This is a genomic window from Pandoraea sp. XJJ-1 (assembly GCF_026802345.1).
Lineage (GTDB): Bacteria > Pseudomonadota > Gammaproteobacteria > Burkholderiales > Burkholderiaceae > Pandoraea > Pandoraea cepalis.
In genome coordinates this window covers 458,515-686,820 of sequence record NZ_CP113827.1, presented here as the reverse complement: position 1 = coordinate 686,820, position 228,306 = coordinate 458,515, and the positions used below count along the sequence as shown (strand labels likewise).

Sequence of the window (228,306 nt, the reverse complement as noted above, 5' to 3'; positions counted from 1 at the left end):
CTCGCGAAAACCGCGCACGTGGCATTTCACGACAAGCGCCTGTGGGATCTGCGGATGAAGCGCGACGCGCAGGCCGCCTCCATTGGCGAGTGGGAAACACTGCGCACGCTCGCGTCGCAGATCAAGGAACACACGCTCTCGCGATTGGGAGACTACCTCGACCGATTCTCGACACAAGCCGAAGCCAATGGCGTAAAGGTTCATTGGGCGCTCGACGCCGCGGCGCACAATGCCATCGTCCACGGCATTCTTGCGGCGCATGGCGTCAAGACACTCGTCAAGAGCAAGTCGATGCTCACCGACGAATGCGAATTGCGCGAGTATCTCGAACCGCGCGGCGTCGAAGTCATGGAGACCGATCTTGGCGAGCGCATTCAGCAGCTCGACAAGCAGCCGCCGTCGCATGTGGTCGTGCCTGCTGTGCACAAGCTGCGGGGCGACGTCGCAAAGCTGTTCGGCCGCACGCTCGGCACTGACCCCGACAACGACGACGTGCACTATCTGGCCGAGAGTCAGCGTCAGACCACGCGTCCGGCGTTTCTCGAAGCGGGCGCCGGCATGACCGGCTGCAACTTCGCCGTCGCGGAAACCGGCACGGTCGTGGTGTGCACCAACGAGGGCAATGCCGATCTGTCGGCCAACGTACCGCCGGTGCACATCGTGTCCATCGGCATCGAAAAGCTGATTCCGCGCACGGCCGACCTCGGTGTTTTCATCCGCTTGTTGTCGCGCAGCGCCCTCGGGTCGCCCATCACCCAATACACGTCGCACTTTCGCGCGCCGCGTCCGGGTACGGAGATGCACTTCGTCATCGTCGACAACGGCCGCTCGGCGCGTCTCGCGATGGACGACTTCTGGTACTCGCTCAAATGCATTCGCTGCGGGGCCTGTATGAATACGTGTCCGGTCTACCGACGCAGTAGTGGCCTGTCGTACGGCAGCACTTACGCAGGGCCGATCGGCGCCATTCTCAATCCCGCCTCCGACCTCAAGCGCTACAGCGCGCTGCCGTTCGCATCGACGATGAATGGCAGTTGCACCAACGTCTGCCCGGTGCGCATCAATATTCACGAGCAGTTGTACAAGTGGCGGCAGATCGTGGCAGAGGAAGGTGAATTGCCCCGCGTCAAGCGCAGCCTGATCAAGGTCGCGGGCAAGCTGCTCGCCAATCCGGTGCTGTATCGCACATCGATCAAATCGATGAACGTCGCCCTGCACCGTCTGCCGAACCTGGTGCTCTACAACCCCCTCAACACGTGGGGCAAGGGGCGCGATCTGCCCGACGCCCCTACCCAGACCTTCCGCGACTGGTACGACGCCAATCGAACATCGCGCGACGCGACAAGCAAGGAGACGCCATGAGCACGTCCCGCAACGAATTTCTCGTGCGCGTGCGCGCCGCGCAGCGCGTATCGCTGCGTGATGACGAACGGACTGTCGACGGGGCGTACGAACCGTTTCCCTTGCCCGTACTGCCGGTCTTCGAGACACCCGAGGGCGACCGGTGCGAGCGCTTTGGCCTGAATCTCGTTGCGATGGGCGGCAAACTCGCGACGCTCGACCACGCGCGTGAACTGCCTGCGTGGCTTGCCGAGCGGTTTCCCGGCGTGACGCCCGTCACCGCAACGGCGGAGGCCGCCTCGGCGGCACTGCTCGACGTCGCGCGCGCGCCGGCATCGCTGCATGACGTCGACGTCGCCATCGTGCGTGCGCGCTTCGGCGTTGCGGAGACCGGCTCCGTCTGGCTCTCCGAGCAGGAGTACGGAGTGAACGCGCTCGGCTATCTCGTGCAGCATCTCGTGGTGCTGCTCGACCCACGCGACATCGTCGATGGCCTGCAGGACATCTATCGATTGCCCGACTTTGCGTCGGCGCGTTACGCGGTCCTCGTCACCGGACCGTCCGCAACGGCCGATATCGAAGGCGTGCTGATTCAAGGCGCCCAGGGCGTGCGTTCCCTCACGGTCGTGTTGCTGCCTCGCGACTGATTGCGTCCCAACGCAGCCCGGCGCCGCGACGCTTTGTCGCACAGCGCCCCTGCGTTCTCCCGCACTTGACGCGCATCAAGTTCGCCACGGGAGGCGGCTTCTACCATCGGTCGGGCTCACTCACGACTATGGAAACCACCATGAAGCTCTCTCTTGGCGCTACGGCCATCGCCGCCGCATTCGTCAGCTGTGCCGCCGTCTTCAGCCCGTTCGCGGCGGCACAGGCAACGTCACAAACGACCGACAACGCCCCGGTCGAGTCAGCCAAACGCTTCGGCTTCATCAAGGACAGCTCGCAAGGGATCTACGCCGGCGACATCCTCGCACGCGTTCGCGTCATCGGCATTTTGCCGGACTCGCATGCAAGCGGCAGCGTGTTGCCAACGCTGGGGGTGAGCGTGAACAACGCCATCGTGCCGGAGCTGGATTTCAGCTACATGATTCTCGACAACGTTGGTGTTGAACTGATTCTTGGCATGTCACGTCATCAACTGACGTCCAGCATCGGGAACCTCGGCAGCCTGAACGTATTGCCACCGACGCTGCTGCTTCAATATCACTTCAATCACGCGGGCAAGGTACGTCCGTATGTCGGTGCAGGCGTCAACTACTCGCGCTTCTGGAACAGCAACCTGCAGGCGGGCGGCACGCCGATCTCGATCACGAACCACAGCTTCGGTCCGGCACTGCAAGCGGGTGTGGACGTTCAAATGACGAAGCATCTGTTCGTCAACATCGATGTCAAGAAGGTCTGGATGAAGACGGATACCTCGCTTGGCGGAACCGATCTGGGCACGCTCCACATCGATCCGTTGATCGTTGGCGTGGGGCTTGGCGTAACGTTCTGATACCCCTGCGGGCGCGCAAGAGAAACGTTCGGGTCAAACGCCGAAACGCGCTGGCCGTTACAAACGGCCAGCGCGCTCGCCCGTGCCTTGCTGGGCAGCACCGCACCCGCACACACGCGGCGCCCGGGGAGGCGCCGCGCAATGTCCCCTCAGAGCGGGCGACGCAAAAATCCCTTTTAAAGCATGCGTCGCAACGTATCGTCGCGACGGAAGTAGTGGTGCCACAGCGCCGCCAGCGCATGGAAGCCGATCACCCAATAGAACGCGTTGCCGATCGTCTCGTGAATCTCCTTGATCGAACGCCCCGTCTGTTCGTCTTTCGCAATGAACTGCGGCAGCGCGATATCCAGGCCTGGAATCGTGAGCGGATGCCCCTGGGCATTGAGCGTCAGATAGCCCAGCACCGGCTGCGCAAACATGAACAGATAGAGCAGCAGATGTGCGGCCGACGACCCGGCTCGCGCCCACCACGCTTGGCCTGGCAGCGCCGCCGGCGCGCCCTTGATCAATCGAATGAGCAAGCGCGGCACGGCCAGCACCAACACCGCGAGCGCAGCCCATTCGTGGATCGTGAGTGATAACGCACGTGGCGCACTCCCTCTCGGCAAATAGCCTTTGATAATGACGGCGGCATAGGCGATCACAATCAGCAATGCGATCACCCAGTGAAAGAAAACCGAGGTCGGCGCGTACCGCTCACCGGGCAAGAGCGACGAACCGCGCGAGCGGAACTTGATCGTGTTATCCATCTGGGGAGTTCCTCGAGTTTGGGGTCCCCCATTATCGCGTTCGTCCCGCGACAAGAAAAGGTCGCCAATTGTCACATTTGTTACCCAACGTTCCCCCCTGACATTCGGAATACTCCTTCCCATAGGTAGATCGACTATGCCGACAATAAGTCTGAAGCGCGCCCCCCACTCGATGTTCGCGCCCCGCTGCGATGAACCTCCTTGGCCGACGCACGCTCGGTCGGCCTTTAAGCCCCGCTCGCGGGGCTTTCTTTTTTGCCCGTAACGCTCGCCCCCCTTTTCTTCCGCCCCCTCCTGTCCTCGCAGGTCCGATGCACACGACGGGAGCCATCACCGAGCCGTCTCGCTGCGGAGCAACAATCGCCATGTACATCGGTGAAATCAGCTTATCGCGGCGATGCGACGATAGGGCTGTGAACTATCCGAGAGAATCGGTGCACAAACGCAAAAGCGGCAATTTCCGAACGGTGCTTCAGGCGAGTCCGAGTCAAACGATCGGACGACACCGCAAAGTGTTGCGTGAAGCCCTCACGGCACTGGTCATCGCTCGACTTGCGGGCCGATAATGGTGACCAGGATTACGGAGGACAGACCATGCGAAAAATCGCGCTGCCCCAGGGCGACACCGTGCCGGTACTCGGCCAGGGGACTTGGATGATGGGCGAGAAGCCGGAGCGGCGTCGCGAGGAGATCGCGGCGTTGCAACTGGGTGTCTCGCTGGGCATGACGCTGGTCGATACGGCCGAAATGTATGGAGAAGGGGCGACCGAGTGTCTCGTGGGCGAAGCGCTCGACGGACTGCGCGATGAAGTATTTCTCGTGAGCAAGGTCTACCCGCACAATGCCTCGCGACGTGGCGTGATCGCCGCTTGCGAGCGGAGTCTGGAACGCCTGCGCACCGATCGCCTCGACCTCTACCTGCTGCACTGGCGCGGCGACGTCCCGCTCGAAGACACGATTGCCGGCTTCGAAGCACTGCGTGAAGCGGGCAAGATCCGGCACTGGGGCGTGAGCAATTTCGATACGGACGACATGGAAGACTTGTTCGAACTGCCCGGCGGCGACCAGTGTGCGAGCGATCAGGTGCTGTACAACCTTTCGCGGCGCGGTCCCGAGTATGACCTTGTCCCGTGGCTGGCGGCGCGCGGTCTGCCGATGATGGCGTATTCGCCGATCGAACAGGGACGGCTGCCGGCAAAAGGCGCACTCGACGACATCGCCGCCGCGCGCCATGTCGCACCGCTGCAGATTGCGCTTGCCTGGGTGCTGAGCCGCCCGGGCGTCATCGCCATTCCCAAGGCGAGCACGGACGCTCACGTACGCGCCAATCGTGCTGCCCATGACATCGATCTGACGGCGGAGGAACTGTTACGACTCGATCACCAGTTCGAAGCGCCGTCGCGAAAGCGTCCGTTGGAAATGATCTGAACACATTCCTGAATTTTGAAGGCGTTCAGGGGTACGTACTTAACCCGGTACACTAGGCGCTTTCGTGTTTTCGCAGGGCGGCTTCATGAATGATTCACGTCCCGTCGTCGTTATCGGGGGCGGTTTGGTCGGCGTATGTACGGCCGCGTATCTTCAACGCGCCGGACACGCGGTGGTGATCGTCGACCGGCAATCGGCACGCCAGGCGGCGTCGCTTGGCAATGCGGGCTGCATCAATGGCTCGTCGGTCGTGCCCATCGCCATGCCCGGCGTGCTGTGGCAGGTACCCGGCTGGTTGATGCAACCGGAGGGTCCGCTGGTGCTGCGTTGGGGGTATCTTCCGCGCATGGTGCCATGGCTGATGCGCTTCGTCGCCGCCAGTCAGCCCGCACGTGTCACCGCGCAGGCGCGCGCGTTGCGCGCACTGCTCGGCCCCGCGCTCGACGCCTATCAACCGTTGCTTGACGATGCGGGCGCAAACGATCTCGTCACGCGTCGCGGCTATCTCATCGCCTATTCCAGTCAGAAGGGTATGGTGGGCGACGAAGGCGGGATGGCGCTGCGCCGCGACAACGGCGTGCACATCGAAACGCTGGATGCGAACGCATTGCGCGAGTTCGAGCCCACGCTATCGCATGACTTCGTCGGTGCCCGCTATATCGGCGAGACCGGCCACACGCCCGATCCCGGCGCGCTGTTGGCGCGCTTGACGGCGCAAGTGGTCGCGCGGGGCGGGCGAGTTGTCGATGCTGCCGCCACCGCCATCGAGACCAATGGCGCGCAGGCCGTGGCCGTGCACACCAACCGGGGCCGCGAAAGCGCAAGCGCCGTAGTGATCGCGGCCGGTGCATGGTCCGCACCGCTTGTGCGCCAATTGGGCGACACCGTTGTCTTCGACACCGAGCGCGGCTATCACGTGGAAATTCCGACGCCGCACGAGATGCCCTCACGTCCCGTCATGTGGGCCGAAGGCAAGTTGTTCGCCACACCGATGAACGGCCGTCTTCGCGGTGCGGGCACGGTCGAACTGGCCGGTCTGCAAGCCTCACCGAACTGGCGGCGCGCCGATCTGCTGCTCAATCAGTTGCACAAGATGTTCCCCGGCGCAGTGAACGGGACGAAGCCGACACAGTCGGTCGACGGTGCACGCTGGCAAGGATTCCGCCCCAGCACGCCCGATTCGCTGCCGGTATTGGGCGCGGCGTCGAAGGTGCCTAACGCTTTCTATGCATTCGGCCATGGCCACGTAGGTCTGACCGCCGCCGCCTCGACGGGACGCACGATTGCAGCGCTGGTGTCCGGCGAGCGGCCCGCCATCGACCTCTCGCCCTTCTCCATCGGCCGCTTTCGCTGACGGGGCAGGATCAGGCGGAGGACAGCGGGCGTGATCGTTGCGCCCCCTCCTTCGCCAATCCTCACGACGCGCTGCGTATCGTCATGACTTGCAGACGGACGCGACGATATCGCACGAGCGCAGGCGCAGCGCGGGATCGTAGATGTCGGTGACGAGCATCAGCTCATCGGCCTGCGTACGCTCGACCAGATCGGACAGACCGGCCCCCACCCGCTCGGGGCCACCCACCACGGCCACGCCGAGGAACGCTTCCACCGAGTGCCGTTCGGCCGGATCCCAGCGCGCGTCCATATCGTTCACGGGCGGCTGCAATTTCAGGCTTTGCCCGCGCATGAGCGCCAAAATCTTCTGCTGCGCGGACGTTGCGAGAAATGCCGCTTCCTCGTCCGTGGGCGCGGCCACGACCGGCACGCCCACCATTACGTAGGGCTTATCCAACGCTGCCGAGGGACGGAATCGCTCGCGGTAAAGCCGAAGTGCGTCGAACAGGAACCGCGGGGCGAAGTGCGACGCGAACGCATACGGTAGCCCCAAATGCGCCGCGAGTTGCGCGGAAAACAACGACGAGCCCAGCAACCACACCGGAATATCGCTGCCCGCGCCGGGCGTTGCGACAAGCCGTTGTCCGGGCTGCGCGGGCGCAAGCAGCGCGCGCAATTCGGCGACCTGCTCGGGGAAATCGTCGCCATCGGACAATCGGTCGCGACGCAGCGCGCGCATGGTGGCCTGGTCCGCACCGGGTGCGCGCCCCAAGCCCAGATCGACACGTCCCGGATACAGCGCGGCGAGCGTGCCAAAGTTCTCGGCAACGACCAACGGCGGGTGGTTCGGCAACATCACGCCGCCCGACCCCACTCTAATACGCGACGTCTTGCCTGCAACGTGACCGATCAACAGCGCCGTCGCCGAACTCGCGATGCCGTCCATGTTGTGGTGTTCGGCCAGCCAGAACCGCGTGAAGCCCAAGTGCTCAACGTGCTGCGCCAGTTCCGTGGATTGTTTCAGGGCATCGGCCACCGTGCCGCCGGCACGCACCGGCACCAGATCCAGCATTGAAAGGGCCGTCTTCGACAAACTGCTCATGGGAGTCTCCAAGTTCCTGCGCGCGCCCACTCCGCATGTCGACCCGCAGGCTTCCAGGCTCCCTCACACCGGATGACGCGCACCATCGCCACAAAGTATAGTGACGAAGGTCCCAAATCCCCAGTAGGCACCTTTCAGTTGAATAGTCACCAATTAGTAACCATGAACAAACTTGCCCCGTTCGTTTTCGAGGAAACCTGCGTGCCGCGCCGCGTGCTGGAGCTCTTCAGCGTGAAGTGGACGAGCATGGTGTTGTACGCGTTGCAGTGCGGCACCACACGCACGGGGGAACTACAGCGCCGCTTGCCGGGGATTTCCAAGAAGATGCTCACGCAGACGTTGCGCGAACTCGAACGCGACGGTCTGATTCACCGCGAGGTGTTTGCCGTCGTGCCGCCCAAGGTCGAGTATTCGCTCACGCCGCTGGGTGAATTGTTCATCGAGCCCATCGAGATGCTCTACCGCTGGGGCAATCAGCACGCCGACGTACTCGCCCAACTGAGCCTGCGCCGCGGCAAGCGGGCACAGGCTCAGGATTCCGGGGACGCTACCGACACGACGGCCCCATAGGATCAACGATCCAGCAACCGCCCCAGACGCATCATCGTGACATTCACGCCAAGGTGCCGCATCGACGGTTGCACGATGACGCAGTTGTCATAGGGCGTGACGATCACCTCATCGCCATCGCGGGCGATCTCGGTGCCGGCCTTCTCGATCACTTCGAGCCCCGTGAACGGCTGCGAGAAGCGGAAGTCCATCGAGCGTGCCACGACCGGCTGCGTGATCTCCACGAACTTCTGGCGGGCGGGCTGCGTCTGCGTCAGGTACGGCGCCATGTCGGCTTCGGCCACGACGCCCGCATGAATCAGGAAACGCGCCGCGCAATCGAGCGCGACATCGCGGGCGCTCCCCGCGAAATGCTGACCGGTTTCGATCAGCAGTGCGTTCTTCGGGCTGGCCGGGTCGCCGAAGCCACCGTAATCGCGCATGCGCGTGCCGTTCGCGTGCCCCTTGTCGACGATCACGTGCTCGGGCGTGCCGAGTTCGGCGGCGAGGGCGATCGCCTTCTCCAGCGGACCGGTCATCATCAGCGGCGCGGACGCCTCGTGCATCGAGTGGATGTCGAGCAGCAGATCGACCGTGTCGATGAACGGACGCATCGCACGGGCACGCGCGAGCTCGCGGCTCTGACGCGCTCCATCGAGCGTCGATGGCGTCCAGACGCGGTTCATGTCTTCGTCGAGGAAACGGGTAGCGTCGGCATTCTCCGCGCTGAATAGCTCGTACGCACCGATATTGCCGAAGCCCAGCGACAGACGGCCCGCCGTGGGACGCACACCGGCGGCAAGCAACGTATCGACCGCGATGGCGCCGCTCACTTCGTTGCCGTGCGTGAGCGCGAGAATCATCACGTGCTTGCCGGGCTTGCCGCTGTCGAACGAATGTAGGTAGTCGATGCCAGTGTTGCCTTCGCGCCAGCGGGTGATGTCGGGGAACGAGACTTCGATGGGGTATGCCGGCAGGGCGGCGCGGATCGCTTCAAGCGTGGTCATGAAAATGCTCCACAGAGGATGTCGCGAACGACGACGTCTCGGCAGGGAATGGCGAACGACGTCGTTGCGGCGGGATTCAGTTCATCGGACGATGGCGCCGGTGCGGGAAGTGCATTGCATGCCGATCGTCCGGGGCGTCGATCAAACCTTGGATACGCGGGGCGAGCCGTGCGTCATGCCGGCGATCTTGCCGGCGCGCACCCGGCGGCCGAGCGATATCACTGCGGTAACGCTGAGTACGGCGGTCGCCATCACGTAGAAGCTCGGCGCGAGCTTGTTGTGCGTGGCATCGATGAGCCAGGTCACGATGAGCGGTGCAAACCCGCCGAACAGCGTCACCGAGAAGTTATACGACAGCGCCAACCCCGTGCCGCGCGTGCTCGTCGGGAAGATGTCCGCCAGCAGGGCGGGCAGCGGCGCGAGACTCACGGCGATGAGCAGACCGACGAGCGCCTGCACCATGAGCAGCGTCTGGAACGTCGGATATTTGTTGAGCAACACGAACAAGGGGTACGTCGTGACGCCCACGAGAATGAGTGCCCAGAGCATTACGCGAATGCGACCGAAGCGATCGGAAAGGTGGCCCACGACCGGGGCGGCGATCATCAGCATCACGCCGGTGACGACCGCGCCGATGAACGATGACGTCGCCGGAATATGCAGTTGCTTGACGGCATACGTCGGCATGTAAAGCTTGTGGACATAGTTGAACGCTGTGGCCGCCGCGACAACCCCCGCGCCGAGCAACATATTGGCGCGATCACGACCGAAGACCTCGCGCAGCGGCGACGTTTCGCGCTGCTTTTGACCGAGCTTCTTGAAGTCGGCCGTCTCGTCGATATTGCGGCGAATGTAAAGACCGACCGGGCCGATGAGCAAGCCCACGGCGAAAGCGATACGCCATCCCCATGCGCTCAGTTGATCGGCGGTGAGCAGCAGGCTCAGCAGCGCAGACACCCCGGCGGCGAGCACGGTGGCGAGACCCTGCGTCGACATCTGCCAGCTCGCGAAGAAGCCACGGCGTTTCGCGTCGGCATGTTCGACCATGAAGGCCGTGGCGGCGCCGAACTCGCCGCCCGTCGAGAAGCCTTGCAACATGCGGGCGACGATGATCAGGAGCGGCGAGAAAATGCCGATCTGCGCATACGTCGGGGCGAATGCGATCATGGCGGTGCCGAGCATCATCAAGGCGATGGATACCGTGAGCGACGCCTTGCGGCCGGCACGGTCAGCGTAGCTGCCCAGAACGATCGAGCCCAGGGGACGCGTCACGAAGGAGATGCCGAAGGTGCCGACGGAGAGCAGCAACGACGTCGTCGGGTCGTGCGAGGGGAAGAACAACTGCCCGATCACGATGGCGAAGTAGCCATAGATCAGCAGATCGTAAAACTCAAGTGCATTACCGATGCTCGCGGCGCAAATTTCGCGCCACGGGTTGTGGGGTTTGGCGTTGTGGGTCATGCCCGGCTCCTCTGGATCGCTGGCGTTGGGGATAAGTGTGAGATGACCCCGGGGCGCCACGAAGGCGCGCAGGAGCCATCAGCCAGTCTCAGGAAGCGGAGTGTAGGCGGCAGAAAAAGAGGCTTCGTGCCGATTCGGCACGCACGGGTGCTGATTGAGAAGTCGGCGCGTGCATCACTGAAGAAACTGGACGATGGCCGCCACCGTCGCCTTCGGCTGCTCCTCCATCAGCCAGTGGCCAGCCCCCGGGATCACCACCCCCTGCACATTGGCGGCGGCCCCACGCGCCACGGTTTCCATCATGGTGCCGAACGATTTTTCGCCGCCGATAGCGAGCACCGGCATCGGCAACGGGCCTTTGGCGAGGAAGGCTTTGTTATCGATTGCGTCCTGGTCGAAAGCGTGGAACTGCTCGAAGCCGGAATGCATGGCACCGGGCAAGGCGTAGAACTTGGCGTAGTGCCGGCGCGATGCCTCGTCGAAGTTTTTCGGATTCGCCGAGAAATCGTTCCAGAAGCGATCCAGGTAAATGCGCTCGCGGCCTTTCACCAGCCGTTCCATGTCCGGCCCACCAAATCGGAAGTGCCACAGCAGCGGGCTCTTCAGGATTTCCTCCCACGGGCCGACGCCGGGTATCGGGGCATCCATCAACACGAGTTTGGACACGCGCTCGGGCTGCTCGGCCGCGAACGCGTAAGCGACCATGTTGCCGATGTCATGGGCGACCACGTCGACCTTGCCAATCTGGAGCGTGTCCAAAACACCGGCGATATCGCGCGCTTCGTTCTTCTTGTCATAGCCGGTCGCGGGGTGGTCGGAAAGCCCCATGCCCCGCAGATCCGGCACGACCACCGTGTGAGTGGCGGCCAGCTTCGCGGCGAGCGGCGCCCACATGTCGCCGGTCTCACCGTAGCCATGCAGCAACACCACGGCAGGCCCATGGCCGCCGACGCGAACGTAAATCTTTGCGCCGTTGGTCGTAATGGTCCGCGTCTTGAAACTCGCCGGAAATGGCACGACTGCGGAGAAGGCGGGGACGACGGGCAAGACGTACAGCGAGGCAAGCAACAACAGAAAAGAGAGCATCTTTCGCATTTCTAACCTCCGAGGGTTGAGAAAACCGATCGATGACGCCACCGTTGTCGCCATCGATCGCTACCGCGAACCACGTGCTTCGTTACCGCGTCGTACCCGTGCTGGTTGCTTCCATGAAAGAATCGGCGCTGATGCGAACACCCTCTGTACCCATGACGCGCTACGCCCCGGAACGTTCATGGGCTGTCGTGTCGCGCCGAACCGACGACCCCGCCCGCGCGTCCGCAACGTTCACCCCTGAGCCTTTCCCGCCTTCTGAAACGCGTCGACCAACTTGTCGACAATGCTGTTCAGTTGCCCGCGCTCGTCGGCACTGAGCATCGACAGCATTTCCGTCTCCATCGACTGCCCAAGCTCGTCGCTGGACACGCGCAGGCGCTTGCCGGCCGCCGTCGGCCACAGTTGAAAGTGACGCGCGTCGTCGGGATGGATCGAGCGCCGAACCAGCTTGCGTTGAATCAAGTCCGCGATCAGCTTCGAGAGCAACGTCTTCTCGACGAGCGTCTGCGCATTGAGCGCGCTCGCGGTAATCCCGGGGGCGTCGCAGATCACGCGCAGCACGCGCAATGAACGCACATCGAGCCCGAACGCGGGACGATACTCGGCGTTGGCACGGCTGATCATCTCGCTTTTGATCAGGTCCAGCTTGAACGTCAAATAATAGGCCACGCCACCGGCCGTGCCGCCTTCGGCTATGTCGTCTTTGCCACGGCCCCCCGGTCCTTCGTCATGTCCCGCCGGTGACGTTCCTGCTCGCATGTGCTGCCGCCCTGTCTGAAGTCTGCATCCCATCGAAGCGCGTTGCGCCGGCCTACCCTCGCCCGCAGCCGCTTCGCCACGGACGATGATAGCTCAGCCGGATCGATGGTCGACAATATCCGGGTAATTCATTAGTTGAAATATTCAACTAATGAATTACCCTTCGACCAGAAGCATTCGTTCGGGCAGTCCCTGGACGGTCCCCACACTCCCCCGTGAAAAAGAGGTTGGCGCAATGCAGATGGATGGCGAATTGAGCGGTCTTGGAGAACAGATGCGCACGTGGCGCAGGGACATCCACCAGCATCCGGAGTTGGGCTTTCACGAGCATCGCACGGCCGGTCTGGTGGCAAGGCTGCTCGCCGACTGGGCAATCGACATCGAGACCGGTATCGCCGGCACTGGCGTGGTCGGCACGATCCACGGCACGCGGGGCGAGGGACCGTCGATCGGTCTGCGCGCCGACATGGACGCGCTGCCGATGAGCGAAAAGGGCACGTCCGCGCACCGCTCGACGCACGACAATGTGTTCCACGGCTGTGGCCACGACGGCCACACAGCCATCCTGCTCGGCGTCGCCAGGCACTTGTCCCTGAATCGCGATTTCCGGGGCACCATCCATCTGATCTTTCAGCCGGCCGAGGAAACGCTACGCGGCGGCTCGGCCATGATCGACGACGGCCTGTTCGAGCGATTCCATTGCGACGAAATCTACGCGCTGCACAACAACAACGCTCTGCCGGCCGGCAAGGTCGGCGTGCGCAGCGGTGCCATTCTGTCGGCATGCGACCTGTTCCGCATCACCATCAAGGGCATCGGCAGTCACGCGGCGATGCCGCACAAATCGATCGATCCGTTGATCGTCGGGACCACCCTGGTGCAGTCGATACAGAGCATCGCGAGTCGCAACATCGACCCGCTCGACACCGCTGTGGTGAGTGTGTGCAAGTTCCTGTCGGGCACGGCGATCAACGTCATCCCCGACACCGCGGTGCTCGAAGGCACCGTGCGCACGCTGTCAGTCAAGGCACAGGACATCACGCTCGCACGACTGCGCACGATTTGCGAAGGCGCGGCGACGATGTATGGCTGTGAAGTCAGCTTCGAGCATCTGCAAACGTCGCCGCCGACCGTCAACACCCCCACCGAAACCGAACATGTGCGGCGCGCGGCGGAGCGCGTTCTCGGTGTGGACAACGTGATCGTCGACGTCGCCCCGCTGATGGCCTCGGAAGACTTCGCGTTCATGTTGCAGCAGCGCCCGGGCTCGTACTTCTTCCTCGGTCACGACGGACTCACCTGTCACCACCCCGAATTCGATTTCGACGACGACACCGCCCCCACCGGCGTGGCCGTGTTCCTCGAAATCGTCCGGCAACGGCTTGGCTAAGCCGGCCTCACTTCCAACAATCGATCAGAGGGGAACCGCAATGAACGAAAACCCGACACCGTCGCCGGCGATGGTGCGCAAAGTCGTCATCGCCTCGGTACTCGGCAATGCCTTCGAATGGTTCGACTTCGCGATCTACGGTCTGTTCGCCGTAATGATCGCGAAGCTTTTTTTCCCGAGCGGCAACGAGTTCGCGTCGATGCTGCTCACACTTGCGACGTTTGGCGTCGGCTTCGCGGTACGGCCGCTCGGCGGCGTACTGCTCGGCCTCTATGGCGACCGGGTCGGCCGCAAGAAAGCGCTGTCGCTGACGATCGTGCTGATGGCGGTCGGCACCGGCATGATCGGCATCTTGCCGACGCATGAGGCTATCGGCATTGCGGCGCCGATCCTGATGGTGCTTGCGCGGCTGATCCAGGGCTTCTCGGTCGGCGGCGAGTTCAGTGGCGCGACCACGATGCTGGTGGAGTTCGCCCCCGCGAATCGCCGCGGCTTTTTCGGCAGCTTCCAGATGTGCTCGCAGGCGCTGGCGTTCTCTCTCGGTGCCTTGGTGGCCTATCTACTGACAGTCAATCTCGCGCCGCACGATCTCGAGTCGTGGGGCTGGCGCCTGCCGTTCCTGCTCGGCATTCTGATCGGGCCGGTCGGCTGGCTGATCCGCTCGAACGTCGACGAATCGCCGGAATTTCTCAATTACGCGAACGATGTGAAACGCGGCAAGATTCAGCGCGTGAACACGCCGCTGCGCACCGTGTTCCGCGACTATCCGCGCGCGGTGTTCGGCACGCTCGGCATCTCGGTGGTCGGCACCGTGTCGGCCTACGTGTTCGTGTTCTTCCTGCCGATCTTCGCGAAGAAGCAACTGGGCATGTCGGCCGCCGACGTCAACCTGAGCACGTTCATCGCCACCCTGGTCATCCTCGTGTTCTGCCCGCTTGCCGGCTATTTGTCGGATCGCTACGGCCGCAAGGCGGTCCTGCTGCCGGCGATCATCGCGTATGGCGTGGCGTCGTACGTGCTGTTCAAGCACTTCGTCACCCTGCCGAGCCTGGGCTCGCTGCTGGCGGTGCAGATCGGCGTGTCGTTCTTCATGAGCTTCTTCTGGGGCCCGACGCCGATCGTGCTGACCGAGGTGTTTCCAGTCAGCGTGCGCTCGACCGGCGCCGCCGTCACCTACAACCTCGCGGTGCTGGTATTCGGCGGCCTCGCGCCGTTCCTGAATACGTGGCTCGTGCATGTGACCGGCAGCAATCTCGCGCCGATCTACTACGTCCTGACGAGCGTGGTCATCGGGCTGGCCGGTGTGTTGGTGTTGCCGTCGGCCGAGCGGCGCGCCTCAGCGGCGCTTGCGACCTGAGCCGCGTACAAAGCACGCGCGAACAGGGCGGTCGGCGGCGTCGTGCCTCCGCCCTGCGCTAACCATCGCCAAGCATGCCGAATTCAATCGGGAAGCGCGTATAGAAAACGTGGACGCGTTGCACACGAATCACGTCGAGCAGGCGTTCGGCTTCCTCATCGGTGATGGCCAACACGACCTCGACCGGTTGTTCGGCGAGCTCAAAGAATCGGGCTGCATGACGCTTTCCGACATGATCGATACCTTCCGTGCCCACGAACAGGGTGGCCCCGCGAATCCCCAGCTGCCGCACTTCGCTCATGATCCATTCGGCGACCGGCTGATGGCCATGGCGGTGATTCTGCTGTGTGTAGAAGGTGAGTTGACATCCGTGCATGACGACCTCCCCAGGCGCAGCGTGCGCCACGTTCGCGCGCCCCTGACTGGCATACCCTCGCCCGTTGATTTAAATCTAGCACATCGCGCTTCACCGGGAACGCGACTCGTTCAATGCGCCGCCCAACCGCCGGTCCGCTGCGTCGGCAACCGCCGTCACGATCTCGGGACAAACCCCGAGCCGCGTCGTTGCCCCCCACGCAAGCGTCAGGTCCGACGGGCTTGGGCAGGCAGTTCCGCTCTGACGACGATCAACCTCAGTGCAAATTGGGGTAGCGGGACGCAAATGACTGACTACACTTCCTAAATGCGTACGACGCGAAAAGGCCACGAAAGACGGTTCGTAATACGAAGGTCGTTGTACGTGAGACAAATTGGGGCTGGCGACGTAGCGTTTCCATTCCTTCACGGGAGGCATGTCCATGACGTGCCTAGGCAAATGGATGATCGGCGCGTGTGTCGTCACGCTAAGCGGCGTGGCGATCGCAGAGGGCGCCAACTCGGGCTCATCCGAACAGATGATGCTGGCCAACGTTGGCCCCGGGCCACTCCCCATACACGTGCCGCAACCGCCTCCACCGGTCTCCGTTGCTGCCGTTCCGGCCGTTCGCGTCACCCTGTATCCGTTTGGTCGCGAGGGTCCGGAGCCGACCGCGCTGGCCGACGACAGCGCATTCCTTTACACGCGCATCGAATCGATCAACAGCGCCCTGCCGACGGCGGACAACGGACATGTGGACTGGATCGACACCTCGACCTCGGAACCGGCCGCGCGGCCGACTCACAGCTACCTGAAGATCGGACCTTCCACGGCGCCGCAGTTGTCCCTCGTGCAGTGGGCCAACACCGACGATAAGCTGGGCTCCGACCCGAAGCGCGGATTGTCGCTCAAGACGGAGGAATGGACGTTTTCGGCAAGTGCCCGTGTGCCGCTGCTGCGCTCGCACGACTTGGGTGCGACGATTTACGTCAAACGCCGCTTCTGAGTGGGCTGCTGAGTGGGCTGCTGAGTGGGCTTCTGAGTGGGCTTCTGAGTGGGCTTCTGAGTGCGCTTCGGTGCGTTTGACCGCGCTTGGCGCAGCGCGATACGTGGCCGGCGCTTGCACGCCGGCCCGACGTTGTTGTTGCTTCACTTATGCGGCTTATGCCGCTCGTGCCGCTTATGCCGACGACACCGCCGGCTTCACCGCCGTCACATCGATTTCGACCAGCCACTCCGGGCGCGCCAGCGCCTGCACAACGATGCCGGTCGACACTGGAAACACGCCCTTGAGCCAGCGTCCCATGACGTTGTAGACCGCCTCGCGATAACGCGGATCGACGAGATACACCGTGACCTTGCAGATATCCGCGAGCTGGCTGCCGCACTCGTCGAGCAGCATCGCAACGTTGGCCATGGCCTTTTCGGCCTGCGCGGCAACATCGCCGATGCCAACGGATTCGCGCGTATCGAGATCCTGGCCGATCTGACCACGCAGATAAATAGTGTTGCCGGCGACGACCGCCTGACAGAGGTCGTTGTCGAGCTTCTGCTCCGGGTAAGTGTCGCGGGTGTTGAATTTGCGGATTCGGGTGTGCGTCATGATGTCTCGGTATGGGGTCTTGATGGGGGTCGGCACGGCGCGCGATGGCGTCGTGCACTCAATGTGTCAGGATCTTCGAGAGAAAGCGTTTGGCGGCGGCACTGGCGGCGTCGTTGAAGAACATGTCGGTCGGACTGTCCTCGATGATGGCGCCGTCCTCCATGAACACCACGCGATGGGCCACGCGTCGCGCGAACCCCATCTCGTGCGTGACGACCATCATCGTCATGCCTTCGCGGGCGAGTTCGACCATCACGTCGAGCACCTCGTTGACCATCTCCGGGTCCAGCGCCGAGGTCGGCTCATCGAACAGCATGGCCATCGGGTCCATCGACAACGCGCGCGCAATCGCCACGCGTTGCTGCTGACCGCCCGACAACTGCCCCGGATACTTGTGCGCATGCGCCGACAGACCGACGCGATCGAGTAGCGCGCGCGCCTTGGTGCGGGCCGCGTCGACACCGCGGCCCAGCACGATCTGCTGCGCGAGCGTGAGATTGCGCGTGAGATCCAGATGCGGGAACAGCTCGAAATGCTGGAAGACCATGCCAACCTTGCTGCGCAGCTTCGGCAGGTCGGTCGTCCTGGCCGTAAGCGACGTGCCGTCGACGACGACATCGCCCTTCTGGAAAGGCTCCAGTGCATTGACCGTCTTGATCAGGGTCGACTTGCCGGACCCGGACGGTCCGCACACCACCACGATCTCGCCCGCGCCCACCTGCGTTGAGCACTGCTTGAGCACGTGATGCGCGCCGTACCATTTGTCGACGTTCCGGATGTCGATGATGGGCTGTGCGGTGCTCATTTGTCGAAGTGCCCCGCGCGAATCGATGCGCCGATCAGGTTGAGAATCAGACGACCGGCCGTCACGCACGAGATCATGTTGGCGTCGTCCTTCTCGGGCTGAATCTCCACGATGTCCATCCCGACCACGCGTCCCTTGCGTACCAGGCCGTGAATCAGCTTGCGCGCCTGTACAAACGTCACCCCACCGGGCGCGGGACCGGCAACGGCCGGCATCGTCGACGGATCGAGGCCGTCCGCGTCGATGGTGAGGTAGTAGTTGCCGCCGTCCGGAATGCGATCGAGCACGGCGTCCATGCCGATATCATGCAGCTCGTACGCGGTCACCAGTTCGGCACCGTAGGCGCGCGCCGCGACGAGTTCCTCGTAACGGCCGCTCCCCTGCGCGCGCAGGCCGATCTGCACGATGCGGTCCACGTGCGCCATCTCCGAGGCGCGGCGAATCGGGCTCGAGAGGCCTTCGCGCACGCCGTTCACCTCGTCACGCCAATCCAGGTGGGCATCGATGTGCACGAGCGTGATGGGCCCCTTCTGGTCCAGGCCGCGCAGCACCGGCGTCGTAATGCCGTGGTCGCCGCCAAGCACGATGGGCATCGCGCCGCCGGCCACGATGCGACGCACCGCCGCCTCGGCGCGGGCATAGTGCTCGCCGGGCGTCGTCAGGTCCGGGATGATGTCACCACAATCGACGAAGCGAATATCCGTGCGTCCCTGGAGCAGCGGCCCGTCGATGTCGAAGTCGTAGTGGTTCGGGCGACGCGCGATGCGGTCCGTCGCCTGGCGGATGGCGGACGGCGCATTCGTCTGGTCGTTGCTGAAATCCGACGCCGCATACGGGGCACCGTAGGGCATGCCCAACACGGCGATGTCGGCCTTGAGGTTGTCGATATCGAGATCCAGCTCAGAATACAGCAGGGTCGGATGGCCGGTGCGAGGGGCCACGGTGTAGGTCGTCATGAAAGTGTCCTCGGGTGGAAGTTTCGGGGCGTCAGGCGTGCCGGGTACGTCGCCCGACAACGGTTTCCAGTCGGCGCCCCACGCTGGCCAGCAAGACGCTGCTGACCCAGTAGATCAACGCTGTCGTGCCAAGCACTTCAACGTAGGCGAATGTGTTGGCCGTAAGCAGATTGCTCTGATAGGTCATCTCCGGCAGGCTCATGACCGAAAAGATGGCCGAGTCCTTGAACATCATGATCACGAGGCTCGTCGTCGGCGGAATCAGGAAACCGAAGAGCTGAGGCGCGATGATGTGCCGTTGCGTCTGCCAATAGGTCATGCCGAGCGAGAGCGCCGCATGCGTTTGTCCGCGGGCGACGCTGCGCAGTGCCGCGCGCAGGATTTCGCAGAAGTAGCCGCCGGTGTAGAACGCCGTGCAACCTACCGCAACGCTCATGGCCGACGCACCGATGCCGAGCTTGGGCAGGCCGAAGAACGACAGGTAAACGAGAATCAGGTACGGGATGTTGCGCACCCCCTCCACGTAGCCCAGTGCGATAGGGCGCAAGACCGTGCGCGACTGCGCCGCATAGGCGGCGACGATGCCGATCGCCACGCCGAGCGGAATGCCGATGACGCTGACCAGTGCCGTGACGCGCAGGCCTTCGAGCAGCACGGGAATCGCTTCCCTGACGATGGAGACATCAATGGCCATGGGGCAACATCCTGGAAACGCGGCGCTCGCACAGACGCGAGACGGCCGAAATGCAGAACAGAAGGACGAAGTACACGGCGGCGGTGATCGCGAACACCTGTAGTGGCAGGTCGGTCTGCAGCGTGGCATTGCGGGCGACTGTCGCCAGTTCCGGCACGGCGATGATCGACATCAGCGACGACGCCTTGAGCAGGATCGTGAACTCGCTGGTGAGCGGCGGAATGGCGCGATAGATCACCTGTGGCAGGAGTACGTGCCGCCAGACCTGCGAGACGCGCATGCCCATGGCGTAGGCGGCGGCGCGTTGCCCACGAGAGATCGTGCCGAGCGCGCCGCGCAGAATCTCGACGATATAGGCGCTCGTGTTACACGCCAGCGCCGCAATTCCGGCTGTGATGGGCGAGATCGAGATATCGAACAGCGCCGGCACCATGTAGTACGCGATCAGCATGTGAATCAGCGCCGGCGTGCCGCGAATCAGGCTCACCCACAGCACGACGAGCGAGCGCAATGGCGCGAGCGGCGAGATGCGGGCGAGGAGCAGCACGACACCCAGCGCCAGACCGATGGCGAAGGCGACGGCCGACGCAGCCAGCGTGATCGCCGTTCCCGAGACGACGCCTTCGAGGAACGGTGCGATCACACCGCCCATGTCAAGCCCGCCGACCGTGGTCGCGGGCGTCAAATGGCACCTTGCGGCAGGTAGTTCGCGTGCGGCATGTCCATCGACGCCCCGAACCACTTTTTCTGCAAGGCGGCGAGCTTGCCGTTCGCGCGGAATTCATCGAGCGAATCGTTGATGAACTTGCGGATCTCCAGATCGTTGGGATTGGCGACCCATGCCAGCAGCTTCGGCTGGCCGATGGTCCCGGCAATGCGGAACACGTTGGGCTGCTTGCGCATCTGGACGGCGGCGATATTGGACGGCATCAGCGCCACGTCGATCGTCTTGTTCGCGAGCGCGTTCGACACATCCGGATAGGCCTGAAACAGGCGCGTGCCGGCGTATCCCTTGCCGGTCTTTTCCTTCAGTTCCTTCTCGAATTCGTCGGCCACCGGCTGCGACGACGATCCCATCTGGGTGCCGATGGTCTTCCCGGCGATGTCCATGTCCTGCTTGATCGCTACGTCGTCGGCGCGCACCATCAGAACCGAACGCACCACGCCGACCGGCTGGCTGAAGGCGAAGCGCTTGGCGCGCTCCGGCGTGATGCCCACACTGGTGGCGACAAAGTCGAACTTGTGCGACATCAGGCCCGGCAGCAAGCCCTGGAACGGCAGGTTCATCTGCTCGAGCTTCACGCCGAGTTTCGCCGCCATCAGTTCAAGCACATCGTGCCCGTATCCGACCACCTGACCGTTTTCCACGAACTCGAACGGCTCGTAGGCCGCCTCGGTGCCGACCGTCAGCTTGCCGCGCTTCTTGATGTCGGCCAGGGTGCCGCCTTCGGCATACGCCATCGTCGGCAGGGCCGGCAGGGCCAATGCGGCGCTCGATGCGAGCGTCGCCTTTACAAAGGATCGTCTGGACCAGGTCTTCATCGCTTGCCTCGCGGGGTGTGGGTAGGGGATTGCGCTGGCGCATCGGTTCGGTCAGGTCCGGCCCGGTGCGAGTGAAATCCAATGTATGCGGGCAAAAAGATCATGAAAAATGATTTTTTTATTGGTATGGTTCCAAAAAACGAAACCTTTTGACACGCGCCATCCGCAGCAGGTTTGGCGCTATTTCCGGGAGTGGAGCAGTGGCAAGTCGTGACTTCAGTGAGCGTGACCTGCGCTCGTTGCGCATCTTCTGTGCCGTCGCTCAGGCCAGCGGCTTTGCGGCGGCGGAGAAGCAACTGAACATGTCGAAGGCGTCGATCAGCCGGCACATTCGCGAGGTCGAGGAAACCTTGGGTACTCGTTTGTGCGAGCGTGGACCGTCCGGATTTGTTCTCACGCACGCGGGCAAGGTCGCGCTGGACCTTGCCCGCGACGCGCTGAAGTCGCTGGAGCGCATACGTCCCGAAATCGATGCGGTGCGCGGTGTGCTCTCGGGCACGTTGTCCATCGGCATGGTCGAGCACGTCGTGTCCGACATCGGCTGCCACATACCCGAGGCACTTGCCGCGCTCAAGGCGCAGGCGCCCGACGTGAAGGTCGAACTCACGGTCATGACGTTCAACGAGCTCGACCTCGCGTTGCGCGAGCGCCGGGTACAGATCGCCATTCGCGGGATGTATCGTCGCGAAGCCGGGTTTCACTACCAGCCGCTGTTTATCGAGCGTCACCGCCTATACGTTGCGCGGCATCGGATCAAGGACGCGTCGACGCTCCCGCTCGTCTACCGGAGCCAGCCGTTTGTCCATGAAGCGCTCAATTCGCTCGGACTGACGCGAGGGCCAACGGCGTCAGGACTGGAGGCTGTCGCCATGCTGGTCCTCTCCGGGCATTACGTCGGACTGTTGCCGCAGTACTACGCCGCGCTGTTTGGCAAGCGCCATGCACTGGCGCAGGTTCCGACAGGGCCTGAGTATGAGAATGCCATCAGCGCCATCACCGAGGCCTCGCGGCCCAGGACGCGCGCGCTGGAGCTGTTTCTCGATCTGCTGGCGCAGTGTCACCCGCGCGAATGAGGCGTGAGGGTTCGGCCGCGCGGCGTGCTAGCCGATGCGGTGTACAGGGCATCCAAAAAAATTTTCTCGATTTTCCGCGCGTCGTCCCGCCCATCAAAACGCTCGTAACACGCCCGCAAATCGCCGTCCGACGGGCGCGATCACCATGCTGCAACGCAACAATCCAAACAATTGTTTCGATATTCACAATAATCGATTCAGCACTCAGGCATTGTCTGCGCATGCCCACACCCGCTATAGTTGGCCCGCCCCCGGGACGCGATGCCTGGTTGTGCCTCCGGACAGGTGATCCCTGTGAGGCGAGCGCATCAGCGTCATGTTGCAAACGTAGTTATTAATGCGATGTCACCATCGCCCGTAGAAATGAGAGACACAGCTACTACCGACGCCGCCATGGCCACCAAGCCGCCCACGCCGGAAGAAATCCGCAAGCGCATCTTCGCGATTGTTGCGGCATCGTCCGGGAATCTGGTCGAGTGGTTCGACTTCTATATCTATGCGTTCTGCGCGATCTACTTCGCGCCGGCGTTCTTCCCGAGTGCCAATCCCACCGCACAGCTGCTCAACACCGCGGGCGTGTTTGCCGCAGGCTTCCTGATGCGCCCCATCGGCGGCTGGATCTTCGGCCGCATCGCCGATCGCAACGGCCGCAAGAACTCGATGGTCATCTCGGTGATGATGATGTGCTTCGGCTCGCTGATGATCGCCGCGCTCCCGACGCACGCCAGCATCGGCAACTGGGCTCCGGCGTTGTTGCTGGTGGCGCGTCTGTTGCAAGGTCTGTCGGTGGGTGGCGAATACGGCACCACGGCGACGTACATGAGTGAAGTGGCGCTCAAGGGCCGTCGCGGCTTCTTCTCGTCGTTCCAGTACGTGACGCTCATCGGCGGCCAGCTGCTTGCCGTGCTCGTCGTTGTGATTCTCCAGCAATTGCTCAGCGAGGCCGAACTCAAGGCCTGGGGCTGGCGCATTCCGTTCGTGGTCGGCGCGATCACTGCGGTCGTTGCCTTGCTGCTGCGTCGCACGCTGCACGAGACGTCGACGAGCGCGAGCCGCAACAGCCGCGACGCCGGTTCGATCGCCGGGTTGTTCCGCCACCACAAGGCTGCGTTTTTCACGGTGCTGGGCTACACGGCCGGCGGCTCGCTGATCTTCTACACCTTCACCACGTACATGCAGAAGTACCTGGTGAACACCGCCGGCATGCCGATCAAGACCGCCAGCTACATCATGACGGGCTGCCTGTTCGTCTACATGTGCATGCAGCCGATCTTCGGCATGCTGTCGGACAAGATCGGTCGTCGCACCAACATGCTGCTCTTCAGCGCGCTCGGTGCCATTGCCACGGTACCGATCCTCACCACGCTCAAGACGGTGCAAAGCCCGACCGCGGCGTTTTTGTTGATTTGTCTGGCGCTCGCCATCGTCAGCTTCTACACGTCGATCAGCGGCATCGTGAAGGCCGAGATGTTCCCGATCGAAGTGCGTGCGCTCGGCGTGGGTCTGGCCTACGCCGTGGCCAATGCCATCTTCGGCGGTTCGGCGGAATATGTGGCGCTCGGCCTCAAGAAGGCCGGCATGGAGCCGACATTCTACTGGTACGTGACCGGCATGATGGTCCTGGCGTTCCTCGTCAGCCTGCGCCTGCCGCGTCAGGCAAAGTACCTGCAGCACGAGCACTGATCGGGCCCGTCGGGGGTTGGCGCGCGGTTCAGGCGTCGTCCCCCGAGGCCTGACGCGCGCTCTGCCAGATCGCGTCGAGCACCGGGTGCGGTTGGTGCCGGCGCCGGTAGAGCGCAATATCGAAGCCGATCTGCCATTCCTTGCCGCCCACGATCGCGAGCGTGCCGCGCGCAATGTCGTCGGCCACCAGGCGTTGCGGCAGCCACGCGATACCGGCGCCGCGTCGCGCCATCGCCAGAATCGCTTCGTACGAATCGGCCTGATACACCGGCTTGAGCGTGGGACGGTTTGCCATCTCGGCAAGATGGCGGGCCAGCACGGCCCGCAACGTCAGCGTGCGGGAGAACGCCAGCCAGGGAATCGGCGACGGGCCGGCGGCAAGCCGATAGGTGGCGCGCCCCTTGGCGTCGAGCGCACTCACCGGCACCAGCACCTCACGCGCGACACTCAACCAGTCATAACGCTCCTGATCGATCAACAGCCGCGTGTGCGCACTGGAATACACGATGAGCAGATCGACCTCGCCGGCCGCGAGCCGCAGAATGGCCTCCTCGGCCCCTCCCGTGGACAGCGTCGCGGTGAAGAAGCCGATGCGCGAGACCGCCTCGTCGTACCAATCCGGAAAGAAGGTGGCGGCCAAGGTTCGGCCCGTGGCGATCTTCAGATTGTTTTCGAGTGTGGGCGCGGCGTCCTGCAACTGCGTGCGAGCGCCGTGAAGAATGTCGAGCGCATTGGTCGCCGCATCGAGAAACACGGTGCCGGCAGCCGTGAGTTCGAGCGGTTTGCTCCGTTCGACAAGCTGTGTGCCCACCCACTCTTCCAAGGCGCGGATGCGTCGCCCGAATGCCGGGTGCGTGACGAAACGGTTTTCCGCCGCTCGCGTGAAACTGCGCGTGCGTGCCAGTTCGACGAAGTCTTCAAGCCATCGCAGTTGCATACCGTCTCCTCACGGCCTCCCCACGGCCTCGACGAGGCCGATTCGTGTTTCGCTCAGGCCTTGGAGAGCGACTTGAGCGCGTGCTTGATGCCATCGGACACGCTTGTGCCGTCGGGCACGCTCTTGACGGCGGCAAGCGCCTCCTTGTCGGAGTAGCCCAGCGCGAGCAATGCATTGACGACGTCGCTCTTGTGGTCGTGCGGTGTGAGCGCGCCGGGCACCGTGCCCAGTTGCGCGCCGAGCTTGCCCTTGAGTTCGAGCAGCAGACGCTCGGCTGTCTTCTTGCCGATGCCGGGGATCTTCGTCAGACGTCCCGACTCCTGCAGCGTGACGGCCTGGGCGATGTCCGCGACGCTCATGCCCGAGAGAATCGCAAGTGCCGTGCGTGCGCCCACGCCGGAGATCTTGAGCAGTTCGCGAAAGGTGTTGCGCTCGTCAGGCGAGCCGAAGCCGAAGAGCAGTTGGGCGTCTTCGCGCACGATGAACTGGGTGAGCAACGTCACGCGCTCGCCGAGATTCGGCAGGTTGAAGAAGGTGCTCATCGGCACCGAGATTTCATAGCCTACGCCCTGGCAATCGACCAGGATGTGCGGTGGATTCTTTTCCAGCAACGTGCCGGAGATGCGGCCAATCATTGACGCCTCGGGAGAGTGACTTCGACAGGCGGCAAGTGTAGCAGCCGCCAGCTCGGCAACGGACTCGGCAAGCTCATCCGTCGCCTTCGATGCCCGCGACCGCGTCGCCCGTCGAGCGTCTCGCCGCGCTGCGCAGACACTCAAGCGCCGCTGCCACCGCAGCCCGGTTCGCGCCGTCGTCGCGCCAGTACATCGAGATCGCCCCGAACCCCGCCAGACGCAACGGCACGATACGCAACGCCCCGAGCGCCTGCAGACGACTCGCCGTGCGGTGCGACGCCAGGCCGATCATGTCGCTGTTGTTGAGCAACGTCAGGTTGAGAATCGTGGAGTTCGATTCGACGGTGTCGTTCGGCAACGGATAACCGGCCTCCGCGAGCGCCGCCTCCAGCGCGTTGCGAATCGGCGTGCCGCGCGGCCAGACCACCCAGCGGTAACGCTGCATGTCGGGCCAGTCCACCCTGTCGAGCGAAAAGACCGGATGGCGCGCGCGCGCAACGAAATGCAGCGGCTCCAGATATAGCGCCTCGGCGCGAACGTTGCGGTCCTGCAGTTCGGGGGCCGAGCGCCCAACGACGATATCGATCTCGCTGTGCGCGAGCTGATTCATCAGCCGGTCCATCGTGTTCTCGATCACGCGGGCCTGCACGCGGGGCATGCGCTGCAGGAGCAACAACATCGCGAGCGGCACCGTGTCCGCCGACGACGCCCCCGACGTGCCGATCGCCACCAAACCGCTGCCGCCCTCGCGCATGGCGTCGAGATCGTCGCGCGCCGTGTCGAGCTGCGCCTCGATTCGCCGCGCGTGCTGGATCAGGGATTCCCCGTAGGCCGTCGGACGCAATCCCCGCGCCTGACGCTCGAACAGCGGCAGGCCAATGTCCTCCTCCAAATCCTTGAGCCACTTCGACAAACCGGGTTGCGTCGTGTTGAGCAATGTCGCGGACTGGCTCATGTTGCCGGTCTCCGCAAGGGTCAGCAACATTTGCAGATTGCGCAGACGCAGTCGATGGGTCCAGTCCATACGAAGTCTCCGGGCCCCCTCGGGACGCCCCCAAAATCACCCAATCCATACTATTTTTCGTATGGATCCGATGATTTATTCATTTCAAAGAATATGTCTCGCCGAGTATAACGCTACTCATAGACCCGCAAGCCCTCGTCGGCCGAGCTTGTCAGACGAGTTGACCGGGCCCCATATCGACACGGAGACACGCATGTCCGAACGCGCCCCCAGCGCCGATCGCGCTGCCTATTACGAACACATCGGGCACAACCACATGGCCCCGCTGTGGGAATCGCTGCACAGTCTCGTGCCCCCGCAGCCGCGCCCGCGCGTGGTGCCCGCCCTCTGGAAATACAACGAAGTGCGCCCGCTCGTGATGGAAGCGGGACGCGTCATCAGCGCCGAAGAGGCCGTGCGTCGCGTGCTGGTCTTGCAGAACCCGGGAACGCCGGGCTCGTCGAGCATCACGGGTTCGCTTTACGCCGGGCTGCAACTCATTCTGCCGGGTGAGATCGCACCGAGCCATCGCCATACGCAATCGGCCCTGCGCTTCATCGTGGAAGGCCGCGGTGCGTGGACGGCCGTAAACGGCGAGCGCACCACGATGCACCCCGGCGACTTCATCATCACGCCGTCGTGGACGTGGCATGACCACGGCAACCCGGCGGACGGCGAGCCGGTCGTGTGGCTCGACGGGCTCGACATTCCGCTCGTGCAGTACTTCGACGCCGGCTTTGCCGAGAACTACCCCGAGTCGCAACAGCCGGTGCAGCGCCCAGAGGGCGACAGCTTCGCGCGTTACGGCCACAACATGCTGCCGGTGCATCACAAGGTCAGCGAGCCGACCTCGCCGATCTTCAGCTATCCGTATGCCCGTTCGCGCGAAGCGCTCGACACGCTGTACCGCAACGGCGAACTCGATCCGTGGGACGGCATCAAGTTGCGCTATGTGAATCCGGCAACCGGCGGCTGGCCGATGCCGACGATGGCGACGTTCATGCAATACCTGCCCGCCGGCTTCCAGGGCAAGACCTATCGCAGCACCGATGCAACGGTCTTCTCGGTGGTCGAGGGTCGCGGCACGGCGCGCATTGGCGACGAAGTCTTCCAGTTCGAGCCGCGCGATCATTTCGTCGTGCCCTCGTGGGCGCCGGTGCAGCTCGCCGCGCTCGACGACGCCGTACTGTTCAGCTACTCCGATCGCCCCGTGCTCGCCGCCCTGAACCTGCTGCGCGAGTCACGCACCTGAGGCCAACCCAACGCTCACTTGCCGGCCCCGCGCGCCGAACACCCGCGTGAGCGGCGCGCGCCGCCTGTGTCCTTTCCTTTATTCGTCGAGTCAAACGCTATGTCCTTCGTCTTCGCTCCGCCCGCTACCGTCGCCATTCCCGTTGTCGGCAGCGCCGACCAGTTCGCCGTGCGCCGCGTGTACTGCGTTGGCCGCAACTACGCCGCGCATGCCCGCGAAATGGGCTTCGATCCCGATCGCGAACCGCCGTTCTTCTTCTGCAAGCCGGCCGATGCCGTGGTGCCGGTGGCCTACGGCGAAACGCTCACGTTGAAGTATCCCGCCCAGACGACCAACTATCACTACGAAGCCGAACTGGTCGCCGCGATCGGCAAGGCGGGCTCGGACATTGCACTCGAGCAGGCGCTCGAACATGTCTGGGGCTACGCCGTGGGGCTCGACATGACGCGCCGCGATCTGCAGATGAAGATGCGCGAAATGGGCCGTCCGTGGGAAATCGGCAAGGCATTCGATGACTCGGCCCCGATCGGCCCGATTCATCCGGTGTCGAGCGTCGGTCATATCGAGAAGGGCGCGATTTCGCTGACGGTCGACGGCGTGCAAAAGCAGAAAAGCGACGTCACCCATCTGATCTGGTCGGTGGCGGAAACCGTCTCGTACCTGTCGCAGTTCTTCCGTCTCGAGCCGGGCGATCTGATCTACACCGGCACGCCCGAAGGCGTGGGCCCGGTCAAGGCAGGAGAGACGATGGTCACCGCCGTGGAAGGGCTCGGCGAGATCACCGTGCGCGTGGTCTGAGGCCTCGTCATGCAGCTCTATAGCTTCTTCAACAGCTCGACCTCGTATCGCGTGCGCATTGCGCTCGCGCTCAAAGGGCTGGAATTCGACACCATTCCGGTGAATATCCGCGCCGGCGAGCATCGCGCCGGCGCGTATGTCGACGAGGTCAATCCGTCGGCCAGCGTGCCCGCCCTGATCGACGGCGAGATCGCGCTCGGCCAGTCGCTCGCCATCCTCGACTATCTCGACGCGAAATATCCCGAGCCGCGTCTGGTGCCGCAGGACATCGAGGCACGCGCCCGCGTGCTCGAATTGGCGATGCTCGTCAGTTGCGACATGCACCCGGTGAATAACCTGCGCATTCTGAAGTATCTGCAAGGCCCGCTGGGCCTCAGCGTCGAGCAGAAGAACGCGTGGTACCGCCACTGGGTCGACGAGGGCATGGCAGGCGTGGAGCGATTGCTCGGCAAGCATGGACACGGCGCATGGTGCTTCGGCGATGCACCGACGCTCGCCGACGTCTGCCTGATTCCGCAAATCGCCAATGCCCGGCGCATGGGTTGCGATTTGTCGGCGTATCCGCGAGCGATGGCGGTCTACGCGCAGGCGGAGACACATCCGGCTTTCCGCGCGGCAGCGCCCAATCGTCAGCCGGATTACACGGCCTGATTTCTATCCAGAACGGCTGGACAGGCCGCAGGAGACAACCATGAGTCAAACCTCTCAACCCAAAGCGCTGGTCGTTGGCGGTGGCATCGGCGGCCTGGCGGCTGCACTCGCGCTCGCCAATCAGGGCGTGCAAATCGAACTGCTGGAGCAGGCCGAGACCATCGGCGAGATCGGCGCGGGCATTCAGCTCGCCGCCAATGCGTTCGCAGCACTCGACGCCCTCGGCGTCGGTGAGGCAGCGCGCGGGCGTTCGGTCTTCACCGACCACATCACGCTGCGCGACGCCATCGACCGCAGCATCATCGCGCAAGTCGACGTCGGCGCGCCGTATCGCGAGCGCTTCGGCAATCCGTACGCCGTGATCCACCGCGCCGACATCCATCTGTCGATTCTGGAAGCGGTACAGCGCAATCCGTTGATTCAGTTCCGCACCGCGACGCGGGTCGTCTCGCTGGCGCAGGACGACAAGCACGTCACCGTCATCGACCAGCACGGCGAGCGACACACGGCCGACGCCGTGATCGGCTGCGACGGCGTGAAGTCCGCCGTGCGCGCCGTGCTGATCGGCGACGAGCCGCGCGTGACCGGTCACGTGGTGTATCGCGCGGTCGTCGACGTCGAGAACATGCCGAAGGACTTGCAGGTCAACGCGCCGGTCGTCTGGGCAGGACCGAACTGCCACCTCGTGCATTACCCGTTGCGCGGCGGCACGCAATACAACCTCGTGGTCACGTTCCACAGCCGCGAGCAGGAAGTCTGGGGCGTACGCGACGGCAGCAAGGAAGAGGTGCTGTCGTACTTCGAAGGCATCGATGCGCTGCCGCACCAGATGCTCGACCGTCCGACCTCGTGGCGACGCTGGGCCACCGCCGACCGCGATCCGGTCGCGCAGTGGAGCTTCGGGCGCGCCACGATCCTGGGCGACGCCGCCCACCCGATGACGCAGTACATCGCGCAAGGCGCCTGCCAGGCACTCGAAGACGCCGTCACGCTCGGCGCCGCGTATGCGGCGGCGAACGGCGATTTCGTCGACGCCTTCCGCCGCTACGAGCACGCCCGCATTCCCCGCACCGCCCGCGTGCTCTACGGCGCGCGCGACATGGGCCGTGTCTACCACGCCAAGGGGGTGGATCGCTGGGTGCGCAACTCGCTGTGGAAGGGCCGCACGCAAACGCAGTTCTACGACGCCCTGCAATGGCTGCACGGCTGGCGCGCCGAGCATTGCCTATCGCAAACCCCGTGGCTGGCTGAGGCCTGAGCGCTAACCACGCCCTACCTCTCGATTCACCGCCCGGCATCCGGGCATCCCGCCACGCGACGGTCCCACACCGTCGCGCGGCCCCCCTCGCCTCGCGTCTCGCGATACGGGGGCTCGGCAGCACTAATAACAACAATCACGGCAACACGTTTCGGCGACGACGGCTGACTTGCCGCGCCGCTTCTGGCAACCCTGAGGAGACAACCCATGCCAGCCACCCCCATCAACGTGACGGCGTTCATCGACCGCCATCGCATTTCCCCGTTCCAGGTGATGATCGTCGTGCTGTGCTTCCTGATCGTCGCCATCGACGGTTTCGACACGGCGGCCATCGGCTTCATCGCCCCGGCCATTCGCGCCGAATGGTCGCTCACCCCGGCGCTGCTCGCGCCCCTTTTCGGCGCCGGGCTCGCGGGCCTGATGGCCGGCGCATTCCTGTTCGGGCCGCTCGCCGACAAGTTCGGCCGCAAGACCATTCTCATCTTCTCCGTGGTGTTCTTCGGTCTGGCGAGTCTCGCGTCCGCAGGGTCGATGGAACTGTGGCAACTGATCGCATTGCGGTTTCTGACGGGCCTCGGACTCGGCGGCGCCATGCCGAACGCGATCACGCTGACGTCGGAGTACTGCCCTGAGTCGCGCCGTTCGTTCCTCGTAACGACCATGTTCTGCGGCTTCACGCTTGGCTCGGCGCTGGGCGGTCTCGCGTCGGCCGGGTTGATCGACGCCTTCGGCTGGCGCGCCGTGCTGATCGTGGGCGGCGTCATGCCGCTCGTGCTCGCTGTACTCCTGATGCGCGCGCTGCCCGAGTCGGTGCGCTATCTCGTGATGGCGGGCAAGTCGCCGGAGCGCATCGCGGCATCGCTACAACGCATTGCGCCGAATGAGGATCTGCGTGGTGCGACGTTCAACGTCGCGACGAAGCCGTCGACCACGTCGCCGGTGAAGCATCTGTTCAAACCCGAATTGCTGCGGGGCACGCTGCTTTTCTGGATCACGTTCTTCATGAGCCTGCTCGTGATCTATCTGCTCTCGAGCTGGTTGCCCACGCTGCTTCGCACCAACGGCCTGACGCTGCGCGACGCCGCCATCGTCACCTCGATGTTCCAGGTCGGCGGCACGCTCGGCGCCATCGTGCTCGGCGGGTTGATGGACCGCTTCAACCCACACTACGTGCTTGCTGCGGCTTACGTGCTTGCGGGCGTGTGTGTCGCCGCTGTCGGTCCTGTCGCCAGTTCTCCCGTGCTCGCCTCGGTGGCCGTGTTCTGGGCCGGGTTCTGCGTGTCGGGCGGTCAGGTCGGCGCGAACGCGCTGTCCGCTGGCTTCTATCCCACGGATTGCCGCGCCACGGGCGTGAGCTGGGCCAATGGCGTCGGGAGACTGGGGTCGGTGGTCGGCTCGGTTGGCGGGGCGTCGATGCTCGCCATGGGCTGGTCGATGCCGGCCCTTTTCGCCGCCATCGGCGTGCCCGCCGTGCTCGCCGGTCTGACGATGCTCACGCTGGGTCGCCTGCGTCATCATCAGGCCACGCACGCGGTGCAAGCCACGGCCTAAGCGTTTCGGCCCACGCAACAAGGCATACGTAACGCACACTGCCGCGGGTCTCGGGCTTGGGCGGGCGCCATTCGCATTGTGCGATGGCGCCCGCGTGCGTTTCGGGCCGGGAAATCCCGACAGCAAGGAGGTCGCGTGGCGTGTTGCATCGCGCAAATCGTTGCGGATAGGCATACAGTGTCGACTGGCGGCGAATTCGAGGTGTCCATTCGGCACCCGCGTCATTGCGACGCTGCGCCGCGAGCCCCCATTTCCCTGTGGAGATTGAAGGTGTCGTTGCCCTCATTGCTGGTCCTGATCCCGATGCACCCCGAGCAGTTGTCCGCACTGCAAACCCATTTCGATGTGGCTTACCACCCGAGCTATCACCCCGCGCCGCAAGGCTGGGGGCCCGACGGCGAGCGGGCGCGCTTCGTGCTGACTCACGGCGCGCGTGGTCTGAGCGCCGCCGAGCTGTCGCATCTGCCGAACGTGGCGTTGGTCAGCGCGCTGGGCGCCGGCTATGAGAATCTGGACGTCGCCGCCATGCGTTCGCGCAATATCGTGGCCGTGAACGGTGCCGGTGCGAATGCGCCGACGGTGGCGGATCAGGGCTTCGCCCTGCTGCTTGCTGCCGTGCGTCGCATTCCGGCCTACGACGCCGCCTGCCGCAAGGGTGTGTGGCGCGACGCGCTGCCGATGCAGCCGGGCGTGTCGGGAAAGAAGCTGGGGATCGTGGGGCTGGGGGCGGTCGGCCGTCAGTTCGCCAAACGCGGTGAGGGCTTCGATATGCAGATCGGTTACCGGAATCGGAACCGTCGCGACGATGCGCCCGCGCACTATCAATATTTCGACAGCGTGCTGGCGCTGGCCGAATGGGCGGACTACCTCGTCGTAACCGCTCCGGGCGGCGCGCAGTCCCATCACCTCGTGAATGCCGAGGTGTTGCGCGCGCTGGGCAAGCACGGCTTCCTCGTCAATCTGGGGCGTGGCAGCGTCGTCGACACGGCCGCCCTGGCGGACGCATTGCGCGACGGCGTCATCGCCGGTGCCGGGCTGGACGTCTACGAAGGCGAGCCGTCACCGCCTGCTGCACTGATCGATTTGCAGAATGTGGTGCTCAGTCCGCACGTCGCTGGCCGCTCGCCCGAAGCGGAAGCCGCCACGCTCGCCCTGTTTCTCGAAAATGCGCGTCGCTTCCAGGCGGGGGAGCCGGTGTTGACGCCGCTGTGAGTGGCGAATGGCGTCAGTGATTGTCGAGCCCGTCGATGCTTCGCACGGGCGACGGCGAGAGCGTGACGCCGTCGTTGACCGGCTCGAACTCGATGCTGCTGTTGGCGCTGCCCGTGGTGAAGGCGGTCTCGCACGTCGGACACTTCACTTCGGCATCCGAATGGAGATAGTCGTACATCGCCTGGACGGTCGGCTCGCTCGCCGCGACGGGGAAGCGGGCTTTACAGGTGGGACAAACGACGAAACCGGTGTGGATCGACAGCATGACGGGCCTCCTGCGGGCAAGTCGGCAACGTCACTGATTTTACAACCAGCCGGGTCATCGTGCGACGCGGGTCGCGGGGATTGGCGACGGCATCGATCCCGAACTGAAGGAACGCGCCACTGCCGTACTCGACAAGATGGGGTTGACCGTTTCCGATGTAGTTCGGATTTTACTCACGCGCATTGCCAACGAAGGTGCGCTACCTTTTGGTTTCGTCACGGATCCCGACGCTCACGATGCATGGTTCAAGCGAAAGGTGTTGGAAGCGCTGGAAGACACACGTCCAGCCATTCCCGACGAAGACGTCGAATCCCATTTCGCCGCACGCCGTGCCGCCGCACGCAAACGCAGTTCCCCAAAAGGTTAGTTTCGCGGCGCCCCGGCCTCGCCCTCCTGCAACCAACGGCGTTTGTCGCGCAGCGGCGCTTCGCCAAACACGCGCGCATATTCCCGGCTGAACTGCGATGCACTTTCATACCCCACCGTCTGCGCTGCCGCCGCCACGGTGACGTCCGCCGCAAAGATCAATCGCCGCGCCTCCTGCAAGCGCAACTGTTTCTGGTACTGCACCGGACTCATGGCCGTCACCAGCTTGAAGTGGTGATGCAGCGACGACACGCTCATGTGCACCTCCTGCGCCAATGCCTCCACGCGCAGCGGCTTTGCGTAATGCTCGCGCAGCCACCGCACCGCGCGCGCGATCCGATTCATCTGGCTGTCCTGCAACGCCATCTGCCGCAGCAACATTCCCTGACCGTTCATCAGCAATCGATAGACGATCTCGCGCTTGATCATCGGCGCCAGGATCGGAATGTCGCGCGGCGTGTCCAGCAAGCGCAACAATCGCAACACCGCGTCGAGCAACGCCGCGTCCAGCCGATTGACGTACATGCCACGCCCACTCGCTGAAGGCGCCGGCGGCGGCAAATGCTCGTCGCCGATGAGCGACGTCACATCCTCGGCCACCAGGTCGAGGCGCATGCCCAGATACGGCGATTGCTCGCTCGCCCCCGACACCTGCGCCACCACCGGCAAATGCACCGACGACACCAGGTAGTGCATCGGGTCATACGCGTAATCCTCGTCGCCGATCCGCAAGCGCTTCTCGCCCTGGGCGATGACGGCGAACGCCGGTTGCTGAAGCGCCGGCTTCGGGCCGCCCGGATGCAGGATCCGATGCACGAACAGGCCTTCCACCGCCGTCGGTGTCGTGCCCTCCAGGCCGTGCGTCGCGCGCTCCAGCCGATGCACCAGTTCGGTACGCGCGGCGCGCGACGGATCCCCCTCGAACCCGCGCGGCGAGGCCTCGCGCGGCTCAGTCTTGACCAAATGCATGACCATGCCTTCACTCCAGAGGCGGCCGATCCCCACGTCACGGCCGCAATGCTGCACAGCATACCCTCGCTACATGCGCTTGCCCGATCCTCCGACCGGGGATTCACACGATCAGGCAGGAAATGTGCAGGAACAGGTACTGCTCGCCCGATGCGCCTCGACGCATAATTTCTCCCATCCCGTGCAAGCCGTCGCCCCTCCCAGACGGCCGCCTGCGACGGGCAGCCACTTCAACGGAGCAATGCAATGCGACAAAGAAAACTCGGCAATACCGGCCTCTTCGTCTCGGAACTGTGCCTCGGCACGATGACCTTCGGCGGACAGGGCGAACTGTGGAGCAAGATCGGTCATTTGCAGCAACACGATGTCGACTCACTCGTGGGCCGCGCGCTCGATGCCGGCATCAACTTCATCGACACCGCCGACGTCTATTCGGAAGGGCAGTCGGAAATCCTCACCGGCCAGGCCCTGCGCAACCTCAAGGTACCGCGCGATAACGTCGTGGTCGCCACCAAGGTCTTCGGTGCCACGGGCGCACAAGGGGCCAATTCTCGTGGCCTTTCGCGCTATCACATCATGGACGGCATCAAGGCCAGTCTCAAACGCCTGCAACTCGATCACATCGACCTGTACCAGGTGCACGGCTTCGATCCGGCCACGCCCATCGAAGAGACCCTCGGCGCGCTCGACACACTGGTGCGCCAAGGGCACGTCCGCTATATCGGCGTCTCGAACTGGGCGGCCTGGCAGATCACCAAGGCGCTGGGTATTTCGGCGCGGCTGAACCTCGCGAGCTTCACGTCGCTGCAGGCGTATTACACGGTCGCCGGACGCGATCTCGAACGTGAAATCGTGCCGATGCTGCGCAGCGAAAACGTGGGCCTGATGGTGTGGAGCCCGCTCGCCGGCGGCCTGCTCTCGGGCAAATACACGCGCGACGGCCAGTCCGAAGCGGGCAGCCGCCGCCAAACCTTCGACTTCCCGCCGGTCAACGTGGAGCGTGCCTATGACGTCATCGACGTCATGCGTGGCATCGCCGCCGAGAAGGGCGTGTCGGTCGCGCAGATCGCGCTCGCCTGGCTGCTTGCCCAGCCGGTCGTCTCGACGGTCATCATCGGCGCCAAGCGGACCGATCAGCTCGACGACAACATTGCGGCAACGCGTGTCACGCTGAGCGCGCGCGAACTGTCGGCTATCGATGGGGCCAGCGCTCTGCCGAGCGAGTATCCCGGCTGGATGCTCTCGCGCCAGGGCGACCCGCGCCGCGCCCAGCTCGCCGAAGCCGGTCTGCTGTAAACGTCGGGAAGCAGTCAATGCGCGCAGAACTGTAGTGAGCGAGACACAGTGCACCGCGCGAGCGGTGCACTGTGCTCACGGCACGAGGGAAAATTCTCGCGACCTGGTGGCGGCAAGGTGTGAACATAGATCGCGCCCTATTGGCGATTTTTGCGGTAGCTTATTGTCGCGTGCGTTGGACAATCCAGGCCATCGCCCGCACATCCCTTTCACAGGAGTCCATCTTGTCAGCTGCTGCCCCCGCCTCGCTCACGCTCTTTGTCGACGCTCGATTCACAAGCCCCTACGCACTGTCGGTCTTCGTCACGCTACGTGAGAAAGGTCTGCCGTTTGATCTGCAAACCGTGGATCTCGTGCAGGGCGCGCATTATGAGACCCGCTTTGCGAACCTATCGCTCACGCGTCGCGTGCCCACGCTCGTGCACGGCGATTTCACGCTGTCCGAATCGTCGGCCATCACCGAATACATCGAGACCATTTTCCCCGAGGTGCCCGTGTATCCGTCAGATGTATGCGAGCGGGCTCGCGCGCGTCAGGTGCAGGCGTGGCTGCGCAGCGATCTGGGCGCCTTGCGAGAAGAGCGTTCGACCGAAGTGATCTTCTACCGTCCAGTGGACGAACCCCTCTCCGACGCAGGTCACGCGGCCGCGAGCAAGCTGATCGCCATTGCCCAGGACCTGCTGGCCGATGGCCGCATGTCGCTGTTCGACAAGGCGTGCATCGCAGACGTCGATCTCGCATTGATGATCAACCGTCTCGTGTACAACGACGACGTGGTGCCTGCGGCACTGGTCGAGTATGCCCGCCGCCAATTTGCGCGACCGGCCGTGCAGGAGTGGCTGGCGATGACGCGCCCGCCGCGTCCGGGCGACAGCATCGACGGCAGGGCCGCGGCCTGACGGGGCCGTCGCCCTGGACGAATAACCCAGTCGCTCCCTCCTGATAAACGAAAACGCCCGTTTGACACGTTGCAGTCCTTCGTGGAGACGAACGGCGGCAGCCGTCATTTCGCGGGAATATCGACAAATCTCGCACTTTTCTTCTAATAATCGGCCAATTTCCGATTTTTATCGGCGTCATCGCCCTCTGAATGATGTTGTGACGGCGCGGGTGGTGAATTCAGTCGACAGGCAGGGGGCTAAAGGAGGAAAATAGGCCCACCTTGCCGTTTACGTTAACGGCACTGACGACTGAAGCCCCCTCTGCCGAGACATTCAAGAAACATGAGCGCCGATAATCAATTGCGTTTTGTCGTGGAGCCGCACGCCAACCCCACCCCTGCCGACCAGATCGCCGCCAAGCTGGCGAACCCGGTATTTGGCCGCGTATTCACGGATCACATGGTCACGATTCGCTGGACCGAGGGCACGGGCTGGCATGATGCGAAGGTAGAGGCCCGCCGTCCGTTCGAGATCGATCCGGCATGCGCCGTGCTGCACTACGCGCAGGAAATCTTCGAAGGAATGAAGGCCTATCGCAGCGAAGACGGCAAGATCTCGCTGTTCCGCCCGCAAGCCAATGCCAAGCGTTTCCGTGAATCGGCCCAGCGCATGTCGATGGCCGAGTTGCCGGAAGCCGTGTTCCTCGAAGCCGTGGAAAAGCTGGTCGACATCGATCGCGCATGGATCCCGGGCACAGAAGGCAGCAGCCTCTATATCCGCCCGTTCATGTTCGCCTCGGAGAGCTTCCTCGGCGTGCGCGCCGCGCATGAATACATTTTCTGCGTGATCGCCTGCCCGGTCGGCCCCTACTTCAAGCCCGGCAAGTCGGCCGTGACCGTGTGGGTGTCCGACCAATACACGCGTGCCGCCCCGGGCGGCACGGGCGCCGCCAAGTGCGGCGGCAACTACGCGGCGAGCCTGATCGCGCAGACCGAAGCCAGCGGCAAGGGCTGCGATCAGGTCGTGTTCCTCGACGCCGCGCAACATCGCTGGATCGAAGAGCTGGGCGGCATGAACGTCTTCTTCGTCATGGACGACGGCTCGCTCCAGACCCCGCCGCTCGCCGGCACGATTCTGCCGGGCATCACGCGCGCGTCGATCATCGAAATGGCCAAGCGCGACGGCCTGACGGTCAACGAAACGCCGTACGAGTTTGCCCAGTGGCAAGCCGACGCAGCCAGCGGTCGTGTGAAGGAAACGTTCGCGTGCGGCACGGCGGCGGTCGTCACGGCCATCGGTCAGGTGCGTCACGCCAAGGGCGAGTTCAATATTGGCGACGGCGGCGAAGGCCCGGTCACCAAGCGTATTCGCGATCAGCTCACGGGCATTCAACGCGGCAAGGTCGCCGATCCGTTCGGCTGGGTGCACCACGTCGCCTGATCGACGGACGTTGCTCACATAACAAACAAGTTGCGAAGTTGCGCATCGCCCGAGACAGCGATGCGGGAAATCATCGGCGGCGCGCCACGACACCAGGAGAGTCGGGCGCGCCGTCTTGTTGTATTTGACTTGCAGATCATGGAACAGAATCCAGGCGCCATGGCGGGCAGCCCCCGCAGCGCCCTCGCGGCAGCCGACACAATCGGCGTTCCGCACTCCGTGCTCGAGGACATCTATGCGATGGTCATCGGCATGGCATTCGTGGTGGTCGGGCTGGTGCTGCTCAAGGCAGCCGGGTTGGTCACCGGCGGCGTGGCTGGCATTGCACTGCTCGCGTCCTACGTCTTTCCCCTCCCGGTGGGCACCATCTTCACGCTGGTGAACATTCCGTTCTTCCTTTTTGCGTACGTCACGATGGGCCCGCGCTTCGCGCTCAAGTCCACCGTCGCGAGCGTCGGCATCACCTTTGCCCTCGCGGCCATGCCGCAGACCTTCAACGTCGCCTTCGTCAATCCGCTGTTCGCCGCATTCGTCGGCGGCACGCTGTGCGGCATGGGGATTCTGGCGCTCGCGCGTCACGGGGCCGGCGTGGGCGGCACAGGCATCGTCACGCTGTGGCTGCAACGCGAGCGCGGCATCAACGCGGGCATTACCCAGGCGTGCATCGACACGACGATTCTGCTCGCCTCGCTCACCACGATCCCCGCGGGACGCGTTGCCTGGTCGGCACTGTCCGCGCTCGCCATGAGCGCCATGGTGGTCGCCTGGCACCGGCCGGGCCGTTACACCGGACGCTGAGCCGCGTCAGACGGGCGCGTCCGGGCGATAGGCGCTGGCCTGTGTCAACAGCCACTCCCGGAACACGCTGAGTGGTTGCCCATGCGTGAGTTCCGTCGGATAGACGAGGTAGTAGGCCGACTCGGCCACGCTCTTCACGTCGACGGGAATCGTCAGGCCAAAGGTGGCCAATTGTCCCTCGACGAAGAACTTCGGCACCAGCGCGACGCCGAGCCCGGCGGCCGCGCCCGCGATGAGCATCGTGTGCAGCTCATAGCGCACCCCCTGGAGCGCCCGATGGTCCTCGATGCGTTGCTCCGCAAACCATTGGGTCCAGGCGCTGGGGCGTGTCGTCGAGTGCAGCAGCGGATACTCGAGCAGATCGGCGGCCGTGCGAACCGACCCTTTGAGCAACGACGGTCGGCACACCGGCACAACTTCCTCACCGAACAGATAATCCGACGAGGTGCCCGGCCAGGTTGGCTGCCCGAAATGGATGGCCGCTTCGAAGTGCGTCTCGTCGAACGTGAACAGGTCGGTGTGCACCCCCATGTTCACCCGAACCTCGGGGTGGCGCTCGTCGAAATCCTTCATTCTCGGAATCAACCACTCGGACGCGAACGTCGGCAGCACCGCCAGTTCCAAATACCCGCCCCCGCTGCCGTGCGCCATGATCGAGAGCGTGTCTCGATCAAGTTGTTCCAACGTGCGGCGCACTTGCATGCCGTACAGGCGTCCGGCGCGGGTGAGCACCACGCGCTGCTTGGCGCGAACGAACAGACGCACCCCCAGTTGCGCCTCCAGCGTGGCGATCTGACGTGACACGGCACTTTCCGTCAGAAACAGCTCGCGCGCCGCGTGCGTAAAGCTTTCGTGTCGGGCCGCGGCCTCGAATGCCAGCAGCGCCGCCGTGCCCGGGGTCTTGAATTTGCGCATATTGATTCCAAGAACGCATCAAGTGGCAATTTTATCTCGCTTTACGAGTGAGGCATCCATTCCAATAATGCTGTCAATGCAAGATGGCATGGGGTAAGGCGCTCCCTGCCATGCCCTGACACCCTGCGATGCCGCCTGAGACGGCGTTCCCCCTTGAGATAATCCGATGCGCAATGCCAATGTGCAGTCCCTGCTGGTTTCCCTGATCGGGCAAGCGCGTACCGACGCGCTCTTCGCGACACTCAATTCGCCGTCGATCCTGGCGGATGCCGAGCCGGGATGCGTGACGAGAGCCGAACTCGCGCAGGCCATGAACATGGCCCTTTTCGAAGGGCTGCTGGCGCGTTCGCCGAATGGACGCACCTACACTGAAGAAGCGATTGCGGGCGGTGGCAGCGTCTACTTCGATCACGGCGCGCTGCGCACCGTACGCTGGGCCGGTAACGGCGCGCTGCCGCCGGGCGAAGCGGCCTTCACGCGCATTTTGCGCCCGCTGGGCTTCCGTCTGAACGGTCGCTATCCGCTCGACCGTCTCGGCATGACGGGTCGAGCCTATGCACACGAAGACGCCCCTGAAGAGATTTCGCAGTTCTTCGTGAGCGAGCTGCATCCGGAGCGTTTCTCCGAGACGTTCCAGCAAGCCGTGTCGCGTGTGGTCGGCACGTCGAAGGATCCGCTCACGCCTGCGGCCGCCGGTCAGCTTTGGGAACTGGAGCGCGACGGCACGCTGCCGCTCGAAAGCGCACAAGCGCTGCTGCCGGTGATCGTTGGTGCGTTTGCCCGTCAGCACGACATTCCGAGCGAAGCCGATTACGAACTGCTGTTGGCGGAATCCGCTGAAATGGCCTGGATCGCGACCGAAGGCAATGCGTTCAATCATGCGACCGACCGTGTCGAAAACGTGTTCGCGTTGTCCGACGCCGAGAAGGCCAAGGGCCGCCCGATGAAGCCCGACGTCGAGCGGTCGCGCTCGGGTCGCGTGTTCCAGACGGCCTATCGTGCCGACACCGTGCGTCGCGAGTTCCGCGGCAAGGACGGCGAAATCGTGACGCGCGACGTGCCGGGGTCGTTCTACGAATTCATCACGCGGCATCGCGAGTACGACACCGAGAAGCGTTGCTGGAAGATCGACCTGCGCTTCGACGCGGGCAATGCGCAGGGTATTTTCAAGATGACGGCCAACGCCAAGTAATGGAGGGCTCGTGGCGTCCGGCGCACAATATGTCCGTGCCTCGATGCTGCACCTCAATCTGCCGACACCGGTGAACAGCACCGTCGGCCAACACTGAATTCCATAGGGGTATCCACGTGAACGCAACTTCCATCCTCAACGAACTGGGCATTGCCAAACTGGCCGAAGCGGGCGACATCGCGGTGCACTCACCCATCGACGGCGCATTGATCGGCCGCGTGGCCAGCGCCTCGGTCGCCGACGCCCAAGCCACCCTCGCCCGCGCGCAGACCGCGTTCACCGCATGGCGCAACGTGCCCGCACCGCGTCGCGGCGAACTGGTGCGTCTGCTCGGCGAAAAGCTGCGCGAGCGCAAGCAGGCGCTGGGCGCGCTCGTCACGCTCGAAGCCGGCAAGATCCTGCAAGAAGGGTTGGGCGAAGTGCAGGAAATGATCGACATCTGCGACTTCGCCGTCGGCCTGTCGCGTCAGTTGTACGGCCTGACCATCGCGTCGGAGCGTCCGGGCCACCGCATGGCCGAGACGTGGCACCCGATGGGCGTGTGCACGGTCATCTCCGCCTTCAATTTCCCGGTGGCCGTATGGGCCTGGAACGCGGCGCTCGCGCTCGTGTGCGGGAACGCCGTGGTGTGGAAGCCCTCTGAGAAGACGCCGCTGACCGCACTGGCCGTCAATCGTTTGATGGAAGAAGTCATCGCCGAATTCGGCGACGCGCCGGAAGGCCTGACCGCGCTCATCATCGGCGGTCGCGACGTGGGCGAGGCACTCGTCGCCGATCCGCGCTCGGCCATCGTGAGTGCGACGGGTAGCACGGAAATGGGCCGCAAGGTCGGCGTGGAAGTCGCGCGCCGCTTTGGCCGCTCGATCCTGGAACTCGGTGGCAACAACGCGGGCATCGTGACCGGCAGCGCCGACATGGAACTCGCCCCGCGCGGCATCCTGTTCTCGGCGGTGGGTACGGCCGGTCAGCGTTGCACCACGCTGCGCCGCCTGTTCGTGCACGAGAGCGTGTATGACAAGACCGTCGAGCGTCTGAAGACGCTGTATGGCAAGGTTGCCATCGGCAACCCGCTGGAGCGCGGCACGCTCATGGGCCCGCTGATCGACGAAGGTGCCTTCAAGCGCATGCAAGACGCCCTGGACAAGGCACGCGCGCAAGGCGGCAAGGTCACGGGCGGCGAGCGTTACGCGGTCGCAGGCGCGGAGAACGCGTTCTATGTGAAGCCGGCCATCGTCGAGATGCCGTCGCAGACGGAAATCGTGCTCACCGAAACGTTCGCACCGATCCTGTATGTGCTCAAGTACAGCGACTTCTCGCAAGCCATCGACGCCAACAATGCCGCTTCGCACGGCCTGTCGTCGTGCGTGTTCACGACCGATCTGCGCGAAGCCGAGCGCTTCACGTCATCGGCCGGTAGCGACTGCGGCATTGCCAACGTCAACATCGGCCCGAGCGGCGCGGAGATCGGCGGCGCCTTCGGCGGCGAGAAGGAAACGGGCGGCGGACGCGAGTCGGGTTCGGACGCGTGGAAGGGCTATATGCGCCGTGCCACCAACACCGTCAACTACTCGTCCGCCCTGCCGCTCGCGCAAGGCATCGACTTCTCGATCGAGTGAAGTCTCGATAACCCGCCCCGACGTCGCCCATGCCCATGCGCGACGTCACGCAACGGGTTACGCATCTGGTCAACGCCGGACGTGCCCTGCCCCTCGGCAGGTACGCCCGGCGCCCCTCCCCGATAGCCGAATTCCGTCACGCTTTGTTTAGCGAGGCCCCCATGTACGCCTTCACTTCTGTGTTCGCCAACCCGGCCGGTTCGCCGATTCGCGAATTGTTCAAATACTTGTCCGAGCCGGGCATGATTTCGTTCGCGGGCGGCTATCCCGCAAGCGACCTGTTCGATGTGGACGGTCTCGCCGCAGCGCAGGCCCGCGCCTTCGCGCAACCGACGCGCTGCCTGCAGTACGGGCCGACCGACGGCCTGGCCGAACTCAAGACGCAGCTTCTCGCGCTGATGGCCTCGCGCGGCGCGTCCTGCGCCGCCGATGAGCTGCTGGTGACGACCGGCTCGCAACAAGGGCTGGACCTGCTGCTGCGCGTGATGATCGCGCCGGGCGATGTCGTGGTGACCGAGCAGCCCGCGTATCCGGCGACGCTGCAGGCATTGCGACTGCAGCAAGCGACGATCGTGACGGTGCCCGTCGACGCACACGGTCTGGACGTCGCGCACCTGAGCACGCTGCTGCACGAGGGCAAGATCGCCGTGCCGAAGCTGCTGTACACCGTGCCGACCTTCGCCAATCCGACCGGCGCAACGCTCTCGCGCGAGCGTCGTATCGCGCTGCTGAAGCTGGCGGTCGAGTACCGGTTCATCATCGTCGAGGACGATCCGTATGGCGACTTGCGATTCGCGGGCGACGCGGTGCCGACCTTGCTCGGCCTGACGGCGGAAGTGCCGGGATCGCGCGACTGGGTGGTGCACTTCTCGAGCCTGTCGAAGATCGTCGCCCCGGGGTTGCGCGTGGGTTGGACGGTCGCGCCGCCGGAGATTGCGCGACGATGCGTCGTCGCGAAGCAGACGGTTGATCTATGCAGTGTTCCGTGGACGCAAGCGGTCGCGGCGGAATATCTGGCAGACGGCGCGTTGGCACGCCATCTGCCGAGGATCACGGAAGCCTATCGCCGCAAATGCGACGCGATGTGCGACGCGTTGCGCGCGACGCTGGGCGATGCCATCGCGTTCCACGCGCCGCAGGGCGGCATGTTCGTGTGGGCGCGTCTCGCCGCAGTGAAGACGAGCGATCTGCTGCCGCACGCGATCGCCGAGAAGGTGTTGTTCGTGCCGGGAACGGCGTTCTTCGCAGAACAGGCCGACGAGGCTTCGCTGCGGTTGTCGTTCGCGGCGCCGGCCGTATCAGCGATCGAGGAAGGCGCGGCACGACTTGCACGTGCAATGCACGCGACCGGCGCCACGCGATGATCAACGCGGCAGGCTGTCGCGCACGATCTGCGCGAAGTAGCGCGCACCGAGCGGCAGAATCGCGTCGTTGAAGTCGTAGCAGGCATTGTGCAGCGGGATGGCGCCAAGCGCATCGCCGCTGCCGTTGCCGATGAACGCGAAGTTGCCCGGCACGTGCTGCAGGAACACCCCGAAGTCCTCCGATGCCATCATCGGTGTAACGTCCGCGTCGACGCGGGTTTCGCCCACCACCGACTGCGCCGCGCGAACGGCGAGCGTCGTGTTGTCCGCCCAGTTCATCGTCGGCGCGAACTCGTGTGCGTACTCGAATTCGCCATGCGCGCCATGCATCGCACAGACGCCCAGACTGATCTCACGCATGCGTGTCTCGAGCAGTAGCTGCACGTCCGGCGAATAGCTTCGCGTGTCGCCCTTGATGACGACGTTCGTCGGAATGGCGTTGCGAACGCCATCCGTAATGAACTCCGTGCACGACACCACCGCCGACAGCCCTGGATCGACACTGCGTGACACCACGGTCTGGAGCGCCAAGACGATCTGCGCGCCGATCACGAGCGGATCGATACCCATGTGCGGGCGCGCCGCATGCGTTCCCTTGCCGCGAATGCGGATGACGAAGTTGTCTTCGCTCGCCATGATGCCGCCGACGCGCGTGGCGAAGTGACCTGCCGCGATGCCCGGCATGTTGTGCACGCCGTAAATCGCATCGATCGGGAAGCGTTCCAGCAATCCATCCGCAATCATCGCCTTCGCGCCGCGGCCATGCTCCTCGGCGGGCTGGAAGATGAAGCGCACCGTGCCGTTGAAATCGCGCGACGCCGCCAGCAGCTTCGCCGCGCCGAGCACCATCGACATATGACCGTCGTGCCCGCAGGCGTGCATCTTGCCCGGCACTTGCGACGCGTGGTCACGCCCCGCCGCCTGCTCGGCGATCTGTAGGGCGTCCATGTCGGCCCGAATGCCAATCGCGCCGCGCCCGTCGCCCACGCGCAGATTCGCGACAATCCCCGTACCCCCGATGCCGCGATGCACCTCCAGCCCGAGGCTCGCCAGAATCGTCGCCACCGTCTGCGACGTGGCGACTTCTTCGAAACCGGTCTCCGGTTGACGGTGGAACGCGTGTCGCCACCCCGTCAGCGCCTTGGCGAAATAGAGGTCCTGCGTCATGACTGACTCCTGTGAATGCTGTTGATCGGAGACGACATCAGCGTGCCAGCCACGCCTGCTGGCGCCGCGTCACCGACATCGCCGGCTCGCCCACAAGGTCCGCATAAACGCGCGGCGCTGTCGCGCCTTCCGTGTTGATCAGCAGGACGCGTGAGCCCTCGTCCAGACCGATGGCCGTGGCCAGCGCAGGCGTAGCGGCCGCCTGCATCAAACCCGCCAGACCTGCTACCCCCGACTCTCCCGCGGCAAAGGGCACGTCGTTGTCGCTACCGCGCGCCAGGCGCCGCATGGCTTCGACGGCCTCGGTATCGGTGACGGTCATGAACGCATCGACCGACGATTGCAGGAATCGCCACGCGAGCGGCGACGTCTCGCCGCAGGCCAGCCCGGCCATTACGGAATCGACCGACCCCGACGCCGAGGCTGCCTTGCCCGCAATGGCGCTCTGATAGAGGCAATCGGCCTGCATCGGCTCCACGACAACGAATGTTGGACGCCACACGCCCCAGCGCTCCCAAAGATAGCTCACGATACCCGCCGCCAGTCCACCCACGCCCCCTTGCAGAAAGACATGCGTGAGCGGGCAGGCGGCGTCCGTGCGAGCGTCTGCGCCGCAGAGCGCCTCATCGACTTCGGCCGCCACCGTCCCGTAGCCCTGCATGACGTCGCGTGGAATGGCCTCGTAACCCTCGTAAGACGTGTCCGAAACCACATGCCAGCCGTGACGCGCGGCAAGCGCCGCCGCCGCGTCCACCGACGCATCGTAATTGCCCTCGACGCGCACGATCTCGGCACCGTACGCGGCGATCGCCTGTTCGCGCTCGTCGCTCACCTGCGCGTGCAGCACGATGACGCAGCGGCAACCAATGCTCTGCGCTGCCGCGGCGAGCGCGCGACCGTGGTTGCCGTCCGTCGCGCTGATGACCGTGACACCGGCCAGCGCGTCGCGATGCTCACCTCGCAGAAGCGTTCGCGCGGTGAAGCCGAGTGTTTCGCATTCGCGCAACAGAAGGCGCACGAGCGCGATCGGCGCGCCCAGGGCCTTGAAACTGCCCAGCGCCGAGCGCAGCGCTTCGTCTTTCACGAGCACGCTGCAAACGCCCAGCGATGCGGCCAGATCGGGCAGCGCGCGCAGCGGTGTGCTCCCGCGCGTCAGCCCATCCCAATGGGCCAGCCACTCGCGGCTCTCTTGCGCGCGAGCGATGCTCATGATGTCCTGGAGGTCGGCCGGGTATGGCGCGCGAGCGGCGTGCGGATTGACGTACAGCATGGGGGGCTCCGGTATTGCGGCATTTCGGGATGTCGGGATGTCCGAACGGTTCTATCGATGTACGCCGAGGCGCCTTGCAACGACATCGAGCAGCACTTTCGCGCCGTTCACCAATTGCTCGTCGTCGGTGTGCTCTCGCGGGTTGTGACTGATGCCGCCCCGACTCGGCACGAAGATCATCGCCGCCGGCGCGATGCGCGCGATCATCTGTGCGTCGTGGCCCGCGCCCGACGTCATGCGCTTGGACGACAGGCCCAGCCCGCTGGCGCTCGCTTCAATGACGTCGGCCAACTCGGCGTCGAAGACAACCGGCGAGAAGCGCGCCAGGCGCTCGGCCGAAATGCGCACGCCTTCGTCTTGTGCGAGCTTCGTCAGGAATGCCGAAAAGTGCGCTTCGCTCGCTGCCAAACGTTGTTCGTTCGGGTCGCGCATATCGACCGTGAATACCGCCTTGCGGGGAATCACGTTGATGACGCCCGGCTCGAACCGCAGCGTGCCAACGGTCGCGAGCGTCGTGCCGGCGTCGACGGCGATGCGCCGCAGCTCGGTGACCGCGGCGGCCGCGGCATAGCCGGCATCGTGGCGCAGACGCGTCGGCGTGGTGCCGGCATGATTGGCGTTGCCCTGCACGGTGATCTGCTGCCACGAAATGCCCTGTAGATTCTCGACGACGCCGATCTGCAGCCCTTCCGCCTCGAGAATCGGGCCTTGTTCGATGTGCAGCTCAAGATACTCGTGGGGCACGAGGGTGCCCGGCATCATCTCGCCCGCGTATCCGATACGCACGAGTTCATCGCCCAGACGCGCGCCATCGGTACCGATGGCATCGAGCGCCTCGGCCAGCGGCAACCCCCCCGCGTGAACCAGCGAGCCCATCATGTCCGGATGAAAACGCGCGCCTTCCTCGTTGGTGAATGCCGCGACCGTGATCGGACGCGACGGCACGACGCCCGCTTCGCGGAATGCCCGCACGATCGCAAGGCCACCGAGCACGCCATAGCATCCGTCGAGCGCGCCCGCGTTGACGACGGTGTCGATGTGCGAACCCATCATGAGCGGGCGCAGCACCTCACCCGCCTCACCCGCCGCGTCCTTCGCGGCCGACGACAGCGTGCCAAAGATATTGCCGATGCGATCGATCCGCACGTCGAGATCGAGTTCGCGCATCCACGCGACGACCTGATCACGCCCGGCTTTCTCGGCATCAGTGAGCGCGACGCGAGTGCGGCCGCCCGCCACGGGATCGGCGCCGATCTCGCCCAGCTCATGCAACTGTTGCAACAGCACGGCGCCGTTCAGGCGAAGGACGGTGGGGGCGTTCGTAGCGGACATAGGGGAATGCTGTCGTTTCGGTGGAGATGTCGATGGGACAGCCGCTCGCGCAAGCGCTTTCAGCGACGGGTTTTGCGCGTCACCGCTGGCGGAGTATCATCGATCTGCCTGAATAATATTCCGGGGCGCGTGTACGATTAACCCGTTTTTAGCCGAAAATTCGAATTTTTATTGCGTTACATGAGCCTGGACAGTTACGACATCGCCCTGCTCGCCGCGATCCAGCAAGACGCGACGACGCCTCAGCATGCGCTTGGCGCGCAAATCAATCTGTCATCGGCCGCGGTGAATCGGCGGCTCAGAAAGCTGGCCGACGAGGGCGTGACACGCAAGACCGTCTCGCTGGTGGATCCGGCCAGCGTGGGCTACACGCTGACGATCATTACCGAGGTCGAAGTCGAGAACGAGCGGCTCGACCTGCTCGATGCGATGAGGCGCAGCTTTCTCGCCTGCCCGCAAGTGCAGCAATGCTATTACGTGGCGGGCGAATGCGACTTCGTGGTGATCATGGTCGTGCAGAACATGGCGCAGTACACCGAACTCACCCGCGCCCTGTTCTTCGAGAGCAACAATGTCAAACGCTTCAAAACGCTCGTGTCGATGAGCAACGTCAAGGTCGGGTTGGAAGTGCCGCTGGACGCGCTCGGCAGTTGAACGCAACGACACCCGGTCATTCTCCTGGGCACCACGCCCTGACGAACGACCGGGGAAACATCACAGGGCATCAGGGCATCAGTACTTTGTCCACGACGTGAATCACCCCATTCGATTGCATGACGTTGCTGATGGCGATGTTAGCCACACCGCCCTTATCATCCGTCACCATCAGGTGTCCGCCCATCTGCGTCACGGTCAGTGAATCGCCTTCGACCGTTTTCAACATCGCCTTGCCGCCGGCGTCTTTGACGGCCTTCATCAGATCCTGCGCGGAGAGTCGGCCCGGCACCACGTGATACGTGAGCACCTTGTCGAGGGTCGCCTTGTTCTCGGGCTTCAACAGCGTGTCGACGGTGCCGGCCGGCAGCGCGGCGAAGGCTTCGTTGGTCGGCGCGAAGACCGTGAAGGGCCCGGGACCGGAGAGTGTGTCGACCAACCCGCCGGCCTTCACAGCGGCGACGAGTGTCGTATGGTCTTTTGAGTTCACCGCGTTTTCGATGATGTTCTTCGAGGGGTACATCGCGGCCCCGCCGACCATGACGGTCTTCTCACCGCTGTCCATCGGCGCCGCGCAAGCGCTGAGCGCCGATCCGAAAACACAGCAGGTTGCCACAAGCACCGGCAGAATTCCGGTCGAGTAACGAGTCTTCATTTTCTCACCCCATTGATGGCGCTTCGCAATTCGGAAGCCCTCTTACTTACGAACAAGCCGGGTGAGCGGATGCACGCTCCGGAAATGAATTCACGAAGGTGGCAATGTCGTCCAGCACTGGCGCATACCCTCGCAGCGGTGCGCTAAGCGTTCCCAGAAGCATCGCGTGTCCGAGGTCGTAGTGCCGCACTTGCACCGCATCGTTCATCCCATGCAAGCGCTGGGCAAACCGCGTCGTATTGCCCGGATCGACGACCGTGTCCGCGTCGCCCACGGCCAACCACATGGGCGGTTCCCTACCCGTCACGAAATGAATCGGCTGACTGGCGAGTCGCACCGGCTCGGGAAATATCCGGCGAAGCACATCGCTCTTGAGCGGCAGGAAATCGTAGGGGCCGGCCAGACCGATGACGCCCGCGATATCGCACTCGCGCATGCCATTGGCGTGCAGGTAGCGGGCATCGGTTGCCAGTAACGCGACCATTTGCGCGCCCGCCGAATGACCCATGAGAAACAGGCGGTCGGGGTCGCCGCCATACGCTCGCGCACGCTCGCTCGCCCAGCGCACCGCGATCGCGGCGTCGTCCATGAAGCCCGGGAAGGTCACCTCGGGATAGGTTCGATAGTCGGGCACGACCACCAGGAAGCCGCGCGAGGCGAGCGCCTCGCCCACAAAGCGGTAGTCTTCACGTTGGCCGTTCTGCCAACTCCCGCCGTAGAAGAACACGACCACCGGCATGCCGCTCGCCCCCGCGTCGGGGTGTGTTGGCACATAGACGTCGAGTCGCTGTCGCTCCGACGTGCCATAAGCGATATTCGTGACGTCACGATACGTGGTCCGCGGCGTGAGCGCATTCACTAGCGTGACGGGACTGCACGCACACAGTGCGACGCTGGTAAGCACCACGGCCAGCATGCCGCCGAGCGAGACATTCGTCATGTTCCCTTCCTGTCGAATAGAGGCCGGGGAAGGCCAATGCCCCCCCCCCGGGCTTGCCTTCGTCAGTACGGGAATGGCGATCGCCCGGATGCACGTCCGAGCGGAAATCGGCGGATTTTTTTGTTTCCGCTGCATCCAAGGGGTCGCGACGTCCGTATACCCGTGACACGCGTCTTGAACCCGCTACGGAGCTTGCATCATGCCTGCCGCCGCCATTGCATTCGTCGGACTGAATCTCGCGCTGTATGCCGCGTGGCTTTCTCGATGGCGCAGCCACGAAGGCGTCAAACGAACGCGCCACGTTGCGGTGGCCGTGTTCGCCGGTGCGAGCGTGCTGCTGGCGGGTTGTACGGGCGCGCCGCCCAACCCCAACCCTCGCGCGGACGTTCCGCTTCACACGGTGCCGGTCGACCTGCCGCGATACATGGGCAAGTGGTATGTGATCGCCAACATCCCCTATTTCGCCGAACGCGACTTCGTCGGCAGCCGCGCCGAGTGGAAGTTGCGCGACGACGGCAAGATCGACGATCACTTCTATGGCCGCAAGGATGGGTTCGACCAACCCGAGCGTCATTACCAGTTCCTCGATAGTGTGGTCCCGGGCAGCGGTGGCGGGGAGTGGCGTGTTCGCCTGTTCTGGCCCATCTATGTCTCGCAGCTTACTGTGTATGTCGATCCGGATTATCGGTACACGCTGCTGGCCTATCCCGACAAATCGTTGGGCTGGATCTTTTCCCGCGAGCCGACGATGGACGACGCGACCTACCGCGCACTGCTGTCTCGCTTCGACGCCATGGGTTACGACACCACGCGCTTCCGGCGCGTCCCCCAGTGTCCCGAGCAACTCGGTCAGCCGGGCTTCGCCACCCCGGGGAAAAGCGAATGAAAGCGAGTCGTCTGACAAGCGTGATCGTGTGTTTGGTCGGCACGCTGGCAACGTCACCCGCCTGGTCGGGATGTCGCGATGCATTGACAACAGCCCACCGCGTTGGCGCAGGTGAGTTTTGCGTGCTGGGCTTCTGTCTCTACAAGGCCGAGCTTTGGTCGCCGCACACGCCCGTCTCGGACGACACGCCCTTCGCGCTCGTCCTCAAGTACGAACGCAGCGTCAGCGGAGAGCGCATGGTCTCGACCGGCATCGACGAGATGCAGCGGCTGGCCCCGCGTCCGATCGCGAACGACACGCTCAATGCGTGGCGCGAGGACATGCAGCGTGCGTTCGGCGACGTGTCACGCGGAGACGAGCTATGTGGCGTCTATCTGCCTGGGCGTGGCGCACGGTTCTATACGAACGGGACACTGAAGGCCGACGTTCCCGACATGGCGTTCGCGCGGGCATTCTTCGGCATCTGGCTCGACCCGAACACGCGGGCGCCTTCGCTTCGCAGACACCTGTTGGGCGAAAGCCCGTGACCGGCCGTGGTATCGCGACGGTGTAACCCACCGCACCCGGGAGGTTGCCTCGGCCTGGTCTACGTCGTACTCGGCCAGGTTGGGTGGTTCACGTGCGTGCTCAGCGCCGCCAAGGGAGACGGATGGATAGGCGTCGCGCTCGTGGCCGCCATGGCGGCGGGTCATCTGTGTCTGGACCGGCGACCGCTTCGCGAAGCGGGGTTTCTCGTCGTCGTCACAGTGCTGGGTTTCGGATGGGAGTCCTGTGTTTATCGCACCGGCTGGATCGCCTACCCGAACGGCGTGCTTGTCCCCGGATTCGCGCCGTATTGGATGGCCGGGCTATGGGCCCTCTTCGCGTTGCAGATCAATCCCGTCTTCGCGTCGCTGCGCCGTCGCCGGCTTCTGTGCGCCATGCTTGGCGCGGTGGGCGGTCCACTGTCGTTTCGCGCGGGCGCGGCTTTGGGGGCCGTGCAGTTCATCGACATCTGGCGAGCGCTCGCCCTGATTGGCGCGGGATGGGCGGTCATGCTGCCCGGACTGATCACGCTGGGGGAGGCGATCGGTTCGGGGCCGATCGCCTCCCGTAAGGCTACCGACGCCATGCAACATGACGATCGGTAGTCACCCGGCAGTCATACCCCTCAACGTTGCCCGGCCGGCACGCTGGCCGCGCCACTGACCTCATTGCTGCGCGCTTCCGGCGCCGGCACCAGCCCGACCGATGCGATCTCCTGGCGTCCCAGCGAGATGATCGCGGCGGCGAGCGCCAGTGCCACGGCGAAGATACCGAACGTGTAGCTCGGCGACGGGTTGAACGTTGCGACGATGCCAATGATCATCGGCCCCATGATGCCGCCCACGCGGTTCAGCCCCACGGCCACACCCATCCCCGTGCCACGCACTTCCGTGCGATAGCACATCACCTGATAGTTGTTGAGCACGGCCTGCGCACCGAAGATGAAGAAGCCCAGCGCCGCGACGAACGGCGGTGCCCACAGATTGCCCAGCGCAATGCCGACCGAGATCATCGAGATCGATGCCAACGTGTAGCCAATGATCATCGCCTTGATGCGGCTGCGCAGCTTGTCCGCCAGCCATCCCATGCCGATTCCGCCAAACACCGACGCCAGCATCACCAGCGTGCCGTAGGCGAACGCCGATGACACACCGCCGCCGCTCGCGACGACCAGCGTCGGCAGCCAGCCCGTCAGACCGTGGATGCAGAACAGGCTGAGGAAGCCGACAATCCAATGAACGATCGTGTTGCGGCGATACATCGGCGAGAGCAGTGCCGCGATCGAGCCAATCGTCTCGGGCTTGTGCATCGGCGCAAACGTCGCCGTGCGATACACCGCCTCACGCTCAGGACGCAGCTTGGCGAGCAGTACGCGCACTTCCGACTCCCGTCCGCGCAGCATCAGATATTGAATCGATTCAGGCAACCACAGTGTCGCGGCAATCACCACCAACAGCGATGCGGCACCGATGTAGTACAGCGACTCCCAACCGAAGTGCGCCGTCATCGAGAGCCCGGCGATGCCTGCGAAGATCCCGCCTGCGGAGAAGCCCAGTTGGAACACCCACGTCGCAAACGTGTTCGCGTTCTTCGCCGGCGCCCACTCGTTGATGCAGGTCAGCGCCAGTGGCGTCACCATGCCCAGCGCCGTGCCCATGATGAGGCGGAAGATCGCAAACCCCAGCGGCCCGTGCACGACGGTGGCGAGAAGACCGCTCGAGAGGGTCAGCATCCACAGTGCCAGCAGCATGACGCGACGGCGTCCGAACCGGTCCGACAGCAGGCCTTGCAGCACCGAGCCGATCGACAGGCCGATGATGCCGCTCGAGAGCATGAAGCCGATCATGCCGGGCGAAGGCTGCCAGGTCTTGCGCACCAGTGGGATGACGTAAGCGGCATTGAAAAGATCGTAGCCATCGAAGAACATGATGGCGGTGAGCAGCACGGCAAACTTGAAATGAAACCCGCCGAATTTCGCCTGCGCGATTTCTTCGCGCGCGGTAATGGTTGTCGTCACGATTGTCTCCAGACCGTGTCAGTCGCGGCCGCGCCGGTCTGGTGCCGGCGTGTTCCGCATATTTAATGGCGGCTTGCCACACCCGCGCAAGCGGGCGTGGCGCCGGCCGTCAACTCAACGCGCCGATCAGCGCGTCGAGTTGTGATGCAAGCGCACTCGCGTGTCCCGCCACACCCCAAACGTAGTGGTCCGGTCGCACGATTGCCGCGTGGCAATCGTGCTTCTCGAACCATCTCGCGAGGACACCTTCCTTCTCCTGCACTGCCACACTGCCGGCTGGCAACGATGCTGCCGAGCCAAGCACCACGACCCTTGCGCCGATATCGCGTGCCGCGGCGACCCAGCCGCTGTCCAGCAACGCAACATCGTCGACCACCACGCGCCAGCCGCCCCCGACCACGTCGTCGAGCAACGCGGAGGCGTTCGCGTCCGTCGCAACGAGCGGTTGCGGGAACAGCGTGCCGTTCACGGCGTTACCGTCAGCGGCAAGCAATCCGGACTGCAACGGCGGCACGATTTCCTGACGCGTAACGGTCTTCACCACACCGCCGCACTCGGCCAGCAGTCGTGCGTCGCGCGCGGCGGCCGCCGCTTCGTCACGCTCGCAGATCACGCGACCGATCTCCTTGATGCGGGTGGTCAGTGTCGTCACGTGCTGCTTGCGTTCGACCTGATACGTGTCGAGCAGCGCGTCCGACGCCGTGCCGCGAAGCACCCGTTCGAGCTTCCAGACCAGGTTGACGATGTCGCGCACGCCCTGACACATCCCCTGACCGATGAACGGCGGTTGCTGATGCGCGGCATCACCCGCGATGAACACGCGGCCACGGCGCCATTCGCTCGCCACCAGCGCGTGGAAGCGATAGCTCGCCGCGCGCCACAAGGTGCCGTCTTCCGGCGTGAGCCAGCGCGAGAGCAGTTGCCACACGCTTTCGTCTTCGCGCATTTGCGCGGGATCTTCCCCGGGCGAGAGCATGATTTCCCAGCGGCGATGCCGTCCGGGACCGACGATGTACGTGCACGGGCGCTTCGGCTCGCAATACTGGATCGCCACCTTCGGCAACTTGACCAGACCGCTGTCGTTGACCATCACGTCGACCACGACCCACGGTTCGTCGAACACGAGGTCTTCGAGCGCGATGCCCAGCGTGGTGCGCACGAAGCTCGACGCCCCGTCGGCGGCAATCAGATACTTGGCCGTGACGGTGCGCGTCTGGCCGGCGTCGTCGCGCAGGCGTGCGGTGACCGCCTCGCCCGTGTCTTCGAATCCGATCAGCTCGGTGCCCAGCGCGAGGCTCACGCAGTCGTAGCTCGCGGCCTGATCGCGCAGCGCTTGCTCGACCGGCGGCTGCGTGAAGGTCATCGTCGGCGTATAGCCCATCGGATAGGGCTTCTCGACGGTGGCGATGCGCTTGATCAACTGCCCTTGCGTGCCGTAGTACTCCGACGGCGGAAACACATCGACGAACGGGGCGATGCGCTCGGCTAGCCCGAGATCCTGGAAGATGCGCATGATCTCGTGATCGAGCGCGATCGCACGCGGCTTGTCGTAGACCTCGCGCGCCTTGTCGACGCACAGTGTGCGCACACCGAGCTTGCCGAGCAGGTTTGCGGCGACGGCCCCCGATGGGCCGAAGCCGGAGATGAGAACGTCGTAGGACTCGTTCATGACGCTCATTTCGCCTCGACTTCGTCCTGCACGAGGTTGGACAGCACGCCCACACGCTCGATGTCCACTTCCACGCGATCGCCGGCCTTCATCCACACGGGCGGCGTGCGGGCGAACCCGACACCGGCCGGCGTGCCCATGGCGATCACGTCGCCCGGTTCCAGCGTCATGCATTCAGACAGCAGTTCGATAGTTTCGGCCACGCCCCAGATCATGTCGGAGGTGTTGGTCTTCTGCATCACCTGGCCATTCAGGCGCAGTTCCATCTTCAGCTCGGTGGCGCCGGCCGGCAGGTCCTCCGGCGTGACGATCCACGGGCCGAACGCGCCGGTACCGTCGAAGTTCTTGCCGATGGTCCACTGCGACGTGCGCTTCTGAAAGTCGCGCACCGAGGCGTCGTTGAAGCAGGCGTAGCCGAAGACGTGCTCGAGCGCGTCGCTGCGCTTGATGTGTCGACCGCCTTTGCCGATCACCACCGCCAGCTCGGCTTCATAATCGAACTTCTCCGACACGTACGGACGAATCACGGGATCGTCGTGGGCGATCAGCGAGGTCGCGCCGCGGAAGAAGATCAGCGGGTACACCGGCTTCAGGTTGCCGCCTTCCTTGGCGTGATCATAGAAGTTGTGGCCGAGACAGACGATCTTGCCCGGACGCGGCAACGCCGGGGCGAGCTTGACATCCGACAGGCGCACGCGCTGACCGGCATGATTGGCTACCGCACGCTTGGCGGCGCCGAGCACATCGACATCCTGCTCCAGCGCGACGCGCAGATCGGACGGCACGCCGGGTTCGGCCGCTGCCAGGTCGATGACGTCATCGCCGTCGACCACCCCCAGGCGCGTGCCTGCTTCATGCTTGTATGTGACGAATTTCACCGAAAGACTCCGTGGACTTGATTGAAGATTGACGCGACGGCTTCAGCCGTGGCGAAAGCGAATGGTTTTCTGGGCTTCCTTGAGGCGCGGCGACGGCGATTTTCCGACACCCCACTGATCGATGCGTCCGGGCGGCCACTTCCAGTCATCCGGCCCGCCGGTGCGGTAGGTGTCGTCGACCTGTTGCACTTCGGCCGTGTATTCGATGACGAAGTCGAACGGCCCGAGGAAATACGCAAACACGTTGTTGCCCGGACCGTGACGGCCGACGCCCCACTCGATCGGATAACCGGCATCGTTCATGCGGCCGCCACCGCGCATCACCGAATCGAGGTCCGGCATCACGAAGGCGATGTGGTTCAGGCTGGTCTCGGTGGCATCGGCCAGCGCGATGCTGTGGTGATCAGTGCCACACCGCAAAAAGGCCATGATGCGGGTGCGATCCGAAAGCTTGAAACCCAGCGCGTCTTCGAAGAAGGTCTGCGCGGCGGCCACGTTCTCGCTGTTCATCACGACGTGCGTGATCTTGATCGGCGCGTCGGCGCGCTCTGCCGTGTCGGTCCAGCGCATGTCGCCAAAAATGAAGCGCAGCACGCGGCCTTGCGGGTCCTGTACGACCAACTGTGTGCCGCCACCGGGTTCGGTCACCGGTGCCGGGCCGTCGATCACCGTGCCGCCGTTCGCCGGAATCGTCTCGGCCAGCATCGACAGCGCGTCGAGCGAAGGCACGTTGAAATCGACGCTGCGCACGTCGGCGCGGTCGCTGCGATGCAGCGCGAGAATGTGATGCGCCGCGCCCGTACCGCGCAGATAGACCGCGTCATCGGTGCGCGCCACGACGCTCAGATGCCAGGTCTCGGTATAGAAGGTTTCCGCGAGCGCGAGATCCGGCACGCCGATGGCAATGCCGCGCAGTGCGCTGACGAGGGACGACGTCATGAGTGACTCCTTGCAGACATGCCGAGAAAGCGTTCGGCATTGAGATGAATCAGGGATTCGCGCAGCGTCGCATCGGCGAACGCGCGCTCGATGCTGGCGACCGGCGTGGTCTCTCGAAACGCGAACGGATAGTCGGTGCCGAGCATCAGTTGTGTGTGGCCGAAGGTCCTGACCAGGTGCGCGAGTGTGTCGTCGTCGAACACCAGGGCGTCGTAGTACAGGCGTCGCGCTTGGGCGCTCGGTGATTCGAGTAGCGTGTCGTCGAGCGGCTTGAACACCTTGTGCGCGCGTTCGAGTCGGGGCAACAGCGACGCAAGCGTGCCGCCGCCGTGACTGAACGCGATGCGCAGCGTCGGGCGACGCACGATCAGATTTGTCGTGAGTACCGACGCGGCGGCCAAGCCAACGTCGGTGGGGTAGCCGAGGGCTTGCAACAGAGGCTTCGGCCCGACCAGTCGCGCCTCGCCGGCCGGGCGCAGTGCATGCACGAAGATCGCCGCGCCGAGCGCTTCGGCCGCTTCGAAAAAGGGATCGAAGCATGCTGCGCCGATCGGCACACCGTTGATATTGCTGCCGAGTTCCACGCCCGCGAAGGCGCCCGAGGCCATCATTCGGGTCAGTTCGGCAATGGCGAAATCCATGTCCTGCAACGGCACCGCCCCGAGACCGACGAAGCGCGTCGGCGCGTGCGCGACCATCTTGGCGATCTCGTCGTTGACGTAGCGATTCAGATGCGCGGCCTCCTGCGCCGGCAGCCAGTAGCCGAGCAACTCTGGCATGGGCGAGAGCGCTTGCACGCCGACCCGCTGCTCGGTCATGTCGTCGAGCCGCTTGCCGGCATCCCAGCAGCGGTCCGAGACCGTGCGATAGAGACCGCCGTCGATCATCACGTGCCGATGGCACTCGTGCGCCGGCGCCATCGACGGCCAGCCGGCCGGCGTGACGCCCAGCGACTTCGGAAACTCGGCGGGAATCACATGGCAGTGCACGTCGATACCGGGCAGCGCAGCACAGCCGCAACCGTGGCCGTGTACGACAGGCTCACTCATGACGCAGCCCCGCGGCCATCACGCCGGCGATGCAGATCGCTTCGTCCTCGTCGCCTGTGCCGCCCGATGCACCCACGGCGCCGATGACGCGGCCGTCGGCATCGCGAATCGGAACGGCGCCGGTCTGGGGAATGAACTTGCCGCCGTGCGTAACCGCGAGTGCATTGAAGAAGGCGGGATTGTCCTTGGCACGGGCGAGCAGCGCGCGGCTGCTGGCGCCCATGCTCACACAGGCCCACGCCTTGCCGGTTGCGATGTCCACTCGCGACATCGACGCGCCGTCTTCGCGCTGCACGGCCTTGATGTGGCCAGCATCGTCGAGCACGACGACCGCCATCGCCTTGTACTGATGTTGGTGACTCGCAGCGAGTGCCGCCGCGATGATTCCGTTGGCCTGCGCCAACGTCAGGGGGGATGCCATACGACTGATCTCCGAACGCGTCCAGGCGTTGCGATCTCGATCAAGCGATCGCACCGGACCTTTGTTGCGAGCAATTATATATACAAAAACACTGATTTGTTATTTTCATACACAAATAATCGTAAACACCTAGGTTTCCGACGTTGGCATTGGGCTGACCCGTTTCAGATATACTTGCACGTAACTTCCCGCTCCCATCTGATCGAGGTAACGTTTTGTCCCGTATATCCGCGCTGTCCTCTGCCAGCCAGACCGCTAGCCAGGCCGGGTCGAACGTCACGCTGGCGACCAATCTGTACGACCGGATGCGGGCCGATCTTCTGGCCGGCAAGCTCGAGCCGGGTCGCAAATTGCAGATCGAATTCCTCTGCGATCAATACCAGGCGGGCCAGACGCCGGTGCGCGAAGCGCTCAACCGGTTGACCTCCGATGGCCTGGTGGAGCGGCGGGATCAGCGGGGATTTGCCGTCACCGGCATCAGCGCCGCCGACCTTCGCGAGATCACCAGGACGCGCGTCTGGCTCGAAGAAGTCGCCCTGCGCGAGGCGTTTGCGGCCGACCAGCCGGAGTGGGAAGAGGCGCTGGTGCTGGCTTACCACCGCCTCTCCAAGGTGCCGCGCTCGCTCAGCGAAACTCAATACCTCGAAAATCCCGAGTGGGAGCGGCTGCATCGGGCGTTCCATCGCACACTCATCAGCGGCTGCCAGTCACGCTGGCTGCTCAACTTCTGCGAGCAACTCTCGGATCAGTTGTACCGCTATCGCCAGTTGTCGGTGAAGCGTATCTACCCGAACCGCCACGAGCGCGAAGAGCACAAAGCGATGCTCGACGCCGTCATCGAGCGCGATGCGCCGCGTGCGATCCAACTCATGCGCAAGCACTACGAAACCACGGCCGACATCATCCTCGCCGACGCCAATCTCTTCCCGGTGGAATAAGCCGTCTCGTTCGGCCGGCCCGATCGCTTGGGCTGGCAACGCTGCCCCCTCCCTTCCCTCGCCTTCACGTTCCGCTGCGCTGGTGCCTGCCGCGCCTGCGCAGGCGTGGGGGTATTGCGCTGCGTCTCCCTCTCATCTCGGCCTGTCGTCGTGCTACGTGTTGCAGACACACATCACGAAGTCTCCCGGTTTACCCGAGTTTCGACATTAAAATTTGATTTGCTTAAAAATATATACAAAAATTGCCATCAGCCATTTTTGTGCAAATGAATGGTCTATGACGACAGAGGAATGGAGACATGGCAATGATTCGACGTTTTGGCGCCGCTGCGGCGCTTTCGCTGAGCGCGAGCGTGGGCGCGCATGCGCAATCCGTGACGCTGTACGGCATCATCGACACGGGCGTGCAATATGCGCACACAGGCGGCACCAGCGTGTCGCGGGTGGAATCGAGTTCGGTGGCGCCGTCGCGATGGGGGATGATTGGCACCGAAGACCTGGGGGGCGGCCTGGCTGCGGTGTTCAAGCTTGAAGACGGATTCAACGTGAACAACGGCACGATTGCCGGCAATGGTGCGCTGTTCAATCGCGAGGCGTGGGTCGGATTGCGCAGTAATCAGTGGGGGCAGGTGCAGGTCGGCAACAACTACACGCCGCTGTTCACGACCTATGTGACGTATTCGCAGGGCGACCTCAACACACTCGGCTGGGGCAATGCGACGAACAACTTCGTCTTCGTGCCGGTGGCCCGCACCGCCAATTCGATTCGCTACGTGTCACCGGCCTTCGCGGGCCTGACCGTACGCGCGTTGTATGCGCGCGGCGCCAATGGCGCGACGGGACAGCCGCGTACGCTGGGCGATACGGCGTCGGTGGGATTCAACTTCAAGGCGGGGCAATTCTCGGCCGATGCGGATTACCTGCAGCAGCGCTTCAGCACGACGTCGGCTGTCACCACGGCGTCGCCGACGGGTACCGGACGCTACTACCTGTTTGGCGCGTCGTACGACTTCGGCTTCGTCAAGCCGGCGTTCCTGTATCAGATCCACCGCAACACCGATAGCGTAACGACGGCGAGCAACGCGACCTACGCGAACCCGGACAACGACTTCTATGAAGTCAATGCGCTGGTGCCGAACCTGGCGAGAGGCACGCTGTTGCTGAGCTTCGGTCAATACCGCCTGCGCGGCAATTCGTCGGGCAATGCGCTGTCGTATGGCGTGCGCTACGACTACTTCCTCTCGAAGCGCACCGGGTTGTACGCGGGGGCCAGCTACGTAAAGAACAACGCCAACGCGGCCTTCACGATCAGCAATGCGGGCGGCGCCGGCATTCCCGTGACCGCCGGCAACAATATCGTGAGCTTCATCGCCGGTATCGTGCATCGCTTCTGATGCCCGCAACGACGTGACACGGGATCTGACGCGGTATCCGAAGAGGCTCGGTACCGCGTCAGGTTCGCTTGAGACGTCACGCGACATGTGTCAACGGCGCCGCCGCAATCAGTGGAATTGCGCCAACGCCGCCAGACCGACGATGACCGTGACAGCGCCCCCGATGCGCGTGGCGATTTGCGCGAACGGCATCAGCGACATCCGGTCGGCTGCGGTCAGGATCGCGACGTCGCCCGTGCCGCCCAGGCCGCTGTGCGTCGCGTTCACGATGGCCGCTTCGATCGGGTACATACCGACCAGGCGGCCGACAAAGAAGCCGGTCACGGTCAGCGTCAACACTGTCGCGACGGCCGTCACGATATTGATCCAGTGGAAGGCGCCGACGATCTCGCCCCACGGCGTCATCGCCACGCTGATCGCGAACATCAGCGGATAGGTCACCGCCGTCGAGAAGAAACGGTACATGAACCTCGCGCCACCGTTGACCTGCGGCGAGACAATCTGAAACAACTGCGCGGCGATCACCAGCACCAACATGATCACGGGTGCGGGCCAGCCGAACAGCTTATTTGTCAGCACACCGACCAGATACAGCGCAATCGCGGTGCCGCCGGCAGCCGCCACCGAACTGACGTCGACGTCAGGCTTGGTCGACGCCCGCAACGGCGGTTGCGCTTCACCGACGAGATCCTCATTACCCACCGTCAGCCGGCCGTTACCGGTCCAGGCCGGCCTGCGGCTGCCTAGATAGCTCAGGAACCCCGCCGAGCAGATCGCGACAATATTGCCGAGCATCACGGCCGAGAGCAATTGCGCGAAGATCGGCCCTTGCTCGACGCCGAGAATCTGCGCATACCCGGCCGACAACGGCAGCGCGCCTTCGCCGACGCCGCCTGCCATGATTGGCATCACGATGAAGAATAGCGCCTGACGCGCCGGCAAGCCCAACGCCGTGCCGACCGCAACGCCCACCACGCCGGCGGCGATCGAGCCGATGGCCACCGGGATGAAGATGCGTACGAAGCCCTTGATAAGCGCCTGACGATCCATCGACAGCACGCTGCCGACGATGATCGCCGCGATGAAGAGATACAGGAAGTTCGATTGCTTGGTGAACAGCTTGACGGCCGACGTTACCGGTGTTGGCATCCACCCGTAGAACACCAGCATCGACGGCACGAAGGCCGCGAAGATCGAGGTGCCGCCGATATGCTTGGCGAACGGAATCCGCTTGGCCAGTTCAGCGCACGTATAACCGCCGACGGCGACCAACGCGATGCCCGTGGGCAGATCGGCCGCCAGCTTTCCGGCGTGCGCCATCGCCGCGAGTACCGCGACCAGCACGATATAGACCGGCAACGGCAGCGCGCCGATGGACGTGTCGAAGACGGCCCACCAGCGCTGCTTGAGCGATTTGGGCTGTGCTGCACTCGCCTGGCCTTGACCCGCTGCGGTGGTTTCCATGGGGGAGTCTCCGTTCATATTGTTATGTGGTTTACACCAGGAACAGCATGGCGGCGCCGTAAATCACGAGGCCGACGAGGAAGGTCACGACCGTAAATCCGAGCACGCGTTGCACGCCGATGCCGGCCATCGCCACGACGGGGGCGGCCCAGAACGGTTGCATCATGTTGGAGACCTGCTCGCCCATCGCGACCGCCATGGTCGTGGCCGGCACCGAGGCATGCAGCGCCACGGCGGCCGGCACCACGAACGGGCCTTGCACGGCCCAGTGACCACCCCCGCTCGGGATGAAGAACGTCACGATCAACGAGCAGATGTAGCTCCAGAACGGCAGCGTGTGCGCGTTCGAGATCGCGATGAAGAAATGCGAGATCACATCCGGCAGGCCGGTCGCGTCCATCATGCCCATGATGCCGCCGTACAGCGGATACTGCAGCATCATCGAGCCGGTCTGCTTGGCGGCGTTCTTGACCGCGTCGGCGTAGGCCAGCGGGTAGCCGTGCAGCACGATGCCGGCGATGAACATCACGAAGATCACCGCATTGACGCCCGAGAACGCCACGTGTTCATAGCGCGTGTAGACGAGCAGCGCCACGCCGAGCACGCCGATGAAGGCGCTGCCGATCCACGAGTGTTCGAGCCACTTTGCGAAGCTCAACGGGCCTTGCGGCTTCTGGCGCACGGGCGGGTCCGGATGCAGCGTCGTGTCGAGCACGACCGCGTTCTCGTCGCTGGGTTTGAGCCAGGCGAGCACGAACGGCATCACGATCATCATCGCAACGGTCGGCACAAGGTTGAAGCGGGTAAAGACGGTGTCGCCGAACGGCAGCACCGTGCCGGTGACCTTCTGCACCACGTTCATGGCACTGCCGGCGGTCGATTGCGCGAGGGCAATCGAGCTGGAAATGCCGCTGGCCCACACCACCCAACCGGAGAAGCCGGCGGCGACGATCCACGCGAAGTCGACCTTCATGCGCTTGGCGACTTCGCGGGCGAGCAGCGCGCTCACGACCAGTCCCAGGCCCCAGTTGAAGAACGATGCGATCGCCACCAGCAGGAACGTCAGTGCAGCGGCCTGCACGGGCGTGCGCGCGATCGAGATCAGTCCCTTGAACACGCGCTGCACGGGCGGCGCGTGTGCGAACGCATGACCGGTCACCAGCACCAGTGTGATCTGGAAAGCGAACGTCAGAATGCCGAAGAAGCCCTTGTACCAGCCGGTGACGAGACGGTCCACACTCGCGTGCGGGCCGAAGATCAGCGCGAGCGCGCCGACCACGGCCGTAATCAGGATGGCCAGGACAAACGGATCGGGAATGATCCGTTCAAACAGCTGGATGGTTGCCTCGGTGAAACCGACTTTCTTCGCCGGTGCGTGGGTGACGCTCGTTTTCATCTTTGTCTCCGTTTGCGCGAATGGTGTCGCGCGGGCTGGGCATGCTCGTCATCGCTGCATGTCTTGTTCTGTTGTTGCTGGGTTCTGGGAACGGCTTCTGCCGTTAGCGGGTGAAGCCGTAAAGCTGCGCCGGGTTGTCGACGAGGATGCGCTTGCGTGCCGCTTCGTCGGGCACCCATTCGGTCAGCAGTCGTAGCAGGTCGACATCGTCGGGCGTGTGCGTTTCAGTGACGTGCGGCCAATCGCCCCCCCACACGACGCGGTCGGGCAACGTCCTGGCCCAGTGGCGTGCGACCGGGGCGACATCGGCATAACGCGCATCGAGGCCGTCGCGTGAATCGAGATACGGGCCCGAGAGCTTGACCCAGACGCGCCCCGTGGCGGCAGCCAGTTGCTCGACCACCTCGCGCGCGGGATGCGCCAAACCGGCCGGCTGCGGCAGGCGCGCCATATGGTCGAACACCATCGGGCACGGCAGACGGCCGAGCATTGCGCGGTGTTCGACGATCTGGTCGGCCGTCCAGTGCAGTTGCACGTGCCAGCCGTAGGCGTGAATGCGTTGCGCGAGGGGCTCGACCATCTCGAAGCCGACGACGGCGTTGGCCGGCGTGTAGAGCGTGAAACGGATGCCACGGATGCCACCGTCGTGAAGCCGGCGGAGTTCGGCGTCGGAAATGTCGGGACGGATCACACCGACGCCGCGCGTGCGCTCGCGGCCGAGCTGCGCGATGGCGTCGAGCGTCACCGCGTTGTCGACGCCATGCGGGCGGGGCGTGACGACGACGGTGCGCGTGGTGCCGAGCTGTGCCTGCACGGCCGCGTAACGTTCGATATCGACGTGCGTGAAGATGTGCATGTGCGCGTCGCACGCATTGGCCGGCGTCGCCGCAGCATCGCTGCCGCGTTCGCGTTGCGGTGAAGCGTCGGTGAGTGCCATCGTCGTGTCTCCGTCTGGCGATTGTGCTTTTTTCGTACCTGGCCGCGCAGTGTCGTCCCGCCGCGTGCTCAGAGCAGCGCGTGGGTACTGCGCAGCGCCGCGATTTCCTCCGCGCTCCAGCCTTCGCCGAGCAGCACTTCGTCCGAATGCTGGCCGAAGGCGGGCGCGGCCATCGGTACCGGGCCCGGCGTATCGCCGAAGCGGATCGGTTGCTTGAAGCCGCGATATTGCCCGACGTTCGGATTCTCGAACGTGGCGATCATGTCTTCGGCGAGCACTTGCGGGTTGTCGAACATGTCTTCGACGTTGCGCGCGGCGGCGCACGGCACTTCCTCGCCGAACAGCGCTTCCCATTCGAGTGCCGAGTGCTGCGCAAGCGCGCCGCGCAGTCGTTGCACGATCTCGTCGCGGTGCTCGGCACGTTTGCGCACGGTGTCGTAGCGCTCGTCGGCGGCCAGCTCGGGCAGGCCGATCTTCTCGCACAGCGCGCGCCAGAAATGCGGCGTGTTGGCGGAAATGTAGAGATAGCCATCGCGCGTCGGGTGGATGCCCGTAATGCCGCCGGAGCGCATGTCGCGGCCGATCTCGCGCGGCTCGCCGTCCGCCCATATTAAGCGAGCCGATTGCATGGTCAGCGCGCTGCGCAACAACGATACGCCGACGTATTGCCCTTGGCCGCTGCGCTCGCGAGCGAATAACGCCGACGACACGCCATTGGCGACCAACGACGCGGCAAAGTAATCGACTACGGACCCGTACAGAATCTCGGGCGGGCCGCCGGCCTTGCCCTGCATCGCGCACATGCCCGACATGGTTTGCAGAACCTGGTCGTAGCCTGCCTTGTCCTTGTCCGGGCCAGTCTCGCCGTAACCGGTGACGTTGCAGTAGATCAGGCGGGGATTGATGTCGCGCAGTTGGTCGTAGGCGATGCCAAGGCGCGCGGGCACGCTCGGCCGGAAGTTGTGCACCAGCACGTCGGCACGCTCGACCAGACGCTTGAGCACGGCCAGCGCCGCCGGTTGCTTGAGATCGAGCGCGATGCCGCGCTTGCCGCGATTCACGCCAAGGAACGCACGGCTTTCGGCTTCGAGCGTCGACGGGTACTTGCGCAGATTGTCGCCGGTGGGCGGTTCGATCTTGATGACCTCGGCCCCCTGATCGGCAAGCAGCGCGCAGCCGTACGGACCGGCGATATACGCGCTCAGATCGAGCACGCGGATGCCCGACAGCGGGCCGGCCGGGTTGGCGGTGGAATCGTTCATCGTGCAGGTCTCACAAAATTCGGTCGAGCGGCGAGGTGCCCGGTTGGTGCGCGGTCAGTGGCGGAAGCTCAGACCGGCGCGTCGAGCGCACTCAACTGGTCGGCGCTCAGCAGCGCCATGCGGCGAGCGTCGTCGACAACGGCTTGCGCCCGCGCGGCGAACGGCGGATCGATCATCTTGCCGTCGACCACGTATGCACCGACGCCGTCGCGATTGGCCACGCGCGTGGCGATCACGACGCGCACGGCGTGGGCGATGTCGTCGTCCGACGGGCGGAACACGTCGTTGCAGATCGCGATCTGGCTCGGATGGATGCAGGTCTTGCCAAGGAAGCCCATCGCGCGGGCCAGCTCAGCCTCGGCACGAAAGCCCACTTCATCCTTGATATTCCCAAAGGCCGAGTCGTAGGCGTAGACGCCAGCGACACCGGCGGCCATCCGAACAGCGTACATCGCCTGCTCGATGGCGCGCGGCTCACGACGGGCGATGCCCAGCGGCTCGAACAGGTCGCCAAGGCCGAGTTGCAAGCCGGCGACGCGTGGATGCGCGCACGCCAGTTCAGCAGCGTTGAGCACGGCGGCCGGCGATTCGATATTGAGCAGCAGGCGGATCGGCGTGGTCACGCCGTTCTCACGCTCGGCGGCTTCCAGCGCGGCGACGGCGGCGAGCACGTCGGCCTTCGTTTCTGGTTTGGGCAGGTTGATCAGGTCAAGGCCAGGCTGGGCCACGGCGCGAACGTCATGCGCGAAGTGCGGCGTGTCGAGCGCGTTGACGCGCACGATCAGCACCTTGCCGCATTGCAGGGTCGCCTCGTCGCGCAGCAGCGCGCGCAGCGCGTCGCGTGCGTCGCCCTTGCGCTCGGGCGCCACGGCATCTTCCAGATCGAACGAGAGGGCATCGGCCTGACCGGCCAACGCCTTGGCAAAAAGCGCCGGGCGGGATGCCGGAACGAACAACTTGCTGCGCACGATGTCTCCTGATTTTTCGTTTTGATAAAACGCTTGATCTGGAGTCTAGTCGCCCGACTTTTTTAGATAAACTATTCATATCTATCTTCAAACAGTAGAAATTCTTTCGATATGGATATCGAGTTCTTCAAGACGCTGCTGCATGTCGTCGATGGCGGGTCGATGGCGGAGGCGGCGCGGCGGGTGGGCGTGACGCCGGCGGCGGTGGCGCAGCAAATGCAGGCCATCGAGCGCGAATTGGGCACGGCGGTGTTTACGCGGGCCGGGCGCACGGTCATTCCTACCGAGGCCGGCCATCGGGTGATCGAGCGGGCGCGCAATCTGGTACGCGATTACGGCGAACTGAAGGATTTCGCGTTGCAGGGCGAGCCTGTCGGCGAGTTGCGTATCGGCACGATCACGACGGCCTTACTGACCGTCATGCCGGACGTGCTCGCGCACTTCTCGAAACGCTTTCCCCAGGCCAAGCTGCTGATCCGAGGCGGCCAGACGCCGGAACTGTTCGAAACGCTCAAGGCCGGGGATATCGATGTGGCCGTCTGTCTGCTGCCCCCGTTCGATCTGCCCAAGACCTTCGAGTGGCGGCTATTGCGCGAGGAGCCGATTGTGGTGCTCGCGCCGAGAGCGCTGGCAGGGCGCGATCCCGACGACCTGCTGCGCACCGAGCCATTCATTCGCTACGACCGCACGTTAGGTGGCGGACGGAATGCCGAGGAATATTTGCGCTCGCGACGGATCGTGCCGCGCGAGCTTTTCGAGCTCAATTCGATCCTGACGATCGCGATGATGGTCGACCGGGGGTTGGGGGTGGCACTGGTGCCGGACATCGAATCGCCGCTGCTGGCATCGCTCGACATCGTCAAGCTGACGCCCCCCGGCCCTGTCGCGCCGCGCCGTTTCGGCCTGCTGTGGCGTCGCGCGTCACCGAAATCGCGCTTGATTCAGGGTTTGCTCGAGACAGCGCAGATGACGATGCGCAGCTTGCGCGGGGCGGGGGGTGCCGACGTGTAAATTGCGCTCGCACCGGCCGATGACGCTGCGGCGCGTAGGGCATGGATCTAGTACGGCAAGCCCTCATCAATGGGCAGCGAAGGATCCCTGGACCATTCATTCCACGAGCCGAGGTAAAGGCGCACGTCCCTGATGCCGGCCTCCTCCAGTGCTACAAATGTGTTGGAGGCGCGCGCCCCTTTGAAGCAAAACACAACAACAGGCGTATCGCGACGAATTCCCACGGTCGCACACTCGGCGAGAATTTCGGCGGGCGATTTGAACATCTGCCCAGCGGGGGTCGGTTTCATCATTCGATACCACTCTAGCCACACCGAGCCGGGAATGCGGCCCTTTCGGGGGCAAAAGTCCTTGCCATAAGGTGACGAGCTTTCGGCAATCCATTCATCGACGTCGCGCACATCGAGCTTCACGATACGCGGGTCTGCAACGGCGTCCTTCATCCCCGCCAGGTCGACGAGGATGCTGCTTCCGCCCGTATCTGGGGGAAACGCGACGGGAGTCGGCGAAGGAGCTTCCGTTGTGCTTGGCAGCCCGGCGGCACGCCATGCACTGTAGCCGCCGTGAAGTACCTTGATTTTGTCGCGGGGATAGCCAAGATAGCGAAGCAGTACATAGCCACGACAGGATTGGCCAAATCCAGTCGTCATCGACTGTTCGTAGATGACAGCCGTCTCCTTCCCAGACAATCCAGCCTTCGCGAATGCCTCGGTGAATGTTTCGCGCAAGACGGCAAGACCTTCTGGCGTTGAGGTAGCCAGATAGGTAAATATCTCATGGATATTCACCGCGCCTGGCAGATGCGCTTCGGCAAAACTTGCCGCGTCTCGTGTGTCGATGAGCACTACCGGCCCCGACTGAATCAACTGTGTCAATTCATCGGGTGAAACAAGAACTCTCTCGTGCATGGCAATCCCCCATCCAGCTTGACCTGACGGTGGCCCGAAAAGAGGACCACATCCCGATGCAGTGCATCGTGGCAAGCTCGGCGCCCACTTGTCGAAATAAATCTAGACGACGACGGACGAACCACTTTGATGCTTATCAAAGGAAAACGCGAGAGGGAATCCCAAACGGGGCGGTCGTACCACCCGCCCCGGCGCCGAAGATGAAAACCGCGCCTGTGGCACGTGCTTTGGCTATCCGATTTAGCCGATTCCGCAGAGTCATGACTGCAGCGCGAAAGTGCGCAACACACAAAAACAAATGGCCCGCACCAAGGGAGGTTGCGGGCCAGCGACTTACACTTTCCAGACTTGCTCAAGTGCGGGTTTTAAAAGGGTTCTGGGAACTTTTAAATGTAATTAGCTCTTGAAGTGCTTCTCCCGTAAGGCTTTCATCGCCAAGTTGCAATGGAAAATGTATCTAGTTTCAGGCGAGCAGCAGGTTTTTAGTAACGTTTTGGTCAGCCCGGCGTAGCCGGGCTCTCGCTTTTGGTTCTCCGCTTTTCGGTCAGGCAATATCTCTCAACCGCTTTTCAGGGGGGGCGGGGGGGAGCGCGGCGCGAGTTATCCACAGCTCCTTATGCGCGGCAACGCTCGTCAGAACCTACGCTCGAAACCCATGCATGGTCATAGGCTCAAAGGGCTTCCAAGGTTCCCAGTGAGCTGTCTACGAGCCAATGAGCGTGACGCAAGCTTTCACCGGGTCAGTCCGGCAATGTACTCGCAGGCAATCGATGCATTGTTGGCAGCTGCACCCATTACCGAGATAATCGACGGGTTCAATTTCCGCCGTGGGCACCATGCCTCTATCCTCCACGCAAATCGGCGCCATTGGCGAGAACCTGCTGGTCAATGCCATCATGAAGGGGAGCAACGGTCGGCTTGCACCGTTTCAGCCTCTGGCCGATGACGACGGCATTGATTGCTTGTTCTGGGACAAGGCGACCGGCCAATCAGTCGCCATCCAGCTGAAGTGTAGGACCGTCACCCTGTACAAGCCCGGTACCAAAGAGCGAGGAAATCAAGCCCACTTTGAAGTCCGGAAGACGACGTTCAACGAGACGCGTCGTGCGTATCTGGTCGCGGGGCTCTGCAACGAAGAGTTGACAGGGTTTGTCGTGACTTGGCTCGTTCCGATGTCGATTTTGCCGGAACTCGCTCGCAATAGTGCAACCAAGTGGGTCATCCGGCCCAACAAGTCGGAAAGCAGCGCGGACCGCTTCGCGCCCTACCGGTGTAATTCAGTCGACGAACTGGTCCAGCGCATCATCGCCATCTGCGAGCCAAATGAAATTGCAGCCGCGCTATAGTTTCCATCAGTCGATTGCTCCTCCGCATACTTGTCCTCTCCCCGAAATCACTGGACGTTCTCGTCAGCAGCATAGACGAGTCGAACTGCCTCGCCATGTCTCACCTGAACTCGCCTCGAAAGTTTGAGGTGTAGGTCCACAAGCGCATTGTTGTCACTACGCGGACTGCATGTCGTCTCAACATACGTGTCGTCGGCAAATTTCTGAAAATCGACTCTGTGGAAAGCCTCTCGCGCCAAAAGTATCGATGCTCCCGGAGGTAGCATGGCGCCATAGACCTCGACTTCGTTGAAGTTACAGACGTACGCGTGGCCCTTGCCGTTTGCATGCCAGACGCGGAGGTCACCAGGCTTCTGGTATCCCAATCCGAAATCGGCGTGCTGCCATTGCCAAACCCACTCAGGTTTGGTGGGGTTCTCGAGAAGAAGGATAGGATGCAAGCCGCACGCTATCAACCGTTCGACTTCTGACCGCAGCACCGACCAGTAGGAATCAGCGTCGTGCACTACGTGGACCCGCATGTTGCAATCGCGCAAACTGTCTGACAGCACAAGGGCCCCTACACGGCTTCGCATCGTGTCGTCCCAAAAGTCTGCTTCGTTAATCGCCCGTTGGTCCATTTCGATGCGCGTCAGTTCCCCCTTTCTGACTTGGAGCATATTGAGCGTGAGGTCCTGCAATGCTTCGACGGTGTAGCCAATGGTCGCAAAAAGCGGCAGGGGGAAGGCCCCCGAAATTGCGCTGAACGCGGTGCGGGACGCGAATCTCGAAATCTCAGCCAACCTTTGCGGGTCTACCGGTTCGTTTTGAAGTACCTCTGCCCTCATCGATTCCATCGTCTCCTGCAGCGCTTCAAGACTAGTCTTGAGGTTTGCAGTTGCGACGGCCGGGTCGTATGCTTTTCCAGTTCGCTTCAGTAACGATGCTATTACGGGCGCCGGCAGTTGGGCTGGCTCGTTCAGCCTATCGAGCCATGCCTTCAGGCGATTACGAAGGATGCCGACGCTCGCGTACTGCTTAACCATCCACAGATCCAATTGACGGCGCAATGACGCACTCGCTGCCCACTTTGCCGCAGAAAGCACCGCCATCAAAATCAGTTGTTGTTCCTGCAACGACTCGATGTCGTCTACACCGACCGAGGAGTAGACGCGCGAACTCACCATGCCCGGCTGCTGCATGTCCTTGATTCTCTCTACGAACAAGCTGAGACGGCCAACGTACCCGCCCCGGTATCGACCGCCCGAGGCAAACTGCCGAACCTTTGCAGTTAAGTAGTTGACCGCGTCCATATCGCGCAACGACTCGGACGCCGTTCCCCCGCGACGCCACTGCTTTCCCGTTAGCATTCCGACGGCAATCTCTAAGGCCAAGGAACCGTCAAGACTGCTGCTATTTTGTTGACACGCGAAAGCCAGCAGCAGCTCGATGCTCACAAGTCGAATGTCTGCCCAAAAATTAAGCAGAGAAGCGAGCAGGACCCCACGCTGCAGGTCAGCACGACTTTCTCCGATGAGCTGACCATTCTGCTCGGCGAGTCCAAGTGAGGTTTCGAGGTGGTGCCAGTCGTCCTTCAGGTCGTCTACGGTAACGAACGCTGTCTTGTCATGGAGAGAAATCGCCTGATGCTCGTAAAGTAGATTTCCCCACCACTTGCTCAGTGCGTCCGCGAGCCATTCAGCGGCGATTTTGTCGCCACGCGCTACAGCAGCAATCAGCATCTTCGCTGTACCCTGAACATGAGCTGCTTGCACGCGTGCTATTGAGGCCGCCGCTCGCCATTCGAAGGCATCGGAAGTTTCTGGAATTTCGGCAATATACGTTCTTGCATTCTCCCAACCACCGATAAATGTCGCCACTACGTCTTCGTAGAGGCGAAACAATGGCGGGGTAAGAGTTGCACTTTGGTGAGGGCCGTGCTCCCGCACACCTTGCTCCTCGATGCGTCGCCCCCACCAGTTGCCGAGCTGGTACATCAATAGCATCGGTAGGTCGAGAATGCCTTCCCGGATTTCGACTGGCGAGTCTCGCAGTTCCTTGCCACCAAGGTGCTGAGCGAGATGGCAAAGACGACGAATCGGGTTGCTGTCGATTGTCATCGACTCGATTGCTGCCAGGAAAATCGAGCGATACGCATCGTTCCAAGCCACGTGCATCGGGCTTTCAAAGAACACCTCGAAGTCCGGCATCAGCGCCCAGCTCCCGACTGAACCGTCCTCTGTCATTACCAAGGATGCGCTTAGCAGAAGCTCGTGTAGCCCGACCAGAGCGTTATAAGCGCGCTCGAAGTCCTTGGCATCGGATTTCCCTGCGGCCGTGCGTGCGTCCAATTCGAACTCGTCAATGACTGACTTGACCCTGACTTGATATCTCTCTCGTTTTACCCCGGCAAAAACAAACGTACGGCGCAACAACCAACGTTGCAGCGGAGAGAGGCCGGGCCCTGCTTCAATCAGAGCTAGAGGCACGGACTCGTGGTACACAGTTCCCGGTGTGATGGGCACTGACAAAAGTGGCCACTCAGTTCGACGATGCCGACGTGCGTTCGCAGGACGCGACAATCCGGAAGCCGAATGCGCCCATGTTGCAAGAACCAACACAAGCGGCCAAAGTCGGACATTGACAAGCCTCGACGGCGTATTAAATTTCAATGTCCCCTGTGACTCCCCCCGACCGAACCCGTATCGTGTCAGGAGCACCTTCGGTCCGTCCGAATTCTCATCACCCAAGTAGTCCGGCACGGGAATCCACCCTTTGGAGTGCGACTGCGCGAAGACCTGAAACAAATAAAGTCTATTAATGTCGCGAGGCAGGGCAACGCTTGCCACATACCTTCTAACAATGTCGAGCTGTACATCTGGCCTCAGAAACTCCACCGTCCTGTATAAGAAGTGCGCGGTGAGGACGGCGTTTATCACAAACCATACCGAGTCCAGCGCTCCCCACTGAAGCAGTACGGACGCTCCGAAGTAGGGCATTGCGACGTATTGAACACCCATGGCAACGACCAAAATGAGCGACGAAAGCCCCGCGGCAAGCGCACCAGAGCTCAGCATGTAGAGATGCATAACGCTATCTGCAGCGGGTCTGCGTTGCAGAAACACCGCCACGAACGCTATGACAATTGGGTACGCGAGCGCAGCAATGGTGGCTTGTACCGACCATAGGGTCGAGAAATAGCTCAATTGCTCCGAGTAGCCCCATTTTTCCCAGCCGGCAGGAAGCCAATAAGTCGGCAGCACATGGGTCACTAACAAAGCCAGAGAAAACACGGCAGGAAACGATAGGCAGAGCCACACTGGGTGCTCGCCAGCGTGCATCAATAGTCGAGCCCACGGTGACAATGCAACATCTCTCTGATGCTGATTGAACGATTTCCAATCCGCAATATCCCGACGGACGACATGTCGAATGGACCACGGCACACTTCTGAGATTGCGGAAAATTGAAAGGAACAAAGAAGCGACGTCGATTACTCGACGACGCGACTCAGCCAGTCTCGTCTTAACACCCATTCGGACAGCACGCATTGCTGCGGTTGCTCTCGTGAATGTTTCACTCATCCCCGCTCCTTCTATTTCGACGACTCGCGCTTGCCCTTCTTCGATGACGTTACTGCCGCCTCACCGAACTGCCTCAGTGGTCGAAGCGGTCGGTCATCGAAGACTTTGCGGTGGAGTAACTTCGGTCGCGAGAGAAATCATCAAAGCTATACCCAACGGACAGGTTTCCCGCAGGAAGAACATCGCGATGCACTCCGGCCGACCAAACCTTTGCACGCACTGCACATATAGATAGGCTTGCCATCAAATGTCTTGTGTTCGGTTGGCGTCGGCCGGGACACATCGAGCGATGCGACTTGCTTCGCCATGTTCTCAGGGGCGCGGTGATTACAGGTTTTCGCTGACGCCGACCAGCAATTTGTTTTACATACAAGTTTTCCGCAAAGTGAACAGCGGTGCCGAGGCGAGTGGGGAGTGCAGCCGCATCTCTCACAACGCTCTTTCATCGGTTGCTCCGTCTGATTTGTTGTGACTATTGCTGGCCGTGCTGGCTCAGAATAGGAACTTCAGCGGAGACTTCGCCGCTTTCCGTGCTACGTTATCTCAGACATCAACAGGTCGGATTCTGGCCAAGGACTATGCAGGTAGCGGTTCTTCGTCGACCATGTCATCGTGCTCACCATTCCATTCCCGATACTCGACTAGCGCCGGCACTCGCTCAATAGCTCCCAAGGGCTCAATGCCAAGCGCATACATGCGGGCCAGCAGGTCGTTGAGCACTTCCTCCCTGCGCATCGACCAGGTCGAAGCAAAGCAGCGCCAGAAGACCCAACCGGCGCGCTCAAGCACCCGCTGCCGATTCATATCCGCTTGCCATCGGTCGGGGCCATGAAACTCATCGCCATCTAGTTCGATGGCAAGTCGCGCGTCGTTCGCGCCCTCAACCACCATGTCGATGCGAAAGGCTCCCGCCTTCACCTGTGGAATGACACGGTAGCCCCGGTTCACCAGCTCCGTGTACACCTGCCGCTCAAAGCCCGACTCGCATAGGTCGATGAGGTTTTTTTCCTCCTCGCCATTGCCCTGCTGGTCGATTGGCATCGAGAAATGCTGTAACAGGCCTGCGCGCAGGTCTTTCCCTGATGCAGACAGTTCCGAGAGCTTCACTGAGCGCACGAGATACATGCGGTCCTGCGCGCGACTCGCAGCGACGTTGAACCGCTGCTCTGACGACTGGTCCGAAAGCGCTCGCGTGCCGGACGAGTCGATGACAAGCGACAGGAAGATGATGTGGCGCTCAGCACCCTGGAATGTCCGGGCATCGCCGCAGGCGAACTTACGCCGGTGCAGTTCAGCCGCGTCACAGCGCTCGCGCACGAGCGCGTCGATGAACTTGCCTTGCTCTGGCCCGAGCAGCGTGACCACGCCCAGCGTGCGATGCTCGAACTGCGGGTTGGCGAGGATGGCCTGAATTTCGGCCACAATCGCCTCGGCCTCCGCGCGGTTGATGTCCCTCTTGTCGCGCACGCCGTGCGGCACGTAGATGTCGACCAGCGGTGGGTCAATCCTCTGTGACATTTTGGGAATGCGCAGTGGCTGGATGAAGTCCTTGTAGAAGTGCTTGTTGCTGTACGCGATGATGGGCGGGACGCATCGGAAGTGCTCGCGCAGCATGACCTTCTGCGCGGCGAACACAGTCGACGCGATATCGTAGAGCGACTTCTCCGGCGTAAGTACGGGCGCATGGGGCTGGTCAGCAAGGAAACGGTCCTTCAGCTCCTGGATACGCACGGCCGAGATGAAGCCGCCATCCGGCGACACCTGCCGGTCGTCGCCAACCACCAGAATCTTCTTGCCGCGCAGGATTGCCGGCAACGCCCACAGGTCAGACTGGGACGCCTCGTCGACGATGACGAGGTCGAAGGCGCCAAGGTTGGCCGGGAGCGTTTCCGACACCTTGGCGTGGCTCATCACCCAGCACGGCACGGCGTCTTGTGCGTCGTGCATCGCCTTCTGCGCGTCGCGGCGGTGCCGGACTGCATTGGGGCCGGTGCCGGCGCCGATACGGCGAATTGCAGTACGGTAGGTCTCGAGCGCCGATAGCACCTTCGGCGTCGCGTTCATCTTGGTCGATAGCCATGCCGACTTCGACACCATGCTCGAGTAAAGGCGGGAGAGCCCCGACTCGACATCCCGGCGCTGGGCCGCGAGTTCAAGCAGTTCCTGTCGCGCTTCGATGCTTTCCAGGTAATCGCGCACACGCGCCCAGTTCCACGCGTCGCGCCAGCTTGCGGGCCACGTAACGTCTTCACCAGCGGCGGGCACCGGGACGCTGCGCAGTCGCGCGGCGAGGCGCACAGCGCCAGCAGTCTCAATCTTTTTACTGAGCGTGCGGACCGCTTCGAGTTCGTTGAAAAGCCCTTCGATGCGTCGCAGTTCCGCAACCAGCTCGGCGTAGTCGGCCGCCGCTTTCTCTGCCGGCAACGCTGGCTCACCCAGACGGTTCTCCGCAAAATCGCGCAGCTGCTCCGCCACCGGCCCGCGGGTGCCCGCGAGCTTCTCGCGCAGGATGCTCAGGTTCGTCATCGCCTGCGCCAGCTCAACACGGCTCAGGTGCTGGCGCAGATAGTCCCGAACGCGCGAAAGCTGCTCCGAACCACCTCGAAGGTCATCCACTGGCGGCACTGCAAACACCTTGTCGGCGACCGCGGTTAGATGGACGTCGTGGTTCGTCGCGAAAGCATGTGCCTTACGCGCGGCGATGGTGACCCGCTCAATATGACGCAACTGCGTGACGCTCGGTGTGAGTCTCGGGACGACCAGGACATCGGCGAACTCGTTCCAGCGCGCACAGAAAGATGCAACTTTCTCGTGCAGGTTCACGTACGAGAGCACATGCTGCCAGTCAGCTTCGTTCTTCGGCCCGATTTCGGCAATACGAATTGCTGTCACCATTTCCTTGGCATCGCCCGCGCCCATCGCGAACATGCCGAAGGGCTTGCCAGTCTTTGCCGCGCGCTCAAGCGCCTCTTTTACCTTCGGTGAGCCAAGCGCGGCCTCGTCGATTTTGACCGGGCGCTGCATGAACACCGAGCGCGCCTCCATCAGCTGGTCGGATTCCCCAAAAAGCGCTTCCAGGGCCATGCGTTCAGTCGCGTGGTCGGCACGGCGGCATTTGCGCCTTAGGTCAAACGGCCATGTCTCTTCGGTTTCTTCAATCTCGATGGCGAGCGTGACGGCCGCGTCGACCTTGGCGAGCATGTCGCGCGCATGCTCGTACACATCGTCAGTTGTGGCCCTCAACGGAATGAGCGTGCCCTTCGCCTCTGCCTCCTTGAGGCTCGCGATATTCACCATGACCGTATGCAGCCGGCGGACATCATCCACGGTCAGGAGCGCGGCACTCGCCGGGAGATGCGACGAAACATATCCAATGTCGGTGCCGAGGTTGCGCCGCGCCTCGCGCAATGCACTTACCTCCTCGGCAACCAGCGGCGGCGCATTCTCGGGAGCAAGCGAGAGCGAATCGTCGAACCAGGAGAACGTCTTCCCGCCTTCGATAACGAAGTCCGCCATCTTCTGGGCACGCATCACGACGCCATCCACCTCCACATCGGATAGTTGCGTCATCGCGATTTCGTCGATGCGGCGGTCGATGCGCTGCATGGTAGTATGCGCGCGGTCGATGGCGGAGAGGTCTGCCTGAATCTGGGAAGCGACCACATCCGGGTTCATCTGGCTAACATGGTGAATGATGGCCTCAATACTCGCCTGAAACTGCTGCATGCCCTGCCGGTCACCCGAAAGCAATGCCACGGTCAGCGGTCGCACTTCCTCGGGAATCTTCTCCTGCAGCAGTTCGAGGGCTTTCTCGCCCTTCGACGTCACCAGAATCTTCTTTCCGTTCGCCAAGTAGTGGCAGATGATATTGGCGATGGTGTGTGTCTTCCCGGTCCCGGGCGGGCCCTGCACCGCCACGCCGTCGGAGCGCTCGAGTTGCTCGACGATGGTGACCTGCTCGTGGTTGTAAGGCAGCGGAAAATAAAGTTCTCGCGTCTTGCCCGAACCACTGGATGGCGCCCCCGCGAGGCCGCGGAATGAGACGGCCTCATAGCTGACCTTCTCATCGGCGGGCGGTGTAACCAGCGCGAGCGGGCCTTCCGGAATCTCGGCTCCGTCTTTCAGGCGCGCCTTGAGCCGCTCGATGTCCTCGTGCAGGAAGTTGTTCGACCGGGGCCTCGAGTGGAGCACCCACAGGTCTGTAATGAGCAGCGACGGACCAGCAGGAGGTAGCCCCACCTGTCCTTCAATGTATTTGCCGTTGCGGTCGATATTCCCTGCAATGCTTCTCAGGGCATGCTCGTAGGTACCCGGGTCGAACGGATTGGGCGGGCGCTCCGCCGACCGCTCGAGCTCTTCCTTGGCCGCACGTTCGACTGCTGCTGCGCTTTGCAACTGACAAGCGGAAAACGCGTCAAATTCGATGCGTGGGCTGACCGCGCGTGGACGGACCTCAATGGCGAGGGTACGGTCGTCGATGGCCAGTTCGAGCGATTGCGTGAGCACCGGATACTGGTAGTCGAAGTCGACCTTCTTCGTGCGTTCCTCAAAGCTCATCTTCCAGGACGCGACACCAATGCCGCACACGAACTCCTGCGGCTTGGCCGTGTCTTCAAGCTCCAGCTGCTGCTTGAGAGAGAACAGCTCACCGTAAAGTCGGATTGCCTGCCACCGCGGCTTTTCTGCCTCGGCCCATGTCTGCCAGAGTCTGGTGTAACGCTCCAGCTCCGCCTGAACAGCCTCTTTCTCGCTGTCTGCAAGCCGCTGCGACGCCAGCTCAGGCTCACCTTCCGTCAAGACAGCAATGCGCCGCTCCAGCGCCGCTTCATTGATACGCGGAAGTTTTCCAGTCGGGTTGGAGTCGACGACAAACAGTTCTTTCTGTTCGGGTGGAACTGCTGGCGGATTCTGGGCCTCAAGTCGCGCAACGCGGAGCCAGATATGGTCGCCTTCGACCTTGATGTCGAGGTCTACACCGGGCAGCCCTCGCAGGTCGCCACTCGTGCGAAGGAACCCGTCGGCGCCAGAAAGCCTGAATCCCCGAGGGTCGATATCTTTAGATTGCTCGATGACGTAGTCAAGCAGCTTGGTAAGCAAGCCAGAAGCACTCATTTATCCCTCGGATTCGGTACGTGTCATCCGCGGCAGCACGATTAGCCCGAGCTTTCGACAGTGGTCGAAGATAAGCGTCTCGAGCAGGTTCGTCTGACTGCGGTTTTCGTATTCAGCCGCTTCTTGGAGCAGGCGTTTTAGGTCCGGCCGAACGCGTACATTGATGGTTTCAGTTTTACCAGCGGGCATATCTTTCCCGGCAATTTTGTAACGCAGAATACGTTACACAACTGCCTGATTAACGGCAACAACGATTGCCGTCTGAAGTGCAGGTTTCCCGTGCCCGATTAGTCTGAGAATCAGGGCCGGAGTGGTAGACCAACGACGATGGCGAAACGGATTCCCGAAACAAGCAGCTCTGAAAGAAGGAAATGTGGAGGCAGGAGGCGTTGGCTTGGTCATCCGCTCCCTTGGCTTTCAAGTTCGAGCGGTCAAATAGATGGACGCCCAGCGAGCTAGTGAATGTCCGTTATCGCGAAACGCGGCGAAGTCCAGCGATGACCGACCGCGTCCACGTCAGCAACGAGGGGAATCTGTCTTTGAGCCCAGCGAGAGGTCTTTTGACTTGTCCCGCAGACGCGCGCGGCGGCTGCCACGCAGTGACCGGTCCCACATGAAACTAGGTCGATGTAGCGACGCCAGTCGTAAAAGGTGAGATATCGCTCAAAGCTTCGCTCGTGTCGGGCAACTTCCTGTCCCTCGTGAACGATGCTCAGATATGTCGGGTAGCTGTGCACGCTAACGACGTGATTGGTCAGACTCGACGGCACACTGTAGCGATTGCGTTGAAAGTGGATCAGACTCGTTGAGGAGACGCGTAGCGTCTGCTCAACGTACCCATCAAAGGGCTTGGGGTTGGGCATCAACTTCGTGCGCTCATCTTGCAACGCATCTGCGATGGTGAGCTCAGGCTACTGCGGGTGTTTGCCTTGCCAAGCGCATAGGCATTGGTCAGCCACCCACTCGTTGAGCGTCGCCAAAGTTTCCCATCGACGCTCGGCAGCTTCATGCCAAATCTGTCGCCGTCGATCTTGCACGTTCTTCTCGACGATCCCTTTTTCCCAACCGGCGGCACGATTGCAGAACTCTGGCTCGAAGAGGTAGTGGCCACACATCGCCTCAAAACGAGCGTTGATTGCTCGCTCTTTGCCTCGGCCGACTTTGTCGACCGCCGTCTTCATGTTGTCGTAGATCCGTCGGCGAGGCACGCCACCAAATGCTGCAAAAGCTCGAGCATGTGCGTCGAATAGCATCTCGTGGCTCTGCGTGGGATAGGCAACCAACCAGAATGCGCGACTGGCGTTGAGTTTGACGTGAGCGACCTCGAGCCGCCGGCGCAAGCCTCCCACGAAGGCATACTCGCAGCTCCAGTCAAATTGGAACGCCTCTCCGGGATCGAAAGCCAACGGCACGTAGGCTTTAGTGCGTGGCGCTTGGGATTGCACCTCGTGCCAATGCCGCACGAACGCGCTCACTCGTGCGTAGCTCCCGGCATAGCCCTGTGCGTGGATTGCCTCAAACATGAAGCGAGCGGTACGGCGATCGCGCTTAGGCCGATGGCTGTCAGTACGTAACCAGCCACTCAGTTGCTCTGCCCACTCATCAATGACGCTGGGGCTGACTCGCTTGGGATACTGGGGTTCGACCGCATCGGTCTGGCGCAGCCAGCTGCGAATCGTGTTTCGGGACAGGCCCGTGCGTCGCGCAATCTCTCGCAGCGGTACCTTCTCGCGGAAATACATCCGCCTGATCTTGGCTAGCATGCCCACCGTGATCACCTTGGTATCTCCTGCTCAAAGGTTGAGCAGGACATTGAATCACGTGGGTCAATTTTCGATGAAAACTACCCCCTTCAAAGGGTCAGTTCTTGGTGCACATCAACAGCCATTTATTTACATTTCAAAAGCGCCCGGTTCGAAGCACGATACAAGGCGACACCAAAAATGTAAATAATAAAAAAGCCCGCAACCGCAACGGTTACGGGCGAGCTAGTTACTTTTTCCTAAAAGTGCTCTCTAGAACGGAATATCGTCATCCATGTCGTCAAAACCGCCGCCCGACTGCTTGGCCGGTGCTTGCTGACGGGCACCGCCACCACCACCACCGCCACCACCGCCGCGCGAATAACCGCCACCGCCGCCTTCGTCGCTACCACCACCGCCGCGCGAGTAGCCGCCACCGCCGCCGCCACCTTCACCACCGCTGCGGCCGCCCAGCATCTGCATCTGGTCCGCTACGATTTCCGTGCTGTAACGCTCGGTGCCGTCCTGCGCCTGGTACTTGCGCGTGCGGATACGACCTTCGATATACACCGCCGAGCCCTTCTTCAGGTACTCATTGACGATCTCGGCGAGACGGCCGAAGAACGACACCCGGTGCCATTCCGTCAGCTCCTTGAACTCGCCAGACTGCTTGTCCTTGTAACGGTCGGTCGTCGCCAGACGAATGTTCGCGACCGCATCGCCGCTCGGCATGTAGCGGACTTCGGGATCGGCGCCAAGGTTGCCGACCAGGATCACTTTGTTGACTGATGCCATAAATCTTTCTCCGGTATTGCTGATATCCGATCAGGATTGATGAGGCGCTGGCGTCCTCATCGGTGCGGCGATTATAAGCCACACGACAGCCCCGACTGAGCAAGTGATGAAGATTGCGTTCTGACCGTAGTGGGTCATCAGAAAACCCCCTATCGCCCCGCCGCAAAACAACCCGAGGGCCTGCGTCGTGTTGTACACGCCCACCGCCGCGCCCTTGCGCTGCCCCGGCGCCAGCTTCGACACCAGCGACGGCTGCGATGCCTCCAACACGTTAAAGCCCAGGAAGTACACGAACAGCACGCACGCAATCACGCCCACCGTCGGCGGCAATCCGCCCAGCGCCGCCTGCGCCACCGCGACCAGTGCAATCGCCGAGAGCAGCACCACCTTCATCTTGCCGCGCTTCTCGGCCGCGATGATCGCCGGCACCATCGCCACGAACGACAACCCCATCACCGGCAGATACACCTCCCAGTGCTGCGCCACCGGCAACCCCGCCGCCACCAACATGCGCGGCATCGCCACGAACAGCGCCGTCTGTGTCGCATGCAGCACGAACACGCCGAAATTCAGACGCAACAACTCCGGGTTGTGCAGCACCTCCGAGAACGGCGCCGGGCCCACCTTGGGATGCGCGGGCGGCGTCGGCACGACCCACACCACCACGAAGATCGCCAGTACCGCCAGAATGCCGATGGCCGAGAACAGGCCACTCATGCCCAGCCAGTGATACAGGAACGGTGCACACACGATGGCCACCGCGAACGACAGGCCAATGCTGCCGCCGATCATCGCCATCGCCTTGGTGCGGTTGGCTTCGCTCGTCAGATCGGCCACGCACGCCATCACCGCCGAGGAAATCGCTCCAGCCCCCTGGATCGCCCGGCCGACGATGATCCACGCCAGATCATGCGCCAGCGCCGCCACGAGCGAGCCGATCGCGAACACGATCAGGCCGAACACGATGACAGGCTTGCGCCCCAGCCGGTCGGAAGCCCACCCGTACGGAATATAGAACAGGGACTGCGTCAGACCATAGATGCCGATGGCCAGTCCGACGAGAAAAGTGTTGTTGCCGCCAGGAATCGTCTGCGCGAACACAGAGAACACCGGCATGATCAGAAACAGACCGAGCATGCGCAGTGCAAAAATCCCCGCGAGCGACGCGCTCGCGCGCACTTCCAGCGGGGTCATGCGGCCACCTCGGCCGCGCGTTGTGGCAGGGGAAGCGGAAGTCACGGAATCGGTAGACATTACGTCCTGAGAGATGGAAATAGCGCGCGCAACATCGTGCGGCCTCGGAATCGTCTGATGATTGCTGCCCGGGCGCGCAACACGCCAGCCGCCTGGAGGCATGTCGATGGGCCTGGACGACGGTCCGGCGCCAGCCCCCTGGAAAGCGGGCGATTCGCCCCCATCTATGGCCAATGCCGGTATATCGCCCGAGACTACCCGTCAGCCGGTTCAGCCCCAGCAATCAAACTTAGGTATATTAGCAGGTTTAGCCGCCCTGATTTTCCCCCAGCGGCCCGCCCGACCGCTCCCGCCGCCCGCTGCGTCGACGCCCGGCCAACGCCGTGCCAATATCGCGCGACGTCCCGGGAAACTCGGACTCTTGGGGGCCGGAAACCGCCCCGCGACATTTCGCCGCGCGGATTCCTCGGCGACGACCCGGAACCGTGAATGGAAACCATCCGTATTCGTGGGGCTCGTACCCACAACCTCAAGAACGTCAATCTCGACTTGCCGCGTCACCAGCTCGTGGTGATCACCGGCCTGTCCGGTTCCGGTAAGTCGTCGCTGGCCTTCGATACGCTCTACGCGGAAGGTCAGCGTCGCTATGTCGAGAGCCTGTCGGCCTACGCCCGCCAGTTCCTGCAACTGATGGAAAAGCCCGATGTCGACCTGATCGAAGGCCTCTCGCCCGCGATCTCCATCGAACAGAAGGCCACGTCGCACAACCCGCGCTCGACGGTGGGCACGGTCACGGAAATCCACGACTACCTGCGTCTGCTCTACGCGCGCGTGGGTACGCCCTATTGCCCCGACCACGGCCTGCCGCTCGAATCGCAAAGCGTCTCGCAAATGGTCGACGCTGCGCTCGCGCTGCCGGAAGACACCAAGCTCATGATCCTCGCGCCCGTCGTGGTCGATCGCAAGGGCGAGCATGTCGACCTGTTCGAGACGATGCAGGCCCAGGGCTTCGTGCGCTTTCGCATCCGCTCGGGCGGCGGCGCGGCCAACGAAGGCACGGCGCGCGTCTACGACATCGAATCCCTGCCCAAGCTCAAAAAGACGGAAAAGCACTCGATCGACGTGGTCATCGACCGCGTGAAGGTACGCGCCGATCTGAAACAGCGTCTGGCGGAATCGTTCGAAACGGCACTGCGGCTGGCCGACGGCCGGGCCGTGGCGCTGGAAATGGACACCGACAAGGAACACGTTTTCAGCTCGAAGTTCGCATGCCCGGTGTGCTCGTATTCGCTTCAGGAACTCGAGCCGCGCCTGTTCTCGTTCAACAATCCGATGGGGGCATGCCCAAGCTGCGACGGTCTTGGCCACATGACGTTCTTCGATCCAAAGCGCGTCGTCGGCTTCCCGGCGCTCTCGCTCGCCTCGGGCGCGATCAAGGGCTGGGATCGCCGCAACCAGTTCTATTTCCAGATGCTGCAGAGCCTCGCGGCGTTCTACGACTTCGATGTCGACACGCCCTTCGAGGAGCTGCCGGAAGCCACCCAGAAGATCGTACTCTTCGGCTCCGGCGAGCAGACCATTCCCTTCACCTATGTGAATGAGAAGGGCCGCACATCGGTGCGTGAGCATGCCTTCGAAGGCATCATCCCGAATCTGGAACGACGCTATCGCGAAACCGATTCCGTCGCCGTGCGTGAAGAGCTGGCCAAGTACCAGAACAACCAGGCCTGCCCCGATTGCGAAGGCAGCCGCCTGCGTCGCGAAGCCCGTTTCGTCAAGGTCGGCGAAGGCCAGCAGGCGCGCGCGATCTACGAGATCGGCAACCTGCCGCTGCGCGAAACGCTCGGCCACTTCCACGAACTGGTCCTGCACGGTGCGAAGCGCGAGATCGCCGACAAGATCGTCAAGGAAATCGTGGCCCGCCTCACGTTCCTGAACAACGTGGGCCTCGACTACCTTTCGCTCGAACGCAGCGCCGATACGCTCTCGGGCGGCGAAGCGCAGCGCATCCGCCTGGCGTCGCAAATCGGCTCGGGCCTCACCGGCGTGATGTACGTGCTCGACGAGCCGTCCATCGGCTTGCATCAGCGCGATAACGACCGCCTGATCGGCACGCTCAAGCATCTGCGCGATCTTGGCAACTCGGTCATCGTGGTCGAACACGACGAGGACATGATTCTCGCAAGCGATTACGTCGTCGACATGGGGCTGGGCGCGGGGATCCACGGCGGCAGGGTGATCGCACAAGGCCGCCCCGAGCAGATCGAAAACGCGCCGGAGTCGCTCACGGGGCAGTACCTGTCCGGCGCGCGGCGTATCGAAGTGCCTGCGCAGCGACGCGCGCCGAGCGACGATCGACTGCGAATTCTGGACGCATCGGGCAACAACCTCAAAAACGTCTCGCTGGATCTGCCGGTCGGGTTGCTGACCTGCGTGACCGGCGTGTCCGGTTCGGGCAAGTCGACGCTGATCAACGACACCCTGTATCACGCCGTCGCACGGCATCTCTACGGGTCGTCGGCCGAGCCGGCGCCGTATGACCAGATCGAAGGGCTGGAGCACTTCGACAAGGTCATCAACGTCGACCAATCGCCCATCGGACGCACGCCGCGCTCGAACCCGGCCACCTACACGGGGCTGTTCACCCCGATCCGCGAACTCTTCGCCGGCGTGCCCGCGGCCAAGGAGCGTGGCTACGATCCGGGCCGTTTCTCGTTCAACGTCAAGGGCGGACGCTGCGAAGCCTGTCAGGGCGATGGCGTCATCAAGGTCGAGATGCACTTCCTGCCCGATGTGTATGTGCCCTGCGATGTCTGCCACGGCAAACGCTACAACCGCGAAACGCTCGAAATGCAGTACAAGGGCCGCAATATCTCGGAGGTGCTCGACATGACGGTCGAGCAGGCGCACGAGTTCTTCAAGCCGGTGCCGGTCGTCGCGCGCAAGCTCAGGACATTGCTGGACGTGGGCCTGGGCTACATTCGCCTCGGCCAGTCGGCCACCACGCTCTCGGGCGGTGAGGCGCAGCGCGTGAAGCTCTCGCTCGAACTCTCGAAGCGCGACACGGGCCGAACGCTTTACATCCTTGACGAACCGACGACCGGGCTGCACTTTCACGATATCGAGCTGCTGCTCACGGTGATCCACCGGCTGCGCGATCAAGGCAATACCGTGGTCATCATCGAGCACAATCTCGACGTGATCAAAACGGCGGATTGGGTGATCGATCTCGGGCCGGAAGGCGGCGCGGGCGGTGGGCAAATCATTGCGCAAGGCACGCCCGAGCAAGTGGCGGCGAACAAGGCCAGCTTCACCGGCAAGTACCTCGCCCCATTGCTGACGCGCGCAAAGTAAGCGCATCGCCCGTTCGGGCTGTCTTACGTCACGACACGCGCGAGCGCCTTGCGAGGGTCGCCCGCGTCGTCGCGGCAGAGTCTTATTACAAGGACGTCATTGCATGGAACCGCGCTCTGGCTGGCATCCGGATCGGGATGCCTGGATCGAACTGGCGAGCTACGCGGCCGCCGCCCTCGCCCTTTGGCTGATTCTGAGCATCCACCTGCTCTCGGTGGTGCTCGCGGGGACGGTCGTCTATCAGCTCGTGCACGTGCTCGGGCCGCGCCTGCAACTGCGCATCTCCAGCGAGCGCGCCCGGCTGGTCGCCGTCGCCCTCCTGTCGGCGGTGATCGTCGCGCTGATGACCGCGATCATCTTCGGCATCATCACGTTCTTCCGCAGCGACGCCGGCCATCTGGAACACCTCAACGGCCGGATGATGGACGTGGTCGAGCAGGCGCGTGCGCAGTTGCCCGCCTGGATCACGGCACGCCTGCCGGCCGACAGCGACGACATCCACCAGTCCATCACCGGCTATCTGAAGGACCACACGCAGGAGATGTCGCTCGTCGGCAAGGAAGCGCTCAACGCGATGGTGCACATCATCGTGGGGCTCGTGCTCGGCGCACTCGTGGCCCTCTCGTCGATCCGGCCCGTGCACAGCATGCGCCCGCTCTCGGCCGCGCTCTCACGGCGCGTCACGCTGTTTGGCGATGCGTTTCGCCGCATCGTGTTCGCTCAGGTCAAAATCTCGGCAATCAACACGCTCTTCACCGCGATCTTCCTGCTCGGTGTGCTGCCGCTGTTCGACGTTCACTTGCCGCTGCGCAAGACGATGATCGTGGTGACGTTCGCCGTGGGCCTGCTGCCGGTCGTCGGGAATCTGATCTCGAACACGTTCATCGTGGTGCTGGGCCTGTCGGTCTCGTTGTACGTGGCCATCGCCGCCCTGACCTTCCTGATCGTGATTCACAAACTCGAGTACTTCCTGAACGCCCGCATCGTCGGCACACAAATCCAGTCGCGCTCCTGGGAGCTTCTGCTCGCCATGCTCGTCATGGAAGCCGCGTTCGGGCTGCCCGGACTGGTCGCCGCGCCGATCTATTACGGCTATCTCAAGAGCGAACTGGCGGAAAAGCAACTCGTCTGAGTATCGACCGGCGCCCTGGCGGCCGCTGCCACCGTCGAATCATCGACAGGCACCGGGCGTTTTTCGGGACGCCATTTGACATTTCGTCACTGAATGACATAATGTCAAATCATGAAATCTGCCAAATCGTCTGCCCCCCGCATGCTCGACGAGAACGCCTTGCTGCTTCGTGAAGGTCGCAAGATTGTCGAGGCGCTCGGTCAGACCTTCGCGCCGCTTGTCGAAGTGGTGTTGCACGACCTGACCGATCCAGACCATGCCATCGTGGCGATCGCCAACAATTTGTCGGGGCGCGAAGCCGGCGATGCCGTCACGGAGATGGGCCTCGCGCGCATCGCCGACCCGGCATTTCCCGAGGTCATCGCGAACTACGCGAATCGGTTTCCCGATGGGCGTCCGGCCAAGAGCACGTCCATCGGGCTGAAAAACGGTCGCGGCGAGTATGTCGCCGCCATTTGCCTGAACATGGACATCTCGATGCTCGCGGCGGCGGCGGCCAGCGTGCAGCAACTGGTGAGCGTGCCCAACCATGCGCCGACGCCCGTGCGCGAAACGCTCTCGACGCGCCGTCTCGACGACATCGTTCCACTGATCACCGACTTCGCCGCGCAGCGCAACACCACGCCGCAGGGCCTGACGCTCGCGCAGCGCCGCGAAGCCATCCGCCTCGTCGAGGCCCGCGGTCTGCTCGACCTTCGTCACGCGCACGCCGAAGTGGCACGCGCGCTGGGCGTCGCCCGCTCGACCGTCTACACCTATCTCTGCGACACGAAAGGCACATCATGACAACTTCTTCGCTGGCGATTACCTATGGCGACATCGCTGCCGCCCACGACCGGATTCGGGAGGCAGCGCATCGTACGCCCGTGCTGACGTCGCGTACCGCCGACGCCATGACCGGCGCCCGCCTGTTCTTCAAGGCGGAGAATTTCCAGCGTATGGGCGCGTTCAAGTTCCGCGGGGCCTACAACGCGATCTCGCAGTTCACGGCCGAGCAGAAGCGCGGCGGCGTGCTGGCCTTCTCGTCGGGCAATCACGCGCAGGCGATTGCGCTCTCCGCGCGCGAGCTTGGCGTGCCGGCCGTCATCCTGATGCCCCAGGACGCCCCGCAGATGAAGATTGACGCGACGCGCGGTTACGGGGCGGAAGTGATGCTGTTCGACCGTTACCAGGAGGATCGCGAAGCGCTTGCGAAGCGTCTCGCGCAGGAGCGCGGCATGACGCTGATTCCGCCGTACGACCATCCGCACGTGATGGCCGGCCAGGGCACGGCAACCAAGGAATTGATCGAGGACGCGGGTGAGCTGGACACCCTCGTCGTTTGCCTAGGCGGTGGCGGGTTGCTCTCGGGCAGTGCCGTCGCGGCGCGCGCATTGAATCCCGACATCGAGATCTACGGGGTGGAACCGGCGGCCGGCAACGACGGCCAGCAGAGTTTTCGCACGGGCAAGATCGTGCACATCGAAACACCGCGCACGATTGCCGACGGCGCGCAGACCCAGCATCTCGGCGAATACACGTTCCCGGTGATTCGCGCGCTCGTCGACGACATCGTGACCGTGACCGACGAGGAACTCGTACAGACGATGCAGTTCTTCGCGAGCCGCATGAAATTCGTGGTCGAGCCGACCGGCTGCCTCGCCGCGGCGGCGGTGCTGCAAGGCAAACTGGATATCCGCGGCAAGCGCGTGGGCATCATCCTGTCGGGCGGTAACGTCGATATGGCGCGCTTCGCCAAACTCACGTTGGGAGAAACGGTATGAGCACCCAGGCCGATGGCATCGACGCCGTGAACGTGGCGGCGCTGCAGCCGCCGCGCGGTCACTATTCGCATGGTGTCCGCGCGGGCGGATTCGTCTTCGTGTCGGGGCAGTTGCCGATCACGCCGGAAGGCGAGCGCCTCGCCGGCGCGCCGTTCGCCGTACAGGCGAAGCAGGCGTTGGATAACGTCGCAACGATTCTTGCTGCGTGCGGCACGCGCATCGACCGCTTGGTGCAGGTGCGCGTGTACATCACGAACGTCGACGACTGGGGGCCTTTCAATGAGGTCTACGCCGCCTGGGCCGGCCAGGCGAAGCCCGCCCGCGCGGTCGTGCCGGTGCCCGCACTCAGTCATGGCGTGGCGGTGGAGATCGAGGCCACGGCGTTGGCAGGCTGATTCGGCGGCACCCACGCGGTGACGGCATCGAGGTGGACGCGCGGCGGCGCCGCTGCCGACTGGCAGGAACGCGCGTCGTCAGGCTCGGCATTGCGCACTTTGCCCACCGGAGATGGTGCGTCCGTTTTCCAAAGCTTGGCAACGGTTTGCGAAATATCCCAGGATTTTTGCGCGTACAGATTCGTCCGACGGATACACTTTGGGCCACGAACGCCGACGACCACCACGCCATGACAACTCCTGATTCTTCGCCTCTGACGCAGGCGGCCACCCCCGACGCAACGCCCCCGCAATCACAGCAACGCATCGACGACGAGCCGATGCGGCTCATTACCAGCTTCAACGACGTTTTCGTCGTCGTCGCGTCGGCGCTGCTCATGTTCGGCACGGCGTGGCTGACACGCACGCTGCCGCCATGGCTTACGGCGCTGGTCTGCGCGGCGCTCTTCTGGGGACTGTCGGAGGTGTTCGTGCGGCGCCGTCGCATGGCACTCCCCGCCCTCTTCTATTGCTTCGGTTTCATCGCATCGTTTGCCAGTGTCGGCCTCATCGGCATACAAGCCGCCGCGCCGGGATTTGGCTCGGGCGAACCCATCCCGCCCGAGGCGGAAGGACTCGCGCTGGGCGCCCATGTCCTGCTGTCGCTGTTCGCAAGCTATGCCGGCATCGCCGTCGGCACGGTGTTGTACTGGCGACGCTTTCGAGTGCCGGTCACCCTCGCCATGGGCATCGGCGGGGTGGTTTTCCTGACCTGGCTCTTCGTCGTGATTCTCGGCGAGAACCTCATCGACGCCCTGCGCGCCGTGACCATCGTCGGCGGTCTCGCGATCTTCGTCTGGGCATTGCGATGGGACGCCCGCGACCCCAAGCGCACGACCTTTCGCTCGGACGTCGCGTTCTGGCTGCATCTGCTCGCCGCCTGCATGGTCACGCATCCAATCTTTTGGGCGCTCATGCCGGATCACGCCGTCGGCGCCATCGCATTCTTCGTCTTGCTCACGGGAATTTCGCTCGCGATCGACCGTCGCGCCCTGATGATGTCGTCGCTGTTGTATGTGATTACGGCAATGCTCAACCTTCTCGTGACCTCGGAGAACACGCATGCGTTGGCGGTTGTCGCCGTCGTGGTCGGCGGCGCCCTGTTGCTCCTGTCCGCCTTCTGGCACCCGTCACGCGCGGCGGTCCTGAAGCTGCTGCCCGCAGGCTGGCGCGCACGCCTGCCTCATTGAAGCGTTACCCGCGCCAGCAATTTCATATAGTGATCGAGCGATGGCGTCGGCATGCCGGCGACCTTCGCGCGGTCGTCCCAGCGACGTAGCCGCAGCGCCGCCTCGGCATGCTCGCGAGCCAGGAACGTCTTCGCCTCGTCATCGCTGAACACCCCGCCCTGCAACGCCAGACTGCGCACCGAATCGACCGAGAGTTTGCTGAAGTAATCGGGATCGACCGCGCACAGACAGCGCTTGGCATCCACGTGCAGACGAATGGGATCGAGCACCGCGTTGCTGAACAGCGGGCGCAGGAAAGGCAGGGCGAAGTACTGATGCAGATCGTCGATGCCGCGCTCAGAGGGCGTTTCGCCCTGAAGGTTGAGCAGATGACCGAGATCGTGCAGGAAACTGGCGGCCACCAGCGCCTCGTCGGCGCCTTCGCTCTCGGCCAATGCCGCGCTTTGCAGCGCATGCTCCAATTGCGTGACCGGCTCGCCGCTGTAGGCAAGCGAACCGAAGTTATCGAACAGGGTGCGGATGTCCGGCAGGCTCAGGGCCATCGTGTGAACTCTCGTTGTCGTCGCGAACACCGGCGGCGGCAGCCGTCGCGACATCGGCCAGTACCGCCAGCGTCGACGCCTTCGATTCCTTGGGCGTCTTCGAATCCCTTGTATCCTTCGCGTCCTTGCCGTCCTTCGGCTTGTCCCGCATGCGGCTCTTGCGCAGCGCACCGGCATCGTCGAGCACCGGATACGCCGTCGAGCAGAACAGCGAGTTCAAACGCTTCATGTCGCTGATGATGTCCAGGTGCAGTGAACTCGTCTCGATGCTCTGCACCGACTGGCCCGCCAGACGGTTCAAGTGCGTGTACGAATAGGCGCGCTCCAGATCGCGGAAGCTCTCCTTCTCGGCCATGAGCCGCTGCGCACTCCGGAGGTCGGTGTTCAGGAACACCGAGAGCCCCAGTTGCAGGTTCGTCACCAGTCGCGCGTGCATGTCGCAGATTTCCTGCAACCCCGCTTCCGAGAACGACAGCTTGTGCGAGATCTTTTTCTCCTCGACCTCCGTCACCATGCGCTCGATGATGTCGCCCGCGTGCTCCAGATTGATCGTGAGCGAAATGATGTCCGTCCAGCGGCGACTGTCCTGCTCGCTCAGGTTCTCGCGCGACACGCGCGTCAGGTACATCTTCACCGCGGTATAGAGATGGTCGACGTCGTCGTCGAGACGGCGCGTCTCTCTCGCGCGCGCCACGTCGTTGCTGCGAATGACTTCGAGCAACCCATTGAGCATCTGCTCGACGATGTCGCCCATGCGCAACGTCTCGCGTGTCGCGTTGGACAGCGCCACCGACGGCATCTCCAGCGCGCTCTCATCCAGGTGGCGAGGACGCATCACGCCGTCCACCTCCGGCCGTTCCGAGAGCAGACGCACACACAGGCGCGCCATCGGCTCGGTGAAGGCGAGGAACACCACGCATCGCACCAGGTTGTAGAGCACGTGGAAATTGACGACGGCTTGCGCGGGGGCATCCGAGAGCCAGCTCACCAGCGCCGGCGCATAGTCGACGAACGGCAGCACGATCAGGCAGCCGATCAGCTTGAACACAAGGCTGCCGAAGACCACGCGACGGCCCGCCGCATTCTGCCCGGCCGACGTGAGCATCGCGAGCATGCCGCTGCCCAGATTCGCGCCGATCACGAGGCACAAGGCCACCTTGAGCGAAATCACGCCCGACGATGCCAGCGTCGCCGTCAACAGCACCGCCGCCAGACTCGAATACGACACCATCGCGAAGAGCGCACCGATCAGCGTGTCGAGCATCACATCGCCGGTCAGCGACCCGAACAACACCTTGACGCCCGCCGCTTCGGTCATCGGCGTGGTCGCGTTCACGATCAATTGCAACGCCAGCACGATCAACCCGAGCCCGATGGCCACGCGGCCGATCTGGCCAGCGCGCGTCTGCTTGCGCGACAGAAAGAAGACCACGCCGAAGAAGATCAGCAACGGCGAAAGCCAATGCAGATCGAACGTCAGGATTCGCGCCATCAGCGCCGTACCGACGTCCGCCCCCAACATGATCGACAGCGCGGGTGCGAGCGCGATCAGGCCCTGTGCACCGAACGACGAGACGATAAGCGCCGTCGCGTTGCTGCTCTGCACGAGTCCCGTGACGAGCAAGCCTGCCGCAAACGCGAGGAATCGATTCGAAATGCTGTGCGACAGAATGCGCCGCAGATCGGCGCCGTAGACGCGCAAGACCCCGGTACGCACTATGTGCGTACCCCAGATCAGCATTGCAACGCCGGAGAGCAGGTTAAGGAGTGTCAGCATGCCAGTGTTCCGTGATCATTGTGTCGACGGGACCGGCAGCGCCCTGCGCCGCCAACATGACGCGCACACTGGTTTGCCAAACCGGCATCCCGCGTCAGTCCAACACTGGCGTCGGGATGCGTATGAAGTTCACGCGTCATGCGTATCCCCAATCGGAACACCGTACACCAAAATTATCAGCGCAACAATCGTGTCATCAATTTGTCACAATTTTTGCCCTGATTCCGCCAAGCCTTGTTGCGCAAGGGGAACAGCCTGAGCCGAAGCGCCGCGAAACGCGGCTTTTCGCCCCATTCGACCGTGTCGGCGGGCGCCCCTTGCGCGGTCGATCACCTACCTCAGACACCCCACGGCAACGTGAACGTTTTGGTGTTGGTGAAGCTCTTCATCGCCTCCTGCACGCCTTCCTTGTAGCCGAGCCCGGAATCCTTGATGCCGCCAAACGGCGTCAACTCGATGCGATAGCCCGGCACTTCCCAGATATTGACCGTCCCCACCTGCAGTTCGTTGGTGAAGCGCGTCACATAATCGAGGCGGTTCGTGCACACGCCGGACGACAGACCGAATGCCGTGCCGTTGGAGATGGCGATGGCTTCGTCGATACTGCCGAACGTCAGGATCGGCGACACCGGCCCAAAGGTCTCTTCGCGCACGACCGTCATTTTCGGATCGACACGATCGATGACGGTCGGCGAGTACAGCGCGCCCTCGCGCCGGTTGCCCACGAGCAAGCGTGCACCCTGCGACACCGCTTCGTTCACGCGTGCCTCGAACAGGCGGGCGGCCGCTTCGTCGATGACCGTGCCCATGTCGTTGGCGCCGTCGGCCGGGTCGCCGTACTTCCAGGCGCGGGTCTTTTCCACCACGAGATCGGTGAACTGCGCCGCGATGTCGCGATGGACGAGCATCCGCTTGACGGCCGTGCAGCGCTGGCCTGAATTCTTGTACGACCCCTGCACCGCCAGATCGGACGCACGATCCAGATCGGCATCCTCCATCACGATCAACGGATCGTTGCCGCCGAGTTCGAGCACGATGCGACGATAGCCCGCCTTCGACGCGATGTACTTGCCGATCGACACGCCCCCGGTGAACGTGATCATGTCGATGTTCTCGTTCGTGAGCAGCTCGTCGGCAATCTCCATCGGGTCGCCGGTCACGACTTGCAGCATCTCCGGCGGCAGACCCGCTTCATAAAGCGTGTCTGCCAGGTAGCAGGCCGAGAGCGGCACCTTTTCCGACGGCTTGAGCACCATGCGATTGTTGGTCGCAATCGACGGCGCGACCTTGTGGGCCACCTGGTTCATGGGGTGGTTGAACGGTGTGATGGCCGAGATGGCCCCGAGCAGCGGCTCTCGCTGCGTTACAACGCGGCGCTTCTTGCCATGCGGCGTGAGATCGCACGAGAACGCCTGTCCGTCGTCCTTGAGCGCTTCGCCGGCGGCGAACCCGAGCACATCGGCCACGCGACCGATTTCGTAGACGGCGTCTTTCTTGCACAACCCCGATTCCATCGTGATGATCGCCGCCGCCTCGACCGTGCGCTCGCGCAGCAACGCCGCGGCCTTATCGAGAATGTTGGCGCGCTCGAAGCGCGTGAGCGTCGAGCGATACTGCTTCGCAATCGAGAACGCGCGGCGCACGTCATCGAGCGAGGCTTTCGGCACCGTGCCCACCAGATCGCCCGAGTAGGGATTGAAGATTTCGATGATTCGATCGCGGGTCACCTTCTCGCCGCCGATGCGAAGCGCTTCGGCGCGGAACTGGGGATGCAGCTTGTGCGGCGCATTCATGGGGTTCTCCACAGCGTGTCCAACGGGTCGGGGCCCGGCGACGCAACCGTTCTGGGTTGCACGCCGCGGGCTCACAGGGCAAAGGCGTTGCGGTACCGCGTCAGACGTGATTGAGTGCCACGTCGAGAATGTCGAAGTTGCGCAACCGCGCCTTGCCCGGAATGCCGCCGGTCTTGCGGTTGAACAGCAACGGCACCGTCTGCTCCGAGATCCCGCCATGCGAGCGCAGCGGCACCGTGAGTCCGGTCAGATCGTGACGGCTGGCACTCGTGCCCAACACGACCGACTGATCGCTCACAACGACCAGGTCGCCCACGCGGTCGGGCGGCAGTTCGAAGCGAGCGCATGCCTCGGCGTTGCTCAGCACGACCTCGATACCGGGCATCGCGGCGATGCGCCGGCGCATGGCGTCGCGATCCACGTCCTGCGGCAGATAGATCGTGGCAAACGAGCCGAGCGCGCCGTGATGCACCACGTAGGGATCGGTAATCGGCAGAATCACTCGCGCGCCGCCGGCTTCCACGCCCTTGCCGAGCCAGTCGTCGAGCAGATCCTGCAAATAGATGACATTGGGCCGGCCAGTCGCCGGATCGTGCTTGGCGTTCATGCCGTGGTCGGCCGTCAGTCCGATGACGGCGCCCAGCGCGTCCATGCGACGCAGATAGCCGTCCATCATCGCGTAGAAATCGTTCGCGCCCTGCGTGCCCGGCGCCCATTTGTGCTGAACGTAGTCGGTCGTCGAGAGATACATCAGGTCGATGTGACGCGTCTCCAGCAGGCGCACCCCGGCGGCGAACACGAACTCGGAAAGTGCCGCGCTGTAGACGTCCGGCACCGGCATGCCGACGAGTCCCAGCACGTCGTCGATACCGTTCTCGGCGAGCGTGACGTGGTCCGCCTTTTCCGACGAGAAGCAGATGCCCGTCATGCGATGGCCGAGCAGCTTGCGCAGCTTGTCCTTCGCGGTCACGACCGCCACGCTCGCCCCCGCATCGGCGGCGGCGGCAAGCACCGTGCCCGCGCGCAGGTAGGCAGGATCGTTCATCATGACTTCCGCGCCGCGACCGCCATCGGCCGACGGGTCGAAGAAGTAATTGCCGCAGATGCCATGCACGGCGGGGGGTACGCCGGTCACAATCGACAGGTTGTTCGGGTTGGTGAACGACGGCACGACGCAGTCGCCCTGAAATACCGCACCGTCCGCCAGCAGGTGCTTCAGGTACGGGGCGACGCCGGCAGCAGCGGCGGCTTCGAGATACTCGAACTGGCAGCCATCGACGCAGACGATGACGGTCGGCTGTTGCGGCAACCGGTATTGGCGGCCGTTCACTTCGATCTGTACGGACGGGTTCACGTCGGGTCTCCTCAAGCGCAATTCGGTAAATGGCCGACGGTGTCGCCCTCGCGGCAGCACGCACCCGACGGCCGGGTATTCAGCAATACAAACCGTTCACGGTCCTTCAGCCGGCCTTCGCCTGCGCGGCGGCACCAGGTGCCCGCGCAAGGGCCTCGCGAATGCGCGCGCGGCCTCGCGACAGATGCTCGCGCGTGACTTGCGCCGCATGCTCGGGGTCGCGCGACGCAATCGCGCTCACGATGTCGCGATGCTCACGCGCCGACTGCGGCGGCGCAGACGTATCGCCGGTCAGCGCTTCGTGACGGAACAGGCTCAGTTCCCTGACCAGGCGCCGGTAGGTTTCAATTAACTTGCGATTGCCGACCATCTCGACGAGCACGTCGTGAAACGCCAGGTTCAGCCGGTAATACGCCTCGCTGTCGCCCGCCTCTACCGCAATGTGCATAGCCTCGACGGACTCGCGCAGACGGGTGAGCTGCGCCGAGGTGATCGACTCGGCCAGCGTGCGCGCCACGAATTCGTCTAGCACGCCGCGCAGCGTGTAGATCTCTTCGGCCTCCTCCAGCGAGATAACGCGCACAAACACGCCCCGATTCTTCTCGGTGCGCAGCAGCCCCGCTTCTTCGAGCGCGCGAAACGCTTCGCGCACCGGACCGCGCGACACGCCCAGACGGCCGGCCACTTCGATCTCGTTGAGCTTGGTGCCGGGCGTAAGGGCGCCCGCCATGATGAGACGCTCGATTTCGTGCTGGACAAGCGTGGTCAGCGACTGGCTCTGTAACAGCTCGATCGCCGAGGGCGACGTGGGATTTGGATTCATACCGGTCTTCCTTCTCTCCGAACGCTGGCGTCATCCTGCGACGCGATCCCGCAACGGCACAAATCGCTTCCGCGCCGATCATTGGCAATTTGTGGCGTTACGCGACTATTTGTGTTGTTGGCTATTCAAGCACAACGATTTGTAGATTGTCAACAAATCGCACTCGCCATTTCCCAGAGATTGCGCAGAACCGCTGAACAACGTTGCGCGCAGCGACGACAAAACCCTATCCCAATCAAAGGTTTCCATACTATTTGAGGTATTTGACGAACAGATGACAACACCTCAGCGGTTTCAATAAAACGACATAATTTGCCAATAATATGCAACACATCGCCTCGCCGAGGTGTTTACCGAACGCAGCTTGTTTTCCCGCTTGATAGGAGGCGGTCATGATTCTTGGTCAGGAACCGATTCTGCTCACCCCCGGCCCGCTCACCACGTCGCCGGCGACGCGGCAGGCCATGTTGCGCGACTGGGGCTCGTGGGACGCGCAGTTCAACCGCGTCACCGCGTCGCTGTGCCGCGATCTCGTGGACATCGTGCAGGGCGGCGACACGCATGTCTGCGTCCCGCTCCAAGGCTCGGGCACGTTCTCGGTCGAAGCGGCCATCGGCACGCTCACGCCGCGCGACGCACGCATTCTCGTGCCGGACAACGGCGCGTACTGCCAGCGCCTGCTCAAGATCTGTCGCTATCTCGGGCGCGACGCCGTCGCCCTGCCCATTCCCGACGATCAGGCGGCCAGTGCCATCGCGATCGACGAAGCGCTCACGCGCGATCCGTCGATCACGCACGTTGCTCAGGTCCATCTGGAAACTGGCGCGGGGGTCCTCAATCCGCTCGCGGATATTGCACACGTCTGCCAGAGGCACGGTAAAGGGCTGATCGTCGATGCCATGAGTTCGTTCGGCGCGCTGGACATCGACGTGCGATCGATGCCGTTCGACGCGCTGGTCGCCGCGAGCGGCAAATGCCTGGAAGGGGTGCCGGGCATGGGCTTCGTGATCGCCAGGCGGTCAGTGCTCGAAGCGAGCGGCGGCAACAGCCATTCGCTGGCGATGGACCTGCACGACCAGTACGCATACATGCAGAAGACCACGCAATGGCGCTTCACCCCGCCGACGCACGTGGTCGCGGCCCTGCGCGCGGCCGTCGATCAGTTTTTCGCCGAGGGCGGCCAACCGGCTCGCGGCGAACGCTACCGCAAGAACTGCCGGACATTGGTCGAGGGGATGGCGTCGCTGGGCTTCCGGCCGTTCCTCGCGCCGGAGATTCAGTCGCCCGTGATCGTGACGTTCCACGCGCCCGCCGACAGCAAGTACGATTTCCAGACGTTCTATGCGGCGGTGCGCGAGCGGGGTTACATCCTCTACCCCGGCAAGCTCACGCAGATCGACACGTTTCGCGTGGGCTGCATTGGCGCCGTGGACGATAACGAAATGCGCAACGTCGTCACGGCGATCGGGCAGTCGCTGGCGTCGCTCGGCATTCGGCAAGTCGCGCCCCTCACGCGCGCAGCGTGATGGGGTGGCCGCCGACGCATGCAGGGCGCGGCGTTCTCGACGGCCCTCACGTTCGGCGACGCAACTCGGCGTCGCCGAACGAGCACGGCACTCGCCGGCCTCGGGCGCCTCGGGTAAGCTCTCGGGTGTCGCGCGCTTGCGCTCCCACGCTCCGAGGTCGCCGCCTATGCCGTCGTCGAAGACACCTGACGCCGCCCCGCCGGTCAAAGCCAACCCCGCTCGCAAGCGCGGCGCCAAACTTCCCGAGATTCGCTTCAAGCGGGTATACGATGCCCCCGAAGCTGCCGACGGCCAACGCGTGCTCGCCGATCGCCTCTGGCCCCGCGGTCTCGCCAAGGCCAAGGCGCAAATCGACTTCTGGGCCAAGGACGCCACCCCGAGCACGCCGCTGCGCCAGTGGTTTCACCAGCATCCCGAGCAGTTCGACGAATTCCGCCAACGCTATCTGGATGAACTCGCCGCGCTCGACGCCGAGCGAAACGCCACGCTCACAGACCTGCGCACGCGATTGACCGAAGGCCCCATCACGTTGCTCACCGCAGCCCATCGACTGGAAGAGGAGGATGCGCGCACGCACCTCGACGTGCTGCGCGACTTCCTGACATCGCGATAGGCTCGAACGCCTGCGAGGGCATCGACGCTGGTGTCGTTGCCGGCGTCGCTGCAACCGCCAGCATGCAACGATCGACCGCGTGTTTCGATAGATACAACAACGTATTGTGGTGCAACACCGCATTCCACCCTCCAAAACGATGTTGCCCGGCGCGGGCTCCGTGAAAACCCGCATGACGCCTGGCGCTGCACGCGACCGGCACGGACCGCGGAGAAGTTTGCTATAACCCTCACTGCGCCGCCATCGAGCCTGCGATGACCGGCGCACCGCCGTGTTATCGATTGCCCCCCGCTGACGCACCGCCGCTCGTGTGTCGAGTCGTTCTTCGTTTGCTTACCCGGTTGCCGCGACGGCAACGTCATGCCTCATGCTTGTTCCACTGATCGTTGCCTGCGCGCTGTTCATGGAGAACATGGATTCCACCGTGTTGTCCACCTCGTTGCCGTTGATTGCGCAAGATCTCGGCGAGAGCCCGATCACGCTCAAGCTCGCGCTCACGACCTACCTCATCAGCCTCGCGGTCTTCATTCCGATCAGCGGATGGATTGCCGATCGTTTCGGCACGCGCAATGTCTTTCGCACGGCCATCGGCGTGTTCGTGCTTGGCTCGATCTGCTGCGGCATCTCGAGCACGCTGCCGGAACTGGTGATCGCGCGTTTCATCCAGGGCATGGGCGGTGCGATGATGGTGCCGGTGGGACGCCTCGCCTTGCTCAAGTCCGTGGAAAAGCGCGACATGGTGCGCGCACTCAATTACCTCACGATCCCCGCGCTGGTCGGCCCGGTGCTCGGCCCGCCGCTTGGCGGCTTCATCACCACGTACTGGCATTGGCGCTGGATCTTCTACATCAACATCCCCATCGGCGTGCTCGGCTTCGTTCTTGCAACGAAGTACATTCCCGATCTTTATGAGGACGACGTGCCGCCGCTCGACATCCGGGGCTTCGTGCTGTCGGGCCTCGGACTCTCGATCCTGATGCTGGGGTTGTCCACCATCGGCCGCCATCTGATCCCTGTGTCGCTCGCGCTGGGACTCGTCGCCATCGGTGCGGCGTTGCTCGTGGCCTACCTGCGTCATGCGAAGGGGCTCGCGCATCCGCTGCTGCGGCTCGACCTCTTTCGCATCCCCACGTTCCGCGCCGGTGTCGCGGGCGGCACGCTGTTTCGCATTGGCGTCGGCGCCACGCCATTCCTGCTGCCGCTGATGCTGCAACTGGGTTTCGGGATGACGCCGATGGAATCGGGCGCGCTCACGTTCATCTCGGCCGCGGGCGCGATGTTCATGAAGACGCTCTCGCTACGCATTCTGCAACGCTGGGGTTTTCGCCGCGTGCTGATGACGAACGCGCTGATCGCGTCGGCGACGCTCGGCGGCTACGGGTTGTTCACCGCGCAGACGTCGCATCTGGTGATTCTCGGCACGCTGCTGTTTGGCGGATGCTTCCGCTCGTTGCAGTTCACGAGCCTGAACGCCATTTCATACGCGGACGTGCCGGCGCCGCGCATGAGTCAGGCAACCAGCCTGGCCAGCGTCGCCCAACAGGTGTCGCTCACGCTGGGCATCACCATCGGCGCCGCCGTGTTGCAGACGTCGTCGTGGCTGCACGGGCGCGATCATGTGATCGACGTCGACTTCCCGTGGGCGTTCCTGGTGGTCGGGCTGATTGCCGTGAGTTCGACGATTTCGATTGCGCGGCTTGCGCGCGATGCCGGCAGTGAGCTGGCGCGGCGCACCTAGCGCGTCGCTTAGCGGAAGATCACTGTCTTGTGGCCGTTGAGCAGAATGCGATGCTCGGCGTGATAACGCACGGCGCGCGCCAGCGCCACACATTCCACGTCGCGCCCGATGGCGGTCAGTTGCTCCGGGTCCATCGTGTGGTCCACGCGCTCGACTTCCTGCTCAATGATCGGACCCTCGTCGAGATCGGACGTCACGTAGTGCGCCGTCGCCCCGATCAGCTTCACGCCACGGTCGAACGCCTGATAGTACGGCTTCGCGCCCTTGAAGCTCGGCAGGAACGAATGGTGAATGTTGATCGCGCGGCCTGCGAGCTTCTCGCACAGATCGCTGGACAACACCTGCATGTAGCGCGCGAGGACCACCAGATCGATGTCGTTGTCCTGCACCAGTTCATACACCTTCGCTTCCTGCGCCGCCTTCGATTCGGGCGTTGCGTTCATGAGCGGCAGGTAATGGAACGGAATGTTGTAGCTCGCGGCCAGTTGGTAGAAATCCTTGTGGTTCGAGACGATGGCCGGGATTTCGATGTTGAGCTGGCCCGTCTTGTAGCGGAACAACAGATCGTTCAGGCAGTGACCGATCTTCGAGACCATGAGCATCACGCGCGGCTTGATCGCGGCGTCGACCAACTCCCATTGCATCTCATACTGCACGGCGAGCGGGGCAAAGTCGCGCTGCAACGCGACCAGATCGCTCTGGCCCGGCAGTTGCTGGAAATGCACGCGCATGAAGAAGCCGCCGGTGAAGCGATCGTTGAACTGGGCCGAGTCGAGAATGTTGCCGCCGCGCTCGACCAGGAAACCGGCCACCGCGTGGACGATGCCAGGACGGTCCGGGCAGGACAACTTCAGAATGTAGCTATTTTCGATCGGTGCCATGATTGCTCCTGGGCAAAGGCTTGCAATGTCGTTGCAGTGTTGAAATCGGTATCGATGGACGTGCGTCCAATGGCCTCGATCATTCGTCCGCCGGCTTGAACAACGCCTCGATTCCGGCGCAGTCCTTGGTGCGAATGGCGCCCTCGCGCAGCAGGAAGTCGAGACTGGCGAGGCTCGCGTCGACGGTCATCTTGCCGTGCGCGATCACCTCGCGCACGTCGCCGGCCGAGCACAGCCAGTGCGCGCTCGCCTCGCCGTCCTGATTCTCGGGCACGAAGCCGCGCGGCAGCGCGAGATCGTAGACGAAAATCTGCTCGGACTGCACGCCCTCCGGAATTTCCGCGAGGATATGCAGCGTGCGGCCAGGCCGCGCGTCGTTCGCCAGATGGGCCGGAATGCCGGCCTCTTCCCAGCACTCCTTGACGAGCGTGTCGCCCACGCCGATCCCATTGCCGATGCCCCCGGCGGCCGTATTGTCGAGACAACCGGGATCGGTCGCCTTGAGCACGCTGCGCCGCGCAATCCAGAGCTTCGGTGCTTCGCCCACGAAGCGGGCCGGCACGTAGCCGTTCACATGCACGGCGAACGTGCGCGTGCCGAAAAAGCGCGAGGCCGCGCGTTCGATCCACGCGAGCGGCGCGTCATAGAGCCGTTGCCGGATGGCATAGCGCTCATTGCGCCAACCCGTGATGAGTCCCTCGGCCGCCAGCGCCTCGATCACCGGCGCCAGCGCCGCCGTGCGCGCTTCGCAGGTATCGTGGCGCGGATGAATCCGCACCGCGAGTGAACTGATCTCGAACACGTCGGGCCAACGGCACAGCGACTCGGCGTCGCGACGGCGAACCCACCCATAACGCTGCGAACCGATCACGAGCGGCAGATGCGCGGTGTCGTCGAAGCGGCGCGCCGCCGCAATACAAGCAAAAGGCATACGTCAGAGACCGGACGCGCCCCCGTCGGAGACGCGCGAAATCGAGGCAAAAGCGGCATTTTACAGAAGCGGCGGCGAGTCCGCCCGCCTCCGGTGTCGCGGCGGCCTGCATCGTCGTCGCGGCCCAGCGCGACAGGCCCGCCCGTTCAAGCGCTCACGCGCTCGCCCTTCGGGTCGTACAGCGCGCGCAGTTGCACTCGAGCGTCGAGCCGATCGCCCGCGAGATCGACCTGATAGCGGCCCGATTCCACGTATTCGGCGGACACGACGCCGTTGGGATTCGTCAGATAGGCGAGCCCGACGGGCGCATCGATCGTGTGCCCATACGCGGCCGACGACAGGAAGCCAACCGGCTCGCCGTTGCGAAGCAGCGCCTCACCGCCCCAGAGCATCCTGTCGCTCGCCCCGTCGAGCACAACGCTCACAAGCCTGCGGCGGACCCCCGTCGATTTGGCCAGCTCGACCGCCTTGCGGCCGACAAACGGGAGACCGCCGGCCAGCTTGCAGGCGAACGTCAGCCCCGCTTGCACCGGGTTCGTGTCAGGCGTCAGTTCTCGTCCCCAGGCACGATAGCCCTTCTCGATACGCAGCGAGTCGACGGCGTAGTAGCCCGCATCCTTCAACCCGAAGGCGGCGCCCGCCGCGTGCAGCGTTTCATAGACGCCCACCGCGAACTCGACGGGCACGTACAGCTCCCAACCGAGTTCGCCGACGTAGGTCAGGCGCGTGGCACGCACCGTGGCATAGCCGAGATCGATTTCCTGGCTCGTGCCGAACGCAAACGCCTCGTTGGAAAAATCAGCGCGGGACACCCGCTGCAACAGCGCGCGGGAATTCGGCCCCATGAGCGCCAGTACCGCGTATTGCCCGCCGACGTCGACGACCGTACAGCGCGGATCGTCGGGCTGCTGGGCAATGCGCCGTTCGAGGTAGTCCATGTCACGGGTCGTCTGCGCCGAACCGGTGACCATCAGGTATTGATCGGGCGCGAGTCGCGTGAGTGTGAAGTCCGATTCGTAACCGCCGCGCTCGTTGAGCATCCCCGTGTAGACGGTACGCCCGGGCGGCACGGCCACGTCGTTGGTACACAACGCTTGCAGCACGCGCTCGGCATCGCGGCCCTTGATGAGCAGTTTCGCGAAAGAACTCATGTCGAACAGCGCGACGGCCTCGCGGCACGCGCGATGCTCCGCGGCACTCCACGCGTGCCAGTTCTGCTGACCGAAGCGGTAATCGATCGTCGCCTGCTCCGGCGACGGCGCGAAAAAGTTCGGCCGCTCCCAGCCCATCTTGCTGCCGAAGCAGGCGCCTTTGGCGAGCAACGTCGCGTGCAGTGGCGAGCGACGGAACGGCCGCGCCGTGTCCAGTTCGCGATTTGGCCACGGCATGGCGTAGTGCAGGCCGAGCGTTTCCTTCACGCGATCATGCAGCCAGGTATCGTTGCCGTTGAATCGAGCAAAGCGGCGGATGTCGACGGGCCAGAGGTCCATCGTCGGCTCGCCCGCCACGATCCACTCGGCCAGCGCCATGCCGGCCCCGCCGGCCGACGCAATGCCCATCGAATTGAAGCCCGCGCCAACGTAGAAATTGCGCAGCTCGGGCGCTTCGCCGAGCATGAAGTTGTTGTCCGGTGTGAACGACTCGGGGCCGTTGTAGAACTGCCGGATCTGCGCCGTCTCGAGCGCGGGCACACGCATCAATGCGTTCTCCATGAGGATCTCGAACTGGTCCCAGTCGTCGGGCAGCAGTTGAAATTCGAAATTCTCGGGAATGCCGTTCATGCCCCACGGCTTGGCGTTCGGCTCGAAGCCGCCCATCACGAGACCGCCGACTTCCTCCTTGAAGTAGATGTAGCCGTCCGGGTCGCGCATGACCGGCAGATCCGGATGCACGCCCGCGATCCGTTCCGTCACGATGTAGTAATGCTCGGCCGAATGCAGCGGCACGCTCACATCGCACAGACGACCCACGGCCTTGGCCCACTGCCCCGCGCAGTTCACGACGATCTCCGCGTCGATGCGTCCGCTTTCGCCGTCTTTATTGCACCAGGACACCCCCGTCGCCGTGCGAATCCCGCCAGGCGACGCCGTGTGAATCGCCGTGATGCGCGTGTTCTCCGCGATGCGCACGCCACGGCTGCGCGCGCCGCGCGCGAGCGCCTGCGTGAGATCGGTCGGGTTAGCCTTGCCGTCGCCCGGCAGCCACACCCCGCCGACGAGATCGTCAGTGCGCATCGCCGGCCAGAGTTCGCCGGCCTCGCGCGGCGAGACGACGTCGCACTGCACGCCATAGGCACGCGCCACCGCCGCCGTGCGCTTGAGTTGCGTCATGCGCGCCTGGGTGCGGGCCACCGACAACGACCCGCATGCCTTCCAGCCCGTGGCGAGCCCCGTCTCCGCTTCCAGTTCGCTGTAGAGCTTCGTCGAATAGCGGATGAGCTTCGTCATGCTCTCCTGCGAGCGCAACTGGCCGACCAGCCCCGCCGCGTGCCACGTCGTGCCGCACGACAACTGTCCCTGCTCCAGCAGGACGACGTCCGTCCATCCCAGTTTGGCGAGGTGATAGGCGACCGAACAGCCGACGATGCCGCCACCGACGATGACGACGCGAGCTTGAGTGGGCAAGGCTGAGGGCATGGGGAGGCTCCGGTTTGGCTGCGCGCCGGGAACGGCGTCACGGCCCAGGCGATCGACATTGGCCGCTGTGCGGGACTCGGCGCCGGCGCGAAGCGGCTGCCGTCAGGAAAAACAAAGGGCACCCAAGTGCCCTTTGCGGATTGACGCGATGGACGCGGCGGGACGATCAGATCACATGCTTGCGCACACGGGCCGAAAACACGTCGATGCATGTGACGACCACGATCATGATGAGCATCACGGCACAGGTCTGCGCGTACTCGAAGCTGCGGATCACTTCGTAGAGCACCACGCCGATGCCGCCCGCGCCCACCATGCCGACCACCGACGCCGAACGCACATTCGACTCGAAGCGGTACAGCGTGTACGAGATCCACAGCGGCATGACCTGCGGCAGCACGCCGTAAAGAATTTCATCGATCGCGCGCGCCCCGGTGGCCCGCACACCTTCGACCGGGCGCGGATCGATCGCTTCGACCGCTTCGGCGAACAGCTTCGAGAGCGTGCCCGTCGTATGCACCCACAGCGCCAACACCCCGGCGAACGGGCCAAGCCCTACCGCCACGATGAAGAGCATCGCGAAGACCATCTCATTGATCGCGCGGCAGGCGTCCATCACGCGACGCACCGGCTGGTACACCCACGCCGGCACCATGTTCGACGCCGAGAGCAACCCCATCGGAATCGAGCACACCACGGCGAGCACCGTGCCCCAGACAGCGATATGAATGGTCACGAGCATCTCGTGCACATACACGCGCCAGTCGTGAAAATCGGGCGGGAAGAAATCGTGCGCGAATTGGCTCATGTTGCCGGAATCGCGAATCAGATCGAGCGGGCGCATATCGGCGCCGCCCCACGACCACACCAGGATCAGGAAGAATGCGCCCCAGCCGATCAACGTCAGCCATGAGCGCTTGGGCGGCTCGCCCGGCAGGCGGCCATTTGCAGTGAGGGATACGCTGGTGTTCATGTCGTGTACCACAAGACAAGCCGGTGCAGCATCGACCGGAAAATCATCGGACCACAGAGGTCATCAGAGGTCACGGCAGGCCAGATGACCTGGCCCGCCGTCACCGATCACAGAGCAACGCCCGTGCGCCGCCCTGTGACATTGTGTCGTTCCACGCCCAGGCAATCAGGCGCTTACTTCGTTTTGCTCATTTCCTGATCGAGCGCGGCGAGCTTGCTGTCGATGTCGGTCAATTGCGATTGCTTCTTGGCGGCATCGAGGTTGGCATCCGACTGGATCTGTTGCTTCTGCTTGAACAGCTCGAGCTGGCGGATCGGCAGCAGTTGCGCGTTGCTCGACGCACGGAAGCCGCCGTAGTTGTAGATGTTCTTCAGCACTTCCTTCTCATGTGCGTCCTTGCCGTACGCCAGGAAGAAGTCGCGAATCTTCTTCTTCGTCGCGTCCGGCAGGTCCTTGCGCCACACCAGCGGATCCGACGGGATCAGCGGCGACTTCCAGATCACCTGCACCTGCTTGGCCTTCTCCGGCTGCGTTGCCTCGAGCTTGTCAATTTCTTCGGTGTTGTTGGTGGCCACGTCGACCTGGTTGTTGAGCACGGCCATCAGGTTCGCGCCGTGATTCGAGCTGCGCGCGGTTTTGAAGTACGTGCGCGGATCGATGTTGTGCTTCGCGAACACGTAGTAGCCCGGCACCAGCGTGCCCGACGTCGAGGTCGGATCGCCCAGGCCGAAGTTGATCTTCTTGCCGTTCTTGATCACGTCGTCGAGCGTCTTGTACGGGCTCGCCTTGTTCGCGATCAGCAGCGAGTAGTAGCCTTCGGTGCCGTCGGCGTACATGATCTTCGCGAAGACTTCACCTTGCGAGCGGTCCACGGCTTCCATCGCGGCCTTGTTGCCCAGCCAGGCGAGCTGCACCTTGTTGAAGCGCATGCCTTCGATCACGCCGGCGTAGTCGGTGGCGAAGAACGGCGTCACCTTGATGCCGGTTTGCTTCTCCATGTCGTCGATCAGCGGCTGCCAACGCTGGCGCAGTGCCGCGCTCGAGTCGGTCGAGATGATGCCGAAATTGATTTCCTGCGCGTGCACTGCCGCCACCGAGGCAAGCATGGCCGCGCCGGCCAGCAGGGTTTTCCAAAGTTTCATGAGAGCAAGCTCCTGGTCAGGTCAGACTGAGGGACATCGAGGTGAGGAATGGGGCTTGCGCATTGGCCGGCGCGGGGCCGGCTGTGCGCGGAGAAGCGTCGGCAGCGTCGCTGTCGTCGGCGCCTTCCACATGGTCAACGTGATCGACCGGGTCAACGCGGTCGTTAAGCAGTTCGCTTGCCTGCACGCCATAAAGACGGCGCAGCAGGTCGGGCGTGAGCGCCGCGGACGGGCCGTCGTACACCACGCGTCCCTGATGCAGGGCGACGGTTCGCACGCAGTAACGCATGGCGACATCCACCTGATGCAGCGAGACAACGACCGTCAGTTTGTGATCGCGGTTCATGCGGGCCAGCATGTCCATCACCTTGCGGGCCGACTCCGGATCGAGCGAAGCAATCGGTTCGTCCGCAAGAATGATCTTCGCGCCCTGCACCAGCGTGCGCGCCAACGCCGCGCGCTGCTGCTGACCGCCCGAGAGCGTGCTTGCGCGCTGGAACGCCAGATCGGCGATGCCGACCTCCGCGAGCGCCGCCATCGCGGCCTGACGCTCGGCCGGCGTGAAGCGGAATAGCAGGCTGCGCCACAGCGGCACGCGCGCGAGCAGACCCGTCAGCACGTTGGTCATCACCGGCATGCGGCCCACCAGGTTGAACTGCTGGAAGACGAAGCCGATGTCGCGACGAATCTGGCGCACTTCGCGCACGATGCGGCCGTCGCGCTGAATCGGACGACCGAGTATGTCGATACCGCCCGGTTGCAGATCGGCCGCCACGAAACCCGCCATGTGACGCATCAGCGTCGACTTGCCCGAGCCCGACGCCCCGATCAGGGCGACCATTTCGCCCGGCATCACGGTAAGCGCCACCTCGTCGAGCGCACGGCGGCCGCCCCCGAAAGTCTTGGTCAGTCGCTCGATTCGAATTGCTTCGTCCACGGGTCACCTGTCAATCGACTCGCCGGTCGGATCCGATGCATTCCCGCTAACCGCGCCCCAGGCTGGGAGCACGTCGCCCGCATCGCTCGACTAGCTGTTTTGTGGCAATTTGTGCCAAAAGTGACAGCAGTCTAAGAAGTGCCGATGACAAGACAGTGACAATCGATGAGCTTTTCGATGGGCGTTGAAAATCCTTATTGGGTCAAGGAGTTAACAACGTTTTCGGCGCCACGGCACGCAGGGATGCGCGCGCACCGACGTCACGCCAAACGGGGCGCGACGTCATCGGCCTCGGGGTCGAGCGCCGATGTTGTCTACACATTTACGCGATGAGGAGTTCCGGGCCGCGAGCGCGCAGTTGGGCCAGCATGCTCTTGTGCGGCGCGGCGTCGCTGATGAGGTAGCGGGCCGCCTCGAAATGGCGGATACGCACGGGCGTCACGCGCCCGAACTTGGTATGGTCCGCCACCACGGCCGAGATGTTCGCACACAGCAGCATGCGCGCGCGAAGCTCGGCGGCCGCGCGGTTGAAGTCGGTAATGCCACCGTCCTCAGTCACGCCGCCCACGCCGATGAATGCGAAGTCGGCATGGTATTGCGATATCTGGTTGATGGCATCCCAGCCCTGCACGGCATCTTCGTTGTCCTGCAGCTCGCCGCCGAGCAGTGTCACCTGATTGTCGTGATGACGGCCCAGCAATCGCGCGATCTGCCAGTCGTTCGTGTAGATGCGCAACCGGTGCTTTGCAAGCAGCGCCTGCGCCACCGCCCGTGTGGTCGTACCGTAGTCGATGATCACCGACGCCCCATCGGGTACGAGTTCCGCCGCGCGCATGCCGATGGCCCGCTTGCCCACGGCGTTGACGTTCTCGCGCAGCGTCCAGTCGGGTTCGCTGCGATCGGCGGCCAGCGCGCCGCCGTGCGTCATGAGCAGCAGCCCGCGCGCGGCGAGCGTGTTGAGGTCGCGGCGCACCGTCTCGCGCGACACCCCCAGCTCACGCACGAGATCGCTGATCGCGAGGGCCCCGGTCTTGGCAAGTTGTTCAAGCACGTACTGTTGGCGTTGTTCGGCAAGCATGATCTGGCAATGTCGGTGGGACTACGAATTCCTGGAAGGCATCGGCGCGGCCGCTGCCACTCATGCGAGGGCGCGCGTGCGTCCTATGCCTGTAGCGCAACGCGCAAGCCCAGGCCGATGAAGATGGCGCCGGCGACACGGTCGAGCCAGCGCCCTGCCCCGGGGCGTCGCTTGAGCCACGTGCCCAGCACGCCAGCGAACCATCCGTACGCGCTGAACACGACAATCGTCTGCGCCATGAACACCAGGCCGAGCAACAGCATCTGCGCGCCCGGATGGGCCGTGTCGGCACTCACGAACTGGGGCAGGAACACCAGGAAAAACAACGTGACCTTGGGGTTGAGCATATTCGCCAGCACGCTTTGACGAAAGACGGCCGCGAGCGGTTGCGGCGCGGCCTCGTTGGCCAACGCCAGCGCGCCGCGCGCGCGTATCGCCTTGATGCCGATCCAGATCAGATAGGCGGCCCCCGCGAGCTTGATCCCCTCGAAGGCCCACGGCGACGAACGCAGCACGGCGGCCAGGCCGATGGCCGCGACGCTCGTGTGGAAGAGACATCCCGACGTGAAACCGGCGGCCGCAGCCAGCCCCGCCCGACGGCCCTGCGCAATGCCGCGCGCGATGACCTGCATGTTGTCCGGCCCCGGCGCAAGCGTGATCGCCACCGAGGTCAGCAAGAACAGCCAGAGATTGGGCATCGGCGTGTCCGAAGTGGGGTAATGGGGATGATGAGGGGTGGGAACGCGGCAAAGCGTCCGCTCAGGCAACCGGGTTCAATGGCCTTCGAACGAGCACAGCAGGAACAGTGGCAATCCGGCGTCGCGAATCAGGCGCGAGCCCCCCAGTTCCGGCAGGTCGACGATGGCCGCCCCTTCGATGACCGTTGCCCCCAGGCGCTCCAGCAGCTTCTTGCCGGCGAGCATCGTGCCGCCGGTGGCGACCAGGTCGTCGATGAGCAGCACGCGGTCGCCCGGGCCGCAGGCATCGGCATGGATCTCGACCGTTGCACTGCCGTATTCCAGTTCGTACTCCTCCGCGACCGTCTGATAGGGCAGCTTGCCCTTCTTGCGAATGGGGATGAAGCCGATGTTCAATTCGTACGCGAGGATCGAGCCGAGGATGAAGCCGCGCGCGTCGAGACCCGCGATGTAATCCGGACGCTGCGTCATGTAGCGGTGCACGAACACATCGATGAGCACCCGCAAGGTGCGCGGGTTCTTGAGCAACGGGGTGATGTCGCGAAACTGCACGCCCGGCGCGGGCCAGTCCGGCACGGTGCGAATCTGGCTCTTGATATAGGCGGCAGGGGACTCGTCGATCTGCACGGGGATCCTTCTTGGGATACTGAGGGAAAACACGCCACATTATGCCAAAAATCGCCCGACGCCCCGCGACCGAGCGGGCAGTGCCACCCGGCGCACGACGTACGCCCCATCAGCACGCCCCAGCAGCACGCCCCGACAGCGCGCCCGCTTCACGGTCTGGCCGTCGACTAGTGGTCGTCTATTCGTGGCCGCGCAGACGCGCCTCGGCCGCGACCAGCTTGTCGGGCAATCCGCGCAGCACCACGATGTCCTCGGCCATCAGACGCGTCTCCGACACCGGCTCGACCCCGCGAATGCCATGCCGACGGATGGCCGTGACCGTCACGCCGAGCTTGTCGAGCCGGAGTTCGCCGAGCGTGCGCCCGACCGCGTCCGAGTGAAGCGTGAGCGGCACCGATTGCAGTCTGACCTGCTCGCGCTCGCCGCCCTCGTCCTCGTCGTCGAGGCCGTGAAAGTAACCCCGCAGCAGACTGTAACGCTCGTTACGCGCCTGCGCCACCCGGCGCAGCACGCGGCGCATCGGCACGCCCAGGAGCACCAGCGCATGCGATGCCAGCATCAGGCTGCCCTCCACGATCTCGGGCACGACTTCGGTCGCGCCCGCCGCGATCAGTTCGTCCATGTGGGTGTCGTCGACCGTGCGCACGACCACCGGCAATGTCGGCTCCAGCGCCTGCACCTGCGAGAGCACCTTCAACGCGGCCGGGGTGCTGTCGTAGGTCACCACGATGCCGGCGGCGCGGTGAATCCCGGCCGCGACCAGCGCCTCGCGCCGGGCGGCGTCGCCGAAGACGACCGTCTCGCCGGAGCTGGCCGCCTCCATCACTCGATCGGGGTCGAGATCGAGTGCCACATAGCCGATGCCCTCCTGTTCGAGCATGCGCGCCAGATTCTGGCCGCACCGGCCGTAGCCGCAGATGATGACGTGACCCGACGTCTTGATGCTCTGCGTGGCGATCTTGGTCATCTGCAACGACTGCATCATCCACTCATTGGCGACGAAGCGCAGCGCGATGCGGTCGGCGTTGATGATGAGAAACGGCGCACACAGCATCGAGAGCAGCATGCCCGCGAGCACGGCTTGCGAAAGCGACGGGTCGAGCAGGTGCCTGTCGATCACCAGATTGAGCAGCACGAAACCGAATTCGCCCGCCTGCGCCAGGCCCAGGCCGGTGCGGATCGCCGTGCCGGGCGGGCTGCCGAACAGGCGCGCAAGCCCCGCGATCAATGTGAATTTGACGACCAGCGGGCCAACGAAGAACAGCAGCACGAGCAGCGGCTGCTGCGCCACGATGGACGGATCGAGCAGCATGCCGGTCGTGATGAAGAACAGCCCCAGCAGCACGTCGCGAAATGGCTTGATGTCGTCTTCCACCTGATGGCGGAACGGCGTCTCGGCGATGAGCATGCCGGCAATGAACGCGCCAAGCGCCATCGACAGGCCAAGGTTCTCGGTGACGTAGGCCAATCCGAGCGTGAGCAGCAACAGATTGAGCATGAACAGCTCTTGCGAGCGCCTCGCTGCCACGATGTGGAACCAGCGTCCGACCAGTTTCTGGCCAATCCAGAGCAGCAGCGCGAGCGCCCCGCTAATCTTGAGCGCGGCCAGCGACAGTGCCAGGACCAGCGCCTTCGGGTTGCCGCCCAGTGCCGAGATCACGATCAGCAATGGCACGACTGCCAGATCCTGGAACAGCAGCACCCCCATGATGTTGCGGCCGTGCTCCGTCTCGAGTTCCAGCCGCTCCGCCAGCATCTTGGTGACGATGGCCGTCGAGGACATGGCCAACGCGCCGCCCAGCGCCACCGATGCCTGCCACGAGAACGACCAGAACAGGTTGACGAGCGCCCCCAGTCCCACCGCCACGAGCAGCGTTCCCATGACCTGGGATACGCCCAGCCCGAGCACGATCCGGCGCATCGTCCTGAGCTTCGGTAGCGAAAATTCGATGCCGATGGAGAACATCAGGAAGACAACGCCGAACTCCGCGAGGTATTGCACGCGCTGGGTGTCGGCGGCCAGCCCGACCGCGTGCGGGCCGATCACGATGCCCACGCTCAGGTAGCCGAGCATCGGCGGCAGATGAAGCATGCGGAACAACACCACCCCGACACAGGCGGCAAACAGCAGGACAAGAGTGAGTTCGAGCGGTGATGCCATCGGCTAAGGTGGGTTTCCTGAGTGAATCTGAATGCTGGCGGTTTGACCGAACGCGGTACTTGCTATGCAAGTGCCGTGCCAGATAGCGTTGGCGCAGTGGTCTCCGACGAGGCACCGGGCCGCTTCCTGGGTGGTCTCGAACGGTGCAGGTCCAAGCCTGGCGCGGCTGTCCTCGGCGACGCGTGCGTTTTGATATACTCCGCGCATGATAGCGAAAATCAATCCAGGCCGGGCACTCGAGGTCGCCCGGGAGGTGTTGCGCACCGAAGCCGACGCCATCGAACGCGTCTCCGCGCACCTCGACGACAGCTTCTTCGAAGCGATTTCTCTGCTGCTCGCCTGCCGCGGGCGCGTGGTCGTCACCGGAATGGGCAAATCGGGCCACATCGGCCGCAAACTGGCCGCCACGTTCGCCAGCACCGGCACACCCGCCTTCTTCGTTCACCCGGCCGAAGCCAGCCACGGGGACCTGGGCATGATCACGACCGACGACGTCGTTGTCGCCCTGTCCAACTCCGGCGAGACGGGGGAACTGGTCAGCATTCTCCCGATGATAAAGCGCATCGGCGCGAAGCTCATCGCCATGACCGGCAACGCCGCCTCCAGCCTGGGGCGCCTGTCCGACGTGCACCTCGACGCGCACGTCGACAGAGAAGCCTGCCCGCTGGGCCTCGCACCGACCGCCAGCACCACGGCCGCTCTCGCCCTGGGCGATGCGCTTGCCGTCACGCTGCTCGACGCGCGCGGTTTCGGCGCCGAGGACTTCGCCCGGTCGCATCCGGGCGGCGCGCTCGGTCGACGTCTGCTGACGTTCGTGCGCGATGTCATGCGCACCGGCGAGCGCGTTCCGCGCGTGCGCGCCGATGCCAGCCTGTCCGATGCCCTACTGGAGATGACCGCCAAGGGTCTGGGCATGACGGCCATTGTCGATGCCGACGATCGCGTTGTGGGCATCTTCACGGACGGCGACCTGCGCCGCCTGTTCAAGCGTACGCTCGATTTCACCACGCTCACGCTGGCCGACGTCATGAAGGCCGGACCGCGCAGCATCGGCCCCGATCAACTCGCCGCCGAAGCCGCCGAACTGATGGAACGTTTCGGCATCACGCAATTGCTCGTGACCGAGAACGACCGCCTCGTCGGTGCGCTCAACGTGCACGACCTGTTCGCCGCCAAGGTCGTGTGAGCCGCTTGCCCATGAATCAGCCCAGCATCGCCCAACCCACTCGTTCCGCCCCGCTTGATGCGACCGACGTGACCGACGCCGCTGCGCGCGCCGCTCGGCTGCGTGTCATGGTGTTCGACGTCGACGGTGTCCTCACCGACGGCGGCCTGCGCTACGGACCGGCCGGGGAAGTCATCAAGACCTTCGATTCGCTCGACGGCCACGGCCTGAAGCTGCTCGCCGAGGTCGGCATCGTCACGGCCATCATCACCGGACGCCAGTCCGAGATCGTCGCCAAACGCGCGGCCGATCTTCGTGTCGCACACGTCTATCAAGGCGTGCAGGACAAACGCGCCGCATTCGAAGACCTGTGCGCCAAGGTGTCAGTGACGAGCGAGGTTTGCGGCCATATCGGCGACGACTGGCCCGATCTGCCGATCCTCAGCCGCGTGGGCTTCGCCGCCTGCCCGGCCAATGCCCATGCCGAAGTCAGGGCACGCTGCCACTGGGTTGCCGCCACGCGCGGCGGCGAAGGCGCCGTGCGCGAGCTGTGCGACTTCATTCTGCGTGCCCAGGGACGTTACGACGCCCTGCTCGCCGACGCGCTCGCCTGACGCGTCGAGGAAGCCGATCATCCATGGCCACTCAACGCCTCTCACCCGCTTCGCTGGTCGCCATCGTCGTGCTGGCCGGCCTGGCCGCCGGCACTTACTGGCTCGTGCAACGCACGCTGCCGTCTGACGCCGACCGCGCGCCGTATGTAAAGCAGCACATTCCGGATTACTTCGCCGACGACATGGTGATCTCCACCCTGTCGGCGACCGGCCTCACGCAATACCGCGTCAATGCCGTGCACATGACGCATTACGAGGACGACCAGACCACGGCCATGACCATGCCCGCCGTCCGCGCGTTCACGCCGAATCAACCGGAAGTGACCGCCACGAGCAAACGCGGCACGCTCAATGCCGACATGTCCGTCGTCGATCTGTACGACGACGCGGTCGTGGTACGTCAGGCCGGACCGCGCGATCCGCAAATGCGGGCGCTGTCCCAGCACTTCCAGGTGCTCGTCAACGACGACATCGTGCGCACGGAATTGCCAGTCCAGCTGTTCCGCGGTGCTTCCGTGATGTACGGCGATGGCATGATTTTCAATAACATCTCGCGCGCCGTACAATTGCTCGGCAATGTTCACGGCACGATCCAGCCGGCGGAACTGGGCGGCAATCGCCCGGCACCGGCCGCCGCGCCGAGCGCGCCACTCCAGACCAAACCGGGCCCCAAGACCCCATGACCGATCGCCGCCAACCGCGCCCCGTCTCCCTGTCGCTGCGTCGCCTGCGCGCACTGGCCGCCGCCTTCGCCATGCTCGGCGCCCTCGCGTCGCCGCTCGCCCATGCCGAACGCGCCGACCGCGACAAGCCGCTCAACATCGAGTCGGATCACATGAGCTACGACGACCTCAAGCAGGTCAACATCTTCACCGGCAACGTGACGATGACCAAGGGGACGATTCTCCTCAAGGCCGATCGCGTCGAAGTGACTCAGGATCCAGAGGGCTATCAGTACGCCACGGCCTATTACAAGCCGGGCGGCCCGCTCGCCTACATGCGCCAGAAGCGCGACGGCCTGGACGAATACATCGACGGCTGGGGCCAAACGATCTATTACAACGGCAAGACCGAAGTCGCCACGCTGACCACACAAGCCACGCTCAAGCGCCTGGCCGGCGGCACGAGGGTGCTCGACGAAATTCACGGTAGCGTGATCACGTACGACACGTACAACGAGGTCTATACCGCCAACAGCGGTGCCGATCAGGTCAACGCCAACAATCCGAACGGCCGCGTGCGCGCCACGCTCGCCCCGCGCAATGCCACTGGCGCGAACCAGCCAGGCGCCGGCGGCGCGAGCAAGCCGGCGGCCGCGCCCAAGGGCGATCTGCCGCCGCTGTCTCCCTCCAAAAGCATCGGGAATCCGCGTGAGTAATTCTGCCAATAGCAACGCCTCGACGATCCATCCGGGCGACGGTCAATCGGGCAAGCCGAGCGCGCTCGTGGTGCGCTCGCTCAAGAAACAATACGGTGCCCGTACTGTTGTCAAGGACGTCTCGCTCGATGTGAAGAGCGGCGAAGTCGTGGGACTGCTCGGCCCGAACGGCGCGGGCAAGACGACATCGTTCTACATGATCGTGGGCCTCGTGCCCGCCGACGACGGCGAAATCCAGCTCGACGGCAACGTGATCAGCGAGCTGCCGATTCACGAGCGCGCCCGCATGGGCGTCTCGTACCTGCCGCAGGAAGCGTCGGTGTTCCGCAAGCTCACGGTCGAAGACAACATCCGGGCGGTGCTCGAATTGCAGCTCGATGCGCACGGCAAGCCGCTCAAGCGCGACGAGATCGACCGACGCATCGAAGCGCTGCTCGACGAGTTGCAGGTGAGCCATTTGCGCGAAAATCCGGCGATGTCGCTCTCGGGCGGCGAACGCCGCCGCGTGGAAATCGCCCGCGCCCTGGCCACGCAACCGCGCTTCATTTTGCTTGACGAACCGTTCGCGGGCGTCGATCCGATCGCCGTGCTGGAAATCCAGCGAATCGTGCGTTTTCTGAAAGATCGTGGCATCGGTGTCCTGATTACCGACCACAACGTACGCGAGACGCTCGGCATCTGCGATCACGCCTACATCATTAGCGAAGGCTCGGTGCTCGCCGCCGGCACGCCCGACCAGATCGTGGCCGACGAAAGCGTGCGGCGCGTATATCTGGGCGAAAACTTCCGGATGTAAAGCAAATTTTTCGCATGTAAACCCTGCCTCCGATAGGGGGCCGGGCCGGTTTCGCTGGCGTGACAAAGCCTCTACAATGAAGGCGAGAAATGCTATGAAACCGACCCTTCAACTCCGCACCTCCCAGCACCTGACCCTCACGCCTCAGTTGCAGCAATCCATCCGATTGTTGCAACTGTCGACGCTCGAACTTCAGCAGGAAGTCGAGCACGCCCTCACCCAGAACCCGATGCTCGAGCGCGAGGACGATTGGCTCGCCGGCACGATCCGTGTGGGCACGGACGGATCGCTGCGCAATGAGCGGGGCTCGTCGAGCAGCAGCACCAACGACACGCCGGAATCGGCCAGCGGCCAGGACGACGCCCGCGAACTCGACGGCGAGACCCGCTTCGACGACAACGCGCGCGACGGTGGCAACGACTGGAGCCTGAACGACTTTGCCCGCTCGGGCAGTGCGTCGGACGACGACGACAATGAGCGGCCGCAACTGCACGTCGATCATCCCAATCTTCGCGAACACCTGCTCGCCCAGTTGCGCCTGACGAAAGCCAGCCCGCGCGATCGCCTGCTGGTGGAATTCCTGATCGAATCGCTCGACGAAGACGGCTATCTCGGCACCCTGCTCGACGAAATGCAGGCGGAAATGTCCGAGGAACTTGGGCTCGAGACCGAAGAGATCAACGCCGCGCTCGCGCTGCTGCAGAGCTTCGACCCGGCAGGCGTGGGCGCCCGAACCCCGTCAGAATGCCTTCGCCTGCAACTCCAGCGGCTGCCGGCAAGCAGCGTGCGAACTCTGTCGCTGCGCATCGTTTCCGATCATCTGGAGCTGCTCGCCGCGCGCGACTACACACGGTTGCGTCGTCTGCTGGGCGTGAGCGAGGACAGCCTGCGCGCGGCGCATCAACTGATTCGCTCGCTCGACCCGTTCCCGGGCGCCGCCTACGGCTCGCCCCAGGCGGATTACGTCATCCCCGACGTGCTCGTGCGCAAGCAAGGCGGCGGCTGGACCGCCGAACTCAATCCCGAGGTCATGCCGCGCCTGCGCATCAATGAAATGTATGCGCGCATCCTTCGCAACAACCGCAATGCGCCGGGAACCGGCAACCTGCAGCAGCAACTTCAGGAAGCGCGCTGGCTCATCAAGAACATCCAACAGCGGTTCGACACGATCCTGCGCGTGTCGCAGGCGATCGTCGAGCGTCAGAAGAACTTCTTCACGCATGGCGAAATCGGCATGCGGCCCTTGGTTTTACGCGAAATTGCTGATACGCTGGGTTTACATGAATCCACGATTTCACGCGTGACAACCAGTAAGTACATGCTCACTCCATTCGGAACCTTCGAGCTTAAGTACTTCTTTGGTTCACACGTGGCCACGGAAGCCGGGGGCGCCGCCTCATCGACCGCCATCCGCGCACTCATCAAGCAACTCATAGGAGCAGAAGATCCGCAGACCCCCCTTTCCGACAGCCGTATCGCGGAGCTGCTGGCAGAGCAAGGGTTCGTGGTAGCGCGACGCACCGTCGCGAAATACCGCGAAGCCATGCGCATTCCCGCAGTGAACTTGCGCAAATCTTTGTAGGACGGTCCTGGTGTGCCATCTTGGCTCGCTGGGGCATCACGCCGCAGTGCGACATTGCGTCACGCCAATGGCTCGCACTCCCGCTAGCCAGCGTTGCTTGTGACGCGGCCTGCACTTCGGCATTTCAGCAAGGAGAGCAGCTATGAATCTGAAGATCAGTGGACATCATCTCGAACTCACGCCGTCGCTGCGCGAATTCGTGGTCAACAAGCTTGAACGCGTGTTGCGCCATTTCGACCAGCTCATCGGTGCCGAGGTGATCCTATCTGTCGACAAGACCAAGGAGAAGACCGGACGCCAGATCGCTAGCGTCACCGTGTATCTCAAGGGCAAGGAGATTTTCGTCGAGAAGTGTGACGAGAATATGTACGCCGCCATCGACAAGCTGATCGACATGCTCGACCGCAAGGTTATGCAATACAAGGACAAGGTTCAGGATCATGGCCGCGAGGCCCTCAAGCACCAGGAACCTCCCGAGGCGGAACCGCTGCAATGAGTCTGTCCGGGCAAGGTAGCCGCATTGACCGACACTGACGGCGATTCGCGAGGAAGCCCACGCGCACATCGACGTCTGTCGTAAGTCTCTGGCATCACCCACCGCGGGGCCGTTGAACGGCCCCTTTTGCATGCTCCCTCGCATCGCCGGGAGCGCGTCGACGGGTGGTCTATAATGCGAGGTCAACCGGGGGGCTGGAGGGCGACCATGCGTTCGCCCGCATTACAAGATGAACCGTTTAGTCAAACTCTTACCTGCGTCCAACATATTGCTTGGACTGTCTGTCACCAGCAAGAAGCGCGTCTTCGAGCAAGCCGGGCTTCTCTTCGAGAACAATGCCGGCCTGTCGCGCGCGCTTGTCACCGACAATCTGTTCGCCCGCGAGCGTCTCGGCTCGACCGGACTGGGAGAAGGTGTGGCCATTCCGCACGGGCGCATCAAGGGCCTCAAGCATCCGATGGCAGCCTTCGTGCGCCTGGACGATCCGATTCCCTTCGAGGCCCCCGACGCGCAACCCGTGTCCCTGCTGTTCTTCCTGTTGGTACCGGAGCAGGCAACGCAGCAGCATCTCGAGATATTGTCCGAAATTGCGCAGTTGCTCTCGGATCGCACGATGCGCGAGACCTTGACCTCCGCGCCGAGTGCCGACGATATCCATACCGCGCTCGCGAACTGGCAACCCTGAGCCGGCGCGGGTGCGGCTATCCCGGTGTTCCGGGGTATCGCGCCGCGACGCAGGACGAACTCCGTAGCACCCAACCCCAACCGAACGAGGCGACGCGGTGGAACTGACCGGCATCAACGCGCAAAGCATTTTCGACGACAACGCCGCCACGCTGCGTTTGTCGTGGCTGACCGGGCACGAGGGGTGGGAACGTGGCTTCACGCCCGAGAGCGTGTCGACGGCCACCTCCAGCGCCGACCTCGTGGGTCACCTGAACCTCATTCACCCGAACCGGATTCAGGTGCTTGGCGAGGCCGAGCTGCGCTACTACCAGCGCCTCACGGACGAAAACCGCAAGCGCCACATGGGCGAAGTCATCGCGCTCGAGCCGCCGTTCCTCGTGGTGGCCGACGGCCTCGAAGCCCCGCCCGATCTCGTACTGCGCTGTACCCGCTCCTCCACGCCACTGTTCACCACGCCGATGTCGACGGCGGCGGTCATCGACAGTCTGCGCATGTACATTTCGCGTGTGTTCGCCCCGCGATGCACGATGCACGGCGTATTTCTCGACATTCTGGGCATGGGGGTGCTGCTCACCGGCGATTCCGGCCTCGGCAAGAGCGAGCTCGGCCTGGAACTGATCAGCCGCGGTCACGGACTGGTGGCAGACGATGCGGTCGATTTCGTGCGCCTCGGGCCGGATTTCGTCGAAGGCCGTTGCCCGCCGCTGCTGCAAAACCTGCTGGAAGTGCGCGGCCTGGGTTTGCTCGACATCAAGACGATCTTCGGTGAGACGGCCGTGCGCCGGAAAATGAAGCTCAAGTTGATCGTTCAGTTGGTGCGCCGCCCCGATGGCGAATTCCAGCGGCTGCCGCTCGAAGCGCAAACCGTGGATGTGCTGGGCCTGCCCATCAACAAGGTGATTCTGCAAGTGGCGGCCGGGCGAAACCTCGCCGTGCTGGTCGAAGCCGCCGTGCGCAACACGATCCTGCAACTGCGTGGCATCGACACCCTCAAGGATTTCATGGAACGCCAGCGTCAAGCCATGCAAGATCCGGACGGCATGCAGAATCGGCTGCTCTGAGCGATCTCCTGCCGGACGAATGCCCCGGGTTTACCGCAATTTCTGCGTCTTTCTGTCAACGCCGCGCGATTGCGGCGCGTTTTCTTTCATGTTGTAATCGCCACGCGGTCCAATCCCGTGCGTGTCGACCTTATGGAGAGACGATCATGAAAAAAGCATTCGCTGCATTGCTTCTGGTATCCCCGCTGCTCGCATCGCCCGTGTTTGCCCAGACGGCCGCCCCCGCACCTGCGCCCAAGGCTGCCAATACCCAACAAAGCAAGATGGGCGTCTGCAATGCGCAAGCTGGCAGCAAGAAAGGCGACGATCGCAAGGCGTTCATGAAGGAATGCCTGTCGAACAAGCCCGCCGCCAAGCCGACCCAGCAGGAAAAGATGAAGACCTGCAATGCCCAGGCTGGCGACAAGAAGGGCGACGATCGCAAGGCGTTCATGAAGTCGTGCCTGTCGAACAAGTAAGCGCACCGGGGGCTTTCCCGCACCGACCTTCTGACGAATCGACGGATGGACGGATAAGCGGCGAGCCTGCCCACAGGCTGACACAACGGCGCCCCTCGCGGGCGCCGTTGTCGTTTCTCGCGCGTCATTCTCGCGAATGGAGCAAAAACGCATGGAACGTTCTTCTTTTTGGCCGCTCGACACCCATACGACACAATCGCTTACCATGATCGCTGTATCCGGGGAATCTCATGAAGATCGTACTGATTACCGGCGTTTCGGGTTCCGGCAAATCGCTCGCCCTGAACGTCCTCGAAGATGCGGGTTACTACTGCGTCGACAATCTACCGTCGCGCTTTCTCCCTGAACTCGCCGAGTATCTCGAAACGCAGAACTACACACGTCTCGCCGTTGCCATCGACGCGCGCAGCGGCGGCTCGCTTGCCGATCTGCCGCCGATCATTGGCGGCCTGCGCCGCTTCGGTCACGACGTGCGAGCCCTGTTCCTCAACGCCACCACGCAAACGCTGGTTCAGCGCTTCTCGGAGACACGCCGCCGTCACCCGCTCTCCGTGACGAGCGACGATACCGTCTCGGCCAATGGTTCGCTGGTCGAAGCGATCGAGACCGAGCGCGAAATGCTCAACAGCGTGGCCGAACTCGGTCACCAGATCGACACCAGCAATTTGCGCGCGAGCGCGTTGCGCCGTTGGATCCGCGAGTTCGTCCAGCACGATCACACCGGACTCACACTGATGTTCGAGTCCTTCGGATTCAAGCATGGCGTGCCGCTCGACGCCGATCTCGTCTTCGACGTGCGCTCGCTGCCCAATCCGTATTACGACACGCAGCTGCGTCCGCTGACCGGTCGCGATCAACCGGTGATCGACTTCCTGTCGGCCATCCCCGAAGTCGACGAGATGACCAACGATATCGGCGCCTATCTGCAGAAATGGCTGCCGAGCTATATGCGCGACAACCGCAGTTACCTGACGGTGGCGATCGGCTGCACGGGCGGTCAACACCGCTCCGTGTTCATCGCCGAAACGCTGGGCAAGCGCTTTCGCTCCGAAGCCAGCGTGCTGGTACGCCATCGCGAACTCGCCCCGCTCGAGTCGACGACCTGAACCGGAACAGCCCGCTCAGGTCGGCAACGACAGTTGGCCGTCGCTCGGCGAACCGATCGACAAGGCATCGGCAATCTTGCGGATCGGCGAGGGTAGGCCGGCGGCGGCAACGCCGGCGGCGTCCAGCCACGCGTGGCGCGAGCCGTTTGGCGGCACCGCGGCGCTCGCGCCCAGCGTCACCCGCCACGGCCGCAAGTGCAGCCGAAAATGTGTGAAAACGTGCGTGAGACCGTGCAGCGGTTCGAGCGACTGCACCCTCCCGTCACCCGCACCGAGCGCGGCGGCATGCGCGCTCAGACGCTCGCGCAGCAACGCATCGTCGGCGTCGCGCGCGTCGGTCGGCGGGGTCAGTTCCGGCAGGCTCCATAAGCCGCCCCAGATACCGCTGTCCGGCCGTCGCTCGAACAACACGCGCTCGCCCGCGCAAATCACCAGCACATCGACATAACGCTCCGGCTGCGCCTTTTTGGGCTTGGATGTGGGTAACGTGCGCTCGCGTCCGGTCGCATGCGCGACGCAATCGCCGTCGAACGGGCACTCGCCGCAACGCGGCTTGCCGCGAGCGCACAGCGTCGCCCCGAGATCCATCATCCCCTGCGTATAGGCGGGCAAGTCGCGTTGCGGCAGCAGGGACTCAGCCAGCGTCCACATCGCTCGCTCGATCTTCGGCGTGCCCGGAAATCCCTCGATGCCGAACACCCGCGCGAGGACTCGTTTGACGTTGCCGTCGAGAATCGCGGCGTGCGCATCGTAGGCAAACGCGGCAATCGCCGCGGCCGTCGAACGGCCGATGCCCGGCAGCGAGGCGAGCATCTCGGGGTCGGACGGGAAACGACCGCCGTGCTCGGCCACCACGACCTGCGCGCAACGGTGCAGATTACGCGCCCGCGAGTAGTAGCCCAGGCCGCTCCAGAGCGCCATCACGTCGTCCTGCGCGGCGCTCGCCAATGCCGCGACGTCGGGGAAGCGCTCGAGAAAACGCGTGTAGTAGGGGATCACCGTCGCGACCTGGGTCTGCTGCAACATGATCTCGGAGAGCCAGATGCGATAGGCGTCGCGCGTGTTCTGCCATGGCAGGTCGTGACGGCCGTGCTCGGCCTGCCAGGCAATCAGACGCTCGGCGAAATGGCTCGCCGGCGGGCCGGCGGTGGAGTCGTTGAGGGAGTCGGTCATATCATTTTTGGGGGGCGTCGTGTACGGCAGCCGTCGCGGCCAAACCGCCGACCCGCTGCGCGATCTGCGATTGCCGCTTGCGTTATTTTTGACAATGCGGGCAGAAGAACGTGGAGCGCTGCCCTTGCACGATCTGCCGGATCGGGGTGCCACACACGCGACAGGGTTGCCCGGCACGATCGTAGACGAAATATTCCTGCTGGAAATAGCCGCGATTGCCGTCGCTGCCGACGAAGTCGCGCAACGTGCTGCCGCCCTTCTCGATCGCCGCGGCAAGCACGTCCTTGATGGCTTGGGCGAGCTTCTCGGCCCGGGGCCGCGAGAGTTTGCCCGCCGCCATGCGCGGCGCGATGCCCGCGCGGAAGAGGCTCTCCGACGCATAGATGTTGCCCACACCGACAACGATGCTGCCCGCGAGCAATGCCTGCTTGATGGCGACGGTCCTGCCGCGCGTACCTGCGTAAAGCCATCGGCCGTCGAAAGCGTCCGTCAGCGGCTCGACACCGAGACCGGCCAGCAGGGGATGTGCCAGCACGTCGCCCGCCGAGCGCGGATGGAACAACACCGCGCCGAAACGACGCGGATCGCGATAGCGCAGCGCGCATCGCTCGAAAACGAGATCGATATGGTCGTGCACCCCGGCCGCCGGCAGCGCCTGCGGCTCGGGCAGGACACGCAACGTGCCGGTCATGCCCAGATGCACCAACAGCCAGCCGGGCGCGTATTCCAGCAACAGGTACTTGCCGCGACGGGTCACGCCGACGAGCGTTTCGCCGCGCAGGAGCGTGTCGAGTCCGTCGGGCACCGGCCAGCGCAATGAGGCGTTGCGCACGTCGATGCGGGCAACGCGTGTGCCCGCCACGTGCGGCGCAATCCCGCGACGGGTGACTTCGACTTCTGGGAGTTCAGGCATGCCTGCGAACGTTTGCTGAGGATTTAGACTCTATTGTATCGGGCGCGCTACAATCGCTCGAAACCTGTCGTGGATCCCTATGCCGAACACCCGATTCCAGTCCATCCCCGCCGCGACCAGCACGGCGCTCACCGTGGCACCCGTGGTTTTGCGCCTGCGCGGCGCCCTGGCACGCGGGGCGTGGGCCGGCGCAACGGCGCTTGGCGTAACCTGCGCCAGCGCCATCATGGCATTCCTGCCTTCGTCGAACGCGTTTGCACAGTCCCGGCCGACGGCGCAAGCCGCGCCAGCGAGCGCGCCGGCAGGCGCGAGCGACGCCAGCGCAGACGTCGGCAGCGAAGCCGGGGCGTCCGCGGCGTCAGATGCGAGCGTCCCGCGCGAAAAGCTTCCGAACGTCGCGCTCTCCAGCGAGATCGTCTTCGAGGTGATGGCCGCCGAGTTGAGCCTGCAACAAGGCAGCCTGGCGCCCGCCTTCAACACCTATGTCGCACTGGCCAATCGCACGAAGGACCCGCGCATGGCCCGCCGCGCGGTCGAGATCGCGCTCGGCGCCCGCCAGCTCGGAGACGCGCTCATTGCCGCCCGACTCTGGCACGAACTCGATCCGACCTGGCGTCCTGCATCGCAGTTGCTCGCGAGCCTCGAGGTCGGCACCGGCCATCTGTCCGACGCCGAACCGCTGCTCGTCGACGAACTGAACAAGGTGCCGGAAGCACGCCGCGGCCAGGCCATTCTCGAACTGCAGCAGATGATTGCGCGCAGTCCGGAGCGCGCCACGGGGATCGCGTCGCTCAAGCGGATGCTGGCGAACGACATGCAACGCCCCGAGGCGCAACTGGCCATCGCCCGCTCGCAACTCGATGCCGGCGACACCGCCGGCGCACGCGCGTCGCTGGAAAAGGCCCTCAGTCTCAAGCCCGATTACGAGGCCGCCGCACTGCTTTACGGTCAGATGGGGCCGGAAGAGCGCAGCAGCGCCATTGCCGGATTGAAGACGTTCCTCGATCGCAATCCGAACGCCAAGGAAGCGCGCTTCGCCTACGCCAAGCTCCTGCTGGCCGACAACCAGCTCGACGCGGCACAGAAGCAGTTCGAAACGCTGGAAAAGCGTTACCCGCACGAACTCTCGACGCTCATGGCGCTCGCGCTGCTCAACCTGCACGCCAAACATCCTGAGCAGGCCGAACAATATCTGCAGAAGTACGCGTCGGAAGCCGAACAGCAGAACACCGACGGCGCGCAAGCCTATGTCTATCTCGCGCAGATCGCCCAGGACCGCAAGGATTACCCGGCCGCCGACAAGTGGCTTTCGAAGATTCGCGAAGACAGCAACGCGTATCTGCCCGCGCAGATCGGGCGCGCGCAGCTGCTCGCCGATCAGGGCAAGGTCGACGAAGGCCGTGCGCTGCTGCACAGCATCAGCATCAAGACGAGCGATCCGCGTGAGCAACTCGCGCTCAAGCGCGCCGAGTCGGATCTGCTCGTCAAGGCAAAACGCTACGACGAGGCGGAAAAGCTGCTCGCGGTCGAGGTAAAGAATCATCCCGACGATCCGGACCTGCTGTATCAGTACGGCATGGTGGCCGAGTTGAACAAACACTACGACGTCATGGAAAAGACGATGCGTCGTGTGATGGCGTCACAGCCGGAAAACGCACAGGCCTACAACGCGCTCGGCTACTCGCTGACCGTGCGAAATACCCGTCTGCCGGAAGCGCTCAAACTACTGCAAAAGGCGTCGGCGCTCGCGCCGGACGATCCGTACATTCTGGACAGCCTGGGCTGGGTGAAGTATCGCCTCGGCGACAAACCGCAGGCGCTCGAACTGCTGCGCCGCGCGTATGGCATTCAGGCGCAGGCCGAGATCGGCGCTCACTTGGGCGAGGTGCTGTGGGAATCGGGCCAGCAGGACGAGGCACGCAAGACCTGGCGTGAAGCCCTCAAGCTCGACGGCGACGACGACACGCTGCGCGCGACGATGAAACGCTACAATGTGACGCCGTAATGCATATGAGGTCGCCGTTTTCGCTCGTGGCGTCGCGTTCGGCTCGCGCCACGACCCTGGTGCTGGCCTGTGCGCTCGCCGGGCTCGTCGCCGGCTGTGCGAGCCTCGCGCCGCCCACCGCGGTGACGTCGGCGGCGGGCGCCAGCGTCGAACACTACCGTGGCCGCTTCTCCGTGCGTTACGAGCAGAATGGCGAGACGCGCAATACCTACGGCAATTTCGACTGGCAGCAGAATGGCGACAACGCGATCGTCCAGTTGCTCGACCCGCTCGGACAAACCCAGGCGATCGTGCGCGAGAATCCGCGTCGTGCGTCGCTCGAATTACCCGGCAAGGCACCGTTGAGTGGCCCGCGCCTCGAAGATGTCATGCACGACGCCCTGGGCTTCGCGCTGCCGGTGGGCGGCCTGCGCTACTGGCTGCAAATGCAGGGCGCTCCGGGATCGCAGGCGAGCATCGAGCGCGATCCCCAGACACAACGGCCGACGCATTTGAAGCAGGACGGGTGGACGATCGACTATCAGGCCTTTTTCGACGGCGCGCCACTACGCGTCAAGCGCATCGACCTGTCTCGCGATCTCGACGGGTCGCCGCTCGCTGTGCGGCTCGTGATCGACGAGTAAGGTCGAGCGACGCCGATTGGGCCGGGCACCGCCATCGCTTTGGCGACATCGGCGGTATCGACGGCCACTTGGGCGCGCTTGTTGCGACGGTGCTATGCTTGGCGCCGCCCGCTCCAGCGCACGTCGAGTGCCACGCGCGCCTTGCGCAAAGGGATCGAATTGCGCGGGGAAGTCCCGTCTCCAGACACCGACGTTGCGACATTGCAGCGTCGACGCTCGTTAGCCATCGTTTTGCATCGCCATGTACGAAATCCTGCGTGACTGCCCGGCTCCGGCCAAGCTGAACCTGTTCCTGCACATCGTGGGACGCCGGCCGAACGGCTATCACGAGCTGCAGACTGTCTTCCAGCTGATCGACTGGGCCGATACGCTGCATTTCGCGCGTCGCGACGATGGACGGATCGTTCACACGAACCCGCTGCCGGGGGTGCCCCCTGAGACGGATCTGACGGTGCGCGCCGCCCGCCTTCTGCAGCACCATTGCGGCGTGCGCTTCGGGGTGGAGATTGCCATCGAGAAGCGGCTGCCGGCCGGTGGCGGCATCGGCGGCGGCAGCTCCGACGCCGCGACGACGCTGCTCGCACTCAATCGCATGTGGCAACTCGATCTGCCGCGCGCGGAACTTCAGGCGCTCGCCCTGCAACTCGGGGCCGACGTGCCGTTTTTCGTCTTCGGCCGCAATGCGTTCGCCGAAGGGCTGGGCGAGGAATTGCACGCCGTGGATTTGCCGCTTCGGTACTTCCTCGTGGTCAACCCGCGCGTCCACGTCGCGACCGACAAAATATTTCGCGATCCACTGTTGACAAGGGATTCGAAGATCGTCACAATGGCGTTCTTTCTCGAACACACCAGCAAAAACGTGTTAGGAACGGATGAAATTTTCCGTAACGACATGCAAGCGGCAGTGATTCGAGAATACGCGGAAGTCGCTGCGGTGATTGACTGGTTCAGCACCTTCACCACCGCACGTATGACGGGCTCCGGCGCCAGTGTGTTTGCAGCATTCGACACGAAGGCAGAGGCGGAAGCGGCATACCAGCGATTGCCAGAGCGCTGGCTGGGTCAAGTGACCGCCAGTCTGGCCGAACACCCGCTGTTCGCCTTCGCGTGAAGGGTTTTACTTTGTTGCGTTTCCTACGACGCGGCAAGGGCAACGGTTAGTGTAGGGGAGTCGCCAAGTTGGTTAAGGCACCGGATTTTGATTCCGGCATACGAGGGTTCGAGTCCTTCCTCCCCTGCCAATTTCTCTGTCGTGCAGTCTCAGCATCCCAACGTTCCGCAGGTAGCCAGATGAGTAGTGATAACCTAATGGTATTCACCGGGAACGCCAATCCCGCCCTGGCCCAAGCGGTCGTCGACACTCTCGGCATTCCCCTCGGCAAGGCCATGGCGAGCCGGTTCTCGGACGGTGAGATCCAGGTCGAAATCCAGGAAAACGTGCGCGGCAAGGACGTCTTCGTCCTCCAGTCGACGTGCGCGCCGACCAACGACAACCTGATGGAACTGATGATCATGGTCGATGCGCTCAAGCGCGCGTCTGCCGGCCGGATCACCGCTGCCATCCCGTATTTCGGCTATGCCCGTCAAGATCGCCGCCCCCGTTCGGCGCGTGTCGCGATCTCGGCGAAGGTCGTCGCCAACATGCTGCAAATCGCGGGCGTCGAGCGCATCATCACGATGGACCTGCACGCGGACCAGATTCAGGGTTTCTTCGATATCCCTGTCGACAACATCTACGCCTCGCCGCTGCTGCTGGCCGATGTGCGCGCGCAGAACCACGAAAACCTGTTGGTGGTCTCGCCGGACGTTGGCGGTGTGGTGCGTGCGCGTGCGCTCGCCAAGCAACTGCATTGTGATCTGGCGATCATCGACAAGCGTCGTCCGAAGGCCAACGTCGCCGAAGTGATGAACATCATCGGTGAAGTCGAAGGCCGCACCTGCGTCATCATGGACGATATGGTCGACACGGCCGGTACGCTGTGCAAAGCCGCGCAGGTGCTGAAGGAGCGTGGCGCACAGAAGGTCTATGCGTACTGCACGCACCCGGTGCTTTCCGGCGGTGCGGCGGCGCGCATCAACGCGTCGGAACTCGACGAAGTAGTCGTGACGGACACGATCGCGCTGCGCGACGACTCGAAGGGTGGCAAGATCCGCCAGTTGAGCTGCGCCAATTTGCTCGCCGAGACGTTCTCGCGTATCCGTCGTGGCGACTCGGTAATGTCGCTGTTCGCGGAATAAGCGTTCGGTAAATTTTTGCGACGGCGCCTGTGTGGCGCCGTTGTTGTGTCGGCGGGGAGCGTCTCCCCGCCTTTGTCATTCCTGAAGCCGATGTTTTTTGCACGGCATTTGGGAAGCTATCGCTGCCTGGTCGCGGGCAGTCCAAGGAGTTGTTATGAAAGTCGTCGCTTTTGAGCGTAATCTGCAAGGTACGGGTGCGAGCCGCCGCCTGCGCAATGCCGGTAAGACCACGGGCATCGTGTACGGTGGAAACGTTGATCCGAAGATGATCGAACTCGATCACAATGCGCTGTGGCATGCCCTGCGCAAGGAAGCGTTCCACTCGTCGATTCTCGAGCTGGAAGTTGCCGGCCAGACCGAACAAGTGCTGCTGCGCGATGTGCAGTACCACCCGTTCAAGCAATTGGTTCTGCACGTGGATTTCCAACGTGTCGATCCGAACAAGTCGATTCACGTGAAGGTGCCCCTGCACTTCCTGGGTGCTGAGAACGCCCCGGCCGTGAAGCTGGCGTCGAACGTGATCAGCCACACCGTGAACGAACTCGACGTGAACTGCCTGCCGGGCAAGCTGCCGGAATTCCTGGAAGTCGACCTGTCGACCCTGGAAGCGGGCAAGACGGTGCACGCCAAGGACGTCAAGCTGCCCGCCGGCGTGACGCTCACGCTGCACGTCGAGCAAGAAAACCCGGTGGTCGCGCAAGCCGTCCAACCGGCAGGTGCGGCTGCTGACGAAGCGGCTGCTCCGGCTGCCGAAGGTGCAGCGCCGGCCGCCTAAGGCCCGCGCGTTAGCCTTCAGCGGCGACGCTGGACGCAAGACCCGCCGCGACGTCATGTCCGGCGGGTTTTTTTATGGCGGCGCGCATGCCGATTCGGCGCGCGCCAAGATCGTGATACCGAAATGATCAAGCTGATCGTAGGGCTCGGCAATCCGGGCGCCGAATACACAGCAACGCGTCACAACGCCGGCTTCTGGTTCGTCGACGCGTTGGCGCAGCAATGCGGTGCGTCGCTCACGAACCAGAAGAACTTCCACGGCTTTGCAGCGCGTACACGCATCGCCGGCCAGGAAGTCTGGTTGCTCGAGCCGCAGACCTTCATGAACCGCTCGGGGCAGTCGGTTGTGGCGCTCGCACGCTTCTACAAGATCCTGCCGGATGAAATCCTCGTCGTGCACGACGAACTCGATCTGCTGCCCGGCACGGTGAAACTCAAGCGTGGTGGGGGCAGCGGTGGTCACAACGGACTGAAGGACATCGCCGCGCATCTGACGACGCCCGAGTTCTGGCGTCTGCGTCTGGGCATCGGCCATCCGCGCACGCTTCAGCCGACGGGCAGCCAACAGCAGGTCGTGGACTTCGTGCTCAAGCCGCCGCGCAAGGAAGAGCAGGCGCAGATCGACGACGCGATGTCGCGCTCGCTCGACATCGTCGATCAGGTCGTCAAAGGCGAGATGGAAAAGGCAATGATGCGCCTGCACGCCGCACCGGGGAAGTAAGCGGCGCTGCCGCGCACAGTGCGCGGCTGGCTTGGCCGGCACGCCGCTCAGGCCGTCTTGGCCGCTTGCAGATGGGTGTACTTCTCGAGCAGTTGCTCGGGCGTCTCGACGTGTTCGGGGTTGATGGGAATGCACTCCACCGGACACACCTGCACGCACTGCGGTTCATCGAAGTGCCCCACACATTCGGTGCACTTGTTCGGATCGATCTCGTAAATCTCGACCCCCATCGAAATCGCGTCGTTCGGGCACTCCGGCTCGCACACGTCGCAATTGATGCATTCATCGGTAATCATCAAGGCCATACGGCACCTCCAGCCGTATCGCAACGCCGGTCAGCCGCAAGGGCCGGGCCGGCGTACGCGATACTCATCCGTTCGTCGGCAGGCTGCCGACTTTCGTCATCAGCCATTTTTCGACGGAAGGAAACACGAACTTGCTGACGTCGCCGCCCAGTTGCGCGATCTCGCGCACGATCGTGCCCGAGATGAACTGGTACTGGTCAGACGGCGTCATGAACATCGTTTCCACATCGGGCAACAGATAGCGGTTCATCCCGGCCATCTGGAACTCGTACTCGAAGTCGGACACGGCGCGCAGGCCGCGCACGATCACACGGGCCTGGTGCTTGCGCACGAAGTCCTTGAGCAGCCCGGAAAACCCTTCCACGCTGACGTTCGGATAGTGACCCAGCACTTCGCGCGCGATGTCGATGCGCTCTTCCAGCGAGAAGAACGGCTTCTTGTTTCGGCTATCCGCCACGCCAACGACGAGCTTGTCGAAAATCCCTGCCGCACGGCGGACCAGATCTTCATGTCCTCGGGTCAACGGGTCGAACGTCCCCGGATAAATCGCCACTACCATGCCAACGTCTCCTCGCGGCTGGGGACCTGTGCTGCGTACTTGTTCATTGTGGTCTCTAGGTTTTCGGTATCGATTCAAGCAAATGATAATGCACGGCCCCGGCTTTCGCCCGTCGCAGGCATGCGAGGTCGAGCACCGCCAGTGCGTCGTCCTCCAGCGCGATGTCCGATTCGGCGTAGATCACCCCGCCAGGGGCGAGCAGACGGGCCGCAGGCGCCAGCAGGTCGTTCATCCAGCCGCTCGCAAACGGCGGATCGAGAAACACCACGTCAAAAGCCCCGGGCGGGAGTGTGGTTATCAGGCGACGGGCATCGGCCTGCACGATCTCGATCTGATCGGCCCCGAGTTTGTCCTGATTGGCACGCAGTTGCCGAACGGCCCGCGCGGCGTGCTCAACCATCAGCACGCGGGCGGCACCCCGCGAGGCGGCCTCGAATCCCAGCGCGCCGCTGCCCGCGAACGCGTCGAGGCACCGCATGCCGCCCAGATCCTGACCCAGCCAATTGAACAGGGTTTCCCGCACACGGTCAGGCGTGGGCCGCAGGCCTTCGCCCGACGGCACCGGCAGCGGCGTGCGCTTCCACTGGCCGCCAATGATGCGCACCTGCTGCGGCGCGCCGCGTGCCACGTTTCCCGAACCGGACTTCATCGTGTTCCCCGCAGGACAGCCTTGCCGGAGACACCGTCACCCGTGCAAAAATGAGTTCGCGCGCGCGGCTGCGCACGCCAGGAATCCAAAATCATGACAATTCACGCTACATTGTTGAGGCGAAACATACCACATCGCCCGCAAGACCTGCCCCATCAAGGCATACGATGGCAGACGATGCGTCGATCCCGAGCGGCGAGCGTCTGCCTCGACGCCAATGGCACAACGACGACGCGCCCGGCAGGACATCACAGGAAACCGCCCGATTCGCCATGACCGACGCCGCCATCGAGGTAATTGAGCTGTGCAAGGCCTATGACGGCCGTCCCGTGGTCGACCATCTTTCGCTGCGCGTCGCGCCGGGCGAGTGTTTCGGCTTGCTCGGGCCCAACGGGGCCGGCAAGACCACCACGTTGCGCATGCTGCTGGGCCTGGTCACGCCCGACAGCGGTGAAATCCGTCTCGGTGGCCTGTCCGTGCCGCGACAGGCGCCACAGGCGCGACGCCGCGTCGGTGTCGTGCCGCAATTCGACAACCTCGATCCCGACTTCACCGTGCGCGAGAACCTCGCGGTCTTCGGACGCTATTTCGGACTCTCCTCTGCCGAGCTTCGGGAACGCGTGCCCGCCCTGCTCGCGTTCGCGCGACTCGAGTCGAAGGCAGATGCCCGCGTCAGCCAACTCTCAGGCGGCATGAAACGACGTCTCACACTCGCCCGGGCGCTCATCAACAATCCCGATGTGCTTGTACTCGACGAGCCCACGACGGGCCTCGATCCGCAAGCTCGCCACCTGATCTGGGAACGGCTCAAGTCGCTGATGAACGAGGGCAAGACGATTCTGCTCACGACGCACTTCATGGAAGAAGCCGAGCGCCTGTGCCATCGTCTGTGCGTGATCGATGCCGGCCGCAAGATCGCCGAGGGCACCCCGCCCGAACTTGTTGCGCGGGAAATCGGCTGCGATGTCGTGGAGGTGTTCGGCGACGTGCCGCAAGCCCTGCTCGCGCGCCTGACGCCACTGGCCGACCGCATCGAGACGAGTGGCGAGACCCACTTCTGCTATGTGCGCGACGCGGTGCCGGTCGTTGCAGCGCTGCAAGAACAGCCCGGCGTTCGATATCTGCATCGGCGAGCCAATCTGGAAGACGTCTTTCTCAAACTCACCGGCCGGGAGATGCGCGATGACTAAGCGTGACCATCCCATGCCCGACGCACCCGAAACATGCGACACCGGCGATACCGGTGATACCGGCGACAGCGCGGCAGTCTCGACGGTGGGCGCGCATCGCGCGGGCCCACCCCACGAACGCACCCCGGAGTCGCCTCGCTACCTGCCCGGCATCTCGCCGTGGATGGGCGTCTGGCGGCGCAACTTCCTTGTCTGGCGCAAGCTCGCCATCGCGTCGCTGTTCGGCAATCTGGCTGACCCGATGATCTACCTCTTCGGGCTGGGGTTCGGCCTCGGCATGATGGTCGGCGAGGTCGACGGCACCTCATACATTGCGTTTCTCGCCGCCGGGACCGTTGGCTCAAGCGTGATGTTCTCCGCCAGCTTCGAATCGATGTACTCGGGCTTCTCGCGCATGCATGTGCAGCGCACGTGGGAAGCGCTCATGCACACGCCGCTCACGCTGGGCGACGTAGTGCTCGGCGAAGTCGTGTGGGCGGCGAGCAAGGCCGTACTCTCAGGTGTCGCAATCCTGCTGGTGGCCAGCGCGCTCGGCTACGCGCGCATCGACAGCATGCCTGTCGTACTGCCGGCGATCCTGCTGGCGGGGCTCGCGTTCGCCAGTCTGGCGATGGTGATGACGGCGCTCGCGCCGAGCTATGACTTCTTCATGTTTTACCAGACGCTGGTCATGACACCGATGCTGCTGCTCTCGGGGGTGTTCTTCCCCTTGGCGCAACTGCCGGCGGCAGCCCGTCACGTCACTGAATGGCTGCCCCTGGCCCACGCGGTAGCGCTGATCCGCCCCGCCATGCTCGGACGCCCCATCGACCTGCCATGGCTGCATGCAAGCGCGCTCGCCATCTATGCGGTCGTCGGGTTCGCCGCGGCACTCGTACTGCTGCGCAGGCGCATTCTTCGGTAACGCCGCGTCGTACCTTTCGGCCCGCTCACGCAAGCCAACGAAAAACGGCACCGAAAGCTGTCGGTGCCGTCTGTCGTATGTCGTATGTCAATACGTCGCGTCAATCCCACGACGATGCGATGATTATTTCGTTTGCGTGCGTACCGAAGATTTTCCGCTGGGCGCCGCCGCGCCTGCGCTTGCGCCGCCGAAGACGTCACTCGGCCCCACGACGACCGTGACGAGCCGGTCCGGCGCCACGTGACGCGCGAAGGCGCTCTTTACCTGCGCAGCGGTCACGGCCTCAACGTTGCGGGTCCACGTATCGAGGTAGTCCAGCGGCAGGTGATAAAAGCCGATAGCGGCCACGTTCGCCAGCAGCTTTCGATTACTGTCGAGTCGCAGCGGAAAGCCGTTGGTCAGGTTGTCCTTGGCGGCCTGCATCTCCGCGTCGGTCGGCCCGTCCTGGACGAACTTGGCGAGCGTTTCACGCACGACCTTGAGCGCCTCCGGTGCCTGCTCACGGCGCGTCTGCAAACTGATCTCGAACGGCCCCTCCTGCAACTGCGGCATGAAGCCACTCGACACGCCGTACGTCAGACCGCGTTTTTCGCGCACCTCCGTCGTCAAGCGCGACACGAAGCCCCCGCCGCCCAGGACATAGTTACCCACGAGCAACGGGAAGTAGTCGGGATCACTGCGCGCCACCGACGCCTGCCCCGTCACAATGTGCGCCTGCTCGGCCGGGTGCGGCAGATCGATCTGCACGGCACTGCTCAACGACGCGACCGACGGCATCGCCGGCGGCGTCACGCCCACGGGCATGGCGTCGGTCAGCGTGGCGACGAGCGCCTCCGCCTGCGCTCGATCGATGTCGCCGACGATCGTCACGACCGCCCGCTTCGGGCTGTACATGTCGCGGTAGAAACGCACCAGATCGTCGCGCTTCACGGCGTTCACACTCGCCACCGTCGGGCTGACACCATACGGATGGCTGCCGTAGATCGCGCGGCGAAATGCCTTCTCGGCAATCGCCTCGGGCTTCGTATCGGATTCCGCAATCGCCGCCGACAGACGCGCCGCTTCCCGCTTGAGCACCGCATCGGGGAACGTAGGATGTTGCAGGAACTGCGCCATCGCGCCGACCGCCGCATCGCGTTCGGTCGCTGACGACAGCGTGCGCAGGGTGACGGTCGCGGCATCGCGTCCGGCACTTGTCGCTTCCATCGCGCCCACGTCGGCAAAGCGATCGGCAATCTGCGCCTCGGTCAGCGCGGGGCGCCCGGCTGCGGCGGACGCGCCCGCGTCGAGCAAGCCCGCCGTGAGCATCGCCAGACCGGACTTCCCCGGCGGATCGTAGCGACTGCCGGCATCGAAGTCGATGTTCAGGTCGATCATCGGGATCGAACGACTCTCGACGAACATCACCTTGGCGCCCGACGGCGCCACCCAGCTTTGAATCGGCAGCGCCGCGCGAGCACTCAGCGGCGTGACGGCAATAATCGCACCCGCGGCAACGGCAGCAACGCTCGCCGTAAAGCCCGTGCGCGCAGGCACAGAGAACGCACGCAACAGTGCGGAAATTTTCATCATCGTGTGGCCCTCTCAGCGCATGTTCTTCAAGTCTTCCGCCCCTTGGGCGCGGCGCTTTCGTGTCGCTTCGTCGATGGGCTGGGGAACCAGCGTCGCCACAGTCAGGGACGCATCGCCGAAGTACTTGCCGGCCACCGCCTGCACCTGTGCCGGCGTGACCGCCTTCACCTTGTCGAGCATGCGATCGATCTGCCGCCACGAGATGCCCGACATTTCGTTCAGACCGATCTCCATCGCCTGGCCGAACACCGAGTCGCGTTTGTAGATTTGCGAGGCAACGACCTGCGCCTTCACCCGCCCAAGTTCCGCCGCGGTCACACCATGCGCCGCAATATCGGCCACCTGCGCGCGAAGCGCCTTCTCGAGCTGCTCAGGCGTCTTGTCCTTCGCGGGGGTGCCGTCGAGAAGGAAGAATTGCGGGCCACGGCCCACGCCATCGTAGTTGGCACCAACATCGTTCGCGATGCGTTGCTCGCGCACGAGACGGCTCGTCAGACGCGCATTGCCATAGCCGTCGAGCACGGCGGCGAGCACCTGCAACGCATAGACGTCGTCGTCCTTTTCGACGTCGGTCAGACGGGGCGCACGCCACGCGAGCATCACGTGTGGATTCTCGGCCGGCGCTTTCACGAACACCCGGCGCACGCCGAGTTGTGCCGGCTCGTTCTGAGGACGCCGATCGGGCAACGCATGCGGCTTGAGCGAGCCGTAATAGGTCTCGGCGAGTTGCTTGACCTGCGCGGGATCGACATCGCCGCTCACGACCACCACCGCATTGTTCGGCGCATACCAGCGCGCATACCAGTCGCGTGCGTCCTGGACGGTCATGTGCTGAAGGTCGTCCATCCAGCCGACGATTGGGCGACGATAGGGATTGGCAACGAGCGCCGAGGCCATCAGTTGCTCGTAGAGCAATGCGCGCGGCTGATCGTCCGTGCGCAGCCGGCGCTCCTCCATGACCACCTGAATCTCTTTGGCGAACTCGTCGCCGGAGAGCGTGAGGTTGGCCATGCGGTCGGCCTCGAGACGCATCATCTCCGGCAGACGCGACTTCTCCGTCTGCTCGAAGTAGCCGGTGTAGTCCTTGCTGGTGAACGCATTTTCGCGGCCACCCAGCGCCGCCACCTGACGCGAAAACTGGCCCGGCCCGACAGCCTTGGTGCCCTTGAACATCATGTGTTCGAGCACGTGGGCCACACCTGTCGTGCCGTTGAATTCGTCGAGCGAGCCCGCGCGATACCAAACCACGTGGGCCACCGTCGGTGCCCGGTGGTCTTCGCGCACGATCAGCCGCAGCCCGTTCGATAACGTGAATTCCGACGTGTTATCCGCCGTTTTGCTGCCGGCGGTGTCGGCCGCCTGGCTCAGGCATGCCACACTGGCCAGGATGAGTCCGGCCAAGGTATGTCGCCAGCGCATGGTTCCCGTCATGGATCCCCTTTCGCCCGTCACGGACGTTGATTCGCGTCTGATAAAATACGTCGCATTTCCCGCGTCGGAAATCACGACCCGCCCATTGTAGGGCGTTTTGTGCGACGCGAATGGCAAGACAAATCACAGACGCACGCTGACCGCGTGCGCCCACGTCGAGTTCTTCACCCCATGTTCAGTTTCTTCAAGCGCTTCAAGTCGGGCGGTAACAAAGCCGCCGAGACGAGTCCCGCATCGACCGAATCCCTCGCGTCCGACGCGCTGGCGCCATCGCCGGAAATCCCGGAAACGCCCGCTTCGCCAAGCTTGCCGGTCGAAGACGCTGCAGCGAAGGCCGACATCGCACCGGCCGTCGTGCCCGCTAGCGTGCCGGCCGAAGCCGCGCAGGCACCCACCGCACCCATCGACGCCGCGCCCCCGCCCGTCACCCCGGTCCAAAATGCGGTGCCGTCCGAACCGGCGCAGGCGAATGTCCCATCGCTCATCACGCCGGCGCAGTCCGCGCCCACGTTTGCGCCGCAAATCGCGCCCGAACAGGCGGAACTGGCGGAACCCGTCGAGCCGATTGAGCCGATTGAGCCCATTGCGCCGATATCGTCGATCGAGCCGGCCGCACCGCCCCCGGCCGTCGTTGTCAAGGATGCCCACGGCGACGCCATCGGCGAGATCGTCGCGGCCCCGGCCCAAGCCCCGGCCGCCAAACGCTCCTGGCTCACGCGCCTGAAGGCGGGACTGTCGAAGACGAGCGCCGGTCTCACGGGCATCTTCATCGGCGTGAAAGTCGACGAGAACCTGTTCGAGGAACTGGAAGACGCGCTGCTGATGAGCGACGCCGGCGTGGAAGCCACGGCTTTCCTGATCGGCGCCCTGCGCAAGAAGGTCAAGACTGACCGGCTGACCGAAGGCGAGCAGGTCAAGCGCGCGCTGCACGATCTGCTGGTCGAATTGCTGCAGCCGTTGGAACAGAGCCTGGTTCTCGGTCGCGAGTCGCCGATGGTCGTGATGATCGCGGGCGTGAACGGCGCGGGCAAGACGACAAGCATCGGCAAGCTCGCCAAACACTTCCAGCACTACGGCCAGTCCGTGCTGCTCGCCGCCGGCGACACCTTCCGCGCGGCGGCACGAGAACAACTGGCGATCTGGGGCGAGCGCAACAACGTCGCCGTCGTCTCACAGGAGAACGGCGACCCGGCCGCCGTCGTGTTCGACGCTGTGACTGCCGCACGCGCGCGCAAGATCGACATCGTGATGGCCGACACCGCTGGCCGACTGCCCACACAATTGCATCTGATGGAAGAGTTGAAGAAGATCAGGCGCGTGTTGGGCAAAGCTGCCGAGGGCGCACCGCACGAGGTGCTGCTCGTGATCGACGCCAACACGGGACAAAACGCGCTCACGCAGGTCAAGGCGTTCGACGACGCGCTGCAACTCACCGGCCTCATCGTGACAAAGCTCGACGGCACGGCCAAGGGCGGCATTCTCGCCGCCATTGCGCGTCAGCGTCCGGTGCCGGTGTACTTCATCGGCGTGGGCGAAAAGGTCGAGGATCTGCAGCCGTTCTCGGCGCGCGAATTCGCCGACGCCTTGCTCGGCTAACTCAGCCGACTCAGTCAAGCGCATCCGCCGGCCACAATGCCAACGGCCCGCCCGCATCACGGGGCGGGCCGTTGCCTTTTCCGGCGACGCAAGACAGCGCCGCCCGATAACAACGCATTACCACTGCTGCGCGACGAGTCCTGCGCAGAGCCCCCACATCATCATGCCGACGATCCCATCGAGGATCTGCCATGCTCGCGCGCGCGCAAACAGCGGCGCAAGCAACCGGGCGCCATAGCCGAGCGTGGTGAACCACAAAACGGAGGCGGTCATCGCGCCCACGGCAAACCACGCATTCCCGGGCGGCACCTCGCGCGCGCCGATGCCGCCCAACAGAATCACCGTGTCGAGATAAACGTGCGGATTGAGTAACGAGAGCATCAACACGAGCACGAACGCTCGCTGCCAGGTCATGTCCTGCGTAGCCGCGCGGCTGCCGTCGGCCTGCAAGGCGCCCGCACCGCGCAACGCGGCACGCCACGCGCGCAGACCGTACCAGAACAGAAACGCGGCGCCGCCCCACGTCACGGCCGTCAGGAAGCGCGGATAGGCGGCGATCAAACCGCCCATGCCCGCGACCCCCGCCGCAATCAAGACCATGTCGCAAATTGCGCAGACAGCCACGACCACGCCGACATGGCGTCGAAGAATGCCCTGACGCAGCACGAACGCATTCTGCGCGCCAATGGCCATGATGAGGCTGGCGCCCAGCGCCATGCCCCGCCAGAACGCGGGATCGACCATCGTGCGGCTTACTCGGCGTCGGGTTGCGCTTCTGGCGTGGCCCGGCGGAAGGCGTCAAGTGCCAGGCAGTGCGCGTTGACGGCGGCAATTCGCGGGAAGCGCGTCATGTCTACCTTGAATCGGTTCGCGTTGTAGACCTGCGGCACGAGGCAGCAATCCGCGAGCGTCGGGGTGTCGCCAAAGGTGAACCTGCCGTGCGGCGACTGCGCCGCCAGGCGGGCTTCCAGCGCCGTGAAACCCTCCACGACCCAGTGGACATACCACGCATCCTTCTGCGCGTCGGTCACCCCCAGGTCGTGCTTGAGGTAACGCAGCACGCGCAGGTTGTCGATCGGGTGGATGTCCGCGGCGATGTCGAGCGCCAGTGCCCGCACCTGAGCGCGCGCCACCGGGTTGGCCGGCAGCAGCGCAGGCGTCGGATGCACGTCTTCGAGATACTCGATGATGGCCAGCGATTGATGAAGGTTCACACCCTCGTCGACGAACGTCGGCACCAATCCGTTGACGTTGAGCGCAAGGTACGCCGGTTTGCGCTGCTCGCCGCCTTCGCGCACCAGATGCACCGGCACGGTCTCGTAATCGAGGCCCTTCAAATTCAGGGCGATCCGCACGCGATACGCGGCGGAACTGCGGAAATAGCTATACAGCGTGGACATGGCTGACCTCGGAGGCGAGATTGGGGAAGGCGCGGCGCCGGCGTCAAGCCTCAGGGGCCGCGTCTGAACACGAAATGGTACTTCAAGCGCTGGCCGCGATGACACTTGATTGCGTATGATGGATGGATATCCGGCGGCAGGATCACAGCGGCTCGCCCGTCCCCTGCACCGCCCCCGCGACCCCAACACCGACGTGCCATGACCTCTGCCGCTCCTTTCGCCTGTGCACCGCTGCTCAAAATCATCGCTCGCGGGGCGAAAGGCGCACGGGCACTCAACGCCGACGAGACGCGTACCCTGTTCGACGCCATCCTCGCCGGCCGCGTGGCCCCGGCTGAGCTGGGCGGGGTTCTGATCGCCTATCGCATCAAGGGGGAAACGCCGGTCGAACTGCGCGCGATGCTCGACGCCGCACACGCGACATTTACGCCGCTCATCGCCCCCACCGACGCCCCGCCACCGGTGCTGCTGCCCAGTTACAACGGCGCGCGCAAGCAACCGAACCTCACGCCGCTGCTTGCCTTGCTGCTCGCCCGCGAGGGGATTCCGGTACTCGTGCACGGTCAGCATCACAGCGGCGCGAATCGCGTGGGCTCCCAGGCGATCTTTACCGCACTGGGTCATGCCGCCTGTCAATCGGCGACCGAGGCCGAGGCGGCACTGCGAACGCGTCGTGTCGCCTATCTGCCGATTGCGGCGCTTTCCCCGGCGCTGGAGCGACTGCTGGAGATGCGTTCGGCGCTGGGTGTTCGCAACTCCGGCCACACCGTGGTGAAGTTGTTGCAGCCGTTTGCCGGTCCCGCGTTGCGGCTCGTGAATTACACGCACCCGGAATATCGCGAAACGCTCAGTGAGATGTTTGCCGACGCGGCCAACAGTCCGGCGCCGGGCGTGCTGCTCGCGCGGGGCACGGAAGGTGAACCGGTCGCGGATGCGCGCCGTCAGGCCGCCATCGACGGCTTTTCGGATGGGGCTTACCAACTTTGGCAGGAAGCGGAAGACGGCGCGACGGGCACGCCGCCGATGCTCCCGGCGGCCGACGCACCGGCAACCGCGCAGTGGATTGAAGCGGTGCTGGCCGGCACCGTTGCCGTGCCCGCGCCGATCGCCCGGCAAGTCGAGGTGATTCGTCAGGCACTGGGGCGCATCCAATAGAAAGCCGTCGCACGCGCTCCAGCGACGCTCGAGCGCAACGGCGAGGCCCCCCCCTGGACTTCGACGCCCCGCACCTGAACACAATCAATAATTTTCGGAACAATTCATTCCGAAATTAATCAAATATGCTGTTTTGAGGCACATATCCAGCGAGTGCCAGGGGAACGCGGGGCCTAATCGGCCTGACGAAATACTGGCGATTCAGTCGGTCGACGCCATGCGAGTCGCCTGCCACGAAATGAGGTGCCATTCGTTGGCCTCAAGCACGTGCACCGCCGTATAAGCCATTTGCGACTCGAGCGAGCCGGTGGCGGTTTCCAGTTCGACCTTCAGCTTGCCCGTGACGACCACGGTGTCGCCGAACTGGCGCAGTTCCTGTGCGCGGATATCGATGTCGAGGTAACGACGGCGGCCCGAGGTGAGCGCGTCGAGAAATTCGCGTTTGCTTTCGCGTTTGCCATTCGAATGAACGTAGTGGAGACCGTCGGCCAAGAGGGCGTCGAGTTGTTCGACGTCCCCTTCGACCATCGCGTCAAAGCGCGCCGACTCGCGTTCGCGTACCGCGTCAATTTGCTTCTCCGCCATGTCGACCTCCCGTCGTCTTCGCCCCAAACGCGCGCGGCTTGGGTTGCAATTTACACCATCCGCGTGACGTTTGCGCCAGTGACTTTCCCCGTTTGATGGGGGGTGCTGGAAAACCCCGAGATTGCGGAAACTTCCCGCCCGGTAAGGGTTCTAACGTCTTTAGCACTCATTCGAAGAGAGTGCTAAAATGCTTTCCAGAGGCTAACCAGGAGTCTGCCACTTGAGTACTGCCGCCACTTTGCATCCGACGACGCCGGCCACCGGCACGGCGCCGACTTCGCGAGCCCTTGCGTTTGCCCCGTCTGCATTGATGCTGCCGGGCAGTCTGGGCAATATCGAAAGCTATATTCAAGCCGTCCATCGTATTCCGCTGCTTACCGCCGAGGAAGAGCAGTCGCTTGCCAAGCGTCTGCGCGAGAACGACGACCTCGAAGCCGCCCGTCAGCTCGTGCTCTCGCACCTGCGCCTGGTGGTGTCGATCGCGCGTAACTACCTCGGCTACGGTCTGCCGCACGCCGACCTGATCCAGGAAGGCAACATCGGCCTGATGAAAGCCGTCAAGCGCTTCGATCCGACCCAGGGGGTGCGACTCGTGTCGTACGCCATGCATTGGATCAAGGCCGAGATTCACGAGTATGTGCTGCGCAATTGGCGCACGGTCAAGGTTGCGACGACCAAGGCCCAGCGCAAGCTGTTCTTCAATCTGCGCAGCCAGAAGCAAGGCCTGCAGGCGTTCACGCCGGACGAGATCGATCAGGTCGCCCGCGATCTGAACGTCAAGCGCGAAGACGTCGTCGAGATGGAAACGCGCATGTCGGGCGGCGATATCGCCCTCGAAGGGCATAGCGACGACAGCGACAGCGCAAGCTTCGCCCCCATCGCGTATCTGGCCGACTCGCACCAGGAGCCGACCGCCGTGATCGCCGCACGCGAGCGCGACCGTCTGCAAAGCGATGGCCTGCAAACGGCCCTCGGCCGTCTCGACGCACGCAGCCGCCGCATCATCGAAGCGCGCTGGCTGTCGGTGGCCGACGACGGCAGCGGCGGCGCCACGCTGCACGAGCTGGCAGACGAATTCGGCGTGTCTGCCGAGCGCATCCGTCAGATCGAAGTCGCCGCAATGAAGAAGATGAAGGGCGCGCTGCAAGCCTCGGCGTAACACCTCGATCGGATTGTCGACGGCAATGCGACACGTTGCCACACGACATCGCCGGCACCGAAACCCCGTGAGATCCACGGGGTTTTTTTATTGGACTTCGAAAGTTCGCGCTTCATTTGCGTCGAACTTGATGCATCGCAATGTCGTCGGCGAGCGCGGTCGATAGAATCAATCTGTCTGTACGTGGCCATGCTACGTGCGAAGGACGGCCCGGGGGCCGTTCGCTGCGCCGGACCCGTGTTTCGAATCCGCATCGAACTGGCGTCGTCGGCGTGTCATCCGCCCCCGCGCCGCGGTTTGACATTTTCAAGCGATGAGGCAAAATGCGGCGAAAGTCGACGCGGTTTCCGACACAACGACTTTCGACGCCAGGAGCCGTCACGGATGGACACCCACTCTCCTAGCAGTCTGAAGCCTCCCGCCACGGCCGCGCCTGTCGCGGCGTCGCGTCCTGCCATCGCCGCCCTGCGTGCCTGGGCGATGCAGCGCTGGCGCAACCGCCCGTCCCGCTTCATGTTCGAAATCCTGATCGTCCTCGCGATCAAGGTAGCACTCCTTTTCATCCTGAAGCACGCGTTCTTCGACGCTCCGATGGCCAAGCACATGCAATTGCCGCCGGATGTCGTGGCGCGCGCCCTGATCGGGCCGCAAGCCGTCGAAGCGCCATCCCCCACCCCAAGTCAAGGTGTCCGCCATGATCAGTAGCGAAGTCGTTGACCTCTCGCGCCTGCAGTTCGCCATAACGGCGTTGTATCACTTCCTGTTTGTCCCGCTCACCCTGGGCCTGTCGTGGCTGCTTGTCATCATGGAATCGGTCTACGTGATGACCGGCAAGCCGATCTACAAGGACATGACCCAGTTCTGGGGCAAGCTCTTTCTGATCAACTTCGCGATGGGCGTGACCACCGGCCTCACGCTCGAATTCCAGTTTGGCACCAACTGGGCGTACTACTCGCACTATGTGGGCGACATCTTCGGCGTGCCACTTGCGATTGAAGGCCTGATGGCGTTCTTTCTCGAAGCCACGTTCGTCGGCCTGTTCTTCTTCGGCTGGAACAAGCTCTCGCGCATCGGCCACCTGGCCACCACGTTCGCGGTGGCACTGGGCTCGAACCTCTCGGCGTTGTGGATTCTCGTGGCCAACGGCTGGATGAACAATCCGGTCGGCGCGCACTTCAACTACGAGACCATGCGCATGGAGTTGACCAGTATCTGGGACGTGATCTTCAACCCCGTGGCCCAGGTGAAGTTCGTGCACACGCTCTCGGCCGGCTACGTCACCGCCGCCATGTTCGTGCTCGGCATCTCGGCCTGGTACCTGCTCAAGCGCCGTGACGTGCCGTTCGCGCTGCGCTCCTTCGCCGTCGCGGCCGGCTTTGGTCTGGCCTCGACGCTGTCGGTCATCGTGCTGGGCGACGAATCGGGCTACACCACGGGCGAAGTGCAGAAGGTCAAGCTCGCCGCCATCGAAGCGGAATGGGAGACGGCCAAGCCGCCTGCATCGTTCACGCTGTTCGGCTTCCCGAACCAGAAGGAAGCGCGCACGGACTATGCGGTGAAGATTCCCTGGGCGATGGGCCTGATCGCCACGCGCTCGATCGACACGCCGGTGATCGGCCTCACGCAATTGCGCGACGAACACGAGGAGAACATCCGGCGCGGCATGCTCGCCTTCGCGGCCCTCGAGAAGCTGCGCGGCGGCGACACGTCGCCGGCCATGCACGCCGAGTTCGACAAATACAAGGACGATCTCGGCTACGGTCTGCTGCTCAAGAAGTACACGCCGAACGTCGTCGACGCCACGCCTGAGCAGATCCGCCTGGCCGCCAACGATACGATTCCGGCCGTCGCGCCCGTGTTCTGGTCGTTCCGCGTCATGGTCGCGCTGGGCTTCCTGTTCCTGTTCACGTTCCTCTGGGCGTTCTGGCTGTGCGCACGTCGTCGTCTGCTCAAGCCTCGCTCGGCGTGGTTCCTGCGCTGGACGGTGTGGGCGATTCCGCTGCCGTGGATCGCCATCGAATTCGGGTGGATCGTCGCCGAGATGGGGCGTCAGCCGTGGACCATCGCCGGCGTGCTGCCGACCCACCTTTCGGTCTCGTCGCTCTCGGCAACCGACCTGTACCTGAGCCTCGCGGGCTTCATCATCTTCTACACCGCGTTGCTCATCGTCGAAATGTTCCTGATGGTGAAGTACGTCAAGCTCGGCCCGTCGTCGCTGCACACCGGCCGCTATCACTTCGAGACCGAAGGGACCGACGGCGCGGCCATGGTTGGCAAGCGTCCGACGGCTTCGGTCTGATCGTCAGGGAGACACCACATCATGATGATCGATTACACCGTACTCAAGCTGGTCTGGTGGGTGCTCATCGGCGTACTGCTGATCGGCTTCGCCTTCTTCGACGGGTTCGACATGGGCACGGCCACGCTGCTGCCCTTCCTGGGCAAGACCGACGCGGAGCGCCGCGTCATCATCAATACGGTCGCGCCCACCTGGGAAGGCAACCAGGTCTGGTTCGTGACGGCGGGCGGCGCCATGTTCGCCGCCTGGCCGCTCGTCTACGCGGCGGCGTTCTCGGGCTTGTACTGGGCGCTGCTGCTCGTGCTCTTCGCGTTGTTCCTGCGCCCGGTCGGCTTCGACTACCGCAACAAACTGCCGAGCGCACGCTGGCGCAATTCGTGGGACTGGGCGCTGTTCGCCGGCAGCGTGGTGCCGTCGCTGGTGTTCGGCGTGGCCTTCGGTAACTTGCTGCTCGGCCTGCCGTTCTCGTTCGACGACACCATGCGCTCCACGTACACCGGCTCGTTCTGGGCGCTGCTCAATCCGTTCGCGCTGCTGTGCGGCCTCGTGAGCCTGCTGATGCTGCTCACGCACGGCGCGGCCCATCTGCGCATGAAGGCCGATCCGATCGTGGCCGAACGTGCCGGACGCATCATGCGCCTCACCGCGCTGGGCACGCTGCTGCTGTTCCTCGTGGCGGGCGTGCTCGTCGCCACGCATGTCGACGGTTTCGCCATCACGAAGATGGCCGCGACCGACTCGCCGGCCAACCCGCTCCTGAAGCAGGTCACGACGGGGCCCGGCCTTTGGCTCTCGAACTATCAGACGTACCCGTGGATGATGGCGGCACCGATCGTTGCCTGTTTGTGCGCCCTGCTCGCGGCCCTGCTGGCGACCAGCCGGGCCTACGCGTGGACGTTCGTCGTCACTGGCCTGATGATGGCTGGCATCATCCTCACCGCGGGCTTCTCGATGTTCCCGTTCGTGATGCCCTCGGCTACTGTGCCCGGCAACAGCCTGACGGTCTGGGACGCCACCTCGAGTCAGCTCACGCTGCAAATCATGCTCATCGCCGTCGTCGTCTTCCTGCCCATCGTCCTGCTCTACACCGGCTGGGTGTATCGCGTGATTCGTGGACGCGTGACGATCGAGACGGTCAACGACAACCCGCACACGATGTATTGATCAAGGAGTCGCGACATGTGGTACTTCTCTTGGATTCTCGGCCTCGGCCTCGCGCTCGCGTTCGGCATCATCAATGTGATGTGGTTCGAAGCGCATGACGACCTCGAACGCCGCAGTCAGGAAGGCAATGGCCCCTGAGCGCTCCCGCTCGGGGCCGGGTCGGCAGAAGTGAAAATCGCGCCCCTCAGGGCGCGATTTTTTTGTACGCCACGCGCGATGCCGACTCAGCTCAGCAACGTGTGCAGATCCTTGGCCATCGCATCGACCGATTCGTCGGGACGCATGAACAGGCGCAACTGACCGCTCGGGTCGAAGACATAGATGCCCGCGGTATGGTCGATGGTGTAGTTGGTCGGCGTGGAGCCTTCCACCTTGTTCACCACGACGCGGAACGACTGGGTAACGGCCTTGAGCGCCGCATCGTCGGCCGGACGCAGCCCCACGAACGTCGGGTTGAACGCAGGCGCATACTGCCCCATCAGTTCCGGCGTATCGCGCTGCGGATCGACGGTCACGAATACGACCTGCACGCGTTGCGCGTCCGGACCGAGCTTCTGCATGACCTGATTGAGCTGCGCCATCGTGGTCGGGCAAACGTCTGGGCAATGCGTGTAGCCGAAGAACAGCACCACCGCCTTGCCCTTATAGTCGGCGAGCGTGCGCGTCTTGCCCTGCGGATCCTGCAGCGAGAAGTTTTGTGCAAACGCCTTGTTGCCGGTGATATCGAGACTCTGGAACGTCGGGCCGTCGTTGCCGCAGGCGGCGAGCAGCACGGTGAGTCCCATCAGCAACAGCGCGCGACGCAACCAGATGACAGCCAGATTCATGAACGAATGCCCCAAAAACGGATGAAAAAATGCGTCGCGCAAAGACAACAGGCGCGCCGGTCAGGAATACCGTAACGCGCCTGTCATCGTGACTCAAACGACTGTGGACCACGAACCCGTGACTGCAACGCCAACGGCAAGGGCTTAGCCGAGCAGGAAGATCTGAACGTAATGATCCACCAGCAGTGCGGCAAACAGCAGCGACAGGTAGATGATCGAGTAGCGGAACATCGATCGCGAGAGCGCATCGGAATAGTGGCGCCACAGCTTGATCGCGTAGCCGAGGAAGATGCCCGAGAGCACGACCGCCGAAATCAGGTACACGTAACCGCTCATGCGATGCGCGAACGGTAGCAGGGACACCGCGAAGAGCACCACACTGTAGAGCAGGATTTGCAGACGCGTGTATTTCTCGCCGTGCGTGATCGGCAGCATGGGCAGCCCCGAATTCACATAATCCTGACGGCGATAGAGCGCGAGCGCCCAGAAATGCGGCGGCGTCCAGACGAAGATGATGAGCACCAGTATCCAGGCGTCCGCCGGCACGGCACCGGTGGCGGCAGCCCAGCCGAGCGCCGGCGGCATGGCCCCCGACGCGCCGCCGATTACGATGTTCTGCGGCGTGGACGGCTTGAGGATGATGGTATAGATCAGCGCATAGCCGACGAACGTGGCCAACGTGAGCCACATCGTCAGCGCATTGGTGAACGTATAGAGCACCGCCATGCCCGTTGCGCCGAGGATCGTCGAGAAGACGATGATTTGCCACGGCGCGATCTCGCCACGGGCGGATGGCCGCCACGCCGTGCGGCGCATCAGCGCGTCGACGCGTTGCTCGATCAGGCAATTCACGGCAAAGGCGGATCCAGCCAGAAGCCAGATACCGAGGGTGCCGCCGATCAGCACCTGCAGCGGCACCATGCCCCGCGTGGACAGGAACATGCCGATCACGGCGCAGAACACGGCGAGCTGCGTCACACGGGGCTTGGTCAATGCCCAGTATTGTGCGATACGGCTCGCTGGCGGATGGGGAAGGGTCGTGCTTTTCATACACTCAGAGGCAATGCGCTACGCCGAGCCAGTCGGGGCGCCGGCGAGTGGAGCGGCAGCCGGCTGCGCTGCTGGAAGGGGCTTCTGGCGGGCCGGAAGGTCATCAGCCTGATCGCTCAGGCGGGCCGCCATTAACGCCGTTTTGGCGGCGCGGATGCGGAAGTTTAACATAACGAGCAATAGCAGCAGGATCGCCGCCCCGCCGTTGTGGGCGATGGCGTTGAGCAGCGGCCATTGGAAAACGATGTTCGACAATCCGGTCGCGAATTGCACGAACACCAGGATCAATACCAGGATCGATGGCTTTCTGAGCGCGGCAAAACGTCGCAACCGGCTCGCCAGCCAGGCCAGATACGCCACCACCACCACCGCGAACGTGCGGTGCACCCAATGGATCGCGACCAGCGCGTCCATGGGAATCACCTCGCCACCGGCCGTTTTCCCCAGCGCGCGCCAGAGCCTGAAGCCGTTATGGAAGTCCATCGGCGGCACCCATTGGCCCTGACACGTCGGGAAATCGGTACAGGCAAGCACTGCGTAGTTGGTGCTCACCCATCCACCGAGCGCGATCTGGAACACCAGCAACACCAGTCCGAAGAGTGCGGCCCAGCGCCAGCGCAGCGCGCCGGGGTCGGCCGCCACGCTGGCGAGCGGCATCTGGCGCGATGCCAACCAAACGAGCGACGCCAATAAAGTGAGCGCCAACATCAAATGTGTCGAGACGATCACTGGCTGAAGCTTCATCGTGACGGTCCAGGCGCCGAACGCACCCTGCACGCAAACGAGCACAAACAGCCAGGTGGCGAGCCAGGGTGACTGCTTCAGTTCGCGTCGCTTCACCCAGGCCGTCACCATCAGCGCAATGATGAGCACGCCCACGGCCATGGCAAAGTAGCGGTGAACCATCTCGATCCACGCCTTGACGAACGTCACCGGACCGCTCGGCAGCAGCAACTGCGCGGCATGAATGTCCTCATGGGCGGCGAACGGCGACGACGTGCCGTAGCAGCCCGGCCAGTCAGGACACCCGAGCCCCGAATCCGTGAGCCGCGTGAAGCCGCCGAACATGATCAGGTCGAGCGTGAGAAAGGTCGTTACCCAGGCCAGTTTGCGGTATTTGTTCGCGTCGCGGCGCAGCAGCACCCAGCCCAGCGGCAGCACCGCGATACACAGGCCGATAAAGCCCAGTTCCAGAAGGTAAAGCATCGGTTTTACGTCAGGTCTTCGTCATGTCCGGTGCGCCATTGCACACGGTCTCGTTGCAGTTGTCGGGTCTCGCCCCTCAACCCGTTCCCGACCACTTGAGCAGACGCGACAGATCGCGCTTGATCTTGCTCGGGTCGGCGTGCTTCGGGAACGCCATCATCAGGTTGCCCAGCGGATCGACCAGATAGATGTGGTCGCTCACCTGGGTGCCGTCCTGCGTTGGCAGCCAGGCGGCCAGTGCGGCAGGATCGACGCGCAGACGGCGCGTGTCCGGATACGCGCTGTCGATTTTCTGCGGCACGGAGGCGGCATCCGTCACCAGCCAGAGCGTTTCCACGCGCGTGCGCTCATTGCCTTGCAACACGCGAATCTGCCGCATGTAGAAGAGCTTGCTCACGCAATTCTCGTCGCAAGCGGCCGTGTCCGCGCTGATCATCAGCCACTTGCCTTTGAGCGACGACAGCGGCAGCGTCTGCCCCGTCTCGTCGTCGCGCGCCACCAGCGCGGGCAGCGGACGCTGCGGCTCGATCAGCTTGCCGTAGGCCGACGTGCCGCCCTGCGGCTTGAAGACGTAATACATCAGGTACGCCGCCAACGCCGGCGCCGCACACACGACGAACAGCAGCACCAACATACGCCGCGCTCGGCGTCGCTGCGCCGGGTCGATGGCGGGGCCGTCGGCGTGCCCGGGATTCACCTCTGTACTCATGTTCGCCTCATGCCCGCTTGAAGTGGTTGTCGGGGGACGCCGCCAACCGGCGTCCTCGCCGATACGCCAGACGCAAGCCCAGCAGCGCGAGCACCAGCGACATGCCGGCCCACTGCGCCATATACCCGTAGTTGCGATCCGCCCCGCTGGCCGGCGCAGGCCAGTCGCGCAACAGATGATCGCCCGTGTCGTTCGTTTGCATGATGACGAACGGCTGTAGCGGCAGCGCCGATTCGCGCGCGTAATCCGCCACGTCGAGGTTCTGGCGAATCGTCATCCCCGGCGCAGAACCGCCTTTGCCCAACTCGAACGCCCGCGACGGGTCCGGCTGCGCCAGGCCTTCGATGGTGACGTCACCGGCTGGGGTCGCGTACGGCATGATCGACGTGCGATCGCGCAAATCGCGGGGCAACCATCCCCGATTGACGAGCACCACGTGATCCGGTGCGATCTGCAGCGCCATCACCACATAGAAACCGGGCAGTTCGTTGCGGGGACGATTGTCCAGATACACCACGCGGTTCTGCAGGAAGCGTCCCGTGACGCGCACGCGCCGGTTCGCCACGTCACCGAGCGTGTAAGCCTGTGCACCCAGCACGAGTACCGGCGCGTGTTCGGCCTGCTCGATCTGCGCCTGACGCGCCAGACGCATCTGGGCACGATCGTATTGCCACACACCAAGCGCCGCCGTCAGCATCACGGCAAACAGCACCAGCACCGCCGGCACCGGGCGCATACCGCGCAAAAGGGTTTTCAACACATCCATTCCTTGTCTGACATCGCGACGCAGGCGGGCGATCAACACACCGCATTGCAGCGTGCCAGCGCGTGTTCGTTGCCCGATAATGTCGCATCATTGTGATCGGACACATCATGCGCATTATCGTTGCCATCGCCTTCGTCCTGATTCTCGGCAGTCTGGCGTCCGCATTGTTTTTCATGATGCGGGACAAGGGCGGATCGAATCGCACCGTGCATTCGCTCATGGTGCGCGTCGGCCTGTCGGTGACGCTGTTCCTGCTCATCCTGTTCGCCAACTGGATGGGGTGGATTCACAGCACGGGCATACGATACTGAGTCCCGCGCCGCTTCTCTGCGGCAAAACGCCGCACCCCATGCCCACCCCACGGGTTCGATCCACGTCATGCGACGGGTCATCGCGCGGCGTCATGGCTTGCCGGCCGGCGGCGGTCGTGCGACATAAAGCCGCATTGCGTCCGCATCCGCCTCTCGCCTCGCCCATCCCCGCCATCACTGCAAAAGGAAACGCCGCCGGAATCCGGCGGCGTTCCCCCGATGCACAGGCGGCTGTCGGCGTCAGAGCCAGTAGACCACCACGTACAGTCCCAGCCACACCACGTCGACGAAGTGCCAGTACCACGCGGCGCCCTCGAAGCCGAAGTGATGCTCCGGTGTGAAGTGCCCCTTCATCATGCGCACCATCATGACGGTCAGCATGATCGCGCCCAACATCACGTGAAAGCCGTGGAAGCCGGTGAGCAGGAAGAACGTCGAGCCATACACGCCTGAGGTCAGCTTCAGGTTCAGCTCGGTGTAGGCATGGTGATACTCGTACGCCTGGAAGCCCAGGAACGTGAAGCCCAACGCGACGGTGGCGAACAGCCAGAAAATCGCGCGGGCGCGATGGTTGGCGCGCAGCGCGTGGTGCGAGATCGTCAGCGTGACGCCCGAGGTCAAGAGCAGTGCCGTATTGAGCGTGGGGATCGGCCACGGGCCCATCGTCTCGAAGGCGTCCACCACGCCGGCCGGGCCGGCGTTCGGCCACACGGCGCTGAAGTCGGGCCAGAGCAGCTTGTTGTCGAGATCGCCGAGCCACGGCATCGCCAGGGTGCGGGCGTAGAACAGTGCGCCGAAAAACGCCGCGAAGAACATCACCTCGGAGAAGATGAACCAGCTCATGCCCCAGCGGTAGGACGCGTCGATGCGCTTGCCGTACAGGCCGCCCTCGGACTCGGCAATCGAGTCGCCGAACCAGCTACGCAGCACCCACAGTACCCACAGCAGGCCGGCCAGCGCCGTCCACGGGGCCCACGGTTGTCCATTGACCCACGCGGCCGCCGAGCCGAGCACCACCAGCAGGCCGACACTGCAGCTCACAGGATGGCGCGACGGGGCCGGCACGAAGTAGTAAGGCGCCGTTTGGTGTTGACCACTCATTCTTATCTCTCCAGGCTTGGTTCTCTTTGTCGATGCCACTCACGTCGCGAGCCGAATGGCGAGCTTCGCCAGCAATACCAGCGCCACGACGAACAGGATGCCTCCGATCAGCCCCGCGACGATCAGATGCACAGGGTTGAGCTGCGCCATGTCGCGGTCATGATCACGCCCCTTGCGCACGCCGAAAAACGACCAGAACACGGCTTTGATGGTCTGGACGAATGACAGCTTGCGCTGGGTCGCCTCCTTCAAGTCATCCATTGCTGCCCTTGCCTCCCCCCGTCGGTCCTGCGTTCAACTCGCCAGCCTGGGCACCGGTTGCGGTATCCGCGCGCGGACTGACGTCGTTCTTGCCGAGATCGAAAAAAGTATAGGACAGCGTAATCGTATTCACATCCTTGGGCAGCTTCGTGTCCACCACGAAGACCACCGGGTATTCCTTGGCCTCTCCGGCCTTGAGTGTCTGCTGCGTAAAGCAGAAGCACTCGATCTTCTTGAAGTAGCTCGCGGCCAGCGCCGGCGCATAGCTGGGAATCGCCTGTGCACGCACCTCATGCGACTGCTGATTCGCCACTTCGTACTCGATGGTAGCGATCTGCCCCGGATGCACCGTCAGACTGCTCTTCGCCGGCTTGAAGCGCAACGGGCCCTGGGCATTGGCGTCGAACTCGACGGTGATCGTGCGGCTTTCGTCGACCTGCGAATTGCGAGCGGTGATCTCGGTCGCGCGATCGCCCAACTGGTTGATACCCACCAGATTGCAGAACGCCCGGTAGAACGGCACCATGGCGTAACCGAAGCCAAACATCACCACGACCATCAGCAGAAGCTTGCTGAAGGTGCGCACATTGATTCGTCGCAAACCGCTCATATTCGCCTTGCCGGTTCCCCGCTTGACGGCCGTCAGTCCTCCGATGCCGTCGGTTGCCGTGTGCCGTCGTGAACCGGCTTCTCGTACCGAGCATCCCGTCGGTGCGACGGGACGCCCGGATCAGATGCCGCCCACCAGCTTGACCTTGATCATCACCCCGAAGAAGAACACCAGCACGACGGAGCCCAGGATCAGCCCCGTGCGCAGGTTCTTCGCGCGTTGCTCGCGAGTCGCAGCCATGATCAATGCACCTTCGGCGGCGTCTCGAACGTATGGAACGGCGCCGGGCTCGGCACCGTCCACTCGAGGCCCTCCGCACCATCCCACGGCTTCGCTTCGGCCGCCGGGCCGCTGCGCCACGTCGGCAGCGCCACGAAGAACAGGAAGTACACCTGCATCAGGCCGAAGGCGAACGCGCCGATCGTCGCCACCTGGTTGAAATCCGTGAACTGCGCCGGGTAGTCCGCATAGCGACGCGGCATGCCGGCCAGCCCCAGGAAGTGCATCGGGAAGAACGTCACGTTGAACGAGATGAGCGTTCCCCAGAAGTGGAATTTGCCACGCCACTCGTTGTACATGTGGCCTGTCCACTTCGGCACCCAGTAATAGAACCCTGAGAAGAGCGCAAAGAGCGAACCGGCCACGAGCACGTAGTGGAAGTGCGCCACCACGTAGTAAGTACCGTGCATCTGGATATCGAGCGGCGCCATGGCGAGCATGAGGCCGGTGAAGCCGCCCATCGTGAACACGAAGAGGAAGCCGATGGCGAAGAGCATCGGCGTCTCGAACGTGAGCGAGCCCTTCCACATCGTGGCAACCCAGTTGAACACCTTCACGCCCGTCGGCACCGAGATCAGCATCGTGGCGTACATGAAGAAGAGCTGGCCCGTGACCGGCATGCCCGTCACGAACATGTGGTGCGCCCACACCATGAACGACAGGATCGCGATCGACGCCGTGGCGTAGACCATCGAGCTATAGCCGAACAGCGGCTTGCGCGAGAACGCCGGAATCACCTGCGAGACGATCCCGAACGCCGGCAGAATCATGATGTACACCTCCGGATGTCCGAAGAACCAGAAGATGTGCTGATACATGACCGGATCGCCGCCGCCCGCCGCGTTGAAGAACGACGTGCCGAAGTGACGGTCCGTAAGCAGCATCGTGATCGCGCCGGCGAGCACCGGCATCACGGCGATGAGCAGATAGGCGGTAATCAGCCACGTCCACACGAACATCGGCATCTTCATCAGCGTCATGCCCGGCGCGCGCATGTTGAGGATGGTCACGATGATGTTGATCGCGCCCATGATCGACGACGCGCCGAGAATGTGCGCGCCGAAGATCGCCAGATCCTGGCCCGGCCCCATCTGCACCGACAGCGGCGCGTACATCGTCCAGCCGGCTGCCGTGGCGCCGCCCGGCACGAGGAACGACGAGAGCAGCAGCAGGCCGCCGACCGGCAGCAGCCAGAAGCTGAAGTTGTTCATGCGCGCGAAGGCCATGTCCGACGCGCCGATCTGCAGCGGGATCATCCAGTTCGCAAACCCCACGAACGCCGGCATGATCGCGCCGAAAATCATCACCAGCCCGTGCATGGTGGTGAGCTGGTTGAAGAACTCCGGACGAATGAACTGCAGGCCCGGTTCGAACAACTCCGTACGGATCATCAACGCCATCACGCCGCCCGAGAGCAGCATGACAAACGAGAAGATCATGTACATCGTGCCGATGTCCTTGTGATTCGTCGCGAACAGCCAGCGACGCCACCCATGCGGATGGTCGTGCGCGTGATCGTCGTGACCCGCCACGTGATCGTGAGCGATGGAACTCATACCCAATCTCCTTCCTCGAACTGGTCGAACGGCACTTAACTGTTCTTCGCTGCGCCAGCGTCGGCAGCCCCTGCGGCCTTGGCCGACTTGTTGCCACGCGCTTCGCGCACCTGTGCCGGCTGAATCACGTCGCCGGTCTTGTTACCCCACGAGTTGCGCTCGAATGTGATCACCGACGCAAGCTCAACATCGTTCAGATGCGACCAGTTAGGCATCGCATTCTTGCCATGCAGCACGATGCTGATGTGATCGGCCACCGGTCCGTTCGCGATCTTCGAGCCGTCGAGCGCCGGGAAGGCGCCGCCGCCCTTGCCGTTCGGCTGGTGGCACACCGCGCAATTCGACGCGTAGACCTTCTGGCCGCGCTCCATCAACTCCTGCACGGTGTAGGTCTTGTTCGGATCGTCGGCCGACGCGGCCATCAGCTTCTTCTGCGACTCGACCCACGTGTTGTAGTCCGCTTCCGAGACGACCTTCACCACGACCGGCATGAATGCGTGTTCCTTGCCGCACAGCTCGGTGCAGAAGCCGCGATACTCGCCGACCTTTTCAGCCTTGAACCATGTGTCGCGCACGAAGCCCGGAATCGCGTCCTGCTTGATGCCGAAGGCCGGTACGTAGAACGAATGAATGACGTCGTTGGCCGTCGTGATCAGACGCACCTTCTTGTTGACCGGCACGACCATCGGGTTGTCGACTTCCTGCAGATACGTGTTGCTCTTCGGCGACTCCCCGTCGATCTGGCTGCGCGGCGTGGTGAGCGTGGAGAGGAACTTGATGCCCTCGCCGTCGCCCTTGAGGTAGTCATAACCCCATTTCCACTGATAACCGGTGACCTTGATCGTGAGATCGGCGTTGGTGGTGTCCTTCATGGCGACCACGGTCTTCGTGGCGGGCAGCGCCATCAGAATCACGATGATGAACGGCACGACGGTCCAGATCACTTCGACCGTGGTGCTTTCATGGAAATTCGCGGCTTGATGGCCCTTGGATTTGCGGTGCTTGAAGATCGAGTAGAACATCACGCCGAACACGCCGAGGAAGATCACCAGGCAGATGATCAACATCATGGTGTGCAGGCTGTGAAGCTCTTGCGCGAGTTTCGTGACCGGCGGCTGGAAGTTGAGTTCGTTGACGGCCGGCCCCCCGGGCATGTCCGTGACCGCCGCCAGGGCCGGAACGCAGGCGAGCAGCGAGGCGCCCGCAAGGAAGGCCGCCAAGGCGTGTTTCGTTTTTTTCATAGCTTCCTTACCCAAAATTACCATCCAAACCTCCCTGGCGGTCGCCCGAGATTGTCTCCATCTCTCAGGCCTGTTGGGCAAGACAACGGCGCAGCTCGCGCGCAAACGTTTCGCGGCGATGCGGCGCAAGGTAGGCACCGACAGTGACCGAGCGGCTACCCGAGCGCAAGACAATGCGCAAACGCGGCGGCTTCTCGATGTCGATGCGCACCCAGCGGGGATTGAACTCGTACTGCGTCAACCTCTGTGCTGAACGTTGCTCGACCACAAGGCTCACGGGCGACAACCGAATGACCTCGTAATCTGTGGCATGCCGGGCATGAATGACAAACGCAACGCCCACCACGAGCAAGTCCAGGCCTGTGAACGGCAAGACCAACCACCCACCGCGCCACGCCGCAATCAAGGCAACACCCAGCGACACGGCGGCCAACGACAGGTAGAACAGGACAAACTGGCGCGGCGATATCGCGCAGTTGCGCTTGTGCTTCCATTCCTTCGTCACCGAATCGGCATCGGAAGAAGAGGCTGCGAGCATCGCCGTCACCCGTGGGGCATTTTGGGTCTTTCATGTCCGACGGCCGGGAACTTGCTGCGTCCGGGCCGCGACAAACTGCCGCATTATAGAACGCGCCTTCTCCAAGCGACAACATTGATACCGAGTATTTGGCGCACCATAGCATTCTCCTGAACTCATTGATGCAAAAGGGAAATCCGTTTATTCCCCTAGTCTGAAATCGCGACGGCGAAGCGACTACGGGATACTCCCTATGCGTCATCGGTTTGACACATTGCAGCAACGCGACGACTCGTTGCGGTGTCCTGACTACCCGAAGCGCCCCTCGCCAACGACCGTCACCCCACTAGTCCAGCACCGCGTCACGCCAATCGCGCAACGCGGAGCACTCCGGCCGCCTTCGCTGCGATGCGGGATTCGTCCGATATCCGTCAACCGTCGATACGGCACCATGGGGCGCGTGCGACGTTATGTCGCGCCCTGAGGCGGCGCGCCGCGGCGGCTGCACGGCGGATGCGCGCCGGCCCCTTGGCGACCCTCGATGCGCGCGACGATACAACGCGTGCTAAAACCGAAACCTGTTCCCCACCTCGCCATGCCATGCGTGCCACGCGTTGCGTCACTCCCCGCTCGTTTGCCGACGGTCTGAGCGCCTTGCGCTCCGCCACCGACTTCCATGCCTTGTGCGCCCTGCTGCAAACGTTGTGCGGCTCGCTCAGCCACCGTTATTTCAGCTATCGCGGACATTTCCCTCTGCCAGGCGGGAAACGGGCAACGCCTCGACTCGGCAACTTGCCGCAGGCGTGGCAAGCGCACTACGACGCTCAGCGCTACGCGAACGTCGATCCGGTGCTGGCGCGCGCCAGCCGGCAACTCACCCCCGTCGAATGGACGCCAACGCTCTATACATCGCCCGATGCCCGGCGGCTGCTTCGCGAACAGCGCGCCGCGGGCATGCGCTACGGAGTGACGTATCCGGTATTCACGCCGTCGGGCGCGTCGGGCATGTTAAGCCTCTCATCGACCCGCCCGCCTCCCTGCTATGGGCGGGCACTCGGCGCGCCTGCCTGGAAGCCGCATGCCGGCGCGTTGTTGGCGATGCATGTGCATGAAGCCGTGTGGCGCATCGTGCAACGCGACGCCGTGCATCACGGCGCCCCTGTGCTGACACCGCGCGAGCGCGAGTGTCTGCGGTGGGTGGCGCGCGGCAAGACGTCGTGGGAAATCGGGCGCATTCTCACGCTCTCCGAGCATGGTGTGGTGTTTCATCTGCGCAGCGTCATGCGCAAGTTCGACGTCTCGAGCCGCCATCGGGCCGCGAAGCTGGCGAGCGATTACGGCCTGCTGGACGACTTCGCCGGCAGCGTGTCGCCCGTCATTGGCTCCGCGCCGCAAGATCGGCGAGCGTCTTGTATCGCGTCAACGTGAAGGTGTCGCTCGCGGCATTCACGAACGATCCGCCGCCCAATCGCCCCACGGGACGGAGCGTCTGCAAATCCACGTGATGCGTGACAGGGTCGAGCAACGCGTCGTCGACATGGACCGCAACGACGGTGCCGAGCACGACCCATCCGCCGCCCGGCGCGGCGCTGATCTCGATAATGTCGCGGACCTGGCATTCGTACGCGACCGCAGCCTCCTGAACCCGCGGCGGCCGCACGCGCGACGAGGCAACCGGGGTCATGCCGGTGAGCGCGAACTCAGACTCGCCGGGCGGCAACGGCGCCGCCGAGAGATTCACGGCCTCGATACACGACAGGCTCGCCACGTTCACGACGAACTCCGGCACCGACTCGACGTTGAGCAACGTGTCCTTCTTTCGCTTCGGTGCCGGCGGCACCACCGGGCAGAACAGTACCGTCATCGGCACACAGCACACGCCCATGAAGTACGCATAGGGCGCCAGATTCGGCCGGTCTTGCGCATCGACGGTACTGACCCATGCGATCGGCCGCGGCAGAATCGTACTCATCATGAAGTTGTAGCGACTTGCCTCGTCGAGCGTCGCCGGATCCAGTTCCATGTCGTCTCCCAAGGTTGTCATCCCTCGCCTGCTATCCGAAGGCGGGGGCTAGTTGTGTGATGCCACGCCCGTGAGCCGAAGCACCTCATTGGCGCATCCCCACGACAACGTGAAGCCCCCGCCCCCATGGCCGTAGTTGTGAAGCAGACACGGGTGGTCCGCGTCGCGCGCCACCCGTGTCACCCGTCGCATCGGCCGAAATCCGAGGCGGACTTCAACGACACGCAGCGCGGCGACGCCATCACACAGCCCGGTGCATCGGCGTACGATGTCCTCGACCTGCCGCTCGCCGATCACGGTCGACGTCAGGTCGGGATCGGCGGTGCCGCCCAGTACGATGTCCTCGTTCCGTTCGACCACGTATGTCGGCGCCTGCGGATCGGAATCGTCGATGAAGCAGCCGCGCACGGCGGCGTCGCGCTCTGCCCGAAGCACAATGGCGCGCGACAACGATAAATCGCTGTCGCCAAACGGCCGGCTTCCATAACCGCAGCAATTCACGACGTGCTCGGCGTCACCGAGCAACGACGCCGGATCGCCGACGCGCTGCGCCACATACCGGCCGCCGAGTTCGAGGAACAGCGTCATCAGGTAGCGAAGATAGACCGCTGCGTCGGCCACGGGCACGTCCATGCGGTAAGCGCAGGCGAAACGCGACGGCACGTCCGCTGGCGCCAGACGCTCAAGACCGCTGGCGCATTCCGTCCACCACGGCGGCCCGGCATCGCGTTGAAAATATTCGGTGAGCACGCGCATCCGCACGCCTGACGCCGCGTCGGCGGACAGGCGACGCATCGTCGCGTAGGTTTGCCGGGCGCGTTCGAGATAGACGAGGTCGGGCGCCTGATAAAACGGATGCCAGATGGCCGCCGCGAGCGCCGACGTCGTCTGCGCCGGCCCCTCTGCCGCGTAGATAACGACGTCGCACCCGGCCAACGCCATCGTCACGGCCGTCGTCAGGCCGCTGACCCCGGCACCGAGCACAATGATGCGCGGGCGGATCACGGCTGCGCCTCCGATTGCACGTATCCTGGGTCGTCAGGCATGCGGCGCGGCGCAGCTTCGACATAGCCCCGCAGTTGGCCGGGCGTCACAGCGTCAAAACACTGCGGAGATTTCAGGCCGCTTCCCGTCCCGAGCAGCACCACGCGCGACCGGGGCTCGATGCGCCCCGTCGCGAGACACTCGCCCAATGCGGCGTAGCCGGCGGCCGTCGACGGTTCGAACCACAGGCCGAAGCGCTGCGCGAGATTGCGCGCCGCCACCATGATCCGTGCGTCACTGAGTGCGACGCACGCGCCGCGCGTGGCACGCAAGGCATGCAGGGCCGCGAAATGATCGCGCGGACGACCGACCGCCAGACTGTCGGCCACGGTGTCCGGGCTGACCTGCGTGGGCGACGCAGGCAAGGCCATGGCATCGTCGCAGGCGCGCCAATCGCGCGTGATGCTGCTTGCGCTGTCGGCCTGCGCCGCGAGCAATCGCGGCATGGCGGAGGTAATGCCGAGCGAATAGAGATCGAGAAACCCCGCCGCGATGCCTGACAGAATGTTGCCGTCCCCCGTCGGCACGATGACCCAATCGGGCACACGCCAATCGAACGCTTCCGCCATCTCGAACGCGCATGTCTTCTTCCCCTCGCGCGTGAAGGGATTGATGCCCGTATTGCGACAGCACACGCTGGCGTCGTCGGCCATGCGCTCGGCGATGTCGAAGGCGTCGTCGTAGCTGCCCTCGACCTCGCAGACCTTCGCCCCATATGCGCGAATCTGCGCGAGCTTCACGCGAGGCGTGCTTGCCGGCACGACCACGGTGGCCGACATTCCCTGCGACGCCGCGAGGCACGCCAGCGACGCACCGGCATTGCCGGTCGATGCGGTCACCGCATGCTGGCACCCGGCGCGTTTGGCGACCGCCAGCACCACGTCGGTGGCGCGGTCCTTGAGCGATCCGCTTGGGTTCCGCGCCTCATCCTTCACCCAGAGACGGACGCCGCTGTCGTCGCCGCAATCGACCAACGGCGTGGCGCCCACGACCAACCGGCTCGCCCAGTGCGCTTCAACCGGAAGGAGTGCGCCATATCGCCACATTCCCCGTCCCTGAAACGTATTCACGATGTCCGCGGCGCATGGCGAATCCGCGTCCGCCCGCCGTTGAATGCGAAGATTCTGCCCACACACGGGGCAGCGATAACGGATCGCGCCCCACGCCTGCGGCGTTGCACACCTCACGCACACGTAGTGATACGAAAACGGCGGCCTCACGCGAGGCACCCCGGATTCAGCAGGTGCGCCATCACGGCATTCTGCGCATGAAGTCGATTCGCGGCCTGGAGGAAAACCCACGACGACGGGCCATCGATCACGTCGTCCGTCACCTCCTGCCGCCGGTCAGCGGGAAGGCAATGCAGGTAGCCTGCGTCGGGCGCTGCGCGTCGCATGACGTCGGCGTCGACGCACCAGTCCCGGTACCGCTCGAAGACGTTGTGCATGACGGCCTCGTCGACCGGATCGCCGTGACGTTGCGGAAGATGCGCGAGACTGCACCACGATTTGGCGTAAACGGCGTGCGCATCGGTCACGCCGTCGCGCAGATCGTGGGTCACGCGCAGACGCGCCCCGGTCTGCTCGGCGAACCGCGTGGCCGCGGTCATCACCTGCGGATCGAGGCCGAGCGATGGCGGATGCGCAAGCGTCACGTCCATCCCGGATTTCACTGCGGCGAGCAACAGACTCTGCGGCACGGCCACTGGCTTGTGCCAGCTACCGGAATACGCCCAACTGATGCACAGCCGCCGGCCGGCCAGCCCGCCCAATTGCTCACGCATCGTCATCACATCGGCAAGCGCCTGACACGGATGAAAGCGGTCGCACTCCATGTTGATGACGGGCACCCGACTCGACTGAGAAAAAGCTTCGAGATGACGATGCGCCGCACCGTACACCCACCCGGCCGGTGCGCCATACATGCGAATGGCAATCGCGTCGCCATAGGATGAGAGCACGCGCGCCACGTCGGCCACGCGCTCCGTTGAGTACGGAATCTCCGCCTCGGGTAGCGCGGGCGTATAGATCCCGTTCAGCGGATCGAGGACGATCGCATGGCCGCCCATTCGCGACAGTCCGGTCTGGAAGCTACTGCGAGTGCGTAACGACGCGTTGTAAAACAGAAAGTAGATCGTTCGGCCGCGCAGCGCAGATTCCGTGTGCTGCGGATAGCGGCGCTTGAAGGCGAGCGCCGCCTCAAGGAGTGCGCGATACTCCGCCGCACTCATGGTCAGATCGGGGGCTAGCCAGTGGCAATTCACAGATCTCTCCTGGTGGTGTATCGGCGAAGCGCGGGGACAGCACAACGTTGCCCGCCGGGTTGAACCGGTTCGGCCGCATGATCGCGTGCGTCGCCACGTCAGCGGCTCGACCGGCCGACGCTCAAGGCGGCCGCCAGCGACTCGCTTGTTGCGCGAAGCGTTCCGCGCAGGCCATGCCCAATCGCTCGAACAAGCGCCGTGGCACCCGCGCCGCTTCCATCATCTGCACGCCCACTTCGAGCGGGTCGATGCTCTCGCGGATCACACGATCGGCTTCAGTGGCATCCAGCCCGACGGCACATAGATGCGCTCGCAACACCGGCAATTCAGGCGCAAGAAACGCGGTCATCAGGTCCGGAAGCAGAGTGTCGAGAAACGCGCGGTCCGCTGGGGATAACGACGGAATCCACTCGCTGGAAAAGCGGACAAACGCCGCCTGATGACGTCGTTCGTCGGCGCCATGTTCGCTCAGCATTGCGCGCACGGGCGGGTAGATATCGTCACCGGCCCCCGCCTGCCGCAGCGTGCCTGTGATCAATGTCTCGGTCACCGTTGCCGCTGCGACGATGGCCATCTCGCGATGCGTTTCGGGCACCGCCGCACACAACGCCAGCACGCGTACGACACTCAGCGATGGCGTTCGCGCCAGCTCATACCCCGCCTGTTTCAACAGATGTCTGCGGAATCGCTCCATCATCCACGTGTGAAATCCCTCGTCCGTGTAGATGGCGAGCAGATCGTCACGGCTGACCGACGCGATGCCAGGCATGTCGAGCATTTGCTCGATGGCGCGATTCACGATGTGTAGTTCGACACGTTCCGTCTTGTTCAGGTAATCGGCCAGACGGCGCGCACTCAACTGCTGCCGAGCCGCCTGACCGCGTTCACAGACCAGCGGATGCGTGGCATACGGCATGAGCGACAGGTTGAAGAACAGGTGCTCGGGCCGCAGCGGCGGGAACGGTGCCTCCCCGCCGCCGCGGGTCACGGCGGCGACGTCTCGCCACGGCCGCTGCCCATGCTCGACCGATCCGCCATCGCCGGGCAGGCACGTTGCAACGCTGCTCCCCGTATGCCGGTCAGACATGCGGGGACGCTGCGACGACAAGCGCCGGTTGATGCGCGCTCAGCGATACCAGGCTGGCCCGTTCCGGCCCCAGTCCGATGCCGGCCAGCGGCGCGCCGATTTGCCGCTCGACGAAATCGACGAAGCCATGCATGGCGGCGTCGAGCTTGCCTTCGCGTCCGAGTGTGAGTGAGTGCTCGGACAGTCCGGGATAGATCAGCACGTCGGGCATGACGTCGCTGGACAGCACGTCGCGATTTACACGCATCGGCACGCCCTGATAAGTCGAATGGAAGTAGTGGGCCAGGCAGTCGACCTTGTTGAGGTAGACGCAGTCGATAGCGTGGGCCTTGACGACCTCTCGCAACTGCGCGAGATCGAGCATGCCGATACGACGCGGGCGCCCCGTCCCCGTGCCGTACTCGCCGGTGAGCATGCGAAGCGCGGTGCCCACGTCGAACGGATCGTTGGAGCGCAGCAGTTGTTCCGGCGAAAAGCGTACCTGCTCGTCGGTCACGCCGAGGTGAGACTGGGACGCGTCATCGCAATATTGCGCAGAGCGCTCGCCCCCCAACTCCGACGGAAACGGGCCACGCCCCACGCGCGACATGATGGCCTTCGCCACGCCGATGGTCCGACGGTGGTACTTCGGCGACAGATCGCCCCCCACATACGCATATGCCGGCACCGTGTGGCTCGACGTGACATACGGCTGACAGCCGTCAACGACATCGAGCAACACCGACTGCGCCCCTTCGAACAACACCCTGGCGCCTTGCTTCACGCGATTCGCAAGCCATCCTCGATCGGGTTCGATGTAGGCGCGCAAGGTGTCGGCGACTTTCGGCAGGCTCAACAACAGATCCGACATTTCGGCGACCCAGGGCGACGTTCCCCCGTCCGCGTTGATCATGTGCGTGAAGACATCGCGCATCGAAGCTACGGTGTCCGCCTCGCTATTGAGCAGATCGCCGAGCATCAGATTGACGCGTTTGTCGTTGCGCACACGCAGGGCGCGATCCGCGTAGCACGGCCCGATGCCGTTACCCGTGGTACCGATCGTGCCGCCGCCGCGTCGATCCAGCGCAATGTGGTGGGGCTGCACGAGCGCGGCTCGCGCACTGATGCGTAGCCGGCCCTCGAGCGAGACGCCCATCTCGCGGAGTTGTTCGATCTCGTCAGCCAGCTTCCACGGGTTGAGCGCGCACCCAGACCCGATGTACAGCGTGGCGTGGGGATGAAACACGCCTGAGGGCAGTTGCTTGAGCGCGATGCGGCCGAAGGGCGTGTCGATGGTGTGGCCGGCGTTGGCGCCGCCATTGAATCGGGCGATCACGTCGTACCCCGCAGCGAGGGCATCGATGATCTTCGCTTTGCCTTCGTCGCCATATTGCAGACCGACAAGGACGTCGGCGAAGCCTTCGGCGGGAGGCGAAGCGAGGTGAGCGGCGGGGAAGGAGGCGCTACAGGTAACGGAGGTCATGCGCGTTGCATATCGTGGAAAAAATGGGGGATGGGCGCCTGCTGCGCAGCCAACTGTTCATAGACCCAACGCCCGACGGCAATGTCCAGGATGCCCAGACCGAACGGCGAAAACACAATCGGTCGATCACGCACCGGCGCCTGTCCGCCACAGAGCAAATGCGGCAGCGACGTCGTGACGAAGCGCCGATGACCGGTCTCGACTTCAGCGAGATGAAGCGAGGTCATCGCCCGCAGACAATGATCGATGTCGTCGACGACATTGTGGGACGCAAGAACGACCGCTGGCGCAAGGTCGCGAAGCGAGAGGTGCAGCACGACAGGGCAGTGAGAGAACCATTCCGGGTCGTTCACATAGGGCGAGGGCGCCGTCGTGGTGAATACGATCACGTCCGACGCACGAACGGTGCGTTCGAGCGAGGCTTCGGTACGCGCGTCGTAGCCGAGGCGCGTACTCATGCGGGCGGCAAGTGCCGTGGCGTAGTCCGGGTTCAGGTCGTGCACCGTCACGTCACCAATGGGCAGTGCCGCGAGCGGCAGACACTCGGCCACATGGCGTGCGATCACGCCGGCGCCGACAAATGCCACGCGCAGGCTTCGCGCTGAGGTCTTGGCCGTCGCCTTCGTGGCGAGCGCGTCGCTGGCGAGACACCGTAGCGCGCTGATCGCGCTCGCCGCCGTGCGCGCCGCGCTGATGAGGCTCGCTTCCATGCACGCCATCGGATAGCCCGTCGCCCCATCGTTCAGAATGAGGACGGCCGACGCGCGCGGCATGCCACGTTCGATGTTCGCGGGAAAGCTCGATATCCACTTGATGCCGGTCACCGCCTCGCCGCGGTCATCGCGAAGGTGCGCAGGCAACGCGATGATGCGATTGCGTTGCGCGTCGGGAAAGCGGAGAAACTGACTCTCCGGATTGACGGTGCGCCCGGCGTGATGCGCGCGATACGCCGCTTCGACCGTTTCGAGAACGGCAGCCTTCCGCGTCCCGAGAGTCGAACTGACCTGCGCTCCGGTGAACACACGAAATTGCGGTAGCGGTAGTGCGTTCATGGCAATGAAGGATCGACGGTATCGACGAGTGGCGACGGTCCGCATGGCGAACGCGGGCGGCCATCGATACAGGTGGCGGCCCAATCGGGGTCGTAGAGGGTGTCGAGATATTTGTCGCCCATATCGGGAGCGACGGCGACGACTGTGTCGCTGGCGGCGATCTCGACCGACGACAACTGCACGGCACGCAACACGCTGCCCGTGGACCCGCCCGCGAGCAAACCGCGCGCGGCCAGCGTGTGGCACATGCGGAGGGTTTCGGCCTCGTCAACGTAGACGATGGCGTCCGGCGGCTCGGCCTGCGACGCTTCAGACAACGCCGGGCGGCAACTCATGCCCAGTCCGGGGATGCGGCGAGGCCCGGGCGGGCCGCCGAACGTCACCGAACCGACGGCATCGACCGCAATGACACGGGTCGGCAGTCGATGGGCGCGCACGTAACGCAAGCAGCCCATCAATGTGCCGGTGGTGCCCGCGCCGACAAACAAGTGGTCGACGTTGCGATAGGCCGCGAAGATTTCCGGCGCCGTCCATCGATAGTGCGCACGCCAGTTGCCTGGGTTGGCGTACTGATTGACCCACACCCAACGCGGGTTACGCGCCACTTGCTCACGGATCCACGCGATGCGTGTGCCGAGATACCCCCCCTGCGCATCGCGACGTTCAACGCGCACCACGTGCGCGCCCGCCGCCTGCATGGCACGGATCGCATGACCCGACGTGTTGGGATCCGTGACGCAAGTGAACGGGTAGCCGCGATTTGCGCACACCATCGCCAGCGCCATCCCGAGATTTCCCGAGGACGATTCGACGATCCGCGTATTCACGTCAACGCGGCCCGCATCCTCCAGATCCTCGATGAGTTGAAGCGCAGGCTTCAGCTTGATGGAGCCGGCTGGGTTCAGACCTTCGAGCTTGAGGTGAACCGTGGCGCGACACAGCCCGTCAATCGCCGTGAAAACGGGGGAGGTCGGTCGCAGAAAGGCGCCATCGACGCGCAGCCCCTGGCGATCGCGCGTTGTTTCGCGTTGCGCAGGTTCGACCTGCGGCGACGCCACCCACGTTTCGTGCTGGTTCCCCACCCCGACCTCCCAATGTCTCGCCCGAAGGCGATTCGATGGCGTGGCGTAGCGAAGGCAATCCGCAAGGCCCTGTGCTCATGCACGCCGTGAAGCGCCATTTAAGCGAATCGGGCGTGCGCAGAACACCTGCAAGGTCGTGTAGGACGCAGGATACGGTGGGGTGTCAGGGCGCCAGCGGGAGGGGCCGGGTCCGCGAAACTCAGCGAAACTCAGCGAGGCCGGCCGCCGCGTCCGATGTCCTGAAGGCGAACGACGGCATTGCCGGCCGCATCGGTCTTCTCGGGAATTTTCCAGGCGTGCCCGTAGACGAGTTCGAACGTCAATGCGATCGTGCCGTCCGCACCGCGCTGACGTTCCAGCGCCGCACGCAAAGCCGCAAGACGCGCCCGCCCGGTAAGGCCCCTACGACGCTCGGGTCGTGGATTCACGCCGAGCAAACGCACGTCGCGCAGCAATGTGTCAGGCGTTTCGAACGTCAGCGTGAGGCGCTCCATGTCCGTGACGGGGGTATCGAATCCACTCGCCACCATCATGTCGCCCAAGTCATGCATGTCCGTCGGCTCAAGGGCATGCGGCGCGTCATCGACTTCCGCCCACGCCGCTCGCAACTCCCGCAGGGTATCGGGACCATAGGCCGAAAACATCAGCAAACCGTCGTTGCCAAGCACGCGATGCCATTCGGGAATGACGCGATGCGGCTCGCGATACCAATGGAGCGCGAGGTTCGACCAGACGAGATCGAAGGTGCGCGGCGCGAACGGCAGCGCGGAGAAATCGGCCTGCACGACGCCATAGGGCGGCGCACTGCGCAGCAGTCGGCGCCAACCGGTTGCTGCGCCTGCCGCCGCGGCGGCCTTGACCATCGCGAGCGACGCATCGAGCCCCACGCGATAGGCCTCGGGGTAACGCTCGCCGAAGCTCAGCAAATCGCCGCCCGTGCCGCATCCGGCATCGAGCACGCGGGTCGGCTTCAGCTTGATGTAATCGAGTCGGCTCGCGAGCCGCGATGCCACCTCCCGCATCAGGAAGTCGGCCTGCGGCCAGTTCGGCGCTCGGCGGTCGAACGCAGTGCGCAAAAAGCGAGCGGAGAACGCGGCGGACGGGGTCGGGGGAGCGGCGGAAGGCTTCATGGGACGGGCGAAAAGGCGAGTCGGCAGTATACTCGTTGCTGTCCGAATGCATCGTGCACCGCCACGCGCCCCGGCGCACGCCGTTCCATGCCGAGCATCGACGATGTCGACCGCCCCGCCTTCCCACCACTTCATCGCCGCTATCACCTTGCCCTTCCTCCCTGCCACCTTGCCAACGCTCGCCAAGCTTGCTGGCGGGTGGCTGCGCATGGCGTTGCCCGATCACTGCGCGCTTTGCCACCGGCGCGCACCGCGGCAGATCTGTGCCGATTGCGCACACGCCTTCGACGCCGACCGGCCTGATGCGCCGTTGCGCTGTCGCCAATGTGCGGTCGCATTGCCATCGCGGCCCACTTACGCGGACGAAACGGACTCGCAAGGCATCGGAGGTGCGACAATTTGCCGCACCCCACCCCCGCTCGTGTGCGGACAATGTCTGCGGTTGCAACCTGCGTTCGACACGACACTGACGCTCGCAGACTACGTGGCACCGCTCGATGCGCTGATGATTCGTCTGAAATACCATGGCGCCCTGCCATTCGCACGCGAGTTCGGCGAACGCCTCGGCAACGCCCTCTCGAATTGCCGAGACGAGGCTGCGCTGCTGGTGCCCGTACCGCTTGCGCCGTCGCGACTCGCGACGCGGGGTTTCAACCAGGCGTGGGAACTCGCGCGGGTCGCGTCGCGGCGGGCGCATCTGCCCGCCAGCGCCCACGTGCTGCACCGTGAGCGAACGACCGCCGCGCAGCGACGCCTGTCGCGCGATGAACGCCGACGCAACCTGCGCGGCGCCTTCGTCGCGAGCGACCAAGTCCGTGGGCGTCGGATTGTGCTTATCGACGACGTGATGACGACGGGTGCGACGTGCGACGCCGCGGCCGCCGCCCTCAAACGCGCCGGCGCAGCGCATGTGATTGCGGCAGTCGCATTGCGCACGCCGCTCACCTCATAACTCTGTCTCAACGCTCATGTTCAACGTCGTTCTCGTCAGCCCCGAAATTCCGCCGAACACCGGCAACGTCATTCGCCTGTGTGCCAATACGGGCGCGCGCCTGCACCTGATCGAACCGCTAGGCTTCCCGCTCGACGACGCGCGTATGCGCCGCGCCGGGCTCGACTATCACGAGTATGCCGAGATGAAGGTCCACCGGGATTGGGCCGCGTTTCTGAGCGCAGAAGCGCCGGATCCCACGCGCATGTTCGCGTTGACGACGCGCGGTTCGCGCCCCTTCGGCGAGCTGTCGTTCGCCAAGGGCGATTGGTTTGTGTTCGGATCGGAAACTCGCGGCCTCGCCCCGGAACTGCTCGATACATTCGCCGCGACGCAGCGCGTGCGACTGCCGATGCGCCCGGGCAATCGCAGCCTCAATCTTTCGAATACGGTTGCCGTCGTGGTCTTCGAGGCGTGGCGTCAACAGGGTTACGCCGGCGGGTCCTGACTCGCCAGTTCGGCGCGATAACGCGCCAGCATCGCACCGTCGAAACAAACGAACTCGACGTGCTCGATGCTCGGGAAATGCGGCAGCGCGTCGCGCACGGCGAAGACAGCCAGCGGCACCGCCAGCTCGGGGGGATAACCGTAGATGCCGCAACTGATGGCCGGAAACGCTACGCTGCGACAGCCGTGCGCCGCCGCCAGACGCAAGCTCTCGCGATAGCAGCTCGCGAGCAGCGCAGGCTCATCGTTCGCGCCGCCGTGCCATACCGGCCCCACCGTATGAATCACGTATTTCGCCTTGAGTCGAAATCCCGGTGTGAGCTTGGCCTGTCCCGTCGCGCAACCCTGCAGTTTGCGACAGGCGTCCAGCAATTCCGGGCCGGCGGCACGATGGATCGCCCCGTCGACACTGCCGCCGCCCAGCAGCGATTCGTTCGCGGCATTCACGATGGCATCGACCGACGATTGCGTAATATCGCCTTCGGAGGTGTGGAGATGGGCAACTGGCGACATGGGTTCGACTCCCTTGTGCGAGTGCCGACGACGGGATTCCGCCATCGGGGAAACGGCGCGCCGACTATCCTGCGAAGCATCGCAGGCCGGTCATGCTGCGCCGGGCGAGACCGGACAACGTCGCAACGTGCCAGTGAAGCGTCAGGGTGACGCCTCACCCCGCAGGGGTGTCGTCCTCTCGTTCCGCGCGGGCATCGCGCCGCAGCAGGGATTCCACCGCCGCACGGGCCGGTAGCCCCTCGAACAGCGTAGCGCATACCGCGTCGGTAATGGGCATTTCAACACCGTGCGCGCGGGCCAGATCGCGCACCGCACGTGCACATCGTACGCCTTCCGCGACGTGCCCCAACGATGCCAGCACGTCGTCGAGCGACTTGCCCGACGCCAGTTGCAGACCGACGGTACGATTGCGCGACAGATCGCCCGTTGCCGTCAGGATCAGATCACCCATGCCGGCCAGCCCCATGAACGTCTCGGGCTTGCCGCCCAGCGCGACGCCCAGGCGGGTCATTTCGGCCAGACCCCGCGTGACGAGCGCCGCGCGGGCATTGAGTCCCAGACCGAGTCCGTCGCTGACACCCGTGGCGATGGCGAGCACGTTCTTCACGGCGCCGCCGACCTCGACGCCGACCACGTCGTCACTCGAATAGATGCGCAGTGCGCCGAAGTGACACGCGGCGATCGTCAGTTCGCACAGCGACGGCACCGCGCTCGCAATGGTCAGCGCCGCCGGCAGTCCCTGGGCGACTTCGCGGGCGAAACTCGGCCCGGAGAGCGCGCCGCCCGCCACCTGAGGGAAGACCTCGGCAACGATCTGGTGTGGCAGCAGTCCGGTATCGGACTCGAAACCCTTGCACAGCCAGATCAGGTTGTGCGGCGCATCGGCCGCAAGCGCCATATGGCCGGCCAGTGCCCGCAGGCCGGCCACGGGCACAGCCGCTACGCACAAGGCGCGTTCACCCGTGCCATGCGTGAGCGCCGTTGCGAAGTCGGCTTCGAATCGCAGACGAGGCGACAGCGGCGAACCAGGGAGGTAGAGGGAATTTTCGTGCGAGGCGTTCAGTTGCTTCACGAGCGCCGCATCGCGCGCCCAAAGGACAACCTCATGGCGTGCCGCCATGTGACTCGCCATCGCGGTGCCCCAGGCACCTGCACCGAATACGGCAATCTTCATGAGAGAGGCCTCGACGCGAAGGCCGACGCCGGGCCGGCCGTCGCGTCGATCAAGCGCAAGCGCTTAGTGGGTCTGGGCGGCCGAGCCGTCGGGCATCACGATGCCCGGGGCCGGCGTTTCGCCGTTGGCCGCTTGTTGCTCGGCCAGTTGCGCCAGTCGCTGTTCGTACAGTGCCTGGAAATTCACTTCGGCCAGATGGATCGGCTGGAACCCGGCACGGCTGATGGCATCGGCCACGTTGGCGCGCAGGTACGGGTAGACGATCGTCGGGCAAGCAATGCCAATGAGGGGGTCGAGTTGTTCGACGGGCACGTTGCGAATCTCGAAGATACCGGCTTGCTTACCTTCGACCAGGAACGCGACCTTGTCCTTGATCTTGGCCGTCACGGTGGCAATCACGGCGACTTCGAAGATTTCCTCGGCCAGGCGTTCGGCGGCGACGTCCAATTGCACTTCCACGGTCGGCATCTCTTGCTCGAGGAAGATCGCGGGCGAATTCGGCTGCTCGAGCGACAAATCTTTCAAGTAAGCGCGCTGGATGCTGAAAAACGGCTGATTCTGGTCGGACATTTTGTTTCCTTGGGATAAGACAGCCGCGCAGACACGCGGCTGGGCGCACTATTTTGCGGGCGGTATCAGGCGGCTTGCAAGAGCGGCACGAGGCCGCCGGCACGGTCGAGTGCCGACAGATCGTCGTAACCGCCAATGTGGCGCTCGTCGATGTAGATCTGCGGCACGGTGCGGCGCCCTGTGCGCGTCATCATTTCCTCGCGGCGGGCGGGTTCCTTGTCGATCAGAACCTTCTCGATTTCCTGAACGCCACGCTGACGCAGCAGTCGCTCCGCCATCTGGCAATACGGGCACACTTGCGTGCTGTACATCACGATCTTCGGCATGACTGGCGATTCCTCGATTACTTCACGACCGGCAGGCCGGCTTCCTGCCAGGTGGCAATGCCGCCCTGGAGGCTGAACGCCTCGGCGTAGCCGAGACCGCGCAGCAACGTCTGGACGCGCGCGGCGCCCTGCCCGTTCTTGCACACGATCAGGACCGGCGCGGCCTTGTTCTTGATGACCTGCCCGACCTTTTGTTCGACGTCGTCGAGCGGCAGATTGCGCGCGGAGGGCAAGTGGCCTGCGGCGAACTCTTCGCCAGAACGCACATCGAGCACCACGGCGCCTTTACGGTTGATGAGCTGGGTCGCTTCCACAGTCGACAGACCGCGCCCGCCACGCTTGAATACGGGCCATGCCAGCATGCCCCCCGAAACGAGGGCAATGGCGATCAGCGCGAGGTTGGTGTAATCAGTAAAGAACGTCACAAACCACCTGAAAAATATCAAAAGAATCCGATCATTATAAAATAATCCGTGATTGCGCCGACGGGTTGCGTTGCCAATCGCTGCGCCGGACGTCGGCGGCCCCCTCGCCGCGCCCCCGAACGTCTCTGAATTGTTGCCGCAAATCCCCTTGCCGGGCCTTGCTGCGCAAGGCGCGGCGTGTAGCAATGCGCTCGCCGGCTGCCCCCGCTTTCCAACTCTGACTGACGTTTTCTCATGTACAAGCTCGTTCTCATCCGCCACGGCGAATCGACGTGGAACAAGGAAAATCGCTTCACCGGCTGGGTCGACGTCGACCTGACCGAGAAGGGCGCCGCCGAAGCCATTCAGGCCGGCAAATTGCTCTCTGACGCCGGCTACGCGTTCGATCTCGCCTATACGTCGGTCCTCAAGCGGGCGATCCGCACGCTCTGGCATGTGCAAGACGCCATGGACCAGATGTGGATTCCCGTCATCCATAGCTGGCGCCTGAACGAGCGTCACTACGGTGCGCTCGCCGGCCTGAACAAGGCCGAGACCGCCGCCAAGTACGGCGACGAACAGGTGCACGTCTGGCGCCGCAGCTACGACACGCCGCCGCCGCCGCTGGCCGCGGATGACGAGCGTAGTTCGTACCGCGACCCGCGTTACGCCAAGCTCAAGCGCGACGAGATTCCGCTCACGGAATGCCTGAAGGACACCGTGGCGCGCGTGCTGCCGTTGTGGAACGAGTCGATCGCCCCGGCCGTGCGGGCCGGCAAGCAGGTGCTCGTCGCCGCGCATGGCAATTCGCTGCGCGCGCTCATCAAGCATCTCGACAACATTTCGGACGACGATATCGCCGGCCTGAACATCCCGAACGGCACGCCGCTCGTGTACGAGCTGGACGCCGACCTCCAGCCCATCCGGCATTACTACCTGGGCGACGCGGAGAAGATCGCCGGCGCGTTGGCCGCCGTGGCCGCGCAAGGCAAGTCGAAGTAATCGTCGATCCTCGCCTGCGCCAATTGATGACACCGAGCGCGCCGCCCCCTTGCGGCGCGTTCGCCCCCCGTTTGGCGCGCCGCTACGTCTCTCCCTTCCGCCGCTTTCGCGGCACTTCCCCCCAGCACGTCCCCCGCTGCCCCCTCCAGTAACGCGCCGTAACACGATTTCCATCGCTTTCGGGCATCCTGCCCCGCGAGGTCCAATCCTCGCCAATGCTCGCTCCGCCAGCGAAAGCCCGCCGTTATCGAGCCGCGTGCCGGAAACATCCCCCACAAAGTCGCCGCAACCGGAACTTTTCGTAGAACCACTCAGGAAAACTCCCTGTCGAATGGGCAATGCCCGCCCTGCGGGCAAACGGTTATACTTCGCCAAAGTGCGCGCGCCCCTTGGCGGGCGCCCCGAAAAATCCGGAATTTCCACGCCTATATGCGCCAAACCCTCAAACACATCGGCCTGATCGTGCTGGGCCTCGCAACCGGTGCGGCTGCCACCCTCGCGTTCTCGCAGGCTTCCGCACAAACCGCTACCACGCCGTTGCCGCTCGAACAGCTCCGGCTGCTGGCCGAAGTGTTCGGTCAAATCAAGCGCGAGTACGTGCAGCCGGTCGACGACAAGAAGCTGCTGACCGCAGCCATCAAGGGCATGGTGTCCAGCCTCGATCCGCATTCGTCCTATCTCGACAAGGACGAATACAAGGAGTTGCAGGAACAGACGCGTGGCCGCTTCGCCGGTCTTGGCATCGAGATCTCTCAGGAAGACGGCCTCGTGAAGGTCATCTCGCCGATCGAGGACAGCCCGGCCTTCAAGGCGGGCCTGAAGCCCGGCGACCTCATCACCCGCATCGATGACAAACCCGTGCGCGGCATGACCCTCGATCAGGCGGTCAAGCGCATGCGTGGCGCACCCGGCAGCAAGGTCACGCTGACCATCTACCGCAAGTCGGACGAGCGCACGTTCCCGGTGTCCATCGTGCGTGCGGAAATTCGCGTCCAGAGCATCAAGGGCAAGATGCTCGAGCCGGGCATCGCTTACGTGCGCATCACGAGCTTCCAGGAACGCACGGTGCCGGATCTGGCCAAGAAGCTGCAGGAGCTGGCCAAGGATCAACCGATCAAGGGTCTCGTGCTCGACCTGCGCAACAACGGTGGCGGCATTCTGCAGTCGGCCGTCGGCGTGTCGGCAGCCTTCATGAAGGAAGGCGCCACGGTCGTGACGACCAACGGCCAGATCGAAGACGCCAAGCAGAAGTACACGGCCACCTTCGACAACTACCGCCTGTCGGCGAGCCCGGACGATCCGCTCAAGGGCGAAGCCGCCTTCTGGAAGACGGTGCCGATGGTCGTGCTGGTGAATGCCTACTCGGCCTCGGCCTCGGAGATCGTGTCCGGTGCGCTGCAGGATTCGAAGCGCGCGCTGATCATGGGCAAGACGACCTTCGGCAAGGGCTCCGTGCAGACCGTGCGTCAACTGTCGCCGGACACAGCGCTGCGTCTGACCACGGCCTACTACTACACGCCGAGCGGCCGCTCGATCCAATCCATCGGCATCACGCCGGACGTGCCGGTCGACCAGAATCCGAAGGGCGATCCGGAAGACGTGCTGGTTACGCGTGAAATCGACTACCAGAACCATCTGCACAACACGCAGAAGCCCGACGAGCAGAAGGCCATCGACGCCCGCGAAGCCCGTCGCCTGGAAGAATTGCGCCGCCTCGAGGAAGAAAACGCCAAGAAGACGCCGGAAGAGCGCAAGAAGGAGCGAGACGCGCGCCTGCCGGATCTGGGCAGCGCCGACGACTTCATGCTCCAGCAGGCCGTTCATCAGCTCAAGGGCGAGCCGGTCCAACGCACGAAGTCCCGTCTGGAAGCCAACGCCGGCCCGATGCCGAAGGACGCGTCCAAGGCTGCCAGCCCCGCCGCGACGCCGGCCAAACCGTCGGACAAGAAGTAAGCATCGGCTTTACACTACAAACCGTGCCCGCGAAAGCCGGCACGGTTTTTTTATTCTTTTCCGTTTTGCGATGAACGACGACCAGTTGCTGCGTTACTCCCGCCACATCCTGCTCGACGAACTCGGTATCGAGGGTCAGGAGCGTCTGCTCGCGGCCCACGCCGTGATCGTGGGCGCAGGCGGTCTCGGCTCGCCCGCCGCGCTTTACCTCGCGGCCTCCGGCATCGGACGCATCACGCTGATCGACGACGACGACGTCGATCTCACCAACCTGCAACGCCAGATTCTTCACGACACCGACAGCGTCGGTCGGCCCAAGGTGGTCTCCGGACGCGACCGCATTGCGCAGATCAACCCCGGCGTGGTCGTCGACGTCGTCACCGCACGGGTGGACGAAGCGCAGCTCACAGCGCTCGCCCGCGGCGCCACCGTGGTGCTCGATGGGTCGGACAACTTCACCACGCGTCACGCCGTCAATCGGGCTTGTGTCACGGCGAGGGTGCCGCTCGTGTCCGGCGCGGCCCTGCGCTTCGACGGGCAGATCAGCGTATTCGACGTGCGCGACGACGCGTCGCCGTGCTACGAATGCATCTTTCCCGCCGACGAACCTTTCCCCGAGCAGGCCTGCGCCACGATGGGGGTTCTCGCCCCGCTCGTAGGCATTATCGGCAGCATGCAGGCGGCCGAAGCGATCAAGCTCATCACGGGCATCGGGAAGCCGCTCGTTGGGCGCCTACAGATGCTCGACGCCCTCAGAATGAGCTGGCACACCATGCACTGCGCCCGCAATCCGGAGTGCAAGGTCTGCGGCCAGCGCCACTGAAGGCATAGGGTCCGGCCGACGTTGACCGGGCGTCGCACGAACCCTCAAATCGCGCTCAACGCCCGCTGAGCGCGGGCGAAAAAAACGGGCCCCCTGTGACAGGACGCCCGCTTTTTCGTACTTGTGGGGGATGCGCGACGCCCCGGCCTGCCCGTCAGGCCGCCGCCAGGCGCGCCAGCGCCGCCTGCATCTCCTCGGGTTCAGTGGCGGCGAGCAGCTCCTGGACCGGCCGTTCCAGATCCGGCAGATGCGCCCGCAGGATTTCCTGCTTGACCTGCAGCAGTTGGCTCGGATGCATTGAAAACTCGCGCAGGCCCATGCCGAGCAGCAGACGGGTCGCCGTCGGATCGCCCGCCATCTCCCCGCACACTGCCACCGGCACGCCGAACGCATGCGCTTCGCGAATGGTCATGGCGATCAGTCGCAGCACCGCCGGATGCAGCGGGTCGTACAGATGGGCGACGGCGTTGTCCGCGCGATCGATCGCGAGCGTGTATTGAATCAGATCGTTCGTGCCAATGGACAGGAAGTCGAGCCGCTTCAGGAACATCGACACCGTGAGCGCCGCCGCCGGCACTTCGATCATTGCGCCCAGCTTCACGCCCGGGTCGTAGAGCAGGCCCGCCGCGTCGAGCTGCGCCTTCGCTTCGCGAACGAGTTCGAGTGTCTGGTCGATTTCCTGCGCATGCGCGAGCATCGGGAACAAAACCTGCACCTTGCCGAAAGCCGACGCGCGCAAAATGGCGCGCAACTGCGTGAGGAACATGCGCGGCTCGGAGAGGCTCCAGCGAATGGCCCGCAGCCCCAGAGCGGGGTTCGGCGCCGTCTCGTACGACTCATGACTGTCGAGTGGCTTGTCGGCGCCAACGTCGATGGTCCGGATCGTCAGCGGCAGACCTCGCATCGATTCGACGGCGCGCTTGTACGCCTCGAATTGCGCCTCTTCCGCCGGCGCCTCCTTTTCGTTCATGAAGAGGAATTCCGTGCGAAACAGCCCGACGCCCACCGCGCCGGCGGCGACCGCCGTCGCCGCGTCCTCCGGCAATTCGATGTTGGCCAGCAACTCGATGTGGGTGCCGTCGATCGTCTGCGCGGGCGAATGCTTCAGACGCTGCAGACGGCGCTCCTCGAGCGCACGCTCGCTTTGGCGGTAGCTGTACTCCTCGAGCACGATCGGCGCCGGGTCGACGATGACGATACCGTGATCGCCGTCGATGATGATGACGTCGTCCTGCTTGATGAGCAGGCTGGCCTGCGCGACGCCGACCGCCGCCGGGATGCCCAGGCTGCGCGCGACGATGGCTGTATGCGACGTCTTGCCGCCAAGATCCGTGACGAAGCCTTTGAACGTCTGCGACTTGAACTGAAGCATGTCGGCCGGCGCGATGTCGCGGGCCACGACGATCATGTCGTCGCGTGGCGTCTCAGCCACCACATGGCGAATGCCGGGCGTACCGGCGAGCGCCTTGAGTACGCGCTCGGTCACCTGTTCGATGTCGGCGCGGCGCTCTCGCAGATACTCATCGTCGATCTCCTCGAAACGGGCGACGAGCACCTCGAGCTGTGTGGTCAGCGCCCATTCCGCGTTGTAGCGGCGCTCGCGAATCAGCTTGATGACGGCGTCGGCGAGCAACGTGTCGTTGAGGATCAGCGAGTGAACATCCAGGAATGCGCCCATCTCGCCCGGCGCATCGTGGGGCAGTTCAACCTTGAGGGTATCGAGTTCGTGCTGGACAGTCGCCTGCGCGCCGTGAAAGCGCGCGATTTCTTCATCGACCTGGGTGGCGTCAAGCAGATAGTGCGGGACATCGAGCGTGGCGGGCGCGAGCAAGTAGGCGCGTCCGATTGCGATGCCGCGGGAAACGGGAATGCCGTGCAGGGTGAAAGACAAGGAAGTCTCCCGGTTCAGAGGCGGATGATTCGACCGAAGTCCGTGTATTTTGCCGCGTACGGGCGGCGCTCGGCACGGTGAGTCGCCATTGGGCACAGGCGCGATCGACGCTCGCGGCGCACCGCGACTCACCGCAACGGCGTGTTACTCCCCTTCGCCGAACTTGCTCGCGATGAGCGCCAGGATTTCATCCATGGCTTGTTGCTCGTCAGCGCCTTCGGTCTCCACTTCGACCGTCGCGCCAATCCCGGCAGCCAGCATCATGACGCCCATGATGCTCTTCGCGTTGATGCGCCGACCATTCCGGGTCAGCCAAACCTCACTCTGAAATTTCGCCGCCAATTGCGTCAGCTTTGCCGATGCCCGGGCATGCAAGCCCAATTTATTTACGATCGTCGTTTCTTGTCGAAGCATGTTTCAGTGTGACGTAGTGTGTGTGGCCGGCGCACCCGCGCCGACTTCCAGAATACCTTTAGATCCGCCCGAAAGCACCTTCTCCACCAGCGTGTCGAGCGGCACCGAGCGATAGCACACCGCCTTGATGAGCATCGACAGGTTCACCCCCGAGAGCACGCGCACCTTTGGATCGACAAGTTGCGCAGCAACATTCGACGGCGTGGCCCCGAACAGATCGGTGAGGACCAGCACGCCGTTGTCTTCGTGCAACTGCGCGAGGCGTTCACGCGCCGTGACGACGAGTGCCGCCGTGTCCTGGTCGGGCACAACGTCGATCGCGCCGATGTGCGCCGGACAACCGCCGTAGATATGCGAAACACACTCGCGAAGTGCCGAGGCGAGCGGTGCGTGAGCAATAATCAGAATTCCAGCCATGATGCTAGGTACGCCAAGCGCCGCGCGTGTTTGGAAGACAAACACAACGGCGAACGCGAACCTGTCGTTTTTGGGACTGTTATTTTAGCAGGCGCGCAAAAAACCCGAATTTTCATCAAGTTAGGGGCTGTCTGAAACGACTCGTCGCCCGACCGGCCCCGGATTTGCCTTACACCGCCCGTTCCAGCGCGTCGATGAACATCTTCGGCACGTCGAAGCCGGTTTGCTCCGTAATTTCCTGGAAGCACGTCGGACTCGTGACGTTCACTTCCGTGAGGCAATCACCGATGACGTCGAGCCCTACGAGCAGCAGACCACGTTGCCAGAGGATCGGCGCCAGTGTTTCGGCAATCTGACGATCGCGCGCCGTCAGGTCGCGCGCCTCGCCCACGCCGCCGGCAGCAAGGTTGCCACGCACTTCATTGCCCTGCGGGATGCGCGCCAGCGAGTGCGGCACGACCTGGCCGCCGATGACGAGAATCCGCTTGTCGCCCAGCACGATCTCGGGAATGAAGCGCTGCGCCATCACCGAGCTGGCCCCGTATTCACCGAGCATTTCGATGACCGACCCAAGGTTGCGGCCATCCGGCCCGATGCGGAACACCCCCGTGCCGCCCATGCCGTCGAGCGGCTTGTAGATCACGTCGCCATGTTCGTCGTGAAAGGCGCGCAGGCGGTTCGCGTCGCGCGTGACCAAGGTCGGCGTCACGAACTGCGGAAACTCGGCGATCGCCATCTTTTCGGAGTGATCACGAATCGAACTCGGCTTGTTGAACACCCGGGCACCGGCGCGCTCGGCGACTTCCAGCAGCCACGTGGCGTTGATGTACTCCATGTCGAACGGCGGGTCCTTGCGCATGAGCACGGCGTCGAACTCGGTGAGCGCGCTCACCCGCGTTTGCACCACGTCGTACCAGGCTATCGCATCGCCCGTCAGGCGAATTTCCCTGACGCGCGCATCGACCGCCGCGTTTTGCCATGCCATCTCGTGCGTCTCGCACGCAAAGATGCGATGCCCTCGACGCGCGGCCTCGCGCATCATCGAGAACGTGGTGTCCTTGTAGATCTTGAACTGGTCGAGCGGGTCGGCGATAAAGAGAATCTGCATCGATCGGCGGGAGTCTTTGGGGGTTCGGATGCACACACCGCGGGCAGCGGCGACAGGCGTCTATTCTAGCCGAGGCGCCATTTTGCCGCTGTGCGTCGCCTCGACGAGCGGCGCGCCGCGCCCCCCCAGCGCACGTGCGCCGCTTCCGAGCGTCGCCGTCCCGCCCAGCCCGAGCAGCAGCGATGCGTCGCGCACGGGGTCCAGACGGGCGCGCATGAGCGACAAATGCGTCTTGAGCGTTTGCACGCCAATCGCGCAAGCCTCGCGCGTCTGGGCGCGCGACTGCCCAGCCAGCAACCGCATCGCGATCTCGCGCTGCACCGGGGTCAGTCCCGTCTCCCAGAGACGCAGCAGCAGCCGGATGGCGGGCGGCACGGCCAGGTGCAGGGCAATGCGCACGCGCTCGGTCGCTCGCCCCCCCATCCCGCACAAGTGCGTGGCGTGCAGATGCAGCGTGCCGCCCGGCACCTCGACCGCCGTGCAGACCGGCACACCCGGCGACGAGGCATCCGATGGGTGGAGTCTGAGTTCGTCGACCAGCGTCTGACACGCCTGCACTACGACGCACGCGTCGGGCCAAGCCCGCCCCGGCATGCGTTGCCAGACCCGTCGCATGAGCGTCAGCGCCGCGGGGTCGGCCCACTCCGGCTGACGCCGATGCCAGACAATCGTACCCGCCACGTCATCGCCAATCGCGCCCGACGGCTCGGGCCGAAGGGACTGCGCAGGCGATGTCATCGCGGTCATCGCGGTCATCGGCGGAAAACCGGGGCGCTTGGGTGGCGTGGCGAATTCGGCGGCGGCTGTCTCGAACGCCATCACTTCGCGCGCAGTGAAACGCGGCTGCGACCTGCGGCGCGAAACAAACAATCGCAACACGCCGGGGGGTGCGATGGGCAACAGATCGGCGCCGTCGCTGCGCGCCGCTTCCTCGTCGCACGCCCGGGGCGCCGGCAACAGACAAACGTCGAGCAAGTCCCCGTCGGCGAGGCATCCCGCCAGTTCCGGCGGACGACGCAACGACCAGGGCGCCGCGGCCAGACCGCCCCGCGAGCGCCGCGCATGACCGCATAACAGCTCGCCGTGCGCGAGCGAGCGCTGTAACTCCGCCACCGGCGGCATCGCCCAATCGCTGGCGGCAAACCGCTCGCAGGCCGACAGCGGTGCCTGCGGTGCGTACCAGCAGGTGGCCTCGGCCGTCGCGGCCGGGTCGTCCGACGCATGACACCAGAGCGCGGCGACGCCATCCGCTGCCAGACGTCGGCGCAGCGTCTCCAGCCACAGCGGCAGATAGCCCAGCGTCGGTACCGGCAGTTGATGGATTTGACGAAGGCCCGTGCGTAAATCCCCGTGCATTTCCATGTGCCTCCCAGACACCCCCATTCCGAGGAAATTTCCTATTCCGCATCGAGACGGACGCGCATCCCCCGTTCGGGGGATGTGGTGCACATCAAACGGTCGCATCATCGCTTCAATGCTGACGCGAACGAGACGGCGGATCGGCACAGTACACCGATCCAACCGTCGAAGGGGGAGCGCAGGAAACCAGTTTGCGGGGGGAACCGCCCAGGGAAGCCCCGATTTCCGGTCGTTGCATGAGGCGACCGGTAAATGTGACGCCCGGCTAGTCGGGGGGCCAGCCGGGCGTCTTTTTCTTTTCGCCCCACGGAACTTGAAGCGTTCAAGGCCGCCGCCGCACAGGCAGGGCCTCACCTCAAATTCGGAAACATCTCAAACCAACGCGTGACCGAAAAGGCGTGAACGGATGCCACTGGTCGCCGCGCCGATCGTGCCGCGTCAATACGTTTCCGGATCCGGATCGGTGCGCTCAAGTTCGACCGACGCCGCGAGCAGCGCCAGACGCGCCACCACACCGTACATATAGAACCGGTTGGGCGGTGCCGCCCCCGGCTTGGCGTGGACATCGGGCAGTGCCGTATGCTCGAAGGCGAGCGGCACGAAGTGCATGCCCGGCGCGTTGAGGTTCTCGTCGGTCCCGCGTCCGGTGTGCACCCGGTAGAAACCGCCGACCACGTACCGATCGATCATGTAGACGACCGGTTCGGCCACGGCTTCGTTGATGCGCTCGAACGTGTAGACCCCTTCCTGCACGATCACGTCGTGCACTTCGAGGCCTTCCTTGACCACACTCATCTTGGTGCGCTCGCGCCGGTTCAGGTTTTTGATCTCGGCGGCGTCGTGCACCATCATCACGCCCATGCCGTAAGTACCGGCATCGGCCTTGATCACGACGAACGGCTTCTCGCTGATGCCGTACTCGCGATACTTCTTGTTGATCTTCTTGAGCACGGCGTCGACCGTATCGGCGAGCTTTTCTTCGCCCACGCGCTCGTCGAAATCGATGCCCTCGCACTTGGCGAAGTACGGGTTGAGCATCCAGGGATCGACGTCGATCATCTTGGCGAACTTCTTGACGATGTCGTCATATGCCGAGAAATGCTGGCTCTTGCGGCGCACCGCCCACCCCGCATGCAGCGGCGGCAGGAGGTACTGTTCGTGCAGACCTTCGAGAATCGGCGGAATGCCGGCGGACAGGTCGTTATTGAGCAGGATCGAACACGGATCGAAATTCTTGAGGCCCAGCCGGCGCGGTGTACGCTCGAGCGGCTCGATCACAACGTGCTGACCGTCGGGCAACTCGATGGTGGTCGGCTCGGTGATGTCGTCCGAGAGACTGCCCAGACGCACATGGAGCCCTGCGTGACGCATGATCGTCGACAGCCGCGCAAGATTCTGCAGGTAGAAGGTATTGCGCGTATGCCGTTCGGGAATGAGCAGCAGGTTCTTGGCGTCGGGGCAGATCTTCTCGATGGCGGCCATCGCCGCCTGCACCGCAAGCGGCAGCACCTCCGGCGCCAGATTGTTGAAACCGCCGGGGAAGAGATTGGTGTCGACCGGAGCAAGCTTGAAGCCGGCATTACGCAGGTCGACCGAACAATAGAACGGCGGCGTATGTTCCTGCCACTCGAGCCGGAACCAGCGCTCGATGGCGGGCGTCGCATCGAGGATCTTTTTTTCCAGGTCGAGCAAAGGGCCTTTCAGAGCCGTGACGAGATGCGGAACCATGCTTCTCTCATATCCAGATGGAATATCGATTGTAGAGCATACGCTCGGCGCCCCCCACCCTTGGGCGGGATCGGAGGACGTAGAGTGCGCACGCCGCGGTGAGAGAAGATGGGGACGAAGCGGGGAATCGCAAGCGAAAAAAACGGGTACCCGCCGGGTACCCGTCCAATGCCGGGGGCGGCTGTCCGACCAGCCACCGGCAACCTCTCTTGCTCGCCCTGGGCCGAGGTTGGCAGCGCATCGTTGCCGATTCGCGGGCGCTTGTTGGAAGTCACGCCCGGCCGGAGCCGGGCCTAAACCATGCGATGTCACAGCGTCGAGCGGTGGGGCAAACGCCCCCCACCGACGTCTGCGTCATCAGTTGTGATAAGCGGATTCGCCGTGCGAGGTGATGTCCAGCCCCTCGCGCTCTTCGTCTTCCGGCACCCGCAGACCCAGCACGATGTCGGCGATCTTGAAGGCGATGAAGGCGACCACGCCCGACCAGACGACCGTGGTGAGCACGGCCTGCAGCTGGATCCAGACTTGACCGGCGATCGAGTAGTCCGGCGCCACCTTGTTGGCCACGTAGTCGTAGATGCCCGTGCCGCCAAGCGACGGGGCCGCGAACACGCCCGTCAGAATCGCGCCGAGCATACCGCCCACGCCATGCACGCCGAACACGTCGAGCGCGTCGTCGGCCTTGAGCAGGCGCTTCAGGCCATTCACCCCCCACAGGCAGATCAGACCGGCAAGCAGGCCGAGCACGATCGAGCCCATCGGGCCGACGAAGCCGGCGGCCGGCGTCACCGCCACCAGACCTGCGACAGCCCCCGAGGCACCACCGAGCATTGACGGCTTGCCCTTGCCGATCCACTCACCCGCCGTCCATGACAGCGTTGCAGCCGCGGTGGCGAGCAGCGTGTTCACGAAGGCGAGCGCGGCACCGCCGTTGGCCTCCAGCCCCGAGCCGGCGTTGAAGCCGAACCAGCCGAACCAGAGCAGCGAGGCACCGATCATCGTCATCGTGAGCGAATGCGGCTTGAACGCTTCCTTCCCGAAGCCAACACGCTTGCCGACCATGTACGAGCCGACCAGACCGGCGATAGCGGCATTGATGTGCACCACCGTACCGCCTGCGTAATCGAGCGCGCCCTTCTGGAAGAGCCAGCCGGCATGTGCCGTGGCGGCGTCGGCGGCGGCAGGGTCGGTGTAAGCGTCCGGACCCGACCAGAACCACACCATATGGGCGATCGGCAGGTACGAGAACGTGAACCAGATCACGGTGAAGAGCAGCACGGCCGAGAACTTGGTACGTTCGGCAAACGCCCCGACGATCAGCGCACAGGTAATGGCGGCGAACGCGGCCTGGAACGCCATGTACGCGTATTCCGGCACATTCACGCCCTTGCTGAAGGTCGCGGCGATCGAGTCCGGCGTCATGCCCTTCAGGAACAGACGATCAAAGCCCCCGAAGAACGCCCCGCCCTCGGTGAACGCGATGCTGTAGCCGTAGATCGACCACAGCACGACCACGAGCGAGAAGATGATGAAGCACTGCATCAGCACCGAGAGCATGTTCTTCGAGCGGACGAGACCGCCGTAGAACAGGCCCAGGCCGGGCAGCGTCATCAAAATCACCAGCGCGGTACAGGTCAGCAGCCAGGCCGTATCGCCTTTGTTCGGTGGCACGGGCGTTGCAGCGGCGGGTGCCGGCGCAGCGGCCTGAGCCGACGGTGCAGGTGCAGGCGCAGCCGCCGGCGTCGCAGCCGTCGCTGCGGGTGACGCCGTCTCCGACGCGGCGGCAGGCGCCGAAGCGTCCTGCGCGAGCGCGGCGGTCGAGCCGAGGCCCATCGTGCCCGCGACGCCTGCGAAGGCGGCGACGAGCAACAGTTTGGCAAGCAGTTTTTTCATGATTTGTTGTCTCTTTTGTAGGACCTTCACAGCGCGTCTTCGCCGGTCTCTCCCGTACGGATTCGGACGACGTGTTCGACGTTGGACACGAAAATCTTGCCGTCGCCGATCTTGCCGGTGCGGGCCGCCTGCTCGATGGCGTCGATCGCCTGATCGAGCAGGGCGTCGCCGATGACCGCCTCGATCTTCACCTTCGGCAGAAAGTCGACGACATATTCTGCACCCCGATACAGCTCGGTATGGCCCTTCTGGCGGCCGAAGCCCTTGACTTCGGTCACCGTAATCCCCGCCACGCCAATGTTCGAGAGGGCTTCGCGCACCTCGTCGAGCTTGAAGGGTTTCACAATTGCGGTTATCAGCTTCATATTGAGTCGCTCCTTAGAATGTCTTCGACAACCCCACGACGACCGTCGCCTTGGAGAGTACCTTGCCGGAATTCGCGGCGGTGTAGTACTTCTCGTTGGCGTTCGTATCGACGTAGGCGACCGACACGGAGAAGTTCTTGCCCAGGTCTTTCGACAGGCCGATCTTCCAGTCGGTGTAGCCAGCCGCGCTGAAGTTGTGCACCCACTGATGCCCCACGTGACCCACCGCCGAGAGGCCCCAGACGCCGATGTCATAGGTTGCCGTGAGGTCGAGGTAGCCGCTGTTCGACGTATCCTGGCCGTCCGGACTCACGAGGCCGAACAAACGGGTCATGGAGTGCGAGTACTTCAGCGTTACGGTTTTCCAGCCCAGGGCGGCATACAGTTCGAACGTATGCGGACGCGGGAAGAAGGCCCCGGACGGATAGGTGCCCGGGTAGTAGTACTGCAGGCCCCCGACATCGATGGTCCAGTCCGGGATGATTTCCTTCTTCCAGCCGCCGTAGAAATCCATTTCGATCGGCGCGCTCACCGCCGAATTGCCATCCGAAATCCAGCTGATGTTCGACGCCCATACGCCCGCATACAGTCCGGATTCGTGTGCGATATCGAAACCGCCCTGCACCGCCGGGCGCTTGCCCGTTTGCGAGATCCCGCGGAAGCGGTAGTCGGAGAACAGACCGATGTTGGCGGTCACGGTCAGCGGTTCGGCCGCGGCACTCGCCGCTGTGGCGGGCGCCGCGCCATCGGCGCTCGTCTGCGCAAAAGCGCCGGCAGACATCGCCATCGCACTGGAGAACACAACGCCAGCCATCGCAGTTGACACTTTCTTCATCACTTTCCCCTGAGTTGTTATCTAACGTTTTGGTGCAGCGTGCGGCAGTTTCTGACCTGAGTACAGCAACTCTCGTGCCAGGTCTCGCATCCCCATGCGCTGCGATGCGCAAGATGCAAATTCCGGGATAAAAAATTGGCAAAATTGCGGGGACAAAGTGGCGCGCCGGTGCCGGCACCGGCGACAACCCAGCGTGTCGAACGAGATCAAATCCTTGCCGGGTAACGGTTGCGCCGTTGTGTGCGCTGGCTGGGTGCAGGAAACGGTGTTAGAGTTGCGCCAACGTTGGCGGCCGCCCTGATGCACCACCTTGCACCGGTCAGACCGGCGCGCCGAAGCACACTGACGGTGCAAGCACCACGTTGGTGCGAAGAATCGAAGAGAGGAAGGCTTATGAAACCGAACGAGATCCTGCAAGACATGCAAGCCAAGGTGAGTGAGTTGCTCAAGCAATCCCCCGCCAAGGATATCGAGCGCAACGTCAAAAGCCTGCTCAACCAGGGCTTTAACCGGCTCGATCTGGTGACCCGCGAGGAGTTCGACGTGCAGGCGCAGGTGCTCGCGCGCACGCGCGAAAAACTCGAGGCGCTCGAAAAGCGCGTGGCCGAACTCGAAGGCCTGCGCAACGAAGCGCAAGACTGACGAAACACAAGGGGCGCGTGGGCGCCCTTTGTCATCTTCGGCGGCCGAAGGCCAACGCCATGCCCCGCTGCGGCGCACCCAACTGCCGCGTGTCGTCACTTCCCGATTCTCAGTCTGAGATCAGAATCCTCCTAAATCGTAGCGGACCTTGCCGAACCGTCGGTGCCGTCGCTCCGAAAACACCCTCCACGCCCCCGATTTCCTCCGATTGAACATTGTGCGCCGCGGCGTTCTGCGACGACTATCGACATCGATGTGATGCGTCGCAATAGTTCGAAGGAGGAGAGATGTCAGTGGCAGTTGTCAGCAGCCGTGCGATCACGGGGATGGCGGCCCGCGCGGTCACCGTCGAAGTGCACTTGGCGAACGGGCTGCCCGGCCTGTCGCTGGTCGGCCTGCCCGATACCGAGGTCAAGGAAAGCCGGGAGCGCGTGCGCTCTGCGTTGCAGAACAGCCGGTTCGAATTTCCCGCCCGGCGCATCACGGTCAATCTGGCGCCGGCCGATTTACCCAAAGCGTCTGGCTGCTTCGATCTGCCGATTGCGCTTGGCATCCTCGCGGCCAGCGGTCAGCTCCCCGACATCGGATTGCGCTCGCACGAGTTTGCGGGAGAGTTGTCGCTCACCGGCGAGTTGCGTCCGGTTCGCGGGGCATTGGCGATGGCGAGCGCCATGCTGGCCGAACCGTCGGCGCGTGCGCTCGTGCTGCCCGCGGCAAGCGCGCAGGAAGCCGCATTGGTGGAGGGCGCCACGGTCTATGGCGCGCGCACCTTGCTCGATGTCTGCGCGCATCTCGCCGAGCCCGACGTGGCGACGCCGCTGCCGCGCGCCGTTGTCCCACTGGCGCTGGCGGCGTCGGCCGACAGCGGCGTCGCGCAAGCAAGCGACCTCCCCGACCTGGGCGATATCAAGGGACAAGAGCACGCCAAGCGCGCCCTGGAAGTTGCGGCGGCAGGCGGACATCACATCTTGTTCTACGGCCCACCGGGTACCGGCAAGTCGATGCTGGCGACGCGGCTCGCGGGACTGCTCCCGGCGCTGAGCAAGGCGCAGGCCGTGGAGGCCGCCACGCTGGCCAGCCTGAGCGCACAGGGATTCGATATGCGCCACTGGGGCCGGCGACCGTTTCGCGCGCCGCATCATACGGCGTCGGCCGCGGCGCTGGTGGGCGGAGGTAGCGCGCCGCGGCCCGGTGAAATCAGTCTGGCCCATCGCGGGGTGCTCTTTCTCGACGAACTCCCTGAATTTCAGCGCCGCGTGCTCGAAGTCCTGCGCGAACCGCTGGAGTTGGGCCATGTCACGATCTCCCGCGCGGGCGGACACGCCACGTTCCCCGCCGCGTTTCAACTCGTGGCCGCGATGAACCCGTGCCCGTGCGGCGACCTGGGACATCCGTCGCGCAATTGCCGCTGTACGAGCGAGGCCGTGGCGCGATATCGCAATCGTCTCTCGGGCCCGCTGCTCGATCGCATCGACCTGCACGTCGAAGTGCCGGCGCTGAGCGCCGAGACATTCGCCGCGCCGGCCAGCGGCGAGCGCAGCGAAGTCGTGGCGACACGCGTCAGGCAGGCGCGGGAGCGCCAGCTATCTCGCCAGGGCCAATTGAACTGCGGCCTGTCGAGCCGTGCGCTGGAGGCGCAATGCGCCCTGCAGCCGAACGCGCAGGACGTTCTGCACCGCGCAGTGACGCAACACCATTGGTCGGCACGCACCTATCATCGCGTGCTGCGCGTGGCGCGCACGGTAGCCGATCTCGCAGGCATTGGCGATATCGATGCCCATCACGTCGCAGAGGCCGTGCAATACCGCGAAGCCCCGTCATCGTAACGGGCGCGAGGCGCAGCGGCGATCACTCCAGCGTGAACGAATCGAGAAATTGGTCGACCTGGTCCTTCGCGGGAGCCTTCGTCGCCAGCACGACCACTTGATAAACGTGATTGCCGCGACCGACGAAACGGGCGGCAACGTAACGCTCCGTCTTGTCGCTGGCCTTGCCTTGCGCGGATACGCCCAGTCCGGGAATCGCAGGCGCGTCGCCCGCCTGACGCACCATGACCTGCACCGGCGCGGCGGCCCCGTCGTTCACGTTCGCGAGCAAGCCATGCTGCAACTCGGCGAGGACTGCTTGACGTAGCGTTGCGTCGTCCTTGGGCAGCGTCACCACGCCCACGGCGAAGAGTGCCGCATCGACGCGGGCAGCTTGCATGCGCATAGGCAGTGGGCCGGAGGCGAACTTCACTTCGCGCGCGTCCTGCGTCGGTTTGGCGGGATAGGTTGCGGCATACCCGCCGTCTTTGTCGTGCACCTCGCGCCAATCGTAGCGAGGGGAACAGGCGGCGAGCACCATGGCCGCGGCAAGCATGACGTAGACACGGATAACGCGATTCATAGACAGGAGGATGAGCCTGAAGGGAAGGAGATTGCCATTATCCGCCATGTGTTGCGACACGAAAAACGCGCCGTTGCAGATCCCGGTATCATCGGCGGCATGGAACCCACCACGGCCGCCTCATCCCGCCCATTGCCTACCGACGTCTGCGACACACGCGGGGCGATTGCATCCGCGCTGGCGCTCAAGCCCGGGTGCCACGCCCCTGCGCCCCGGCAAAGGACCGGTCGCCTGATGCGGGGGCTGGCGGTGCTGACGACGGGCTTCGCCATTGGCGCGGCTGTCGCGGCGCCGGCATCGGATGGTAGCCCGCGCCCTGCCGCGGGGAATTTCGCGTCGGCGCAAACCGCGGGCGTCACGTCACCGCGTGACGGCGGCGGCGGGTCGGCAACGCCCGCGCAGAACGACGGGGCGCGTGCGGTGCAAGCACAGGCCAGCGTGCCGCTGGCGACGGACTTCGCCGCTCACGCCCGCCGTGCCGCTTCGCTCGACACCCCGCTGATCGTGCTGGTATCGCTGCGCGACTGCGTCTATTGTGGCCCGATCCGCCAGCGCGAACTTGCGCCGCTCGTGCGCGGCGGCAAATACGAGGTGCGCGAGATCGGCATGGACAGCACAGCGCCGGTGCGCGAGTTCGACGGCTCGACGACGACGGGCGTTGCCTGGGCGCGCGCTCACGGCGTGAAGGTGTCGCCGACGGTTTTGTTCCTCGATACGAGCGGACACCCCGTCGCCGACCCGCTGATCGGCGCAGGACTCCCCGACTTCTATGGCGCCTATCTCGACAACGCCATCGCGCAGGGCCGCACCCAGCTACGCGCCGGCCGCGCCGCCGCAACGCGCTGAGAATCGGGGCTGCGGAATCGGGGCCGTGGAATCGAAGCAGCAGAATCGGGGCGGCAGAAACCCGGTTGGAAATCAGAGTAGAATCGTCGTCACCCATTGAACAATCCGCCCGCACGGCTGTGTCATGAGCGCTACGACCCCCCGCAAGTCTCCCATGAGCAAGATCCTCGCCATTGCGATCGTCGCAATCGTGGCGATCGCTGGGTATTTCACGTTTGTTGGACAGAAGCGCGCGCCCGACGCGACGTTCACGCTGCTCTCGGGACAAACGCTCGGCACCGAGCAACTCAAGGGCAAGGTCTATCTCGTCAACTTCTGGGCGACGAGCTGCACAACGTGCATGAAGGAAATGCCGTCGATGGTGCAGACGTACGAGAAGTACAAAGGCCGAGGGCTGGAATTCGTGGCGGTTGCCATGAGCTACGACCCGCCGATGTACGTGGTGAACTATGCGCAGTCGCGTCAACTGCCGTTCAAGGTGGCGATGGATTCCGACGGCAGCGTGGCCAAGCAGTACGGCAACGTCCAGCTCACGCCGACGACCTTCGTCGTGGATCGCAATGGCAAGGTGCTCAAGCAATACGTGGGCGAGCCGGAATATGCGGAACTCGACAAACTCATCGAGACGGCACTGGGCAAGCAGGCTTGACGTCGCGGCTCCGGGCCACGTCACCGAATCGCCTGGCCTCCCTCGCCTCAACGCAAGCGCCCTTCGGGGCGCTTTTGTTTTGTCGCCGAATTCGGCGTCCTGCATCACCGAGTCCCCTCAACGCCCGCTGTCGCCGCCCTCGCCCTGACTGCGCGTGTGAAGTCCGTAACGCTTGAGCTTTTCATACAGCGTCGCCTTGGGCACGTGCAGCGCCTCGGCCGTCGCCGCCACGTTGCCCTTGCTGTGCTCCAGCGCCTCTTGCAGCACGGCGCGCTCGAAGCGGTCCACCTGCTCCTTGAGCGGCAGCGGCGCGAGCGAGTCGCCCTCGGGCGCACTCGCCACACCGAGCACCAGACGATCCGCCGCATTGCGAAGCTCGCGCACGTTGCCCGGCCAGTCTGCCTGCATCAGCTCCTGACGCATCCGATCCGAGACCACGGGCGCCGGACGTCCATAGCGCACGGCGGCGTCCAGCATGAAGTGCTCGAACAGCGGCAGGATATCCTCGCGACGCTCGCGCAGCGGCGGCAACGCCAGCGTCACCACATTCAGCCGGTAATACAGATCGCGACGGAATGTGCCCTCGCGCACCAGCGCTTCCATATCGCCCTTCGCAGCAGCGACCACGCGGCAGTCGACACGCACCGACTGATTCGAGCCCAACCGTTCCAGCACACCTTCCTGCAAAACGCGCAGCAGCTTGACCTGCAACGCAAGCGGCATGCTCTCGATCTCGTCGAGAAACAACGTGCCGCCCGACGCATGTTCAAGCTTTCCGATGCGACGTTTGGCCGCGCCGGTAAACGCGCCCACCTCGTGACCGAACATCTCGCTCTCGAAAATCGCCTCGGGCAACGCGCCGCAGTTCAGCGCGACGAACGGCGCATCGCGGCGGCGCGACAGTTCATGCAGACTGCGCGCCACCAGCTCCTTGCCCGTCCCCGTGTCGCCGTTGATGAGCACCGGCGCATCGGTCATCGCCACGTTGGCGATGAGCGTGCGCAGCGTCTCCATTGCCGGACTGCGCCCGATGATGCGCGAGGCGCGGCCGCCCTGTTCCGCCAGTTCGCGCCGCAACGCCTGGTTCTCCAGCATGAGCTTGCGCGTTTCCAACGCACGCTTGGCCGATTCGATCAGACGGTCCGGCGCAAACGGCTTCTCGATGAAGTCGTAGGCACCGTCGCGAATCGCCTGAACGGCCATCGAAATATCGCCGTGACCGGTCACGAGGATCACGGGCACCTCGGGCGCGTGCTGACGCAGATGCGAGAGCAGCTCAAGTCCGCTCATGCCGATCAGGCGAATGTCCGACACGACGATGCCGGCGAAATCCGGCGTGATGCGTTCGCGCGCGGCTTCGGCCGAGGCAAGCCCGAAGGCGTCGAGTCCGGCGAGTTGCAGGCTCTGCAGCGTGGCACGCCGCACGAGTTCGTCGTCTTCGACAAATAAGATCTGAAGGTTCTTGTACATCATGCGATTGTCGCGCCGGTGCGTTGCACGCGGCGCAGCGTCACGAGAAATTCTGCGCCACCGCCAGGAACGTTGCGTGCGACCAACTGGCCGCCGTTCTCCTGGGCGATGGATGACGAGATGGCGAGTCCGAGCCCCATGCCCTGCCCCCCCTCCTTGGTACTGAAAAACGGCTCGAACAGTCGCGGCATATGTGCCTCAGAAATGCCCGGCCCGTTGTCGCGCACGTAAATGCGCACCCACAGGTCGTCGGCCTCCACATCGATCCAGATCGACGGCGGTGCCTGCGGGCTGGAAACGCTTCCTACCGCGTCGATAGCGTTACCCACCAGATTGATCAGCACCTGCTCGAGACGCAGTCCTTCGCAGGCGACGTACACGTCGTCTAATCCGTCGGCAAACGTCGTCGTCAATGGGATGTCCTCCAGACGCCCGCGCAGCAGCGTCACCGTATTGTCGAGCGCGCGGCGCACCGACGCCTCCATGTCGCCACGGCGTGCGCGGCCTGCGAAGAGCCGCAGTTGTCCGGTGATCTTGCCCATGCGATCGGTGAGCGACGCGATGGCCTCCAGGTTCTCTTGCGCCGCCCCATACTCGGCACGTTCGAGCAACACGCGTGTGTTGTCGGAAAAGCTGCGCAGCGCCGAGAGCGGCTGATTGAGTTCGTGCGTGATACCTGCGGCCATCTGCCCCAGCGCCACGAGTTTGGACGCCTGCACGAGTTCGCTCTGTGCCTCGCGCAGTTCGTGCTCGGTGCGCGAGCGCTCCTGCACCTCGGTCTGCAAGCGTTCATTGGCCGACTGCAGATCGGCGGTGCGCTCGGCCACGCGCTCGCCCAGTTCCGCGTACGCCGATTGCAACAGCTCACGGCTCTTGAGCATGTCGCGTACGCGCTGACGCCGCTGGTTCCATGCCACCCCCAGCAAGCAGGTAAACGCCGCGAGACAGCCCGCCGCCACCGCCGCGATCCGGGCGTTGGCGATCACCTGATCGAGCGGCGCGAAGTACATCAGCGTCCAATTCGGCTCGCCCAGCCTGCGCTGCACAGCAAGAAAGCGGCGCATCTTGCCGGCGCCGCGTCCGTCGCGCACGGTCACGACCTCGCCGTCGGCGTCGAGCCGCTCGTCCTCGCTCCAGGCGAGCGGCGTGATGTGCTGGTTGTAGTACTGACGCGAGCTGTCGAGCGCCGCCTTCACCGCGGGGGTGAGCGGTGCGAGCGCCCGATACTGCCAGCGCGGCTCGGACGACAGGAATATCACGCCGTGATCGTCGGCCACGACGACGGGCTCGGAGGCGTCGGCACCTGCACGCTGGAACCACTCCAGGTTGAGCTTGAGGACCACGACGCCGCGAATCTGGCCATCCACCACAATCGGCTGCGAGACGAAGTACCCTGGCTCGCCCGACGTCGTACCCACGCCATAGAAACGGCCCAGTGCGCCCCGGATCGCATCGATGAAGTACGGGCGAAAACGATATTGCTGCCCCACGAACGTGGCCTTCTCGCGCCAGTTGCTCGCGGCCAGCGCGATCCCGTTCGCGTCGATCACATAGGCGGCCGACGCCTTGGCGCGCTGGTTCACGTCGAACAGATAATCGTTGGCGCGCTGCACGACCGCGGGATCGTTCGGATGAAGCAACAGATCGCGCACATCCGGATGCAGCGAAAGCAAGTACGGCAGGAATTCGTAGCGATCGACGGTGCTGCGCAGACTGCCCGCGTAGCGCTCGACCCGCGCGCCGGCGTTCACGCGCAGGTCGGTCACGCCGCGCTGCCAGCTCAGGGCGTACGTCAACCAGCAGAACAGAACGCTCGCCAACAGCATGACGGCGATCCACGACCAACGGCGCATCGGCACGGTCCTCTCGAAATCGATGGGGACTTCGTCGCGCCGGGGGGGCGAAACGTCCGTACGTGAAGCGGAGGCACCTGCCGGTGCCTGGCGCTCGCGTGGGCGAATCGGGTTGTCGTGCTGAGTGGCCATTGGGTCGCAGCGTACGCCTTGTCGACGTCGATGACGGCCGGTTCTGGCGATGGCGGCAGGCGGCGCGGTCGTGCCGCCTGTCGTCATCGCAAAACCAGGAAAAACCAAAGGACCACCGGGCGGCGAAGCTCAGGCGCTATTGTGCCTGTGCCGCGCCGCCCGGTGGCGAATCTTGCGTTGGCGGGGGGGCCGGTGGCGTCACGCGAAACGACTCACGTGACGCTCCTGCACCCGCCGCCGCCGGCCGTCAGGCCAGCTCAGGTTCGCGGTTCTTGGACATGGCCTGCGCGAGCTGCTTGCGGTCCAGTTCCTTTTCCCAGGCCGACACGACGATGGTCGCCACGCCGTTGCCGACGAGGTTCGTCAGCGCACGGCACTCGCTCATGAAGCGGTCGATACCGAGGATCAGCACCATCCCGGCCACCGGAATCGTCGGGATCACGGCGAGCGTGGCAGCCAGCGTGATGAAGCCGGCGCCGGTCACGCCCGACGCGCCCTTCGAGGTCAGCATCGCCACGGCGAGCAGCGTGAGCTGCTGGCCCCAGGTCAGGTCAATGTTGGTCGCTTGCGCAATGAACAGCACGGCCATCGTCATGTAGATGTTGGTGCCGTCGAGGTTGAACGAGTAACCGGTCGGAATCACCAGACCCACCACCGACTTCGAGCAACCGGCGTTCTCCATCTTCTCCATCAGTTGGGGCAGCGCGGCTTCCGACGAGCTGGTGCCCAGCACGATCAGCAGCTCTTCCTTGATGTAGGCGAGGAAACGGAAGATCGAGAAGCCCGTGAACTTGGCGATCAGACCCAGCACGACGATCACGAACAGGAACGACGTCAGGTAGAACGTGCCCATGAGCTTGGCGAGCGGCACCAGCGAGGCGATGCCGTACTTGCCGATCGTGAAGGCCATCGCACCGAAGGCGCCCAGCGGCGCAACCTTGGTGATGATGTGCACCACGCGAAAGAGCACGCCCGAGACGCTGTCGATCCAGTTCGTCACCACGCGGCCACGCTCACCGATCATGCTCAGGGCGGCGCCGAACAGGATGGCGATCACGAGGATCTGCAGAATCTCACCCTTGGCGAACGCGTCGGTGATCGTGCTCGGGATCAGGTGCATCAGGAAGTCGACGAACGTCTCGCCGTGGGCAGCCTTCGCGGCATAACCGGAAATCGCCTTCGGATCGAGGGTATTGATGTCGACGTTGAACCCCGCACCCGGCTTCAGGATGTGCGTCGCCGCCAAACCGATGACCAGCGCAAACGTCGAGACGATTTCGAAGTAAAGGATCGCCTTGCCGCCGACGCGGCCGACCTTCTTCATGTCTTCCATGCCGGCAATACCGGTCACGACGGTACAGAAGATCACCGGGCCGATGATCATCTTGATCAGCTTGATGAACGCATCGCCGAGCGGCTTCATCTGCACGGCTAGATCGGGCTTGAAGTGACCGAGCACGATGCCGATGACGATGGCGATCAGCACCTGTACGTACAGGATGCGGTAGAAGGGTTTTTTGGTCTGAGTTTGCATGTTGTTTCCTCTTCAGGCGGCGGGGCAAGCCACCGCCCTTGTTATCAATCCGCGGTGACGCCGCGAATTTCGCTTTGCGCAAAGCGCATTTGCTCCTCCATCACCATCTGGGCCAGCGACTTCTTCAATTCATTGAATTCGCTGCCTGCCGTATCGCGCGGACGGGGTAGGTCGATGACCATGTCTCGCTTGACCGTGCCCGGCCGGTACGTCATGACGACGACCCGGTCGGCCAGATAGATCGACTCCTCGATGCTGTGTGTGACGAAAATGATCGTCTTCTTGAACTCCTCCCAGATGCGCAGCAGCTCGTCCTGCAACGTGCGTCGTGTGAGCGCGTCGAGCGCGCCGAACGGCTCGTCCATGAGCAGGATCGGGCTGTCGAGCGCGAGCACGCGGGCAATCGCCACGCGCTGGCGCATGCCGCCCGACAGATCGCGCGGAAACCGGTCGCGAAACTCGCGCAGGTTGAGCTTGCCGAGCAGCAGGTCCACGCGCTCGTTGATCTCGGCGCGGCGCATCCCCTTGATTTCCAGCCCGAACGCAATGTTCTGCGCGACCGTCATCCACGGAAACAGTGCGTACTCCTGGAACACCATGCCGCGATCCGGGCCCGGCTCGGCCGCCGCATGCGCACGACCGTCGATACGGATGGCGCCCGAGGTCGGTTGCACGAATCCTGCCAGCGCGTTGAGCAGCGTCGACTTGCCGCAGCCCGACGGTCCCAGCAGGCAGACGAACTCCCCCGCGCCGATGGTCAGGTCGATGTCCTTGAGCGCGTCGACGACACCGCCCGGAATCGGGAACTGCTTACCCACGTGTTCAATTTCGATCAGCATGTCGCTCGCCTCACTTGGTTTCGAGACCACGGTGCCACTTGAGCAGGTGGTTGTTGAGACGATCCATGCCGAGGTCGATCACCAGGCCGAGCAGACCGATGGTCAGCATGCCGGCGATGATCTTGTCGGACCACATGTACTCGCGTGCTTCCAGAATGCGGTAGCCGAGCCCGTTGTTCACGGCAATCATCTCGGCCACGATCACAACGATGAACGCCGTGCCGATGCCGATGCGAATGCCCGACAGGATGTACGGCGTCGCCGCCGGCATGATGACGCGGCGAAAGATCGTGAACTGGCTCGCCCCGAGGTTGCGGGCCGCGCGCAGATAGATGCCGTCGACGTGACGTACGCCTGCGATGGTATTCATCAGCACAGGGAAAAACGCCCCGAGCGCGATCAGGAAGAACGCCGGCGGATTGCCCAGGCCGAACCAGAGAATGGCCAGCGGAATGTAGGCGATCGGGGGAATCGGGCGCACCACCTGCACCAGCGGATTGAACAGCCCGTAAATGCGGCTGCTGGTGCCCATGAGCAGGCCGAGCGGCAACGCGATCACCGCGCCCACGAGGAAGCCCATGACCACGCGATACAGGCTGTTGGCGGCGTCCATGAGCAATTCGCTCGAATTCAGCCACGCGCCGACGCCGTCGGCCATCGTTACGGTCGGTTTGAGGTATTGCCACCACTTGGCGACAACCGCCAGCGGCGACGGAAGAATGATCGGGTTGATCCACCCGAGGCCCGTGACGATCTGCCAGATCACCACGACCGCGAGCGGAATCAACACACCGCGCATCATGCGCGCGGTGCGCGTGGCGCCCGAAGAAGCAAGGACAGCGGCCATCCGTTCGCCTCGCTTTACTTGATGTTCAGTTGGGTCTTCGCCTTGGCGAGCAGGTCGAGCTTGACCCAGTCGTCCGCCTTCGGCACCGGATCCTGCAGCCGGCCCACGCCATACTGTTTCATCAGGTCGGTCGTGAGCTGTACGTGCGAGGTGCTCAGGTCGTAGCTATACGGCGAGTTGCCGATGGCATCCGAGAAGTCCTGCGGCGTGATCTGGTTCTTGAACATGTCCTCGCGCACGAACTTCTCGGCCGCTTGCGGATGCTGGATAAAGAAGTTGGTGGCTTCGACGAACGCATACATCAGGCGCTGCGCCACGTCCGGCTTTTCCTTGTAGAGCTTCTCGGTGATCACGAGCGCCCGCACCGGTTCGCCGAGCGGCGTGTCGTACGGCTTGAGCACTTCCACGCCGAAGCCCTTGTTGATGGCCTGCGACGCCTGCGGCTCCGACTGGCACATCGCATCGATGCTGCCGGCGGCAAGCGCCTGGTTCAGGTCGGCGTAGGCCATGAAGAGGATCTGCACGTCCTTGCCCGGCTTGTCCGACCACGTCAGGCCGGCCTTGGCCAACTCGGCGTACAGAATCAACTCCTGGGCACCGCCACGGGCCACGCCCACTTTCTTTCCCTTGAGGTCGGCCACCTTGGTGATCGGCAAGCCCTTCTTCGCCACGAGGCGCACACCGCCCTTCGCGAACCCGGCCACGGCGTAGATCGGCGCGCCCTGCGCACGCCCCGCAATTGCGGCATCCAGCGCGCTTGCCGACACGTCGACCTGCCCCGCCACAATCGCCGGCATGATGTCCACCCCCTTGGCGAACATCCGCTCCTCGATCTTCAGGCCGTATTTCGGCCCGATGACCTTCATGTACGACACTGCGCCGTAGTGGGCGAACTTCAGATTCCCCAGACGCACGACGTCGTCGGCAAACGCGTGTAGCGAAGCTGCGCACAGTGCCGCAGCGGCAAGACATTGCTTGAACATAAGGTCTCCTCTCTTATTAGGTCGGCTTGCCTGGCACGTCTGGATTCCCGTAGGGACGCCGGATCATGCGGCAGCACGTACTCTACAAAAGCAATACCCATGCCAACAACGCAAGTCTTTGATTTTAATAATGGAAGCTGTGGAAAACCCGAAGATCGATAATACGGAAACCTGGAAAACGACGTCATAAACTTTCTGGATTTCCAGAAAATCCACGACGCGCAGTGTGTCGCACAAGGCGCCAGGGCAAATCCCGAGGTCGCATCAACGACACGGCCCGACCACTCGCTCAGGCGGACAGCGCTTCCGGCAGGGGCGTCTGATAGCCCAGTGCAGCCGAGATCTCGGTGGCACAGGCCGACAGGCGCGACGAGATGTCGGGCAGCAGCGCCCGCGTCATGCGCGACGACGGACCAGACGCCGACAGCGACGCGATCACTTCGCCGGAGGCATCGCGCACCGGCACCGCGACCGATACGGCCTCGGGCGCGAGTTCACCGAAGCTCACCGCGCAGTCCTGACGGCGCACGTTGAGTAGCTCGGCAGCCAGCTCGTCGCGCTCGATGAGCGTGCCTGCGGTGTAGCGCTTGCGCGGACGGCCCAGCACCTGCGCGCGAACATCGTCGGACGCGAATGCCAGTAGCACGCGGCCTGATGCGCCGACATACAGCGGACGACGATTGCCGACCACGCCGTGCACGCGCAACTCGTGGGTCGACTCGACGCGTGCCACGCACAGCGACTCAAGCCCGTCGCGTACGCGAAGCTGGATATTCTCGTTCAGCGCGCGATTGAGCACCTGAAGATGGCGATGGGCGACCTTCACAAGATTGACCTGCTCGTGCCCGGCCACGCCCAACACCAACGCCTGAGCGCCCAGCACATAGGTCACCGGGCTGCCTTCGCGCACCACCCAGCGGTGCTGCTCGAGCGTTGCCAGCAGACGAAAGGCGCGCGACTTGTTCAGGCCGGCGCGATGCGCCAGTTCCGTCACACCCAGGCCAGGACACTCCCCGACCAGCGACAGCAGCGTAAGCGCCGTATCGACCGAAGCGACTGTATAGTCCATCAAACATCCTCACTATGTTGTTCGGCATAGGCGGCGAGCGCCGCCGCGAATTGGCCAAGTTGCGATTGCAGCGTGGAGAAGCCGTCATGCTTCTCCACGCGCGATTCATTCAGATAAAGCGCCTGATTCAGCTCGATCTGCACACTGTGGCGCCGCGCCTCGGGACGTCCGAAGTGACGCACCAGATCGCCGCCGCCGTCCTCACCGCACGGGGTGTTGTACGCCACGCGATAGCCCAGTCGCGTGAACTCGGCAATGATCCAGCGCGAGAAGGCCGGATCGGCCGTGGTCCCACCGCCGTCGCTCACGAGCACGTCGGCACGCGACATGCCGGCATCGACATCGAGCGCCCCGCCGCGCGAACGCATCGACTGACAGTTCAGGTGCCAGACCGCACCGTGCCGCTGCCAGGCGGCATCGAGCACATCGCGCAGGGCGTGACGGTAGGGCAGGTAATAGTCATGAATACGCCGCTCGACTTCGGCCACCGACAGTCGCCGGTCGTAGAGCGGCACGTTCGGCGCGGCAAACCGATGCAGCAGGCCGACACCGCGCTCGCTATAGGCTTGCGGACGCGCGTCGTGCGGCCACAGGCTTGCGAGCAATTCGGGATCGATGTCGTGCTCGGCGCGGTTCGCGTCGATGTAGGCGCGCGGGAAAAGCGCGGCAACGAGCGTCGCACCGTGATGCGTGACCACGGACCACAGCTCGTCGACGTAAGCATCGCCGCACGCAAGAATCGCAGCCGTCGGCGCAATGGTGTCGAAATCGGGGGGAAACACATGCCCGCTGTGCGGTGCGTCGATCACCAGAGGCAAGCGCCTCCCCAGGCCCCCTTGTGGCGCTTCCACAAAATATCGGCCCTCGGTGACCTGACGGGACATGCAGTCTCCTCGCGTGCGTCGGGAACGTCTGTTCGCGAATTCCCATGACAGCCGCATTGTTTTGTCAAGCAAAACAAGGTTTCAATATTCTGAAACAATGCCGGAGAACCGACAAGGTGAGGGTTGTTACAGCATATTTCGTGGCGCGATGAGGCGCGACTGGCGGGTGAGGCGCCCGATTCGTCGACGTTCACCGCAGATAGCGACACATTTGGAGCGACTTAGTCAGCATGGGCCCACTTGTGCGCGCGTATTGCGTATTGAACCGAGCCCATCCTGTGACGCGTCGTAATTGAAAGGCAAACAAAAACGCGGACCGTCTTTCGACGGCCCGCGTTCTGTGTCTGACGACGAGGTGACGCTGGCGAATCAGATAGCGTCGGCCACACCCGCTTCGTGCGCCTGCACGTCGGCGTGATAGCTCGAGCGCACCATCGCGCCGACGGCCGCATGCGTGAAGCCTATCTTGTAGGCCTCCTCCTCGAACATCTTGAACGTGTCCGGCGTGACGTAACGACGTACCGCCAGATGGTGCTCCGACGGCTGGAGATACTGGCCGATCGTGAGCATGTCGACGTTGTGGGCACGAAGATCGCGCATCACTTCCAGGATTTCTTCGTCCGTCTCGCCCAGGCCGACCATCAGGCCCGACTTCGTGGACACGTCCGGATGCTTCGCCTTGAATTCCTTCAGGAGCGTGAGCGAGTGCTGGTAGTCCGACCCCGGGCGCGCTTCCTTGTACAGACGCGGCACCGTTTCGAGATTGTGGTTCATCACGTCGGGCGGCGCCGCATTCAGAATGCCCAGCGCGCGATCGAGACGCGCGCGGAAGTCGGGCGTGAGGATTTCGATGCGGGTTTGCGGCGACAGCTCGCGCACGTGGCGGATACAGTCGACGAAGTGCTGAGCCCCGCCGTCGCGCAGGTCGTCGCGGTCGACGCTCGTGATCACCACGTACTTCAGGCGCATCGCGGCGATGGTCTTCGCGAGGTTGATCGGCTCGTCGACGTCGAGCGGATCCGGGCGGCCGTGGCCGACGTCACAGAACGGGCAGCGGCGCGTGCACTTGTCGCCCATGATCATGAACGTGGCCGTGCCCTTGCCGAAGCACTCGCCGATGTTCGGGCAGCTCGCCTCTTCACACACCGTGTGCAGGTTGTGCTCGCGCAGGATCTGCTTGATCTCGTAGAAACGCGACGTATGGGTGGCCGCCTTCACGCGGATCCAGTCCGGCTTCTTCAGACGTTCGATCGGCACGACCTTGATCGGGATGCGGGCCGTCTTGGCTTGCGACTTTTGCTTGGCGGTGGCGTCGTAGTCGCCGTCGATCGTGCGAACTTCCTTGTTCGCGGTGTCGTTCTGAGTCACGGTGGTGGTCATGTTGGGGGCTTTCCAGACGTCCAATCAGGCGGCGGCGTTTGCGCTGGGGGCCGGATCGGCCTGCGGCGCGGCTTCGGCCGACGCGGTGTGCTGTTCGAGATGATGACCGAGTTGCTGCGCCAGTCGCGCGGCCACTTCGTCCCAGCGGGGGGCCACGCCGAGCGTGGCCATGTCTACGGTTTGCAGGCCGGCATAGCCGCACGGATTGATCCAGTCGAACGGCCGCAGATCCATCGCAACGTTCAACGACACGCCGTGATAACTGCATCCGTTGCGGATCTTCAACCCGAGCGCGGCGATTTTCGCACCGGCATGCGCTGCGGCACCGTCGCCCGGGCTCACATAGATTCCCGGTGCGCCGGCCCGGCGCTCAACGTCGAGATTATACGCGCCCAGGGTGTCGATCACCGCCTGCTCGATCAAACGCACCATTTCGCGCACGCCGAGCTTGCGCCGGCGCAGATCCACGAGCAGGTAAATCACCACCTGCCCTGGGCCGTGATATGTGATCTGGCCTCCACGGTCGACCTTGACGAGCGGAATACCGGTATTCGAAACGAGCAAGTGAGCGGGGTCGCCGGCCAGTCCAAGCGTGTAGACAGGCGGATGCTGAACGATCCAGAGCTGGTCGGGGCCGTACGCGCCACGCGTGTCGGTGTACGCGCGCATGGCGTCGAACGACGCGGCGTAGTCTTCGGTGCCGCGCCAGCACACTTCGATCGGGGAGGTCATGCCCGCAATTTTAACGAAACCGGCGCAGTCGTGCTCGAAGCCGCGCTCGCGGGCGCGAGATGGCGGCTTCTCCGGCGTAGTTACGCTCTGCGGGCATTCAGCTCATCGCGCAGATTGTTGTGAATTCCATTGACACATCGACGACGTCGACGTCACCCTCTGAAATGAAACGCGCGCCCGTTGGCAACGAAGGCCAAGGGGCGCGCGATGTCGATGACCCCGCGCGCCAAACCTGCGCGCCGGACCCACGACCGGCGTTCGTCAGGCGGCGGCCGCGCAGGCGTTCGCTGCGCGCGATGCCCGGCGCCCGGCGAGCCACCGGCGCAGCACACGAGCCAGTGAGAAACGGTGCGCCACTTCACGCTGCAGCTCGGCTTCCGCCACCCCGTCGGACGACATCCAGTAACGGCGACCCGGTTCGACGGCGAGACGCTGACCGGGCATGAGCCAGTAATCGCGCGGATCGCCTGCACGCGTAACCCAAACCGCCGCGCCGCGTGCCACCAGCGTATGCTCGTGATGCAGGTCGAGGCTGATTACGTCCCCGGGGCGGATACCGTAGAAGTACTGCACCTTTGTTAAATTGTTTTGCATTTTACGACCCCCACTCAGTGCGAGACAATGACTGAATCATAGGGACTGGCGGGCGCTGCACCAAACGACATATTTTCACGGCGTTGCTAACAAAACTCACATGGATATTCGGAGACTTCCCAACCTGAGCGCCCTGCGCGCCTTCGAGGCGGCGGCCCGCCTGGAAAGCTTTTCGCGCGCGGCAGAAGAACTGTTCGTCACGCACGGCGCCATCAGCCATCAGATTCGCGCGCTGGAGCAAGAGTTGGGGACGACGCTTTTCGCGCGCAACGGCAAACGCATCAGCATCACGCCGGCGGGACGCCAGTACGCCGCGTCGATCCGTACCGCGCTCGGCGACATTGCCCAGGCGACGCGCAAGTTGCAAGCGGGCACGCGCAGCGAGCGGCGGCTGGTACTGACCACCATGCCGTCGTTTGCGAGCCGGTGGCTCACACCACGCATCGGGCGCTTCATTGACCGGCATCCGGAGCTGGAAGTGGAGTTGCGGTGCAGTGCCCAGTTGATCGACTTCGAGCGCGAGGATGTGGACGTCGCCCTGCGCATGGGCAAGGGCAACTGGCCAGGGCTGCACATTGAGAAAGTGCTCGACGATGTGTTTTTCCCGGCCTGTAGCCCGTCATACAACCAGGGGCATCTGCCGAAGACGGCGGAAGAATTCCGCCGCAGCACGTTGCTGCGCTCTGAAGGCGAGCCGTGGGCGCCGTGGTTCGCGGCGGCGGGCTTTGATCTGCCCGAGCCGACGCAGGGCATGATGTACGAAGATTCCGGCATGTTGTCGCAAGCGGCCATCGTCGGCCAGGGGCTGGCGCTCGTACGCCGCTCGCTGGCCGTGGGCGACATCATGGCGGGACGCCTTGTCCGGCTGTCCGACGTCGATACGCCGTGTGACTGGGATTATTACTTCGTGTGTCCGCCCGCCGTGCTGGAAACGCAGCGTGTTCAGGCGTTCAGAACGTGGTTTCTGGAAGAGTTGAAGGCGTTCGAGTCGGTGAAGGACATGCAGCGCCGCCCGGCGCGCCCAACATCGGTCGACTGGGAGGCCGACATGGTCACCACTGCGGGTGAGCCCGCACCGGGCATCCAACCGGGGCGCACGGCCTCATCGCCGCCCGACGACGGCGCACCGACGCACGCGTGATGCGCGTACCGCAAGCGCGTTCGTGAGGCGCCTGCGTGCGTCGCCTGCGCCTCACACGCGGTGCACGCTTACAGCACCACCTTGACCATCGGATGCCCAGTCAGCGCGCGATAGATATCGTCGAGATGGGCTTTCGAGTGGGCGCGCACCGTGACGGTCAGGCCGAGATATTTGCCCGTGCTGGACGGGCGCATCTCCACGGTCGCCGCGTCGAATTCGGCATCGAATTCTCGCAGCAATGCCACGATGGCGTCGGCGAAACCGTCCTGCGTCGTCCCCATCACCTTGATGGGAAAGTCGCACGGAAACGCCAGCAGGCTTTCCTTCTTGTCCAGGGTCACAATGCCTCCTTGGCGCGTTGATACGCGGCATACAGCGCCTGGAAGACGGGGCCCGGCCGGCCATCGCCCACGGGCTTGCCGTCAAGCGTGACGACCGCCAGCACTTCCTTGGTCGCGGACGTGATGAGCAGCTCGTCGGCGTTGCGCACGTCCGCTTCGCTGACCGGGCACTCATGGAACCGGATGCCGCATTCGCGTGCAAGTCCTTCGAGCACGCCGTAGCGAATCCCTTCCAGAATACGATTGTCGCGCGGCGGCGCAAACATTTCACCGCCCTTGACGACCCACACATTGCTCGACGACGCCTCGGTCAGATTCCCGTCACGGAACTGGATCGTTTCCTGAACGTCGTGATCGGCGGCGTACTGTGCCATCAGCACGTTGCCCAGCAGCGACGTCGACTTGATATGGCAATTCAACCAGCGTCGATCCTCATGCGTGACCGCGCCCACGCCGTGCGCCACTTTGTCGCGGCTGGGCAGCGTGAGCGGGGTTGCGATGCCGAACACCGTAGGCACGATGTCCTTCGGAAATGCGTGCTGACGCGGTGCCACGCCGCGCGTGACCTGCACATAGACGCTGTGCGGATCGGCCGAACATGTGGCCGACAGGCGCGCGAAGAGCGCCTCCCATTCGGCGCGTGTGTATGGGTTCGCGATGCGGATCTCGGCGAGGCTGCGCTCGAGCCGGTCCAGATGCTGCGCAAGCCGGAAAGGCTTGCCGCGATAGACCGGCACGACTTCATAGATGCCGTCGCCGAACAGGAAACCCCGATCGAGGACGGAGATTTTCGCGTCGCCGAGCGGGATCAGGTCGCCATTGAGCCAGACGGTGGGGTTATCCATGCTTACTTCTTCACGAACATCAGGCGCAGCGCGTCCCATGCGCGGCCGACGAAGCTGGCTTGCGCAACGTCGGCGAGGGCCACAACCGGGAATTCGGCCAGCGACTTGCCGTCGGCCATGACCTTGACGGTACCGACCTGCGCCCCATTGGCGATCGGCGCGATCAGCGGCTCACGCAGTTCGAGTTGCGGCTTGATCTTGTCGGCGGTGCCCTTCGGCACGGTGATGAAGGTGTCCTTCTTCACGCCGATCTTCAGCTCGCTGTCCTTGCCCTTCCAGACCTTGGGCGTGGCCACGACCTGATTGGCGCCGTACACACGCAGCGTGTCGAAGTTCTGGTAGCCGTAGTTCAGGGCCGAGAGGCTGTCCTGCACGCGCGCGCGCTCGGTCGGCTCGCCCACGACCACGGACAACACGCGGCGGTTGACGCCCGCCGCCCCCGGCATCGGACGCGACGCCGTCGCCACGAGGCAGTAACCCGCCTCCTTCGTGTGGCCGGTCTTCAGGCCGTCGACCGTCGGATCGAGGTACAGCAAACGATTACGGTTCGGCTGGCGAATGTTGTTGTACGTAAAGCTCTTCTCCGCGTAAATCTTGTAGTACTCGGGGAAGTCCTGAATCAGGTGCGTCGACGCCGCCGCGATATCCGCCACGGTCGTGTAATGCTGCGGATCGGTCAGCCCGTCGACGTTCGCGTAATGGGTGTGCTTCAGCCCCATGCGCTGCGCCGCGCGGTTCATCAGTTCGACGAAGCCCTGTTGCGAGCCACCGACGAGTTCGGCCAGCGCGATCGACGCGTCGTTACCCGACTGGACGATCATGCCGTAGATCAGATCGTGCACCGAAACCGGCTTGCCCGCCTCGATGAACGTGCGCGACTCGTCGCGACCCACCTTGCGAACCGAATCGCTCGGAATGACCGTCTGCTCCATCGAAATGCGCTTGTCGCGCAGGGCTTCGAAGATCACATAGGACGTCATGATCTTCGTGAGCGACGCGGGCTCCACGCGCGTATCCGCATTACCGGCGGCCAGCACCTGACCACTGTTGACGTCGACAATCGTCCACGCCGTGGCCGACATCGGCGGCGGCGGAATCTGTTGGGCACGAGCGGGAAGCGAGGCAAGCGAGCCGCAAGCGACGAGCGCCGCGGCAGCGGCGGCACGGGACAGCGAAGCGTTGAATTTCATGGGCGATGAGGAAAACGATGTGAGGCTCAGGGGCATCTGCGCTTGAAGAAACGCCGTGCCGCCGACACGTTGACGAGCGCGCGGCACAGCGAAGAAGACGGCGGCACCGGAGCGCCGGGGCCATGCCTGTCGGAACCATAGACCCGACCCGGCATGACAAGGTTCAGGGTCGAATTATACGCGTCGTGATTTCACGTCCCCAGCGGGGCGGGCCTCGACGGTCGAAATCGGCCGAAATTCGCCCCGGGTGTATCAATGACGCCACGCGTCGACCACGAGCTGTTTCAGCAGGGGTAACAGACCGTGGAAAAAGTGTTCGCCGCCCGGTATGACCACTACGGGCAAGGTCTGGGGACGCGCCCAGTCCAGCACCGATTGCAGCGGCACCGTGTCGTCGAGTTCGCCGTGAATGACCAGCGTGTCGGCCGGTACGGTCGCCACCTCCCAATTGCTCGCTGCCGTGCCCACGAATACCAGACGCTGCGCGGCGGTCCCCGCCGCCTCCAGCGTCTTCGCGACATGCGAGAGCACGAAGGTGCCGAACGAGAAACCGGCGAGTGCGAGCGGCAATGTCTCCCAGCCCGGTTGCTGGCGCATCCAGTCGATCACGGCGAGCAAGTCGTCGCGCTCGCCGATGCCGTTGTCGTGCTCGCCCGTCGACTTGCCGACGCCACGAAAATTCGGGCGCACCACGGCGTAGCCGAGCTGGACGAACGCGCGGGCGAGCGTCTGGGCGACCTTGTTGTCGAGCGTGCCGCCGAACAGCGGGTGCGGATGGGCAACGAGCGTGATGCCGCGCGGCGCGCCGGCCGGACGGTCGATGGCGATTTCGATGGCGCCGACCGGGCCGTCGATAGTGAAGCGTTCAGTCTGGGCGTTCATGAGCGATGGTGGGCTGAAGTGCGGCGAGGGCCGTGCGCGGGGCCGTGCCTGTGTCGCCGGGATCAGTCGATCAGCAGACGCTCGACGATCTCGCCTTGCGCCAGATGCTTTTCAACGATCTCGTCGATATCGGTTTCGTCGATATACGTGTACCAGGTCCCTTCGGGATAGATCACCACGACAGGTCCTTGCTCGCAGCGATCGAGGCACCCGGCCTTGTTGATCCGCACCTTGCCGGGACCGGCCAGGCCGAGTTGTTTGACCTTGGCCTTGGCGTACTCCTGCATCGCCTGCGCGTTGCAGTTGGCGCAGGACGGGCGATCGGCGCCGGGTTCGCGCTGATTCAGGCAGAAAAACACGTGATGCTGGTAGTACTGCGGCTGGGTGGCCATGTCGGGGCTTTGGCGGAGTGGCAACGTATTGCGGGCCATTCTAACCGACCTGCCGGGGCACTGCGGCGTCGGCCCCCGTGCGCTCACGAAGCGCAGCATGGCGGGACATCAGGAAATGCGAAATCCGGGACGTCCGGCGCGGCGCAAGGCGGCGCGTGCCGTACGCCTAGCGCAGGCGTCGCTGCACAGCCATAAAGATAGCGCAGAGCGCCGCCAGGCACGCGAAGCCGAAGAACACGTTAACGCAGGCCAGCACGAGCGCCTGTTGCGACGCGAGGCCGCCCACCCAGGCCGACGCCATGTGCGCGGCGGTCGTCGCATCGACACTGGCGCCGAACGCCTGTTGCGCTTGTGAAACGGCCGCGTTGTACGCCGGGTTGAGCGGCGTCATCGACGGCGTGAGTTGATGCATGAAGACCGCCTGCCGGTCCTGCATCAGCACGGCCATCACCGACACCGACATCGAACTCACCAACTGACGCACGATGTTCTTCGTCTGATAGCCGTGCTGGAAGACGTACTCGTCCATGCCTCGAAACGTCAGCTCGGCGATGGGAATCATGGCGAACACGCCGCCCAGCCCGCTCAGCACCATCGGCAGGATCAGCCACTGACTCGACACACCCTGATAGCTTTGCGAGAGCAGGAAGGCATAGCCGAGGAGGCACAAGTAACCGAGCAGCACAAACGGCTTGAGTTGCACGAACTTCGGACGCGCGAGGGTGTATATCACGGCCACGACGAGGCTCGTCACCGACGCCACGGCCTGCAGATAGCCGGTGTGCTCCACGCTCCAGTTGAGCCCTTGCTGCATGTAGATCGGGAACAGATACGACGTCGAATACGAAAAGAAGTAGTACACGGCATAGCCGCCCAGCCCCAGCACATAGGCCGGATTGCGCACCAGCACGCGAAAGTCGATCAGCGGCTTGTGATGCGAATACTGATGCCACATGTATCCCATCGCGCAGATCGCCCCCACCAGGCAGAGTTCGAGCAGATGCAGCGGATCGGAGAAGAAGTCGAAGCGCGAGCGCTGCATCATGACTTCGACGAACAGCACGCCGGCGGCGAAGAAGACGATGCCACGCATTTCAAACTCGCCTTCGTCGCGCAGGCGCTCGCGAAAGTCCGGGATGACGAGCCACGACGCGATCGCCCCCACAAGCGCGATCGGCACGACGGCGAAGAACACCGACGACCAGACGAAGTGATCGACGAGATAGCTCGCGAGCAGTGGCGCGGAGATTTGTCCGCCGAAGAAGCCATAGGTAAAGAAGAGCAACGCCCTGAGCCGAAGCTCCGGCGCGAAACACAGGTTGATGAGAATCCGGCTGGCAGTAAACAGCGACCCCGCGCCCAACCCGAGCACAAAACGTGCGACGGCGAGCTGCGTCGACGTGTGCGCCATGCCGCACAGCCATGCCCCGAACGCCATGAGCGTGAGCGCGCCGGTGAGGAACGCGCGATACCCCAGGCGCGAGGCCAGCCAGCGCTGCTTGAGAATGACGAGGATCCCCGCCACCGCATAGAGCGTCGAGACAAACGCGTACTCTTCGGGGGCGGCACCGACGCCGCCCGCGATATGGGACGACGCGAACACGAACATGCCGTTCTCCAGCATTTCAATGCCTGTGGCGGCGGCAATCACGGCCATCAACACGCGCTGCCGTGTCGTGTGTGCCAACCGCAATCCCCAGGAATTCATCTTCGCCTCGCCAATGAAAACCGCCCGGGATCTGCCTGAAGATGCCGGGCGGTCATGACACACCGAGTGTCAGCGTGCCTTACATGGGAGTCTAGGCGTTGCCGGCTTGCGGACCAATGGGATGGCGGCCAATACGCTATTGCCGATTTGGCAACAATGCGCCGCTCAACAAGCCGTTCGGCCAGGCCGGGGAGACCTTAGCGCCGCACGCCAGCGGTGCGGGCGGGGCCGCGGTGGCTCGGATCGAACATCGCGAGCAGGTAGATCAGCACGAGGTACGGCCATGTCCAGGCGAGCCAGCGCGCCAGCACATTGAAGTGAACGTAGCGGCCTTGCCGCCAGGACTGGAGCGCCGCCTCGTAGTATGGATTCGCGGGCAGGAGATTGACGAACACCAGCAGCACGACAAGCGCGCCCAGCGCGACAGCCCCGCGCAGCGCACGCGGTCCGCGGCCGGCGACGAGCAACACCAGCGCGCCGATGACCACGCCGTAAATGGCGCCCGCCGTCACCCAGTCGAATGCCTGCGCGGGCGAGAACTGCCACGCCGACGCGATGGCTTTGATCGCGAACGCGCTGGTAAACATGGCGCACAACAACGGCACACGCGGTGCCGTCCGGCGCATCGCGAGCGTGGCGAGCAGCCCGGCCAGCACGGTACCGCTGGCGCTCACTACCGTCTCCCACAGGGCATGACTGGCGACGGCATCGAGTTCGGAAAGATAGTCCTGCAACTGCCCCAAGCGCGGTACCCAGTCGATCACCCGACCGGTGACGTCGGGATCCTGCCAAAGCCATATTTGGCGCACCAGATCGCCATCGCCAAAGAGAAACTGCTGCGGGTAAGCCTGTGCCCACGGCCACAGGGCCAGCAACACAAGCAGCAGGCTCGCGTGGCGTTCGAACCATGCGAAGCGCAAATGCCGCAGCCATCCCCGATCGAGCAGCGGACTCGTGAGCGGCACCGCAATGGCGCCGCCGATAAGTGCGCCGAGCGCGTTCGTGGCGAGATCGACGTTCGATGCCACCCGCGTCGGCAAGTACGTCTGCAACGCTTCGATGCCACCGGAAAGCCATGCGCCGAGCACGAAGGCGGCGACGACGGCCCGCACGCCCCGCCAGGCCGGATGCAGGGCCAGTACGGTCAACATGCCCAGCGGCAAGTATCCGAGCACGTTGGTGATCACGTCGAACTGCGTGATCCAGCGAGGTAACGGCGCGAACAGGTAGTCGAACGGCCCCACCGCCGCACCCTGGAATTCGAACGGATACAGGCTCGCATAGGCGATCAGCAGTATCAGGCATAGCAGCGCCTGACGCGCAAGCGGCGAGGCGCGTCGTTGCCAGGGTTTGACGTCCTGCTCGGTCATTGGCGGCACGGCCCTATCGTGCTGTCGCGCCCGAGGCCGACGACGCGGCAGGCAACGTCCGCGACGGCAACGGCGACCGGGCACGTGCCGCTGTCCCGGCCGTAGCCGTTGGCGCCGGCACGCGCCCGGCGAGCCACTGAATCAGTTGCGTCTGCACCGCGTCGCTGGCCGCGGCAAGCGCGCGGGTGCCGCCGGCCGCGTCGGCACTCGCGGCAGGGGCCTGCGCACGTAACGTCGTCTGCGCGAGCAGCTTCGGCCCATCGAACAGCGTGGCGCGTATCTGGACAACGCCGTGGCTTGTCGACGCACTGTCGAAGTACTGCGCAAACTCCTCGAGCTCCACACGTAGCGCCGGCGCAGCGGTCGGATCGCCTGCCGCGAGCACCGGGCGGTCGACCGACAACGCCGCGCGCAGACGATCCCCGAAGAGCCGCGCGGGCGACGCCAGCCATCGGCTGTTCGCATACCCGCGAGCCTGATCGCCATCGCTGGCGGGCAAGCGGTAGTAGATTGTGTCGACGTCGAGCCAACTTGGCGCGTTGACCACCACTTTCAGCGGCGACATTCGCAGGCCACCGGCCGCGGCCACGTCCGATGCCGGGGCGGCGGTGTTGGCGGCGGTGTTGGCGGTGGTGTCCCCGGCATTGGCAGCGACATTGGCCGACGCGGCAGGGATCGTCGGCGGGCCGAGATCGAAGCGCGTCAGCGAGGCCGACGGTGCCGGGGCGGCGCACCCCGCCACCAGCACCACCGCGGCGGCGCAAAGCCACCCGGCGGCGAGCGCACGCGCACGCTTGCCGCCGCGAGGCGCGACGGCCGCCTCGCTAACTTTGCCCGCGTCGATCGGCTCACTCATCTCGATATCCTCTTGCATGACGGTGTTGCGCATTATTGACGTTCTCCCCCGGGCCACGAAAAACCCGCTTCGCCCGGACCGGGCGGCGGCGGCGACGTGCCGAAGAGCAGCGCGCGCGGATTGCGATTGATCGTCTCGGCCGCTTGCCCGACCGCCTGCGTCGTGAAGCGCAGATCGTCCGAGAGCGTGTTCAGGCGCGGCAGCGCTTCCTGTTGCAGCGACCCTTCGAATGTTTCCATCGTTCCCTGGAACGCCGCCAGACTCGACGCCGCCTGATCGGCCGCGCGTCCCACGCTATCCAGGTTGCGCACGAGCGGCCCCTGAGGATCGGTCAATTGATCGGTCAGACGATGGGCCCCGGCAAGCGTGCCGGTGAGTTCGCGCACGGTGTCCGGCAACTGCGCCGTGACGGGCTCGAGCTGCTGCGCCACGCGATCCACGCTTTGCGCCGCGGCCTTCACGCTGTTGATCGAATCGAGCATGGCCTGCCGGTTGTCGGGCGACAACAGCGTATTGACCGAAGACGTTGCCTCTTCGAGCTGATGTACCAGGTTGTTGCCGCGCCGCTGCAGTTCGTCCACAAAACTCGGGCGCAGTCGCAATTGCGCGACGTGCTTCTCGGACGACGGCAGCAACGTTCGGTCATGCCCGTCGTCGTCCAGTTGTACGAAGGCCAGCCCCGTAACCCCTTGATAGCTCAACGTGGCGAACGTCGACCGGGTCATCGGCGTGCCTTCGTTCACGAGAATGCGGATCAGAATCTGCCCAGGCGTGCGCGGGTCGAACTTGATCGACTCGACCTTCCCGACGGACAGACCGCGATACCGCACGGCGGATTCCGGATTGAGTCCGGTCACGTTGGTGTGCGAGACCAGATCGTAGGGAAGGCGCACACGATTGTCGCGATTGAACCAGTACACCGACGCGGCGACAGCGGCAAGCAACACCAGCGTGAAGAGGCCCGCCATGAAAGCGTGCGATTTATTTTCCATCGTCGAGTAACTCCGAAATCTTGGCGCGCCGCGCCGCAGGCAACGCGAGCAACGCGCGTCTGCCGCGTTCACCGAGGAAGAAGCTGTGGATGAACGGGTGATCGACACGGACCACGTCTTCCACCGGCGCATTGACGAGCACCCGACGCTCGGCGAGCACCGCCACGCGCGTGGCGAGCATCATCACCGTGTCCAGATCATGCGTGACCATGACGACGGTCAGGCCCAGCGAGCGGTGCAGGCCGCGAATCATGTCCACGAACTCGTCTGACGCCTGCGGATCAAGCCCAGCCGTGGGCTCGTCGAGAAAGAGCAGTTCCGGCTCCAGCGCAATGGCCCGCGCGATCCCAACGCGCTTGATCATCCCGCCCGACAGCTCCGACGGCATGCGGTTGGCCATGCGCCCCGACAGCCCCACCATCTCGAGCTTGTACATCACGACATCGCGAATCAGATCTTCCGAGAGCGTGTGCAGTTCGCGCAGCGGTTGCGCAATGTTGTCGAACACCGTCATCGCGGAGAACAGTGCACCGCGCTGAAACAACATGCCCGAGCGGCGGCGCAGCAGGTGCGCGCTGCGCCGATCGATCGTCGTGATGTCGTGACCGAAGACGCTGATGTGGCCAGTGGTCGGCGACTCCAGCCCGATGATCTGGCGAATCAGCGTGGTCTTGCCCGAGCCTGAGCCGCCGACAAGCGCAATGATCTCGCTTTGCCGTACGGTGAGATCCAGATGCTCATGAATCGTGTGCGTACCGTAGCGCTTCGTGAGATCGTGCACCTCGATCACCGGGTCGGCGTCGCCCGGCAGGCTTGACGACACAGGCGGACAACCCGCCGCGGCGCCGGATATCACATCGCTGGCGTAAGCCTGCGCGGCGGGAGCGGCCGCGACGGCCGACGTGGCGAGCGCTGGGGCCCGATCGGGCACGGGGGATTGGGACATCAGCCGATCCCCGTGTTGCGAAACAGAATCGCGAAGATGGCATCGGCCAGAATCACGACGGTGATCGAGGTCACCACGGACTGAGTCGTGCCCTCCCCCAGGCTCTGCGTGTTCGGTTTGACCCGCATGCCGAAATGGCAGGCCACGAGTGCGATCAGCATGCCGAAGACGCCCCCTTTTCCCAGGCCGATCCAGAGATTGGCGATGGGCACGGCATTGGGCAACGTGGTGAAGAAGTAGCGCAGTCCGATACCGAGTTCGTACTTTGCCGCGAGCGCGCCGCCGAGCAGCGCGATGATGTTTGTCCACATGACCAGCAGCGGCATGGCAATGGCCAGCGCAATGACCTTCGGCAGAACGAGCCGCAACCCGTGCGGAATATCCATTACGCGCATCGCGTCGAGTTCTTCGGTCACGCGCATCACGCCGAGCTGGGCGGTGATGGCCGACCCCGAGCGACCCGCCACGAGAATCGCGGAAAGCACCGGGCCGAGTTCGCGGATCACGGCGAGACCGAGGATGTTGACGATGAACGTGCTCGCCCCATACAGCTTGAGTTGCTGGGCCGACAGATAGGACAACACGATGCCGATCAGAAACGCCACCAGCGCCGTGATACCGAGTGCCTTGGCCCCCGCGCTGTAGATATTGGCGGACATCTCCAGCCATGGCGCGCGAACCGGATGACGAATGACGCGGCCGAGGTCGATCACGAAGCGTCCGAACATCGTGACGCCGTCGCGCAAATGCTCGCCCAGCGTGAAGAGCGACGCCCCCAGCCGGCTGATCGGATCGAGGCGGCGGGTGGGCGCCGGACTCTGTCGCGAGCGATCGAATTCGGCGAGGTGATCGAAGAGCGCCCGCTGTGTCGGCGTAAGCGCGACGCGCTCGGGAAACCGACGTTGCCAATAGCGCCACAGCGCCTGCGCGCCGACGTGGTCGAGCCGTTCGACGCGGGTCAGGTCCCACGCCAGGTCGCCCTGCGGCAGCGAATCGACCAGGCGCAGCAGCGTCTTCTTGCGCTGCGAGAGGGCGAGCGCTGTCCACAGGCCGTGCAGCATGACCACCGGGCCTTGCGCCGTGGTGGTCAGCTCCAGAGTGGGCACGGCATCGAGGTTCAAAACAGACGATCTCCTGGCGACAAACTCGTCGAAATCCGGCAAAACGCGGTCATTGTACGGTACAGGGGCGACCGGTCGATGGCAACCCGGCGCAGGCTGAAAACGCGTCGGCGCTGGCCGATCGGGTCCTCGGACAATACCGAAAAACGGGGACGACGGCAGTGCAGACCGGCGCGGCGCCGGCCTCGCCGCTACAATAGCAACCATGAATAAAGCCGCGCTCTCCTCGCCGAACGCCCCCCTCGCCCCTATGGCGGCGGATTCGTCTGAACGCCCCGCCGACGCGGGTGGCGAGCCGTCGCGCGACACCGCATCCCGGCAGCTCGATGGCGACCGAATTCGCTCGGCGCTGGCCGCCACTTGCCGCGACTGGCAGATCGACGTGGTCGAGACCACGGGCTCCACGAACCTCGATCTGCTGACCCGCCTTCGCCGGGACGCGTCGTGCGCGCCCCTGCTGCGCGCCGCGATGCGCCAGACGGGCGGTCGCGGACAACGTGGCCGCGCATGGCAGAGCGTGCCGGGCGACAGCCTGACGTTTTCGCTCGCCTATACGATGCCTGGCGGACCGGCCGAACTGGCCGGGTTGTCGCTTGCGACGGGCGTCGCGGTGGTGGAAGGGCTTTCGGATCTGCCGCTGTCCGCGCCGCACGCGCTCGGCCTCAAATGGCCCAACGATGTGCTGCTGCGCGGCGGCAAGCTGGCGGGCATCCTGATCGAGACGCTCCCGGCCGGACCGGGCCGCATCGGCGTCGTGATCGGCATCGGGGTCAATCTTCGGCGGGCTGCGGACGTCGCCGCCCGCATCGACAACGCCGCGCCTTCCGACGACGGCACGACCTCATCTGCCGCCGTGCCGGTCACGCCGCCGGCGGCGCTCGAATCGGTGCTGGTCGATCCGGATATGTCGACGGTGTTGATCGTATTGGTCCAGCGTCTCGCCACCATGCTGAATCGCTTCGCCGTGCATCGTTTCGGTGTCTTCCGTGACGACTGGGAAGCCATGCACGCCTATGGCGGAGCGTCGATTCGCGTCATCGAAAATGGTCGCGATCTGTTGCAGGGCGTGGCGCTCGGCGTCGACTCGCAAGGTCGGCTGCGCGTCGCGACCCCTGACGGCGAGCGCACGATTGCCAGCGGAGAAGTCTCCGTGCGATTGCTCGATGCGTCCGGCACGCGTGACGCCCAACGGGGCCGTGGATGAGCGCCGCCCGACAGACGCCGCCCCCACGACCGGTGGACACCGCGAAGTCCGCGGCAACGGCGGCGGACACTCGCCTTGCGAAGACATCGCGCGGCAGCCTCGACACACAGGGCGCAAGCAGCGCTGACGGTGCACCTTGGCTGCTCGTCGATGCCGGCAACAGCCGGATCAAATGGGCGCTTGCGCCGGCCGTGCGCCCAGAGGGTTGGAGCGCAGCGGCGCCGTCCTTTCTGGCCAGCGGTGCGGTCGATCACGCCGAATGGCGCACGCTCGCCACGCAAATTCGCGCGGGCTGGGCCGCGCTGGTCTCGGGCTCGGGAGAGGCTCACTTCGCGCCGAACATGGCACCGCTCGCCACCGGCCAGGGCCGACAGGACGAAAGCTTCGTCTGCCCTGCACCCGCGGGTGTCTGGCTTGCCAATGTGGCGGGCGAACCCGCGGAACAAGCCGTGCGCATGACACTGCAAACGCTGTGGGGCGTGGCGTCGACCGATTGGCTGCAGGTCTTGCGCGCCAGCGAATCGCGAGCGGGGGTGCGCAATGGTTATCAAGTCCCCACACAGCTCGGCAGCGACCGCTGGGCCAGCCTGATCGGCGCGCACGCCGCGTGGCCGGGCGAACATCTGCTGATCGTCACGTTGGGCACGGCCACCACCGTCGAAGCCTTGTGTGCCGACGGCGATTATCTCGGCGGGCTGATCGCCCCGGGGCCCGCACTGATGCTCCAGTCGCTGGCCCACGGTACCGCACAATTGCCGACGCTCGACGCCACCATGCCAACCGGCGGACAAGCATTCGCATGCAGCACGACCGATGCCATCCTGCGCGGATGCGCCGCGGCGCAAGCCGGCCTGGTCGAGCGCAGTCACGCACAACTGCAGGCACAACTCGGCGCACCCGTGCGTTGCGTGCTCTCGGGCGGCGCACGCCAGGCGCTCGCGCACACCCTGACCATGCCCGTTACCGAACACGATCAACTGGTACCGGCCGGCTTATACGAGGTGGCGCTTCGGGCTGCCGAGTGCGGCGCAGCGGCGAGCGCGACATCCGCCCCCCACATGACCGATATTTCGGTATCCCCATCGCAAGATGCCGATCCATCCCCCGGGGGTGCTTGAGATGTTGCGTGCGCTGTTGCTTGTCATGTTTCTCGCGGCGAATGCAGCACTCGCCGCTGTGCAGTTCGGCTGGCTGAAATGGCACGATGTGCTGCCTGCCACCGGCCGCGAACCGGCGCGGGTCGAAAGGCAACTCGAACCGGAGCGAATCCGCTTGACCGGAGCAACGATCAGCGGTCAGTCGCCCGCCGCCTCCCTCCCTGTCGGTGCGTCGGGCGGGAGACACGAATCGCAAGCCTCAGGAGCGGCGACGTCGGCCGGCGCTTCAGGCGCTTCAGGGGCGACCGCCGCATCGGCAGGGTCTTCCAGCCCCGGAACGTCCGAGTCGGCATTGACGACGATGGCCGCAAGCCGGGCCGTCGCCGCCGCGACAACGAACGCGGTATCGGGCGATGCGGCGGCTTCGCAGGCCGCCGCCGCGAAGGTCGCGCCCATCTGTCTGGAAGTCGGCCCGTTCGCCGCCAACGACGCGCAGCAAGCGCGCGGCCTTTTGCTCGCCGCGCTGCCTTCAGGGCAAGGTGACATTCAATCGGTGGCGCTCGACAAGCGGTACTGGGTACATCTCGATCCGGTGCCCAACAAACCCGCCGCCGATAAACAGGTTGCGCAATTGCGTGCAGCAGGGGTGACGGAGTATTTCCTGCTCAACGGCGAAGGCTCGACGCTCGTCGTCTCGCTCGGACTGTTCAACGACAAGGAGCGTGCGGTGCGCTTGATGACCGCCGCGCAGAAGCGAGGCATCACGCCGCAACTGAGCGAAAGGCCCAATGCCAAGAGCCGGATCGTCTACCGGATTGTCGGCATCAACGCGAACGCGGCCGCCCAGATTCGCGGCGTCGTGACACAACAATGGACGGCGCAGTGGGTGCGGACATGCCCCGCCCCGGCCGGTAGCGCGCCGGGGTAATTGAACCGGCCTGCGCCTGGCTCAGCCGACGCGCTTCAACGACACGACCGGCCGCACAATCCCGGTCTGGATACCCCGTGCGTTCTTGACGATCGGCGACACCCACGGCGCCAGTCCGGTCGCCTCGGGCGACTCGACCAACCCGAGAGCCTTGAGTACGGCCACCGCTGCGGTATATAGCGCACGCATATTGCCGTCGACAACTTTGATGGCAATGCCCAGGCCCGCCGAGCGAACGCCGATCGTCTGCACGCCATCGGCGCCGATCTTGGCCACCCAGTCCCCGGGCGCCATGCGCATGAACGCCAGATCGTTGCGCGCCGTGCCGGACACCATCTCCGGCTGCTGCGTCATGGCGGCGAACAAGGTCGAGAGTGCCGCGTCGTCGCTCGCGGCGAGTCGGGCGTACGCGGCAGCGAGCCTGTCGAGCGGCAACGCGTAGTTCGGCGCGGAGCATCCGTCGATGCCCAACGCCAGCGTCTCGCCCTTCACGCCGACGACATCGCCGACGCGTGCGCGAATCGCCTGTTGCAGCGGATGCGCCGGATCCAGGTAGGTATCGAGCGGCAAGCCGTGCTGCGCGCAATACGCGAGAAAGCCCGCATGCTTGCCCGAACAGTTGTGATGCAGCGACGTCGGCTTCAGATCCGCCGGGGCACGTTTTCCGGTGGCGGAGTAAAACGTCGGCATGTGACAGCCGCACTGCAAATGATGCTCGTCGCAACCCGCCTTGCTCAGTAGGCTTTTCACACCATCGACGTGAAACGCCTCACCGGAGTGGCTCGCGCACAGTAGCGCCAGCTCCGGCTGCGTCAGACCGAAATGCGCGACGCCGTCGCCCTCGACGAACGGCAGCGCCTGAAAGGGCTTGAGCGTGGAGCGCGAAAACGTCAGAAACGACGGGTCGCCTGCGGCGTATCGCAAGTGCCCTTGCGCGTCGACCACCGCTACGGCGCCGTAATGCACGCACTCGACGGTATCGACGCCCATCGCGCCGCGCGTGACTTCAACGAGCGGGGCCAGATTCATGATTGGGCGCGCACCTTCTTGAGCAGCGACGTCGTCGAGCGCTGATGTTCGAACGGAATGGCCAACGCCTTGCCGCCCCAGCCACGCACGAGCGCAGACTCCGGCAGCGTGTCCATCTCGTAGTCGCCGCCTTTGACGAGAATGTCGGGACGCACGGCGGCAATCAGCGCCTCGGGCGTCGATTCGCCGAACGTCACGACATAGTCGACGCTTTGCAACGCCGCCAGCAGTGCGGCGCGGTCGTTTTCATTATTGATCGGCCGGTCGTCGCCTTTGCCGAGCGTGCGCACCGAGGCGTCGCTGTTCACCCCGACGATGAGGCACGCCCCCAACGCGCGCGCCTGCGCGAGATAGGTCACGTGACCGCGATGCAAGATGTCGAACACGCCGTTGGTGAACACCAGCGGTCGCGGCAGCGTCGGCGCCAATGCGGCGAGCGCCTCGCGCGGGAGAATCTTGGCCTCGAAATCGGCCGGAGGAATGACTTGGGAAGCGGACATGACGATCGTTCGAAATAGATGCGCTATTGTCCCACGCCGCGTATGTGGCAACAAAAAAGGGGCCGAAGCCCCTTTCCTGTCGAAACCGTCGGCGCCGAACGCGCGATTACGATGCCGTGGCTACGGCCGGTGCGGCCACTGCCGCCAGACGGCTGGTGATTTCCTTGCGGTAACGGTTCAAGTCCTGCGCCGTCGCGAACGTGTGCTCGAACAGCAACGACATGTTGTGCAGAATACGCTCGACGACCTTCTTCTCCCAACTGTCGTCGAACTTGATTTGCTCGTCGAGCCAGTGTTCGAGCCACTCCGGTTCCGGCAAACGCGATTGCACCGTGTCGTTCGGGAACAGGTCCTTGTTCACGTGCAGGTTGGTCGGGTGCAGCGGCTTTTCGGTGCGACGCGCCGACGCCATCAGCACGCCGATCTTCGCGAACGCGGCGCGCGCGTTATCGCCGAAGCTCGTCAGTGCCTTCTTCATGTAGCGCAGATAAGCGCCGCCATGACGCGCTTCGTCGCGCGAGATGATTTCGTAGATGGCCTTGATGACCGGCTCGGTGTGCCATTCGGCCGCACGGCGATACCAGTGATTCAGGCGAATTTCGCCGCAGAAGTGCAGCATCAGTGTCTCGAGCGGCGGGGCCGGATCGAACGGGAAGCGCACGGCGTGCAGCTCGGCTTCGGTCGGCACGAGGTCCGGGCGGAAGCGGCGCAGGTATTCCATGAGCACCAGCGAGTGCTTCTGCTCTTCGAAGAACCAAACGCTCATGAACGCGGAGAAATCGCTGTCGTCACGGTTGTCGCGCAGAAACATCTCGGTGGCCGGCAGCGCCGCCCATTCCGTGATGGCATTCATCTTGATGGTGCGCGCCTGATCGTCGGAGAGTTGGCTTGCGTCGAACTTGTCCCACGGAATGTCCTTCTCCATGTTCCAACGCACTGCCTCCAACGACTTGTACAGTTCGGGATACAGCATTTCGTTCATTTCAATTACCCCCAAGGTCGCGAGACCTTACACCAGGACTCAAGATAGTATTGTGAAAGTTTACGCCGAATTTCGACAGACAAAACGGTGAGCGTGTCGTGGGCGGCCCCCGCCGTCCGACTTCACGTCTTGAACCCTGCCGTCGCTGAAGGACGACGAATTAACGCCTGTAATCTGGCCGCATCCTGGCGATATGGCTTAGAGCGAGCCTACTAAAATATGGCCAAACTCTTGAATCATAACATAAAAGCCGTTTAATCCCGCCAACGTCGCCCCTCGCGTGACAGTAATGCGTCGTAATGTTGACGCCCGTCAAATTGTCACGCAAAGCACCTATGCTCAATGGGCGACAGGCTTTCCGACACACCTTCGGCGGCCAGCCCGGCGCGTGGCCAGCCGCTTGGGCGTCTTGAGCATCAACGCCTGCGAATGCGGACATCACGGCAGCGCGTCAGGGTTTGCCCTTGTGCCATGGGCCTGCGCGCGCGGCGTCCGATGGTCTACGCTGAAATCAATCGTTCCGTAAGTGCGACCGGGTGACAGCCCCCATCCCTGCCGACGCCGACGTTTCCTTTTTCCGCGCCGCGCTTTGAGGAAAGTTCTCAGTCGCAAATACGCAACACGTTGTATCGGCCGGCGCACCGGCAGAACGAGCCATGCGCCGCCAACGGGCCTACCGACTCGACTGGATCCTTGACCGATAAGGAGCCGAGCATGCCCACTCGTCCCGCACTTGCCGCATGGCTACGCACCGTCTGCTTTCTGGCGACGGTGGCAACGGCCCCCGGCGCCCTGGCGTTCGACGCCGGGCAACTCGCGTCGCAAGAAATCCCCACCGCCCATCTGGTCGGCCACGGCTCCTTCACGCGCCTGGGTTTTCATCTCTACGACGCGGAACTCTTCTCAGGCGCCGAGCGCGTCAGCGCGAACTGGAGTGCGCATCCGCTGGTGCTCGATCTGCGCTACGCGCGCAGTTTCAAATCTCATACGCTCGTGCAGCGCAGTCTGATCGAAATGACCAAGCTGCAAGTGGCCACCGATGCGCAACGGGAGCGCTGGGCCGAAGAACTGGCGCGCATCCTGCCCGACGTGACGGCCGGGCAGCACTTGACCGGCGTGTTCCTGCCCGGCGACGGCACGCGGTTCTTCTCGGACGGCAAACTGATCGGTCAAATCGCGGGCGACGCCTTCGGCCGTGCTTTTTTCGCCATATGGCTGGATCCGCGCACCAGTGCCCCCGACCTTCGCGCCGAATTGATCAGCGACGCGCGATAGGTCGCCGGGGCGGCCGACGCCGTCGGGTGTCTCATCCGCGCCACGCACGCTGCAACATCGCGGTGCAAACGTGCGTTGCCGTTGATAATTGACCGAAAGCCGATCCCGACGCCGCGCGCCCGGGATGACGGAGAGCGGCCCCGCCCCGGCCATGGACGGGTCCATCGAATCGCGCTGTCCAGGCGCCCACGCGAGCATGCCTATGGATATCGATCATGCGGCTGCGCTCACGCGCCTGACGCGCTACTTCGAGACCCTCACCCGCCAAAGCGTCGGGAATCTGGGCGAGTTCTACGCGCCCAACGTCTATCTCAAGACGCCGCTGCACGAGGTGCGCAGCGCCGCCGAAGTGGCGACGCTGCTCACGCACCTATTCGAGCGTGTCGACGTGCCGCGCATTGAATTTACCGCCACGCTGCTGCAACACAATCAGGCGCTGCTGGTGTGGAATCTGCATTTCCATACCAAACGGTGGCTTGACGACGAACAGGTCATTCATGGCGCATCGCACCTGCGTCTCGCTGTGGACGGACGCGTGGCCTATCAGCGCGACTATTGGGACGCCACTGAAGATATCTACGTCAAGCTCCCCATCTTTGGACGTTTATTGCGTTGGCTACGCCATCGACTGTTTCGTTGAGACGTCGGCACACGGCCATTTGCCAAAGGGCAGTTTTCTTCAATACACGGCGTCCGTCGCCGCCTACATTCGGAACCTCGCTTCACCCGCTTTCTTCAGTATCGAGGGATCCGATGACACTTTTCTATTCAATGGCGGCGTTCGCGCTGGCCGCTTCGATCTCGCCGGGTCCGGTCAATGTCGTGGCGCTGGGCGCGGGCGCGCGCTATGGCCTCGGACCGAGCCTGCGTCACGTGACCGGTGCGACGGTGGGCTTCGTCGCGTTGCTCTTTGCGGTCGGCTTCGGCGTGCACGAGTTACTGCACCGGATGCCCGTACTGATGCGCGCGATTCAGTGGTTCGGCGTGGCGTTCCTGCTTTATATGGCCTACAAACTGGCGATCGATAACGGCGTGTTGAACGACGCCGACACGCAGCGTGGCCCGACCCTATCGAAAGGCGCCGTCATGCAGTGGCTCAATCCGAAAGCCTGGCTCGCGGCGCTGGCCGGAATGGGCGCGTACACGGCAGGTGATCCCGCGCGCATCTGGCAATTCGCGGCAATCTACTTTGTCGTTTGTTGGTGCTCGGTGGGATGCTGGGCCGCCGCGGGTGCGATGTTGCGTCATCGCATGCGCGACGCGCGGCGCGTGCGGCGTCTGAACTGCGCGATGGCGGCGCTGTTGGCGGGAAGTGCCGTGTATCTTGTCGCGACCGGCTAAGGAAACATGCGCCTTCGCGGCGTCGAATCACGCGGCGTGCGGCTCCCGGTAATGCCCCGGCGTCGTGGCGAGGCGTTGTTTGAAGGCGCGTTGGAAATGCGCCTGGTCCGCGAAGCCCGCATCGAGCGCCACCTCGGCAATGGCATGTCCACGACGCAGTCGGCGCCGTGCATATTGAATCCGCTGGTCCATGAGAAAGGCGTGCGGCGTGAGTCCGTATTGCTCTCGAAAGACGCGTGTCAGATAAGACGCCGACAGGCCCGCCGCCGCGCAAATCTGCGCAAGCGTCAGCGCCTCTGTGCAGTGCGCACGGATGAAATCGGCGGCGCGGCGCAGCTTGTGCGAGTCGTCCCGCATCGGTTGCGGCGCAGGGTTCAACCGCTCATGCACGTCGATGAAAAACTGCTGCACCACGCTCTCGCGCTCAAGCCGGTCGCGCGTCGCGTCGGTGCAAACGTCATAGAGCCGGTTAAGCCCCCGGTACAACACCGGATCGTCAGCGGACATCGGGTCGAACAAATGCAGATCCTGTCCATGCCCGAAACCCAGTTCCCGCTGCGTTTCGCGCAACCACGCCGTGTCGACGAACAGCATCCGATAGGCCCACGCCTCGTCGTCAATGGGATTGCAAGCATGCACCGCGTCAGGGTTCATCACGACAACGCTGCCGCGGCCCACCGTCTCGTGTGCCCGACCATTCCGATAGGTACTACGCCCTCCCGTCACGGCGCCGATGGAAAACGTCTCATGGCTGTGCAACGCGTAGCAGACGCGACGCCCATCGCGCACCTCTCGCGCTTCGAGAAACGGCAGCGCCGGATCGCGCCAGAACGTCGACGGGTACGGACACGCAACAGTGGATTTCGACATAGGGGCGGGATCAGTGAGGACAACAACTCATGCGGCCGGCTTGCCAGTATCCGCCACGGCGGCGGGCGACTCCGCCGATAGCGGTGAATTCGCCGGCAATCCGCCGCCCCCGACCGCGCCGGCCTCGACACGATGGAGCGGGCTCGTGCCATCCGCTTCCGCCACGAGCCATGCGGCAATCGCGTCGCGCTGCGCGTAGGCGTCGGCCTCGCCCAGCGCAATGAGTTCCTGCGTATAAGACGACTCGAACAGCAGGTAGCTGGCGAAGGCCGCGCCGCGCGCTTCGTCCGCCCCGATCGCGCCGAGGATCGTACGAACGGCCCGCGGCAACTGCTGCAGATGACGCGCTGCAATCGGCTCGATGCGCTGGCTTGGCGAGATCAAAAGCGTCTCGATGGGCCGCCAGCCGCTGGATTCGCGTTGCGCCTCGGGCACATGCCGCAACACATTGTTGATGTGCTGGAGGCGTTCCAGATCCGCCGACAGGCCGTCGATGAACACGCTTGCGAGCGCCTGCCCGCCGATCTGCGCCAGACTGGGATAGCCACCGATGCGCTCGCCGCTGCTGTCGAGTCCGTACTGTCCGTGCGCCGCGCCAATGATGAGGATGCGGGTGGCGCCCAGATGGATCGGTGGACTGAGCGGCGCAATCTGGCGCATCGATCCGTCGCCGAAATACTCGGGCTGCCCGTCGAGATCGAGCTCGACGGCGGGGAAAAGAAACGGGATCGCACTCGATGCCAGCAAGTGCTGCACGCTCAGCGGCACCGCGCGCGCCAGGCGCAGCGAACGCTTCCAGGCCTGAATCGGCTCGGCGCTCTGGTAGAAGGTGACATGCTTGCCCGACGAGTACGAAAGCGCCGTCACCGACAAAGCCTCGAGCGCCCCCGACGCGAACACGTCGGGCAGTCGATCGAGACGGATCGCACTGCGCAACATGTCGCCGAGTGGCGACCAATCGAACAGCGAGCGCGGTGAGCGACGCAGCGCCCAACCGAGCGAAAGCGCCGCCAGCCAGCGTGCCCCGGTGCCCGCCATGCCCAGCGAGTCCGCGCGGAACACCTGACCGGCGTGAAATTGACGCCACACCGCGTCCAGCTTCATGACCCCATGCTGAAAATCGTCGGCGTGCGACGCGAGCGCGGCAGCATTGATCGCGCCGGCCGAGGTGCCACAGACAATGGGAAACGGAATCGCGCGACGCGACGGCAGAACCTCGCGTTGGATCGCGGCGATCGCGGCCAGCACGCCCACCTGATACCCCGCGCGTGCGCCACCGCCCATCAGGACGAGGCCGGTACGTTCGCCTGAAATCATGGGGGCCTCCTCCCGCCGTGGTCAACGTTGTGGTTGTCGTTGTCGCTATCGCTATCGCCGTGACCGAAGCCGTCGTCGCGTCTACCGCATGTGCCGTTCGTGCGACCGCCCTACCACTTCCAGGCGGCCTGTTTACCCGGCGTCTTGCCTGCGGCGGGCGCGGCCTTCGCCGACGTCTTGGCAGACGTTTTTGCCGCGGCCGACTTCGCCGGCGGCGTCTTGCTGGCCGGCGCACGCTTGGCAGCGGTCTTGCCCGCCGCCTTGCTCGTACCCGCCGCCCGCTTGGCGGTGCCGGCCTTTGCCGTGGCCTGGCCAGACGCCTGCGTGGGCTTTGCGGGTTTTGCCGGTGCGCTCTGCGTCGCCTTGGCAGCGGCATCCGACATTTGCGCCGCGGCGGCTTCCGTCATTTGTGCCGCAGATACACCGGCCGCCTGCGCAGCAGCGGCAATCTGGTCGAACTGCGTGCGCATGGCGTTGAACCAAAGCGACGGGTCCAACGCACCATAAGCGTTGCCCGCCTGCGCGAACGGCGACTGTGTGTCGCCGCCCGCCGGGGCTTCCTCGGCCGCGGCCGCCTTGGGTTCCGGTTGCGGTTCCGGCTCGGGTTCCGGTGCGCTCGCCTGCGGCTCGACGTCTTGCGCCGGCGCCCCGGCGGCAAACGGCGAGCGCCAGAAGTTCGCCGCGCCCGCCTGTCCGAACGGCGACGCACTCGCCTGCGCGTCGCTCGCGGCGCCGAAGGTGCCGGTGCCGAACGAGCGAAGCGTGGCATAGGTGGCCCGTTGCACTTCGAAGGCCTGGATCGTCGAGCGCAGCACATTCAGATTGAGCGTGAGCCACTGCTCCACCGCACGCATCTCGGCGATGCGATTCTCGATCTCGTCGGGATCGAGCAATGGCGCCGCGCTCTGCATCAACTGCGTGAGCGGCGAGGTGAATGTCGCGGGCGGGCTGAACGCTTCCCACATCTTCTTGAGAATGTCGAAGCCGTTGGGCATGGCACTCGTCGAATCGCTCATTACAGTCTCCAGTCACGGTCGGGGACGCACGGCCCGCGGGGCAATCCCGGCAAGTCGCGCACATCCTGAGCGCCTTTGCGCGCACGTCGGCGCGCGGAGGGCGTATGGATATGGATCATACGCCGAGCGTGCGCCAGTGGTGTGTCAGAACGGGGCGTCGCCGCTGTAATCCGGCGCGCGGCGCTCGCGCAGCGACGCAATGCCTTCGCGCACGTCCGGCCCCGCGAAGCCCATGAATTCGAGTGCGAGCGACGCATCGAACGAGGGCCCCGCGCTGCGCAACCAGTTGTTGAGCGCGTACTTGGTCCAGCGAATGGCCGTGGTCGAGCCACGCGCCAGCTTGTCGGCCACTTCGAACGCGCGCGGCAGCAGGTCGGCCTCGTCGACGGTAAGCGACACGAGCCCGATGCGCTCGGCCTCTTCGCCCGTGACCGGCTCGCACAGCAGCAGGTAGTACTTCGCCTTCGCCATGCCGCAGAGCAGCGGCCAGACGATGGCGGCATGATCGCCCGCCGCAACCCCCAGCCGCGTATGGCCGTCGATGATGCGCGCCGTCTTCGCGGCAATCGAGATGTCCGCGAGCAGGCCCGCGACCAACCCGGCCCCCACGGCCGGGCCGTGCATGGCGGAGACGATCGGCTTGCTGCAATTGATCACGTTGTAGACGAGATCGCGCGCTTCGCGCCACACGCGGGCGCGCACGGCGAAATCGTCGGCCATGTCTTCCACGAGCGACAGGTCGCCGCCGCCGGAGAACCCCTTGCCTTCGCCTCGAATGACGACCGCGCGCGTCTCGGTGTCGCGATCGATGTCGCGCCACACATCGGCCAGTTCCTGGTGCATGCGATGGTCGGCCGTCGACAGGCCGCTCTTGTTCGCCCCGGCGCCCATGATGAGTTCGAGTACGCCATTGGGATGCCGCTTGAATTGCAGCGACTGGTAGTGTTGATAGGGGTCTTGCGACATGGCTTACCGCTCCAAAAAAATATCCCCGCGCAAGCGGGGATGGGGAGACGGCGGCACCGGACAACGCCGATACCACCGACGGTCAATCTGTGGTGGATGCGCGCAGCGTCGGCCGCCTCACCGTCATGCGAGATCGGCAGGACTCACAACTTTCGCGCGGCACTCACGGCGCGAGTTGCCACTTGCCATTCTCGATTTCGACCATCACACGGGCCCGCTGGTCGAGGCCGAGGTGATCGGTCGGGCTCATGTTGATCACACCATTCGTGACGTGCATGTTCTTGCTCGTCTCGAGCGCGTCGCGCAACGCCTTGCGGAATTCCGGCGTGCCCGGCTTGGCCGTCTTCAGCGCGATCGGAATGGCGCGCTGGAGCAGAATGCCGGCATCCCATGCATACGAACCGAAGGCGGCCACCGTGCCAGCACCGAACTTGGCTTCGTACTTCTTGATGTAGTCGAGCGCCACCGCCTTGGCCGGATGATCGTTCGGCAGTTGCGACGCCACGAGCACCGGGCTCGCCGGCAGGTACGTGTTGTTGCAATCCTTGCCGCACACGCGCAGGAAGTCGTTATTGCCCACGCCGTGGTTGTGATACACGAGCCCCTTGTAGCCGCGCTCGGCCAAGGCCTTCGGCGGCAGCGCGGCCGGCGTGCCGGCGGCGCCCACGACGACGGCGTCCGGGTGCGCGGCCATGATCTTCAGGATCTGCCCCGTCACGCTCGGATCGGTGCGGGCGAAGCGCTCGCTGGCGACCATCTTGATCTTGTGCAGCGCGGCGAACTTGGCGACTTCCTCGTAGAACGCTTCACCCAGCGCGTCCCCCTGACCGATGAACGCCATCGTCTTCACGCCATGACGGCTCGCATGCTCGGCGATGGCTGAAGCCATCTGCG

General features: G+C 64.0%; 215 protein-coding genes, 1 tRNA gene and 3 pseudogenes (2 of these 219 cut by a window edge). 87 read left to right on the top strand and 132 right to left on the bottom strand.

Translation table 11 applies throughout. The features are described 5' to 3' along the window. From OYT13_RS03110 to OYT13_RS03100, 3 genes are all read left to right on the top strand, one after another. Positions 1–1,362, top strand: partial view of a lactate utilization protein B gene (locus tag OYT13_RS03110; RefSeq protein ID WP_017232549.1) — the 3' portion only. The gene continues 48 nt to the left of window position 1, outside the view; the window shows 1,362 of its 1,410 coding nt (coding positions 49–1,410); its start codon lies beyond the left edge, outside the window; it ends in the stop codon at positions 1,360–1,362. Next, positions 1,359–1,988, top strand: coding sequence for a LutC/YkgG family protein (locus tag OYT13_RS03105; RefSeq protein WP_268567230.1), 630 nt, complete (start codon positions 1,359–1,361; stop codon positions 1,986–1,988). Before OYT13_RS03110 ends, OYT13_RS03105 begins: the two co-directional genes overlap by 4 nt. Positions 1,989–2,128: 140 nt before the next feature. Next, on the top strand, positions 2,129–2,836 hold the full coding sequence (locus OYT13_RS03100) for an OmpW/AlkL family protein (protein WP_051060084.1): 708 nt from the start codon (positions 2,129–2,131) through the stop codon (positions 2,834–2,836). Positions 2,837–3,012: 176 nt separating this feature from the next. Here OYT13_RS03100 and OYT13_RS03095 read toward each other — a convergent pair whose 3' ends face one another. Next, entirely contained in the window at positions 3,013–3,585 is a 573-nt protein-coding gene (locus OYT13_RS03095) for a cytochrome b (RefSeq protein ID WP_017232552.1), read from the bottom strand. A 594-nt stretch (positions 3,586–4,179) separates the two neighbouring features. On the opposite strand from OYT13_RS03095, the gene OYT13_RS03090 reads away from it, so the two are divergent. Both OYT13_RS03090 and OYT13_RS03085 read left to right on the top strand, forming a co-directional pair. After that, positions 4,180–5,013: an aldo/keto reductase gene (locus OYT13_RS03090; protein WP_268567229.1), complete on the top strand. Its 834-nt coding sequence runs from the start codon at positions 4,180–4,182 to the stop codon at positions 5,011–5,013. Between the two features lie 85 nt (positions 5,014–5,098). Further along, complete coding sequence (locus OYT13_RS03085) at positions 5,099–6,367, top strand: NAD(P)/FAD-dependent oxidoreductase (protein ID WP_261939255.1); 1,269 nt, start codon at positions 5,099–5,101, stop codon at positions 6,365–6,367. An 81-nt stretch (positions 6,368–6,448) separates the two neighbouring features. Here the strand turns inward: OYT13_RS03085 and OYT13_RS03080 are convergent, their stop codons facing one another. Further along, complete coding sequence (locus OYT13_RS03080; protein ID WP_268567228.1) at positions 6,449–7,450, bottom strand: LLM class flavin-dependent oxidoreductase; 1,002 nt, start codon at positions 7,448–7,450, stop codon at positions 6,449–6,451. Positions 7,451–7,612: 162 nt separating this feature from the next. On the opposite strand from OYT13_RS03080, the gene OYT13_RS03075 reads away from it, so the two are divergent. Next, complete coding sequence (locus OYT13_RS03075; protein ID WP_268567227.1) at positions 7,613–8,020, top strand: winged helix-turn-helix transcriptional regulator; 408 nt, start codon at positions 7,613–7,615, stop codon at positions 8,018–8,020. A gap of 2 nt (positions 8,021–8,022) precedes the next feature. On the opposite strand, the gene OYT13_RS03070 is transcribed toward OYT13_RS03075, so the two are convergent. The 4 genes from OYT13_RS03070 to OYT13_RS03055 form a co-directional block, all read right to left on the bottom strand. Beyond that, positions 8,023–9,006, bottom strand: a complete 984-nt coding sequence (locus OYT13_RS03070) for a M14 family metallopeptidase (protein WP_268567226.1) — start codon at positions 9,004–9,006, stop codon at positions 8,023–8,025. Between the two features lie 141 nt (positions 9,007–9,147). Continuing rightward, positions 9,148–10,467, bottom strand: coding sequence for an MFS transporter (locus OYT13_RS03065; protein WP_017232558.1), 1,320 nt, complete (start codon positions 10,465–10,467; stop codon positions 9,148–9,150). 174 nt (positions 10,468–10,641) lie between these two features. After that, entirely contained in the window at positions 10,642–11,562 is a 921-nt protein-coding gene (locus OYT13_RS03060; protein WP_017232559.1) for an alpha/beta fold hydrolase, read from the bottom strand. A gap of 231 nt (positions 11,563–11,793) precedes the next feature. Then, complete coding sequence (locus OYT13_RS03055; RefSeq protein WP_157211372.1) at positions 11,794–12,321, bottom strand: MarR family winged helix-turn-helix transcriptional regulator; 528 nt, start codon at positions 12,319–12,321, stop codon at positions 11,794–11,796. A gap of 274 nt (positions 12,322–12,595) precedes the next feature. On the opposite strand from OYT13_RS03055, the gene OYT13_RS03050 reads away from it, so the two are divergent. Together OYT13_RS03050 and OYT13_RS03045 are read left to right on the top strand one after the other, a co-directional pair. Then, complete coding sequence (locus OYT13_RS03050; RefSeq protein ID WP_017232561.1) at positions 12,596–13,711, top strand: M20 aminoacylase family protein; 1,116 nt, start codon at positions 12,596–12,598, stop codon at positions 13,709–13,711. A gap of 40 nt (positions 13,712–13,751) precedes the next feature. Continuing rightward, the gene (locus tag OYT13_RS03045; protein ID WP_017232562.1) at positions 13,752–15,068 is read left to right on the top strand and encodes an MFS transporter; all 1,317 of its coding nucleotides are present in this window, start codon (positions 13,752–13,754) and stop codon (positions 15,066–15,068) included. Between the two features lie 58 nt (positions 15,069–15,126). Here OYT13_RS03045 and OYT13_RS03040 read toward each other — a convergent pair whose 3' ends face one another. Continuing rightward, complete coding sequence (locus OYT13_RS03040) at positions 15,127–15,444, bottom strand: DUF190 domain-containing protein (protein WP_268567225.1); 318 nt, start codon at positions 15,442–15,444, stop codon at positions 15,127–15,129. Between the two features lie 421 nt (positions 15,445–15,865). On the opposite strand from OYT13_RS03040, the gene OYT13_RS03035 reads away from it, so the two are divergent. Next, positions 15,866–16,429 carry a hypothetical protein gene (locus tag OYT13_RS03035; RefSeq protein WP_261939262.1) on the top strand — a complete coding sequence of 188 codons (564 nt, stop codon included), beginning with the start codon at positions 15,866–15,868 and terminating at the stop codon, positions 16,427–16,429. A gap of 174 nt (positions 16,430–16,603) precedes the next feature. Here OYT13_RS03035 and OYT13_RS03030 read toward each other — a convergent pair whose 3' ends face one another. From OYT13_RS03030 to OYT13_RS03005, 6 genes are read right to left on the bottom strand one after another with little or no spacing between them, the layout of a single operon-like run. Further along, positions 16,604–17,026, bottom strand: coding sequence for a RidA family protein (locus OYT13_RS03030; protein WP_017232565.1), 423 nt, complete (start codon positions 17,024–17,026; stop codon positions 16,604–16,606). A 58-nt stretch (positions 17,027–17,084) separates the two neighbouring features. After that, positions 17,085–17,813, bottom strand: coding sequence for an amino acid ABC transporter ATP-binding protein (locus OYT13_RS03025; protein WP_157211380.1), 729 nt, complete (start codon positions 17,811–17,813; stop codon positions 17,085–17,087). 14 nt (positions 17,814–17,827) lie between these two features. After that, positions 17,828–18,787 carry an agmatinase gene (locus OYT13_RS03020; protein ID WP_268567224.1) on the bottom strand — a complete coding sequence of 320 codons (960 nt, stop codon included), beginning with the start codon at positions 18,785–18,787 and terminating at the stop codon, positions 17,828–17,830. A 31-nt stretch (positions 18,788–18,818) separates the two neighbouring features. Then, positions 18,819–19,481, bottom strand: coding sequence for an amino acid ABC transporter permease (locus OYT13_RS03015; protein ID WP_268567223.1), 663 nt, complete (start codon positions 19,479–19,481; stop codon positions 18,819–18,821). Then, positions 19,471–20,133 carry an amino acid ABC transporter permease gene (locus OYT13_RS03010; RefSeq protein WP_150551705.1) on the bottom strand — a complete coding sequence of 221 codons (663 nt, stop codon included), beginning with the start codon at positions 20,131–20,133 and terminating at the stop codon, positions 19,471–19,473. The genes OYT13_RS03015 and OYT13_RS03010 overlap by 11 nt, the downstream gene beginning before the upstream one ends. Positions 20,134–20,162: 29 nt before the next feature. After that, entirely contained in the window at positions 20,163–21,023 is an 861-nt protein-coding gene (locus tag OYT13_RS03005) for a transporter substrate-binding domain-containing protein (protein ID WP_150562323.1), read from the bottom strand. A gap of 200 nt (positions 21,024–21,223) precedes the next feature. On the opposite strand from OYT13_RS03005, the gene OYT13_RS03000 reads away from it, so the two are divergent. Together OYT13_RS03000 and OYT13_RS02995 are read left to right on the top strand one after the other, a co-directional pair. After that, positions 21,224–22,096, top strand: coding sequence for a LysR family transcriptional regulator (locus tag OYT13_RS03000; RefSeq protein ID WP_017232571.1), 873 nt, complete (start codon positions 21,224–21,226; stop codon positions 22,094–22,096). Between the two features lie 393 nt (positions 22,097–22,489). Then, a complete protein-coding gene (locus tag OYT13_RS02995) occupies positions 22,490–23,779 on the top strand; it encodes an MFS family transporter (RefSeq protein WP_017232572.1) in 1,290 nt (429 codons plus the stop codon). A 28-nt stretch (positions 23,780–23,807) separates the two neighbouring features. Here OYT13_RS02995 and OYT13_RS02990 read toward each other — a convergent pair whose 3' ends face one another. The 3 genes from OYT13_RS02990 to OYT13_RS02980 form a co-directional block, all read right to left on the bottom strand. Continuing rightward, positions 23,808–24,716, bottom strand: coding sequence for a LysR family transcriptional regulator (locus OYT13_RS02990; protein ID WP_261939264.1), 909 nt, complete (start codon positions 24,714–24,716; stop codon positions 23,808–23,810). 53 nt (positions 24,717–24,769) lie between these two features. Further along, positions 24,770–25,351 (bottom strand): Holliday junction branch migration protein RuvA, encoded by a 582-nt coding sequence (gene ruvA, locus OYT13_RS02985; protein ID WP_017232574.1) that lies wholly within the window; start codon positions 25,349–25,351, stop codon positions 24,770–24,772. A 73-nt stretch (positions 25,352–25,424) separates the two neighbouring features. Further along, positions 25,425–26,375, bottom strand: a complete 951-nt coding sequence (locus OYT13_RS02980) for a LysR family transcriptional regulator (RefSeq protein ID WP_017232575.1) — start codon at positions 26,373–26,375, stop codon at positions 25,425–25,427. 193 nt (positions 26,376–26,568) lie between these two features. Between OYT13_RS02980 and gtdA the strand changes: the two genes are divergently transcribed. From gtdA to OYT13_RS02950, 6 genes are all read left to right on the top strand, one after another. After that, positions 26,569–27,606, top strand: a complete 1,038-nt coding sequence (gtdA, locus tag OYT13_RS02975; RefSeq protein ID WP_017232576.1) for a gentisate 1,2-dioxygenase — start codon at positions 26,569–26,571, stop codon at positions 27,604–27,606. A gap of 99 nt (positions 27,607–27,705) precedes the next feature. After that, positions 27,706–28,404, top strand: coding sequence for a fumarylacetoacetate hydrolase family protein (locus OYT13_RS02970; protein ID WP_017232577.1), 699 nt, complete (start codon positions 27,706–27,708; stop codon positions 28,402–28,404). A 9-nt stretch (positions 28,405–28,413) separates the two neighbouring features. Next, on the top strand, positions 28,414–29,055 hold the full coding sequence (gene maiA / locus OYT13_RS02965; RefSeq protein WP_268567222.1) for a maleylacetoacetate isomerase: 642 nt from the start codon (positions 28,414–28,416) through the stop codon (positions 29,053–29,055). A gap of 40 nt (positions 29,056–29,095) precedes the next feature. Beyond that, positions 29,096–30,313 (top strand): 3-hydroxybenzoate 6-monooxygenase, encoded by a 1,218-nt coding sequence (locus OYT13_RS02960; RefSeq protein WP_268567221.1) that lies wholly within the window; start codon positions 29,096–29,098, stop codon positions 30,311–30,313. A gap of 207 nt (positions 30,314–30,520) precedes the next feature. Next, on the top strand, positions 30,521–31,864 hold the full coding sequence (locus OYT13_RS02955; RefSeq protein ID WP_017232580.1) for an MFS transporter: 1,344 nt from the start codon (positions 30,521–30,523) through the stop codon (positions 31,862–31,864). Between the two features lie 270 nt (positions 31,865–32,134). After that, positions 32,135–33,076 (top strand): 2-hydroxyacid dehydrogenase, encoded by a 942-nt coding sequence (locus OYT13_RS02950; protein ID WP_017232581.1) that lies wholly within the window; start codon positions 32,135–32,137, stop codon positions 33,074–33,076. A gap of 13 nt (positions 33,077–33,089) precedes the next feature. Here OYT13_RS02950 and OYT13_RS02945 read toward each other — a convergent pair whose 3' ends face one another. After that, positions 33,090–33,341 carry an MJ0042-type zinc finger domain-containing protein gene (locus OYT13_RS02945; RefSeq protein WP_017232582.1) on the bottom strand — a complete coding sequence of 84 codons (252 nt, stop codon included), beginning with the start codon at positions 33,339–33,341 and terminating at the stop codon, positions 33,090–33,092. A 79-nt stretch (positions 33,342–33,420) separates the two neighbouring features. Between OYT13_RS02945 and OYT13_RS02940 the strand changes: the two genes are divergently transcribed. After that, positions 33,421–33,708 carry a type II toxin-antitoxin system RelB/DinJ family antitoxin gene (locus OYT13_RS02940; RefSeq protein ID WP_026131705.1) on the top strand — a complete coding sequence of 96 codons (288 nt, stop codon included), beginning with the start codon at positions 33,421–33,423 and terminating at the stop codon, positions 33,706–33,708. Here OYT13_RS02940 and OYT13_RS02935 read toward each other — a convergent pair. Further along, positions 33,705–34,676, bottom strand: a complete 972-nt coding sequence (locus tag OYT13_RS02935; protein ID WP_268567839.1) for an AraC family transcriptional regulator — start codon at positions 34,674–34,676, stop codon at positions 33,705–33,707. The two genes, OYT13_RS02940 and OYT13_RS02935, sit on opposite strands and share 4 nt — an antisense overlap. A gap of 246 nt (positions 34,677–34,922) precedes the next feature. On the opposite strand from OYT13_RS02935, the gene OYT13_RS02930 reads away from it, so the two are divergent. The 4 genes from OYT13_RS02930 (at position 34,923) to OYT13_RS02915 (ending at position 39,091) form a co-directional block, all read left to right on the top strand. After that, positions 34,923–35,972 (top strand): aldo/keto reductase, encoded by a 1,050-nt coding sequence (locus OYT13_RS02930; protein ID WP_017232585.1) that lies wholly within the window; start codon positions 34,923–34,925, stop codon positions 35,970–35,972. A gap of 224 nt (positions 35,973–36,196) precedes the next feature. Continuing rightward, complete coding sequence (gene yfcF / locus OYT13_RS02925) at positions 36,197–36,871, top strand: glutathione transferase (protein WP_017232586.1); 675 nt, start codon at positions 36,197–36,199, stop codon at positions 36,869–36,871. 324 nt (positions 36,872–37,195) lie between these two features. Further along, positions 37,196–38,293: a branched-chain amino acid aminotransferase gene (locus tag OYT13_RS02920; protein ID WP_017232587.1), complete on the top strand. Its 1,098-nt coding sequence runs from the start codon at positions 37,196–37,198 to the stop codon at positions 38,291–38,293. A gap of 138 nt (positions 38,294–38,431) precedes the next feature. Beyond that, positions 38,432–39,091: a YitT family protein gene (locus tag OYT13_RS02915; protein ID WP_130024818.1), complete on the top strand. Its 660-nt coding sequence runs from the start codon at positions 38,432–38,434 to the stop codon at positions 39,089–39,091. 6 nt (positions 39,092–39,097) lie between these two features. Here the strand turns inward: OYT13_RS02915 and OYT13_RS02910 are convergent, their stop codons facing one another. Next, on the bottom strand, positions 39,098–40,006 hold the full coding sequence (locus tag OYT13_RS02910) for a LysR family transcriptional regulator (protein ID WP_017232589.1): 909 nt from the start codon (positions 40,004–40,006) through the stop codon (positions 39,098–39,100). Positions 40,007–40,172: 166 nt separating this feature from the next. Here OYT13_RS02910 and OYT13_RS02905 point away from each other — a divergent pair, with 166 nt between their 5' ends. The 3 genes from OYT13_RS02905 (at position 40,173) to OYT13_RS02895 (ending at position 44,178) form a co-directional block, all read left to right on the top strand. Further along, on the top strand, positions 40,173–41,198 hold the full coding sequence (locus OYT13_RS02905) for a DUF1338 domain-containing protein (RefSeq protein WP_017232590.1): 1,026 nt from the start codon (positions 40,173–40,175) through the stop codon (positions 41,196–41,198). A 116-nt stretch (positions 41,199–41,314) separates the two neighbouring features. Then, positions 41,315–42,814: an L-piperidine-6-carboxylate dehydrogenase gene (gene amaB, locus OYT13_RS02900; RefSeq protein ID WP_017232591.1), complete on the top strand. Its 1,500-nt coding sequence runs from the start codon at positions 41,315–41,317 to the stop codon at positions 42,812–42,814. Positions 42,815–42,975: 161 nt separating this feature from the next. Next, positions 42,976–44,178 (top strand): aminotransferase-like domain-containing protein, encoded by a 1,203-nt coding sequence (locus OYT13_RS02895; RefSeq protein ID WP_017232592.1) that lies wholly within the window; start codon positions 42,976–42,978, stop codon positions 44,176–44,178. Here OYT13_RS02895 and OYT13_RS02890 read toward each other — a convergent pair whose 3' ends face one another. Genes OYT13_RS02890 through OYT13_RS02880 form a run of 3 tightly spaced genes read right to left on the bottom strand, consistent with a single transcriptional unit; the run spans position 44,179 to position 47,947 of the window. Next, on the bottom strand, positions 44,179–45,345 hold the full coding sequence (locus tag OYT13_RS02890) for a M20 aminoacylase family protein (RefSeq protein ID WP_268567220.1): 1,167 nt from the start codon (positions 45,343–45,345) through the stop codon (positions 44,179–44,181). It abuts the gene before it with no gap. 37 nt (positions 45,346–45,382) lie between these two features. Further along, complete coding sequence (locus OYT13_RS02885; protein WP_268567219.1) at positions 45,383–46,615, bottom strand: diaminopropionate ammonia-lyase; 1,233 nt, start codon at positions 46,613–46,615, stop codon at positions 45,383–45,385. A gap of 51 nt (positions 46,616–46,666) precedes the next feature. Continuing rightward, entirely contained in the window at positions 46,667–47,947 is a 1,281-nt protein-coding gene (locus OYT13_RS02880; protein WP_268567218.1) for a Zn-dependent hydrolase, read from the bottom strand. 180 nt (positions 47,948–48,127) lie between these two features. Here OYT13_RS02880 and OYT13_RS02875 point away from each other — a divergent pair, with 180 nt between their 5' ends. Then, positions 48,128–48,601, top strand: coding sequence for an Lrp/AsnC family transcriptional regulator (locus tag OYT13_RS02875; RefSeq protein ID WP_017232596.1), 474 nt, complete (start codon positions 48,128–48,130; stop codon positions 48,599–48,601). A 70-nt stretch (positions 48,602–48,671) separates the two neighbouring features. On the opposite strand, the gene OYT13_RS02870 is transcribed toward OYT13_RS02875, so the two are convergent. Both OYT13_RS02870 and OYT13_RS02865 read right to left on the bottom strand, forming a co-directional pair. Continuing rightward, a complete protein-coding gene (locus OYT13_RS02870; RefSeq protein WP_017232597.1) occupies positions 48,672–49,256 on the bottom strand; it encodes a fasciclin domain-containing protein in 585 nt (194 codons plus the stop codon). Positions 49,257–49,302: 46 nt separating this feature from the next. Then, positions 49,303–50,196 (bottom strand): alpha/beta hydrolase, encoded by an 894-nt coding sequence (locus tag OYT13_RS02865; RefSeq protein WP_017232598.1) that lies wholly within the window; start codon positions 50,194–50,196, stop codon positions 49,303–49,305. 199 nt (positions 50,197–50,395) lie between these two features. Here OYT13_RS02865 and OYT13_RS02860 point away from each other — a divergent pair, with 199 nt between their 5' ends. From OYT13_RS02860 to OYT13_RS02850, 3 genes are all read left to right on the top strand, one after another. Beyond that, positions 50,396–51,082 (top strand): lipocalin family protein, encoded by a 687-nt coding sequence (locus OYT13_RS02860; RefSeq protein ID WP_268567217.1) that lies wholly within the window; start codon positions 50,396–50,398, stop codon positions 51,080–51,082. Beyond that, entirely contained in the window at positions 51,079–51,609 is a 531-nt protein-coding gene (locus OYT13_RS02855; RefSeq protein WP_150562303.1) for a chalcone isomerase family protein, read from the top strand. The genes OYT13_RS02860 and OYT13_RS02855 overlap by 4 nt, the downstream gene beginning before the upstream one ends. A 96-nt stretch (positions 51,610–51,705) precedes the next feature. Beyond that, positions 51,706–52,212: a DUF2878 domain-containing protein gene (locus OYT13_RS02850; protein WP_232424541.1), complete on the top strand. Its 507-nt coding sequence runs from the start codon at positions 51,706–51,708 to the stop codon at positions 52,210–52,212. Between the two features lie 20 nt (positions 52,213–52,232). Here the strand turns inward: OYT13_RS02850 and OYT13_RS02845 are convergent, their stop codons facing one another. From OYT13_RS02845 to OYT13_RS02820, 6 genes are all read right to left on the bottom strand, one after another. After that, a complete protein-coding gene (locus tag OYT13_RS02845) occupies positions 52,233–53,624 on the bottom strand; it encodes an MFS transporter (protein WP_261939276.1) in 1,392 nt (463 codons plus the stop codon). Between the two features lie 109 nt (positions 53,625–53,733). Continuing rightward, on the bottom strand, positions 53,734–55,302 hold the full coding sequence (locus tag OYT13_RS02840) for a bifunctional 3-(3-hydroxy-phenyl)propionate/3-hydroxycinnamic acid hydroxylase (RefSeq protein ID WP_268567216.1): 1,569 nt from the start codon (positions 55,300–55,302) through the stop codon (positions 53,734–53,736). Next, entirely contained in the window at positions 55,299–56,171 is an 873-nt protein-coding gene (locus tag OYT13_RS02835; protein ID WP_017232604.1) for a fumarylacetoacetate hydrolase family protein, read from the bottom strand. The genes OYT13_RS02840 and OYT13_RS02835 overlap by 4 nt, the downstream gene beginning before the upstream one ends. Positions 56,172–56,213: 42 nt before the next feature. Beyond that, entirely contained in the window at positions 56,214–57,110 is an 897-nt protein-coding gene (locus OYT13_RS02830) for a VOC family protein (protein ID WP_268567215.1), read from the bottom strand. After that, positions 57,107–58,159 (bottom strand): amidohydrolase family protein, encoded by a 1,053-nt coding sequence (locus tag OYT13_RS02825; protein WP_268567214.1) that lies wholly within the window; start codon positions 58,157–58,159, stop codon positions 57,107–57,109. The genes OYT13_RS02830 and OYT13_RS02825 overlap by 4 nt, the downstream gene beginning before the upstream one ends. Beyond that, on the bottom strand, positions 58,152–58,580 hold the full coding sequence (locus OYT13_RS02820; protein ID WP_261939278.1) for a GlcG/HbpS family heme-binding protein: 429 nt from the start codon (positions 58,578–58,580) through the stop codon (positions 58,152–58,154). Before OYT13_RS02820 ends, OYT13_RS02825 begins: the two co-directional genes overlap by 8 nt. A gap of 215 nt (positions 58,581–58,795) precedes the next feature. Between OYT13_RS02820 and OYT13_RS02815 the strand changes: the two genes are divergently transcribed. Further along, a complete protein-coding gene (locus OYT13_RS02815; RefSeq protein ID WP_039829971.1) occupies positions 58,796–59,518 on the top strand; it encodes a GntR family transcriptional regulator in 723 nt (240 codons plus the stop codon). Positions 59,519–59,823: 305 nt separating this feature from the next. Beyond that, entirely contained in the window at positions 59,824–60,912 is a 1,089-nt protein-coding gene (locus OYT13_RS02810; RefSeq protein WP_261939801.1) for a porin, read from the top strand. A gap of 108 nt (positions 60,913–61,020) precedes the next feature. Here OYT13_RS02810 and OYT13_RS02805 read toward each other — a convergent pair whose 3' ends face one another. From OYT13_RS02805 to OYT13_RS02785, 5 genes are all read right to left on the bottom strand, one after another. After that, positions 61,021–62,376, bottom strand: a complete 1,356-nt coding sequence (locus tag OYT13_RS02805; RefSeq protein WP_017232610.1) for a 2-hydroxycarboxylate transporter family protein — start codon at positions 62,374–62,376, stop codon at positions 61,021–61,023. A gap of 31 nt (positions 62,377–62,407) precedes the next feature. Then, positions 62,408–63,772, bottom strand: a complete 1,365-nt coding sequence (locus tag OYT13_RS02800) for a short-chain fatty acid transporter (RefSeq protein ID WP_150562300.1) — start codon at positions 63,770–63,772, stop codon at positions 62,408–62,410. A 103-nt stretch (positions 63,773–63,875) separates the two neighbouring features. Then, positions 63,876–64,709 (bottom strand): amidohydrolase family protein, encoded by an 834-nt coding sequence (locus OYT13_RS02795; RefSeq protein ID WP_017232612.1) that lies wholly within the window; start codon positions 64,707–64,709, stop codon positions 63,876–63,878. A gap of 68 nt (positions 64,710–64,777) precedes the next feature. Next, complete coding sequence (locus OYT13_RS02790) at positions 64,778–65,971, bottom strand: CaiB/BaiF CoA transferase family protein (RefSeq protein ID WP_268567213.1); 1,194 nt, start codon at positions 65,969–65,971, stop codon at positions 64,778–64,780. A gap of 68 nt (positions 65,972–66,039) precedes the next feature. Continuing rightward, positions 66,040–66,939, bottom strand: coding sequence for an HpcH/HpaI aldolase/citrate lyase family protein (locus tag OYT13_RS02785; protein ID WP_268567212.1), 900 nt, complete (start codon positions 66,937–66,939; stop codon positions 66,040–66,042). A 111-nt stretch (positions 66,940–67,050) separates the two neighbouring features. Between OYT13_RS02785 and OYT13_RS02780 the strand changes: the two genes are divergently transcribed. Beyond that, the gene (locus OYT13_RS02780; protein WP_017232615.1) at positions 67,051–67,950 is read left to right on the top strand and encodes a LysR substrate-binding domain-containing protein; all 900 of its coding nucleotides are present in this window, start codon (positions 67,051–67,053) and stop codon (positions 67,948–67,950) included. A gap of 47 nt (positions 67,951–67,997) precedes the next feature. Here OYT13_RS02780 and OYT13_RS02775 read toward each other — a convergent pair whose 3' ends face one another. Further along, positions 67,998–68,858, bottom strand: a complete 861-nt coding sequence (locus OYT13_RS02775) for a sulfurtransferase (RefSeq protein WP_026131711.1) — start codon at positions 68,856–68,858, stop codon at positions 67,998–68,000. Between the two features lie 836 nt (positions 68,859–69,694). Between OYT13_RS02775 and OYT13_RS02770 the strand changes: the two genes are divergently transcribed. Next, the gene (locus OYT13_RS02770) at positions 69,695–70,204 is read left to right on the top strand and encodes a hypothetical protein (protein WP_268567211.1); all 510 of its coding nucleotides are present in this window, start codon (positions 69,695–69,697) and stop codon (positions 70,202–70,204) included. A 47-nt stretch (positions 70,205–70,251) separates the two neighbouring features. Here the strand turns inward: OYT13_RS02770 and OYT13_RS02765 are convergent, their stop codons facing one another. The 5 genes and pseudogenes from OYT13_RS02765 to OYT13_RS02745 form a co-directional block, all read right to left on the bottom strand. Next, entirely contained in the window at positions 70,252–73,767 is a 3,516-nt protein-coding gene (locus OYT13_RS02765; protein WP_268567210.1) for a hypothetical protein, read from the bottom strand. Between the two features lie 576 nt (positions 73,768–74,343). Beyond that, positions 74,344–78,879, bottom strand: a complete 4,536-nt coding sequence (locus OYT13_RS02760) for an AAA domain-containing protein (protein WP_268567209.1) — start codon at positions 78,877–78,879, stop codon at positions 74,344–74,346. 617 nt (positions 78,880–79,496) lie between these two features. After that, a pseudogene (istA, locus tag OYT13_RS02755) lies at positions 79,497–80,648 on the bottom strand (IS21 family transposase); the annotation flags it as partial. Between the two features lie 246 nt (positions 80,649–80,894). Then, positions 80,895–81,416 carry a single-stranded DNA-binding protein gene (locus OYT13_RS02750; RefSeq protein ID WP_017232617.1) on the bottom strand — a complete coding sequence of 174 codons (522 nt, stop codon included), beginning with the start codon at positions 81,414–81,416 and terminating at the stop codon, positions 80,895–80,897. Positions 81,417–81,446: 30 nt separating this feature from the next. Next, positions 81,447–82,610, bottom strand: coding sequence for an MFS transporter (locus OYT13_RS02745; protein WP_017232618.1), 1,164 nt, complete (start codon positions 82,608–82,610; stop codon positions 81,447–81,449). A gap of 489 nt (positions 82,611–83,099) precedes the next feature. Between OYT13_RS02745 and uvrA the strand changes: the two genes are divergently transcribed. The 6 genes from uvrA to OYT13_RS02715 all read left to right on the top strand — a co-directional run bounded on the left by uvrA (position 83,100) and on the right by OYT13_RS02715 (position 90,483). After that, positions 83,100–85,964: an excinuclease ABC subunit UvrA gene (gene uvrA, locus OYT13_RS02740; RefSeq protein WP_150562292.1), complete on the top strand. Its 2,865-nt coding sequence runs from the start codon at positions 83,100–83,102 to the stop codon at positions 85,962–85,964. 103 nt (positions 85,965–86,067) lie between these two features. Beyond that, entirely contained in the window at positions 86,068–87,096 is a 1,029-nt protein-coding gene (locus OYT13_RS02735; RefSeq protein ID WP_150562291.1) for an AI-2E family transporter, read from the top strand. A 111-nt stretch (positions 87,097–87,207) separates the two neighbouring features. After that, on the top strand, positions 87,208–87,882 hold the full coding sequence (locus OYT13_RS02730; protein ID WP_268567208.1) for a helix-turn-helix transcriptional regulator: 675 nt from the start codon (positions 87,208–87,210) through the stop codon (positions 87,880–87,882). After that, on the top strand, positions 87,879–88,859 hold the full coding sequence (locus OYT13_RS02725) for a threo-3-hydroxy-L-aspartate ammonia-lyase (RefSeq protein WP_017232622.1): 981 nt from the start codon (positions 87,879–87,881) through the stop codon (positions 88,857–88,859). Before OYT13_RS02730 ends, OYT13_RS02725 begins: the two co-directional genes overlap by 4 nt. Further along, positions 88,856–89,254: a RidA family protein gene (locus OYT13_RS02720; RefSeq protein WP_017232623.1), complete on the top strand. Its 399-nt coding sequence runs from the start codon at positions 88,856–88,858 to the stop codon at positions 89,252–89,254. The genes OYT13_RS02725 and OYT13_RS02720 overlap by 4 nt, the downstream gene beginning before the upstream one ends. A gap of 230 nt (positions 89,255–89,484) precedes the next feature. Further along, entirely contained in the window at positions 89,485–90,483 is a 999-nt protein-coding gene (locus OYT13_RS02715) for a hypothetical protein (RefSeq protein WP_268567207.1), read from the top strand. On the opposite strand, the gene OYT13_RS02710 is transcribed toward OYT13_RS02715, so the two are convergent. From OYT13_RS02710 to OYT13_RS02690, 5 genes are all read right to left on the bottom strand, one after another. Next, complete coding sequence (locus tag OYT13_RS02710; RefSeq protein ID WP_017232625.1) at positions 90,477–91,025, bottom strand: phosphonate degradation HD-domain oxygenase; 549 nt, start codon at positions 91,023–91,025, stop codon at positions 90,477–90,479. The genes OYT13_RS02715 and OYT13_RS02710 overlap by 7 nt on opposite strands. After that, a complete protein-coding gene (locus OYT13_RS02705) occupies positions 90,985–92,802 on the bottom strand; it encodes a Na/Pi cotransporter family protein (protein WP_083902213.1) in 1,818 nt (605 codons plus the stop codon). The genes OYT13_RS02710 and OYT13_RS02705 overlap by 41 nt, the downstream gene beginning before the upstream one ends. A 338-nt stretch (positions 92,803–93,140) precedes the next feature. Further along, positions 93,141–94,595, bottom strand: coding sequence for a phosphonoacetaldehyde dehydrogenase (phnY, locus tag OYT13_RS02700; protein ID WP_268567206.1), 1,455 nt, complete (start codon positions 94,593–94,595; stop codon positions 93,141–93,143). A 100-nt stretch (positions 94,596–94,695) separates the two neighbouring features. Then, complete coding sequence (gene phnA / locus OYT13_RS02695) at positions 94,696–95,949, bottom strand: phosphonoacetate hydrolase (protein WP_017232628.1); 1,254 nt, start codon at positions 95,947–95,949, stop codon at positions 94,696–94,698. A gap of 106 nt (positions 95,950–96,055) precedes the next feature. Next, on the bottom strand, positions 96,056–96,772 hold the full coding sequence (locus OYT13_RS02690) for a phosphonate utilization associated transcriptional regulator (protein ID WP_268567205.1): 717 nt from the start codon (positions 96,770–96,772) through the stop codon (positions 96,056–96,058). A gap of 392 nt (positions 96,773–97,164) precedes the next feature. On the opposite strand from OYT13_RS02690, the gene OYT13_RS02685 reads away from it, so the two are divergent. The 3 genes from OYT13_RS02685 to OYT13_RS02675 all read left to right on the top strand — a co-directional run bounded on the left by OYT13_RS02685 (position 97,165) and on the right by OYT13_RS02675 (position 100,649). After that, positions 97,165–98,298, top strand: coding sequence for a 2-aminoethylphosphonate--pyruvate transaminase (locus OYT13_RS02685; protein ID WP_268567204.1), 1,134 nt, complete (start codon positions 97,165–97,167; stop codon positions 98,296–98,298). A 166-nt stretch (positions 98,299–98,464) separates the two neighbouring features. Further along, a complete protein-coding gene (locus OYT13_RS02680) occupies positions 98,465–98,911 on the top strand; it encodes a DUF488 domain-containing protein (RefSeq protein WP_268567203.1) in 447 nt (148 codons plus the stop codon). Between the two features lie 367 nt (positions 98,912–99,278). Then, positions 99,279–100,649, top strand: coding sequence for an MFS transporter (locus tag OYT13_RS02675; protein WP_017232632.1), 1,371 nt, complete (start codon positions 99,279–99,281; stop codon positions 100,647–100,649). Positions 100,650–100,657: 8 nt separating this feature from the next. Here the strand turns inward: OYT13_RS02675 and purU are convergent, their stop codons facing one another. From purU to OYT13_RS02625, 10 genes are all read right to left on the bottom strand, one after another. After that, a complete protein-coding gene (gene purU, locus OYT13_RS02670) occupies positions 100,658–101,530 on the bottom strand; it encodes a formyltetrahydrofolate deformylase (protein WP_017232633.1) in 873 nt (290 codons plus the stop codon). Positions 101,531–101,609: 79 nt separating this feature from the next. After that, the gene (locus OYT13_RS02665; RefSeq protein ID WP_017232634.1) at positions 101,610–102,461 is read right to left on the bottom strand and encodes an NUDIX hydrolase; all 852 of its coding nucleotides are present in this window, start codon (positions 102,459–102,461) and stop codon (positions 101,610–101,612) included. Between the two features lie 146 nt (positions 102,462–102,607). Next, positions 102,608–105,097 (bottom strand): GcvT family protein, encoded by a 2,490-nt coding sequence (locus tag OYT13_RS02660; RefSeq protein ID WP_268567202.1) that lies wholly within the window; start codon positions 105,095–105,097, stop codon positions 102,608–102,610. Between the two features lie 166 nt (positions 105,098–105,263). After that, positions 105,264–106,070 (bottom strand): phosphonate ABC transporter, permease protein PhnE, encoded by an 807-nt coding sequence (gene phnE, locus OYT13_RS02655; RefSeq protein WP_017232636.1) that lies wholly within the window; start codon positions 106,068–106,070, stop codon positions 105,264–105,266. Positions 106,071–106,243: 173 nt separating this feature from the next. Further along, a complete protein-coding gene (gene phnD, locus OYT13_RS02650) occupies positions 106,244–107,212 on the bottom strand; it encodes a phosphonate ABC transporter substrate-binding protein (protein ID WP_017232637.1) in 969 nt (322 codons plus the stop codon). 16 nt (positions 107,213–107,228) lie between these two features. Then, positions 107,229–108,149: a phosphonate ABC transporter ATP-binding protein gene (gene phnC, locus OYT13_RS02645; protein WP_017232638.1), complete on the bottom strand. Its 921-nt coding sequence runs from the start codon at positions 108,147–108,149 to the stop codon at positions 107,229–107,231. 322 nt (positions 108,150–108,471) lie between these two features. Then, positions 108,472–109,227, bottom strand: coding sequence for a DeoR/GlpR family DNA-binding transcription regulator (locus OYT13_RS02640; RefSeq protein WP_017232639.1), 756 nt, complete (start codon positions 109,225–109,227; stop codon positions 108,472–108,474). A gap of 83 nt (positions 109,228–109,310) precedes the next feature. Then, positions 109,311–109,925, bottom strand: a complete 615-nt coding sequence (locus OYT13_RS02635; RefSeq protein ID WP_268567201.1) for a LysE family translocator — start codon at positions 109,923–109,925, stop codon at positions 109,311–109,313. Positions 109,926–110,000: 75 nt separating this feature from the next. Beyond that, on the bottom strand, positions 110,001–110,552 hold the full coding sequence (locus OYT13_RS02630; protein WP_174966532.1) for an adenine phosphoribosyltransferase: 552 nt from the start codon (positions 110,550–110,552) through the stop codon (positions 110,001–110,003). 178 nt (positions 110,553–110,730) lie between these two features. Further along, the gene (locus OYT13_RS02625) at positions 110,731–112,713 is read right to left on the bottom strand and encodes a monovalent cation:proton antiporter family protein (protein ID WP_017232642.1); all 1,983 of its coding nucleotides are present in this window, start codon (positions 112,711–112,713) and stop codon (positions 110,731–110,733) included. 205 nt (positions 112,714–112,918) lie between these two features. Here OYT13_RS02625 and OYT13_RS02620 point away from each other — a divergent pair, with 205 nt between their 5' ends. From OYT13_RS02620 to rapZ, 11 genes are all read left to right on the top strand, one after another. Further along, positions 112,919–113,899: a KpsF/GutQ family sugar-phosphate isomerase gene (locus OYT13_RS02620; protein ID WP_017232643.1), complete on the top strand. Its 981-nt coding sequence runs from the start codon at positions 112,919–112,921 to the stop codon at positions 113,897–113,899. A 107-nt stretch (positions 113,900–114,006) separates the two neighbouring features. Next, positions 114,007–114,492 carry a KdsC family phosphatase gene (locus OYT13_RS02615; protein ID WP_051060087.1) on the top strand — a complete coding sequence of 162 codons (486 nt, stop codon included), beginning with the start codon at positions 114,007–114,009 and terminating at the stop codon, positions 114,490–114,492. A gap of 23 nt (positions 114,493–114,515) precedes the next feature. Then, positions 114,516–115,175, top strand: a complete 660-nt coding sequence (gene lptC / locus OYT13_RS02610; RefSeq protein ID WP_017232645.1) for an LPS export ABC transporter periplasmic protein LptC — start codon at positions 114,516–114,518, stop codon at positions 115,173–115,175. Further along, entirely contained in the window at positions 115,172–115,870 is a 699-nt protein-coding gene (gene lptA / locus OYT13_RS02605; RefSeq protein ID WP_150562278.1) for a lipopolysaccharide transport periplasmic protein LptA, read from the top strand. Before lptC ends, lptA begins: the two co-directional genes overlap by 4 nt. A 25-nt stretch (positions 115,871–115,895) precedes the next feature. Further along, a complete protein-coding gene (gene lptB / locus OYT13_RS02600; protein WP_026131715.1) occupies positions 115,896–116,666 on the top strand; it encodes an LPS export ABC transporter ATP-binding protein in 771 nt (256 codons plus the stop codon). 94 nt (positions 116,667–116,760) lie between these two features. Further along, positions 116,761–118,248 (top strand): RNA polymerase factor sigma-54, encoded by a 1,488-nt coding sequence (locus OYT13_RS02595; RefSeq protein ID WP_017232647.1) that lies wholly within the window; start codon positions 116,761–116,763, stop codon positions 118,246–118,248. Positions 118,249–118,390: 142 nt separating this feature from the next. After that, the gene (gene hpf / locus OYT13_RS02590; protein WP_017232648.1) at positions 118,391–118,744 is read left to right on the top strand and encodes a ribosome hibernation-promoting factor, HPF/YfiA family; all 354 of its coding nucleotides are present in this window, start codon (positions 118,391–118,393) and stop codon (positions 118,742–118,744) included. A 229-nt stretch (positions 118,745–118,973) separates the two neighbouring features. Continuing rightward, the gene (gene ptsN, locus OYT13_RS02585) at positions 118,974–119,429 is read left to right on the top strand and encodes a PTS IIA-like nitrogen regulatory protein PtsN (RefSeq protein WP_026131716.1); all 456 of its coding nucleotides are present in this window, start codon (positions 118,974–118,976) and stop codon (positions 119,427–119,429) included. A gap of 97 nt (positions 119,430–119,526) precedes the next feature. Next, complete coding sequence (gene hprK / locus OYT13_RS02580; protein ID WP_017232650.1) at positions 119,527–120,492, top strand: HPr(Ser) kinase/phosphatase; 966 nt, start codon at positions 119,527–119,529, stop codon at positions 120,490–120,492. A gap of 146 nt (positions 120,493–120,638) precedes the next feature. Then, a complete protein-coding gene (locus OYT13_RS02575; RefSeq protein ID WP_017232651.1) occupies positions 120,639–120,950 on the top strand; it encodes a PsiF family protein in 312 nt (103 codons plus the stop codon). Between the two features lie 230 nt (positions 120,951–121,180). Further along, the gene (gene rapZ, locus OYT13_RS02570; protein WP_017232652.1) at positions 121,181–122,056 is read left to right on the top strand and encodes an RNase adapter RapZ; all 876 of its coding nucleotides are present in this window, start codon (positions 121,181–121,183) and stop codon (positions 122,054–122,056) included. Between the two features lie 15 nt (positions 122,057–122,071). Here rapZ and mutY read toward each other — a convergent pair whose 3' ends face one another. Further along, positions 122,072–123,229: an A/G-specific adenine glycosylase gene (gene mutY, locus OYT13_RS02565; RefSeq protein ID WP_017232653.1), complete on the bottom strand. Its 1,158-nt coding sequence runs from the start codon at positions 123,227–123,229 to the stop codon at positions 122,072–122,074. 82 nt (positions 123,230–123,311) lie between these two features. After that, positions 123,312–124,142 carry a bifunctional DNA-formamidopyrimidine glycosylase/DNA-(apurinic or apyrimidinic site) lyase gene (gene mutM, locus OYT13_RS02560; RefSeq protein ID WP_017232654.1) on the bottom strand — a complete coding sequence of 277 codons (831 nt, stop codon included), beginning with the start codon at positions 124,140–124,142 and terminating at the stop codon, positions 123,312–123,314. 79 nt (positions 124,143–124,221) lie between these two features. Between mutM and OYT13_RS02555 the strand changes: the two genes are divergently transcribed. From OYT13_RS02555 to pth, 7 genes are all read left to right on the top strand, one after another. Next, positions 124,222–126,147 carry a tetratricopeptide repeat protein gene (locus OYT13_RS02555; protein ID WP_150562274.1) on the top strand — a complete coding sequence of 642 codons (1,926 nt, stop codon included), beginning with the start codon at positions 124,222–124,224 and terminating at the stop codon, positions 126,145–126,147. A 5-nt stretch (positions 126,148–126,152) separates the two neighbouring features. Further along, on the top strand, positions 126,153–126,770 hold the full coding sequence (locus OYT13_RS02550; protein WP_026131717.1) for an outer membrane lipoprotein LolB: 618 nt from the start codon (positions 126,153–126,155) through the stop codon (positions 126,768–126,770). 241 nt (positions 126,771–127,011) lie between these two features. After that, on the top strand, positions 127,012–127,881 hold the full coding sequence (gene ispE, locus OYT13_RS02545; protein WP_017232657.1) for a 4-(cytidine 5'-diphospho)-2-C-methyl-D-erythritol kinase: 870 nt from the start codon (positions 127,012–127,014) through the stop codon (positions 127,879–127,881). A gap of 53 nt (positions 127,882–127,934) precedes the next feature. Beyond that, a tRNA-Gln gene (locus OYT13_RS02540) sits at positions 127,935–128,011 on the top strand. Positions 128,012–128,078: 67 nt separating this feature from the next. Further along, positions 128,079–129,008, top strand: a complete 930-nt coding sequence (locus tag OYT13_RS02535) for a ribose-phosphate pyrophosphokinase (protein WP_017232658.1) — start codon at positions 128,079–128,081, stop codon at positions 129,006–129,008. Between the two features lie 154 nt (positions 129,009–129,162). Then, positions 129,163–129,783: a 50S ribosomal protein L25/general stress protein Ctc gene (locus OYT13_RS02530; protein WP_017232659.1), complete on the top strand. Its 621-nt coding sequence runs from the start codon at positions 129,163–129,165 to the stop codon at positions 129,781–129,783. A 123-nt stretch (positions 129,784–129,906) separates the two neighbouring features. Next, a complete protein-coding gene (pth, locus tag OYT13_RS02525; protein ID WP_130024767.1) occupies positions 129,907–130,503 on the top strand; it encodes an aminoacyl-tRNA hydrolase in 597 nt (198 codons plus the stop codon). Between the two features lie 47 nt (positions 130,504–130,550). Here pth and OYT13_RS02520 read toward each other — a convergent pair whose 3' ends face one another. The 3 genes from OYT13_RS02520 to rsmD all read right to left on the bottom strand — a co-directional run bounded on the left by OYT13_RS02520 (position 130,551) and on the right by rsmD (position 132,016). Next, positions 130,551–130,808 (bottom strand): YfhL family 4Fe-4S dicluster ferredoxin, encoded by a 258-nt coding sequence (locus OYT13_RS02520; RefSeq protein WP_017232661.1) that lies wholly within the window; start codon positions 130,806–130,808, stop codon positions 130,551–130,553. A 64-nt stretch (positions 130,809–130,872) separates the two neighbouring features. After that, positions 130,873–131,367 carry a pantetheine-phosphate adenylyltransferase gene (coaD, locus tag OYT13_RS02515; RefSeq protein WP_017232662.1) on the bottom strand — a complete coding sequence of 165 codons (495 nt, stop codon included), beginning with the start codon at positions 131,365–131,367 and terminating at the stop codon, positions 130,873–130,875. 55 nt (positions 131,368–131,422) lie between these two features. Then, positions 131,423–132,016: a 16S rRNA (guanine(966)-N(2))-methyltransferase RsmD gene (gene rsmD, locus OYT13_RS02510; protein WP_017232663.1), complete on the bottom strand. Its 594-nt coding sequence runs from the start codon at positions 132,014–132,016 to the stop codon at positions 131,423–131,425. Positions 132,017–132,288: 272 nt separating this feature from the next. On the opposite strand from rsmD, the gene nodI reads away from it, so the two are divergent. Then, entirely contained in the window at positions 132,289–133,206 is a 918-nt protein-coding gene (gene nodI, locus OYT13_RS02505; RefSeq protein WP_026131719.1) for a nodulation factor ABC transporter ATP-binding protein NodI, read from the top strand. A gap of 13 nt (positions 133,207–133,219) precedes the next feature. Further along, complete coding sequence (locus OYT13_RS02500; protein ID WP_442796479.1) at positions 133,220–134,110, top strand: ABC transporter permease; 891 nt, start codon at positions 133,220–133,222, stop codon at positions 134,108–134,110. Positions 134,111–134,233: 123 nt separating this feature from the next. Here OYT13_RS02500 and OYT13_RS02495 read toward each other — a convergent pair whose 3' ends face one another. Next, complete coding sequence (locus OYT13_RS02495) at positions 134,234–135,682, bottom strand: M16 family metallopeptidase (protein WP_268567200.1); 1,449 nt, start codon at positions 135,680–135,682, stop codon at positions 134,234–134,236. Between the two features lie 12 nt (positions 135,683–135,694). Next, entirely contained in the window at positions 135,695–137,113 is a 1,419-nt protein-coding gene (locus tag OYT13_RS02490; RefSeq protein ID WP_017232667.1) for a M16 family metallopeptidase, read from the bottom strand. Between the two features lie 171 nt (positions 137,114–137,284). Here OYT13_RS02490 and ftsY point away from each other — a divergent pair, with 171 nt between their 5' ends. Beyond that, positions 137,285–138,709 carry a signal recognition particle-docking protein FtsY gene (gene ftsY, locus OYT13_RS02485; RefSeq protein ID WP_268567199.1) on the top strand — a complete coding sequence of 475 codons (1,425 nt, stop codon included), beginning with the start codon at positions 137,285–137,287 and terminating at the stop codon, positions 138,707–138,709. A 117-nt stretch (positions 138,710–138,826) separates the two neighbouring features. Here the strand turns inward: ftsY and OYT13_RS02480 are convergent, their stop codons facing one another. Together OYT13_RS02480 and maiA (OYT13_RS02475) are read right to left on the bottom strand one after the other, a co-directional pair. Next, entirely contained in the window at positions 138,827–139,453 is a 627-nt protein-coding gene (locus OYT13_RS02480) for a LysE/ArgO family amino acid transporter (protein ID WP_017232669.1), read from the bottom strand. An 8-nt stretch (positions 139,454–139,461) separates the two neighbouring features. Beyond that, complete coding sequence (gene maiA, locus OYT13_RS02475; RefSeq protein WP_268567198.1) at positions 139,462–140,109, bottom strand: maleylacetoacetate isomerase; 648 nt, start codon at positions 140,107–140,109, stop codon at positions 139,462–139,464. Between the two features lie 198 nt (positions 140,110–140,307). Between maiA (OYT13_RS02475) and ybiB the strand changes: the two genes are divergently transcribed. Beyond that, entirely contained in the window at positions 140,308–141,264 is a 957-nt protein-coding gene (gene ybiB, locus OYT13_RS02470) for a DNA-binding protein YbiB (RefSeq protein ID WP_261939302.1), read from the top strand. A gap of 201 nt (positions 141,265–141,465) precedes the next feature. Here the strand turns inward: ybiB and OYT13_RS02465 are convergent, their stop codons facing one another. Then, the gene (locus tag OYT13_RS02465; RefSeq protein WP_017232672.1) at positions 141,466–141,849 is read right to left on the bottom strand and encodes a nuclear transport factor 2 family protein; all 384 of its coding nucleotides are present in this window, start codon (positions 141,847–141,849) and stop codon (positions 141,466–141,468) included. Positions 141,850–142,069: 220 nt separating this feature from the next. Here OYT13_RS02465 and rpoH point away from each other — a divergent pair, with 220 nt between their 5' ends. From rpoH to cydX, 5 genes are all read left to right on the top strand, one after another. Beyond that, on the top strand, positions 142,070–143,008 hold the full coding sequence (gene rpoH, locus OYT13_RS02460; protein WP_026131720.1) for an RNA polymerase sigma factor RpoH: 939 nt from the start codon (positions 142,070–142,072) through the stop codon (positions 143,006–143,008). Between the two features lie 384 nt (positions 143,009–143,392). Then, on the top strand, positions 143,393–143,713 hold the full coding sequence (gene cydP / locus OYT13_RS02455; protein WP_017232674.1) for a cytochrome oxidase putative small subunit CydP: 321 nt from the start codon (positions 143,393–143,395) through the stop codon (positions 143,711–143,713). Beyond that, entirely contained in the window at positions 143,703–145,307 is a 1,605-nt protein-coding gene (locus tag OYT13_RS02450) for a cytochrome ubiquinol oxidase subunit I (RefSeq protein ID WP_017232675.1), read from the top strand. Before cydP ends, OYT13_RS02450 begins: the two co-directional genes overlap by 11 nt. Positions 145,308–145,334: 27 nt before the next feature. Further along, positions 145,335–146,471 carry a cytochrome d ubiquinol oxidase subunit II gene (gene cydB, locus OYT13_RS02445; RefSeq protein WP_026131722.1) on the top strand — a complete coding sequence of 379 codons (1,137 nt, stop codon included), beginning with the start codon at positions 145,335–145,337 and terminating at the stop codon, positions 146,469–146,471. 15 nt (positions 146,472–146,486) lie between these two features. Further along, positions 146,487–146,609 (top strand): cytochrome bd-I oxidase subunit CydX, encoded by a 123-nt coding sequence (gene cydX / locus OYT13_RS02440; RefSeq protein ID WP_017232677.1) that lies wholly within the window; start codon positions 146,487–146,489, stop codon positions 146,607–146,609. A gap of 86 nt (positions 146,610–146,695) precedes the next feature. Here cydX and OYT13_RS02435 read toward each other — a convergent pair whose 3' ends face one another. From OYT13_RS02435 to OYT13_RS02415, 5 genes are all read right to left on the bottom strand, one after another. Continuing rightward, positions 146,696–147,298, bottom strand: coding sequence for an SCO family protein (locus OYT13_RS02435; RefSeq protein WP_026131723.1), 603 nt, complete (start codon positions 147,296–147,298; stop codon positions 146,696–146,698). A gap of 144 nt (positions 147,299–147,442) precedes the next feature. Further along, on the bottom strand, positions 147,443–148,348 hold the full coding sequence (gene cyoE / locus OYT13_RS02430; protein WP_261939303.1) for a heme o synthase: 906 nt from the start codon (positions 148,346–148,348) through the stop codon (positions 147,443–147,445). A gap of 18 nt (positions 148,349–148,366) precedes the next feature. Next, the gene (locus OYT13_RS02425; RefSeq protein WP_268567197.1) at positions 148,367–149,554 is read right to left on the bottom strand and encodes a COX15/CtaA family protein; all 1,188 of its coding nucleotides are present in this window, start codon (positions 149,552–149,554) and stop codon (positions 148,367–148,369) included. 76 nt (positions 149,555–149,630) lie between these two features. Further along, positions 149,631–150,263, bottom strand: coding sequence for an SCO family protein (locus tag OYT13_RS02420; RefSeq protein WP_039829973.1), 633 nt, complete (start codon positions 150,261–150,263; stop codon positions 149,631–149,633). 7 nt (positions 150,264–150,270) lie between these two features. Then, the gene (locus OYT13_RS02415) at positions 150,271–150,999 is read right to left on the bottom strand and encodes an SURF1 family protein (RefSeq protein WP_442796478.1); all 729 of its coding nucleotides are present in this window, start codon (positions 150,997–150,999) and stop codon (positions 150,271–150,273) included. 137 nt (positions 151,000–151,136) lie between these two features. On the opposite strand from OYT13_RS02415, the gene OYT13_RS02410 reads away from it, so the two are divergent. Beyond that, a complete protein-coding gene (locus OYT13_RS02410) occupies positions 151,137–151,340 on the top strand; it encodes a twin transmembrane helix small protein (RefSeq protein WP_026131724.1) in 204 nt (67 codons plus the stop codon). Between the two features lie 240 nt (positions 151,341–151,580). On the opposite strand, the gene OYT13_RS02405 is transcribed toward OYT13_RS02410, so the two are convergent. The 7 genes and pseudogenes from OYT13_RS02405 to OYT13_RS02375 form a co-directional block, all read right to left on the bottom strand. Continuing rightward, positions 151,581–152,441, bottom strand: a complete 861-nt coding sequence (locus OYT13_RS02405; protein WP_017232684.1) for a cytochrome c oxidase subunit 3 — start codon at positions 152,439–152,441, stop codon at positions 151,581–151,583. A gap of 39 nt (positions 152,442–152,480) precedes the next feature. After that, entirely contained in the window at positions 152,481–152,702 is a 222-nt protein-coding gene (locus OYT13_RS02400; protein ID WP_017232685.1) for a DUF2970 domain-containing protein, read from the bottom strand. Beyond that, complete coding sequence (locus tag OYT13_RS02395; protein ID WP_017232686.1) at positions 152,695–153,312, bottom strand: cytochrome c oxidase assembly protein; 618 nt, start codon at positions 153,310–153,312, stop codon at positions 152,695–152,697. Before OYT13_RS02395 ends, OYT13_RS02400 begins: the two co-directional genes overlap by 8 nt. A gap of 120 nt (positions 153,313–153,432) precedes the next feature. Further along, positions 153,433–153,552 carry a cytochrome oxidase small assembly protein gene (locus OYT13_RS02390; RefSeq protein WP_017232687.1) on the bottom strand — a complete coding sequence of 40 codons (120 nt, stop codon included), beginning with the start codon at positions 153,550–153,552 and terminating at the stop codon, positions 153,433–153,435. Positions 153,553–153,554: 2 nt separating this feature from the next. After that, the gene (gene ctaD / locus OYT13_RS02385; protein ID WP_017232688.1) at positions 153,555–155,147 is read right to left on the bottom strand and encodes a cytochrome c oxidase subunit I; all 1,593 of its coding nucleotides are present in this window, start codon (positions 155,145–155,147) and stop codon (positions 153,555–153,557) included. Positions 155,148–155,194: 47 nt separating this feature from the next. After that, a pseudogene (coxB, locus tag OYT13_RS02380) lies at positions 155,195–156,412 on the bottom strand (cytochrome c oxidase subunit II); the annotation flags it as partial. Positions 156,413–156,452: 40 nt separating this feature from the next. Further along, complete coding sequence (locus OYT13_RS02375) at positions 156,453–156,926, bottom strand: DUF2244 domain-containing protein (protein WP_017232690.1); 474 nt, start codon at positions 156,924–156,926, stop codon at positions 156,453–156,455. Between the two features lie 579 nt (positions 156,927–157,505). Between OYT13_RS02375 and OYT13_RS02370 the strand changes: the two genes are divergently transcribed. After that, on the top strand, positions 157,506–158,333 hold the full coding sequence (locus OYT13_RS02370) for a helix-turn-helix transcriptional regulator (RefSeq protein ID WP_268567195.1): 828 nt from the start codon (positions 157,506–157,508) through the stop codon (positions 158,331–158,333). Here OYT13_RS02370 and OYT13_RS02365 read toward each other — a convergent pair. The 9 genes from OYT13_RS02365 to OYT13_RS02325 form a co-directional block, all read right to left on the bottom strand. Continuing rightward, positions 158,281–158,928, bottom strand: a complete 648-nt coding sequence (locus OYT13_RS02365) for a flavin reductase family protein (protein ID WP_017232692.1) — start codon at positions 158,926–158,928, stop codon at positions 158,281–158,283. The genes OYT13_RS02370 and OYT13_RS02365 overlap by 53 nt on opposite strands. Positions 158,929–158,976: 48 nt before the next feature. Next, positions 158,977–159,933, bottom strand: coding sequence for an FAD-dependent oxidoreductase (locus OYT13_RS02360; protein WP_017232693.1), 957 nt, complete (start codon positions 159,931–159,933; stop codon positions 158,977–158,979). Further along, the gene (locus OYT13_RS02355; RefSeq protein ID WP_157211376.1) at positions 159,930–161,042 is read right to left on the bottom strand and encodes a threonine synthase; all 1,113 of its coding nucleotides are present in this window, start codon (positions 161,040–161,042) and stop codon (positions 159,930–159,932) included. The genes OYT13_RS02360 and OYT13_RS02355 overlap by 4 nt, the downstream gene beginning before the upstream one ends. Before the next feature lie 146 nt (positions 161,043–161,188). After that, positions 161,189–162,235 carry an ornithine carbamoyltransferase gene (locus tag OYT13_RS02350; RefSeq protein WP_157211377.1) on the bottom strand — a complete coding sequence of 349 codons (1,047 nt, stop codon included), beginning with the start codon at positions 162,233–162,235 and terminating at the stop codon, positions 161,189–161,191. Between the two features lie 121 nt (positions 162,236–162,356). Next, positions 162,357–163,322: a diiron oxygenase gene (locus OYT13_RS02345; protein WP_083902220.1), complete on the bottom strand. Its 966-nt coding sequence runs from the start codon at positions 163,320–163,322 to the stop codon at positions 162,357–162,359. Beyond that, complete coding sequence (locus tag OYT13_RS02340) at positions 163,315–164,784, bottom strand: adenylosuccinate synthetase (protein WP_017232697.1); 1,470 nt, start codon at positions 164,782–164,784, stop codon at positions 163,315–163,317. The genes OYT13_RS02345 and OYT13_RS02340 overlap by 8 nt, the downstream gene beginning before the upstream one ends. Continuing rightward, positions 164,781–165,836, bottom strand: a complete 1,056-nt coding sequence (gene sbnB, locus OYT13_RS02335; RefSeq protein WP_017232698.1) for a 2,3-diaminopropionate biosynthesis protein SbnB — start codon at positions 165,834–165,836, stop codon at positions 164,781–164,783. Before sbnB ends, OYT13_RS02340 begins: the two co-directional genes overlap by 4 nt. Then, positions 165,833–166,918, bottom strand: coding sequence for a 2,3-diaminopropionate biosynthesis protein SbnA (gene sbnA, locus OYT13_RS02330; RefSeq protein ID WP_157211378.1), 1,086 nt, complete (start codon positions 166,916–166,918; stop codon positions 165,833–165,835). The genes sbnB and sbnA overlap by 4 nt, the downstream gene beginning before the upstream one ends. 209 nt (positions 166,919–167,127) lie before the next feature. Beyond that, the gene (locus tag OYT13_RS02325; protein WP_017232700.1) at positions 167,128–168,048 is read right to left on the bottom strand and encodes a methyltransferase domain-containing protein; all 921 of its coding nucleotides are present in this window, start codon (positions 168,046–168,048) and stop codon (positions 167,128–167,130) included. 103 nt (positions 168,049–168,151) lie between these two features. On the opposite strand from OYT13_RS02325, the gene OYT13_RS02320 reads away from it, so the two are divergent. Continuing rightward, positions 168,152–169,000 carry a ComF family protein gene (locus OYT13_RS02320; protein ID WP_157211379.1) on the top strand — a complete coding sequence of 283 codons (849 nt, stop codon included), beginning with the start codon at positions 168,152–168,154 and terminating at the stop codon, positions 168,998–169,000. A gap of 16 nt (positions 169,001–169,016) precedes the next feature. Further along, positions 169,017–169,487 carry a tRNA (uridine(34)/cytosine(34)/5-carboxymethylaminomethyluridine(34)-2'-O)-methyltransferase TrmL gene (gene trmL, locus OYT13_RS02315; RefSeq protein ID WP_017232702.1) on the top strand — a complete coding sequence of 157 codons (471 nt, stop codon included), beginning with the start codon at positions 169,017–169,019 and terminating at the stop codon, positions 169,485–169,487. Here the strand turns inward: trmL and OYT13_RS02310 are convergent. The 5 genes from OYT13_RS02310 to OYT13_RS02290 form a co-directional block, all read right to left on the bottom strand. After that, entirely contained in the window at positions 169,469–169,999 is a 531-nt protein-coding gene (locus OYT13_RS02310; protein ID WP_150551805.1) for an O-acetyl-ADP-ribose deacetylase, read from the bottom strand. The genes trmL and OYT13_RS02310 overlap by 19 nt on opposite strands. Before the next feature lie 154 nt (positions 170,000–170,153). Continuing rightward, on the bottom strand, positions 170,154–171,173 hold the full coding sequence (locus OYT13_RS02305; protein WP_017232704.1) for an NAD(P)H-dependent glycerol-3-phosphate dehydrogenase: 1,020 nt from the start codon (positions 171,171–171,173) through the stop codon (positions 170,154–170,156). 63 nt (positions 171,174–171,236) lie between these two features. Beyond that, the gene (secB, locus tag OYT13_RS02300; RefSeq protein ID WP_017232705.1) at positions 171,237–171,743 is read right to left on the bottom strand and encodes a protein-export chaperone SecB; all 507 of its coding nucleotides are present in this window, start codon (positions 171,741–171,743) and stop codon (positions 171,237–171,239) included. A gap of 65 nt (positions 171,744–171,808) precedes the next feature. Then, positions 171,809–172,069, bottom strand: coding sequence for a glutaredoxin 3 (gene grxC, locus OYT13_RS02295; RefSeq protein WP_017232706.1), 261 nt, complete (start codon positions 172,067–172,069; stop codon positions 171,809–171,811). A 17-nt stretch (positions 172,070–172,086) separates the two neighbouring features. Further along, positions 172,087–172,494, bottom strand: a complete 408-nt coding sequence (locus tag OYT13_RS02290) for a rhodanese-like domain-containing protein (RefSeq protein WP_017232707.1) — start codon at positions 172,492–172,494, stop codon at positions 172,087–172,089. 234 nt (positions 172,495–172,728) lie between these two features. On the opposite strand from OYT13_RS02290, the gene gpmA reads away from it, so the two are divergent. From gpmA to OYT13_RS02275, 3 genes are all read left to right on the top strand, one after another. Beyond that, positions 172,729–173,475: a 2,3-diphosphoglycerate-dependent phosphoglycerate mutase gene (gpmA, locus tag OYT13_RS02285; RefSeq protein WP_268567194.1), complete on the top strand. Its 747-nt coding sequence runs from the start codon at positions 172,729–172,731 to the stop codon at positions 173,473–173,475. 429 nt (positions 173,476–173,904) lie between these two features. Continuing rightward, on the top strand, positions 173,905–175,428 hold the full coding sequence (locus OYT13_RS02280) for a S41 family peptidase (RefSeq protein WP_017232709.1): 1,524 nt from the start codon (positions 173,905–173,907) through the stop codon (positions 175,426–175,428). 70 nt (positions 175,429–175,498) lie between these two features. Continuing rightward, complete coding sequence (locus OYT13_RS02275) at positions 175,499–176,251, top strand: HesA/MoeB/ThiF family protein (RefSeq protein ID WP_017232710.1); 753 nt, start codon at positions 175,499–175,501, stop codon at positions 176,249–176,251. 154 nt (positions 176,252–176,405) lie between these two features. Here OYT13_RS02275 and ptsP read toward each other — a convergent pair whose 3' ends face one another. The 9 genes from ptsP to OYT13_RS02230 all read right to left on the bottom strand — a co-directional run bounded on the left by ptsP (position 176,406) and on the right by OYT13_RS02230 (position 186,261). Next, the gene (ptsP, locus tag OYT13_RS02270) at positions 176,406–178,142 is read right to left on the bottom strand and encodes a phosphoenolpyruvate--protein phosphotransferase (RefSeq protein ID WP_442796451.1); all 1,737 of its coding nucleotides are present in this window, start codon (positions 178,140–178,142) and stop codon (positions 176,406–176,408) included. Between the two features lie 144 nt (positions 178,143–178,286). Next, positions 178,287–178,556: an HPr family phosphocarrier protein gene (locus tag OYT13_RS02265; protein WP_017232712.1), complete on the bottom strand. Its 270-nt coding sequence runs from the start codon at positions 178,554–178,556 to the stop codon at positions 178,287–178,289. Positions 178,557–178,559: 3 nt separating this feature from the next. Continuing rightward, positions 178,560–178,973, bottom strand: a complete 414-nt coding sequence (locus OYT13_RS02260) for a PTS sugar transporter subunit IIA (protein WP_017232713.1) — start codon at positions 178,971–178,973, stop codon at positions 178,560–178,562. Positions 178,974–179,142: 169 nt separating this feature from the next. Further along, positions 179,143–180,081, bottom strand: a complete 939-nt coding sequence (gene gshB / locus OYT13_RS02255) for a glutathione synthase (RefSeq protein WP_017232714.1) — start codon at positions 180,079–180,081, stop codon at positions 179,143–179,145. A 60-nt stretch (positions 180,082–180,141) separates the two neighbouring features. Next, positions 180,142–181,443 carry a helix-turn-helix transcriptional regulator gene (locus OYT13_RS02250; protein WP_268567193.1) on the bottom strand — a complete coding sequence of 434 codons (1,302 nt, stop codon included), beginning with the start codon at positions 181,441–181,443 and terminating at the stop codon, positions 180,142–180,144. Between the two features lie 435 nt (positions 181,444–181,878). Next, positions 181,879–183,168: a glutamate--cysteine ligase gene (gshA, locus tag OYT13_RS02245; protein WP_017232716.1), complete on the bottom strand. Its 1,290-nt coding sequence runs from the start codon at positions 183,166–183,168 to the stop codon at positions 181,879–181,881. A 357-nt stretch (positions 183,169–183,525) separates the two neighbouring features. Beyond that, positions 183,526–185,001: an ammonium transporter gene (gene amt, locus OYT13_RS02240; RefSeq protein ID WP_268567837.1), complete on the bottom strand. Its 1,476-nt coding sequence runs from the start codon at positions 184,999–185,001 to the stop codon at positions 183,526–183,528. Positions 185,002–185,087: 86 nt separating this feature from the next. Then, entirely contained in the window at positions 185,088–185,426 is a 339-nt protein-coding gene (locus OYT13_RS02235) for a P-II family nitrogen regulator (protein ID WP_010804740.1), read from the bottom strand. Positions 185,427–185,439: 13 nt separating this feature from the next. Beyond that, complete coding sequence (locus OYT13_RS02230; RefSeq protein WP_017235618.1) at positions 185,440–186,261, bottom strand: TorF family putative porin; 822 nt, start codon at positions 186,259–186,261, stop codon at positions 185,440–185,442. A 393-nt stretch (positions 186,262–186,654) separates the two neighbouring features. Here OYT13_RS02230 and OYT13_RS02225 point away from each other — a divergent pair, with 393 nt between their 5' ends. Both OYT13_RS02225 and OYT13_RS02220 read left to right on the top strand, forming a co-directional pair. Beyond that, a complete protein-coding gene (locus OYT13_RS02225; RefSeq protein WP_017235617.1) occupies positions 186,655–186,903 on the top strand; it encodes an accessory factor UbiK family protein in 249 nt (82 codons plus the stop codon). 287 nt (positions 186,904–187,190) lie between these two features. Continuing rightward, positions 187,191–188,729 carry a YifB family Mg chelatase-like AAA ATPase gene (locus OYT13_RS02220; RefSeq protein WP_261939317.1) on the top strand — a complete coding sequence of 513 codons (1,539 nt, stop codon included), beginning with the start codon at positions 187,191–187,193 and terminating at the stop codon, positions 188,727–188,729. A gap of 22 nt (positions 188,730–188,751) precedes the next feature. Here OYT13_RS02220 and OYT13_RS02215 read toward each other — a convergent pair whose 3' ends face one another. Further along, on the bottom strand, positions 188,752–189,291 hold the full coding sequence (locus OYT13_RS02215; RefSeq protein WP_017235614.1) for a hypothetical protein: 540 nt from the start codon (positions 189,289–189,291) through the stop codon (positions 188,752–188,754). Between the two features lie 99 nt (positions 189,292–189,390). Between OYT13_RS02215 and OYT13_RS02210 the strand changes: the two genes are divergently transcribed. Together OYT13_RS02210 and OYT13_RS02205 are read left to right on the top strand one after the other, a co-directional pair. Further along, entirely contained in the window at positions 189,391–190,137 is a 747-nt protein-coding gene (locus OYT13_RS02210) for a hypothetical protein (RefSeq protein ID WP_268567192.1), read from the top strand. Positions 190,138–190,261: 124 nt separating this feature from the next. Continuing rightward, positions 190,262–190,786 carry a TlpA disulfide reductase family protein gene (locus OYT13_RS02205; protein ID WP_268567191.1) on the top strand — a complete coding sequence of 175 codons (525 nt, stop codon included), beginning with the start codon at positions 190,262–190,264 and terminating at the stop codon, positions 190,784–190,786. 117 nt (positions 190,787–190,903) lie between these two features. Here OYT13_RS02205 and OYT13_RS02200 read toward each other — a convergent pair whose 3' ends face one another. The 11 genes from OYT13_RS02200 to OYT13_RS02150 form a co-directional block, all read right to left on the bottom strand. Continuing rightward, positions 190,904–192,259: a sigma-54-dependent transcriptional regulator gene (locus tag OYT13_RS02200; protein ID WP_017235611.1), complete on the bottom strand. Its 1,356-nt coding sequence runs from the start codon at positions 192,257–192,259 to the stop codon at positions 190,904–190,906. Beyond that, the gene (locus OYT13_RS02195) at positions 192,256–194,241 is read right to left on the bottom strand and encodes a sensor histidine kinase (protein WP_268567190.1); all 1,986 of its coding nucleotides are present in this window, start codon (positions 194,239–194,241) and stop codon (positions 192,256–192,258) included. Before OYT13_RS02195 ends, OYT13_RS02200 begins: the two co-directional genes overlap by 4 nt. A gap of 247 nt (positions 194,242–194,488) precedes the next feature. Beyond that, positions 194,489–195,775, bottom strand: coding sequence for a dicarboxylate/amino acid:cation symporter (locus OYT13_RS02190; protein ID WP_017235609.1), 1,287 nt, complete (start codon positions 195,773–195,775; stop codon positions 194,489–194,491). A 44-nt stretch (positions 195,776–195,819) separates the two neighbouring features. Next, the gene (locus OYT13_RS02185) at positions 195,820–196,614 is read right to left on the bottom strand and encodes an ABC transporter ATP-binding protein (protein ID WP_017235608.1); all 795 of its coding nucleotides are present in this window, start codon (positions 196,612–196,614) and stop codon (positions 195,820–195,822) included. A gap of 10 nt (positions 196,615–196,624) precedes the next feature. Then, positions 196,625–197,461 (bottom strand): ABC transporter permease, encoded by an 837-nt coding sequence (locus tag OYT13_RS02180; protein ID WP_017235607.1) that lies wholly within the window; start codon positions 197,459–197,461, stop codon positions 196,625–196,627. Between the two features lie 14 nt (positions 197,462–197,475). Continuing rightward, entirely contained in the window at positions 197,476–198,444 is a 969-nt protein-coding gene (locus OYT13_RS02175; RefSeq protein ID WP_017235606.1) for an ABC transporter substrate-binding protein, read from the bottom strand. 289 nt (positions 198,445–198,733) lie between these two features. Next, positions 198,734–199,513 carry an IclR family transcriptional regulator gene (locus OYT13_RS02170; RefSeq protein WP_017235605.1) on the bottom strand — a complete coding sequence of 260 codons (780 nt, stop codon included), beginning with the start codon at positions 199,511–199,513 and terminating at the stop codon, positions 198,734–198,736. Beyond that, a complete protein-coding gene (locus tag OYT13_RS02165) occupies positions 199,513–200,397 on the bottom strand; it encodes an N-formylglutamate amidohydrolase (protein WP_268567189.1) in 885 nt (294 codons plus the stop codon). Before OYT13_RS02165 ends, OYT13_RS02170 begins: the two co-directional genes overlap by 1 nt. Before the next feature lie 369 nt (positions 200,398–200,766). Next, positions 200,767–201,777, bottom strand: coding sequence for a lipoyl synthase (gene lipA, locus OYT13_RS02160; RefSeq protein ID WP_268567188.1), 1,011 nt, complete (start codon positions 201,775–201,777; stop codon positions 200,767–200,769). A 24-nt stretch (positions 201,778–201,801) separates the two neighbouring features. Continuing rightward, on the bottom strand, positions 201,802–202,509 hold the full coding sequence (lipB, locus tag OYT13_RS02155) for a lipoyl(octanoyl) transferase LipB (RefSeq protein ID WP_017235602.1): 708 nt from the start codon (positions 202,507–202,509) through the stop codon (positions 201,802–201,804). A gap of 261 nt (positions 202,510–202,770) precedes the next feature. Further along, positions 202,771–203,103 (bottom strand): DUF2917 domain-containing protein, encoded by a 333-nt coding sequence (locus OYT13_RS02150; RefSeq protein ID WP_017235601.1) that lies wholly within the window; start codon positions 203,101–203,103, stop codon positions 202,771–202,773. A gap of 100 nt (positions 203,104–203,203) precedes the next feature. On the opposite strand from OYT13_RS02150, the gene OYT13_RS02145 reads away from it, so the two are divergent. Beyond that, positions 203,204–204,244 (top strand): transcriptional regulator GcvA, encoded by a 1,041-nt coding sequence (locus OYT13_RS02145; RefSeq protein WP_261939320.1) that lies wholly within the window; start codon positions 203,204–203,206, stop codon positions 204,242–204,244. 68 nt (positions 204,245–204,312) lie between these two features. Here the strand turns inward: OYT13_RS02145 and OYT13_RS02140 are convergent, their stop codons facing one another. The 11 genes from OYT13_RS02140 to OYT13_RS02090 all read right to left on the bottom strand — a co-directional run bounded on the left by OYT13_RS02140 (position 204,313) and on the right by OYT13_RS02090 (position 214,887). Next, a complete protein-coding gene (locus OYT13_RS02140; RefSeq protein WP_051060344.1) occupies positions 204,313–204,525 on the bottom strand; it encodes a DUF493 family protein in 213 nt (70 codons plus the stop codon). Positions 204,526–204,581: 56 nt separating this feature from the next. Then, a complete protein-coding gene (locus OYT13_RS02135; protein ID WP_017235598.1) occupies positions 204,582–205,430 on the bottom strand; it encodes a D-amino acid aminotransferase in 849 nt (282 codons plus the stop codon). 2 nt (positions 205,431–205,432) lie between these two features. Beyond that, positions 205,433–206,620 (bottom strand): D-alanyl-D-alanine carboxypeptidase family protein, encoded by a 1,188-nt coding sequence (locus OYT13_RS02130; RefSeq protein WP_150562233.1) that lies wholly within the window; start codon positions 206,618–206,620, stop codon positions 205,433–205,435. 252 nt (positions 206,621–206,872) lie between these two features. Continuing rightward, complete coding sequence (locus OYT13_RS02125; protein ID WP_017235596.1) at positions 206,873–207,502, bottom strand: alpha/beta hydrolase; 630 nt, start codon at positions 207,500–207,502, stop codon at positions 206,873–206,875. A 62-nt stretch (positions 207,503–207,564) separates the two neighbouring features. Beyond that, positions 207,565–207,894: a (2Fe-2S) ferredoxin domain-containing protein gene (locus OYT13_RS02120; protein WP_017235595.1), complete on the bottom strand. Its 330-nt coding sequence runs from the start codon at positions 207,892–207,894 to the stop codon at positions 207,565–207,567. A gap of 166 nt (positions 207,895–208,060) precedes the next feature. Next, entirely contained in the window at positions 208,061–209,602 is a 1,542-nt protein-coding gene (locus OYT13_RS02115) for an MFS transporter (protein WP_261939322.1), read from the bottom strand. A 197-nt stretch (positions 209,603–209,799) separates the two neighbouring features. After that, entirely contained in the window at positions 209,800–210,972 is a 1,173-nt protein-coding gene (locus tag OYT13_RS02110; protein WP_017235593.1) for a VanZ family protein, read from the bottom strand. Between the two features lie 13 nt (positions 210,973–210,985). Further along, positions 210,986–211,828 (bottom strand): ABC-type transport auxiliary lipoprotein family protein, encoded by an 843-nt coding sequence (locus OYT13_RS02105; RefSeq protein ID WP_268567187.1) that lies wholly within the window; start codon positions 211,826–211,828, stop codon positions 210,986–210,988. Positions 211,829–211,860: 32 nt separating this feature from the next. After that, positions 211,861–212,820, bottom strand: a complete 960-nt coding sequence (locus tag OYT13_RS02100; RefSeq protein WP_026131916.1) for an MlaD family protein — start codon at positions 212,818–212,820, stop codon at positions 211,861–211,863. Beyond that, entirely contained in the window at positions 212,810–213,766 is a 957-nt protein-coding gene (locus OYT13_RS02095) for an ABC transporter ATP-binding protein (protein ID WP_268567186.1), read from the bottom strand. The genes OYT13_RS02100 and OYT13_RS02095 overlap by 11 nt, the downstream gene beginning before the upstream one ends. Next, positions 213,766–214,887: an MlaE family ABC transporter permease gene (locus OYT13_RS02090; RefSeq protein WP_017233757.1), complete on the bottom strand. Its 1,122-nt coding sequence runs from the start codon at positions 214,885–214,887 to the stop codon at positions 213,766–213,768. The genes OYT13_RS02095 and OYT13_RS02090 overlap by 1 nt, the downstream gene beginning before the upstream one ends. 205 nt (positions 214,888–215,092) lie before the next feature. On the opposite strand from OYT13_RS02090, the gene OYT13_RS02085 reads away from it, so the two are divergent. The 3 genes and pseudogenes from OYT13_RS02085 to OYT13_RS02075 all read left to right on the top strand — a co-directional run bounded on the left by OYT13_RS02085 (position 215,093) and on the right by OYT13_RS02075 (position 218,116). Further along, positions 215,093–216,091: a biotin--[acetyl-CoA-carboxylase] ligase gene (locus tag OYT13_RS02085; RefSeq protein WP_268567185.1), complete on the top strand. Its 999-nt coding sequence runs from the start codon at positions 215,093–215,095 to the stop codon at positions 216,089–216,091. Then, positions 216,088–217,122, top strand: a pseudogene (locus OYT13_RS02080) (type III pantothenate kinase); the annotation flags it as partial. The gene OYT13_RS02085 and the pseudogene OYT13_RS02080, both read left to right, overlap by 4 nt. Before the next feature lie 58 nt (positions 217,123–217,180). Beyond that, positions 217,181–218,116 (top strand): SPOR domain-containing protein, encoded by a 936-nt coding sequence (locus OYT13_RS02075; protein WP_268567183.1) that lies wholly within the window; start codon positions 217,181–217,183, stop codon positions 218,114–218,116. Between the two features lie 21 nt (positions 218,117–218,137). Here the strand turns inward: OYT13_RS02075 and OYT13_RS02070 are convergent, their stop codons facing one another. The 3 genes from OYT13_RS02070 to OYT13_RS02060 form a co-directional block, all read right to left on the bottom strand. Beyond that, the gene (locus OYT13_RS02070; protein ID WP_017233761.1) at positions 218,138–219,145 is read right to left on the bottom strand and encodes an asparaginase; all 1,008 of its coding nucleotides are present in this window, start codon (positions 219,143–219,145) and stop codon (positions 218,138–218,140) included. Further along, complete coding sequence (gene rfaE2 / locus OYT13_RS02065) at positions 219,142–219,645, bottom strand: D-glycero-beta-D-manno-heptose 1-phosphate adenylyltransferase (protein WP_017233762.1); 504 nt, start codon at positions 219,643–219,645, stop codon at positions 219,142–219,144. The genes OYT13_RS02070 and rfaE2 overlap by 4 nt, the downstream gene beginning before the upstream one ends. Positions 219,646–219,751: 106 nt before the next feature. Then, positions 219,752–220,618 carry a hypothetical protein gene (locus OYT13_RS02060; RefSeq protein WP_026131919.1) on the bottom strand — a complete coding sequence of 289 codons (867 nt, stop codon included), beginning with the start codon at positions 220,616–220,618 and terminating at the stop codon, positions 219,752–219,754. Positions 220,619–221,341: 723 nt separating this feature from the next. On the opposite strand from OYT13_RS02060, the gene OYT13_RS02055 reads away from it, so the two are divergent. From OYT13_RS02055 to OYT13_RS02045, 3 genes are all read left to right on the top strand, one after another. Then, positions 221,342–221,902 (top strand): chalcone isomerase family protein, encoded by a 561-nt coding sequence (locus OYT13_RS02055; RefSeq protein WP_261939325.1) that lies wholly within the window; start codon positions 221,342–221,344, stop codon positions 221,900–221,902. A gap of 202 nt (positions 221,903–222,104) precedes the next feature. Beyond that, the gene (locus OYT13_RS02050) at positions 222,105–222,542 is read left to right on the top strand and encodes a nuclear transport factor 2 family protein (protein ID WP_017233765.1); all 438 of its coding nucleotides are present in this window, start codon (positions 222,105–222,107) and stop codon (positions 222,540–222,542) included. Positions 222,543–222,655: 113 nt separating this feature from the next. Continuing rightward, a complete protein-coding gene (locus OYT13_RS02045) occupies positions 222,656–223,243 on the top strand; it encodes a LysE family translocator (RefSeq protein ID WP_268567182.1) in 588 nt (195 codons plus the stop codon). A 27-nt stretch (positions 223,244–223,270) separates the two neighbouring features. On the opposite strand, the gene OYT13_RS02040 is transcribed toward OYT13_RS02045, so the two are convergent. From OYT13_RS02040 to OYT13_RS02020, 5 genes are all read right to left on the bottom strand, one after another. Continuing rightward, positions 223,271–224,113 carry an AraC family transcriptional regulator gene (locus tag OYT13_RS02040; RefSeq protein ID WP_150562223.1) on the bottom strand — a complete coding sequence of 281 codons (843 nt, stop codon included), beginning with the start codon at positions 224,111–224,113 and terminating at the stop codon, positions 223,271–223,273. Positions 224,114–224,140: 27 nt separating this feature from the next. Beyond that, entirely contained in the window at positions 224,141–225,430 is a 1,290-nt protein-coding gene (locus OYT13_RS02035; RefSeq protein ID WP_017233768.1) for a patatin-like phospholipase family protein, read from the bottom strand. A 110-nt stretch (positions 225,431–225,540) separates the two neighbouring features. Further along, the gene (locus OYT13_RS02030) at positions 225,541–226,446 is read right to left on the bottom strand and encodes a PhaM family polyhydroxyalkanoate granule multifunctional regulatory protein (protein WP_268567181.1); all 906 of its coding nucleotides are present in this window, start codon (positions 226,444–226,446) and stop codon (positions 225,541–225,543) included. A gap of 144 nt (positions 226,447–226,590) precedes the next feature. Beyond that, the gene (locus tag OYT13_RS02025; protein WP_150562221.1) at positions 226,591–227,412 is read right to left on the bottom strand and encodes an enoyl-CoA hydratase/isomerase family protein; all 822 of its coding nucleotides are present in this window, start codon (positions 227,410–227,412) and stop codon (positions 226,591–226,593) included. Positions 227,413–227,575: 163 nt separating this feature from the next. Beyond that, on the bottom strand, positions 227,576–228,306 hold the 3' portion of the coding sequence (locus OYT13_RS02020) for an ABC transporter substrate-binding protein (RefSeq protein WP_017233771.1). Its footprint extends 421 nt past the window's final position; only the last 731 of its 1,152 coding nucleotides appear in the window; the start codon falls outside the window, past its right edge; the stop codon is at positions 227,576–227,578.

Excerpts from the sequence above, each read along its gene's own strand:
- OYT13_RS02125 (WP_017235596.1), bottom strand. The coding sequence starts at position 207,502 with ATGAACGCCCAGACTGAACGCTTCACTATCGACGGCCCGGTCGGCGCC.
- OYT13_RS03085 (WP_261939255.1), top strand. The coding sequence starts at position 5,099 with ATGAATGATTCACGTCCCGTCGTCGTTATCGGGGGCGGTTTGGTCGGC.
- ftsY (WP_268567199.1), top strand. The coding sequence starts at position 137,285 with ATGTTCAGTTTCTTCAAGCGCTTCAAGTCGGGCGGTAACAAAGCCGCC.
- cydX (WP_017232677.1), top strand. The coding sequence starts at position 146,487 with ATGTGGTACTTCTCTTGGATTCTCGGCCTCGGCCTCGCGCTCGCGTTC.
- phnY (WP_268567206.1), bottom strand. The coding sequence starts at position 94,595 with ATGAATGCGCCGCACAAGCTGCATCCCCAGTTCCGCGCCGAAGCGCTT.
- OYT13_RS02620 (WP_017232643.1), top strand. The coding sequence starts at position 112,919 with ATGATAGCGAAAATCAATCCAGGCCGGGCACTCGAGGTCGCCCGGGAG.
- OYT13_RS02165 (WP_268567189.1), bottom strand. The coding sequence starts at position 200,397 with ATGTCCCGTCAGGTCACCGAGGGCCGATATTTTGTGGAAGCGCCACAA.
- OYT13_RS02105 (WP_268567187.1), bottom strand. The coding sequence starts at position 211,828 with ATGAGTGAGCCGATCGACGCGGGCAAAGTTAGCGAGGCGGCCGTCGCG.
- OYT13_RS02795 (WP_017232612.1), bottom strand. The coding sequence starts at position 64,709 with ATGGCACTCACCGACGCTTCACCGCAACGCGAACGCGGCAGCGATGCT.
- OYT13_RS02830 (WP_268567215.1), bottom strand. The coding sequence starts at position 57,110 with ATGACGTCGTCCCTCGTCAGCGCACTGCGCGGCATTGCCATCGGCGTG.
- OYT13_RS02960 (WP_268567221.1), top strand. The coding sequence starts at position 29,096 with ATGAGTCAAACCTCTCAACCCAAAGCGCTGGTCGTTGGCGGTGGCATC.
- gtdA (WP_017232576.1), top strand. The coding sequence starts at position 26,569 with ATGTCCGAACGCGCCCCCAGCGCCGATCGCGCTGCCTATTACGAACAC.
- OYT13_RS03075 (WP_268567227.1), top strand. The coding sequence starts at position 7,613 with ATGAACAAACTTGCCCCGTTCGTTTTCGAGGAAACCTGCGTGCCGCGC.
- mutM (WP_017232654.1), bottom strand. The coding sequence starts at position 124,142 with ATGCCTGAACTCCCAGAAGTCGAAGTCACCCGTCGCGGGATTGCGCCG.
- OYT13_RS02875 (WP_017232596.1), top strand. The coding sequence starts at position 48,128 with ATGAGCCTGGACAGTTACGACATCGCCCTGCTCGCCGCGATCCAGCAA.
- OYT13_RS02250 (WP_268567193.1), bottom strand. The coding sequence starts at position 181,443 with ATGGAAATGCACGGGGATTTACGCACGGGCCTTCGTCAAATCCATCAA.
- OYT13_RS02420 (WP_039829973.1), bottom strand. The coding sequence starts at position 150,263 with ATGAGTACAGAGGTGAATCCCGGGCACGCCGACGGCCCCGCCATCGAC.
- OYT13_RS03065 (WP_017232558.1), bottom strand. The coding sequence starts at position 10,467 with ATGACCCACAACGCCAAACCCCACAACCCGTGGCGCGAAATTTGCGCC.
- OYT13_RS02775 (WP_026131711.1), bottom strand. The coding sequence starts at position 68,858 with ATGCACGAGAGAGTTCTTGTTTCACCCGATGAATTGACACAGTTGATT.
- OYT13_RS02730 (WP_268567208.1), top strand. The coding sequence starts at position 87,208 with ATGAAATCTGCCAAATCGTCTGCCCCCCGCATGCTCGACGAGAACGCC.
- gpmA (WP_268567194.1), top strand. The coding sequence starts at position 172,729 with ATGTACAAGCTCGTTCTCATCCGCCACGGCGAATCGACGTGGAACAAG.
- OYT13_RS02780 (WP_017232615.1), top strand. The coding sequence starts at position 67,051 with ATGGATATCGAGTTCTTCAAGACGCTGCTGCATGTCGTCGATGGCGGG.
- OYT13_RS02770 (WP_268567211.1), top strand. The coding sequence starts at position 69,695 with ATGCCTCTATCCTCCACGCAAATCGGCGCCATTGGCGAGAACCTGCTG.
- OYT13_RS02840 (WP_268567216.1), bottom strand. The coding sequence starts at position 55,302 with ATGAGCGTCATGAACGAGTCCTACGACGTTCTCATCTCCGGCTTCGGC.
- OYT13_RS02050 (WP_017233765.1), top strand. The coding sequence starts at position 222,105 with ATGGATATCGATCATGCGGCTGCGCTCACGCGCCTGACGCGCTACTTC.
- OYT13_RS02760 (WP_268567209.1), bottom strand. The coding sequence starts at position 78,879 with ATGAGTGCTTCTGGCTTGCTTACCAAGCTGCTTGACTACGTCATCGAG.
- grxC (WP_017232706.1), bottom strand. The coding sequence starts at position 172,069 with ATGCCGAAGATCGTGATGTACAGCACGCAAGTGTGCCCGTATTGCCAG.
- OYT13_RS02395 (WP_017232686.1), bottom strand. The coding sequence starts at position 153,312 with ATGAGCGGTTTGCGACGAATCAATGTGCGCACCTTCAGCAAGCTTCTG.
- OYT13_RS02675 (WP_017232632.1), top strand. The coding sequence starts at position 99,279 with ATGCTTGTTCCACTGATCGTTGCCTGCGCGCTGTTCATGGAGAACATG.
- OYT13_RS02220 (WP_261939317.1), top strand. The coding sequence starts at position 187,191 with ATGTCAGTGGCAGTTGTCAGCAGCCGTGCGATCACGGGGATGGCGGCC.
- OYT13_RS02055 (WP_261939325.1), top strand. The coding sequence starts at position 221,342 with ATGCCCACTCGTCCCGCACTTGCCGCATGGCTACGCACCGTCTGCTTT.
- OYT13_RS02030 (WP_268567181.1), bottom strand. The coding sequence starts at position 226,446 with ATGAGCGATTCGACGAGTGCCATGCCCAACGGCTTCGACATTCTCAAG.
- OYT13_RS02205 (WP_268567191.1), top strand. The coding sequence starts at position 190,262 with ATGAGCGCTACGACCCCCCGCAAGTCTCCCATGAGCAAGATCCTCGCC.
- OYT13_RS02665 (WP_017232634.1), bottom strand. The coding sequence starts at position 102,461 with ATGCCTTTTGCTTGTATTGCGGCGGCGCGCCGCTTCGACGACACCGCG.
- OYT13_RS02680 (WP_268567203.1), top strand. The coding sequence starts at position 98,465 with ATGCCGTCGTCGAAGACACCTGACGCCGCCCCGCCGGTCAAAGCCAAC.
- phnE (WP_017232636.1), bottom strand. The coding sequence starts at position 106,070 with ATGAACACCAGCGTATCCCTCACTGCAAATGGCCGCCTGCCGGGCGAG.
- OYT13_RS02465 (WP_017232672.1), bottom strand. The coding sequence starts at position 141,849 with ATGGCGGAGAAGCAAATTGACGCGGTACGCGAACGCGAGTCGGCGCGC.
- OYT13_RS02500 (WP_442796479.1), top strand. The coding sequence starts at position 133,220 with ATGCCCGACGCACCCGAAACATGCGACACCGGCGATACCGGTGATACC.
- OYT13_RS02635 (WP_268567201.1), bottom strand. The coding sequence starts at position 109,925 with ATGCCCAATCTCTGGCTGTTCTTGCTGACCTCGGTGGCGATCACGCTT.
- OYT13_RS02225 (WP_017235617.1), top strand. The coding sequence starts at position 186,655 with ATGAAACCGAACGAGATCCTGCAAGACATGCAAGCCAAGGTGAGTGAG.
- OYT13_RS02990 (WP_261939264.1), bottom strand. The coding sequence starts at position 24,716 with ATGCAACTGCGATGGCTTGAAGACTTCGTCGAACTGGCACGCACGCGC.
- purU (WP_017232633.1), bottom strand. The coding sequence starts at position 101,530 with ATGGCACCGATCGAAAATAGCTACATTCTGAAGTTGTCCTGCCCGGAC.
- OYT13_RS02145 (WP_261939320.1), top strand. The coding sequence starts at position 203,204 with ATGGATATTCGGAGACTTCCCAACCTGAGCGCCCTGCGCGCCTTCGAG.
- phnD (WP_017232637.1), bottom strand. The coding sequence starts at position 107,212 with ATGAAACTTTGGAAAACCCTGCTGGCCGGCGCGGCCATGCTTGCCTCG.
- OYT13_RS03050 (WP_017232561.1), top strand. The coding sequence starts at position 12,596 with ATGCGCACGTGGCGCAGGGACATCCACCAGCATCCGGAGTTGGGCTTT.
- rfaE2 (WP_017233762.1), bottom strand. The coding sequence starts at position 219,645 with ATGTCCGCTTCCCAAGTCATTCCTCCGGCCGATTTCGAGGCCAAGATT.
- OYT13_RS02995 (WP_017232572.1), top strand. The coding sequence starts at position 22,490 with ATGGCCACCAAGCCGCCCACGCCGGAAGAAATCCGCAAGCGCATCTTC.
- OYT13_RS02790 (WP_268567213.1), bottom strand. The coding sequence starts at position 65,971 with ATGAACGATTCCACCGCCAACCCGGCCGGCCCGCTGTCGGGCATCCGC.
- OYT13_RS02275 (WP_017232710.1), top strand. The coding sequence starts at position 175,499 with ATGAACGACGACCAGTTGCTGCGTTACTCCCGCCACATCCTGCTCGAC.
- OYT13_RS02930 (WP_017232585.1), top strand. The coding sequence starts at position 34,923 with ATGCGACAAAGAAAACTCGGCAATACCGGCCTCTTCGTCTCGGAACTG.
- OYT13_RS02415 (WP_442796478.1), bottom strand. The coding sequence starts at position 150,999 with ATGCGCCCGGTGCCGGCGGTGCTGGTGCTGTTTGCCGTGATGCTGACG.
- OYT13_RS02805 (WP_017232610.1), bottom strand. The coding sequence starts at position 62,376 with ATGGAAACCACCGCAGCGGGTCAAGGCCAGGCGAGTGCAGCACAGCCC.
- OYT13_RS02595 (WP_017232647.1), top strand. The coding sequence starts at position 116,761 with ATGAAACCGACCCTTCAACTCCGCACCTCCCAGCACCTGACCCTCACG.
- OYT13_RS03010 (WP_150551705.1), bottom strand. The coding sequence starts at position 20,133 with ATGGGCGGTGTGATCGCACCGTTCCTCGAAGGCGTCGTCTCGGGAACG.
- OYT13_RS02810 (WP_261939801.1), top strand. The coding sequence starts at position 59,824 with ATGATTCGACGTTTTGGCGCCGCTGCGGCGCTTTCGCTGAGCGCGAGC.
- OYT13_RS02345 (WP_083902220.1), bottom strand. The coding sequence starts at position 163,322 with ATGTCTGACCGGCATACGGGGAGCAGCGTTGCAACGTGCCTGCCCGGC.
- ptsN (WP_026131716.1), top strand. The coding sequence starts at position 118,974 with ATGAACCGTTTAGTCAAACTCTTACCTGCGTCCAACATATTGCTTGGA.
- OYT13_RS02135 (WP_017235598.1), bottom strand. The coding sequence starts at position 205,430 with ATGGATAACCCCACCGTCTGGCTCAATGGCGACCTGATCCCGCTCGGC.
- OYT13_RS02310 (WP_150551805.1), bottom strand. The coding sequence starts at position 169,999 with ATGTCGCCAGTTGCCCATCTCCACACCTCCGAAGGCGATATTACGCAA.
- OYT13_RS02915 (WP_130024818.1), top strand. The coding sequence starts at position 38,432 with ATGGAACAGAATCCAGGCGCCATGGCGGGCAGCCCCCGCAGCGCCCTC.
- OYT13_RS03040 (WP_268567225.1), bottom strand. The coding sequence starts at position 15,444 with ATGCACGGATGTCAACTCACCTTCTACACACAGCAGAATCACCGCCAT.
- OYT13_RS02745 (WP_017232618.1), bottom strand. The coding sequence starts at position 82,610 with ATGACCCCGCTGGAAGTGCGCGCGAGCGCGTCGCTCGCGGGGATTTTT.
- OYT13_RS02130 (WP_150562233.1), bottom strand. The coding sequence starts at position 206,620 with ATGAAATTCAACGCTTCGCTGTCCCGTGCCGCCGCTGCCGCGGCGCTC.
- OYT13_RS02375 (WP_017232690.1), bottom strand. The coding sequence starts at position 156,926 with ATGCTCGCAGCCTCTTCTTCCGATGCCGATTCGGTGACGAAGGAATGG.
- OYT13_RS02690 (WP_268567205.1), bottom strand. The coding sequence starts at position 96,772 with ATGAATCCAAATCCCACGTCGCCCTCGGCGATCGAGCTGTTACAGAGC.
- OYT13_RS02920 (WP_017232587.1), top strand. The coding sequence starts at position 37,196 with ATGAGCGCCGATAATCAATTGCGTTTTGTCGTGGAGCCGCACGCCAAC.
- OYT13_RS02040 (WP_150562223.1), bottom strand. The coding sequence starts at position 224,113 with ATGTCGAAATCCACTGTTGCGTGTCCGTACCCGTCGACGTTCTGGCGC.
- lptA (WP_150562278.1), top strand. The coding sequence starts at position 115,172 with ATGACCGATCGCCGCCAACCGCGCCCCGTCTCCCTGTCGCTGCGTCGC.
- OYT13_RS03060 (WP_017232559.1), bottom strand. The coding sequence starts at position 11,562 with ATGCGAAAGATGCTCTCTTTTCTGTTGTTGCTTGCCTCGCTGTACGTC.
- OYT13_RS03020 (WP_268567224.1), bottom strand. The coding sequence starts at position 18,787 with ATGACGACCTACACCGTGGCCCCTCGCACCGGCCATCCGACCCTGCTG.
- ybiB (WP_261939302.1), top strand. The coding sequence starts at position 140,308 with ATGACCTCTGCCGCTCCTTTCGCCTGTGCACCGCTGCTCAAAATCATC.
- OYT13_RS02820 (WP_261939278.1), bottom strand. The coding sequence starts at position 58,580 with ATGGCATCCCCCCTGACGTTGGCGCAGGCCAACGGAATCATCGCGGCG.
- OYT13_RS02095 (WP_268567186.1), bottom strand. The coding sequence starts at position 213,766 with ATGTCCCAATCCCCCGTGCCCGATCGGGCCCCAGCGCTCGCCACGTCG.
- OYT13_RS02390 (WP_017232687.1), bottom strand. The coding sequence starts at position 153,552 with ATGGCTGCGACTCGCGAGCAACGCGCGAAGAACCTGCGCACGGGGCTG.
- OYT13_RS02325 (WP_017232700.1), bottom strand. The coding sequence starts at position 168,048 with ATGAAGCCTTCCGCCGCTCCCCCGACCCCGTCCGCCGCGTTCTCCGCT.
- OYT13_RS03070 (WP_268567226.1), bottom strand. The coding sequence starts at position 9,006 with ATGACCACGCTTGAAGCGATCCGCGCCGCCCTGCCGGCATACCCCATC.
- maiA (WP_268567198.1), bottom strand. The coding sequence starts at position 140,109 with ATGTCCACGCTGTATAGCTATTTCCGCAGTTCCGCCGCGTATCGCGTG.
- OYT13_RS02320 (WP_157211379.1), top strand. The coding sequence starts at position 168,152 with ATGTCGACCGCCCCGCCTTCCCACCACTTCATCGCCGCTATCACCTTG.
- OYT13_RS02100 (WP_026131916.1), bottom strand. The coding sequence starts at position 212,820 with ATGGAAAATAAATCGCACGCTTTCATGGCGGGCCTCTTCACGCTGGTG.
- nodI (WP_026131719.1), top strand. The coding sequence starts at position 132,289 with ATGACCGACGCCGCCATCGAGGTAATTGAGCTGTGCAAGGCCTATGAC.
- OYT13_RS02200 (WP_017235611.1), bottom strand. The coding sequence starts at position 192,259 with ATGATGTACAAGAACCTTCAGATCTTATTTGTCGAAGACGACGAACTC.
- OYT13_RS02235 (WP_010804740.1), bottom strand. The coding sequence starts at position 185,426 with ATGAAGCTGATAACCGCAATTGTGAAACCCTTCAAGCTCGACGAGGTG.
- OYT13_RS03090 (WP_268567229.1), top strand. The coding sequence starts at position 4,180 with ATGCGAAAAATCGCGCTGCCCCAGGGCGACACCGTGCCGGTACTCGGC.
- secB (WP_017232705.1), bottom strand. The coding sequence starts at position 171,743 with ATGTCCGACCAGAATCAGCCGTTTTTCAGCATCCAGCGCGCTTACTTG.
- OYT13_RS02490 (WP_017232667.1), bottom strand. The coding sequence starts at position 137,113 with ATGACGGGAACCATGCGCTGGCGACATACCTTGGCCGGACTCATCCTG.
- OYT13_RS02555 (WP_150562274.1), top strand. The coding sequence starts at position 124,222 with ATGCCGAACACCCGATTCCAGTCCATCCCCGCCGCGACCAGCACGGCG.
- OYT13_RS02215 (WP_017235614.1), bottom strand. The coding sequence starts at position 189,291 with ATGAATCGCGTTATCCGTGTCTACGTCATGCTTGCCGCGGCCATGGTG.
- OYT13_RS02185 (WP_017235608.1), bottom strand. The coding sequence starts at position 196,614 with ATGCTGATCGAAATTGAACACGTGGGTAAGCAGTTCCCGATTCCGGGC.
- OYT13_RS02025 (WP_150562221.1), bottom strand. The coding sequence starts at position 227,412 with ATGTCGCAAGACCCCTATCAACACTACCAGTCGCTGCAATTCAAGCGG.
- OYT13_RS02640 (WP_017232639.1), bottom strand. The coding sequence starts at position 109,227 with ATGCTTGCCGAACAACGCCAACAGTACGTGCTTGAACAACTTGCCAAG.
- OYT13_RS02705 (WP_083902213.1), bottom strand. The coding sequence starts at position 92,802 with ATGCTGACACTCCTTAACCTGCTCTCCGGCGTTGCAATGCTGATCTGG.
- OYT13_RS02855 (WP_150562303.1), top strand. The coding sequence starts at position 51,079 with ATGAAAGCGAGTCGTCTGACAAGCGTGATCGTGTGTTTGGTCGGCACG.
- ruvA (WP_017232574.1), bottom strand. The coding sequence starts at position 25,351 with ATGATTGGCCGCATCTCCGGCACGTTGCTGGAAAAGAATCCACCGCAC.
- OYT13_RS02860 (WP_268567217.1), top strand. The coding sequence starts at position 50,396 with ATGCCTGCCGCCGCCATTGCATTCGTCGGACTGAATCTCGCGCTGTAT.
- OYT13_RS02410 (WP_026131724.1), top strand. The coding sequence starts at position 151,137 with ATGCGCATTATCGTTGCCATCGCCTTCGTCCTGATTCTCGGCAGTCTG.
- OYT13_RS02190 (WP_017235609.1), bottom strand. The coding sequence starts at position 195,775 with ATGCAAACTCAGACCAAAAAACCCTTCTACCGCATCCTGTACGTACAG.
- sbnB (WP_017232698.1), bottom strand. The coding sequence starts at position 165,836 with ATGAACGCACTACCGCTACCGCAATTTCGTGTGTTCACCGGAGCGCAG.
- OYT13_RS02140 (WP_051060344.1), bottom strand. The coding sequence starts at position 204,525 with ATGGGGACGACGCAGGACGGTTTCGCCGACGCCATCGTGGCATTGCTG.
- OYT13_RS03100 (WP_051060084.1), top strand. The coding sequence starts at position 2,129 with ATGAAGCTCTCTCTTGGCGCTACGGCCATCGCCGCCGCATTCGTCAGC.
- OYT13_RS02045 (WP_268567182.1), top strand. The coding sequence starts at position 222,656 with ATGACACTTTTCTATTCAATGGCGGCGTTCGCGCTGGCCGCTTCGATC.
- coaD (WP_017232662.1), bottom strand. The coding sequence starts at position 131,367 with ATGGTAGTGGCGATTTATCCGGGGACGTTCGACCCGTTGACCCGAGGA.
- rsmD (WP_017232663.1), bottom strand. The coding sequence starts at position 132,016 with ATGAAGTCCGGTTCGGGAAACGTGGCACGCGGCGCGCCGCAGCAGGTG.
- OYT13_RS02825 (WP_268567214.1), bottom strand. The coding sequence starts at position 58,159 with ATGAGTGAGCCTGTCGTACACGGCCACGGTTGCGGCTGTGCTGCGCTG.
- OYT13_RS02365 (WP_017232692.1), bottom strand. The coding sequence starts at position 158,928 with ATGGAACTGGATCCGGCGACGCTCGACGAGGCAAGTCGCTACAACTTC.
- OYT13_RS02170 (WP_017235605.1), bottom strand. The coding sequence starts at position 199,513 with ATGGACTATACAGTCGCTTCGGTCGATACGGCGCTTACGCTGCTGTCG.
- OYT13_RS02880 (WP_268567218.1), bottom strand. The coding sequence starts at position 47,947 with ATGTCCGCTACGAACGCCCCCACCGTCCTTCGCCTGAACGGCGCCGTG.
- OYT13_RS02405 (WP_017232684.1), bottom strand. The coding sequence starts at position 152,441 with ATGAGTGGTCAACACCAAACGGCGCCTTACTACTTCGTGCCGGCCCCG.
- OYT13_RS02710 (WP_017232625.1), bottom strand. The coding sequence starts at position 91,025 with ATGGCCCTGAGCCTGCCGGACATCCGCACCCTGTTCGATAACTTCGGT.
- OYT13_RS03095 (WP_017232552.1), bottom strand. The coding sequence starts at position 3,585 with ATGGATAACACGATCAAGTTCCGCTCGCGCGGTTCGTCGCTCTTGCCC.
- OYT13_RS03005 (WP_150562323.1), bottom strand. The coding sequence starts at position 21,023 with ATGAAGACCTGGTCCAGACGATCCTTTGTAAAGGCGACGCTCGCATCG.
- OYT13_RS03105 (WP_268567230.1), top strand. The coding sequence starts at position 1,359 with ATGAGCACGTCCCGCAACGAATTTCTCGTGCGCGTGCGCGCCGCGCAG.
- OYT13_RS03055 (WP_157211372.1), bottom strand. The coding sequence starts at position 12,321 with ATGCGAGCAGGAACGTCACCGGCGGGACATGACGAAGGACCGGGGGGC.
- OYT13_RS02230 (WP_017235618.1), bottom strand. The coding sequence starts at position 186,261 with ATGAAGAAAGTGTCAACTGCGATGGCTGGCGTTGTGTTCTCCAGTGCG.
- OYT13_RS02060 (WP_026131919.1), bottom strand. The coding sequence starts at position 220,618 with ATGCTGTATCCCGAACTGTACAAGTCGTTGGAGGCAGTGCGTTGGAAC.
- OYT13_RS02340 (WP_017232697.1), bottom strand. The coding sequence starts at position 164,784 with ATGACCTCCGTTACCTGTAGCGCCTCCTTCCCCGCCGCTCACCTCGCT.
- OYT13_RS02885 (WP_268567219.1), bottom strand. The coding sequence starts at position 46,615 with ATGCTGTACGTCAATCCGCACGCCGCTCGCGCGCCATACCCGGCCGAC.
- OYT13_RS02520 (WP_017232661.1), bottom strand. The coding sequence starts at position 130,808 with ATGGCCTTGATGATTACCGATGAATGCATCAATTGCGACGTGTGCGAG.
- OYT13_RS02075 (WP_268567183.1), top strand. The coding sequence starts at position 217,181 with ATGCCGATCCATCCCCCGGGGGTGCTTGAGATGTTGCGTGCGCTGTTG.
- gshA (WP_017232716.1), bottom strand. The coding sequence starts at position 183,168 with ATGGTTCCGCATCTCGTCACGGCTCTGAAAGGCCCTTTGCTCGACCTG.
- OYT13_RS02110 (WP_017235593.1), bottom strand. The coding sequence starts at position 210,972 with ATGACCGAGCAGGACGTCAAACCCTGGCAACGACGCGCCTCGCCGCTT.
- cydP (WP_017232674.1), top strand. The coding sequence starts at position 143,393 with ATGGACACCCACTCTCCTAGCAGTCTGAAGCCTCCCGCCACGGCCGCG.
- OYT13_RS02305 (WP_017232704.1), bottom strand. The coding sequence starts at position 171,173 with ATGAAGATTGCCGTATTCGGTGCAGGTGCCTGGGGCACCGCGATGGCG.
- OYT13_RS02370 (WP_268567195.1), top strand. The coding sequence starts at position 157,506 with ATGCGTGCCACGCGTTGCGTCACTCCCCGCTCGTTTGCCGACGGTCTG.
- OYT13_RS02480 (WP_017232669.1), bottom strand. The coding sequence starts at position 139,453 with ATGGTCGATCCCGCGTTCTGGCGGGGCATGGCGCTGGGCGCCAGCCTC.
- OYT13_RS02435 (WP_026131723.1), bottom strand. The coding sequence starts at position 147,298 with ATGAATCTGGCTGTCATCTGGTTGCGTCGCGCGCTGTTGCTGATGGGA.
- OYT13_RS03035 (WP_261939262.1), top strand. The coding sequence starts at position 15,866 with ATGACGTGCCTAGGCAAATGGATGATCGGCGCGTGTGTCGTCACGCTA.
- OYT13_RS02970 (WP_017232577.1), top strand. The coding sequence starts at position 27,706 with ATGTCCTTCGTCTTCGCTCCGCCCGCTACCGTCGCCATTCCCGTTGTC.
- OYT13_RS02180 (WP_017235607.1), bottom strand. The coding sequence starts at position 197,461 with ATGGCCGCTGTCCTTGCTTCTTCGGGCGCCACGCGCACCGCGCGCATG.
- OYT13_RS02575 (WP_017232651.1), top strand. The coding sequence starts at position 120,639 with ATGAAAAAAGCATTCGCTGCATTGCTTCTGGTATCCCCGCTGCTCGCA.
- OYT13_RS02980 (WP_017232575.1), bottom strand. The coding sequence starts at position 26,375 with ATGGACTGGACCCATCGACTGCGTCTGCGCAATCTGCAAATGTTGCTG.
- OYT13_RS02945 (WP_017232582.1), bottom strand. The coding sequence starts at position 33,341 with ATGCTGTCGATCCACACCGGTTTCGTCGTTTGTCCCACCTGTAAAGCC.
- OYT13_RS02210 (WP_268567192.1), top strand. The coding sequence starts at position 189,391 with ATGGAACCCACCACGGCCGCCTCATCCCGCCCATTGCCTACCGACGTC.
- OYT13_RS03030 (WP_017232565.1), bottom strand. The coding sequence starts at position 17,026 with ATGACGCACACCCGAATCCGCAAATTCAACACCCGCGACACTTACCCG.
- OYT13_RS02895 (WP_017232592.1), top strand. The coding sequence starts at position 42,976 with ATGTACGCCTTCACTTCTGTGTTCGCCAACCCGGCCGGTTCGCCGATT.
- OYT13_RS02535 (WP_017232658.1), top strand. The coding sequence starts at position 128,079 with ATGGTATTCACCGGGAACGCCAATCCCGCCCTGGCCCAAGCGGTCGTC.
- mutY (WP_017232653.1), bottom strand. The coding sequence starts at position 123,229 with ATGACCGACTCCCTCAACGACTCCACCGCCGGCCCGCCGGCGAGCCAT.
- pth (WP_130024767.1), top strand. The coding sequence starts at position 129,907 with ATGATCAAGCTGATCGTAGGGCTCGGCAATCCGGGCGCCGAATACACA.
- rapZ (WP_017232652.1), top strand. The coding sequence starts at position 121,181 with ATGAAGATCGTACTGATTACCGGCGTTTCGGGTTCCGGCAAATCGCTC.
- OYT13_RS02800 (WP_150562300.1), bottom strand. The coding sequence starts at position 63,772 with ATGAAAACGAGCGTCACCCACGCACCGGCGAAGAAAGTCGGTTTCACC.
- OYT13_RS02905 (WP_017232590.1), top strand. The coding sequence starts at position 40,173 with ATGCGCAATGCCAATGTGCAGTCCCTGCTGGTTTCCCTGATCGGGCAA.
- OYT13_RS02625 (WP_017232642.1), bottom strand. The coding sequence starts at position 112,713 with ATGGCATCACCGCTCGAACTCACTCTTGTCCTGCTGTTTGCCGCCTGT.
- OYT13_RS02195 (WP_268567190.1), bottom strand. The coding sequence starts at position 194,241 with ATGGCCACTCAGCACGACAACCCGATTCGCCCACGCGAGCGCCAGGCA.
- amt (WP_268567837.1), bottom strand. The coding sequence starts at position 185,001 with ATGGGCCTCGGCTCGACCGCCGCGCTCGCGCAGGACGCTTCGGCGCCT.
- OYT13_RS02280 (WP_017232709.1), top strand. The coding sequence starts at position 173,905 with ATGCGCCAAACCCTCAAACACATCGGCCTGATCGTGCTGGGCCTCGCA.
- OYT13_RS02260 (WP_017232713.1), bottom strand. The coding sequence starts at position 178,973 with ATGGCTGGAATTCTGATTATTGCTCACGCACCGCTCGCCTCGGCACTT.
- OYT13_RS02150 (WP_017235601.1), bottom strand. The coding sequence starts at position 203,103 with ATGCAAAACAATTTAACAAAGGTGCAGTACTTCTACGGTATCCGCCCC.
- OYT13_RS02530 (WP_017232659.1), top strand. The coding sequence starts at position 129,163 with ATGAAAGTCGTCGCTTTTGAGCGTAATCTGCAAGGTACGGGTGCGAGC.
- OYT13_RS02070 (WP_017233761.1), bottom strand. The coding sequence starts at position 219,145 with ATGAATCTGGCCCCGCTCGTTGAAGTCACGCGCGGCGCGATGGGCGTC.
- OYT13_RS02425 (WP_268567197.1), bottom strand. The coding sequence starts at position 149,554 with ATGCTTTACCTTCTGGAACTGGGCTTTATCGGCCTGTGTATCGCGGTG.
- lipA (WP_268567188.1), bottom strand. The coding sequence starts at position 201,777 with ATGACCACCACCGTGACTCAGAACGACACCGCGAACAAGGAAGTTCGC.
- OYT13_RS02685 (WP_268567204.1), top strand. The coding sequence starts at position 97,165 with ATGATTCTTGGTCAGGAACCGATTCTGCTCACCCCCGGCCCGCTCACC.
- OYT13_RS02725 (WP_017232622.1), top strand. The coding sequence starts at position 87,879 with ATGACAACTTCTTCGCTGGCGATTACCTATGGCGACATCGCTGCCGCC.
- OYT13_RS02175 (WP_017235606.1), bottom strand. The coding sequence starts at position 198,444 with ATGTTCAAGCAATGTCTTGCCGCTGCGGCACTGTGCGCAGCTTCGCTA.
- OYT13_RS02035 (WP_017233768.1), bottom strand. The coding sequence starts at position 225,430 with ATGATTTCAGGCGAACGTACCGGCCTCGTCCTGATGGGCGGTGGCGCA.
- OYT13_RS02450 (WP_017232675.1), top strand. The coding sequence starts at position 143,703 with ATGATCAGTAGCGAAGTCGTTGACCTCTCGCGCCTGCAGTTCGCCATA.
- lptC (WP_017232645.1), top strand. The coding sequence starts at position 114,516 with ATGGCCACTCAACGCCTCTCACCCGCTTCGCTGGTCGCCATCGTCGTG.
- OYT13_RS03080 (WP_268567228.1), bottom strand. The coding sequence starts at position 7,450 with ATGAGCAGTTTGTCGAAGACGGCCCTTTCAATGCTGGATCTGGTGCCG.
- OYT13_RS02750 (WP_017232617.1), bottom strand. The coding sequence starts at position 81,416 with ATGGCATCAGTCAACAAAGTGATCCTGGTCGGCAACCTTGGCGCCGAT.
- OYT13_RS02865 (WP_017232598.1), bottom strand. The coding sequence starts at position 50,196 with ATGACGAATGTCTCGCTCGGCGGCATGCTGGCCGTGGTGCTTACCAGC.
- maiA (WP_268567222.1), top strand. The coding sequence starts at position 28,414 with ATGCAGCTCTATAGCTTCTTCAACAGCTCGACCTCGTATCGCGTGCGC.
- uvrA (WP_150562292.1), top strand. The coding sequence starts at position 83,100 with ATGGAAACCATCCGTATTCGTGGGGCTCGTACCCACAACCTCAAGAAC.
- OYT13_RS02265 (WP_017232712.1), bottom strand. The coding sequence starts at position 178,556 with ATGCTTCGACAAGAAACGACGATCGTAAATAAATTGGGCTTGCATGCC.
- lipB (WP_017235602.1), bottom strand. The coding sequence starts at position 202,509 with ATGACCTCCCCGATCGAAGTGTGCTGGCGCGGCACCGAAGACTACGCC.
- ctaD (WP_017232688.1), bottom strand. The coding sequence starts at position 155,147 with ATGAGTTCCATCGCTCACGATCACGTGGCGGGTCACGACGATCACGCG.
- OYT13_RS02085 (WP_268567185.1), top strand. The coding sequence starts at position 215,093 with ATGAATAAAGCCGCGCTCTCCTCGCCGAACGCCCCCCTCGCCCCTATG.
- OYT13_RS03015 (WP_268567223.1), bottom strand. The coding sequence starts at position 19,481 with ATGGCCATTGATGTCTCCATCGTCAGGGAAGCGATTCCCGTGCTGCTC.
- OYT13_RS02120 (WP_017235595.1), bottom strand. The coding sequence starts at position 207,894 with ATGGCCACCCAGCCGCAGTACTACCAGCATCACGTGTTTTTCTGCCTG.
- hpf (WP_017232648.1), top strand. The coding sequence starts at position 118,391 with ATGAATCTGAAGATCAGTGGACATCATCTCGAACTCACGCCGTCGCTG.
- OYT13_RS02400 (WP_017232685.1), bottom strand. The coding sequence starts at position 152,702 with ATGGATGACTTGAAGGAGGCGACCCAGCGCAAGCTGTCATTCGTCCAG.
- trmL (WP_017232702.1), top strand. The coding sequence starts at position 169,017 with ATGTTCAACGTCGTTCTCGTCAGCCCCGAAATTCCGCCGAACACCGGC.
- ispE (WP_017232657.1), top strand. The coding sequence starts at position 127,012 with ATGTACGAAATCCTGCGTGACTGCCCGGCTCCGGCCAAGCTGAACCTG.
- OYT13_RS02550 (WP_026131717.1), top strand. The coding sequence starts at position 126,153 with ATGAGGTCGCCGTTTTCGCTCGTGGCGTCGCGTTCGGCTCGCGCCACG.
- OYT13_RS02910 (WP_017232589.1), bottom strand. The coding sequence starts at position 40,006 with ATGCGCAAATTCAAGACCCCGGGCACGGCGGCGCTGCTGGCATTCGAG.
- OYT13_RS02115 (WP_261939322.1), bottom strand. The coding sequence starts at position 209,602 with ATGAATTCCTGGGGATTGCGGTTGGCACACACGACACGGCAGCGCGTG.
- OYT13_RS02890 (WP_268567220.1), bottom strand. The coding sequence starts at position 45,345 with ATGACGCAGGACCTCTATTTCGCCAAGGCGCTGACGGGGTGGCGACAC.
- OYT13_RS02715 (WP_268567207.1), top strand. The coding sequence starts at position 89,485 with ATGACAACTCCTGATTCTTCGCCTCTGACGCAGGCGGCCACCCCCGAC.
- OYT13_RS02720 (WP_017232623.1), top strand. The coding sequence starts at position 88,856 with ATGAGCACCCAGGCCGATGGCATCGACGCCGTGAACGTGGCGGCGCTG.
- OYT13_RS03045 (WP_017232562.1), top strand. The coding sequence starts at position 13,752 with ATGAACGAAAACCCGACACCGTCGCCGGCGATGGTGCGCAAAGTCGTC.
- OYT13_RS02615 (WP_051060087.1), top strand. The coding sequence starts at position 114,007 with ATGGTGTTCGACGTCGACGGTGTCCTCACCGACGGCGGCCTGCGCTAC.
- cyoE (WP_261939303.1), bottom strand. The coding sequence starts at position 148,348 with ATGAAAAGCACGACCCTTCCCCATCCGCCAGCGAGCCGTATCGCACAA.
- gshB (WP_017232714.1), bottom strand. The coding sequence starts at position 180,081 with ATGCAGATTCTCTTTATCGCCGACCCGCTCGACCAGTTCAAGATCTAC.
- OYT13_RS02735 (WP_150562291.1), top strand. The coding sequence starts at position 86,068 with ATGGAACCGCGCTCTGGCTGGCATCCGGATCGGGATGCCTGGATCGAA.
- OYT13_RS02660 (WP_268567202.1), bottom strand. The coding sequence starts at position 105,097 with ATGCCCTCAGCCTTGCCCACTCAAGCTCGCGTCGTCATCGTCGGTGGC.
- OYT13_RS02935 (WP_268567839.1), bottom strand. The coding sequence starts at position 34,676 with ATGCATTTGGTCAAGACTGAGCCGCGCGAGGCCTCGCCGCGCGGGTTC.
- OYT13_RS02765 (WP_268567210.1), bottom strand. The coding sequence starts at position 73,767 with ATGAGTGAAACATTCACGAGAGCAACCGCAGCAATGCGTGCTGTCCGA.
- OYT13_RS02870 (WP_017232597.1), bottom strand. The coding sequence starts at position 49,256 with ATGAAGACTCGTTACTCGACCGGAATTCTGCCGGTGCTTGTGGCAACC.
- OYT13_RS02955 (WP_017232580.1), top strand. The coding sequence starts at position 30,521 with ATGCCAGCCACCCCCATCAACGTGACGGCGTTCATCGACCGCCATCGC.
- OYT13_RS02495 (WP_268567200.1), bottom strand. The coding sequence starts at position 135,682 with ATGATGAAAATTTCCGCACTGTTGCGTGCGTTCTCTGTGCCTGCGCGC.